128 protein-coding genes, 1 tRNA gene, 1 pseudogene and 1 riboswitch are annotated in these 175,965 nt (G+C 60.1%); of the genes and pseudogenes, 61 read left to right on the top strand and 69 right to left on the bottom strand.

Annotated features, from left to right (window positions below):
- The first annotated feature begins 117 nt into the window (after positions 1 to 117).
- The 23 genes from HMPREF2682_RS01845 to HMPREF2682_RS01730 all read left to right on the top strand — a co-directional run bounded on the left by HMPREF2682_RS01845 (position 118) and on the right by HMPREF2682_RS01730 (position 31,513).
- Positions 118 to 891: a 16S rRNA (uracil(1498)-N(3))-methyltransferase gene (locus HMPREF2682_RS01845; protein WP_070830850.1), complete on the top strand. Its 774-nt coding sequence runs from the start codon at positions 118 to 120 to the stop codon at positions 889 to 891.
- Between the two features lie 112 nt (positions 892 to 1,003).
- Positions 1,004 to 2,143: a PhoH family protein gene (locus HMPREF2682_RS01840; protein WP_070830847.1), complete on the top strand. Its 1,140-nt coding sequence runs from the start codon at positions 1,004 to 1,006 to the stop codon at positions 2,141 to 2,143.
- A gap of 3 nt (positions 2,144 to 2,146) precedes the next feature.
- A complete protein-coding gene (gene ybeY / locus HMPREF2682_RS01835; protein ID WP_005505992.1) occupies positions 2,147 to 2,668 on the top strand; it encodes an rRNA maturation RNase YbeY in 522 nt (173 codons plus the stop codon).
- Between the two features lie 9 nt (positions 2,669 to 2,677).
- Positions 2,678 to 4,144, top strand: coding sequence for a hemolysin family protein (locus tag HMPREF2682_RS01830; RefSeq protein ID WP_070830844.1), 1,467 nt, complete (start codon positions 2,678 to 2,680; stop codon positions 4,142 to 4,144).
- Between the two features lie 117 nt (positions 4,145 to 4,261).
- Positions 4,262 to 5,419, top strand: coding sequence for a GTPase Era (locus tag HMPREF2682_RS01825; protein WP_210400848.1), 1,158 nt, complete (start codon positions 4,262 to 4,264; stop codon positions 5,417 to 5,419).
- A 136-nt stretch (positions 5,420 to 5,555) separates the two neighbouring features.
- The gene (locus tag HMPREF2682_RS01820) at positions 5,556 to 6,941 is read left to right on the top strand and encodes an LCP family protein (protein ID WP_246827234.1); all 1,386 of its coding nucleotides are present in this window, start codon (positions 5,556 to 5,558) and stop codon (positions 6,939 to 6,941) included.
- 404 nt (positions 6,942 to 7,345) lie between these two features.
- Positions 7,346 to 9,094: a 2-isopropylmalate synthase gene (gene leuA / locus HMPREF2682_RS01815; RefSeq protein ID WP_070830838.1), complete on the top strand. Its 1,749-nt coding sequence runs from the start codon at positions 7,346 to 7,348 to the stop codon at positions 9,092 to 9,094.
- A gap of 172 nt (positions 9,095 to 9,266) precedes the next feature.
- Positions 9,267 to 10,169, top strand: coding sequence for a hypothetical protein (locus HMPREF2682_RS01810; RefSeq protein ID WP_070830835.1), 903 nt, complete (start codon positions 9,267 to 9,269; stop codon positions 10,167 to 10,169).
- Positions 10,170 to 10,412: 243 nt separating this feature from the next.
- Positions 10,413 to 11,261 (top strand): undecaprenyl-diphosphate phosphatase, encoded by an 849-nt coding sequence (locus HMPREF2682_RS01805; protein ID WP_070830832.1) that lies wholly within the window; start codon positions 10,413 to 10,415, stop codon positions 11,259 to 11,261.
- A gap of 158 nt (positions 11,262 to 11,419) precedes the next feature.
- A complete protein-coding gene (gene mshC / locus HMPREF2682_RS01800) occupies positions 11,420 to 12,736 on the top strand; it encodes a cysteine--1-D-myo-inosityl 2-amino-2-deoxy-alpha-D-glucopyranoside ligase (RefSeq protein ID WP_070830829.1) in 1,317 nt (438 codons plus the stop codon).
- A gap of 351 nt (positions 12,737 to 13,087) precedes the next feature.
- A complete protein-coding gene (locus HMPREF2682_RS01795; RefSeq protein ID WP_070830826.1) occupies positions 13,088 to 14,164 on the top strand; it encodes a tRNA (adenine-N1)-methyltransferase in 1,077 nt (358 codons plus the stop codon).
- A 131-nt stretch (positions 14,165 to 14,295) separates the two neighbouring features.
- Positions 14,296 to 16,122: a proteasome ATPase gene (gene arc / locus HMPREF2682_RS01790; RefSeq protein ID WP_070830823.1), complete on the top strand. Its 1,827-nt coding sequence runs from the start codon at positions 14,296 to 14,298 to the stop codon at positions 16,120 to 16,122.
- Between the two features lie 140 nt (positions 16,123 to 16,262).
- Positions 16,263 to 18,074 carry a depupylase/deamidase Dop gene (gene dop, locus HMPREF2682_RS01785; protein WP_070830821.1) on the top strand — a complete coding sequence of 604 codons (1,812 nt, stop codon included), beginning with the start codon at positions 16,263 to 16,265 and terminating at the stop codon, positions 18,072 to 18,074.
- Positions 18,075 to 18,315: 241 nt separating this feature from the next.
- Positions 18,316 to 18,510, top strand: coding sequence for a ubiquitin-like protein Pup (locus tag HMPREF2682_RS01780; protein ID WP_070830818.1), 195 nt, complete (start codon positions 18,316 to 18,318; stop codon positions 18,508 to 18,510).
- 27 nt (positions 18,511 to 18,537) lie between these two features.
- A complete protein-coding gene (pafA, locus tag HMPREF2682_RS01775; RefSeq protein WP_070830816.1) occupies positions 18,538 to 20,010 on the top strand; it encodes a Pup--protein ligase in 1,473 nt (490 codons plus the stop codon).
- Between the two features lie 231 nt (positions 20,011 to 20,241).
- Positions 20,242 to 21,291: an FKBP-type peptidyl-prolyl cis-trans isomerase gene (locus tag HMPREF2682_RS01770; protein ID WP_070830814.1), complete on the top strand. Its 1,050-nt coding sequence runs from the start codon at positions 20,242 to 20,244 to the stop codon at positions 21,289 to 21,291.
- 114 nt (positions 21,292 to 21,405) lie between these two features.
- Positions 21,406 to 21,801, top strand: a complete 396-nt coding sequence (locus HMPREF2682_RS01765; protein ID WP_005508667.1) for an FKBP-type peptidyl-prolyl cis-trans isomerase — start codon at positions 21,406 to 21,408, stop codon at positions 21,799 to 21,801.
- 155 nt (positions 21,802 to 21,956) lie between these two features.
- Positions 21,957 to 24,227: a WYL domain-containing transcriptional regulator gene (locus HMPREF2682_RS01760; RefSeq protein WP_070830811.1), complete on the top strand. Its 2,271-nt coding sequence runs from the start codon at positions 21,957 to 21,959 to the stop codon at positions 24,225 to 24,227.
- Between the two features lie 438 nt (positions 24,228 to 24,665).
- A complete protein-coding gene (gene tatA / locus HMPREF2682_RS01750; protein WP_005506024.1) occupies positions 24,666 to 24,911 on the top strand; it encodes a Sec-independent protein translocase subunit TatA in 246 nt (81 codons plus the stop codon).
- A gap of 132 nt (positions 24,912 to 25,043) precedes the next feature.
- Positions 25,044 to 25,925, top strand: a complete 882-nt coding sequence (gene tatC / locus HMPREF2682_RS01745; RefSeq protein ID WP_005506026.1) for a twin-arginine translocase subunit TatC — start codon at positions 25,044 to 25,046, stop codon at positions 25,923 to 25,925.
- A 281-nt stretch (positions 25,926 to 26,206) separates the two neighbouring features.
- A complete protein-coding gene (locus HMPREF2682_RS01740; protein WP_070830809.1) occupies positions 26,207 to 29,257 on the top strand; it encodes a DEAD/DEAH box helicase in 3,051 nt (1,016 codons plus the stop codon).
- 208 nt (positions 29,258 to 29,465) lie between these two features.
- Positions 29,466 to 30,644 carry an amidohydrolase gene (locus tag HMPREF2682_RS01735; RefSeq protein WP_070830807.1) on the top strand — a complete coding sequence of 393 codons (1,179 nt, stop codon included), beginning with the start codon at positions 29,466 to 29,468 and terminating at the stop codon, positions 30,642 to 30,644.
- A 134-nt stretch (positions 30,645 to 30,778) separates the two neighbouring features.
- Entirely contained in the window at positions 30,779 to 31,513 is a 735-nt protein-coding gene (locus tag HMPREF2682_RS01730) for a polyprenol monophosphomannose synthase (RefSeq protein ID WP_005506032.1), read from the top strand.
- Positions 31,514 to 31,713: 200 nt separating this feature from the next.
- On the opposite strand, the gene HMPREF2682_RS01725 is transcribed toward HMPREF2682_RS01730, so the two are convergent.
- The 6 genes from HMPREF2682_RS01725 to HMPREF2682_RS01700 all read right to left on the bottom strand — a co-directional run bounded on the left by HMPREF2682_RS01725 (position 31,714) and on the right by HMPREF2682_RS01700 (position 37,524).
- Positions 31,714 to 32,052, bottom strand: a complete 339-nt coding sequence (locus HMPREF2682_RS01725) for an RNA polymerase-binding protein RbpA (RefSeq protein WP_005506034.1) — start codon at positions 32,050 to 32,052, stop codon at positions 31,714 to 31,716.
- 189 nt (positions 32,053 to 32,241) lie between these two features.
- Complete coding sequence (locus tag HMPREF2682_RS01720; RefSeq protein WP_005506035.1) at positions 32,242 to 33,237, bottom strand: SPFH domain-containing protein; 996 nt, start codon at positions 33,235 to 33,237, stop codon at positions 32,242 to 32,244.
- Between the two features lie 81 nt (positions 33,238 to 33,318).
- A complete protein-coding gene (locus HMPREF2682_RS01715; RefSeq protein ID WP_070830805.1) occupies positions 33,319 to 33,768 on the bottom strand; it encodes an NfeD family protein in 450 nt (149 codons plus the stop codon).
- A 530-nt stretch (positions 33,769 to 34,298) separates the two neighbouring features.
- Positions 34,299 to 35,372, bottom strand: a complete 1,074-nt coding sequence (gene trpD, locus HMPREF2682_RS01710; protein WP_070830803.1) for an anthranilate phosphoribosyltransferase — start codon at positions 35,370 to 35,372, stop codon at positions 34,299 to 34,301.
- A 111-nt stretch (positions 35,373 to 35,483) separates the two neighbouring features.
- Entirely contained in the window at positions 35,484 to 35,837 is a 354-nt protein-coding gene (locus HMPREF2682_RS01705; RefSeq protein WP_005506039.1) for a HesB/IscA family protein, read from the bottom strand.
- A gap of 292 nt (positions 35,838 to 36,129) precedes the next feature.
- Positions 36,130 to 37,524 carry a M20/M25/M40 family metallo-hydrolase gene (locus HMPREF2682_RS01700; RefSeq protein ID WP_070830801.1) on the bottom strand — a complete coding sequence of 465 codons (1,395 nt, stop codon included), beginning with the start codon at positions 37,522 to 37,524 and terminating at the stop codon, positions 36,130 to 36,132.
- A gap of 115 nt (positions 37,525 to 37,639) precedes the next feature.
- On the opposite strand from HMPREF2682_RS01700, the gene HMPREF2682_RS01695 reads away from it, so the two are divergent.
- Positions 37,640 to 38,269 carry a DUF3043 domain-containing protein gene (locus HMPREF2682_RS01695; protein WP_070830799.1) on the top strand — a complete coding sequence of 210 codons (630 nt, stop codon included), beginning with the start codon at positions 37,640 to 37,642 and terminating at the stop codon, positions 38,267 to 38,269.
- Positions 38,270 to 38,500: 231 nt separating this feature from the next.
- Here HMPREF2682_RS01695 and HMPREF2682_RS01690 read toward each other — a convergent pair whose 3' ends face one another.
- The 8 genes from HMPREF2682_RS01690 to HMPREF2682_RS01655 form a co-directional block, all read right to left on the bottom strand.
- Entirely contained in the window at positions 38,501 to 39,157 is a 657-nt protein-coding gene (locus HMPREF2682_RS01690; protein ID WP_070830797.1) for a DUF6318 family protein, read from the bottom strand.
- A 205-nt stretch (positions 39,158 to 39,362) separates the two neighbouring features.
- A complete protein-coding gene (locus HMPREF2682_RS01685; protein WP_070830795.1) occupies positions 39,363 to 40,091 on the bottom strand; it encodes a DUF6318 family protein in 729 nt (242 codons plus the stop codon).
- A gap of 468 nt (positions 40,092 to 40,559) precedes the next feature.
- On the bottom strand, positions 40,560 to 41,648 hold the full coding sequence (locus HMPREF2682_RS01680) for a quinone-dependent dihydroorotate dehydrogenase (protein ID WP_070830793.1): 1,089 nt from the start codon (positions 41,646 to 41,648) through the stop codon (positions 40,560 to 40,562).
- A gap of 43 nt (positions 41,649 to 41,691) precedes the next feature.
- Positions 41,692 to 42,483 carry an isoprenyl transferase gene (locus tag HMPREF2682_RS01675; RefSeq protein ID WP_070691585.1) on the bottom strand — a complete coding sequence of 264 codons (792 nt, stop codon included), beginning with the start codon at positions 42,481 to 42,483 and terminating at the stop codon, positions 41,692 to 41,694.
- Positions 42,484 to 42,689: 206 nt separating this feature from the next.
- Positions 42,690 to 43,553, bottom strand: a complete 864-nt coding sequence (gene recO, locus HMPREF2682_RS01670; protein WP_070830790.1) for a DNA repair protein RecO — start codon at positions 43,551 to 43,553, stop codon at positions 42,690 to 42,692.
- Between the two features lie 192 nt (positions 43,554 to 43,745).
- Positions 43,746 to 44,021, bottom strand: coding sequence for a hypothetical protein (locus tag HMPREF2682_RS01665; protein WP_070830788.1), 276 nt, complete (start codon positions 44,019 to 44,021; stop codon positions 43,746 to 43,748).
- 269 nt (positions 44,022 to 44,290) lie between these two features.
- Positions 44,291 to 45,250, bottom strand: a complete 960-nt coding sequence (locus HMPREF2682_RS01660) for an L-lactate dehydrogenase (protein ID WP_049354636.1) — start codon at positions 45,248 to 45,250, stop codon at positions 44,291 to 44,293.
- A 277-nt stretch (positions 45,251 to 45,527) separates the two neighbouring features.
- Positions 45,528 to 47,090 carry an amidohydrolase gene (locus HMPREF2682_RS01655; RefSeq protein ID WP_070830786.1) on the bottom strand — a complete coding sequence of 521 codons (1,563 nt, stop codon included), beginning with the start codon at positions 47,088 to 47,090 and terminating at the stop codon, positions 45,528 to 45,530.
- A gap of 338 nt (positions 47,091 to 47,428) precedes the next feature.
- Between HMPREF2682_RS01655 and HMPREF2682_RS01650 the strand changes: the two genes are divergently transcribed.
- Positions 47,429 to 48,514 (top strand): 2,3-butanediol dehydrogenase, encoded by a 1,086-nt coding sequence (locus tag HMPREF2682_RS01650; RefSeq protein WP_070629687.1) that lies wholly within the window; start codon positions 47,429 to 47,431, stop codon positions 48,512 to 48,514.
- Positions 48,515 to 48,627: 113 nt separating this feature from the next.
- On the opposite strand, the gene HMPREF2682_RS01645 is transcribed toward HMPREF2682_RS01650, so the two are convergent.
- The 3 genes from HMPREF2682_RS01645 to HMPREF2682_RS01635 form a co-directional block, all read right to left on the bottom strand.
- Positions 48,628 to 49,350: a hypothetical protein gene (locus HMPREF2682_RS01645; protein ID WP_141762606.1), complete on the bottom strand. Its 723-nt coding sequence runs from the start codon at positions 49,348 to 49,350 to the stop codon at positions 48,628 to 48,630.
- Between the two features lie 71 nt (positions 49,351 to 49,421).
- A complete protein-coding gene (locus HMPREF2682_RS09230; protein ID WP_168167716.1) occupies positions 49,422 to 50,216 on the bottom strand; it encodes a DUF4145 domain-containing protein in 795 nt (264 codons plus the stop codon).
- A 265-nt stretch (positions 50,217 to 50,481) separates the two neighbouring features.
- Positions 50,482 to 50,567: transfer RNA gene (locus HMPREF2682_RS01635), tRNA-Leu, on the bottom strand.
- A 222-nt stretch (positions 50,568 to 50,789) separates the two neighbouring features.
- Between HMPREF2682_RS01635 and pepN the strand changes: the two genes are divergently transcribed.
- Together pepN and HMPREF2682_RS01625 are read left to right on the top strand one after the other, a co-directional pair.
- Positions 50,790 to 53,462, top strand: coding sequence for an aminopeptidase N (gene pepN / locus HMPREF2682_RS01630; protein ID WP_070830781.1), 2,673 nt, complete (start codon positions 50,790 to 50,792; stop codon positions 53,460 to 53,462).
- Between the two features lie 389 nt (positions 53,463 to 53,851).
- Positions 53,852 to 55,108: an HIRAN domain-containing protein gene (locus tag HMPREF2682_RS01625; protein ID WP_070830779.1), complete on the top strand. Its 1,257-nt coding sequence runs from the start codon at positions 53,852 to 53,854 to the stop codon at positions 55,106 to 55,108.
- 224 nt (positions 55,109 to 55,332) lie between these two features.
- Here the strand turns inward: HMPREF2682_RS01625 and HMPREF2682_RS01620 are convergent, their stop codons facing one another.
- The 6 genes from HMPREF2682_RS01620 to HMPREF2682_RS01595 all read right to left on the bottom strand — a co-directional run bounded on the left by HMPREF2682_RS01620 (position 55,333) and on the right by HMPREF2682_RS01595 (position 60,743).
- Positions 55,333 to 56,520: an LCP family protein gene (locus HMPREF2682_RS01620; RefSeq protein WP_049347609.1), complete on the bottom strand. Its 1,188-nt coding sequence runs from the start codon at positions 56,518 to 56,520 to the stop codon at positions 55,333 to 55,335.
- A gap of 327 nt (positions 56,521 to 56,847) precedes the next feature.
- Positions 56,848 to 57,102 (bottom strand): type B 50S ribosomal protein L31, encoded by a 255-nt coding sequence (locus HMPREF2682_RS01615; RefSeq protein WP_005506069.1) that lies wholly within the window; start codon positions 57,100 to 57,102, stop codon positions 56,848 to 56,850.
- A gap of 253 nt (positions 57,103 to 57,355) precedes the next feature.
- A complete protein-coding gene (locus HMPREF2682_RS01610) occupies positions 57,356 to 58,234 on the bottom strand; it encodes a TrmH family RNA methyltransferase (RefSeq protein ID WP_070830777.1) in 879 nt (292 codons plus the stop codon).
- A complete protein-coding gene (locus HMPREF2682_RS01605) occupies positions 58,231 to 59,019 on the bottom strand; it encodes an ABC transporter ATP-binding protein (RefSeq protein WP_049327170.1) in 789 nt (262 codons plus the stop codon). The genes HMPREF2682_RS01610 and HMPREF2682_RS01605 overlap by 4 nt, the downstream gene beginning before the upstream one ends.
- A gap of 191 nt (positions 59,020 to 59,210) precedes the next feature.
- Positions 59,211 to 59,954 carry an SDR family oxidoreductase gene (locus HMPREF2682_RS01600; protein ID WP_070830776.1) on the bottom strand — a complete coding sequence of 248 codons (744 nt, stop codon included), beginning with the start codon at positions 59,952 to 59,954 and terminating at the stop codon, positions 59,211 to 59,213.
- Between the two features lie 72 nt (positions 59,955 to 60,026).
- Entirely contained in the window at positions 60,027 to 60,743 is a 717-nt protein-coding gene (locus tag HMPREF2682_RS01595) for a beta-ketoacyl-ACP reductase (protein ID WP_005509097.1), read from the bottom strand.
- A 286-nt stretch (positions 60,744 to 61,029) separates the two neighbouring features.
- Between HMPREF2682_RS01595 and HMPREF2682_RS01590 the strand changes: the two genes are divergently transcribed.
- Positions 61,030 to 61,257 carry a hypothetical protein gene (locus HMPREF2682_RS01590; RefSeq protein WP_049341258.1) on the top strand — a complete coding sequence of 76 codons (228 nt, stop codon included), beginning with the start codon at positions 61,030 to 61,032 and terminating at the stop codon, positions 61,255 to 61,257.
- 186 nt (positions 61,258 to 61,443) lie between these two features.
- A complete protein-coding gene (locus tag HMPREF2682_RS01585; protein WP_070819629.1) occupies positions 61,444 to 62,172 on the top strand; it encodes a metal-dependent hydrolase in 729 nt (242 codons plus the stop codon).
- A gap of 774 nt (positions 62,173 to 62,946) precedes the next feature.
- On the opposite strand, the gene abc-f is transcribed toward HMPREF2682_RS01585, so the two are convergent.
- Positions 62,947 to 64,545 (bottom strand): ribosomal protection-like ABC-F family protein, encoded by a 1,599-nt coding sequence (gene abc-f, locus HMPREF2682_RS01580; protein ID WP_012903566.1) that lies wholly within the window; start codon positions 64,543 to 64,545, stop codon positions 62,947 to 62,949.
- A gap of 291 nt (positions 64,546 to 64,836) precedes the next feature.
- Here abc-f and HMPREF2682_RS01575 point away from each other — a divergent pair, with 291 nt between their 5' ends.
- The 3 genes from HMPREF2682_RS01575 to HMPREF2682_RS01565 are packed head-to-tail and all read left to right on the top strand — an operon-like array spanning position 64,837 to position 67,083.
- On the top strand, positions 64,837 to 65,478 hold the full coding sequence (locus HMPREF2682_RS01575; protein WP_070830774.1) for a biotin transporter BioY: 642 nt from the start codon (positions 64,837 to 64,839) through the stop codon (positions 65,476 to 65,478).
- Positions 65,479 to 65,510: 32 nt separating this feature from the next.
- Complete coding sequence (locus HMPREF2682_RS01570) at positions 65,511 to 66,419, top strand: energy-coupling factor ABC transporter ATP-binding protein (RefSeq protein WP_049341264.1); 909 nt, start codon at positions 65,511 to 65,513, stop codon at positions 66,417 to 66,419.
- Positions 66,409 to 67,083: an energy-coupling factor transporter transmembrane component T family protein gene (locus HMPREF2682_RS01565; protein ID WP_049341266.1), complete on the top strand. Its 675-nt coding sequence runs from the start codon at positions 66,409 to 66,411 to the stop codon at positions 67,081 to 67,083. The genes HMPREF2682_RS01570 and HMPREF2682_RS01565 overlap by 11 nt, the downstream gene beginning before the upstream one ends.
- An 80-nt stretch (positions 67,084 to 67,163) precedes the next feature.
- Here HMPREF2682_RS01565 and HMPREF2682_RS01560 read toward each other — a convergent pair whose 3' ends face one another.
- Positions 67,164 to 68,018: a DUF4253 domain-containing protein gene (locus tag HMPREF2682_RS01560; RefSeq protein ID WP_070830772.1), complete on the bottom strand. Its 855-nt coding sequence runs from the start codon at positions 68,016 to 68,018 to the stop codon at positions 67,164 to 67,166.
- Between the two features lie 540 nt (positions 68,019 to 68,558).
- On the opposite strand from HMPREF2682_RS01560, the gene HMPREF2682_RS01555 reads away from it, so the two are divergent.
- A complete protein-coding gene (locus HMPREF2682_RS01555) occupies positions 68,559 to 69,059 on the top strand; it encodes an HD domain-containing protein (RefSeq protein ID WP_070830770.1) in 501 nt (166 codons plus the stop codon).
- Positions 69,060 to 69,140: 81 nt separating this feature from the next.
- On the opposite strand, the gene HMPREF2682_RS01550 is transcribed toward HMPREF2682_RS01555, so the two are convergent.
- The 6 genes from HMPREF2682_RS01550 to HMPREF2682_RS01525 form a co-directional block, all read right to left on the bottom strand.
- Positions 69,141 to 69,719, bottom strand: coding sequence for an Ltp family lipoprotein (locus HMPREF2682_RS01550; RefSeq protein WP_049354621.1), 579 nt, complete (start codon positions 69,717 to 69,719; stop codon positions 69,141 to 69,143).
- A gap of 238 nt (positions 69,720 to 69,957) precedes the next feature.
- Entirely contained in the window at positions 69,958 to 70,287 is a 330-nt protein-coding gene (locus tag HMPREF2682_RS01545) for a metal-sulfur cluster assembly factor (RefSeq protein ID WP_005506103.1), read from the bottom strand.
- 39 nt (positions 70,288 to 70,326) lie between these two features.
- The gene (gene sufC, locus HMPREF2682_RS01540) at positions 70,327 to 71,085 is read right to left on the bottom strand and encodes a Fe-S cluster assembly ATPase SufC (protein WP_005509109.1); all 759 of its coding nucleotides are present in this window, start codon (positions 71,083 to 71,085) and stop codon (positions 70,327 to 70,329) included.
- Positions 71,086 to 71,104: 19 nt separating this feature from the next.
- A complete protein-coding gene (sufD, locus tag HMPREF2682_RS01535; protein WP_070830768.1) occupies positions 71,105 to 72,379 on the bottom strand; it encodes a Fe-S cluster assembly protein SufD in 1,275 nt (424 codons plus the stop codon).
- Positions 72,379 to 73,836 carry a Fe-S cluster assembly protein SufB gene (gene sufB / locus HMPREF2682_RS01530; protein ID WP_070830766.1) on the bottom strand — a complete coding sequence of 486 codons (1,458 nt, stop codon included), beginning with the start codon at positions 73,834 to 73,836 and terminating at the stop codon, positions 72,379 to 72,381. Before sufB ends, sufD begins: the two co-directional genes overlap by 1 nt.
- Positions 73,837 to 74,023: 187 nt before the next feature.
- A complete protein-coding gene (locus HMPREF2682_RS01525) occupies positions 74,024 to 74,890 on the bottom strand; it encodes a helix-turn-helix transcriptional regulator (protein ID WP_070830764.1) in 867 nt (288 codons plus the stop codon).
- A 176-nt stretch (positions 74,891 to 75,066) separates the two neighbouring features.
- Between HMPREF2682_RS01525 and HMPREF2682_RS01520 the strand changes: the two genes are divergently transcribed.
- The 7 genes from HMPREF2682_RS01520 (at position 75,067) to HMPREF2682_RS01490 (ending at position 85,165) form a co-directional block, all read left to right on the top strand.
- A complete protein-coding gene (locus HMPREF2682_RS01520) occupies positions 75,067 to 76,200 on the top strand; it encodes an ABC transporter ATP-binding protein (RefSeq protein WP_070830762.1) in 1,134 nt (377 codons plus the stop codon).
- Positions 76,197 to 77,147, top strand: a complete 951-nt coding sequence (locus HMPREF2682_RS01515) for an ABC transporter permease (RefSeq protein WP_070830760.1) — start codon at positions 76,197 to 76,199, stop codon at positions 77,145 to 77,147. Before HMPREF2682_RS01520 ends, HMPREF2682_RS01515 begins: the two co-directional genes overlap by 4 nt.
- Before the next feature lie 701 nt (positions 77,148 to 77,848).
- Positions 77,849 to 79,951: a transketolase gene (tkt, locus tag HMPREF2682_RS01510; protein ID WP_070830758.1), complete on the top strand. Its 2,103-nt coding sequence runs from the start codon at positions 77,849 to 77,851 to the stop codon at positions 79,949 to 79,951.
- 185 nt (positions 79,952 to 80,136) lie between these two features.
- Positions 80,137 to 81,237 carry a transaldolase gene (gene tal, locus HMPREF2682_RS01505; RefSeq protein WP_070830757.1) on the top strand — a complete coding sequence of 367 codons (1,101 nt, stop codon included), beginning with the start codon at positions 80,137 to 80,139 and terminating at the stop codon, positions 81,235 to 81,237.
- Positions 81,238 to 81,547: 310 nt separating this feature from the next.
- Entirely contained in the window at positions 81,548 to 83,095 is a 1,548-nt protein-coding gene (zwf, locus tag HMPREF2682_RS01500) for a glucose-6-phosphate dehydrogenase (RefSeq protein WP_070830755.1), read from the top strand.
- Positions 83,092 to 84,078, top strand: coding sequence for a glucose-6-phosphate dehydrogenase assembly protein OpcA (locus HMPREF2682_RS01495; protein ID WP_005506118.1), 987 nt, complete (start codon positions 83,092 to 83,094; stop codon positions 84,076 to 84,078). The genes zwf and HMPREF2682_RS01495 overlap by 4 nt, the downstream gene beginning before the upstream one ends.
- On the top strand, positions 84,071 to 85,165 hold the full coding sequence (locus HMPREF2682_RS01490; RefSeq protein WP_070830753.1) for a 6-phosphogluconolactonase: 1,095 nt from the start codon (positions 84,071 to 84,073) through the stop codon (positions 85,163 to 85,165). The genes HMPREF2682_RS01495 and HMPREF2682_RS01490 overlap by 8 nt, the downstream gene beginning before the upstream one ends.
- A 106-nt stretch (positions 85,166 to 85,271) precedes the next feature.
- Here the strand turns inward: HMPREF2682_RS01490 and HMPREF2682_RS01485 are convergent, their stop codons facing one another.
- From HMPREF2682_RS01485 to leuS, 17 genes are all read right to left on the bottom strand, one after another.
- The gene (locus HMPREF2682_RS01485) at positions 85,272 to 87,890 is read right to left on the bottom strand and encodes a TerD family protein (RefSeq protein WP_070830751.1); all 2,619 of its coding nucleotides are present in this window, start codon (positions 87,888 to 87,890) and stop codon (positions 85,272 to 85,274) included.
- Positions 87,891 to 88,316: 426 nt separating this feature from the next.
- Complete coding sequence (locus HMPREF2682_RS01480) at positions 88,317 to 91,211, bottom strand: endonuclease (RefSeq protein ID WP_070830749.1); 2,895 nt, start codon at positions 91,209 to 91,211, stop codon at positions 88,317 to 88,319.
- Between the two features lie 78 nt (positions 91,212 to 91,289).
- Positions 91,290 to 94,061 (bottom strand): DUF6493 family protein, encoded by a 2,772-nt coding sequence (locus tag HMPREF2682_RS01475; RefSeq protein ID WP_070830747.1) that lies wholly within the window; start codon positions 94,059 to 94,061, stop codon positions 91,290 to 91,292.
- 82 nt (positions 94,062 to 94,143) lie between these two features.
- Positions 94,144 to 95,553, bottom strand: coding sequence for an SWIM zinc finger family protein (locus HMPREF2682_RS01470; protein ID WP_070830745.1), 1,410 nt, complete (start codon positions 95,551 to 95,553; stop codon positions 94,144 to 94,146).
- A 187-nt stretch (positions 95,554 to 95,740) separates the two neighbouring features.
- Positions 95,741 to 95,998, bottom strand: coding sequence for a preprotein translocase subunit SecG (gene secG / locus HMPREF2682_RS01465; protein ID WP_005506130.1), 258 nt, complete (start codon positions 95,996 to 95,998; stop codon positions 95,741 to 95,743).
- Positions 95,999 to 96,106: 108 nt separating this feature from the next.
- Positions 96,107 to 96,571: a hypothetical protein gene (locus tag HMPREF2682_RS01460; protein WP_044143857.1), complete on the bottom strand. Its 465-nt coding sequence runs from the start codon at positions 96,569 to 96,571 to the stop codon at positions 96,107 to 96,109.
- A 224-nt stretch (positions 96,572 to 96,795) separates the two neighbouring features.
- The gene (gene tpiA / locus HMPREF2682_RS01455; RefSeq protein ID WP_070830743.1) at positions 96,796 to 97,572 is read right to left on the bottom strand and encodes a triose-phosphate isomerase; all 777 of its coding nucleotides are present in this window, start codon (positions 97,570 to 97,572) and stop codon (positions 96,796 to 96,798) included.
- A 244-nt stretch (positions 97,573 to 97,816) separates the two neighbouring features.
- On the bottom strand, positions 97,817 to 98,410 hold the full coding sequence (locus tag HMPREF2682_RS01450) for a histidyl-tRNA synthetase (RefSeq protein ID WP_070830741.1): 594 nt from the start codon (positions 98,408 to 98,410) through the stop codon (positions 97,817 to 97,819).
- A gap of 69 nt (positions 98,411 to 98,479) precedes the next feature.
- Positions 98,480 to 99,358, bottom strand: coding sequence for a DUF6318 family protein (locus HMPREF2682_RS01445; RefSeq protein ID WP_070830739.1), 879 nt, complete (start codon positions 99,356 to 99,358; stop codon positions 98,480 to 98,482).
- Positions 99,359 to 99,360: 2 nt separating this feature from the next.
- Positions 99,361 to 99,954 carry a DUF6318 family protein gene (locus HMPREF2682_RS01440; protein ID WP_070830737.1) on the bottom strand — a complete coding sequence of 198 codons (594 nt, stop codon included), beginning with the start codon at positions 99,952 to 99,954 and terminating at the stop codon, positions 99,361 to 99,363.
- 95 nt (positions 99,955 to 100,049) lie between these two features.
- Positions 100,050 to 106,898, bottom strand: coding sequence for a DUF6531 domain-containing protein (locus HMPREF2682_RS01435; protein ID WP_083321744.1), 6,849 nt, complete (start codon positions 106,896 to 106,898; stop codon positions 100,050 to 100,052).
- A 253-nt stretch (positions 106,899 to 107,151) separates the two neighbouring features.
- A complete protein-coding gene (locus tag HMPREF2682_RS01420) occupies positions 107,152 to 107,940 on the bottom strand; it encodes a DUF6318 family protein (RefSeq protein ID WP_246827233.1) in 789 nt (262 codons plus the stop codon).
- Positions 107,941 to 108,019: 79 nt separating this feature from the next.
- On the bottom strand, positions 108,020 to 108,610 hold the full coding sequence (locus tag HMPREF2682_RS01415; protein WP_070830727.1) for a DUF6318 family protein: 591 nt from the start codon (positions 108,608 to 108,610) through the stop codon (positions 108,020 to 108,022).
- Positions 108,611 to 109,054: 444 nt separating this feature from the next.
- Positions 109,055 to 110,278 carry a phosphoglycerate kinase gene (pgk, locus tag HMPREF2682_RS01410; RefSeq protein ID WP_070830725.1) on the bottom strand — a complete coding sequence of 408 codons (1,224 nt, stop codon included), beginning with the start codon at positions 110,276 to 110,278 and terminating at the stop codon, positions 109,055 to 109,057.
- Positions 110,279 to 110,623: 345 nt separating this feature from the next.
- A complete protein-coding gene (gene gap, locus HMPREF2682_RS01405; protein WP_005506148.1) occupies positions 110,624 to 111,628 on the bottom strand; it encodes a type I glyceraldehyde-3-phosphate dehydrogenase in 1,005 nt (334 codons plus the stop codon).
- Positions 111,629 to 112,188: 560 nt separating this feature from the next.
- The gene (locus HMPREF2682_RS01400; protein WP_070830723.1) at positions 112,189 to 113,247 is read right to left on the bottom strand and encodes a DegV family protein; all 1,059 of its coding nucleotides are present in this window, start codon (positions 113,245 to 113,247) and stop codon (positions 112,189 to 112,191) included.
- 194 nt (positions 113,248 to 113,441) lie between these two features.
- A complete protein-coding gene (leuS, locus tag HMPREF2682_RS01395; protein WP_210400855.1) occupies positions 113,442 to 115,883 on the bottom strand; it encodes a leucine--tRNA ligase in 2,442 nt (813 codons plus the stop codon).
- 276 nt (positions 115,884 to 116,159) lie between these two features.
- Here leuS and HMPREF2682_RS01390 point away from each other — a divergent pair, with 276 nt between their 5' ends.
- Both HMPREF2682_RS01390 and HMPREF2682_RS01385 read left to right on the top strand, forming a co-directional pair.
- Positions 116,160 to 117,215, top strand: a complete 1,056-nt coding sequence (locus HMPREF2682_RS01390) for an alpha/beta fold hydrolase (protein WP_070830719.1) — start codon at positions 116,160 to 116,162, stop codon at positions 117,213 to 117,215.
- Positions 117,216 to 117,224: 9 nt separating this feature from the next.
- Positions 117,225 to 118,352 (top strand): glycosyltransferase family 4 protein, encoded by a 1,128-nt coding sequence (locus tag HMPREF2682_RS01385; RefSeq protein WP_070830717.1) that lies wholly within the window; start codon positions 117,225 to 117,227, stop codon positions 118,350 to 118,352.
- Between the two features lie 278 nt (positions 118,353 to 118,630).
- Here HMPREF2682_RS01385 and HMPREF2682_RS01380 read toward each other — a convergent pair whose 3' ends face one another.
- The 7 genes from HMPREF2682_RS01380 to HMPREF2682_RS01350 form a co-directional block, all read right to left on the bottom strand.
- Positions 118,631 to 118,873, bottom strand: coding sequence for a hypothetical protein (locus HMPREF2682_RS01380; RefSeq protein ID WP_005506175.1), 243 nt, complete (start codon positions 118,871 to 118,873; stop codon positions 118,631 to 118,633).
- 363 nt (positions 118,874 to 119,236) lie between these two features.
- Positions 119,237 to 119,488, bottom strand: coding sequence for a hypothetical protein (locus tag HMPREF2682_RS01375; protein ID WP_049327135.1), 252 nt, complete (start codon positions 119,486 to 119,488; stop codon positions 119,237 to 119,239).
- A 230-nt stretch (positions 119,489 to 119,718) separates the two neighbouring features.
- Complete coding sequence (locus tag HMPREF2682_RS01370) at positions 119,719 to 122,295, bottom strand: aconitase (protein WP_246827232.1); 2,577 nt, start codon at positions 122,293 to 122,295, stop codon at positions 119,719 to 119,721.
- A gap of 111 nt (positions 122,296 to 122,406) precedes the next feature.
- Entirely contained in the window at positions 122,407 to 124,824 is a 2,418-nt protein-coding gene (locus HMPREF2682_RS01365; protein WP_070830715.1) for a primosomal protein N' family DNA-binding protein, read from the bottom strand.
- 33 nt (positions 124,825 to 124,857) lie between these two features.
- Positions 124,858 to 126,063 (bottom strand): methionine adenosyltransferase, encoded by a 1,206-nt coding sequence (gene metK, locus HMPREF2682_RS01360; RefSeq protein ID WP_005506182.1) that lies wholly within the window; start codon positions 126,061 to 126,063, stop codon positions 124,858 to 124,860.
- A 153-nt stretch (positions 126,064 to 126,216) separates the two neighbouring features.
- Positions 126,217 to 128,157: an excinuclease ABC subunit UvrC gene (uvrC, locus tag HMPREF2682_RS01355; protein ID WP_070830713.1), complete on the bottom strand. Its 1,941-nt coding sequence runs from the start codon at positions 128,155 to 128,157 to the stop codon at positions 126,217 to 126,219.
- Between the two features lie 163 nt (positions 128,158 to 128,320).
- Positions 128,321 to 129,001: a lysophospholipid acyltransferase family protein gene (locus HMPREF2682_RS01350; protein ID WP_070830711.1), complete on the bottom strand. Its 681-nt coding sequence runs from the start codon at positions 128,999 to 129,001 to the stop codon at positions 128,321 to 128,323.
- A 631-nt stretch (positions 129,002 to 129,632) separates the two neighbouring features.
- Between HMPREF2682_RS01350 and HMPREF2682_RS01345 the strand changes: the two genes are divergently transcribed.
- From HMPREF2682_RS01345 to HMPREF2682_RS01330, 4 genes are all read left to right on the top strand, one after another.
- Entirely contained in the window at positions 129,633 to 132,050 is a 2,418-nt protein-coding gene (locus HMPREF2682_RS01345; RefSeq protein ID WP_070616315.1) for a nitric-oxide reductase large subunit, read from the top strand.
- Positions 132,051 to 132,052: 2 nt separating this feature from the next.
- Positions 132,053 to 132,895 (top strand): transposase, encoded by an 843-nt coding sequence (locus HMPREF2682_RS01340; protein ID WP_005509140.1) that lies wholly within the window; start codon positions 132,053 to 132,055, stop codon positions 132,893 to 132,895.
- Positions 132,896 to 133,186: 291 nt separating this feature from the next.
- Positions 133,187 to 133,960 carry a slipin family protein gene (locus HMPREF2682_RS01335; protein WP_005509141.1) on the top strand — a complete coding sequence of 258 codons (774 nt, stop codon included), beginning with the start codon at positions 133,187 to 133,189 and terminating at the stop codon, positions 133,958 to 133,960.
- A gap of 201 nt (positions 133,961 to 134,161) precedes the next feature.
- Positions 134,162 to 134,935: a YoaK family protein gene (locus HMPREF2682_RS01330; protein ID WP_070830709.1), complete on the top strand. Its 774-nt coding sequence runs from the start codon at positions 134,162 to 134,164 to the stop codon at positions 134,933 to 134,935.
- 469 nt (positions 134,936 to 135,404) lie between these two features.
- Here the strand turns inward: HMPREF2682_RS01330 and HMPREF2682_RS01325 are convergent, their stop codons facing one another.
- The 3 genes from HMPREF2682_RS01325 to HMPREF2682_RS01315 form a co-directional block, all read right to left on the bottom strand.
- Positions 135,405 to 137,147, bottom strand: a complete 1,743-nt coding sequence (locus HMPREF2682_RS01325; RefSeq protein WP_083321743.1) for a bifunctional hydroxymethylpyrimidine kinase/phosphomethylpyrimidine kinase — start codon at positions 137,145 to 137,147, stop codon at positions 135,405 to 135,407.
- Positions 137,136 to 137,321: riboswitch (TPP riboswitch) on the bottom strand. It overlaps the preceding gene by 12 nt.
- A 266-nt stretch (positions 137,322 to 137,587) precedes the next feature.
- Complete coding sequence (locus HMPREF2682_RS01320; protein ID WP_070830707.1) at positions 137,588 to 139,336, bottom strand: ABC transporter ATP-binding protein; 1,749 nt, start codon at positions 139,334 to 139,336, stop codon at positions 137,588 to 137,590.
- Between the two features lies 1 nt (position 139,337).
- Positions 139,338 to 141,233, bottom strand: a complete 1,896-nt coding sequence (locus HMPREF2682_RS01315; protein ID WP_070830705.1) for an ABC transporter transmembrane domain-containing protein — start codon at positions 141,231 to 141,233, stop codon at positions 139,338 to 139,340.
- 395 nt (positions 141,234 to 141,628) lie between these two features.
- Between HMPREF2682_RS01315 and HMPREF2682_RS01310 the strand changes: the two genes are divergently transcribed.
- On the top strand, positions 141,629 to 144,229 hold the full coding sequence (locus tag HMPREF2682_RS01310) for a DEAD/DEAH box helicase (protein WP_070830703.1): 2,601 nt from the start codon (positions 141,629 to 141,631) through the stop codon (positions 144,227 to 144,229).
- 93 nt (positions 144,230 to 144,322) lie between these two features.
- Entirely contained in the window at positions 144,323 to 145,774 is a 1,452-nt protein-coding gene (locus HMPREF2682_RS01305) for an alpha/beta fold hydrolase (protein WP_070830701.1), read from the top strand.
- 115 nt (positions 145,775 to 145,889) lie between these two features.
- Here the strand turns inward: HMPREF2682_RS01305 and HMPREF2682_RS01300 are convergent, their stop codons facing one another.
- Positions 145,890 to 147,095 carry a TerC family protein gene (locus HMPREF2682_RS01300; RefSeq protein WP_070830699.1) on the bottom strand — a complete coding sequence of 402 codons (1,206 nt, stop codon included), beginning with the start codon at positions 147,093 to 147,095 and terminating at the stop codon, positions 145,890 to 145,892.
- A gap of 308 nt (positions 147,096 to 147,403) precedes the next feature.
- Positions 147,404 to 148,006: an NAD(P)-dependent oxidoreductase gene (locus HMPREF2682_RS01295; RefSeq protein WP_070830697.1), complete on the bottom strand. Its 603-nt coding sequence runs from the start codon at positions 148,004 to 148,006 to the stop codon at positions 147,404 to 147,406.
- Between the two features lie 199 nt (positions 148,007 to 148,205).
- On the opposite strand from HMPREF2682_RS01295, the gene HMPREF2682_RS01290 reads away from it, so the two are divergent.
- Positions 148,206 to 148,649 (top strand): winged helix-turn-helix transcriptional regulator, encoded by a 444-nt coding sequence (locus tag HMPREF2682_RS01290; protein WP_070830695.1) that lies wholly within the window; start codon positions 148,206 to 148,208, stop codon positions 148,647 to 148,649.
- A 101-nt stretch (positions 148,650 to 148,750) separates the two neighbouring features.
- On the opposite strand, the gene HMPREF2682_RS01285 is transcribed toward HMPREF2682_RS01290, so the two are convergent.
- Complete coding sequence (locus HMPREF2682_RS01285; protein WP_246827230.1) at positions 148,751 to 149,530, bottom strand: ornithinee aminotransferase; 780 nt, start codon at positions 149,528 to 149,530, stop codon at positions 148,751 to 148,753.
- Between the two features lie 166 nt (positions 149,531 to 149,696).
- Positions 149,697 to 151,865 carry an excinuclease ABC subunit UvrB gene (gene uvrB / locus HMPREF2682_RS01280; RefSeq protein WP_070830693.1) on the bottom strand — a complete coding sequence of 723 codons (2,169 nt, stop codon included), beginning with the start codon at positions 151,863 to 151,865 and terminating at the stop codon, positions 149,697 to 149,699.
- Between the two features lie 441 nt (positions 151,866 to 152,306).
- Between uvrB and HMPREF2682_RS01275 the strand changes: the two genes are divergently transcribed.
- The 3 genes from HMPREF2682_RS01275 to HMPREF2682_RS01265 all read left to right on the top strand — a co-directional run bounded on the left by HMPREF2682_RS01275 (position 152,307) and on the right by HMPREF2682_RS01265 (position 155,684).
- Complete coding sequence (locus HMPREF2682_RS01275; protein ID WP_083321742.1) at positions 152,307 to 153,449, top strand: FecCD family ABC transporter permease; 1,143 nt, start codon at positions 152,307 to 152,309, stop codon at positions 153,447 to 153,449.
- Entirely contained in the window at positions 153,449 to 154,378 is a 930-nt protein-coding gene (locus tag HMPREF2682_RS01270) for an ABC transporter ATP-binding protein (protein WP_083321741.1), read from the top strand. Before HMPREF2682_RS01275 ends, HMPREF2682_RS01270 begins: the two co-directional genes overlap by 1 nt.
- A gap of 160 nt (positions 154,379 to 154,538) precedes the next feature.
- Entirely contained in the window at positions 154,539 to 155,684 is a 1,146-nt protein-coding gene (locus tag HMPREF2682_RS01265; protein WP_246827229.1) for an ABC transporter substrate-binding protein, read from the top strand.
- A gap of 151 nt (positions 155,685 to 155,835) precedes the next feature.
- Here the strand turns inward: HMPREF2682_RS01265 and HMPREF2682_RS01260 are convergent, their stop codons facing one another.
- Positions 155,836 to 157,161: a 2-oxoglutarate dehydrogenase gene (locus HMPREF2682_RS01260; RefSeq protein WP_070830691.1), complete on the bottom strand. Its 1,326-nt coding sequence runs from the start codon at positions 157,159 to 157,161 to the stop codon at positions 155,836 to 155,838.
- A 511-nt stretch (positions 157,162 to 157,672) separates the two neighbouring features.
- On the bottom strand, positions 157,673 to 158,359 hold the full coding sequence (locus HMPREF2682_RS01255) for an IMPACT family protein (RefSeq protein WP_070830689.1): 687 nt from the start codon (positions 158,357 to 158,359) through the stop codon (positions 157,673 to 157,675).
- A gap of 58 nt (positions 158,360 to 158,417) precedes the next feature.
- Between HMPREF2682_RS01255 and coaE the strand changes: the two genes are divergently transcribed.
- Positions 158,418 to 159,053, top strand: coding sequence for a dephospho-CoA kinase (coaE, locus tag HMPREF2682_RS01250; RefSeq protein ID WP_070830687.1), 636 nt, complete (start codon positions 158,418 to 158,420; stop codon positions 159,051 to 159,053).
- Positions 159,054 to 159,275: 222 nt separating this feature from the next.
- On the opposite strand, the gene rpsA is transcribed toward coaE, so the two are convergent.
- Together rpsA and polA are read right to left on the bottom strand one after the other, a co-directional pair.
- Positions 159,276 to 160,730, bottom strand: coding sequence for a 30S ribosomal protein S1 (gene rpsA / locus HMPREF2682_RS01245; RefSeq protein ID WP_005506223.1), 1,455 nt, complete (start codon positions 160,728 to 160,730; stop codon positions 159,276 to 159,278).
- Between the two features lie 708 nt (positions 160,731 to 161,438).
- Positions 161,439 to 164,450, bottom strand: coding sequence for a DNA polymerase I (polA, locus tag HMPREF2682_RS01240; protein WP_070830685.1), 3,012 nt, complete (start codon positions 164,448 to 164,450; stop codon positions 161,439 to 161,441).
- A 443-nt stretch (positions 164,451 to 164,893) separates the two neighbouring features.
- On the opposite strand from polA, the gene HMPREF2682_RS01235 reads away from it, so the two are divergent.
- From HMPREF2682_RS01235 to HMPREF2682_RS01225, 3 genes are all read left to right on the top strand, one after another.
- On the top strand, positions 164,894 to 166,171 hold the full coding sequence (locus HMPREF2682_RS01235) for a dicarboxylate/amino acid:cation symporter (RefSeq protein WP_070676237.1): 1,278 nt from the start codon (positions 164,894 to 164,896) through the stop codon (positions 166,169 to 166,171).
- A 122-nt stretch (positions 166,172 to 166,293) separates the two neighbouring features.
- Positions 166,294 to 166,800 carry a PaaI family thioesterase gene (locus HMPREF2682_RS01230; RefSeq protein WP_070830683.1) on the top strand — a complete coding sequence of 169 codons (507 nt, stop codon included), beginning with the start codon at positions 166,294 to 166,296 and terminating at the stop codon, positions 166,798 to 166,800.
- 54 nt (positions 166,801 to 166,854) lie between these two features.
- Positions 166,855 to 167,103, top strand: a complete 249-nt coding sequence (locus HMPREF2682_RS01225; protein ID WP_049341350.1) for a hypothetical protein — start codon at positions 166,855 to 166,857, stop codon at positions 167,101 to 167,103.
- Between the two features lie 272 nt (positions 167,104 to 167,375).
- Here the strand turns inward: HMPREF2682_RS01225 and HMPREF2682_RS01220 are convergent, their stop codons facing one another.
- The gene (locus tag HMPREF2682_RS01220) at positions 167,376 to 167,987 is read right to left on the bottom strand and encodes an ANTAR domain-containing response regulator (protein WP_049327112.1); all 612 of its coding nucleotides are present in this window, start codon (positions 167,985 to 167,987) and stop codon (positions 167,376 to 167,378) included.
- Between the two features lie 440 nt (positions 167,988 to 168,427).
- Here HMPREF2682_RS01220 and HMPREF2682_RS01210 point away from each other — a divergent pair, with 440 nt between their 5' ends.
- Positions 168,428 to 169,330 (top strand): PIN-like domain-containing protein, encoded by a 903-nt coding sequence (locus tag HMPREF2682_RS01210; RefSeq protein WP_070830679.1) that lies wholly within the window; start codon positions 168,428 to 168,430, stop codon positions 169,328 to 169,330.
- Between the two features lie 133 nt (positions 169,331 to 169,463).
- Here the strand turns inward: HMPREF2682_RS01210 and HMPREF2682_RS01205 are convergent, their stop codons facing one another.
- Positions 169,464 to 170,507, bottom strand: a complete 1,044-nt coding sequence (locus HMPREF2682_RS01205; protein WP_070830677.1) for a glycosyltransferase — start codon at positions 170,505 to 170,507, stop codon at positions 169,464 to 169,466.
- 338 nt (positions 170,508 to 170,845) lie between these two features.
- Here HMPREF2682_RS01205 and HMPREF2682_RS01200 point away from each other — a divergent pair, with 338 nt between their 5' ends.
- The 3 genes and pseudogenes from HMPREF2682_RS01200 to HMPREF2682_RS09550 all read left to right on the top strand — a co-directional run bounded on the left by HMPREF2682_RS01200 (position 170,846) and on the right by HMPREF2682_RS09550 (position 172,787).
- Positions 170,846 to 171,640: a hypothetical protein gene (locus HMPREF2682_RS01200; RefSeq protein WP_141762605.1), complete on the top strand. Its 795-nt coding sequence runs from the start codon at positions 170,846 to 170,848 to the stop codon at positions 171,638 to 171,640.
- A 46-nt stretch (positions 171,641 to 171,686) separates the two neighbouring features.
- Positions 171,687 to 171,887: pseudogene (locus HMPREF2682_RS09615) on the top strand (helix-turn-helix domain-containing protein); the annotation flags it as partial.
- A 186-nt stretch (positions 171,888 to 172,073) separates the two neighbouring features.
- The gene (locus HMPREF2682_RS09550; RefSeq protein WP_246824641.1) at positions 172,074 to 172,787 is read left to right on the top strand and encodes an ImmA/IrrE family metallo-endopeptidase; all 714 of its coding nucleotides are present in this window, start codon (positions 172,074 to 172,076) and stop codon (positions 172,785 to 172,787) included.
- Positions 172,788 to 172,927: 140 nt separating this feature from the next.
- On the opposite strand, the gene ftsY is transcribed toward HMPREF2682_RS09550, so the two are convergent.
- Complete coding sequence (ftsY, locus tag HMPREF2682_RS01190; protein WP_070634357.1) at positions 172,928 to 174,037, bottom strand: signal recognition particle-docking protein FtsY; 1,110 nt, start codon at positions 174,035 to 174,037, stop codon at positions 172,928 to 172,930.
- A gap of 180 nt (positions 174,038 to 174,217) precedes the next feature.
- Between ftsY and HMPREF2682_RS01185 the strand changes: the two genes are divergently transcribed.
- Positions 174,218 to 175,630 carry an MFS transporter gene (locus HMPREF2682_RS01185; protein WP_070830671.1) on the top strand — a complete coding sequence of 471 codons (1,413 nt, stop codon included), beginning with the start codon at positions 174,218 to 174,220 and terminating at the stop codon, positions 175,628 to 175,630.
- Positions 175,631 to 175,965 lie beyond the last annotated feature (335 nt).

The raw sequence follows: 175,965 nt of genomic DNA, 5'->3' as shown, positions 1-175,965 counted from the left end.
CTCAACCCGCACCCGCCGCATTCCTGTCAGCACTGCGCTGCACGCACTAAGCTACGCACCTATTTCACACTCCACCCACACTACCCACGCTTTCAAACCGCACCCTCAAGGAGAACCATGAGCGCCCCCATCTTCTACATCAGCACGGAAGAATACGACGCACTCACCCCCGGCGCATCCTTCGAGCTGGACGGCCCCGAGGGCAAGCACGCCCTCGTCAAGCGCCTTGAGCTCGGCGAACGCATCGACCTGGGTGACGGCACCGGCCGCCGCGCACTCGGTACGGTCGCCTCCATCAATGCGGACGGCGTGAGCGTGCAGGTGCAGGAGCTGCGCGAGGAACGCAGCGTGCCCTCCATCTACCTGGTGCAGGCGCTCGCGAAGGACGGCCGCGACCTGCTCGCCATCGAAACCGCGACCGAGCTGGGCGTGTACGGTGTGCTGCCATGGAGTGCGGACCGCTCCATCGTGCGCTGGAAGGGGGAGCGCGCCTCCAAGGCACACACCAAGTGGCAGAACACTGTCACCGCCGCGGCGAAGCAGTCGCGCCGCGCGCTCATTCCCGAAGTGTACGACCTGTACAGCACCGCCGACCTGGTGGAACTCATCGAAGAAGTTGCAGGCTCCGAGCAGTCTGCCGCCGTGTTCATCCTGCATGAGCAGGCGACCGAACGCCTCAGCGCCCTGGCACGCAAGCTTGTCGAGGCAGAGAACCTGCCCGAAGAAATCTACCTGCTCGTCGGCCCCGAAGGCGGCATCAGCAACCGCGAAGTGCAGCTCTTCACCGACGCCGGCGCGCAGCTGGCACTACTCGGTGACGAGGTGCTGCGTTCCTCCACCGCTGGCTCTGCCGCCATGTGCACCCTGAACGTGGTGCTGGGCCGCTGGTAGAGCGCCCGCTACTGGATTCCCTCCGGTAGAACCTAGCTGACAGGAATCCACCGGTGCGTGGTGCATCACGCGCATCTATACTTGTAAATACATCACTAGCCAAGGAGCCCATATGACTACCTCCCGACCTCTCTCGACCGCGCGCACCGTATCCTTCAAGAGCGCCGCAGAAATGATCGCCGTGCTCGGCCCGCAGGACGCACACCTGGCAATTATCGAGGACTACTTCGAGCAGATTAGCCTGCGCCCCAAGGACCTGGACGTGCTCATCACCGGCCCCTCCGAGGCCGTCAACACCGCTGCAAAGCTGCTGAACGAGCTGCGCGTGCTCTCCAGCCACGACACGCAGATTACCGTGCAGGTCATTCACCGCCTCATGGGCATGCTCGGCGACGAACTGAGCAACCCGGCGCACTCGCTGTCCGCCAGCATCCTCTCCACCCGCGGCACCACGATTCGCCCCAAGACCATTAACCAGAAGAAGTACGTGGACGCTATCGACGCGAACACCGTCATCTTCGGTATCGGCCCGGCGGGTACCGGTAAGACCTACCTCGCCATGGCGAAGGCTGTGCAGGCGCTGCAGAGCCACGAAGTGAACCGCATTATCCTCACCCGCCCCGCCGTGGAGGCTGGCGAGCGTCTGGGCTTCCTGCCCGGCACCCTCAACGAGAAGATTGACCCGTACCTGCGCCCGCTCTACGATGCACTGCACGACATGCTCGAGCCCGAAACCATCCCCAAGCTCATGGAGGCGGGCACCATCGAGGTCGCACCGCTGGCGTACATGCGTGGCCGCACCCTCAACGACGCATTCATCATCCTTGACGAGGCGCAGAACACCACCGCCGAGCAGATGAAAATGTTCCTGACCCGCTTGGGCTTCGGCTCGAAGATGGTCATTACCGGTGACATCACCCAGATTGACCTGCCCGGTGGCGCGGCATCCGGTCTGAAGCAGGTGCGCAATATTCTGCAGGGCGTGGAGGATATTCACTTCAGCATCCTGGAATCCTCCGACGTGGTTCGCCACACCCTGGTGTCGAACATTGTGTCCGCCTACGATCAGTGGGGCGAAGACCAGAAGGCAATGGAACGCAAGCGCAACCGCAAGGTCAAGCGCGCCACAATCGAGGCCGCAGCCGAGAAGCTGCTGGACCGCGCCGGCATCAACGGCGGCTCCGAAAAGAACGCCGAGCAGAACCCTGCGCAGAACCCCGACAGCGCACAGACCACCCCGGAAGGACGCTAAACGGTGGCAGAGATCGAATTCGACTGTGAAGAACCCGCAACCGGTGCCGACCCGGCAACCGACGCCTTCATCCGCGAATCTTTCGAAGCGGTAGACACCGAGGTGCTCACCCGCCTCGTCGAGCACGCCTTCAAACGCATGCACCTTGCCGATGACACCTACCTGTCCATCGCGATTGTGAACGAAGACGAGATGGAACGCGTGCACATCGAGTGGATGGACTTGCCCGGCGCCACTGACGTGATGAGCTTCCCCATGGACGAGCTGGAACCGGGAACCCCCGAAAACCCCTCCAGCGGCATGCTCGGCGACATCATCCTCTGCCCGCCCGTTGCCGCACGTCAGGGCGCAGACGCGGGCCACAGCACCCTCGATGAGCTGTGCCTACTCACCACCCACGGCATTCTGCACTGCCTCGGCTACGATCACGGCACCGCCGAAGAGGAAGCCGAAATGTTCGGCATTCAGCGTTCCATCCTCGAAGAGTTCCTGGGCCGACCCGCACCGGTCGAAACCCGACACTAGGGGAGCGGCGTGGATATTCTACTTACAGCCCTCCTCGCCGTTCTTGCGCTCTGTCTGACCGTGGTCGCGGCAATCGCCGAAACCGCGTTCACCTACCTGCCACACAACGAGGCGGAAGAAGCCGTGGAGGCACACCCGGACACCCTCGGCGCACGCGTCCTGCAGCGCACCCTCGACGGCGACTCCGAGGCGTACACGCACCCGCTGCGCCTGACCCGCCTCATTGCGGCAGCTACCGCAGTGCTCGCCACCATGACCTGCCTGCTGAACCTGGTCGAGGTACACGCGCTCGCCGCCGTTCTGACCCTCGTAATCGTTGCGCTGGTGGGTTACCCGATTCTGCACGTGCTGGCACGCGCTCTGGGTCGTAACCGCCCGGTCGCGTCGATTCGTGTGCTGGCTCGCCCGGTGCACTACCTGTCGGTTCTGTTGAGCCCGGCGACCGGTCTGCTCGATAAGTTCAGCGTGCGCCTGGCGCCGGAACGTTCAGCTGAGGCTCCCGTCGGCGTGTTCGATGAGGAGGAGCTGCGCGAGTTCCTGGACCGCGCCTCCGACGCTGAGACCATTGAGGACGACGAGGCGCAGATGGTGCAGTCCGTCTTTGAGATGGACGATACCCGCATCCGTTCGCTCATGGTTCCGCGTACCGACATGCTCACCGCCAGCCGCGACACCCCGCTGCGTGAGGCGCTGAGCCTGTTCCTGCGTTCGGGTTATTCGCGCATGCCGGTGATTGGTGATTCGAGCGATGAGATTCTGGGCGTGCTCTACCTGAAGGATGCGATGCGCGCCTTTATCCTGCACGGTGAGGCCCCCGCGGGTACCGCCCTGCCGACCGTGGTTGAGCTGATGCGTCCGGCTCGTTTTGAGCCTGAGTCGAAGCGCGCCATGGACTTGCTGCGTGAGATGCAGCGCGAGTCCACGCACGTGGCGATCGTGGTTGATGAGTACGGCGGAACCGCCGGTCTGATTACCCTTGAGGACCTGATCGAGGAGCTGGTTGGCGACATTTCTGACGAGTACGACCACGAGCGCCCCGAGTACACGCTGAATGATGACGGCACGTTCCGTCTGTCGGCTCGTCTGGGTATTGATGAGCTGGGTGAGATTTTCGGTCGTGAACTCGACGATGAAGATGTTGATACGGTGGGTGGTCTGCTCGCTAAGCATCTGGGCATGGTGCCGATTGTTGGTTCTGAGATTGAGATTGACGGCATTCATATTCGTGCGATTGGTTCGTCGGGCCGCCGCCACCAGGTGGATATGTTGCAGGCGTGGTATGAGCCGCCTCGTGATGAGCAGGAGAACGCTGAGGGTTCCGCTGCGTCTTCCTCGGAGGCTCATTCTGCGGAGGTTGCCGATATTCTCACCGTGGACACCGAGCCGCCCGCCGTGGCTGAGCCGCATGCGCACCCGGACCTTCCGGGAGATACCGCAGAGGCTGAACCTACCACCGATAAGCACGACAACCGCTAAATATCGAACATAGACGCCGCACAAATACTTTGAGCCAGCTGCCCCGCCCCGAAGGCGCACGGTAGATGAGTCTGGCACCCCACATACCCCGCACGGGGTTTGATAAGGAGAAACACAATGGACCAGGAGTACACTCCGCTCGATTTGAGCACTCTGGACTTGAGCACCCCACTGCCGACCTACCCGAAGGACTTCCGTTCGGGTTTCGCGTCGCTGGTGGGCCGCCCGAACGCGGGTAAGTCCACTCTGACGAACGCTATGGTCGGTCAGAAGGTGGCTATCACCTCGAACCGTCCGCAGACGACCCGCCACACGATCCGCGGTATTGTGCACAAGGACGAGTACCAGCTGATTCTGGTGGACACCCCGGGTATTCACCGCCCCCGCACTCTGCTGGGTGAGCGTCTGAACGACCTGGTGGCAAGCACCCTTTCGCAGGTGGATGTGCTGGGCTTCTGCATTCCGGCGAATGAGAAGATTGGCCCGGGTGACCGCTACATTGCGTCGCAGCTGGTGGCGTCGAGCAATAAGCCGGTGGTTGCCATTGTGACGAAGGCTGATACCGTGAGCTCTGAGGAGTTGCGTGAGCAGCTGCTGGCTGTTGAGGCACTCGGCGAGGAGGTCATGAGCGCTGAGCGTGCGGCTCGTGCTAAGCGTGCCGCGCATCGTGCGAAGCAGAAGGGTAAGGGCCCCAAGGGTAAGGGCGGCAAGAATGATGCTGTGCCTTTCGCGAAGGGTTCGGGTCCTGCGGCTAAGCGCCGTGCCGGTGAGGTTTCTGAGCCGATGCCGGTTGATGGTAAGGGCGGCTGGGCTGCGATTATCCCGGTGTCTGCTGTGAAGCATTTCCAGGTGGATGCGGTTGCTGACCTGCTGGCGCAGTACACTCCGCTGTCGCCGCCGCTGTACCCGGAGGGTGAGCTGACCGATGAGCCGGAGGCAACCCTCATTGCGGAGCTGGTGCGTGAGGCTGCCCTGGAGGGTGCGCGCGAGGAGCTGCCCCACTCGATTGCTGTGACGGTTGAGGAGATGGAGTTCCGTGAGGGCCGCCCGGCGGATAACCCGCTGCTGGATGTGCACGTGAACCTGTTTGTGGAGCGTGAGTCGCAGAAGTACATCATTATCGGTAAGGGCGGCTCGAATCTGCGCAAGATTGGTACAAAGGCTCGTGAGCAGATTGAGGCGATGCTGGGTACCCGCATTTACCTGAATATTCATGTGAAGGTTGCGAAGGAATGGCAGTCTGACGCTCGTGCGTTGAACCGCCTGGGATTCTAGTAGTTTTCCTACTCATTCGGCGCTCATAGGGAAGAGTGTTACTCTGAGAAAGCACTTGCTCACCGGCAGAAAGAGAAAAGGTATGCCCCAGGCACCTCGTTTACGAAGCACCGGTCGTCATATGCGCACGACGGTGATGACTTCAAATCGCAATAAGTGGATTGCTCTGCTTACTGCTTGCATGCTCGTCATTGTTGTTGGCTTTGGTGGCGTGGTGGCTCTGCGTATGCGCAATAATCTGCATACTCAGGAGCTGAACATCAGCAATTACAAGGACGGCCTGGAGAACGGCGCCTTGGACATTCTCGTGATTGGTTCCGATACCCGTAAGGGCAATAACGGCGCGTACGGTAATGAGGATGACCGCAATTCTGAGGCTCGCGCGGACGTGATGATGCTTCTGCAGATCAGCAAGGACCGCAAGAACGTGAGCGTGCTGTCGTTCCCGCGTGACTTGATGGTTGATGTGCCGCAGTGTACTGACCCTGAGAGCGGCACCGTGTACCCGGCTGAGGAGAACGTTCAGATTAACGAGTCTCTGTCTCGTGGTGGTGCCGGTTGTACTGTGGCGACCATTAGCAAGCTGACCGGCGTGAATATTGACCACTTTATGCTGGTGGACTTTAACGCTGTGAAGGAGCTGTCGAAGGTTGTTGGTGGCGTTCAGGTCTGTGTGGACGCTCCGATTGATGACGAGTACAGCGGTCTGAAGCTTCCTGCGGGTACTTCCACTGTTGAGGGTGAGCAGGCTCTTGCGTTTTTGCGTAGCCGCCACGGCTTCTCGGATGGTTCCGATATTGGTCGTATTCAGGCTCAGCAGGGCTTCTTGTCTTCGCTGCTACGTAAGGTGAAGAGCGAGGGTACTCTGTCGAATCCGGGCCGTCTGATTAATATTGCTGAGGCGATTACTCAGAACGTGACGGTGGATAAGAACCTGGGCAATATCAGCACTCTGGTGGGTGTTGGTGCGGCTCTCGGCGGCGTGGACCTGTCGAATGTTGTGTTTGCGACGGTGCCGACTGAGCCGTGGAGCCAGGATGAGAACCGCCTGCAGGTTTCTGCGGATGCTGCGAATGTGTTCCAGCGTCTGCGTGATGATAAGTCGCTGAAGGAGGAGAAGGCTCCGGAGGCGCCGGCTACTGCTGCCGCTCCGGTTCAGCTCGATCGTACGGTTCCGGTGAACGTGTACAACGCGACCGGTCTGGATGGCCGCTCGGCTACGATCGCTTCGGTGATTGAGGGCCTGGGCTACACGAATGTTACTCCGGGTACCTCCGCTAGCCCGACGAACTTCACCACGGTGTTCTACTCGACCGGTTACGAGGCGGAAGCGAAGGAAATCGCCGCGAAGCTGAACGTAACCCGCGTGGTGGCTACTGAAGAGGTTCTGGGCGTGTCGGTGACGATTGGTACTGACTTCCCGTCCGGTGAGGCGATGGAGAAGCAGGAGGCTGCGATTGCGGGTAACGCGACCGGTCAGACTGCTGATCAGCACAAGTGCCAGACTGCTTTCGCCTACTAGGTTGTAGCTAGTAGAACATAGCGCAGATACGTGAATATTGAGTGAAGGGGCGTAGCGCCAGAAATGGTGGCTGCGCCCCTTTGTCGTTGATTCTTTCCAGATGATGGACGGCTTCCCGGGTGCCCTGCCACCGCCTCCGACCCCTGTGATAGCGTGGAGGCATGACTATTGACGGTGAGAGCAAGCGCGGGGTTACCCGCCAGGCAGTGAACCTGCTGCTTATTCGCCGGAACGGGGCACGCTAGAATCTGCCGCAACCGTTCCGGCTTTTTGACGCGGCATCTCACCTTCGCATCCTTTCTGATGCACCGCCTTGACCACGGCTGCCGGGGACCGATACCCGGCACGGTACGAGCCCCACATTTGGGGTAGAGCGAGACGGACCAACCAACAGGAAATTCATCATGAAAAACCACCAGAAGCCCAGCCCCATGCCGGTACACAAGTACCGCCCTTTCCGCGAGCAGATTGTTGTTGACCTGCCGGACCGCACTTGGCCGGATAAGGTCATTGAGAAGGCTCCGCGCTGGTGCGCAGTGGATCTGCGTGACGGCAACCAGGCGCTGATTGACCCCATGGACACCGACCGTAAGCTTGCGATGTTCAAGCTGCTGGTGAAGATGGGTTACAAGGAAATTGAGGTTGGTTTCCCTTCGGCGTCGCAGACTGACTTTGATTTTGTGCGCACTCTCGTTGAGGACGGCCACATTCCTTCGGATGTGACCATTCAGGTTCTGGTGCAGGCGCGTGAGCACCTGATTGCCCGCACTTTTGAGGCGATTGAGGGCGCACCGCAGGCGATTGTGCACTTCTACAACTCGACCTCCGTTCTGCAGCGCCGCGTGGTGTTCAACCAGGATCAGGAGGGCGTGCTGGATATCGCCCTGCAGGGTGCGCGCCTGTGCCGCAAGTACGAAGAGCAGATGATCTCTGACACTAAGGTCATCTACGAGTACTCGCCTGAGTCCTTCACCGGTACTGAGCTGGAGTACGCGGCTCGCGTGGTGAACGCTGTGGCTGAGGAGCTGGAGGTCGGTCAGAACGGCCGCGAGCTGATTGTGAACCTGCCCGCTACCGTTGAGATGGCTACCCCGAACGTGTACGCCGACTCTGTCGAGTGGATGCACCGCAACCTGAACCACCGCGAGCACATTGTGCTGTCGCTGCACCCGCACAATGACCGCGGTACCGGCGTGGCTGCTGCTGAGCTGGGTTACTTGGCGGGCGCGGACCGTATTGAGGGTTGCCTCTTCGGTAATGGCGAGCGCACCGGTAACGTTGACCTGGTCACTTTGGGTCTGAACATGTACACCCAGGGTATTGATCCGCAGATTGATTTCTCTGATATTGACGGTATCCGTAAGACTGTTGAGTACTGCAACCAGTTGAAGGTGCACGAGCGTTCGCCGTATGGTGGCGACCTGGTGTTCACTGCGTTCTCTGGTTCTCACCAGGACGCTATTAAGAAGGGCTTTGAGGCTCTGGAGCGTACCGCTGCTGAGGCGGGTAAGACCGTGGATGAGGTGTACTGGGAGGTTCCGTACCTGCCGATTGATCCTCGCGATCTGGGTCGTACCTACGAGGCGATTATTCGTGTGAACTCGCAGTCCGGTAAGGGCGGCATGGCGTACCTGCTGAAGCAGGATCACGGCCTGGATTTGCCGCGTCGTGCGCAGGTTGAGTTCTCGAAGATTGTTCAGGCTCGTACTGACGCTGAGGGTGGCGAGATGACCAGCCAGAAGCTGTGGAACATCTTCGCGGATGAGTACCTGCCCGCTACGGATCCTGAGAAGCGTTGGGGTAAGTATCGTATTGAGTCGATTAATATTGATTCGGCTGATACTGGTGCGACTACTCTGCGTGTTGGTCTGAACATTGATGATCACACGTACACTCGTACTGCTTCGGGTACCGGTCCGGTGGATGCTCTGCAGAACATCCTTTCGGGCGAGGGCGTGGATATTCGCGTGATGGATTATTCGGAGCACACGATGTCGTCTTCGTCGACTGCTAACGCGGCTTGCTACGTTGAGGCTGCTGTTGGTTCTCGCGTGCTGTGGGGTATTGGCGTGGACAGCTCGACGACTCGTGCGGCGTTGAAGGCGATGATTTCGGCTGTGAACCGTGCGCTGCGTGATGAGCGCCAGGCGTAGGCGATGACCGTTTATGCTTTGTGCGGGGTCTGCGGGTGACCGTTAACCGCGCATGAAGCGGGGGCGGGACGCATACTGGGAGTATGTATCCCGCCCCTTAGGCGTTTAATGTGCGCAGGCATTGTGTGCGTTGGTGGGCTGTGGGGCGAATAATCTGCGGAGAGGAACTCTCATGAAAAGCTACGCGATGGTGTTTAGCCCCGTTGATGCGGCGGGCACCGATTCTTCTGTTCGTGCCTGGAATTATGAGCTGCGCGGTGGTGATGATACTGCTCTGCCTGCAGGTTCCACCGAGGTGTGGGAGGCTGGCTGGGTGGGTTCGACTGGTCCCGGTATTGAGCAGGATCAGTGGCCGCGCAGTACGTTTACTGGTTTGCCAATGCAGCATATTTTTACGGTGAGGTTGCCGGGGGAGTACCTGCCGGATGCGCAGAAGTATCCGGGCGTTGTGGCGTTCTCTTTCTTCGCTGGTGATGGCCAGTTCGCTGAGGATGAGGCGACTGAGGGTGTTGCTAATGCTGCTAGTGATGACCCGTTTGAGGTGCAGTATGCGCAGGCGCGGGTGCATCCGTATCAGTTGTTGTTGCGCGATATTTTGGATGCCGAGTTTGCGGTGCTGTACCTGAATGAGGAGGAGTTCTCGTCCCGTACACAGCCACCTGAGGATGTGCGCCGACCCGGTGAGCATCGTGGTGAGGAGGAGAGCTTCAGCGCCTGGGCGTTGGCGGATCGTCAGCAGCCGCTGGCTCGTAAGCCTGCTCTGGTGGGGTGGGTTCCGACGGATGACCCGAATGCCGGTAAGGTCCCCAGTGATGTGTTTGAGAATGTGGACCCGCAGACTGGTTATCTGAGTCCTTTCGATTGGGATGCTGAGGATTCGGCGTGGTTTGAGTGGGCGAAGCCGCTAATTGCGGTGGGCACTCACCTGGGTGGCACTCATTTTTATGCGCAGGCTCTGCCGGAGGGTCTGACGGCTCGTTATATTGAGTTCGACGAGTTTGATGTGCTGAATTTTGGGTGCGGTAGCGCTGTTTTTGATTTTGAGACGGGTGTTTTCGACTGGTCGTGCGGCTAGTATGCTTGCACCGGTGACGCACCTTTGATGCGCCGGAGAGCGCGCATTTGAGGTGTTTGCGCGGCCTCCTTGAGCCATGGGTGAACCGTGGATGAGCTATGGATAAGCCCCGGTTGCACCGCGGTGTACCTCCTGAAACGGCACCCTGAGCGTTTCAGAGTGTGGACGGGGCGGTTTGCGGAAGTTTCACATCACCTTCGGCGAACCACCCCGGGCGGGTGCGCCTCCTGTATCCTTGAATGCGTGGAATGGATTCAAGCAATTATTTTGGGCTTTGTTCAGGGCCTGACCGAATTTCTGCCGATTTCGTCATCGGCGCATCTGAACATTGTTGGCCAGATCCTGCCGGAGAAGGCTGACCCGGGCGCCGCGTTTACCGCAATCACCCAGCTGGGTACTGAGACCGCGGTCTTGATTTTTTTCTGGCGCGATATTGTGCGCATTGTGAAGGCGTGGTTTGGCGCTCTTACCGGTCGTGTACCGCGCAATGACCCGGATGCCCGCATGGGTTGGCTGATTATTATTGGCTCCCTGCCCATCGGCGTTCTGGGCCTGCTGCTGGAAGACTACATTGACACCCAGTTCCGTAGCCTGTGGGTTGTGGCGACTATGCTGATTGTCTTTGCGGTGTTCCTGGGTCTTGCGGACCGTTTTGGTCGTGAGCAGCGTGAGCTGAAGGACCTGACGTTCCGTCACGGCCTGCTGTACGGTTGCGCACAGGCGCTGGCACTGATCCCGGGTGTTTCCCGTTCGGGCGGTACGATTACTGCGGGTCTGTTCATGGGTTACACCCGTGAGGCTGCGGCACGTTACTCGTTCCTGCTGGCCATGCCCGCCGTGTTCATGTCTGGCCTGTACAAGACCTTCAAGGTGGTCACCGGCGAGGAGGCGACCGGCTACTACGGTATCCCGTCGACTATCGTGGCTACTCTGGTTGCGTTCGTGGTGGGTTACCTGATGATTGGCTGGTTCTTGAAGTACGTGTCTTCGAAGTCCTACGGCGTTTTCATTTGGTACCGCATTGCGCTCGGTATCCTGATTTTCGTTGGTCTGGGCACTGGCGTTCTGAACGCTACTTCTTCGGCGTTCTAAGGCTTTAGCCCTCAGCGTGATATGACATACCCGTCCGTGAGTTTCTCACGGGCGGGTATTCTTGTTTAAGTAGATTTTTTGGCACCCGCATGCCCGTAGGTTGGGCGGCGGGTGTGGCGCGTCCACCGGGTGTGGGCGTTTTTACGGAAAGGAAACCCATGCGAGCTTGGGATGCCCCGGCCTCTGTGACTTTGCCTGGTAAGGCTGCGCTGCCGCGTATTTTTGATACTGCGGCTGGTGAGATTGTTCAGGTTCAGGAGGATAAGGCGGCGAGCCTGTACGTTTGCGGTATCACCCCGTACGACGCGACGCATATGGGTCACGCCTCCACCTATGTTGCTTTTGACCTGCTGCACCGCGCCTGGCTGGATGCGGGCGTGCCGGTCACCTATGTGCAGAACGTGACCGATGTGGACGACCCGCTGCTGGAGCGTGCGACCGCCACGAACGTTGATTGGCGTGAGCTGGCTGAGGATCAGACGGAGCTGTTCCGCACCGACATGAAGGCGCTGAACGTGATTCCGCCGGCGCACTATGTGGGTGTGTTGGAGTCCATTGAGTGGCTGTTCCCGCTGATTGAGGATTTGCTGCGCCGCGGCCTGGCGTACCGCGTGCCCGGTTTCACCGACGAGCAGGGCGTTGAGCAGCCTGACGGTGACGTGTACCTGGACTTGAAGGCTGTGCGTGAGCTGCCCGCGAACGCTGAGGGCTACTCGTGGGCGCCGGGCGAGGTATCGCACCTGAGCCGTGATGAGATGCTGGAGATTTTCGCTGAGCGCGGCGGCGACCCGAACCGTGCCGGTAAGCGTGACGCACTGGACCCGCTGCTGTGGCGTGTTGAGCGTGAGGGTGAGCCGAGCTGGGATGCCGGCGAGCTGGGCGCGGGCCGCCCCGGCTGGCACATCGAGTGCACCATGATTGCCCGCCGTTTTGTGGATGGTTCGCTGACCGTTCAGGCTGGCGGTAACGACCTGACCTTCCCGCACCACGACCTGGGTGCTGGCCATTCGTGGGCTGTGTCTGCGCGCCCGCACGCTAAGCATTACGCGCACACCGGCATGGTCGGTTTGGACGGCCACAAGATGAGCAAGTCCCGCGGCAACCTGGTGCTGGTTTCGCGTCTGCGCGCGGCCGGCGAGGATGCGAACGCGGTGCGCCTGGCGATTATGGGTCAGCATTACCGTTCGGATTGGTTCTGGACTGATGAGCTGCTGGAGCACGCGAAGGCTCGCCTGGATACTTACCGTCACGCGGTGTCGATGGCTGAGGGCCGTGAGGGTTCTGAAGGTGTCACCGATGAGGCGGCGGTTGAGCTACTGGCCGCTGTGCGTGAGGCACTCGGTGAGGACCTGAACGCGCCGGCTGCTTTGGCGGCTGTGGATGCGTGGGCTGTGAAGGCTCTGACGGACACCACCGTCGGTGGTGGCGCGCTGGTGCGTGACATCCTGGCGGCACGCCTGGGCGTGGTCCTCTAAGATGGCTGCGCCTGTCATGGAGGAACTGTACGCTTTTCGCCCGTATGACCGTGAGACGGTCGATGCGCTCGCCGCAGAGATGTTAGCTGAGGTGCGCGCGTACGAGGCGCAGAAGGAAGCGTAGGGCTTCTGAAAGCAACAAGGGGTGGGTGACTCTGGAATAGTCCAGGGTCACCCACCCCTTTTGTGTATAACCGGTTGTAGAACCCAATAACTGGTTATCACGCCCGCGAGGTAATACTCCACAGCCGATTTGCAGACTCCGCTAAAATAGAAAAAGACTTTTTCCGTCCATAGTTCGCCGCGACGGCGAACAGCACAGACTGACCCAAACCCGAGGAGAATCACCCCGTGAGCAGCGGCACCCCCACCCCCACCGGCGCAATCAACCGCCGCGGCCCCTTCCGCCCCGGCGAGCGCGTCCAAATCACTGACGAACGCGGCCGCATCACCACCATCACCCTCGCCGAAGGCGGCGAGTACCACTCCCACAAGGGCTTCCTCAAGCATGACGACCTCATCGGCGCACCCGAAGGCACCGTCATCGCCAACACTCACGGCATCCTCTACCAGGCGCTGCGCCCCCTCTACAAGGACTTCGTGCTCTCCATGCCGCGCGGCGCAGCCGTCGTCTACCCCAAGGACGCCGCCCAGATCATCGTCAAGGCAGACATCTTCCCCGGCGCACGCGTCGTCGAGGCCGGCGTCGGCTCCGGTGCACTGTCTATCGCGCTGCTGCGTGCAGTCGGCGACTACGGTTGCGTGCACTCCTTCGAACGTCGTGAAGAGTTCGCAGATGTCGCCCGCGGCAACATTGAAACCATGTTCGGTGGACCCCACCCGGCGTGGAAGCTGAGCATCGGCGACCTGCAGGACACCCTTCCGCAGGTTGAAGAGCCCGGCAGCGTCGACCGCGTCGTACTCGACATGCTCGCACCCTGGGAATGCCTGGACGCTGTAGCGGAGGCGCTCGCACCCGGCGGCGTGCTCATCTGCTACGTTGCGACCGTGACCCAGATGTCCCGCCTGGTTGAGGGCATGCGCCTGGACGGCCGCTTCACCGAACCCGAATGTGACGAAACCATTGTGCGTGGCTGGCACGTGGAGGGCCTGGCGGTCCGCCCCGACCACCGCATGGTTGCACACACCGCGTTCCTGGTCGTGGCTCGTCGCCTCGCTGACGGTGCGGTACGCCTGGCGCCGAAGCGCCGCGCGTCCAAGACTGACTTCTCTGAAGAGGATATGAACGCGTGGATTCCCATGAACGTGGGTGAGCGTGAGGTGACCGATAAGAAGATTCGCCGCGCAGCCCGCGATGCGAAGAACCTTGCCGCTCACGCCGCACGTGCGAACGAGATTGCGCTTGAACAGAACGGCACTGTGCAGAACGACAGTGCAGCAGCTGAGGCGACTGAATCCGCCGAATAATTTGAACCACTGACCTGCGGGGGCACGGGCGTTGCCTGGAGCCCCCGCAGTGCACTCACCAGGCTACTCACTGTGCCCAACCACCCGCACCGAGTAGCCGCCGATTAGGACGAACAGCTAAAGGAGCTACCGTGTCCACCCACGAATCTGCAGATCAGGCAGGAACCCCCCAGTACGGCACCGCCCACAGTGCAGCCAGCGCGGCACCGCACTACTCGGCTGCTTTCGGGTCGACCTCCCTGCCCGGCAGTCAGCCCGTCAGCGCGCAGGAGTATGACGCCGTGCTGCGTCGACTCTCCGCGGCGGAGGCAACCCGCGACAATATGAGCCGACAGATTCGTGGTGCGGGGGAGAAGAACCGCAAGCTCGTTGAAGCAATCACCAGCATGCGCTACCAGGTGGAGCGTCTGCGCGCGTCCCTGTCGCAGAATGTTATGCCGCCGCTGAATTCGGCGATTGTGCTGGCGGTGCATGAGGGCCAGACCATGACCTACGAGCAGGTTGCCGACGATAAGACTCCCGCCGAGATTGATGCGTACCTGGATGTTCAGGTGAGCGGCCGCATGATGCGTATTCCCGTGTCCCCGCTCATTGACCTGTCTACCCTCACCCCCGGCATGACCGTACTGCTCAACGACAAGACCGAGGCGGTCGTTGCCCTGGACACCGAACCCTTCGGTGACGTGGTGACCGTGCGCGAGGTGCTGGATGAGCAGCGCGTGCTGGTTGATACGTCCTCGGGTGCTCAGCAGGTGGCGCGCGTGGCTGGTTCCCTCGACATTGAGCAGCTGCGCACCGGTGACGCGGTCACCCTTGACACGCGCACCCGCATGCTGACCTCGCAGGTTCCCGCCTCCCGCTCGCAGGAGCTGGTTCTGGAAGAGATCCCGGACGTCACCTACGAGCAGATTGGTGGCCTGGGCGCGCAGATCGAGCAGATTCGCGACGCGGTGGAGCTGCCGTACCTGCACCCCGAGATTTTTGAGCGCTACCACCTGGCACCGCCCAAGGGCATTCTGCTGTACGGTCCTCCCGGTAACGGTAAGACCATGATTGCTAAGGCTGTGGCGAACTCCCTGGCGGCTCGTGCGGCTGCGCTGAACCCGGGTTCGAATACCCGCGGCTACTTCCTGAACATTAAGGGCCCGGAGCTGCTCGATAAGTTCGTCGGTGAGACGGAGCGCCAGATTCGCGATATTTTTGTGGCCGCCCGTGAGAAGGCGGAGGCGGGCCACCCGGTCGTCGTGTTCTTTGACGAGATGGAGTCGCTGTTCCGTATGCGCGGTTCGGGTCGTTCCTCCGATATTGAGACGACCATCGTGCCGCAGCTGCTTGCCGAAATTGACGGCGTGGAGTCCCTGCAGAACGTCATCGTGATTGGTGCAACCAACCGTGAAGACCTGATTGACGCCGCCGTGATGCGCCCTGGCCGCCTGGACCTGAAGATTCGCATCAACCGCCCGGACGCCGCCGGTGCCGCCGAAATTTTCGGCCTGTACCTGACCGAGGACCTGCCGCTGGACGCTGCGGAGGTGGCAGCCGCCGGATCCGTCCGCGCCGCCCTGACCTCGATGATTGCGGCGGCGGCAGGTCAGCTGTACGCGCGCACCCCCTCCACCGCGTACGCTGTGGCGACCGTGGATTCTTCCATGGTCGTTGGTTCTGGTGCGAGCGCGAACCTGTCCACGCACACGCTGTACCGCGGCGACTTCGCCTCGGGTGCGGTGATTCGCAATATTGTGGACCGCGCGAAGAAGGCGGCGATTAAGGAGCAGCTGCAGGCGCTGACCGCCGGTGCGGACGCAACGGGTGTGGGTATTGGTACCCGCCACCTGCTGGAGGCGGTACGCGCCGAGTTTGAGGATCAGGTGGATTTGCCGCCGCTGCCCGATATTGAGGATGCACTCACCGTTGCCGGTGTGCGTGGCCGCCTGGTGTCGGTGGAGCCGCCGCGCTAAACCGTGCGCCCGCACGAGCCGGGCGGCGCGCGCCCACTAAGCTGTGCGCTCAGCCCACACCGCGCGTTTACCCCGCTATACAACCAGCATTACCGCAGGTCCAGAGCCTTTAGATGGTATAGATTTTTTCAGGAGAACCCATGAACTCCACCCCCAGCTACGGCGTGCACCGCATTATGGGTGCCGAAACCGAGTACGGCGTCATCGCGCCTTCCGCGCCGGGCACCAACCCGACCGTGCTGTCGGCACTGGTGGTCAACACCTACGCCAAGCTTGCGTTCCGCCGCGGCGCCGCCTTCCGCGAGCAGCTGCAACGCCGAGCCCTGGCGGAGGAGCTGACCGCCGAGGAGGCACGCCAGGCAGAGAACTACTCGACCACCACCCCCGAGGGTCAGTGGTTGGGTGAATCCGAGTCGCCGCTGCGTGACGCGTTCGGCCAGGTTCAGGACGCATCCACCGCCCACTCGAGCCAGATGACGCACACCCGCACCGAGCTGACCAGCGAAGATATCGCCCTGGAGATTATGCGTGAGGCTGGCGTGCAGGCACCGGGTGAGCCCGCCGAGCCGCGTAGCGCCCTGGATGCGCTCGCCGGCGTGCACGGCCGCGGTGGTTTCCCGGAGCGTCTGGACTGGGACCGCGTGACCATGAACGCGATTCTGCCTAACGGTGCGCGCCTGTATGTGGATCACGCGCATCCGGAGTATTCCTCGCCGGAGGTTCTGACCCCCGCCGATGCGGTGCTCTATGATGCTGCCGGTGACGCGCTGGCGTATGAGTCGCTGGTGGAGCTGGGTAACCACGGGCAGGATTTGCCGCAGGTGAAGCTGTACAAGAACAACACCGACTCGAAGGGTCAGTCGTACGGCGCCCACGAAAACTACTTGATTAGCCGTGATGTTCCGTTTGAGCAGGTTGCGGATGCGCTCCTGCCGTTCTTCGCCACGCGCGCGATTTTCACGGGTGCGGGACGTGTGGGTATTGGTACGCACGGTGAGGTTCCGGGCTTCCAGATTAGTTCGCGTGCTGATTTCTTTGAGCGCACGATTGGTCTGGAGACCACGATTCGCCGCCCGATTGTGAATACGCGCGATGAGCCGCATGCGGATGAGTCGAAGTACCGCCGTCTGCACGTGATTCCGGCGGATGCGAACCTCTCGCACTACTCGAACCTGTTGAAGTTTGGTACGGCGGCGCTGGTGATGAACCTGATTGAGTCGCACAGCGAGCAGGCTCCGGTGCTGCCGGGCGTGCGCCTGTCCGACCCGGTGGCGGCGATGCACGCGGTCAGCCACGATTTGTCGCTGTCGGTTCAGCTGCCGCTGGCGCCGTCTTCGGCGACCCTGCCGAACCCGGTGTCCACGAGCGGTTCGGCGAGCGCCCTGCAGATTCAGCGCGCCTACTATGAGGCTTCCCGTGCGCACGAGGAGTCGAACCCGGCGGGTGTGGATGCTGCGACCACGCAGATTCTTGACCTGTGGGGTGAGGTTCTGGACGCCCTGGAAACTAACCCGCTCTCGCTGGCGGATCGCCTGGATTGGGTGGTGAAGTATGCGCTGGTGCGCGGTTATGTCGCTCAGGGCGTAGATTATGCGAATCCGAAGTTGAAGGCTTTGGATTTGCAGTACGCTGATATTGACCCGTCGAAGAGCCTGTATCACCGTCTGGTGGCGCGCGGCCGTATGCGTACGCTGTTCTCTGCGGAGCAGGTGGAGCGTGCGACGACTGAGCCGCCGCGTGAGACACGCGCGTTTTTGCGTGGCACTCTAATGGCGCGTTGGCCGGAGGAGATTCTGGGTATTAACTGGGATACGGTCTCGTGCCGTGGCAGGTATTCGAAGGATCTGACTCGTTTTACGATGATGGAGCCGACCCGGTACGGTGCCGCTGAGGTGGAGCCGTTGCTGGATGAGGTGAACCATTCGGATGCGCTGCTGAACCGCCTGCGCTAGTAGCGCCTCACAGCCGCAAACCCACATAAACTCATATTCTTCCTTGGGGCGGATACCCCCATTCGGAAGAGTGAAAACCACATAACCCACAGGTAGGGTGCAGTATCCAGTATCCGGTATTCGGGTCGCGACAATCGGCACACCGCCTCCAGCAACGCATCTAAGCACCCCGCCTGACCCCATCACTTGACGTTCAGACCGCCCCTAACCGGTCTGAGCAAAACCCTTGAAGGAGAGAACCATGAGCCGCGAACGCATCAGCGCACAGCAGACCGAAACCACCGCAGCCGAGCAGGAGCAGGAACTGAGCCTCGCCGCCTCCCACGTGGTTTCTGACGTGAGCGAGGTCGACGACCTGCTCGACGAAATCGACGGCCTGCTGGCTGAGAATGCTGAAGACTTCGTCACCGGCTTCGTCCAGAAGGGCGGCGAGTAACCGACGCACCTGCGCCGGGTCAGCATCATGGAACACCGTATTTTCGGCATTGAAAGCGAATTCGGGCTCAGCTACGTCCCGCACGGGCTCGGTCGGCTGAGCATCGAAGAATCCGCCGCCGCCCTTTTCAAGCCCGTCCTGGATCAGTGGCGTTCAACGAACGTCTTCCTGCCCAACGGCGGCAGGCTCTACCTTGACGTGGGTTCGCACCCCGAGTACGCCTCCGCCGAGTGCGGCAGCATTGATGAGCTGCTCGCGCAAGAACGCGCCGGTGAGCTGCTGTTCGCTGACCTGGCGCGTACCGCCCGCAAGCGTCTGCTCGCCGGTTCTGAGGGTCGCCCCCTCGACGGTGAACTGTACCTGTTCAAGAACAATGTGGATTCGGCGGGCAACTCGTACGGTAGCCACGAGAACTACCTGATCAGCCGCAAACTGCAGTTCAACGACCTGATTGCCCAGCTCGTGCCGTTCCTGGTGACCCGCCAGATTCTGGTGGGCGCCGGTAAGACCCACCCGAAGGGCGGCCCGGTGCCCGGTTCGACCGACCCGGCGTCTAGCACGGGTGTGCCCTCGTACTCGTTCTCGCAGCGTGCCGACCATATTTGGGAGGCGGCATCCACCTCGACCTCGCGCGCTCGCCCGCTCATTAACACCCGCGACGAGCCGCACGCGGACGCTTCGAAGTTCCGCCGCATGCACGTCATTAATGGCGATTCGAGCATGGCGGAGCCGACGACCCTGCTGAAGATTGCCAGTACCGACCTGGTGCTGCGCATGCTGGAGGACCGCTTCCCGGTGACGAGCCTGGATATTGTGTCCGTTCCGGCGGCTCTGCGCGCTATCAGCCACGACCTGACCGGCACCGCGACCTTCGAAACCACGGATGGTAAGCACTACACGGCGTTGAGCGTTCAGCGTCACTACCTGGATGCGGCACGCCAGTACGTGCAGCAGTACGGCGCGCACCACCATCACGTGGAATACGCCCTGGACCTGTGGCAACGCACCCTGGACGCTATCGAGTCCGGCGACTACAGCAGCATCGATACTGAGATTGACTGGGCGATTAAGAAGAAGCTCCTGGACGCGTACATTGCCCGCGCCCGCGCGGCTGGTCAGCCCGCCGATTATGCGAGCGCCCGCATCCGTCAGCTGGATTTGGCGTACCACGACATCGACCCGGAGCGTAGCGTCTTCCACGCGCTGGTTCGTCGCGGTGCGGTCAAGCGCATCCTGCCTGAGGGCGCTGCGGAGGCGGCGAAGACTCAGCCGCCGAACACTCGCGCTCTGCAGCGTTCGCGTTTCATTAATGCGGCGGTTGCGGCAGGGGAGCAGTTCACCGTGGATTGGGTGCACTTGAAGCTCAACGCCTACCCGCAGCACACGCTGGTGTGTAAGGACCCGTTTGCTACCGGTAGCGAGGAGCTTGAGGAGGTGCTGACCCTGTTGGCGTCTAAGGCGCGTCAGCATCAGGAGGCGGCATTCCCGCCGCCCTGCTAAACAGCACCGCTAGACGGCACCCCTAAACAGCACCGCTAGAAACGCTCTGATGAGGGGAAACCCGCCAGCGGTCGGGGTTCTCGGGCCTTCGGGAACACCCCGGCCGCTACACAGCCTGAACACAGCTACGTGCCGTAGCATAAAACAGCTAAACCTATACCTGTAAACTGTTCTGTGGCACACGGGCACCCACACGCCCCACTCTCACAGAAAACCCCAGAGGATAACACTATGACCAAACGCTCTAAGCTCACTATTTTTGGCGCCAGCGCGGCAGCTCTTGCGCTCGCACTGTCTGCATGTGGCGCACAGTCCAACAACGGCGACCTGTCCAAGGTGCAGTACACCTTGAAGCACGCGACCGCTGAGCCGGAGGCGTCTTTCGCGACTCCCTTTGCCGCTTCTAGCCCCTCCGCGTACGTGATTGAGGAAGGTAACGGCGAGTCCATCAACGATGGTGACTACGTGCTCGTTGAGGCTGCCGTGTTCAACGGCACCGACGGCAAGCTTAACGGTTCCACTTACTCCAGCGAGCCGATTCTGCTGCCGATTAACGATCAGCTGAAGCAGGCTGCACCGCAGGTGTACGAAACCTTGAAGAAGATTAAGGTTGGCGGTTCTTTCTCGTACACCACCAACGTTCTGCAGCAGCGTAGCACCGCGGGCGTGACCACTACGACCGCTTCGCCCGGCGCCGCAACCAACGTTGAGGTGTACACCGTGAAGACGAAGCTGCCCAAGTACGCAACCGGTAAGGCTGTTGAGGCTGACCCGTCGCTGCCGTCCTTCACCCTGGATGAGTCCACCGGCAAGGCTGAAATTAAGCTGCCCGATAACAAGCCGGAGGTCACCGAGCTGACCGCTAAGACCCTCATCGAGGGCGAGGGCGCCGAGGTCAAGGAAACCGACACCGTGTACGTGCGCTACATTGGCGTGCAGTACTCCGACGGTAAGGTCGTTGACGGCAACTACAACGCCGCCACCCCGATGGGTATCTCCCTGCAGGGCGTTATCAAGGGCTGGACTCAGGGTCTGAAGGGCAAGAAGGTCGGCTCCCGCGTTGAGCTGGTCATCCCGGCGGACCTGGCGTACGGTAACGACACCGGCGGCTCCAAGCCTTCGGGTCCCCTCGTGTTCGTGGTTGATATTCTGGGCGCGGAGGAGAACCCGCAGACTCTGCAGCGTGCTCAGGCTGCTTCTAGCGCGGCTGCTGCGGAGGCGAGCGCCTCGGCATCCGCTTCTGCGACCCCGGCGGCTACTGCTTCGGCTACTGCACAGTAGTCCGGCACCCACGTTTTTATATAGTGTTTTATACAGCGCTCGCCGCTTATCCTGTATGGGCGGCGGGCGCACCCACTATTTCGATTCATTTCGAACCAATCAAAGGAGACACCCATGTCTTTCGGTCAGCGTAATCTCGACCGCGAAAAGCCCGAAATCGATTTCCCCGAGGGCGACGCCCCCACCGAGCTGGTCATCACCGACCTGATCGAAGGCGCAGGCGCTGAGGTTGTTCCCGGCTCCCGCGTGCTCACCCACTACGTTGGTGTTGCATTCTCCACCGGTGAAGAGTTCGACGCTTCTTGGAACCGCGGCGAGCCGCTGCCGTTCCAGGTGGGCGTTGGCCAGGTTATCCGCGGCTGGGATGAGGGCCTGCTCGGCATGAAGGTCGGCGGCCGTCGTCGCCTGGAGATTCCCGCCGACATGGCGTACGGTGACCGCGGTGCTGGCTCGGTCATTAAGCCCGGCGAGTCCCTGATTTTCGTGGTGGACCTGCTGGACGTCCGCTAAGGATTAGCCAGGTTTCCGCGCATCTCGCGCTTCTCACGTAAGACGCGCAGAGACGCGTAGCCCGGTGCCTTTCCTCGTGATGGGGAGGGGCGCCGGGCTTTTGCGTGCCTGGGCTATAAGCGAGTGCCGCGGAACACACACGGTATGATGGAATCATGTCCACCGCAGCTCAGCTTTTCATGACCCTGAACCGCCTCGCCACCGTCGCCGAGGCACCCGACGCCGCAACCCGAACCCAGGGCATCAGCCGCAACGAGCTACTGACCCTGCTCGGTATTAGCACTCGCGCTAACGGCTCCCTCAGCGAGGCCCAGGAACGCGCCTTTGAACGAGCCAAGCAGACCCTGCGTGATGCCGGCGCGCGCATCACCCACGTGACCACGGACCTGGGGGAGCGCTACCGCCTCGAAACCAGCAACGCCGCGCAGCTGCCCGCCTGGAACCCCACCGCCGAGGAGTTCCGCCTCATCAACACCATCCTGCGCGGCTGGGAAGGCACCGAACTGCAGGATGACGCCTACCGCATCCTGCGTAAGATTGCGCTGACCAGCGAGAACCTCACCGATGAGGCGCTCGCCGCCGCGAAGATCCTGGAGCCGAAGACCGGCAAGCGTCAGCGCGCGAAGAACCTGTACACCTACCGCGAGCCCCTTCAGCGCATTTACTTTAGCGATAACCCGCACCTGAATGAGCTGTTTACCGCCTATGCGGAGCGTAAGACGGTCACGTTCACCTATCAGACGGCTGCCGGTGCGACCCGCACGCAGGAGAAGGTCAGTGTTGCCGGTATTGGGTACCGTTACGGCACCTGGTATTTTGTCGGCTACTACACTGAGAGCTCGGAGCGTAAGGAGTACACGTTCCGTGCCAGCCGTATTCAGAAGCTCACGATGCTCTCACGTATCGATTCGACCCCCATCAACGCGACGTTCAACGCCAAGAACTGGCTTGAAGACATTAAGGGCTACGAAGAGAGCCTGATTGTTGCCGAGGTCAACGCCGATTCGACGTTGTCGGAGCCCTTCACCGTGCCCTCGTACGGCACGATTGATAGCGCTGTGGCGGCGACCAGCTACAGCTGCGTGATCGAGCCGCCCGAGGAATCGGAGGCTGCATCTACCCGCCAGCGTGACAGCTACGCCGCCCAGCAGCAACTGCTGCGTACCCTCACCGACCTGCACAGTGGCGCAGTTGAAGACCCCGGCACCTGGGCGGATATCAACCAGCGCAACCGTAACAACTCCCTCGACGACCTTGTGGACCTGCTCCTGGGTCTGCACCGTGCCGACCGCTGGGCGAGCGCCCACGATGAGGCGCCCATGCCGTTGAACCAGCTCAACGCCCTCTACAGCGTGGATACCAAGAAAAACCGCGACCTCGGCAAGACCATCATCCCCGAGATTTTCGCGCGGGTAGACACCGTTCCCTTCGAGTCTGACCCCAAGGACCCGGACGCACTCAAGCCCACCTACATTAACCTGCTGCCGGACTTTGGCGGCGCCACCCCGCACACGCTGCTGAACTACGCGCGCCTCACGGACACCGAGCTCGCCATCCTCGTCTTTACCCTTTCTGCCGCAGATATTCTGCACCCGGCGGATGCACGTCTGGGCAGTATCCGTGCGGCGCTCGCCACCGCGTACCCGAACGCGCCTATCTATACGCAGCATCTGTGCTTCGCCCCGGAGGAGCCTTTGCTGCAGGAGGCGACTGCCGCCCTGAGTAGCGGCAACGCCGTGACCATTGGGTACGGTACCTCTGAGCGTGCCGCTGATCGCCTGGTGGACCCGTATGCGCTGGTGTTGCACCGCGACCACATGTATCTGCATGCGTGGTGCCGTACCGCTGAGGAACGCTACTATGCTGCGCGCGGTGAAGAAGCGCCCGAGTATGTACCTGAAGCCTTTGCTCACGCAGCCACCGGCGAGGCGGGAAACAACGAGACTGCCGACAGCGCGGCGACGGATAGTGAGGCGGGGGAGAAGACCCCCACTTTCTGGCGTAACTTCCGCCTCACCCGCATCAACCACATTCAGGAGGCGGGCGCGGGTCGTACCCACCCGGTCACCGGTGACACCGTGCCGAACTGGCACGCTCAGCAGCACAGCACTCAGACCAACCCGTTCGCTGAGTTGCGGATTCACCCGACCGAGCACATTCCCAGCGGTGAGCCGCTCGATACTCTCACTGCAACGTACATGCGTCGAAGCACCCACCACGTGAAGAAGGCTTCACGCACCCAGTACGTGCGCATCCACTACTACAACAACGCCCACGGCGCTGGCGATAAGAACATTCTCGATACCGTCATCGCGCACCGAGGTGCCCTTGAACTGGTCGGTCCCGCGCACCTGCGCGCGGCGCTGCTTGACCAGTTGCAAACCCTCAACGCGAGTAGCCGCAGGGGTGCGCCCGCAGAAAAATAGAACTTCACCCACAAGCAAAAACGCCCTAAAAACCCGTCCAAGGGGCCAAAACATTAACCTAAAACTTGTATAATGGTGCTCATGTCTTGGTGGTTCTGGATTTTGCTATGGGGCGCGCTCATCATCTGCTCGCTCCTCTATTTGGCATGGTTCACCTACAAAGCACTCACTCGCGGTTTCACACTCCTTGACGAAACCGTAACCTGGGTCGAGTCAATCGAGGGACAATTCGACGCCGCGCAAGCGAACGCAAGCCGAAAACTCCCGCGAGACACCACCCTCGGGGTATTCACACCCATCACCGAGGCATACAATAACTACGAACAAGGTAAGCAGACACGCAGGTCTGAGCGGATCAAGCGACGGGTCTCCCGACGAGATCGACTCGGCCAACCTCAAAACATCGGAGACCTGCTCTAACTAGAAAGGCACACCACCATGGGCCAGATTTTCAGCCACCCCGCGACCATCATCGTCGTTATCCTCCTCATCGTCCTCCTCTTCGGCGCACCCAAGCTGCCCGGTATGGCACGTAGCCTCGGCCAGTCCATGCGCATCTTCAAGACCGAAGTTGAGGGTCTGAAGAACGACTCCAAGAAGGACCCCCGCGAGAAGGACGGCGAAGAGGTCGTCACCGCTGAGGTCGTAGACAACGGCAAGGACGGCAAGACCGAAACCAAGTAACGGTCCCGCCCCAACGCACCAAACCCGTGCCAGCCCACCGGCCGGCACGGGTTTTGCGGCACCACCCCATAAACACCCCACCAGACCCCCTCAGCCGAATCACACACGGCACCGACACCCAGAGGACACCACGTGGCAACACCTGACCAGGACGTGCGCAACCGCAAAATCAATCCTGAAGCACGCATGGAACTCAAGGAACACCTGCGCGAATTCCGCGACCGCCTCATCAAGGCGGCTATCGCAACCGTCATCGCAGCCATCATCGGTACGGTCTTCCTCTACCAGCCTTTCATCGAAATGATCTCCGCGCCCCTGCAGCAGATCAACGCAGAAACCGGCCGCAACGCAAACCTGAACTACGGTAGCGTCGCTTCTCCCTTCGACCAGCTGCTGAAGGTCGGTATGTACATCGGCTTGGTGATTGCGTCCCCCGTCTGGCTGTACCAGGCGCTGCGATTCCTGCTGCCGGCACTGCACACCAAGGAGAAGAAGTATCTCTTCGGCTTCCTCACCGCATCTATTTTCGCGTTTGCCTGCGGTGTCGCCATTTCTTACTTCACCCTCCCCGGCGTGGTTTACGCGCTGCTGAAGTTCACCCCCGTCAACGAAAGTAACTACATTGACGCGGGCGTGTACATCTCCTTCATTCTGAAGTTCGTCGTCACCTTCTCTTGTGCCTTCATCATCCCGGTGATTCTGGTTGGCATTAACATGCTGGGCCTGATTCGCGGCACGACCATCCTGAAGGCTTGGCGTTGGGTGGTTGTTCTGGTCGCAGTGATTGCGGCGCTGACCGCACCCGGTAGCGACATCATGATGATGTTCGTGCTCATGGCGCCGCTGCTGATTTTCTTCTTCGCAGCAATCGGCATCTGCATGATCAACGACAAGCGCCGCGACCGTAAGCTCGCCAAGCTGGCGCAGGGTTCGGACGAAGCAAGCCTGAACACCGCAACCAGCGCCGAGGATTTGGCGAAGATGGGTTACTTCGAGGAAGAGAAGACTTCCTAATTCAATAGCTCGCTTTGAGCAACATCGCCGGAAGGGGCGGGGTACAGAAAGGTTCTGTGCCCCGCCCCTTTCGCATGCCCAGACATACCCAAATTCGAGTGCCCAGATTCGCATGCCGGGAAAAGCTTCTAACGTCGGCTCACACGGCACCTCCATAGCGAGCTCCAGAGGGAGCGTTATACCGCGCCGGATGCGCTCGCTATTCGCCCATACCGGATTAGTGCCCATCCGGGATGCTTTCGGAAGGTGGGCGGTGGGCGAGCGGTTACACTGGACATACTATGAGCAAGCACCACGCACAGCACACATCCGACGCACACACTTCTAACTCTTCTAACGAGCAGACCGGCACCGACTACGCTGCCGCCTACGCCGCATCCCGAGAGCGCGCCGCATACGCGAAGACCGCCCTCGGGGCTTTTGAGGCGTCCCTTGATTTTCCGCTGGATGATTTTCAGCGTCAGGCGTGTGCCGCCGTGGAGGCGGACCGCTCCGTCCTCGTTGCCGCGCCTACCGGTGCCGGTAAGACCATCGTGGGTGAGTTCGGTATCTACCTGGCGTTGCGCCACGGCATGAAGGCGTTCTACACGACCCCCATTAAGGCGCTGAGCAACCAGAAGTACCACGACTTTGTGCGCGCGTACGGTGAGGATTACGTGGGTCTGCTCACCGGCGATACGAGCATTAACACGGAAGCACCCGTGGTCGTGATGACCACCGAGGTGCTGCGCAACATGCTCTACGCCAACTCGACCACGCTGACCGGCCTGGGCTATGTGGTTATGGATGAGGTGCATTACCTGGCGGACCGTTTCCGTGGCGCGGTGTGGGAAGAGGCGATTATTCACCTTCCCGAGCACGTGAACGTCATTTCCCTGTCGGCTACGGTGTCGAACGTTGAGGAGTTCGGCGCGTGGCTGGATACGGTGCGCGGCGGCACGGACATTATCGTTTCTGAGCACCGCCCGGTGCCCCTGTGGCAGCACATGATGGTCGGTCACCGCGTGGTGGACCTGTTCGTACCCGAGGACAACTCCGCAAACGGCAAGAAGCAGGAGCCGGAGGAGAAGCTCTCCCGCAAGCAGGCGAAGAAGGCACAGAAGGCCAAGCAGCGCGGCGCAACCGTAGAGGCGGGCGCCAACCCTCTGCTTGCCGGTCTGCGCCTGAACCCGCAGCTGAAGGCGCTACGCCCCGGCTTCCGTTCCGCACCGGGCCGTGGACGCTACGGCGGCAAGCGTGAACGTTTCCGTCACCGCCGTGAAGGCTGGCTCAATGAGACGTTCAGCAGCGGCGAGCGCGGCCGCTCGGACCGTCGTGACCGTTTCAGCAATGATCGTTTCAGTAACGACCGGGACTTTGATGCGCGCGGTGAGCAGAAGCCTCTGCGTCCGCAGCGCATTACCCGCCCGGAGATGGTGCGCGCCCTCGACAAGCAGGGCCTTCTTCCCGCTATCTGCTTTATCTTCTCCCGTGCCGGTTGCGACGGCGCGGTCAGCCACTGCGTATCCGCCGATATTACGCTGACCACCCCCGAACAGCAGCAGACCATCCGCGCCTACATTGCGGAAGCGACCGCTCACCTGGACACCCGCGACCTGAACACCCTCGGCTACTACGAATGGCGTGACGGCCTGATTCGCGGTATCGCCGCGCACCACGCCGGCCTACTACCCCTATTCAAGGAGGTTGTGGAAACCCTCTTCGCGCAGGGCCTGATTAAGCTGGTCTTCGCCACCGAAACCCTCGCACTGGGCATCAACATGCCCGCACGCACCGTGATTCTGGAGAAGCTCACCAAGTACAACGGCGAATCCCACGTGGACATCACCCCCGGCGAGTACACCCAGCTGACCGGACGCGCCGGCCGCCGCGGCATCGACATCGAAGGCCACGCGGTCGTCATGTGGCGCCCCGGCCTGTCCCCGGAGCACGTGGCGACCCTCGCCTCCACCCGCACCTACCCGCTGAACTCCTCGTTCCGCCCCACCTACAACATGGCGGCGAACCTCATCGCCTCCTACGGTGCTGAGCGCACCCGCAAAATCCTGGAGTCCTCCTTCGCACAGTTCCAGGCAGATAAGTCGGTCGTGGGCGTCGCCTCCCGCGTACGCAAGAACGAAAGCGCCCTCGAAGGCTACCGCGAAGCCATGGCATGCCACCTGGGCGACTTCACCGAATACGTACAGCTCAGCCGCCAAATCGCCGAGCTGGAGAAGAAGGCGTCGAAGAGCAACGAACGTCACGCCCGCGCGCAGGCACACCACAGCATCCAGCAGCTACTACCCGGCGACATCATCTACATTCCGCACGGCCGCTCCCGCGGCTACGCAGTCGTAGTCACCCGCTCCGATTCGCACGCCGACCCGCGCATCGGCATCGTCACCGAGGACGCGCACCAGCGCACCGCCTCAACCCGCGACTTCGAGGGCGCCGTCGAACCGGTCTCACGCATCAAAATCCCCAAGCGCCTGAGCCTCAAAACCCCCAAGGAACGCCGCGACACCGCAAGCCGCATGCGTCAGGCGCTCTACGACGGCCGCGCCCCGCGTGCGCTCGCACAGCAGAACATTCCGGCTCGTCAGAACAGCATTGACGCGCAGCTGGAGGCTCTACAGGCACAGCTACGCAACCACCCGTGCCACGGTTGCTCCGACCGCGCGAACCACATGCGCTGGGCCGAACGCTGGCAGAAGCTCAACTCTGAGACGGAAGGTTTGCGCCGTCAGATTGCGCGCCGCACCAACACGATTGCACAGGTCTTCAACCGCATTTCGCGCCTTCTGGAGAGCTACGGCTACGTGGAACGCACCGAGGACGGCGAACTGTCGCTGACCACCGGCGGCCAGGCTCTGCGCCGCATCTACGGCGAGCGCGATCTGCTGACCGCCCTGTGCCTGGATGCGCACTTCCTCGACGGCCTGGAGCCCGCCGCCATCGCTGCAACCGTTGCCGCGCTAACCTACCAGGGCAAGCGCGACGCGGTGGAGTACCTGGCGCACTACCCGCACCCGTCCCTGCGCGCACCCATTGCGACGATTACGCAGCGCCTCGCCGACCTGAACGCCGCCGAGGAGCAGCACAAGGTCAACCTGACCCCGGCGTGCGACTTCGGCCTGGTCGAACCCATGTACGCCTGGGCAAACGGCGCCCACCTCGCCAAGGCAATCGAGGACACCGGCCTTGCCGCCGGCGACTTCGTACGCTGGGCAAAGCAGGTACTGGACGCCCTGGACCAGATCGCGCACATCCGCTCACTGGACCCGGCGATTCGTGCCCGCTGTGAAGAGGCGATTGAGGCGGTACGCCGCGGCGTGGTCGCGCTGGACGTCTAAACCACGCCTACCGCTACATCGCGCCCGACCGGTTCGGGCCACCACCCCCGCACCTAAGTTGTTCCACGTCATCTAAGGACGAACGAACTACCGCAGGCAGCGGGGATGCTTCTATACTCGAAAGAGACGCTCAGCTGAGCTACGCGAGCACAATTGAAGTGCCCGCCCCGTGTGCGCCTCGGCGCGCCTCAAAGGTGAAAGGATTCTAATGTCTACCCGAATTTTTGTGGATGGTAGCGTATACAGCCCCGTCGACCCGTACGCAACCGCAATGCTGGTCGAGGACGGCTTCGTCCGCTGGGTTGGTTCCGACTCCGGGGCGCGTTCCATCGCTGACGATTCCGCCACCATCACCGAACTTGACGGAGCTCTGCTGACCCCCGCCTTTGCGCGCGCCCTCGCACCGGTCGCAGGCAAGGAAGCACCCGAAATCCTCGACTACCTGCAGGCATACCGCGCAGCCGGCTACCACACGCACACCCTGCTCGCCGGCATGGAAGACGTACCCGACCTCGTCTCCGCACTCAGCTACTACAGCGCCGAACACGGCACCCCCGACATCCGCCTCATCCTCAACGCCACCGGCATTGAAACCGACGAACTCATCAGCGCCATCAAGGCACTACGCCCCCTCACCGAAGGCGACCGCGCCGTCAAGGGCCTGCAGCTGGTCGGCATCTCCGTCGCACCCACCGAAGCCCCCGCAGCAGCACAGGTAGCCGAAGACGCCGCACTCCTGCTCTCCATCGACGCATCCACCGAATTCACCACCGCAGCCGACGCAGCGCTCGCCGTACGCGAAACCCGCCCCTGGCTCTCCATCCGCCTCGACGCAGCAATCAGCACCCCGCAAGACCCCATCACCGACGAATACCTCACCCAGCTGGCAGAAGCACGCATCAACCTCGGCCTCAGCGTCTGCGAACCCGAAGAAGACGAAACCGCCAACGACACCGTCCAAGCACTCCTCGCACACGCCGGGGGAGAGGTACGTGAGTCGGTAGCTTCCGTAGCCCGCCGCGCAAACGCAGCAGGCACCTCCATCGCGCTGGGTTCTGATGCTCAGCTGTACGCACCCGGCGCCTGGTCCCTCATCCGCGAACTCGTCAACGACGAACACGGCATCTCCGCACGTAGCGCCTTCGCCGCCCTCACCCGCGGCGTATACCGCCTCACCCACGAAGACAACCCCTTCACCGGCCAGCTCACCCCCGATACCCCCGCATACGTCGCACAATGGCGCGTCGAAGCCCTCATGGTCCAGGCACCCGACTCCCGCGTCGCGTCGTGGAGCACCGACCCCCGCGCTCGCATTCCGTTGCTTCCGGTGCTGGATGAGGATTCGCCTCTGCCCATCCTGGAATCTATTTACACTGAAAGTAACTAATTTTTTAGCTTATCAGCACCTTTTTAGGCAGTTTAGGGGCAGTGGAAGCCCCCGCTGGTTCAGCTGCCCACATGTTTACCCGGTATACTGGATATCTACACTGCCTGTTTTATATGCACCTGTGAGGGAGTAATATGCGCGTTCTAACTGTCATCCCGACGTATAACGAGAAGGAGAACCTGCCCGTCGTGGTAGAGCGTCTTCGCAAGGCAGCTCCCGAGGTGGACATTCTCGTGGTGGATGATAACAGCCCCGACGGCACCGGCCAGATTGCTGATGAGCTGTCGGCTAAGGATTCCCAGATTCACGTTCTGCACCGCACCGTTAAGGACGGCCTGGGTGGCGCATACCTCGCCGGCTTCGATTGGGGCCTTGAGGCAGGCTACGACATTCTGATTGAAATGGACGCTGACTGCTCGCACCAGCCTGAGCAGCTTCCTTCCCTGGTTCGTGCAGTGGAGGCGGGCGCTGACCTGGCTATTGGTTCGCGTTACGTGCCCGGCGGCAAGACCAAGAACTGGCCGGCTCACCGCCAGATTCTCTCTCGCGGCGCTAACCTGTACACCCGCCTGATTCTGGGCACCTCCATCAAGGACATTACCGCTGGTTTCCGTGCGTACCGTCGTGACGCTCTGCAGCGCCTGAACCTTGACGGTATTGACTCGAAGGGCTACGTGTTCCAGGTGGATTTGGCTTGGCGTTCTGAGCAGGCTGGTCTGAATATTGTTGAGGTTCCGATTACTTTCGTTGAGCGTGAGATTGGCGCTTCGAAGATGGACGGCAACATTATCTTCGATTCCATGTCTAAGGTGACTCGCTGGGGTCTGACCAACCGTGTTCAGAAGCTCAAGAAGGCTCTGGGCAAGTAAAACATCCCTCGTTCTGAGACTTATACGAAAGGCCGGGGCGGATACGTTATGTATCCGCCCCGGCCTTTTTCTGTTTTCTCTGGCACTCTTTCCTGGCTCACGTATCGACGAAGCCACCACCAAAAGAAGAAAGCCCGCTCAGAGCGCAAATGGCTCTTAGCGGGCTTCTACAGCCTTTCTACGGCGTGTCTACGGTGCTTTTAGAGCGCGTAGTGCTTGCGGTAGTATTCCAGGCGGTCTTCCAGGGTCTTTTCCAGCTCTTCGATGCTGCGGCGTTCCATGAGCATGTCCCAGTGGGTACGTGCGGGCTTTTCCTCTTCGGCGTCTGCGGTGGAGTCGCCGTTGACGAGGTATGCTTCCTTGCCGGACTTTGCGGTCCAGACCGAGGGGATTTCTGCTTCTGCCGCGAAGGTCACGAAAACGCGGTCACCGTCGGCGGTACGGTATTCGACGCGCTGGCGGGGCGCGGGCTGTACGTTCGATTCGGTTTCCATCGACTGGGAACCCAGGCGCATACCGCGCAGGCTACGATCGCTCATTTTTCCTCCAGTGTCGTCGGGTGCGCTCTTTGGCGCTTTAGGCATAACGTTGGGCGGGGGAGAGCTATTCCCTCGAACGTTTACAAAACATCCATTATATCGGTAATAGTCTCCACCCGCCCAGCGTGGTGGTGTTTATTCGGCGTGATTTTTGGTGATTCACGCCTTTTTATGCGTTAGTTTTCGCGTTTAGCCGTTGATGCCGTAGCTTCCGGGTGCCTGCGGTGCGCTCTTGGGAGCCTCTGCCGCGGGCTTCTTCGGTGCATCTGCAAGGTCGGATGCGGGCAGGGTGCCGAATGCGTTGCCCAGGCCACGCAGTGCATCGCCGAGTTCGGTCGGGATGAACCAGAGCTTGTTGGCGTCGCCTTCGGCGAGCTTGGGCAGGGTCTGCAGGTACTGGTAGGTGAGCAGCTGCTGGCTGGGGTTGGATTCGTGGATTGCGGCGAAGACCTTCTGCACGGCTTCGGCTTCACCGTTTGCGCGCAGGATTGCGGACTGTGCGTCACCTTCCGCACGAAGGATCTGTGCCTGCTTTTCGCCCTCTGCACGCAGGATGGCTGCGCGGGATTCACCTTCTGCGGTCAGAATGTCGGACTGCTTCTGGCCTTCTGCGGTGAGGATTGCGGCGCGGCGGTCACGCTCTGCACGCATCTGCTTCTCCATGGAGTCCTGGATGGACACCGGGGGCTGGATTTCCTTGATGTCCACGCGGGAGACGCGCAGGCCCCAGCGGCCGGTGGTGGAGTCGAGTACTCCTCGCAGTTCCGCGTTGATCTGGTCGCGGGAGGTGAGGGTCTGCTCCAGGTTCAGGCCACCGACGACGTTACGCAGGGTTGCGCTGGTCAGCTCGTCCACGGCGCGAATGTAGTTGGTGATTTCGTAAGTTGCCGAGCGGGGGTCGGTGACCTGGAAGTACACGACGGTGTCGATGCCGACCACGAGGTTATCTTCGGTAATCACGGACTGCGAGGGGAAGGAAACGACCTGTTCGCGCAGGTCGATGAGGGGCAGCACGCGGTCAACTACGGGGATGACGATGTGCAGGCCGGGGTTGAGAACGGCGTGGAACTTGCCCAGTCGTTCGACGATGCCGGCTCGTCCCTGCGGGATGACGCGCACGGTCTTGGCGAGCATCGTCAGCACGAAGAGGATGAGTAGGACCGTCAGAATAAGGCTGATAGGCATTGTTTCTCCTTATCGGTGAATTATATGGTGTGTTTTTTGGGGTATCTGAACCTGCTTTTGGAGCCGGTATTCAGATGGGTCTTAGGCGTGGGGGAGAGGCTCTACGATTGCGGTAGCGCCCTCAATGGCTCGTACCCTCGCGTGTGATCCTGCAGGGAGCGTTCCGGAGGCGGTGCGTGCCGTCCAGATTTCGCCAGCTAGTACCACCAAACCGGTCTCACTAGTCACATCTTGAGTGACGCGCACCTCAGCACCAATGAGTGCTTCAGCATTAGTAATAGCACCGGTGGCTGATTTATTGAGCTTCCTAAGCAGCGGCGGGCGCAGGCCAAGAACCAGAATCAGGCAGATCACCACGAAAATAACGGTTCGAATCAGCATGTTATCCACGAAGGGCGATATTGCTGCGGTAATGCCTGCGCTAATCGCCAGCATGAGAAAGAACAGGTCAAGGCTGAGCATTTCTATGACGGCGAAAACGAGGGCGAGTGCAACCCAGAGTGTCCAGGGTGTCTCAAAGAGCCAATCCACGAGTTTCTCCTTTGGTGTACATCAACCGGCGTGGTTGACGTTGAATCTGCACACGAGGCGACAGCACCTTCGTGATGCGGGGTATATCCATTATTTCAGGTGGATTGAGTGCTGGCGATAGTTCTGGTGACCGGGTGAGGTTAATACATGAACTGTTAAGACTTTATTTAGATACGGGGAATCTTGGGTTCACTCTAGACCTCCCTAAAAAGCCGATAATATACATTATGTAAAGTAGAGCTATTTTTCACTACCCCACCGGATGCTCACCGGTGCTTTCTACGCTCTGGCTGGCGCTCCGACCAATGCGGGTCGAACCTGCGCTCCTCGTGGTGCGACTACACTGCGCTCTTACACCGTTCTTACTCGGTGCGCCTCAGCTTCCGCGACCCGCAGCTACGCGCTCAATTGCTCCGGACCTTTGAGCTCCTCAATGCGTTCCATTAAACGACAAACACCCGAGACCCCAGCTCCACACCTTTCGGTGTGCTCTGTTCGTCTCGGGTGCCTGCTATCGATTTCCTAGAGCTTTACGCTTCTGCGTGCTTGGAGCTGAACTCTACCCAGGCGTTAAGCACGCGCTCCGCTGCGCCGGATGCAATAGATTCGCGCGCATCAGCCAAAGCCTGAGTGAAACGGGTCTCAAAGCTCTCCCCATTGACCGGGCGGTACGCGACCAGGCCAGCGGCAGCATTGATGAGCACGGCGTCGTGAATGGCGCGTAGCGGGCTCTTCGGGGCCTCGCCCTCCCCCGCCAAAATTGCACGGAAAACGCCCGCGTTGTACTCAGCGTCGCCGCCACGCAGCTGCTCCAGCGGTGCGTTCTGCAGACCGTACTCGGTCGGGTCAAAACGGTACTCGGTCAGTTCGCCGTCCACAGCCTCCCACAGGCGGCTCGTGGTGGCGATGGTCAGCTCGTCCAGGCCGTCATCACCGCGGAAAATCAGGGCGTGGTCGCCGCGCTCCGCGAAGACGTGAGCCATCTTCTCAGCCATGACCGGGTTAGCAACGCCGATAGCCGAGGACTTCACGCGAGCCGGGTTCGTCATGGGGCCCAGGTAGTTGAACGCGGTCGGAATACCGAGCAGACGGCGAGTCGGGCCCACGTGGCGCATTGCCGGGTGGAAGGTCATCGCAAACAGGAACGTGATGCCGGTCTCGCGAGCGCATTCGGCGACTGCGGGAATGGGCATGTCGAGGCGGATTCCGAGGGCTTCGAGGACATCTGCGGAGCCGGATTTGGAGGTGGAGGCACGGTTGCCGTGCTTGACGACGGTGGCGCCGGTGCCTGCGATGACGAGGGCTGCCATGGTGGAGATGTTGACGGTGTTTTGCTGGTCACCGCCGGTGCCGACGATGTCTACGGCGTGGGGGTCGATGTCGACGGTTTCGGCTTTGGCGATCATGCCGGCTGCGAGTGCGCCGAGTTCTTCGGGGGTTTCGCCTTTGGAGTGGAGGGCGGTGAGGAAGGATGCGAGGATCGGCTGTTCGGTTTGGCCGGTCATGATGTGGTCCATTGCCCAGGCGACTTCGGTGTCGGTGAGGTTTTGGTGTTTGACGAGCTGGTTGAGGATGTATTTCCAGGTGATTTCGTGCGTAGTCATGTGTTAAGTGTAAAACCCCCGCCGCGTATCTGCATGGTTGGGTGCAGTATGCGAGACGGGGGTTTGTTAGGTGTGTTGCACTGTGGTGCTTAGCGTTGGGGTGTCTTCGGTTTAGTGGAAGGAGTCACCGCATGCGCAGGAGCCTGCTGCGTTGGGGTTGTCGATGGAGAAGCCCTGCTTTTCGATGGTGTCTTCGAAGTCGATGGTGGAGCCGTCGAGGTAGGGTGCGCTCATCTTGTCGACGATGACTTCTACGCCGTCGAAGTTGCGGACTGCGTCGCCGTCGAGGACGCGCTCGTCGAAGTAGAGCTGGTAGATGAGGCCGGAGCAGCCGCCGGGCTGGACGGCGATGCGCAGGCGCAGGTCGGTGCGGCCTTCCTGTTCGAGGAGGGTGCGGACCTTGGTCTGTGCTACTTCGGTGAGGTTGACGCCGTGGGTCGGCAGTTCGGTGGTGGTTTCACTCATTGGTGTTGTCCTTTTGTTTGGTTGGTTGCCCGTGTGCGCCGCGTGTGGGTGCGTGTGGGCGTTTTAGCCTTCACGATACGCGCCCGAGTGTTTGATGTACAACCTAGGGTGTGCATAGTTCGCCGGGGGCGTGAGTGTTGGCGTGGAGGCTTGACATGTAATTCTGCTTCTAGGATACCGAAAAAGTGGGGGTTGGGGTTTGTGACCCTTCTCCCCCACTTTTCTGGTATTTCTGGCGAGCGCGTTCTGCGCCGCTATCTCTGGCTAGTACAGCTAGCTACAGAGAATGCGTTTAGCGAGCGCCGAGTGCGCTGAGCAGTAGCGCCTCCGCAAGGATTGCGTTCTTGAAGTCCGGGATGTAGAGGGACTCGTTGGCGCTGTGTGCGCGGGTGTCGGGGTCTTCTACGCCGGTGACGAGGATCTGTGCCTGGGGGAAGAGGTCCTTCAGGTCGGAGATGAACGGGATGGAGCCGCCCATGCCGGTCTGTACGGGTTCGACGTCCCAGGCGGCGCGCATTGCGTCGAGGGCGGTTTGTGCGCCGTCTGCGTCGACTTCGGTGGCGAAGGGCATGCCGGAGTCTACGGCGGTGTAGGTTGCTTGTGCGCCGTGGGGTGCGTGTGCCTTGATGTGTTCGGCGAGTGCGCGGTGTGCGTTTTCGGGGTTGTCGCCGGGTGCGAGGCGGGTGCTGATGCGTGCGCGGGATACGACGGCGAGGGTGTTGGAGGAGGTTGCGATGGAGGGGATGTCCATGCCGATGACGGAGATTGCCGGCTGGGTCCACAGGCGGGATGCAACGGATCCGGTGCCTGCCAGGGGTACGGTGTCGAGGATGCCGGAGTCGTTGCGGAAGTCTGCTTCGGCGTATTCGAGTTCGGGTTCGGGGGCGCGGTGCAGGCCTTCGACGGCTACGGCGCCGGTGGCGTCGTGCAGGGTGGCGAGTAGCTGCGCCATGAGGGTGTGGGCGTCGAGCATGGGACCACCGAACATGCCGGAGTGGATGGCGTGGCTGCCGACGCGTACTTCGATGTCGCCGGATGCGACGCCGCGCAGGCTGGTGGTCAGGGCGGGTACGCCGGCGCGCCAGTTGGCGGAGTCTGCCACGACGATGTAGTCGGCGGACAGTTCCTCACGGTAGGTGTTGAGGAAGGACACGAAGGAGGGCGAGCCTGCCTCCTCTTCACCCTCGATGAAGAGCTTCACGCCGAGTTTGAAGTCCTCGCCGAGAGTCTCGTTGAGGGCTGCAAGTGCGGCGAGGTGCACGAGGATGCCTGCCTTGTCGTCTGCTGCGCCGCGGCCGTAGAGGCGGTCACCCTTGCGGGTTGCGACGAAGGGGTCGGTGTCCCACAGGTCGAGGTCGCCGGCGGGCTGCACGTCGTGGTGGGCGTAGAGCAGGATAGTCGGGTAGCCTTCTGCGGCGGGTCGCTGGGCGATGACGGCGGGCATGCCCTGCTTTTCGGTGCCGTCTGCGGTGGTGTAGGTGGCGCGTTCGATGCGTACGTTGTCGAAGCCTGCCTTGGTTGCGAGCGCGGCGACTGCCTCGGCGCTGCGGTCTATCTGGGTGAGGTCGTGCGATTCCCAGGCGATGGAGGGAATGGCGACGAGCTCGGTGAGGGTCTGCAGGGTTGCTTCGAAGTTTTTGGTGACGGCGTCGCGGAGGGCGCTGTGGTGGGTGAATTCAGTAGTCATGTTTCTACCTTACCCCCATCCTTACCCCTGCTGGCGGGCGGTTGGGGTTGTTTCAGTTGCTGGTGTGCGCTTGTGGGGGCGGGTTTGGTGTGTGCCGTTCGGGTATGATGGGAGGGTGTTTGGTCGTAAGAAAGAGAAGGCTGAAGCGGAAGCTGTTCAGCCGCAGGTTGTAGAGGAGCCTCAGGCTCCGGTTAATCCGAAGTTCACCCCGAAGAAGGGCCGTCCTACTCCTTCGCGTAAGGAGCAGCAGGCGGCTCGTCGTCAGCCTCTGGTTGTTAATGACCGTAAGGAGGCGAAGGCTCGTGAACGTGAGGCGATGGCGAAGGCTCGCGAGCGTCAGAATGATGCGTTGATGGGTGGCGATCAGCGTTACCTGCCCGCCGTGGATCGTGGTGCGCAGCGCCGTTATATCCGTGACTACATTGATGCGCGCCGCAATATTGGTGACGTCATGTTGTTTGTCATGCTGGCGTTCTTTATTTTTACCCTGTTTATCCCCGGTTTCTTTGGTTCTGCTGAGGCTGCGGATGGTTTCCAGCGTATTACTACGTACGTCCTTTGGGGTCTGCTGCTGCTGTGGATTGGTGATTCCTGGATTCTGTGGCGTGGCCTGAAGAAGAAGGTAATTGCGAAGTTCGGCGAGATGGAGCCTCGTTCCGGTATGTATACGTATAACCGTGTGATGGTTCCGCGTCGTATGCGCCGCCCGGTTCCGATGGTGAAGTACGGCGAGTACCCGCACTAAGTCGTTTGTGCCCTGTAGTGTGGCTCCCTGGTGGCTCTGTGGCTCTGGGGGTTGCGCTTGTTGGGTGTGGGGAGAGGTCCTGAGTATTCTCGGGCCTCTCCCCTATTTTTTATGCCCGCTAATCCTCCATACGCGAGAAGCCACATGTGTTTCGAGAAGCCACTTCTTTGGTGGCTTTTCGAAACACATGTGGCTTCTGGACATATATGTCGCGGCTGGATACCGGTACGACTAGGCTTCGATTCGAGAGTAGAGAATCTGCCATTTACCGTCGCGGTGTTCGAGGGCGAACGTGTAGATTTCTTCTTCCTTGTCGCTGCTCCAGGTTTCTTGGCGGCCGTCGGGTTCCACCTCGGTGTGTTTGTCCCATTCGTGGAGGGTTTCCAGGTAGTAGGTTTGATGGTCGTCAGTCCTGGGTATGCCGGCGGGTTTGAAGTATTCGATGCCGTCGATGACCCAACCGCCGCGCTGGTAGAGCGCTTCTACTTCCTTGTAGATTTTGAGTTCTCCGTCGTTTGAGGTGGAGAGGAATTCGCGGGTTTTGCTGTAGTCGCCGGTTTGGACGCCGTAGTTAACCCATTGGTTCCAGGCGTCCATGGTTTTGAGGAGGCCGTCGGCGGTCTTTGCGCGGTAGCCGTCTTCGGGGGCGTTGGGTTTGGGGACGTTCTGGGCGGGGCCTTTGGTGTCTGCTTTGCGGTATTCGCCGCTACCGGCGTTGTTGCCGGTGCTACTGCTTGAGCTGCTGTTGGTGGCGGCCCTGCCGGATGCGGTGGATCCGTCTCCTGCAGTTGTGATGTCGTGCGGCACGCAGGCGGCGAGTAGGGTGCTGAGGCTGATGAGTGTGCCGCCGGTCAGTATTGAGCGGCGGTTCAGCATGTTGGGGTTCATGGTTGGTTCTCCACATCGTTGTAGTGCATGGTCTCCCGCTTATCTCCATTATGCGCGAGCGCGCACTGGGAACCTGTCATTGCTCCTACCCTCTGGGAGTGTGGCGGTCTATCTTGTGGAGAGATTACGAGGGTTTCACTTTGGTCGTTGCTTCGAAATGCGCGGCGATTCAACACATCAGAACCTTTCAAAAATTTCTTCACGATTACTTATCCACACTTTCGTAGCCCATAATTTCCCATTTCTGACCATCATGCTTCAGCTCAAATTTGAAAGTATCGTCAGTTTTGTCATCATTGGTCCAGCTAACCCAGCTCCCATCAGGCTCAACAAAAATCTCACGATCCCATTCGCGGTAGGCTTTCCAGAAGTAGGTTTCTCCGTCTTCTGACCAGGGGTTTCCATCGGCTAGAAAATGGTCGATTCCTCCAATGATCCATCCGCCGCTTTGATAAAGCTTTTCTGCATCTTCATACTCTTCTAATTCGCGTTTGAAATTTGGCGAAATAAACTTGCGAGCCATCGAGTAATCGCCAGTTTGAGTACCGTAATTACCCCACTGGACCCATGCGTCAAATGTTTTGCGGAGGCCTTCTAGGGACTTTTCGTTGTAGCCATCCTCCGGAACGGTGGGTTTGGGTACGTTCTGGGCGGGACCATATTTGTCAGCCTTGCGGTACTCCCCGTCGGGCGCCTTGGAACCGCCCGAGTAGCCTCGGACAGTAGACGGGGTAGCGATTGCTGAAGGCGACTCAGATGCCGCCCCAGACGCCGAAGCCGTTTCGCTCGGCGCGGCGGAGGCGGTGGCTGCCGCCTCGTTATTAGCCTGCTGGCCACACGCCGCAAGCAGGGCACCAAGACCCACAAGTGCGCCGCTACCCAGCAGGGTACGGCGATGAATTTGGGTGCGGTAAAGGAAGGTACGAGGCTCCATGAGGGTGCGCTCCTATCGTCGGTGATGGTGTGTATGCACTTGTTAGGCTGGTAAAAAATGGTCGTTACTTGACCGTCGGAAGAACCCAGCCGCGTAGCGTACCCAGCAGGCGCAACAATGCACCACGGGACGCTACATATAAAACCCTACCGCATATTTACAGTCGTTTGCTTTGCAATGAGTGTAATAGCAACGAATCGCCACCATTCGAACAAATCAATGCTTTATACGTCAAATAACTATGCGTGCCCAGAAGCCACATGTGTTTCGAAAAGCTACTTCTTTAGTGGCTTTTCGAAACACATGTGGCTTTTCGGCGGAATAGAGGGGCGGAATAGAGAGAGGGCACACAAAAAGGGGGCACCGCCTCCACCCCAACGGATAGAGAACGGTGCCCCCTTTCAGCACGCAGAGTCAACACGCCAAGTCAGCGCGCCGGGAAGTATAACGCTCCCGCCTGCAATCCTTTTAGCGGCGAGCGCGGCGCAGCTTCACCAGGCCACGGTTAATGTGTGCCGCCCAGAGCGGACCCTCATACAGGAACGCGGTGTAGCCCTGCACCAGGTCAGCGCCAGCGTCCAGGCGCTCCTGCACATCCTCAGCGGTGGTCACGCCGCCAACGGAGATGATGGCGAGGTCGTCGCCGATTTCGCGCTTGAGCAGGCGCAGCACCTCCAGGGAGCGGGGCTTCAGCGGCGCACCGGAGAGGCCGCCGGCACCAATTTCCTTGACCTTGGTCATGTCGCTGGTCAGGCCCAGACCCTCGCGGGCGATGGTGGTGTTGGTGGCGATAATGCCGTCCAGCTTCAGCTCCTTAGCGAGGGCTGCCACCTCGATAACGTCCTCATCGACCAGGTCCGGTGCAATCTTCACGGTCAGGGGTACGTGGCGGTTGGGGCATACGCGGTCTGCCTCTTCACGCACTGCGGCAAGCAACGGGCGCAGCGACTCGATAGCCTGCAGGGTGCGCAGACCCGGAGTGTTCGGGGAAGAAACGTTGACGACCAGGTAGTCTGCCTGCGGTGCCAGGGTGCGGGTAGAAATCAGGTAGTCCTCGATAGCGTTCTCAAGCTCGACGACCTTGGTCTTACCAATGTTCACGCCGATGACCGGGCGTACAGCACCGCGGTATTCGGTTTCGAGGTCTGCGCGGGCGGCAGCAACACGCGGGCCAGCCGCAGCGGCACCGTCGTTGTTGAAGCCCATACGGTTGATAACCGCCTTATCTTCGACGAGGCGGAAGAGGCGCGGCTGCGGGTTACCGGGCTGCGCCTGACCGGTAATAGTACCAATCTCGACGTGGCCGAAGCCGATACCAGCCAACGCGGCAATACCCTTACCGCCCTTGTCAAAGCCAGCAGCCAGACCGAACGGCGAAGGGAAAGTAATACCCATGACGGTGGTTGCCAGTTCCGGTGCGGGCTGGAAGTACTTGCGCAGCGCGCGGGTGATGCCGACGTTGCGCAGGGTCTGAACGCCCCAGAAGCCGACGTGGTGTGCCTTCTCGGGGTCCATGCCCTTGAAGAAGATGTTGAAGAAGGTCGGGTAGATGCGCATTTGTTCTCCCTAAGGTTGGAGGGTGTGGGTGGTTTATGGGGCGTTACTTATCGTTCGCCACAGCGTCGACAGCGCCACCGTAGCGGCGGTCGCGGCGCGCGTACTCTTCGACAGCCTCCCAGAGGGTGCGGCGGTCAACGTCGGGCCAGAGCACGTTCATGAAAATCATCTCGGCGTAGGCGCTCTGCCAGAGCAGGAAGTTCGAGATGCGCTGCTCACCGGATGAACGCAGGAACAGGTCAACGTCCGGCAGGTCGGGCTCGTCCAGGTACTTCTGGATGGTCTTTTCGGTAATGTTGCCGGGCTTGAGCTTGCCCGCCACTGCGTCCGCTGCGATAGCTGCCGCCGCGTCAGCGATTTCTGCGCGGCCGCCATAGTTCACGCACATAGTGAGGGTGCAGACGGTGTTATTGATGGTTTCGCGCTCGCAGTGTTCAAGCTCTTCAATAACGTTCTTCCACAGCTTGGGGCGGCGGCCAGCCCAGCGGATGCGCACACCCCAGGTCTTGAGGGTTTCCAGCTGACGCTGCAGCACCTCGGTGGAGAAACGCATAATAAACGCGACCTCGCTGGGTGAGCGCTTCCAGTTTTCGGTGGAGAACGCGTAGGCGGTCACGTACGGGATGCCCATTTCGATGGCGCCCGCAACGACGTCCAGCAGTGCCGCCTCGCCGGCGCGGTGGCCCTCGGTGCGGGGCAGGCCGCGTTCGTTTGCCCAGCGTCCGTTACCGTCCATCACGACGGCGACGTGCTGCGGAATAAACTTCTTCGGAATCGGCGGAGGGGTTGCCCCGGTGGGGTGCGCGGGCGGAGGTACGGGCTGGGTGCGTGCCATGTGTGCCTTTCTTCCCTGGCGGGGTTCTCCCCCGGGGTCGTTTGCCTAGATATGCGCCAGAAATAAACGCTGGCGTGCTGTTAGCTATTTTACCGTGACATAGCGCGCATGGGCGGGTGCTTCGGGGGTTATTTTGCGTCCTGGTTGGCGCATGTTTGAAGCACCGGCGTGCATCTGCACTATGCCGGTCTTTACAGCGCAGGGTCTTAGGGCACAGGAACCTCTGCCTCGAGGGCGCTCGCCGTTTTCAGGGGATGTTCGAGCAGGTTCTGGGTGGTTTTCAGGTAGAGTCCCAGAATTTTGGAGGCGACCGACACCGGCGCTGCGTCAATAGTCGCCCAGGCGCGTGGATCCGCCGATGCGGTGGCGAGCGCATAGCCGAGCTCTTCGGCACGCATGCCGGTCAGGGGCGTGTCGACGGCGGGTGCGCATTGGGGGCAGAGCACGGTGTGGTGCCCGTAGGTGTGGGCGGTGTGGAAGGCGATATACCTGCCGGTTCCACCTGCAGTGTTGGGGGCGTTGTCTGCACCAGCATTACCTGCGCCGTCCGCGTCCTGGCTATCGGGGTTCACGAGCGGGTTACCGCATCGGGTGCAATTCTCACCGATGAGCGGCCAACCGGCGGCGTTCATGCTACGCGCCAGGTAGCGGGTCAGAATCCTCTGCGGCACGTGCTGCCCGTGCGCGAGCGCGGCAAGCGCCCCGTGGGTGAGGGTGTAAATATCGGCGGTGCTGTCGGTATCTTTGGTGAGTGCTTCCGCCAGTTCAGCGATGGTCGAAGCGCACGTGTACGCATCGTAGTTCGCCATAATCGGTGCGGTGTAGGCGTGCAGGGTCGCCGCCTGGGTGATAGTGTGCAGGTTCGTTCTGCCGCGGCTGAAGGACAGGTCGGTGTGCATAAACGGTTCGAGTCGCCCACCGAATTTGGAGGTTGGTTTGCGTACAGCCTTGGCGACGGCGTGGGTGATTCCGCCGTCGCGGGTGAGCATGATGATGATGCGGTCGGTCTCGCCGAGTTTTTGGGTGCGGAGGATGAGGGCGGCATCGCGCCAGGTGCGGGGTTCGCTCACGGGTATCTCCGTTCTCGGTACATGCTCGGGGGGGTGCGTGGTGGATGCTCAGCAGGTTCTCTGCGGATGCCCGGTAGGCGCTGAAGGCAAGAGCTGCGCGGGTGTTGCGGGTACGGTTCGACCCCTGCCGTATTACCCCGCGTAGGGGGTACCGGTCAGGGGTCGGTCCGTAACGTATGGGTGAGGTGCTATTTAGTCCTCGTACTCAATATCGTCGTCGATGTCGTCTTCATCGTCGAGGATTTCTTCAAGGTCATCCTCGTCTTCATCACCGTAGACGCTCAAAGGAGTGACCTCGTTGTACGCCTCGAAGAGGGCATCTTCGTAGGCTTCAAAGGCGTTAGCGATTTCTACGTATGCCTCATCGACGGCAGGGTCGTGCTCGCCGCTTCGGTTAACAACGGCGGTCAGGTGCGCCTCCAGCGCGTCAAGGAGGCGGGTGAGTTCAGTGCGAGGATCAATGCTCATGCCATTTATTCTACTACCTACGCGCCTATGGTGTGCGCCGGGCGGTCATACGGCGGTTTAAACGCAGAACTATGAACGGGCGGGTGTATAAAGTGCCGCATAAAAGCAACACCCAGACACAGCGAACCCGCCGTCCCCAGTTTTCCTACCCCTCAAGGAGTGGGTGCCGGGTGCGGCGGGTTCTTCTGTCGGTTAGCTCAGCTTGACGCTGCGCCTACTGAATGGTTGCTTCTTACGGGTTATAAGCCCGTGAGAATTAGAAGCCGGGATTAGAAACCGAGGGAAGCTGCGGATGCGCGGATTGCCTCAGCAGATGCCTTCAGCTGTGCCAGCTCAGCCTCGTTCATGGGAACCTCGAGCACGCGCTGGATGCCCTCGCGGTTCACGATGGTGGGCAGGGACAGTGCAACGTCCTTGAAGCCGTACAGCTCACCTGCAATGGTGGTGGAGACGGGCAGCACTGCGTTCTGGCCGCCGAGGAATGCCTCAGCGATACGTGCACCGGAGATACCGATTGCGTAGTTGGTGGAACCCTTGCCCTCGATGACCTTGTATGCTGCGCGCATAGCTTCGGTTGCCAGTTCTGCACGGACCTCGTCGGTGAACAGCTGCTTGCCGTCCTGCTCCCACTCGGTCAGGGGAACCATACCGATGTTTGCTGCGGACCAGACGGGGAACTCGGAGTCGCCGTGCTCGCCAACAACGTTTGCGTGAACGCTCTTGATGGAGACGCCAGCCTTGTTAGCAATCAGCCAACGCAGGCGGGAGGAGTCCAGAACGGTACCGGAGGACAGCACGCGGTTTGCGGGCAGGCCGGTGATCTTCTGAGCCACAACGGTGAGAACGTCACAGGGGTTGGTGACGAGCATGATGATTGCGTTGGGTGCTACGGAGAGGACGTTCGGCAGCAGCTTCTCGAGGATTGCGACGTTTGCGCCTGCCAGTTCGAGGCGGGGCTGACCCGGCTTCTGGCGAGCACCTGCGGTGATGATGACCATGTCGCAGTCGCGCAGCAGTTCGATGTCGTCGCCACCGGTGACGGTTGCTTCGTGTGCGAACATTGCGCCGTGTGCGATGTCCAGTGCTTCAGCGTGTGCGCGCTTGCCGTCGATGTCGTACAGGACGATTTCGTCTGCGGAGCCGCGGACCATAGCTGCGTATGCGGTTGCGCTACCGACGCCGCCTGCACCGATGACGCCGAGCTTGGTGGGGTTGTTGACACCGTTCATTGCTGTATGCCCTCTTTTCGTGAGAGTTATCCGTGTGGTGCGAGAGGATTCTCGCGTGGTTTATAAGGAAGCGGGTGTGTGCCTCGGGGATGAATTTCCTAGGTGTGGATGCTCTCCCCCGGTGGGCTCGCTTCGTTACTTTCTATTATGCCGCAGATTCTGCGTTTTGTGTTGGGTTATTTTGCTTTTTTCGATGGGTGCTGGTGACTTTATGGGCTATAGGGGGTGTTTTTCGCTCATAAAACCAAATAATGACGTTCTGACCTTTTGAGCAAGGTCACATGTCGCTAAAGTAGCCCTCCACATCTACCGCGCCTCCGGAAGCCTCAAAATCGGCTCGAACCGCCTCCGCCAATTCGTCATCAACCAGGTAATCCAACACCACAGAAGCCAACCCGAATGCCGCATCCAGGGCAGCATCAACCGCCGCCGGAGTGTCCGCACAGTGCGCGAACTCCACCGTGTGCATACCGGTACCCTCCGGCGCGATCTGAATGAGCGGGTGAATACCGGGCACACGCAGGCTTACATTACCGAAATCGGTCGAAGCCGCCAGCGTGTCACTGACCGTGCCGGGCGGGTACGGGTGGCGCCCCACCGAATGCTGAGCCGAAACCCAACGCTTCAGCAGCGGGCGGTTCGTGCGCACCGGCATGGTCATCGGCGAAGAATCCCACGTTACCTCCGCACTCACGCCAGCCATGAGCGCCGCACCCTGCAGCACCTCCTCAACCCGTCGCGAGAGCGCACGCAGAGTCGGCGCGTGCTTAGAACGGATATTAATGTGCAGGCTCGCGGAGGCAGGAATCAGATTCGGGGCGTCCCCGCCGTGGTCGATAATCGCGTGAATACGATCAGAACCGGGAATCTGCTGACGCAACAAACCCAGGCCCTGATACGCCAGATTCGCCGCATCCAGGGCGTTACGACCCATAAACGGGTGCGAGGAAGCATGCGCGCTCACGCCCGTATAGGTCACGCGGCATTCGCGGCGACCCAACCACGCCTGATCCGCCACATCCATAAAGTAGGGGTGCACCATAATGGCGGCATCCACCTGCTCGAACGCGCCGGCGCGCGCCATCAGCTCCTTACCGGCATCGGACTCTTCGGCGGGCGTGCCGTAGTAGAGGACCCTGCCACTGAACGCCTCGGGGCTGGTAGCGAGCGCATCCGCCAGAGCAAGGAAAGCGCCCAGACCGGATACCGCAATGACGTTGTGGCCGCAGCCGTGACCGATGCCCGGCAGCGCGTCGTATTCGGAGAGAATCGCGATGGTGCGGTGCTTGGCGGGGTCGTAGTCGGCGCTGGTGAGCTCCACCTTAAAGGCGGTATCCAGCCCGAAGGCGGGGTACTCGACGCTAAGGTTCGGGTAGGCTTCGCGGACGGCATCAACGAGCGTGCGGGAAGCGAAATACTCTTCGTAGGCAGTCTCGGGATGCGCGTGAATAGCCTTAAGAATTGCGGTCAAAGAATCCGCGCGCGTGGCGATGGATTCGGCGAGATCGCGGCGAATATGTGCCAGTCCGCTGTCATCATCAAGGCGGTGCCCGTGACTCTTTCCGTGCTCGTGGTGTTCCCCATGACCGTGGCGCTCGCCGCGGCTACGTTCCTGCTCGGGATGCGCTTGCCCGCGCTTGCGGCGGTGCTCAGCGGCACGCTTACGCTGCTCCGTTTCGAGGGCAAGAATCTCGGAATACTCGCTACCGCGCACGCAATCAGCATCAGGCGCCTCGTATCGGCGGGTTGTTGCGGCGGGTCGGTTCGGTGCCGTTCGAGCGGAATCGTCGGAAGTGGGCTGGGTGTGGGCGTCGGTGCCCTGTGCGTTCGCGTCAGTCATACTTCTACGCTACCCTCTGCACTCGCCGGGCGCTAGAGGGTTGGGTGTGATGGAGTCGAAAACACCAAAAAGAAATATCTGTCACATAAAAGAAATTTTGTATATATCCTAGGAATCTTTGATTCATTGGAGTAGCGTTAAGCACATGGGAGCGACAATCCAGCCGCACCCATCACCATCCGGCGCTAGCGATGCGAATGCCGGCAGGACAGTTCACAACCGGTCCAAACCATGTAGTTTGGGCCTCTGTCAATACTGTGACAGACCCATGGATGCGAACCGTACCGGCAAGCACACACCGCAGTGAGCGCCACAACCACGCTAAGGAGCTCCATCCCATGAAGGCAGCACGCTTCTACGACCGTAACGACATCCGCATTGAAGACATCCCCGCACCCGAAGCCGCTGCGGGCGAGGTTCTGGTCAAGGTCGCCTGGTGCGGCATTTGCGGTACCGACCTGCACGAATACCTCGACGGCCCCATCTTCTGCCCCCAGCACGGTCACCCCCACCCCATTTCTGGTGAGGACTCCCCCGTCACCCTCGGTCACGAATTCTCCGGTGTTGTTGAGGCACTGGGCGAAGGCGTAGACGACCTGCAGGTTGGCGACCACGTTGTCGTCGAGCCCTACATCATTCGTGATGACGTCTACACCGGCCCCGACTCCAAGGACTACCACCTGTCTAAGGACATGAACTTCATCGGTCTGGCAGGTCGCGGTGGCGGTCTGTCCGAGAAGGTCGCTGTCAAGCGCCGCTGGGTTCACAAGATCCCCAACAACATTCCCCTGGACGAGGCTGCACTGATTGAGCCCCTGAGCGTTGGCTACCACGCTGTTGAGCGTGCAGGCGAGTTCGAAGAGGGCGCATTCGCACTGGTGACCGGTGCTGGCCCCATCGGTCTGCTGACCTCCGCAGTTCTGAAGGCTAAGGGCGCTAAGGTCATCATCTCCGAGCTGTCCCCGCTGCGCCGCCAGAAGGCTCTGGACTCCGGCGTTGCTGACTACGCTTTCTCCCCCGCAGAGACCGACGTTCTGGCTGAGATCCACAAGCTGACTGACGGCCGTGGCGCTGACATCGCGTTCGAGTGCACCTCCGTTCAGCCCGCACTGGACCTGATTCTGGATGCCCTCAAGCCCACCGGTAAGGTCGTCATCGTCTCCATTTGGGGCAAGCCCGCATCCCTGGATGTTCAGAAGATTGTGCTCAAGGAGCTCGATATCCGCGGCACCATCGCATACGTGAACTCCCACCCCGAGACCATCAAGCTGGTTGAGTCCGGCAAGATTGACCTCAAGCCCTTCATCACCGGCAAGATCGCTGTGGAAGACCTGATTGACAAGGGCTTCGACACCCTGATCCACCACAACGAGACCGCTGTGAAGATTCTGGTCACCACCGACCCGGAGCGTCTGGCTGAGTAATTCAGTTTCAGCTGATGTAGCTGTTCTTCTAGCTTCCCTAGCGTAGCTAGTGTGGGGTGAGGTTCCCTTCAAGGAGCCTCACCCCACTACTTTTTTGCTGTTTCTCTATTGTCTTAAGATCTTCTTTTCTGTTCACCAAACTGACGGATATTAATGCTCATCGGGTCACCAGCCCAACTCGTAAGTTCTGGGCATAATTCAGGATAAATATTATGGATAACTGATTCCAATGTTGCTGCCAACGCAATCCAATCACCAACAAGACATGCATAAGAGGACGCTTGACTTGGTTTATCAATATTACCTAGCAAGGCCTCATCGTCGTCAGCATGCGCCACTTCAGAATATAAGTACCTAGTACCGATGACTGCGTTTGTTACTCCAAGAGGTAATATATCTTCGCCGGTCTCAATATTCGCCGCCATAATGTGGAACCTTTCAAATGGAACATTTTGAAAAAACCATTGAAGCTGGTCTATATTTTCACGAAGTTTTTTATCTTCAGTACCCCTTCGGAGCGATTCCAACACACGTTCCCAATAGATATTCTCCTGCTTCAGAGTAAAAGGCCTAAACTTTATCATGGCGGCGTCCATTGCATCAAAATCAGGCAAATTTAAATCTTCAGTAAGGATTATATCGAATTTTTTAGAACCTTCATCTGGCACTATAGAAAAAGTGAGCCTCATACCCATTTTAATACAACGTGGATCCTGAGCAAGAGTAGACGAAAGTACACTTCGGCAACGTTTAGCGGCCAGCTCAATCCGCCTCTTATCTCCATCTGCACCTCTAGAAATAGGGGTGGGCCTGAAATTGTTTACATTACTACTCATGTTTACCTCTTCCAGCTCTTTAAATTACTGAAATTATTTACCAGCAATAAGTTTAGGATATATTCTCTGTCTCATTTGTTATCCATACCATCTTGATTGTATCTTTCTATAATATCTTCAAGTTGCCCAAGAACTGAGTCAGGCAGAATCTCATATACCTCACCAATCAATCTCCGATTTACAATAAACTGATTAACCAGTGTATTCAAAGAGTTTGCAAGAGCTTGAGGTAGACCCTGAATATTTTCACCAAGGAAAAAGGTAACAGATTCAGCCTCTTCTTCCTTTGAGTGGAGTACCTTATTACCAATAGTTCTAATGATAGTAAGTGCTTTAAAAACATCTTGACTAACAGAACGGCTTAGGAATTTAATTCTCCCATCCAGATTTGCGTTATTAGGGAGGTCATCTTTAGTTAGTTCATAAACCAACTTCTCTGCCGCGGCACGCATTAGTGCAGCAGATGCTCTTTTAGATATTGGAAATACAGCCGATGCTTCCCGATAGAGCTCTGCAACCTTTTCAGGCATTTCTTTGCTCGGCTCAGGAAACCCTGGATCTGCAGGCACTGGATAGACAAGCACGGTACCTTTCCAGAAACTCGATTTTTTACAGCTGTAGCAGATTGAGACATGCCAATTCATGTCTTCTGCCTGAACTGCAGATTCCCCAGCCTGAGTTTCCGCATTTCCATCTGAAGGAGCAGGATATTCTATTGTCAACAGTTCGTATGGAGGAAATTGATTGTATCCAGAGAACATTTCCTCTTCATACAGATAAAGGTCTCGAAATTTGTGCCCTGTATGCGCTTTGCAATGTGGGCACATGAAAGAATCTTTCTTGTACGCCGGGAGATGGTCTTTCATTATTATTTCCTCACGCTCATACTGTACGGAATATAGATGCGAGACCAAACCTTTTAAGGGTCGCATTAGATACTTCTATCCTGTATCCACCGCTCACAATATGATTGGCTCACCGACATCCTAGTAGAGCACCATACCACTACTTCAAGAAGAAGCAACTAACATGCCTATGCAATCAATAAATTAGCAACTGAGGGCATAAATTCCGCTTTCATGGATTCCGGCATACAAAAATCCCCGGTTCCGAAGAACCGGGGATTATCTGTGCGCGAGGGGGGACTTGAACCCCCACCCTCTAATACGAGGACTAGCACCTCAAGCTAGCGCGTCTGCCTATTCCGCCACCCGCGCAGGTGACTTTCGAACGTTTTCCTTTCGGCGCCGTTCGAAGCAACACGTAATACTATACGGGCTTTCTGAGCACTCCGCAAATCGAAAGAGTATGTTCTGTGTCACACATTCGAGGTTGGTTGGTTCCCCACACCCCGGGTGATCTTCTCGCACCTTGAGTAATATGACCGGCACGCCCACTCAACTGCCATATTTCCGGTCATACCGACTAGAATAAAGAGCATGAATAATGAGAACCTCTCCCGCGAAGAAGCCGCAGAACGTTCGGCTCTCATCAGTGTCGACACCTACGACGTGCATGTCGACCTGACTAACGCCAAGGACCCCGAATTCGAGTCCTACCCCACCGTCACCACCGTCCGATTCTCCTGCAACACCCCCGGCGCAGAAACCTTCATCGACTACATCCACCACAGCGTCGACTCCGTTAAGCTCAACGGTACCGAACTGACCCTGGCTGATGTCGTCGACGGCGCACGCATCACCCTGACCAACCTGCAGGCAGAAAACGTACTCACCATCCACGGTCGCTCCTACTACTCCCGCTCCGGCGAAGGTATGCACCGCTACTTCGACCCCTCCGACGGTCGCGTCTACCTGTACACCCAGTACGAGCCCTCCGACTGCCGCCGAGTTTTCCCGAACTTCGAGCAGCCCGACCTGAAGGCAGTCTTCAACTTCCGCATCACCGCGCCCAAGGACTGGGTCGTCAGCTCCAACGGCGTACTCGAAAGCCAGGTCGTAGACCCCACCGACGACTCCATCACCAAGCGAGTCTTCTCCCCCACCGCAAAGATCTCCACCTACATCACCGCAATCGTTGCCGGCGAATACTTCACCGCAACCACCACCTACAAGCCCAAGAGCAAGGTCAACAGCGGCGACATCCCCCTGGTCGCATACTGCCGCCAGTCCCTCAAGCCGCACTTCGACTACGACCACATCTTCAAGGTCACCAAAAACGGCCTGGACTTCTTCCAGGACCTCTTCGACTACCCCTACCCGTACCCCAAGTACGAGCAGGCATTCGTGCCCGAATACAACATCGGCGCAATGGAGAACCCCGGCCTGGTCACCTTCACCGAAGACTACATCTTCGTTTCCGGCGCAACCGAGGACGACCTCGAAGGCCGCACCAACACCATCTGTCACGAAATGGCACACATGTGGTTCGGCGACCTCGTCACCATGAAGTGGTGGGACGACCTGTGGCTCAAGGAATCCTTCGCAGACTTCATGGGCACCCTCGGCGCCAAGGAAGCCAACAACTTCAACGACGCATGGGTCACCTTCGCGAACAACCGCAAGGCATGGGCATACATGCAGGACCAGCTGCCCACCACCCACCCCATCGTCGCTGACATCCCCCACCTGGAAGCAGCATCGCAGAACTTCGACGGCATCACCTACGCAAAGGGCGCATCCGTGCTCAAGCAGCTGGTTGCCTACGTCGGCTTCGACACCTTCATCGAAGCAGCACGCGTGTACTTCAAGCGCTTCGAGTGGGGCAACACCTCCCTGAACGACTTCCTGCAGGTACTCAACGAGGTGTCCGGCCGCGACATGCAGGCATGGGCTAACGCATGGCTGCAGACCTCCGGCGTGTCCGCACTGGGCACCAAGCGCGTCTACGGCGAAGACGGTCAGCTCACCGACCTGATCCTCACCCAGGAACTGCCCGCACAGCAGCCCGCAGGTCTGGGCCGCCCCCACGTGGCAAAGCTGGAAACCTTCGCGCTGACCGACGGCAAGCTCGTCTCCACCGGCCTGCTCTCTCTCGAGTACCCGGCAGAGCCCGTCTCCGAGCACCGCGTAGAGCTCACCGACGACCAGAAGAAGCTCGTGGGCGAAGCAGACCTGCTCATGCTCAACGCAGAAGACCACACCTACGCCAAGGTCGCCCTGACCGACGAAGACGGCCTGCAGGCAGCTATCGAAGGTGTCTCCACCCTCGAGTCCGCACTCTCCCGCGGCCTCATCTGGGGCTCCCTCTGGGAGAACGTGCGCGATGCACGCCTGCCCGTCACCACCTACGTCGACGCAGTGGTCCGCAACGTCTCCAAGGAGCCGAGCGCATCCCTGCTGGGCACCATGGTCAACAACGCACAGGTCGCTATCGCAACCTTCTCCGCACCCACCGGCCGCGAGCGCCTCTACGACGCTCTCTACGACGCATTCGCAGCCGCACTGGCACAGGCTAAGCCCGGCTCCGATGAGCAGCTGATTCTGCTGCGCGGCCTGATTTCGGTCTCCACCAACGCGACCAAGGGTGAAGAGCTCTGCCGCGATATTGCCCGCGGTGCGTTCGAAGACACCACCGGCGATATTGCTGACGCAACCGGCATTCCTTACGACCAGAACCTGGGTTGGAGTGCACTGGGTGCGCTCGCAAGCCGTAACCTGGTGACTGTTGAGGATCTGGACCGTGCGGCTAAGTACAGCCCCTCCTCGATTTCTTCGAATGGTTACGCGTACGCGATTGCTGCTCTGCCCTCTGCTGAGCGTAAGGCTGCGGCGTACAAGACCATCATGGAAGACGAGTCGCTGTCGAACGACGCTCTGGCTTCGACCATTAACGGTTTTGCTCGCGGTCCGGTTGAGCTGTGTGAGTCCTACTACGACTCCTACTTCGAGGCTCTGCTGCCCCTTTGGGCGTCTCGTTCGATTGGTATGGCGACCCGCATTGTGCGTGGCCTGTACCCGAAGGCTCCGTACAACACCGGCTCCACCGAGGGTCTGGGAGTTGAGGGTAACCCCTCCGTGGCGCTGGCTCAGCGTTGGCTGGAGGCGAACCCCGAGGCTCCTTCGGCTCTGCGTCGTCTGGTTCTGGAGGCTCAGGATCACGGCCGCCGTTCGATTGTGGCTCAGAAGTTCAACGCTTCCCTGCAGGACTAAGTTGCATGGTTTGAGTAGCTGAGGCGGGGTATGGACCGGCACCTAGACTAGGTTCCGCTCTCCCCCGCTAGGTTCTCTAGCCTCTTTGAGAGACTGCCGTTCGGCACGCTCCCGGTAACGCACCGGGACCTGCCGGGCGGTGGTCTTTTTCTGGCTCATCTATAGAATTCACAGCGGCAGTGTGCCGTCTAAATATTTCCCTCATGCGGCGGTTCACACACTGACGTGGGCACTCATTATCGGGGCAGTTTCACCGGGGCACAAAACTATATGCACCCGGTGCTAAAAGACAGATAAATGTCACCCCTTTTTGTGAGCTGTCCACTCTGAAAGCATGAGAGAATAGACTAGGTATCCGCTCGCTTAGACATATTCAGAAGGAGTTTTCAGTGGTCGATTACGCACTCGGTGACCGCGGTAGCGTTAACATCGTCACCGATGATTACTACGAAGCAGAAACCCTCCAAATTTTCGAGGAACTGCACATCGACCGTGAACGTATCTGGTACGGTGAAGCGCGCCTCGTTCCCGAACCGGATAACCCCTACGAGCCCAATAGCATTGCCGTCTACATTGACGAATTCAAGGTAGGCCGCATGAGCGCGGCAGACTCCGCCGCGTACTGGGATTCCATTACCCGCGTGGTCGCCTCCGGCTACGAACCCATCGCGCACCTGCAGCTCTCCGCTGTTGCCGTACGCGCTGAAGGCGGCGGCATGCACGTGAAGAGCACCGGCGTGCTCTCCCTGTCCGCACCCGGGTCCCTCTTCCCCCTCAACGACGCACCGACCCGCGCGACCCTGCTGCCCCAGGGCCCCTCTATGAAGGTGCTGGACGAGAAGGAACACTCCGAATACCTGCACAGCATCCTGCCGCCCAGCGGTGAGGGTCGCGTCATTCTGACCCTGGAAGCGAACCAGCTGAAGACCTCCGACGGCCGCGTTGTTGACAGCGTGGAGGTGCGCCACGACCGCAAGCTCGTCGGTCGCCTGAGCACCCAGATGTCTGAGCAGCTCGCACCCGTGATTCGCTACGCGTTCGAGAACGACCGCCTCACCAGCGCATGGGGCACTATTCGCGGTAACACCCTTGAGCTGTCGCTGACCGTTCAGGCGGCACGCCCCGCAGATATTCCGCAGGAATGGTACGAGACTCTGCCCAACAACGTTCCGGCTCTACTGCCCGTTGGTGAAGACTACGATGTGCCCCCGGCATTCGTGCCCACCGAAGGTGAACGCCACTACCTGGAGTCTTCCGCACAGCAGGCTCCGAAGAAGCGTCGCGGTTTCATGAGCTCCCTGACCGGTGGTTCCTCCACCCCCGAGCCGACCCGCAGCGAACCCGCCGCAGAGAAGCCTGCCATCGAGTACAGCATTGAGGAAGAGGAATACTACGAGCCCTCCGAACGTGAGCGTCTTCTGAATCTGGTTAAGGGTGCAGGCCTCGCAGTTCTGGTCGCCGGCCTGATTTCGATGCTGTGGACCCCGATGCTCGGCATGCTCATCGCGATTCTGGGTGGCGCTGTCGCGGCTGTAGCGTTCTACTTTGGTCGCCAGCCCCACTACGACGACTACGAGGAATACGACGAGTACGAGGAAGAATACGAAGAGACTGACGAGGCTGAAGAAGCAGACTCGAAGGCATAAACTCCTTCCCAACAGGACGTAAAAATACGAAAGGGGCGACTACCCCACCATCACGGTGAGGTAGCCGCCCCTTTCGTGCGCCCAGCAGCTCTCATGAACGTTTCTCTACACGCTAACGAAAGCCCCTGCGGGTGCCCGCGTTCCAGGACTCTCCGGAATCGGTTAAAAACCAGCGGGGGTAAAAGCCTCATCAGCTTTCACCCCCCCCCGCAAGGAGTCAGACCTTAGTCCTGACCGTAAGTCGCCATGAACTGATCCATCGTGTCATTCTGCAGAGCATGTGCCAGCTGCGCATTTGCAGCCTGGTCTACAAAAATGATTGACTGACCATCGTAAGACCAGCCCGGACCCGCGTTCGGCAGGGTGGTCATACGCATCGTGGTGTCACCACTAGTCAGCACCGGAGCCGCAATCTGAGCAATCTGCGCTGCGTTTAGACCCTGGTCCACGCGCATATAGTCAGTCAGAGACTCGATAGAAGACTGGAAAGATGCCACGTTGCTCAACGCGCCCTTCGCCTTCATCGTGTTGTACAGACCGCGCAGGAACGCACGCTGGTTACGGACACGCTGGTAGTCGCCATCAGCGAAAGAGTAACGTTCACGAACAAAGCTCAGAGCGCCACTACCGTTGAGGTGCATCAGACCCGGAGTAAAAGTCCAGACATTACTGGTGAATGCGAAGGGAACCTGAACGTCCACGCCGCCAATAGCGTTCACGAGAGACTTGAAGCCTTCAAACTCAATCTCAGCCACGTGGTCGATCTTGACGCCCACCAAGTTCTCGATGGTAGCAACCTGCAGGGAAACACCGCCATAGTTCAGTGCTGCGTTCACCTTAGCCGTACCATATCCGGGAATATCAACCCAGGTATCTCGCATAATCGAGATGATGTACACGCCCTTGCCGTCAGCCGGGATGTGCATGAGCATAATGGTGTCTGCACGGGAACCGCTCACCAGAGCTGCATCAGCGCCGGTACGAGTATCGCTACCGAGCAGCAGGATATTCTTGCCGGGGCCCTTGATAACGCCGTAATTATAGCCGTTATCCAGGATACCGTCGCCGTCCTTATCGTGCTCGCTGGCGTTCGCTGCAAGAGCCGCGGCAGCATCGGAGCCGTTAGCGTTAGTGCCGTTCTTGCCAGTATCCGAGTTAGTCACGGTCGGAGCCTTCAGCTCCGTCACGTTGAGCTTCTTAGCCTCGCCAAGCTGCTCCTTAATTTTGCTGAGGTCTTCATCCACCTTAGTGATGGAGTCGAACTTCTCGGTCTTGCTATCCCAGGTGTGGCCAGCACGCCAGATAAAGAAACCAATACCGAGGGTAATAACCAGCAGAAGAATCAGCAGGATCAGCAGAATACGCTTGACCCATTTCTTCTTCTGCGACGGTTCAGAGTGAGCGTCGCTCATTAAGTTGTCCTTTGTTTGAGGTGGTGATACGCGAGGTGCGCGGCGCATCCAGCGAAGTCTCTAGAGTGCAGAGAGCCGGAAAATAACCCGCCGATGTGGGGCGGTGCTGGAGGGCACAGAAAATGCACAGCTCGCAAAATACTTTCCCATTGTAACGCCGTCAGCGGGTCTACGCACCAGTGAACGAAAGGTTTTACATTACAACTTTCCTCACGTTCGCGCGAGCTATTCTGCGATGGTTCGCAGAACGCACAATGCCCCGCCTCCCTGAAAACCAAGGAGAACGGGGCATTGATTTCGCTAAAAAGCAAAACTGGGAAAGAAGATTTACTTCTTACCGAAGTTGCCGAAGCGTGCGTTGAAGCGCTCGACGCGACCTGCGGAGTCCATGATGCGCTGCTTACCGGTGTAGAACGGGTGCGACTCGGACGAGATTTCAACCTCGACGATCGGGTACTCGTTGCCGTCTTCCCACTTCTCGGTCTTGTCCGAGGTCATGGTGGAACGGGTCAGGAAGACCTTGCCGGATGCGAGGTCGCGGAACAGAACCAGGTTGTAGTCCGGGTGGATTTCTGCCTTCATTGATTACCTTCTTCTGCTACTGGATTTTGCCAGTAGCCCTTATATAGATGGAGTAGGTTTTTCGATGTGCAGCTATCGAGAAAATCTCAGAGCGCATCACCATTGTGCACGCATAGGGCGCGCACAACCCATTAAGGGTACCACCTTCACGGATTAAATCCCAGTACGTTCCCTCACAGGCACCAACCTAGCTGCCGCAAGAGCACCCGAAGAAGGCGCTCACGGGGGTTAAGAATCAAGCTAGGAACTCAGGTTATGAACGCGGGCGGGTCTCCCAGAACGCCACGGCACTCGCCGCCGCAACATTCAAAGAATCCACGCCGTGCGACATCGGAATCATCACCGTATCGTCACACGCAGCCAGGGTGCGGGGCGACAGTCCGTGCCCCTCCGTGCCCAGAATCAGCGCAAGCTTCTCATCCCGGCGGGCAGACAGCTCCTCCAGGGTCAGCGAGTCCTCTTCCAGTGCGAGCGCTGCGCTCTTAAAGCCCAGCTCGTGCAGGGTCTGCAGGTCTGCAGGCCACGACTCTAGGCGAGCCCACGGCACCTGAAAAACGGTACCCATCGACACGCGAATCGAGCGGCGATACAGCGGATCAGCGCACCGCGGAGTCACCAGTACAGCATCCACGTTCAGCGCGGCAGCCGAACGGAAAATAGCTCCCACATTCGTGTGGTCCACAATATCTTCCAGGATTGCCACGCGAGAGGCACCCTGCAGCAACTGCTCCAGAAGCTGCGGCGCAGGACGAGCCATCGCCGCCAACGCACCACGATGCAGATGAAAACCGGTCACCTGCTCCAGCTGTTCCTCACTACCCACATACGCGGGAGTGTCAGGATGGGCGCGCAAAACATCCGCCAAATCATCAGCCCACTTCTCACTCATCAGGAAAGAAACGGGCTGATGACCGGCAGCGAGCGCACGACGAATCACTTTGGAAGACTCCGCAATGTAAATACCCCACTGCGATTCCATGGCGCTACGGAGCTTCACATCGGTCAGCTGCGTGTAGTAGCGCAAAGCCTGCTCGGGTGCCTGCGCCAGAGCAGTGACCGACTCGATGGCGTAGACACGCTCGGCACGCTCAGCGATCTGTTCGGCGCTCAGCTGCTTTGGGGCACGGCTCATGCGCGCTTGAACGCGGAGTAACGACCCGCGGAGGTGACGGTCAGAGCCAGGTCCATGTCGTAGGTTGCTGCGAGGTTCGCCTCGGTAATGGTGGACAGGATCGGGCCGGCGGCGACCACGCCACCGTCACGGACCAGCAGGGCGTGGGTGAAGCCCGCCGGGATTTCCTCGAGGTGGTGGGTGATGAGCACGGTAGCCGGTGCGTAGGGGTCGGCGGCAAGTGCGGTCAGACGCTCGACCAGGTCCTCACGGCCGGAGATGTCCATGCCTGCGCCGGGCTCGTCCAGCAGCAGCAGTTCGGGGTCGGTCATGAGGGCGCGGGCAATCAGTGCACGCTTACGCTCGCCGTCGGAGAGGGAGCCGAAGGTGCGGTCAGCGAGGGTGTCGACACCCCATTCAGCCAGCAGCTCGGTGGCGCGCTCGTCGTCCATGACGTCGTATTCTTCCTTCCAGCGGCCGGACACAGCGTACGCTGCGGTCACGACAACGTCGGAAACCTTCTCGTTGGCGGGAATCTGGTTTGCCGAAGCACCGGAGGACAGACCAATGCGCGGGCGCAGGTCGAACACGTCAACAGCGCCGAGGGTCTCGTCAAGGATTTCAACCTCGCCGCTGGTCGGGTGCAGGCGGGCTGCCGCAACCGACAGCAGAGTGGACTTACCGGCGCCGTTGGGGCCCAGAACAACCCAGCGTTCACCTTCGTTCACAGTCCAGGAAACGTCGTTGAGAATCTTGCGGCCGCCGCGAATCACGGAGACATTCTGAAGGTTGAGTACGGTGCTCATGGTTCTTCTTCCAGTGAGTTAGATGGATGGGATGCGCCCCCCTACCTCGCAACCTAGCCTGGTTGCCGGTGCAGTGAGCGCATAGTGCGCGGGTACCCCACATTGGGTTCCTCGCGCAAAGAATAAGGGGCTACAGGTGCCGCCACGGAAGGCGTGAGCGCATCCGTAACGGCACCTAAAGCAACAGAGTATTAGTCGATGAAGCCGCGTGCGCCACCGACCAGCTCAACGTGGCCGGTCTCAACGTCTGCGGTGACCATCTTCGCGATTTCCTGCGCGAACTCGTTGACGGTGTAAAGCTTGCCGGCGGTCTCGCGGCGCTGCTCAATAGCGCCGGGGTGCAGGCGGTTCAGCAGGGTTGCGGTGACGGTGCCTTCAATCATGTCAGCGGACACCACGACCAGGGAGATGCCCTTCTCGGAAAGTGCGGGGATCTCGGCGATCAGCGCGTCTTCGCCTGCGCGCTTGGACTCTGCGACGGGCTTGTACTCGTCCATGGTCTCAACCTCGCGGATGAAGTGTGCCTGGTGGCTGGTCACGAACACGATGCGTGCGCCTTCGGGCATCTTCTCTGCAGCCAGGCGTGCCAGGTTCAGCTGTGCGTCACGGTTCAGGCGCATTGCGTAGTCTTCGCCCATGCCGGTTTCCATACCGCCCGAAGCGTTCAGGACCAGGTAGTCCAGGGAACCGAAGGTCTCCACGGCGGTGTTGACGAGGTTCTGCAGGTCCTCGCTGTTGGTCACGTCAGCCTGCACTGCGATTGCCTTGCCGCCAGCCTCTTCAATAGCCTTGACAATCTTGTTTGCGCGCGGTGCCTTGGAGCGGTAGTTCACCACAATGTTCGCGCCCTCAGCGGCGAGAATCTGTGCGGTGTCTGCGCCAACGCCGCGGGAGGAGCCGGTGATGATAATGGTTTTGCCGGTCAGCTGTGCCATAGTGTTATGTCCTTAGGTTTAGAAAGGGTGCGCCCACGTTCGGGCGCTTCATGCAGTCCGTACGGGGTGGGGTTAGTGACCCATGCCCAGGCCACCATCAACGGGGATGACAGCGCCAGAAATGTAGCTAGCCTCATCGGATGCGAGCCAGCGAATCACGCGAGCGACCTCTTCTGCCTCCGCGAAACGACCAGCCGGGATGGACGCCAGGTAGTTCTTCTTGGTCTCTTCGGGCAGAACCTCGGTCATTGCGGTGTTAATGAAGCCCGGTGCCACCACGTTAGCGGTGATGTTACGGCCGCCCAGCTCACGGGTGATGGAGCGTGCCATACCGACCAGTGCAGCCTTAGATGCGGAGTAGTTGACCTGGCCGGGGGAACCGTACAGACCCACCACGGAGGAAACCAGGATGATGCGGCCGCGCTTGAGCTTCAGCATGCCCTTGATGGCGCGCTGAACCACGCGGAAAGAACCGGTGAGGTTGGTGTCTACCACGTCGGTGAAGTCGGATTCCTTCATGCGCATCAGCAGCATGTCGCGGGTGATACCTGCGTTGGCGACCAGCACCTCCACGGGGCCAAATTCTGCTTCAATTTCCTTGAATGCTTCGTTAATGCTGTCGGCATCGCGTACATCTGCCTTGACGGCGAAAAATTCTTCGGGGGCTTCACCGCTACGGTAGGTGATGCAGACGTTGTGTCCTGCTGCCTGGAATTCCTTGGCAATTTCGTAGCCGATGCCTCGGTTGCCGCCGGTGACCAGCACGGTCTTGGGAGTGTTCTCGCTCATGAGCTTCCTTGATGAGTCGACCCCTCACGATCAGAGCCGATGCAGCGGCTACGCGGTTGGGGTGTGGACGGATGGACAGACAAACCCTATTTTACCGCGTTTTAGCGCAAAGGTGCCGCAGGCTACACTCCACTCTTGAACACTGAACACCTGCTCCTCTTCTTTTACATGCCTCATCGGGCGCGTACACTAGCTGAAGCGGAACAGCCCGCACCCCTTTTCTGCCCGGTCGCGCGGGCACGGAATAACACCGCACGTCGAGGCGCAATAGTAAGGATAAGAAGACATGGATCTGCTCGGTTCACTTTCTCAGGATGCACAGCCCGAGTACGCCAAGTGCTCCCGCAAGGGCTGCCAGCAGGCGGCAGAATTTCAGTTGCTCTGGAACAACCCGAAGGTGCACGCCCCCGAGCGCCGCAAGATCTGGTTGGCGTGCTCCGAGCACGTGGGCTGGCTGGAGAATTACCTGCGCGAGCGTGAGTTCTGGAAGCAGACTCTGCCCTTTAAGGGGTAGTGCCACTTGAGAGGTGATGCCGCTTGAGGTGGCTCCACTTGAGTAATAACCCAGCCTATCGAAAGTAATTTCGATATATGCTATATTTGTTCTAATTAGTTCGAGTGAACATCCCGGCACCCAGGCAACCACACTCGCAGGGCAATCACACTCGCTGAGCAATCGCATTCAAGGAGGCACCTCCCCATGATGGGCTATTCGCACACCGTCAGCGCCGCAGCTGGCTGGCTAGTGCTCGTCGAGACGGGAGTGGTGCAGGTTCCCGATACCCCCACCCTCATCGTGACCACCCTGGCGTGCGCCGGTGCGGGCATGCTACCGGATATTGACCACCACAACGGCAGTATCGCCAACTCCATCCCGCCCATTTCACGCTGGGTAGCACGCATTGTTGGGGCAGTCAGCGGCGGACACCGCAAGGGAACGCACTCCATTTTGGGTCTGGTAGCTTTCTGGGCAATTGCCTATTTCAGCGCCAACCTGAGCTACAACGGAATCCCCTGGGCTTCACTACTTCTTGCCGCGTTCTCGGGCGGTCTGGCATTGCGCGTGCTCGGCGCACCGGGTGGATGGATCGGTGCCGTCGCCCTCGGGTACGCCGCCTACACGACTGATTCGCTGGCACTGCTCCCCTGGGCTATTTCGGTCGGCGCCACCATTCACCTGATTGGCGATCTACTGACAACCCGCGGACTGCTGCCCCTCTACCCCATTGTTATCAAACCCCTGGTGGCGTCCCCCCTATGGAAAAAGAGCGGCTACATGGCACTGCCTATTCTGGGCGATGCTGGCAGCGTACGCGAGAAGGCACTCGTTCTAACACTGACCGGGTACATCGCCTGGTACGCGGCAGCCATGATGGGCTTTACCGAATACCCTCTGCAAATGTTCGGACTGGGTATTCACGCCGCATAACGTGCCGCATAACTAAATTCTCACCGAGGACAGCAAAGCGCCCCGTCACTTCCCTACGGAAGCGGCGGGGCGCTTTTCTAATCCTTATCCCGACCTATCGGGGTGAGAGATTAAGCGTCCTGGATGGGCCAGAAGACGTCAACCTCAACGTTCTCTTCACCGGAGGTGGGGTACTTCTCGAACTCAGTGTTGTGCATTGGCAGTTCTCCTTCGTGAGCGGGCGGGAATCTCTTCTCCCCCGCGTTAGCTCACCATCGGTAGTGAGCCCTAATGTTTCGCATTTGCGTCCTCGCAATGGCGGGAACAGTTATAAGTCTACGCCCCACGCATGTTGTGTTTCTACCATTTTTCCCACAATGTATGTAGAGACACATGAAAAATTCGAAAAGCCCACACAGACCCCCTGAAATATCGCCTGAGAGCTTTTCTTTCCCTCAGAAAAACCCACAAGGCAACATTATTTCCCGTCAAATACGCCGCAAGTTTCGTGTGTCAGAACCCACAGTTCCCATGCACAAGAACGCAATAACAGCACACACGCTCAGAAAACAATACAACCCCACGGGTCAGGTCACATTTTTCCGCACTATTCACGAAAAAAATACCGACAACATCTCCGCAACACATTTTCAGAACATAAAAAATACGCCCTGGACAATACGCCGCAAACAATACGCCCCGGACAATAAATCAACGCGCAATACACGCAAAGAGACCCCGACACCACACGGCACCGGAGCCTCCCCCACGCTTTGATGTTCAGCGAATATTGCTTTAAGCCAGCGAAATCAGGTCCTGGTATTCCTTCGACCATAGGTCCTCCACCGCATCCGGCAGAAGCAGCACACGCTCAGGATCCAGCGCCTCCACGGCACCCTCATCGTGAGAAACCATCACGATAGCGCCCTGGTACGCCTTCAACGCGTTCAGAATCTCCTCACGCGAGGCGGGGTCCAGGTTGTTGGTCGGCTCATCCAACAGCAGCACGTTTGCACTCGACGCCACCAGAGTCGCCAGGGACAGACGGGTCTTCTCACCACCGGAAAGCACACCGGCAGGCTTATCCACGTCATCACCGGAGAACAGGAACGAACCCAGAATCGTGCGCACACGGGTGTCATCCAGATCCGGCGCGGCAGACTTCATGTTCTCAAAGACAGTGCGGTCACCATCAAGAATTTCGTGTTCCTGCGCAAAATAGCCCAGCTTCGCGCCGTGACCGTACACGACCTCACCCGTATCAGGCTCGGTGGAACCAGCCAGCATGCGTAGCAGAGTGGTCTTACCGGCACCGTTCAGACCCAGCACCACCACGCGCGAACCGCGGTCAATCGCCAAGTCAACGTCCGTGAAAATTTCCAGGGAGCCATAAGACTTCGACAGGCCCTGAGCAGACAGCGGAGTCTTACCGCACGGCGCCGGATCCGGGAAGCGAATCGCTGCAACCTTATCGCTCTGACGCTCATCCTCCAGGCCGCGCAGAAGCTTTTCAGCACGCTTAATCATCTGCTGAGCGGCAACAGCCTTCGTCGCCTTCGCGCGCATCTTATTCGCCTGCTCCATCAGAGCATTCGCCTTCTTCTGCGCATTCGCACGCTCACGCTTGCGGCGATGCTCGTCCTGCTCACGCTGAGTCAGGTAGTTCTTCCAGCCCATGTTGTACTGGTCAATCACGCAGCGGTTCGCGTCCAGGTAGAAGACGCGGTTGACGACCAGCTCCATCAGGTCAACATCGTGGCTAATGACCATCAGGCCGCCCGAGAAGTTCTTCAAGAAGTCACGCAGCCACAGAATCGAGTCGGCATCCAGGTGGTTGGTCGGCTCATCCAGAAGCATGGTGTCCGCATTGGAGAAGAGAATACGCGCCAGCTCCACACGGCGACGCTGACCACCCGACAGAGTAGACAGCGGCTGGGCGAGCACACGCTCCGGCAGGTCCAGGTTGGAGGTGATGACCGCCGCCTCCGACTCAGCCGCGTAGCCGCCACCGGCAATGAACTCAGCCTCAAGACGGTCGTAGCGGCGCATACCCTTAGCGCGCACCGCCGGGTCTTCACTCGCCATATCGTCCTGCGCCTGACGCATCTTACGCGCCACACCGTCCAGGCCACGCGCCGAAAGGATGCGGTCACGCGCCAGCTGGCTCATGTCATCCACCTTCGGGTCCTGCGGAAGGTAGCCGATAGTGCCGCTGCGGGTCACCGTACCGTCAGCGGGCAGGGTCAGACCGGCAAGCACCTTAGTCATAGTGGTCTTACCGGCACCGTTGCGGCCCACCAGACCGATCTTGTCGCCCTTATCGATGCGGAAGGTGACCTCTTCCATGAGCAGGCGCGCGCCTGCACGCAATTCGAGGTTCTGTACAGCAATCATGGGTGCCTTTCCGGATGGCGGTCTGGTGTGTGGGTTGATAGTGCTCGGTAGGCGGGATTTGCCGGGTTAGAGGCGGCGAGCGCGCAGAGCACCTCATCAATTTTAGTGCAGGTGTGCCGAGTGCGCATGTGGGGCACCTTTTGTTTTTGTGGTATGCGGTGTACTATACATACCGAACACCATTCATAGAACATTGTTCAAAACTGGGTTGTGACAAACAGTCAACCACCGCCACCCTCAACTCTGTAGAAAAATCTGCAGAGCAATACGCATCAAAGGAGTACCACCCCAATGACCGATTCCGTGCGCGAATCAGCCCAGGAACCCCAGGCACCCCAGGCACCGCGCCGTAACGTAGCGGCAAAGACCTCCCTCGCCACCGACCTCTCCCTCATCGCAGTGTTCGCGGGCTTCATCGCCGCGCTCGCCATCATGCCCGCCGTCAGCTTGGGCGGCGTTGCGGTTCCCTTCACCTTCCAGACCCTCGGCATTTACATCACCGCACAGGTGCTCGGCGGCAAGCGTGCCACCGCCTCCGTGGCGCTGTACCTGCTGGTTGGTTTCGCTGGCCTGCCCATCTTCGCTAAGGGCGGCGCCGGTTTGGGTACGCTCGCCTCCCCGAGTGCTGGCTACCTGCTCGGCTTCCTGCCCTTCGCCGCTATTGCCGGTACCCTCGCATACCTGCTCACCCGCAACACCCGTTCGATTGGTGCGACCTTCCTTATGGCTCTGGTCGCGAACTTCTGCGGTTTTGTGGTTCTGACCGCCTGCGGTATCGCCGGTATGATGGTGAACGCCCACATGACTTTTAACGCCGCATTCAGCGCGGCAATGGTATTCGTTCCCTGGGATCTGGTGAAGTCCACGATCGCGGTTCTGGTTGGTTTGTCGGTACGCCGCGCCTTCCCGTCCCTGGCTTCTGCCCAGCGTTAAAAGCACACGATGTGCCACACGAGAGGATAGCTATGTTTTTTCGCCGCTCCACGCGCCAGCCTGCACCGCAACAGGTGCAAGGCGAGCAGGCAGTGAGCGCCTCTACCAGCATGCCCGCCCTTGAGCTTGAATCGGTGAGTGTTTTCACCGAGCTGCCCGAAGGCGGGCATCGCCGTATCCTCAAGGATGTGAGCCTGCAGTTCACGGCGAAGCGCACCGCGGTGCTGGGTCTGAACGGTAGTGGCAAGTCTACCCTACTGGGGCTTTTCAATGGGCTCACCCACCCGGATGAAGGTATTGTGCGCGTGAACGGTGTCGACACTCTGGAGGCACCGAGCCGCGGCTCGCAGGGCACTCGCGGTAATTCCCAGGGCGCTCGCGGTCATTCGCAGGGCGCTTTTGAGGGTGTGGGCATGCTTTTCGCCCAGCCGGAGGCGCAGCTGATTATGCCCACCGTTGCCGAAGATATTGACCTGAGTCTGCGCCGTGCCGCCGCCGTTGAAGGTAGTGCCCTCAGCGGTGGGCAGCGCCGCGAACGGATTCGTGAACTGCTCCGCGAGCGCGGCCTCGAACGCCTGGAGGACCAGAGCGTTTTCACCCTCTCAGGAGGCGAAAAGCAGCTGGTTGCTCTCACCAGCGTGCTGGCGGCGCGCCCGCAGATTCTTCTGCTCGATGAGCCGACCACCCTGCTGGATTTGCGCAATCGCGCGCGGCTACTCAAGCATTTGGAGTCGCTGGATCAGATGCTGGTGCTCAGCACGCACGACCTGGATTTGGCGGCGTCCTGCGATGAAGCCGTGATTATTCATGACGGCCGTTTGCTCGCTCAGGGGGATGCGGGGCAGCTGGTGCAGCAGTACCGCACGTGGTGTGCCGAGGGGTTTCCCAACGAGGGTGCGACCGAAGGTCTGGATTCGGCAGGAGGCGCGCATGGGCGCTAACACGCCGCGCGTGAATCCTCGCCCCGCCTCCCAGGGCTCGGATTTCAACCCCGGTACTCTGCTGGTGGGTTTCTACCAGCCGTTGAACACGCCGGTGCATCGGGCGCCGCTATGGTTCAAGGGCACGCTCTTCTTTGGGCTGTTTCTGCTGTTGGCGGTGACCGGCTGGCAGGTGGCGCTGGTGGCTTTGGTTGCCTCCACGTTCTGCGCGTTGTGGGCTGGTGTGCCCGCCTCCCAGCTGTGGCTGGTGGTTCGTACGCTGTCTCTGCTGCTACTGATTATGGTCGGCTATTACGTGTTTACGGGCCAGTACGCCTCCGGCGCGGATGCTATCGCGACTATGCTGACGGCTTTTTATGCGTCCCGCGCTCTGCTGGTGAGCACTCCCCTGCCGGTTCTGATTGATGGCTTTGTGAGGCTGTGTTCGCCGTTGCGTTTCGTGGGTCTTTCCCCAGAGCGTCTGGGTCTGCTGATTGCGTTGATGGTCCGGTCGATTCCGGCGCTCATGGACCGTTGGGGTGCGTTGCGCAGGGCGGCAGTGGCGCGTAACCTGCCCAAGCGCATGTATTGGCGGTTGCTGATTCCGTGGGTGGTGCAGGCGGTTGATTACGCGACGGCGACCGCTCGTGCTTTGCGGGCGCGACACGTGGACGAGCTGAAATAGCGCAGATACGCGAGAGGGGCGGAGTGAACCGTGTAGGTTCATCCCGCCCCTTCGTTTTAACTCGCCTAGCTTAGGCTGGTTTAGGGCGTTTCAATGAGGAGCACCGCCGGGAGCTGCTCCCACCACAGGTACCAGTCGTGCTGACCGTAGAGCGCCTCCACGAGCTTGTCGAAGCCGCGGTAGACGCGCACCGGCATTGCCGAGGAAACCATCGTGTGCTCCACCGCCAGGATCTCTGCGTCGCGGCGGGTCGTGACCGGTACCGGCGTGTAGAACTCGATAAAGTCTGAGGCGATAACAGCCGGGTAGGCGTCATCGCGTTCAAGCCAGTAGCGGGCGATGGACAGCATCGCCTCGGGGCTGGGGCTGGAATCCCACCCGCCGAAGGGCAGGTAGGCGAATACCCCGGAGGCATCCCGCAGCGGCAGGTCCATAATCAGCAGTTCCGCGGCACGGTCAATGTCGGTGGCTTTGACCTTCTCGTTGATGATTCCGGCGGTCAACTCGAAGGGGTACTCCGCTTTCAGAGGCTGACCGATGTCATCTTCTCCGAGTTCGCCGTTCTCCATGAGACGGCGGTAGGTCTGCAGGTAGGCGCTCTCGTTCAGGTGCCGGAACGCCTCGTGCGCGGCGACTTCTACACCGACTTGATCCAGGTAACGATGCTGGTCGGTGATGAGCTCGTGTGCGTACCGCTTGACGGTGTCGGCGGTGATGTCCTGTACTGGGGTTGAGGTACGTAGGGAGACGTTATTCTCAATGGTCCCGAGCAGGGTCGGGTCGAGGGCAACCACGATGGGGGTTGTTCCCCGGTTCTTGCCCTCGTAAAGGTGTTCGAGGTATCGCCGGTTAAGTTCGGCTCGTGGGGCGCCGTGGCGGATTCGCTCGTGTGGGTAGGGGTACAAAGCGACGAAGCGCTCGTAGAGCTCTGCCATGGTGTTCTCCGATGTTTGGTTGCCCCCAGTTTAGCGCGTATTTTCGCGGAAAAATACGGGTTTCTGGAGGTTTTGGGAGGGCACGCAGGGCGGGTGATTTTTTCGTTTGATGAGTGTGTATCGGTGTGTGCTAAACACGCTTAAACTGCCTTTGTGTTGGGCGGTTTGTGTGCCTGTTTTCGCCAGAAAAAGTTAGAAATTTTTCGCCACCATATGAGATTTTGGGCGGGTTACACTGGGCGGCACGAAAGGGTTCGGCGGACACTTTCGCGGTGGTGCGGGGCGCCTCCTGCGGGTCGGTATCCGCTGCAGAACTCTGGTAGAACAGGCACCAAGTTTATGATTTGCAGACATAAAGCACCCTATTTTCTTCTTCGGCGCGTCATATTTGACGTATTAAGGGTGTTTCGGGCGAGTTCCGCCACCGCAGCCCCACAGCTGGCGTAGAGTGTTGGTACCAGCTACCACCCGTGCCGCGTTGGTGCGGAAAACGTCGCTGAGACCATCAACTCGCAGGAGTTCAAACCAACGGAGGTTCTCATGTCGAATAACTACTACAAAGAGATGGTTCGCCTGGCAGACAGCATCGCTGATAAGGCGCATGAGGGGCAGACTGACCGTAACGGCTGGCCCTACATCTCCCACCCTCGCCGTGTGGCTCTTGGGGTACGTAAGCTTGCGTGTGAGTTGGCTGCCGCGACTCACCCTGATATTTCTTTGGAGGAGCTGAAGGCTGAAGCGCAGATCGTGGCGCTGCTGCATGACACGGTGGAGGATACCGGCGTTTCTCTCGCTTATCTGGCTCGTCACTTCTCGGCGCGTATTGTGGATGCGATTGATGCCTTGACCCGCCGCCCGGGTGAGTCGCGTGAGTCGTATCTGAGCCGGGTGCGTGTGAATGATTTGGCTCGTCTGGTGAAGCTTGCCGATATTGCGGATAATACTGACCCGCAGCGTTTGGCACTTCTGGAGGAACCGACTCGTACCTGCCTCATGATCAAGTATGAGCACTCGCTGAAGCTGCTGCACCTGAACGACTAGGTTCAGCGCTAACCGAAAATAGAAGCCGCCCGGTATGGATTGTGTTCCATGCCGGGCGGCTTCTATGAATCATCTATTGAATTAGCTCAGGTGAGTGACTGCGTAGTCAGCCTCTTCCTCGGTGAAACCTTCAACGGAAGAAGTCAGCTGAGAACGGATTGCTTCAGGAGACATGTTCATCGTCTTCTGGTAGCTCTTTGCGCTTTCCAGGGCATTTGCGTTCCAGTCAGCCTTCATATTGTCTACTGCGTACTGAGCAGCTTCAGGAGTGAACTTTTCGAATTCACTGGTGAGCTGGTCGTAGATACGCTGCTTGGACATGTGCATGGTGCGAGAATAAGACTCCGCCTTCTTCAAAGCAGACTTATATTCAGTGGGAACGCTGTTATCATTCTGCTTTGCGTTGGATTCCGCCCCAGCCACGGGAGAGGATTCAGTACCAGTTTTCTGAGAAGCCTCAGTAGTAGCAGAAGAAGAATCAGCAGCTACCGAAGATGAAGAACTGCTCGCACTCGTCGACTTGCTGGAGCCGCCGCCCATCATCGAAGCGCAACCGCCAAGAAGAACAAGAATAACGAGAGTGATAAACCACCAACGGAGGTAGAAAGGCTTCTTCTTAACGTAGACAGAACCGTCAGCGGCAATAATCTTTTGTGCCATGATTTCCTTTCGGCTTCCCCCAAGCAACCGTTGCATGGAGAAAACCAATATGAAGTGAGTGGATAATTCACAAGGAAATATACTTGACCCCCCCCCATTGTCAAAGCAGCAAAAATTGGCTTCGCCCAAAACAAACATCAACTGCCCATATGCCCAGTACCTCACAAAAAATACCCGCCCGGTGCCGAAGGCATACACCTTCCGCACCGGGCGGGTACCTTATCTGCGAGTCAGGAGCTTAGATGTTGAAGCCCAGCGCGCGCATCATATCGCGGCCGTCCTCAGTAATACGCTCCGGGCCCCACGGCGGCATCCAAACCCAGTTCACACGCCAAGAATCAACCAGGTTATCCAGGTTGCTCTGAACCTGCTCCTCAATAACCTCCTGCAGCGGGCACGCCGCAGTGGTCAGAGTCAGGTCCAGAATGAGGGTTCCATCCTCATCCCAGCGCAGACCGTAGAGCAGACCGAGGTCAACAATATTGACGCCGAGCTCCGGGTCAATGACCTCCTTGAGGGCTTCCTCAATCTCTTCCTGAGGAACACGACCCTGCACAGTCTCAGTCATAGTCCTATCTTTCTGTCAGAATCCGGTAGGAGAAGAAGCTTACTTCTTGCCCACGTAAGAAACGTAGCCCTCTTCTTCCAGGCGGTCAGCCAGCTCGGGGCCGCCCTGGTCAACCATCTTGCCGTCCACGAACACGTGCACGAACTGCGGCTTGATGTAGCGCAGGATGCGGGTGTAGTGGGTAATCAGCATGACGCCCATGTCGTTAGCCTCGTGCGCACGGTTCACGCCCTCAGACACGATCTTCAGTGCGTCAACGTCCAGACCGGAGTCGGTCTCATCCAGGATGCCGAACTTGGGCTTGAGCAGCTCCAGCTGAAGGATCTCGTGGCGCTTCTTCTCACCGCCGGAGAAGCCCTCGTTCACGTTACGTGCGATGAAGTCGGGGTCAATCTCCAGGTTCTTCATGGCTTCCTTAACGTCCTTGGTCCAGGTACGCAGGGAGGGAGCCTTGCCGTCCACAGCGGTCTTTGCGGAGCGCAGGAAGTTGGACATGGTCACACCGGGGATCTCAACCGGGTACTGCATAGCCAGGAACAGGCCTGCGCGTGCACGCTCGTCCACGCTCATCTCGGTGATGTCCTCACCGTCGAGCAGGATCTGACCGGAGTCAACCTGGTACTTGGGGTGGCCAGCAATGGTGGAAGCCAGAGTGGACTTACCGGAACCGTTCGGGCCCATGATTGCGTGAATCTCGCCCGAGTTGATGGTCAGGTTAACGCCCTTCAGGATAGGCTTGGTGGTTTCGTCGTCGAGGATAACCGAGACGTGAAGGTCCTTGATTTCAAGAGTAGACATTGATTTCTCCTGGTAAAGCTTAGTTGTTGCTGAGGGCGAGCTCTGCCTCAAGGGCCTCGGTGAGCTGCTCTTCAAGTTCGGGAACACGAATCTGCTGAATGATCTCGTTCAGGAAGCCGCGCACGACCAGACGGCGTGCCTCAGCCTCCGGAATACCGCGAGCCTGCAGGTACCACAGGTGCTGCTCATCGAGCTGGCCGGTGGTGGATGCGTGGCCGGCGCCCTCAATCAGGCCGGTCTCAATCTCCAGGTTCGGCACGGAGTCGGCGCGGGGGCCAACTTCCAGCAGCAGGTTACGGTTCAGCTCGTAGGTGTCGGTGCCTTCTGCATCCTTACCAATCAGAACGTCACCAACCCATACGGAGTGCGCACCCTTACCCTGCAGCGCGCCCTTGTAGGTCACGCGGGACTTGCAGTTGGGTACGGAGTGGTCCACGAACAGGCGGGACTCAATGTGCTGGCCAGCGTCTACGAAGTACAGGCCGTACATTTCAGTCTCAGCGCCGGGAGCGGTGAACTTGGTGGAGGGGGTCACGCGCACCAGGTCGCCACCGAGGGACACCACAACGTGCTTGAAGCGTGCATTGCGGCCCAGCTTAGCGTAGTGTGCGGAGGCGTGGATTGCGTCGTCAGCCCACTGCTGGACGGACACGACGTTCAGCTCAGCCTCGTCGTTCACCACGAACTCAACGTTCTGTGCCAGGATGGTGGAGCCGGTGTGGCGCAGAACCACGACAGCCTTCGAGAAGGGCTTAGCCTCAATCACGATGTGCTGTGCGGCAGCCTCGTTGCCGGTGCCGGTGATGTCGATTTCCACGTGCTCAGCCAGTTCAGCTTCGGCGGGGATGGTCACCACGGTTGCTTCGGTGAAGCTGGACCATGCGTTCGCTGCCACGCGGTCCTCGGGGATACCTGCGGAGCCGATACGTGCATCCTCGCGGGAGACGGTCTCAACCTGAACCTGCTCGGGTGCGGTCACCTTCGGTGCCGGTGCGGTGCCGGTCAGCTTCTCCAGGTGCAGGCCGCCCAGACGCTTCAGCGGGGTGAAGCGCCAGTCCTCTTCACGACCGGTCAGGGGCGCGAAGTCCTCCACATTGAAGGAGGTCTTACGCTCTGCACGGGATGCTTCGAGTACCTTCTGGACGTTGTTCGGGTTGGAGCCCTGGTGGTGTGCCTCGGTGGCACGGTACAGGGTGTCATCGTGGGCGAACTCGGTGGCGAGCTTCTCGCCCTCCTGGTCCATGCCGGGGATGATCGGGGAGTGGTAACCCAGGGTTTCTTCGTTGGTCGGCATTAGCCCACAGATCCTTCCATCTGAAGTTCGATCAGGCGGTTCAGTTCGAGTGCGTACTCCATCGGCAGCTCACGGGCGATAGGCTCAACGAAGCCGCGGACAATCATCGCCATTGCTTCTTCTTCGCTCAGGCCGCGCTGCATCAGGTAGAACAGCTGGTCCTCGGAGACGCGGGAAACGGTCGCCTCGTGACCCATGGTCACATCGTCCTCGCGGACATCCACGTAGGGGTAGGTGTCGGAGCGGGAGATGGTGTCCACCAGCAGTGCGTCACAGACCACGGAGGACTTGGAGTGCTTAGCGCCCTCACGCACCTGAACCAGGCCGCGGTATGCGCTACGGCCGCCGTTACGTGCCACGGACTTGGACACAATGGTCGAGGAGGTGTTCGGCGCAATGTGAACCATCTTCGAACCGGTGTCCTGGTGCTGACCCTCACCCGCGAATGCGATGGACAGGGTCTCACCCTTAGCGTGCTCGCCGACCATGTAAACAGCCGGGTACTTCTGGGTGACCTTCGAACCGATGTTGCCGTCCACCCATTCCATGGTGGCGCCCTCGTGCGCAACCGCACGCTTGGTCACCAGGTTGTAGACGTTGTTCGACCAGTTCTGGATGGTGGTGTAGCGAACGCGTGCGTTCTTCTTCAGCACAATCTCAACCACTGCGGAGTGCAGGGAGTCGGACTTGTAGATGGGGGCGGTGCAGCCCTCAATGTAGTGAACGTAGGAGCCCTCGTCAGCGATGATCAGGGTGCGCTCGAACTGGCCCATGTTCTCGGTGTTAATACGGAAGTACGCCTGCAGCGGGATCTCCACGTGAACTCCCGGGGGAACGTACACGAAGGAGCCACCGGACCACACGGCGGTGTTCAGTGCGGAGAACTTGTTGTCACCAATCGGGATGATGGAGCCGAAGTATTCCTTGAACAGTTCGGGGTATTCGCGCAGACCGGTGTCGGTGTCGACGAAGATCACGCCTTGCTTCTCCAGGTCCTCACGGATCTGGTGGTACACGACCTCGGACTCGTACTGTGCAGCCACACCCGCAACGAGCGAGTTACGCTCAGCCTCGGGAATGCCCAGACGCTCGTAAGTGGTGCGGATGTCCTCGGGCAGTTCATCCCAAGAAGCCGCCTGACCCTCGGTCGAACGCACGAAGTACTTGATGTTGTCGAAGTCGATTTCGGAAAGATCCGCGCCCCAGGTGGGCATGGGCTTACGCTCGAAGAACTTCAGCGCCTTCAGACGCATGTCCAGCATCCACTGGGGTTCGTTCTTCTTCGCAGAGATGTCGCGCACGACGTCCTCGTCCAGGCCGCGCTTTGCTACCTGGCCTGCTGCGTCGGAGTCTGCCCAACCGTACTCGTAGTTACCAATGCCCTCGAGTTCGGGGTTCATCTCCAGGATCTCTGAAATGACGGTGTCGTTGGCGTTCTGCCCAACTTTCTCAGTCATTACGGCCTTTCTTCGATGGTTATTACATTTCTCTCCGTCACCTGCCGGTTGCAGGCGCGGTAGTTTAGGGGCTGATGCCGCGCTCAACCACGACGCGTAGCGGTGCGTGGTGTGGGCGGGTTTCAGCGTGCGGGTCGCGCCCCTTACGGGTTCGTCAGGGGCGTGCCGCCGGGTACTGCTGTGAGTGTTACGCGGAAGGTTTCTCTGCGGATTCCTCGGCGTTCTTCTCGCTCTCGGCGGTGACGCGGTTCAGGGGCACGTGCGTGGTACACACGTGAGCGCCCGAAGCCATGGTCGAGAGCCTACGCACATCAACGCCGAGCAGGTCGGAAATAATCCCGGTTTCCTGTTCGCAGAACACCTGGAAGTCGCCGGCGAGGTCGCGTACCGGGCAGTGGCCCTGGCACAGCTGAATGCTCGCGAGAAAGTGTTCGGGAACAGTTCGTCCTGCAGGAGGCGCGGTGACCTGAGCTGTCGCCACGAAACCGTCCTTGCTCATGGCTTCTGCGAGCGCCTGCGCTCGGGCTGCCACGTCGTCTCCGGCGGCTTCTACGACGGGTCGGTAGCGGGCTTCCATTTCTGCGGCGCGGGCGGAGGCGAAAGCTTCGAGGGCTTCCTGGCCGACCGTGTCGCGGAGCATTTGCAGGGCGTCGCGGGCGATGATGAGGTAGTCGTTGCCGAGGCGTTCGTGGCCCTGGGGGGCGATTACGTAGCGGCGGGCGGGCCGTCCGGCTCCGGCGCCGTGCTTCTTGATGGGCGCGACCTCGATCATGTTGTTGGATTCGAGGGCGTCGAGGTGGCGGCGTACCGCTGCGGGGGTGAGGCTGAGGAGCTCACCGAGGGTTGCTGCGGATACGGGGCCGTTGTTGAGAACTTCGCGGAGAACGCGGTCCCTGGTGCGTTCTTCTGCCTCGGCTTTGCGCTTGGATGTGCGTGCCGCGGAGGACTTGGTACTGGAAGCACCAGTAGAGCCCGAGGCGGCGGTTCGGGTGCCGTTTCGGGTCTGCGCCTCGTTCGTTGAGGCGCGCTGAGAGGTCTTGTTCACGGAATACACAAATAAAGTATGTCCTAATTACTTTTTCTTTGGCTAGTTAGGTACCCCTACTTGATAACTTTTCAACCTGAAGGTGAACATTTGAGTCGTAACGGGTGTGCCTTAAACGTGAGTTAGGGCATAAGATGAAAGGTGCACACACGCTCATTCATCGAAAAACTCGAAAGTGACTGTCTATGGAGACCACCACCGCGGGCCAGCAGGACCACCCGGGGCGTGCATCCGCCGCACCAAAGGCGCGCACTGAGCACCACACGGAGCCCAGCGCCTCCCCCACCGCACGACGACGCATCATCGCGGAAGAACCAGCGCTCAGCATTAAAGACCTCATCAAAGAGTTCAAACCCTCACGCGCCTTCCGCACCAAATACCCCGAACGGCTCACCGCCAGCGGGCTCTACCGCGCCGTCAACAAGGTCAACCTGCGCGTCTTCCCCGGTGAGGTGGTCGTCCTCCTCGGAGCTAACGGTGCCGGTAAAACCACGACCCTCGCCTGCGCCCAGGGCCTACTCAAACCCACCCGCGGTACCGTGCGCCTACTCGGAGAAAACCCGCTGCAGGCAGACCCGGAGCTGCGCGCCAAGGTCGGCATTATGCTCCAGGACGGCGGCCTGCCCAACGCCATGCACCCCATTCCGCTACTCGAGCACATCTCGACCATGTACACCGACCCGTACCCGGTCGAAGAGCTTGCAGAACGCCTCGGCATTGATGCCTTCAACGGCACCACGATTCGCCGCCTCTCGGGTGGTCAGAAACAGCGCGTCTCCCTCGCCGCCGCCCTCATCGGTCGCCCGGACGTGCTCTTCCTCGACGAGCCCTCCGCGGGCCTGGACCCGCAATCCCGCAACGTCGTCTTCGACATCATTCGTGAACAGCGTGAACTTGGCACCGCAATCGTGCTCACCACGCACCTGATTGATGACGCGCAGAAGCTCGCCGATTACGTCTACATCATTGAAAACGGCGCCACGGTTCAGGAAGGTACCGTCTCCGAGCTCATCGCCAGCGACGGCACGAACCGCCTGCAGTACACACTGGATGCACCCACCCCCACCCGTGAGCAACTGCTGCCCGCACATCTGCGTGCCGGTGTGGAGCTCATCGAGAAGGTGCCCTACACCCCGGCTCGTGACGGCGCACCCTCCGTGCCCGGCGCGTATGAGCTGGTCGGCGCACTACGCCCCGAGCACCTGGCGGCGTTCACCTCAGCGCTCGCCGAACGTTACCTCATGCCGATTTCTCTCACCATGGAACCGAAGACTCTTGAGGATGTCTTCCTCGACATTTCAGGACGTGATATCCGATGAGCAACACCGCACGCACTAACAACAACCGGGCGGCCAACAACCGGGCGGCAGAAAACCAAGTAAAAGAAAAGCCTGCAGAAGAGAGCCGAGCGGAAGGGAACCGAATGGAAGAACGCGCCGCGAACACCCGTTCCGCCGTAGACACCCGCCCCAAGGTCTCTTCTATTGACGAAGATGAGGAGTACATTCCCCCGCGCGCGAACTACCCGCTCGTGCGCGTAATCGAGCAGGGCCGCTACGAGACGATGGCGATGCTCCGCAACGGCGAGCAGCTGATGCTCAACATTATTTTTCCCGTCATGGCACTCATTGCGTTGCGGTTTACCGGCCTGATTGATGAGTACGCGAACTCGGTGGGGGTCTCCCGCATGGACGCGGCGGTCCCCGGCGTTCTGGCGCTCTGCGTGATTTCTACGGCGCTGTCCGGTCAGGGCATTGCCACAGGTTTTGATCGCCGCTACGGCGTGCTGCGATTCCTGGCGACCACTCCCCTGGGCCGTAACGGTCTGATCATGGGCAAGTGCATTGCGGTGCTGGTGGTCGTGGCGATTCAGTTCACGCTGGTGGCAGCGCTCGGGTACGGTCTGGGCTGGCGCCCGGACGCTATCGCCGTCTCGCGCTCCATCATCACGATGCTCATGGGCGCCGGCGCGTTTACGGCGCTGGGTCTGCTCATTGCCGGCACGGTGCGCGCGGAGGCGACCCTCGCCATCGTAAATATCGCCTGGGTAATTCTTGCCGGTGCCGGCGGCGTGGTGTTCCCGCTCAAGTCCTTCCCCGACTGGTACGCCGGAATCGTGGCGTGGTCGCCCTCAGCGGCTCTGGGTGACGCGTTGCGTGGCAACTTCATTCAGCATCAGTGGCTCGCCGACCCGCACTGGGTCCTCATTGTGTGGACCGTGGTCATTGGGTTTATTGCCTCGCGCAAGTTCAAGTGGTCCGACTAGAGGCAACGCAAATACAGACAACGCAAGCACAGACAGAGCAAGAGCAGACAGTACTTCTTCTCATCGCAAATTAAAAGGCGGGCGCCGGATATGTTCCGATACATATCCGGCGCCCATTCATATAACACAAACCTTTAGCCTCAACCACACACAAAGTGCACGGTCAGAGACTAAAAGAAAGCACCTCCTCCAGAACCTTTTATCTCACCACCACAGTAAGATAATCAATGGTTCTTACGCGGAGGAGGGGCTTCAATCACCGAGATGCAGACCGACCCAACCACTGTTTCGGTCTGCAACCTTCCTGCTCAACCTTAACATGAGCTTCACCACTTTCACAAAAATTGTTACGTTACTGAACAATATTCAGCGCATAGCTCAGAAACACAGCTCAAACATGCACCGTGAAATCCACAGCGCCCGCGTTGTAGCGTCGCTTTTTCTCCATCTCAGCCCCGTATCACCCTGTGAATGTCTGCATTCACACACCGGATACTTCCGCCCAGTGAACTATCCTGTTAAAACGAAAGGGTCGAAACAACTCTCCGGACGCCCCGCACACAGCACCCCGTGTGCCCCGCACCTACCCGGTCACCTACCGGCGCGGGAATAAGCGCCCCCGAAGGCACGTTACACCCGACGGACAGCGCGCTAGCACAAGCCTGCTGGCGCATCCACTCACGTTGTGAAAGGACACCCACGTGGCAGAGAACTTCCAGTGGACAGAAACCGACCAGCGCGCCGTAGATACCGCACGTATCCTCGCCGCAGACGCCGTAGAAAAGGTCGGATCCGGCCACCCCGGCACCGCAATGAGCCTGGCGCCGGTCGCCTACCTGCTCTTCCAGAAGGTCATGAACCAGGATCCCTCCGACGACCGCTGGGAAGGCCGTGACCGCTTCATCCTCTCCCCCGGCCACACCTCCCTCACCCTGTACACTCAGCTGTTCCTCGGTGGCTACGGCCTGGAAATGAAGGACCTGGAAGCCCTGCGCACCTGGGGTGCCCTCACCCCCGGCCACCCCGAATACAAGCACACCAAGGGCGTAGAAATCACCACCGGCCCGCTCGGCCAGGGCCTGGCATCCGCCGTTGGTTTCGCCTACGCACAGCGCCGTATGCGCGGCATGTTCGACCCCGAAGCAGCACCGGGCACCTCCCCCTTCGACCACCACGTCTACGTCATCGCCTCCGAAGGTGACGTGCAGGAAGGCGTCACCGCCGAGGCGTGCGCGCTCGCAGGTCACCAGGAGCTCGGCAACCTGATCGTCGTCTGGGACCGCAACCACATCTCCATTGAGGAAGACACCGACGTTGCCTTCACCGAGGACGTAGCAAAGCGCTACGAGTCCTACGGCTGGGATGTTCAGCGCGTGGACTGGACCCGCACCGGCGACTACGTTGAGGACGTCGCAGAACTGTACGCCGCTATTGAGCGTGCGAAGGCTGTCACCGACAAGCCCTCCTTCATTGAGCTGCGCACCATCATCGGCTACCCCGCCCCCACCAAGCAGAACACCGGCGCAGTGCACGGCTCCAAGCTCGGCGCTGAAGAGGTCGCCGCAACCAAGGAACTGCTCGGCTTCGATCCCGCCAAGAGCTTCTTCATCGAGGAGAACGTCCTGGCACACACCCGCCAGCTTGTTGAGCGCGGCGCCGCTGCACACAAGGCATGGGACGAGAAGTTCGAGGCATGGGCCAAGGCTAACCCCGAGCGCGCCGAACTGTACAAGCGCCTCGTCGCAGGCGAACTGCCCGCAGACTACAAGGCTGCTTTCCCCGTGTTCGAGGCTGGCACCTCCGTGGCAACCCGCGCGGCATCCGGCACCGTCATCAACGCTATTGCTGACACCTTCCCCGAACTGTGGGGCGGCTCCGCTGACCTCGCCGGTTCGAACCTGACCACCATCAAGGGTGCAGAGTCCTTCAACCCGGCATCGCACAGCACCGAAGACTGGACCGCGAACCCCTACGGTCGCGTGCTGCACTTCGGTATTCGCGAGCAGGCTGCCGCAGCAATCGTCAACGGCATCGTGCTCTCCTCCCCGACCCGCGCGTTCTCGGGCACCTTCTTCGTGTTCTCCGACTACCAGCGCCCGGCTGTTCGCCTCTCCGCGCTGATGGGTGTTCCCGCGCTGTACGTGTGGACCCACGACTCCATCGGTGTGGGCGAGGACGGCCCCACCCACCAGCCGATCGAGCATCTCTCCTCTCTGCGCGCTATCCCCGGCTTCGACGTGGTTCGCCCCGCGGACGCTAACGAAACCGCCGTCGCATGGCGCACCATCCTGGAGAAGTCCGACCGCCCCGCAGGTATCGTGCTCTCCCGTCAGAACCTGCCTGTCTGGGCTCGTGAAGACGTGCACGCAGACGCTGAGGGTGAGAAGTTCGCTTCCGCTGAGGGCACCGCACGCGGCGGCTACATCATGGCTGACACCGAGGGCACCCCGGACGTCATCCTGATCGCTACCGGTTCCGAGGTTGAGCTCGCTGTTCAGGCTCGCGCAACCCTCGCTGAGCAGGGCATCGCCGCCCGCGTGGTTTCCATGCCTTCGCGTGAGTGGTTCGCTGAGCAGGACGCAGAGTACCGCGAGTCGGTTCTGCCCTCCTCGGTTGCAGCCCGCGTCTCCGTCGAGGCTGGCCTGGCGATGAGCTGGTACGACCTGCTCGGCACCGCCGGCCGCGCCGTATCCATCGAGCACTTCGGTGCATCCGCCGATGCGAAGACCCTGTACCGCGAATTCGGTATCACCTCGGAGGCTGTCGTGGCTGCCGCTAAGGATTCCATCGAGGCCGCTAAGTAGGCAATAACAACGCCGCGGTAACTGCCGCGCACACTGCGCTCCCCCTGTACGGGTGGGGTGCGGACGCAACGGGTAGGCTCCGGCTGACCGCTCAGCCGGAGCCTCCCGCCGCCCAGAAGATTTCGCCGATATCTCAATTTTCAATTTCGATATTTCAATCTCGACAAAGAATCGAAGGTTTTCACATGTCTGAGTCCACTCAGAAGCTTTCCGACGCCGGTGTCTCCATCTGGCTTGACGACCTCTCCCGTGAGCGTCTGACCAGCGGCAACCTCGCCGAACTCATCAAGACCCACAACGTCGTCGGTGTGACCACCAACCCCACCATCTTCGCTGGTGCGCTCTCCAAGGGCGCCGCATACGCCGAGCAGATGCGTGAACTTGCCGCCGCCGGCGCAAGCGTTGAAGAGGCAGTCTTCGCCGCAACCTGCGACGACGTACGCAACGCCTGCGACGTGTTCGCACCCGTCTACAAGTCCACCAACGGTTTTGACGGCCGCGTCTCCATCGAGGTTGATCCCCGCCTGGCACGCGACGCCGAAGGCACCGCCAAGATGGCACGTGAACTCTACGAGCGCGTGGGCCGCGAAAACGTCATGATCAAGATCCCCGCAACCCAGGAAGGCCTGCGCCCCATCGCAGAAACCCTGGCCGCCGGCATCAGCGTGAACGTGACCCTGATCTTCTCCCTGACCCGCTACCGCGAGGTCATCAACGCCTACATGCTCGGCCTGGAGCAGGCACTGGAGAACGGCAAGGACCTGTCCACCATCCACTCGGTCGCCTCCTTCTTCGTTTCCCGCGTAGACACCGAAATCGATGCACGCCTCGAAGCTGCCGGCGGCGACGCTGTGCAGCTCAAGGGCAAGGCAGGCCTGGCAAATGCACGCCTCGCCTACGAGGTATTCGAGGAAATGTTCTCCTCCGAGCGTTGGGCACGCCTGCAGGCACACGGCGCGAACGTACAGCGCCCGCTGTGGGCATCCACCGGCGTGAAGGACCCCGCACTGCCCGACACCCTCTACGTGACCGGCCTGGTTGCACCCAACACCGTGAACACCATGCCCGAGGCAACCCTGAACGCTGTTGCCGACCACGGAGAGGTCACCGGCAACACCATCGTGCCGAACTACTCCGAATCCAACGAGGTTCTGGACGCTATCTCCGCTCACGTCTCCTACCCGGAGGTCGTGGAGAAGCTCGAGGTTGAGGGCCTGTCCAAGTTCGACGTCTCCTGGGAAGAGCTGCTGCAGACCGTCCGTGAGGCACTCGAACAGGCCAAGTAGCTGCTAGTAGCCGCCGAACTATAGCGCGGCACTAACCGCTGTCGGTGTGCACCGCCCGATGCGCACCGCGGCACCGCGCCCTAATGGCACCGCACCCTAATCCGCCGGGATTTTCGTCAGGGTTCCCGCCCGAGCTTCACCGCTCAGGCCACCCCGGAGAATCTCGGCGGGTTAGGTGCCCCTCATATCATTCCGTCAAAAACCGGTACAATACAGGGACACACCTTCCAGAATGCGGCATCGCCTCCGCGCGAATAAGGTACGAACCGCGCGCCGCACGAACCAACCAAGGCAATCAAAGGAATATATTGTGACTAACGGTCATGAAGCGAACCCCCTCAGGGACACTCGCGACCGCCGCATTACCCGCATTGCGGGGCCGTCCGCGCTCGTCTTCTTTGGCGTAACCGGTGACCTGGCCCGCAAGAAGCTGCTTCCGGCAGTGTATGACCTCATGAACCGCGGTTTGCTCCCCCCGAGCTTCGGCCTCGTCGGCTTCGGCCGCCGCCCCTGGAGCGATGACGACTTCCGCGCCTACGTGCGTGAATCTGTTGAGGCAAACGCCCGCACCCCCTTCCGCGAGGACGTGTGGAACCAGTTCCAGCAGGGCATGCGATTTGTTGAAGGTGCCTTCAACGACGACGCAGCCTTCGAAAAGCTCAAGAGCACCCTTGCAGAGCTCGACGAGCGCGGCGCTCACGGCAACCACGCCTTCTACCTGTCGATTCCCCCGAAGGCATTCGAGCAGGTCCTCACCAAGCTCGCCGAACACGACCTCGCATCGCGCGATAACGACACCGTCAACCCCGTCGACGGTTGGCGCCGCGTGGTCATTGAGAAGCCCTTCGGCCACAACCTTGAAAGCGCACGCGAACTGAACTCCATCGTGGAGGCAGTCTTCCCGCCCGACGCCGTGTTCCGCATCGACCACTACCTGGGCAAGGAAACCGTTCAGAACATCCTGGCGATGCGTTTCTCCAACCAGATGTTCGAGCCCCTCTGGAACTCCCACTACGTGGATCACGTCCAGATCACCATGGCTGAAGACATCGGCATCGGCTCCCGCGCAGGCTACTATGACGGCGTGGGTGCGGCCCGCGACGTCATCCAGAACCACCTGTTGCAGCTGCTCGCCCTCACCGCCATGGAAGAGCCCCTCAGCCTCGACGCTAAGCACCTGCGCGCCGAGAAGGCGAAGGTCCTCGAAGCAGTCCGTATCGACGACCTGCCGAACTCCTTCGCGCTCGGCCAGTACGCCGCAGGCTACCAGGGCGGCGAGCACGTCAACGGCTTCTTCGACGAGAACGACATCCCCGCAGACTCCCGCACCGAAACCTTCGCAGCGCTGAAGGTGTCCATCGCAAACCGCCGCTGGGAAGGCACCCCCTTCTACCTGCGCGCCGGCAAGCGCCTGGGCCGCCGCGTCACCGAAATCGCCGTGGTCTTCAAGAAATCCTCCGACCGTCTCTTCGGCGAACGTGAAAACCCGCAGGTCGGCCAGAACGCCATCGTCATCCGCGTGCAGCCCGACGAAGGCATGACCATCCGATTCTCCGCGAAGGTGCCCGGCACCCAGATGGAAATCCGTGACGTCAACATGGACTTCGGCTACGGTCACTCCTTCACCGAAGAGTCCCCCGAAGCCTACGAGCGTCTCATCCTGGACGTTCTGCTCGGCGAGCCGCCGCTGTTCCCTCGCCACGAAGAAGTTGAGCTCTCCTGGAAAATCCTCGACCCCTTCGAAGAGTACTGGGAAGAAAACCGCATTAAGCCTGAACCCTACGAGTCCGGTTCGTGGGGTCCGCGTTCAGCACACGAGATGCTTGAGCGTGACAACCGCGCTTGGAGGCGCCCGTGATCTCGCACCTGCATAACACCACCGTTTCCGCTATCAACAAGGAACTGAGCCACCTGACTGCCGCCAACGGTAGCCTCAGCAGCGGACGAGTTCTCACCCTTGTTGTTCTCGCGGAAAAGGGCCACTCCCGTGAAGCAATGCGCGCCGCGATTCGTGCCTCCCACGAACACCCGAGCCGCATTATTGTGCACATCTCTCACGACCCGCTCGACCCCGACCAGCTGGATGCAGAAATCCACCTCGGCGGCGACACCGGTGCATCCGAGATGATTGTTCTGCGCGGCTGGGGTAGCGCATCCCGCCCAACCGAAGCACTGATCTCCGGTCTGTTGCTGCCGGACTCCCCGATTGTGGTCTGGTGGCCGCACTCGGTACCCGAGAACCCGGCACAGCACTCCATCGGTCGTATCGCGCAGCGTCGCATTACCGACTCTGCACGCGCCGACGACCCGAAGGAAGCGCTGCGCAAGCTCACCGACGTATTCCGTGCAGGCGACACCGACCTGGCGTGGACCCGCCTCACCCTGTGGCGCACCCAGCTGGCAGCGCTCATGGAGCAGATGCCTTCCTCCCCCGTACGCCGCGTGGTCGTGTGGGGTTCGAGCAAGTCCCCGTCCGTGGTGCTACTCGGTACGTGGCTCGGCTGGAAGCTTGAAGCGCCCGTACACCTCGCCACCATTGGCGCGGCAAACCGCGGCCTGTACCGCGTCAGCATTGAGCGTGAAGACGGTTCGGTGACGATGTTCCGCCCCGGTATTTCCGTGGCGACCATCTCCACCCCGTACGCGCCCGATCAGCAGATTGCGCTGCCGGTGCGTACCCTCGCCGAGTGCATCTCTGAGGAGCTGCGCCGCCTCGACCCGGACGACACCTACGGTGACGTGCTGAAGCAGGCGCTGTGCACCGTCACCCTCGTCGATGACACCTGCCAGCCTGAAGACATGCTGGACCTCGAAGAATACCCGGAGGTTTTCGATGCCTAAGATTCAGAACATGGGCGCATCCACCCCCACCCTGGTGGCGCACCCGACCCGCGACGCTCTCGCAGAGGACGCGGTGACCCGCATCCTCGACATCATTGAGCACGTGCTCTCTGAGCGCACGATTGCCCACATTTCGCTGACCGGCGGCACGATGGGTATCGCCGCTTTGAAGGCGTGGGCTGAGAACGAGCGCGTGAAGGATATCGACTGGTCCCGCGTGCATTTCTGGTTCTCTGATGAGCGTTTCGTGCCCGAGCGTAGCCCCGAACGTAATGACGGTCAGGCTATTGAGGTGCTGCTCGCTCCCCTGCTGTCGCACGGCCTGGTCGTGGGCAATGTGCACCGCATGGGTCCGTCCGATATTTTCACCGGTCTTGAGGCTGCGGCTGAGCACTACGCCTTTGAGATGCGCGACTACGCCGGTTCTGCACCGGCTGTGAGCGTGCAGATGCCCGAGGGCGCAACCGAACTGCCACTGGCTGGCGGTCACGGTGGCGGCGCAGGTCACGAGCACGGCGGCTCCGGCGGCTGTGGTTGTGGTGGCGGCGGTTGCGGCTCTTCCGCACCCGAGCAGTCCATCGAAGAGACCACTCTCGAAGACTTTGACGCTGAGGCTGCTGAGCCCGCAGGTGGTTGCGGATGCGGCGGCGGAGGCTGCGGTGGTGGCGGTGGCGGCCAGTGGCCCGCACCGGTCTTTGATATCACCCTGCTGGGCATGGGCCCGGACGGTCATATTGCTTCCCTGTTCCCGGGCCGTAAGCAGGTTCTGCTGGGTACCGGTCTGCCGGAGGACCCGGTTGAGGGCGGTAAGGCTGTGACCGTGATGGTTTCTGATTCACCGAAGCCGCCGGCTGAGCGCGTGTCGGTGACCCTGCCGATTATCAATAATTCGCGTCACGTGTTCTTCCTCATCACCGGTGAGGATAAGCAGGATGCGACCAGCCGCCTTCTGGCTGGCGCGAAGCTGGACGCTGAGGACCTGAACGCGCAGCTGCTGTTGGAAACCCCGGCGGTGGGTGCGCGTGGTAAGAAGCAGACCCTGATTTTTGCAACTGAGGAGTCGCTGGCTCCTGAGAACCGCCCGTAAGGTTCTGGTTCTGAACTGCATCAACAAAAGAGTGGAGCCCCGGATAGTTGCTATCCGGGGCTCCACCCTTTGCTATGCCCGTTTACTTCTCAGAGGCGGCAGGATTCTACGGTTCTTGCTCATCAGAAGATTCGTCTGCCTCGAAGCCCACGTACAGCGCCGCCAGCGAAGGGACCGTCGCCTCCAGCACCTCCTGCGCCTCCTCTGCGGTCGGGGCGAGCTTCGCGCCGGTCAGCTGCAGGTACTCGCGCACCGTCATGGGCTGCGCCCAGTCAAAGTGCTCACGCACGGCGGTGATGTTCGCGCCAGACTGCAACACGTTAATACCGTGGGCAAGACCGATATCCGTCACCTTCACGATAGCGTCAGTCTCATCAGGAATGTCGTACGGGTCGCGGTTCTGCAGGTCCACGATGAACGGCAGCACGCCGCGGCTCTCAGCGCGCAAGGTGAACTTGGTGTGCACCTGGCTCACCTCGTGCACCTCGCCCACACCCACGGCGGGAACCACCATGAAGCCCGCCTGCAAGTCGTTCACCGCGGCCAGGGTGTGTGCCTCCCCGAAACCGGAGTACAGCTGCACCACCGGCACGAGGTAGCACACCTCCGCCTTGAGCGCCTTGCGAGCCTCAATATCGATGTACTCCCAGGCACCGCCGGTACCGTCCGTAATGTCGCCGGAGTGGTGCGCGTAAATTGCGCCCTGGCTGTTTTTCACGGTCTGCGACCAGTAGCTGATCTTGTCCATGTAGTTGCCTTCGGCGTCGAACATCATCAGCGACAGGTCAATGTCCACGCCCTCATCCCAGAAGCAGAAGAGGCGAATCACGCCGGTGGGCGGCAGGTGCACCGTGGAGGTGTTGTAGCGGCCCATACCGTCCAGGGAGGGGCGGGCGCTGCGGGTGTTCAGCGGCATGATCGTATCACCCACCTGCTCGGGCAGGTAGATGCTGGTCTCGGCAAGACGGCCGGACAGGCCAATCTCGACCAGGCGCTCCAGCAGGTCCAGCACCGCCGGACTGTACTCGCGCGCCGGAATCATGGTGGCGATACCGGTCTTGGATAGGTTCATGCGCTGCGGGGCGGCAGGCTGAGTCTTCTGAGCGGACGCCGCGCGGCGCTCCTCGCGCTGGCTCGCGGCAGGTTCGGAACCGACCGGAATAGAAGGCAGCGGGTTCTCCGGACCGGAATTAGCGCCAAAGAACGAACCCAGCGGGTTCGGGATGCCCGCGTTCTGCATAATGTTCTGAACCCTGGCGACGCCCTCCGGGTTGCGGCGCGCATAATCAGCGAGCTCCCGGTCCTCCTGCACCGCAACCGGGTTGGCGGGGCGCTCCTTCGGCGGGTTCGCGAGCGCGTTACGCTGCAGGGTCACCAGGTTACGAATCTGCACCAGGATGGGTGCGGACACGCGCGGCGCCACGGCGGCGAACGCGTCAAAGATGACCTGCTGGCCGGGGCTTGGGGCGGTGTCGATGCCGTAGCGCGGCGCCTCAAAAGCATCCAGGGCACGCACCAGCTGGCGTGCGAACACGCCGGGGCGGGTGGAGAGCAGACGAGCCACGTTCTGCGCATCCCGGGTGGCGTAGGCGCGGTCCACCAGCGACTCGAAGCTGTACACCTCACCGCGGTACAGGTCGTCAGCCCAGCGGCTCAGCGCGGTCAGCGACGGGTAGTCTCCGGGGTGAATCGCCTTGACGAGGCGCTTGTACATTTCAGCAGCGGGCGCGCTGTCGTAGCGGGCACCGACCGGGTCAGCATCAATGATGCGGTTGAGCAGGTGCGCGATGCGGGTGCGTTCGCTGCGGCGCAGCTTCAGGCGCGGGGCGCGGCTCAGGCTCAGGTCGCCCACCGTGCCGTTGAAACGCAGACGCGAGTAGGCGGCGGCGAGGGCGAGCGCCTCCTTCATGGTGCGCAGGTGCTCAGCGTCTTCGGGGTGCAGGCAGGCGGCGACGAACACGCGGTTTTCGCGGCTGGTGTTCTCCGGTCGGGCAGCCGGCAGCACGTCATGCTGGGCGAGGAAACGGCGCAGCGCCACGAGGTCGCGCTGGTCGGTCTGGTTGTACGCCTGCTGCTGACCGAGCAGCTGCTGGTAGAGTGCGCCCGCCATAATCAGGGCGTTCTGCACGCCGCTGACCATCTGCAGGGGGCGGCGGTTGCGTTCCATACCGATGAGGTTGGTGCGGCTCATCGGCTGCTGCCACTCGTAGGGCACGTAGTTCTCGGGCAGGCCGCCAACGATGCGCTCGGTGCCGTCCGGGTTGTAGTACGGGTTGGAGAGGTAGTGCATGATCTGCTCGGTGTAGCGCTGCTCCTCGGTGAGCGTCAGGGCGCGCAGATCAAAGTCGCGGCGGAACACGCGGCCGGGACGGTACCCGTATTCGTAGGACCAGATGGTTGCGAACAGGGCAAATTCGTTGGCGCTGGCGTTCAGCGCCTGGGCGAGAGATTCCTCGCTGAGGGTCAGGCCGCAATTGCTCAGGGCGGACACTCGCCCCAGGTCGGTGTCGAATACGCCGGCCTGGTGCCGCTCATTAATGCTCGAGTAGTTCGAGCGGTAGTAGGGGCCGTACTGGTCGGTGAAGACGTACACGCCGTAGCGGCGCATCAGGATGAGGCGCACGAGGGGGCTGAGGCCCTCGGGCGCTTCGCCGTGAAGGTATGCGGATTCGTTGAGGTAGGGTGATTCCTGCAGGTAGGGGGATGCGTCGTAGGGAGTGGTCACGGGTCGTCCTTTCCGTTGGTCTCACCCGACTGTCATCGTCGGTGGTGTGTTTATGTTCTTATCGTAGCGGCGTGGGCGCGGGTTGTCGTTGCGTTTGGTCATCGGTGACCTGCGGGGGTGCGTATTCGCGGGGCAACAGGCAGTTACGTCATTCCGTGCGGGGCTCGCCAGTCATCTGCGCCCCGTCATCGTGGTGGGAACGGCGGTTAAAAGAAAAATGGCGGGAAGCGAAGAATCCGACAAATATAAGAAAAAGATATTTCAGAAAGTAGGACTCTTCATGATCCGCCATTACCTATAGAGTACTCCCGCCCCGCGACGGTGGTCAAGCCGTTTCGTCACCGAAGCATGCTCGGGGGTTTTCCACCCGCCGGTGAGGCTCTAGCTAAGGGGCAAGTAGCCTCACCGGCAGGTAGATTTTTCGGGCTAGGACTCCCCGAGCAGGGCGAGCGCGGCCTCGCGGGCGGCAAGCGCCTCCTCAGTCACGCGCGGGGTCACCGCGGCCAGGGCGCGCAGTGCTTTCGCCAGCACGGTAGAGCCCTTCATCTTCGGCTCCAGGACCGCGGGAATCTCAACCGGCGTGCCGTACAGTTCGGCAAGCTCCACCGCCAGGCGCACATAGTCGCCGCCCTTCGTCAGCTCACCGACCATCGGCAACAGCAGGCGCAGAACCTGCAGCACACGCCAACCCGCCAGCGGACTAATAGCCGACACCTCACGCAGGGTCGCCACCAGGCGGTTCGCAAGGACTATCCCGTCCTCCAGAGCCCACTTCAGGGTCTCCGCGAAGGTGGATGCATCCAGCAGGCCCACCTCAAAGAGTGCCGCAATGGCTTCTGCCGCCGCCAGACGGTACTCAGGATTCTTCGCGCTCGCCACATAGCCGAGCAGGGTGCAGGTCGGGGCGCCCACCTGCACGGTGGACTCCCTCAGCGCGCGCATCAGCACGGGGACGGGGGTGACGGTCTTCTCCTCAACGCACTGCGAAGCGGCGAACAGGAAGTATGCCGAGAGCAGGTCCGGGTTGTTCTGAAGCAGCCAGGAGGACCACTCGGTGAGCACGATAATATAGTCGCCCCGCCACCCATCGACGCTATCGAGATTCAGCAAATATACGAAGGGAATGAACGCGGTGTTAAGAGCTTCGTAGGCGATAGCCTCCTCGGGGCTCATGCCAGCGGTTGCGCGGCTCAGCGCCTCGCGCGCCTCATCCACGGTATCCGCAATGTCGCCCTTGACCTGCCACATGGGCTGGTACTTCACGAATTCCTCAACGTTAAAGTTTTCGAAGCCGGCCTCGCGAAGACGACCCGACCTGCTGGCCTCCTGGTAGTCCCAGACTCGATCATTGTCGAGACCACGGTTGAGGCCGCTCCAGGGCATATCCAGGCCAGAAACAGTGCGATAAGTCCAGTCACTGTAGGTAAGCTGACGGGCGGGTAGTGGTGCGCTCAGCAGACGCACCGTGCGTCCGTCCGTGCGGTACTCTCCCCCGGCGGCGACGGCACGCATCTGCTCGCGGAAGATCTCATAGAGGTCACGGTAACCCTTCAACGGCTTGTAGTCAGCATTCCAGAGATGGTGTTTATTCTGAATAGTCAGACGTATCATCTCTTCCTTGCTCAGGAGCGCGTTACTCGGGCGAGCTCGTGCAACCATCTCACTACGGTCGGAATACTGCAGGAGCGGCGTCAGCTCGGGTAGCTCCCAGGACTTGCATCCCATGGCCTCGGCGTTAGTATCCAACACGGCGCAGAGGGCAGGCATACACGTAACGTTGTTGTAGTAATATTCGCTGGCAATCTTGAGCAGGGTACGAAGTTGCTGCTGATCCGCCGGTGCCAGCTTGTCGGTCGCCGCAAAGTGGTAAAGACGAACCAGGTTCTCTCCCCTCGCAACGGGGAGTTCGGCCCCCACGATTTGACCGAGATGGGCGTTCGATTCCTCGATCAGCAGAGTGCAGAACTCTTCCACGTCCGTAATCGGGGTGAACGGCTCATGATGCGGGGTGCCGGGCAACAGCACCGGCGGTACCTCTACGGAGGCGCCCGCCGCCTCCGCCTCTTCAGGCTGGGGTAGGCGGTCTTCGGGCAGGCAAGCTTCCGCAGCGCCGCGCAACTCCAGGGGTAGCACCTCGTAGGCTTCAAGAACACGGTCAGCAACATAGTTGGCGAGCGCCACCTGCTCGGCGGTTTGCGCCTTCTTGCGCTTGGCTTTGCTCACACCGGCGTACTGGGTGGCAATGAGCTTGAGCAGGCGCAGGGCGCCGCGCTGAATCTTCTTTTCGGTGCGGTAGAGGTTCGCGCCGAGTGCGTCGATGAGCTGTTCCAGGTCGACCTGTTCAAGGGGCTGCAGGTCGGGCGTCTTCTGTAGGGCGGCGGGTGTGCAGGCTTTGAGCACGTTCTGCAGCATGGTCTGGGCGAATCCGACGGAGGCGCTGGGTTCCGCGGTGAGGACAGCCATGAGCTGCCCGAAGCGTGCCCGGTTTTCTGCGTCGGTGGGCTGCAGGTCGGTGTAGACGGAGTGGAACGCAGCCGAGTTGAAGGCGCTGAAATCGCTGGTCAGACCGCGTAGCAGGGCGTCCATAATCTCGTCGCGGATATCGAAGTATTCGCCCATGAGGCGGCAGAGTTCCGCGCTTTCGCCCATGTAGTTGCCGTAGCCCTTGAAGAGCACCCCTTCGGTGCGGAAGACCGCCCAAAATTCCTGGTCGAGCAGGGTCATGTCGCGGGTGAAGAAGGTCTTGAGCTGGGCGTGATTACTGGCGCTGCCCTTCTTCACGCAGGGCAGGGCTTCGTGCAGGAAAAGGACCAGGTATTCGGGGGCATCGCAGCTCAGGTTACGGGCACGAAGCAGCGTGTAGCAGGTTTCCCAGATCTTCTTCGAGCGCGCCCAAGAGTTCGGCAGGCCCTCAATGAAACGCAGAATCCACTCGTCGGGGCGTTCGGTGGCGCCGAGCAGGAACGCGTCAATCAGCTGCTGATCCGGGCGCCCCTCCCAGAGCAGGGTGCGCATGGCGCGACCGGCGGAACGGTGGTATTCCCAGGGGTCACCGTCGGGGGTGCGTACGAGCGCCCCGGCAACGTAGGCGGCGAGCGGGGTGCGGTTAATGTGGTCGCTACCGATGACGCTCCTGGGGGTGAGGGTTCGGGCGAGGGAGGCGCGTTCCTCCTCGGTCGCACCGGTAATGACGGCGTGGTATTCCTGCACGTCAGTTGATTCTGCCGCTATGAGGGCTTTGAGGGCGGCGCGGCGCTCTTCGAGGGTGCGCTCCCCTGCGTTGCGCTCGTTAGGGTTATGCGGCTGGGCGGTATCAGTCATCGGTACCTGCTTTCAGAGTTGATGGTGAATGGTCGTGAAGATTTAAACGGAAGTGTCGAGCGGGGGCCGGTTGAGCGGTTAGCCCTGCACCTGGTTGAGGATATTCCGGGCGTACCGCGCCTTCTGCGAAGAACCGGTCAGCGTACCCAACCAAGCACGCAGCGGCTCATCCACAAGCTCCGCACGGGTAGCAGGGTCGAGAGTCGCCAACGCCTGGCTGAAGGCGCCCAGCAGCTTACCGAGCGAGTTCGCCCCGGTATCCAGGTGCGGTATGAGGCGTGCGAAGAAGCGCACCGCCGCCCGCGCATCCAGCTGGGCAAAGTCGGTCAGGGCAAGCGCCCAACGGTTCAGCATCGCCAGCGGCACAAAGTTCACGAAGCCTGCCGTGGCGTCCTCAAGGCTGAGCTGGTCGTCCAGCACGCGGTGCATGATTTCCACGGCGAGGGAACGAATCTCAACGCGCTGCTCCGAGAAGCCCGCGGCAAACACGAACGCGCAGGCGGGACCCCACACGCCGGGGTGCGCCGCCAACGCCAAATACAGGCTCCGGTCGAAGGCGCTGTGATCCAAGATGTACCAGTTGCTGCTAGCGCAGTAGAAAGCCAGCGGTTCTGCCCGCGAGGGGTAGAGCAGGGCGTACTGTCCTTCTTCGTCGTGGTGGGCGGTGGCGAGACCGCGGAAAGCGTTCAGCTCGGGGGTGGAAGCGCCGTGCGCCACCCCGTTCAGCTGAAGGCCCCAGCTTTTCTCCCGCTGGGCTACCGTGATGGATTCCAGGTAGGGGTTAACGCGCCCGGTGGCGAGGGTGCCATCGAGGGCGGAGCGGAGCACACGAATCTGGGTAGGAGCAGAGCGCGGAGCGTCCTCCTGAGCGTTCTTCACGTATTGCTCTTCGAGGCTTTCAAGCAGGGTCAGCGCCTCAGCACGGCGGCGCTGTGCGTCCTGCCGCTGCTCGTCGGTAGCGTATGGAGGCAGCACCTCCGGCACGCGCACACGCAGTAGCGCCGCCGTGAAATCATGGCGCAGGATAGTGGCTCCATCAGCCAGGTTCTTGGCGTACCGACGCACCAGGGTATCCGGATGCACCCACCCGCCGAACAGTTCAGGGGTGGCGAGCGGGGTGTAGCTCTGCCTGCTCTGCAGCACGCCGAGGGCGTCCTTGAATCCGGTGCTGAAGAACGCGGCGTGGCGGGAGTACATGGTGTGCAGGTTCGGTACCGTACCGGGGTCTTCCTTCGGGGTCATCTCCGATGCCTTCGGGCGCTCACGCAGCTTCCCGGCGGCGGCAAGAACCGTCAAGTGCGCGCGCATGTCGAACCATTCCAAACCCCAGTGGTTCAGCTTTTTCAGGCAGATAGGAACCAGCTGTTCGAGCAGTTTGGGGCTCTGCGCGGTGCCGTCGGCGCTGAGCAGGTAGGCGGTGAGTAGTTCCAGTTCCAGCTCGCATCCGGCGTGCGTTTCGGGCTGGTCTGCTTCGCTGAGAGTGTCGGGGGTGGCGCAGGGCGCGACCTGGTGGTGCAGGAGCGCACGGGCGCGTTCTTGCACGTCGGATGCGGTAACGGGGCGCACGGGGGTGTCCCAGTACCGGTGGATTGCGGTGCGGGAGGCGGCGAGCGCCTCCGCGGCGGCGGCCTCAATATCAGCGGCTTCAGTGAGGGCGGTGCTTTCGGTACCGCTCCCCTGGCTATTCTCCGGGCTGTACCCATCTTCAAGCAGCGGCGAGCCCTTTTCCTGAATCTGCGCCACAACCAGCGGATCCAGTTGGGAACGGTAGTCGCGGTAGAGTTCGCGGGCACGCTCGGCGAACACGATAGTCTCGGCGCTCGCGTTGTCTGCAGCGCCCGCCTGCACCCATTCTTCGAGGTGGTTGAGGGCGGCGGCTTGAACCTGCGCGTGGGTGTGGCTGAGCGCCATGACTACCGCGTCTTCGCAGGCGGCAACGTCAAGGGTGCCCGCCCGGTACAGCGCCTGGAGCATGGTCAGGACTTTGAGTGCGTTTGCTTTGGTACCGGCGCATACGGCGGGTGCCGCGTAGGCGAAGGCGGTAGCATCCAGCGCCTGCGGGTTTTTGCTCCAGAGGCGGTGAATATGCTGCACGCCGAGGGTCACGCTCGGGCCGATGGGCGAGGAGAACAGCGTCAGAAATTCGCTCTGACGTGCCGCAATTTCTTCGGCGGTGAGTTTGAGCCCGGTGACCAGTCGCGAGAACCAGCCGACCCGGTACGCCGGGAAGTCACTCATGAGGGAGCTCAGGAGCGCATCAATCAGGCGGTCACGGCTAATCAGCCCGGTTTCGCTGGCTTCGATGAGGGCGCAGGACCAGCCGGGGTTGTTGACCTTCTGCCCGGGCTTGTAAGAGTCACGCTGGGTGAGGGATACGTCCCGGTTACCTTCGACGGCGAGCATGCCCCAGATGAGTTCTTCGCGGAGCTGTTCGTCCTCGCGCAGCAACGGGAGGATCAGCTCACGGTCGCAGTTGATGAGGGCAGTGTAGTATTCCTCGTTGTGTTCGAGGCACGCCCCACCGTAGAGCTCAGCTAGGCGCATGGCAACGCCTCCGGTGAACCAGCCGAACTCTGCGTAGGCTTTGACGCGGTCCTGGGTGACGGTTCCGGGCGTGTTTTTACCGAGCTGGGAGCCGTATGGGGTGGTGACAATGTCGAAGTACTGCCAGCGGCGGTAAATCTGTTCGAAGGTACCGCCGACCGCCAAGATGTTGGCGAGATTGCGGTTGAAGTGCATGATGTCGCTCCAGGTTTTCTGCTGCCTGGTGAGCGGGTAAATGACTTCGCCGGGGAGCGGCTCGGTGATAACACCTTCGGGGAAGGTATGCGTTTCGGGGCGTTTGCTCATGGTGGTCTTTCGGAAGGAAGCTGAGGGGAGCTTTTGGGGCGTCGTCTTTTAGTACGGTGCGTGGTGTGTCGGGGCGTTTACCCTAGCCGGCGGCGTGTTCGCGGTAGAGAATGCTGACCGCCAGCGCGTGCTTGCAGGGGCCTCGCGTACCGCGGTACTTCAACCACCAGGGGCAGGAGCAGAGGTACCCCTCCACGGCGTACGGGTCGGCGGGCAGCACCACGGTGTACGTGTTCGCGCCGCTGCGCACACTGTACTCGCCGGTGCCGTGTTCCCCCTCACCGACCCGCTCAATAGCGCCGGAGTCGGCAAGCTTTTTCGCGCCGACCAGGCGCGGGTGCATGGCGGTCAGCGCCTCCGGATGCACAGGCAGCGGGCGGTGGAAATACTCGCCAGCGTGCGCGTCAAAACCAACCTGACCGGAGGAAGCCAGCAGGGCGAGGGCGTCGCGGGTTGCCGCCTCGTCCAGGCCTGCGCGGGCAGACATGACGGGCACATCAATGCGCGGCTCGAAGGAAAGCAGCACGCTAAGCATGTCAGCGTTCTGGGCGGTGTTCGGGTTAGACAGTGCCTGCAGCACGGATCCCTCACCGGAGAATCCGCGTGACTTTTCGGGGCTCAGACCAATGCTCAGGCGCGCGCCGGGCAGGTGCGCCACCCACACGCTGGGCACGGGCGCGTTACCGGCGGTCACGGGCTCACTGTACGCGTCCAGGCGCTGAATGTGGCGGATGAGCGGCTCAAGCACGCGCAGACGCTCGGGGCCCGCCACGCATACAGATCCGGCGGTGGCACGGGTGGCAAGCCGCAGGGAACGCACCGCGCGGGTCGCCCACAGGACCGCCTTGGTGCTGGAGTTACGCGGCAGGGAGTGGATGAAGGTGCGGGCGGCGGCAGCGTCCAGGCTGTGCACGGGGCTCATGCGGGATGAGAGCATCTGCGTTTCTGCAAAGCCCTTGAGCCAACGGATGGGCAGCGGAACTTTTTCTTCCATGACGGAGCCGTCAAGGGTGGTGGTGAGCAGCCCGTCGTCACCGACATTCAGGTGAATGGGCTCCCCTGCCCTGAGGGAGGCGAGCGCGGCGCGCAGGGGCGGGTTGACGTCTACGTTGGTGACGCCTACGGCACTGTGGCTGGCGTCGAGTGCGCTGGAGTCAACGTCGAGGCGCGCGTACACTCCGCAGCAGGCGCTGAACGATTCGAAGCGTAGGCCTTCGGCGGTGCTGGTGACGACGGGGTCTGCGGCACGTAGGGCTCCGGCGAGGGAGCTGGGCGGCACGTAGAAGCGGGTGCGGGCGACCCGGGCGACGACCAGTAGCGCGGTGGCGTAGACGTCTGCTCGTTCGAGGAACCCGGAGAAGAAGTACGGGTGGGAGGCGGCACCTTCGGGGGTGCTGCCGCCGCTGGTGGCGAGGCTGAGCGCGCGGGAGTCGGTGCCGTCGATGAGGGCTGACGGGGCGGTGTACGTGTAGTCGAGGGTGTAGGCGCTCATGGCTTCTTTGCCTTTCGTATGTGGTGTATACGTCCTATCATGCCGTAAAGATTCGCGCCCCGCTACCGCTTTCGTCATTGCCGTTTGGTGCATAAAAAATCCCCGGCATTCTCGGTTGAGAAGTGCCGGGGAGAAGCTCTATTGGCTCACCCTCAATGGGGTGGGCGTGGGCTCTGGCGAGAGGCGACTAGACGACGATCTGGCCGTTGAAGCGCATTGCCAGGCCGTACAGGACCACTGCGATAACCCAGATGACGATCACGGTCACGGTCAGGCGGATCAGGTTCTTGGACGCCATACCGGAGGAGTTCAGGGAGTTGGTCATACCGCCGCCGAACATGTCGGAGAGGCCGCCGCCCTGACCGCGGTTGAGCAGCACAAGCATCACTGCGATCACGCTGGTGATGGCGATGATGACCATGAGTACGTTCATGATGACGTCCATGGGGACCTTCCTTCGTTGTCTTCTGGTGGGGTGTCCGGTCTGCGGGGCGCAGACAGACGGGTTTAACTATACGCTACCGCCGCCATTCGGTCACGTTGAAGCGGCTTTTTACGCGGCGCGGTTGCTGCGGCGCTGGTATTCGCTGGGGGTCAGCTGCAGTGCGGCGGGGCGGTCGGTGAGCACACGCTGGGCGGTGAGTTCGTCACCTTCGGTGTCGTAGGCGCGCACGTACCCGCCGTCGATGAGGTAGTAGGTGAACTGCTGTGCGGCAGCCCAGTAGGCGCCTCCTTCAGCGTAGAAGCCCTGGTCTACCCAGTCGCGCAGGGTGAGGGTCACGGGGATTTCCGGTGAGGAGGTGCGGCTGTAGAGCTGGTCGAGGAATGCTTCTCGGCGGCTCTCGAAGTACTGGTATTCGGGCGAGGGTTCCTGGTATTCTGCGCCGCCCGCGTAGCCGATGTTGCCGCCGTCGTTGCCGGGTAGGCGCGGGGCACTCACTTTGCGGTTGCGCAGGTAGCTGTAGAGGATCATGCCGACGAGGGCTGCGATGACCAGGGAGAATCCAAAGCTGAACATGCCGTTAAGTGTACGGGGCAAACCGCAGGGTCGGCGTGTTCTGGGTGGGTTTTGCGGTTAGGGGCGAACGCGGACGGCTCTTACGCACGCCCCTTACACCCACCTCCTATGCCCTGCTCTTATCCCCCGCCCCTCCCCACCAGCGGTTAAATGGTTCAGCGCCCGGTCGGGTGGGTACCCGCCGGGCGCTGTAACGCTACGAGACGCTATGCTGCGTCGGGGTTTTATGCGTCGAAGCGTGCGATTGCTGCGAACTCTTCAGCCTGCAGGGATGCGCCGCCGACGAGCACGCCGTCCACGTCTTCCTTACCCATGATGGAGGGTGCGGAGGAGGACTTGACGGAGCCGCCGTAGAGAACGCGAACCTTCTCTGCAACGTCTGCGGAGTAGAGCTTAGCGATTTCTGCGCGGATTGCTGCAGACATTTCCTGTGCGTCGTCTGCGGTTGCGACCTTGCCGGTGCCGATTGCCCAGACGGGCTCGTATGCGATGACGAGGGTTTCTGCCTGCTCTGCGGTCAGACCTGCGATGGAGCCGTGCAGCTGCTCGAGGGTGTACTCGACGTGGGTGCCTGCTTCGCGGATTTCGAGGGGCTCACCGACGCAGAGGACGGTGGTCAGGCCGTGCTTGTATGCTGCCTGGACCTTTGCTGCGCACAGCTCGTCGCTTTCGTGGTGGTAGGTGCGGCGCTCGGAGTGGCCGACGAGCACGAAGGTCGCGCCGAGCTTGGAGAGGAATGCGCCGGAGATTTCGCCGGTGTATGCGCCGGAGTCGTGGACGGAGAGGTCCTGGCCGCCGTAGAGGATGTCCAGCTTGTCGCCTTCGACGAGGGTCTGCACGGAGCGGATGTCGGTGAAGGGCGGGAAGACGGCTACTTCAGTTGCGGAGAAGTTGAAGTTTGCGTCGTCGAGGGTCCATGCGAGCTTCTGGACGAGGGTGACTGCCTCTGCGTGGTTGAGGTTCATCTTCCAGTTGCCTGCGATGAGGGGCTTACGCGACATAGTTCGCTCCTTAGCTTTCCCGTACGGTATGCCGTGCGGGGTTGTTGTTCGGAATTTTCCTTTTCTATTTTAGAGGGTTGGCGGCATATTTTCACCGGTTCGGCGCGGTTTTATGCTTCACGTTGACTATTCTCACCCCGCGTTCGCTGATTGCGCGGAACCCCGGATACGAAGTACCGGCAGGGCGGAGCTTAGGGGGCTCTACCCTGCCGGTATTCTGCCGGTGGTGTTTGTCTGCGGTGCGTTAGTAGCGGCTACCCATGAGAGATGCAGTCAGACAAAAAAAGATAATGGTGATGATGATTGTATCGAGTGCCATCGCTCGTGCGCATTTGCCGAGAGACTGTGCCCAGGGTAGCTTGCGAGTGGCGATTGCTTCGGTAATCCAGGCGACGAGTGCACAGTAGGCGAACGCAACGCACGCCCAGATGACGATGCTCATGATAATCAGCCGGGTTGCATTAGGACCTGTCGTATACGTCAGGTACAGCCACATTAGAGGTATCCCGCCGATAGATACTCCTAGCGGAACCGCACCCGGGATACAGACGAGTGCATACAGACCCATACGCTTGGGCTCTGCGGGTGCGTTCTGGGTTGCTACTGCTTCGCTGGGAGCCGCGGATTCGGCACCATCTACGGCGGGGTCATGTTCGGGGCTCTGGAGGGCGGTTGCGGTAGGTGCTGCAGTAGCTTCTACCGTGGTGCTTTCTGCGGCATTGTTCTGCACGGTATTTTCCTGTACAGCATTGCTCTGCGCAGTATTCTCCGGCAAGGGGCCACCCTGCACGGCGCTGTTCTGTGCAGGTGCTCCGGGGTTCTGGGGCGTCTGTTCCATATGTCTCCTTGGGTGGTTGGTGTGGTGTGGTTATTGGTGATGTCGTGCGGCTACCGGGAAGATAGGTTCTTACACCTCTAGCCCTTCGAGGGAGAATCCCGGAGGGTATAGCGGCGTGGCGTCCTTATCGTCTTCCACGAGCACCCAGCGGCCGCGCAGGTGCTCCGCGCAGAGGAACGCGTACTCTTCCTCACCGGTCTTCAAGAACTTATCGATGGGTAGCTTCTCCCCCGTTTCGGATACGTAGAAGACAGCCTCATCACGAATACGTCGCCTTGCTTGGTACCTCAATACCTGGCGCCCATTCTTGCTGCGGTCATTGATGCCGGCGGTGGTAACCTGCACTCGGTACACGTCCTGGTTAGCGATAAGCCAACCGCGGTTTTCCCGATACAGCCGAAGAATCTCGGGTGAAATGATCTCTTCGGGGTTGATCACTTCGGAGAGCGGTTTGGTATCTCCGGTGTAGTAGAAATAGTTCAGGGCTGCGTAAAAGTACGCCTGAAAAATATAGAAACCACCGCGGTTATATTCATTCATTCCCGGCTGCAGAACGGGGTAGGGCACGTTCTGGGCTGCATGCTCTTCGGTTGCAGGCATGTACCTGCCGTTGCGCTCGTAGGCGGTGTAGACAAGCAGACCGGATGAATCACCTTGCTCAGCAAGATTCTGATATTTCTCAGTCGGCTCGAGGGAAGCCAGTACCTTGTCTCGTTTGAAAAGGCGTACTTCTTGCTTTTCCTCGTTGGTGGCGAGGATACCGGTCTGTCGACCGACGATGAGAGCGCCGAGGGTGCCCACGCCTGCTACAGCGAGGGCACGACGAGAAAAACGGGGCTTTCGTGGCTCCTGCTGATGAGCGAGTAGCTGACCAGAAGATACCGGCTGGGCTTCCGGGGAGGAATTCTGCTGGGCGCTCTTCTCCGGTTCCTTGCGTTGGGGATCCATTGTTAGGCCTCCTTTTCGGGAATGAAGTGGATGTCCCATCCGGGGTCGAGGAAACGGGAGCGCAGGGTGCCGTGGATTGCTCCGTCGCGGAGGAGCCCGCGCGTGTCGAATTCGGTGATGGGCTGTAGCTGCCCGGTGTCTTTTCGGAAGACTTTTGCTTCCGGAAGGATATCGAATTTGACGTTCCAGTCGAAGATTTTTTGTTCTTCGTTATGGATGCGCGGCTGCGCCTCAAGGATATGCATGGTCAAGATCTGCTGGTCTGGGGTAATAACCCAGCCTTTTCCGTCGTCAAAGATATCTTGGATGGCGGGGAAGAACATTTCTTGGGCGGTCATTGCATATTCGAGGCGACGCGAATCGGATGCCAAGAGCATATAGTTTTGGCATGCGAAGTAATACTCGCAATGATATTTCAAATATTGCGATGTCATGTCTCGACTGAATGCATTTGTGTAATCCGGTGGCGGCGCAGAATATGCAGGGTGCCGTTGGTCTGCCGGGGTGTAAATCCCGATCAAATCAGTCTCCCGCAATTTATATTCACGCCGATAATCCTTATCGTCGTAAAACGGCTTAGTTATCTTCTCAACCATATTTACGCCTCCTTAAAATAAACCAAACAAATCCATAATCCTAAAACTAAAATAGTTCAATAATAAAATTATTAAACGAGAAATACTTAAAATGATTACCTGTTATATTCTCGCAATGCTCGACCAGCAGGCGTACTCTTGGACGTATTTCTTCCTGTGTACATTCCGGTTCCCTCATCCTTTCCTTCAGCTTCTTGCTGTGAGCTATACATCTGGGGGTCAATATCCACACCTTCATCATCACCGTAGCCGCTACCAACGTACCGTTGGGTAGCATCGACATAAATATTCATACCATGAGAGTCCATACCCGCATCAGCTTTGTCACTTTCTACAATATGTACGCGGTTTGCGGGGTCACCACCTCGAAATGGCGTCATGCTGGGGACAGGATCCGCATAGTTCACCACTGCAACATAATTAAAGTGGTTTTTCAAGTCTTCTTGTTGACGTTCAAGATTTGCTGTCGGCGCACCATAGGTAACAACATTAGATACCTTATATTTATTATTAAATTCCTTATTATTAGCAAGTGAATACGCCACAGCACCACCTTGAGAATGACCAACCATGACAACACGATTTACACCATCTAATTTGGCGTCAGACATCGCTTTCTCCACCATTCGGTGGTAGGGTGACAAATCATCAATTGACTTATTAGAGGAATTTCCAGCCAATCCAAGATTATTTCCAGCAGATCCAAGCTCACCTTGTTTATTTTCAAAATCTGTTCCCGGAATATAAACATATGCAACTTTCTCTCCCGTAATTTCATTTTTATAAACATCAATCTGAATCGAGGAATAACCAGCATTACCTTCAGACTTTTCCATATCCTTAACATACTGATTTTCATTAACTGAATTCATGCGTTGCGCCACTTGATGAATATTCTGCGGAGGAACAGACGGAATATCCCCGCTATGCCCATGCTGTCGCTGAACATTCAAATCCTCAATCTTCGGCTTCAGAGTATCCCTACCCTTCTCGGGATCAAAGGCTGCATAATATGCATAAGTGATTTTCGTTAAAATAAACAACGGGATATAAAAAAGTGCTACGTCAGCAGCAGTAAGACCTAAAGCAGTATAAAAATTATTATTTTCTGTTTCCTGAACCTGGTAATCTCTAAATTCCCTCACCGACATCGGGCGCAAACCCCACGGGTCAGCCAGAGAAATAGGATTCCAGCCCACAAACGAATTCACGTCCGCACCGTGTACAATACCCGGCACCGAGCTCAAAGCGTCAGTGGACACGAAACGGCGCACGCTAGCATCAGCCACACGGAAACCCATGAAATCAAGACCAGCAACATTGATAGAAGAAGCTGCCGGACCAACGCTAACCATGCTAAGACCAGGAACGGTAGGAACAGTAACTACGTCGCTTTCCCACGGGTTAGAGGACATAGACCAGCCCAAGCCATAGCCTAGTTCCTCCGCAGAAGACATATTCTCCAGCGCAGAACCAGCACTCATTCCGCCTACACCCAATACCATAGGCGCTGATGAGACAGCATCCCACACCAAAGGCATAGACGCGCCGGGGACATCAACCGTGGCGCTTGCATTCACAGAGGCAAGCTCACCAGTCATGTCATGGTGCAGTGACCATTCTTCATCACCCTGGCGGATAGCGTTCACCTGCCCCATGGCATCCCAGCCAAGGGCACGCTCACGGCGCTGCCCAGTCAGCTCGTCCGTTGTCACCTCACGAACGCGCTCGCCGGCAACGTTATAGAAATACTCAGTTCGAGAACGCTCTTGAACGGTTCCATCAGCGCCATACTGCACCTCAGAAACAGCACTGACTAGACCAATTGAATTGTGGCTGAAGGCGCGTTCCAGCAGCAGGGCGTTATCTCCCTGCTCACAATTGCGCTTATACAATGCCTCAGCGACCATCATGCCGTTTTCGTAGGTCCAGGTTCGTTCCTGAATACCATCAGATACAGAGATAAGAGCACCAGAAGCATCATAACGATACTTCATAGTGCGCACCGCAGACTTATTTTCTGCATCGTCAAGCGTGCAGACAGCAACACGAGAAGAAGCGTCACGTTCCACATGAGCAGCAAACGTACTGACAGGTGCAGTCCCAGTTCCCAACTCACGGGTACCGGTACGCTCTACCTTGTAGCCCACGGGAACATTCTGAACAGGATCAAGTTCCCACACGGCGTGAGTGTCATCTGTACGCGCCGAAGTCAGGGCACCACACGGAGCATGGGTAAATTCCATCTCCCTGGTACGAGCAAAGACGTCCTTGGACTGGGCGTGGCGCACTCGACCCGCACCGTCACGCATCCAGCGGACTGAACCGTACGGGTTGCTACTCGTTACCAGAACACCATCTGCATCGTAGGTATAGTTCAGCGTGTACTCACCACGCTGCTTAAACGCTTGCAAGGCATGCAGAGTACGCTGGTTCGCGTCTGGGGCGCGAAGAACACCCGTGGTGTGATCAGCAATAGACACCGTACTTGAGATGCGCTTCATGCTCATATCACCATGGGGTACGCGAGTACGGCTCAGCAACCTGCCAGATGCAGAGTACTCATAGATGTGCTCTGCCTTTGCATCATTGACCGAAACCTTCAACGTGCCCTGCAGCGAACCACGTCCACTCATCAAGGAATATTCAAAAGTTCCCTGAACTTCACCATCAACCATGACTGAGCGGAGTACACCACCACGAGCGTAATCGTACTCAAACGAACGGATACGTTCGCCGTCATTCATCGTCAGAAGACGGCCTGCAGCATCGTAGGAGAAAGTACGTACGAGAGAGTCTGCCGCACTTTCAACCGTAAAACTTGTAGCCGAGCGTTCTTCACGCAGAAGGCGTCCTGCCGCGTCCCATTCATAGCTCGTTACGATACCCGCAGGCGTAATCCAGTGCAGAGGACGTGCGAGGGCATCATACTCACAGCGGGAGGTGCCGCCCAAAGCGTCTTCAACGTTAACAAGGCGACCTGCCGCATCGTATGAGAAAGAACGAGTACCTTCAACGCTATCTTCAATACGCGCAATAAGTCCCCGTGAAGTATAGCTGTAGCAGGTAACCTTCTCCCCCGTATCTTCTTTAATGCGTCGGCCAGCAGCATCGTAGGTGTACTGCACAAGACGCGACGGGGTTGCTGAAGCATCTGCAGAATCCCGAATGGTCTTCGCCAACAGGCGACCTGCAGCATCATAGGTAAAGATAGTTTCCAGGTAACCTTCGTCAGTGTCGAGCTCACTCGTCTTCTTGAGAACCTTCTGACTGATACAACGACCTGCAGCATCATATTCAAAGATGGTCTCTCGACCAGCTGCGCTAACGCTACGATTCATGCGCCCCTGAGAATCATACTCGAAGCTAACTACCGCTCCATTTGCAGAGATAATCTGAGCAACCTGGCTCTGAGCGTTATACCCAGCCTGTGCAAAACTATCAGAGGAAGAGCTGAGAAGGATAGAGGCATCCGGAATATTCAACTTAGGAACGGGCACCCCAAAGAGAGCCGCCATATCTTGACGGTTCTCATACATCGTAATAACAGACGGAAGATGAGTAGCAGGAAGGGTACTGTCGACTCGCGATACGTTATTGAGGGAACCCAAAACAGTGGGAACACGAAGTTCCGGCTGCACCAAGCTCCACGACGCCCAAGGACCCGCAGGACGCTCAGAAAGCTGCTTACCTGCTGAAGCAAAAGCAAGCCCCGCAAGAGAAGAATCAGAGTGCAAGGAGCCAGCGGGACCCAGACCCGGCACCATAGTCATCAGAGAATTTGACGCAGAAACAACTCGTCCCAGGGCATCAGTTACAACGGCATAGTTACCGGGTGCGCCCTCAACTCGCATCGAGTACTCACCGTGAGAGCGCGAGTGGGTAATACTCAAAGCTACACCAGTAGCGTCCACAATGCGGCTCAGGTCGCCAGTTAGAGAATACTCATACTCGGTACGAGCCCCACAGGGGTCAACAATAGCGACGAGCTGCGAGAGTTCGTCGTATTCATAATGGGTCTGAGCTCCTGCGGCATCAGTCATGGAGATAACGTTGCCCCAAGTGTCGCGTTCGACACTGGTTCGATTACCCATAGGGTCAATCACAGTGCTTAGGTGACCAGCCGAGTATTCAAAAGTAGTGATGTTACCTTCAGGGTCGGTCAGCGCTGTCAAGTGCTGCTCGGAGGTCGGCGTAGCATTCTGAGCTGCCTCTTCATAGGACAAACCCCAACGAGCACCCATCGCGTCGACCACCGTGCTGAGGCGCCCGCTCGCATCCCACTCAAAATACTGGGTATCGCCGAGGGGATTAGTTACTGAGCAAAGGTTGCCGGCAGCATCATACGAATACTGCGCTTGAGCACCACTAGAATCCGTGGAGCTCAGAAGCTGTCCACGGTCATTGTACGTAAAGTGCTGTTTGAATCCTGATGCGTCAGTGACGGCGGTGCAGTGACCGGCGTTGTCCCATTCAAGATAAGTTGTATTGTCTCCGTTACGGGTAATAGTCAGAGGGTTAGGGTCCAGTGGGTTCTGGGAGTAGGTATAGCGTGTTTCGGTGAGAGTGCCTGCACGCCGATCCTTATTCATAATTCGGTGGGCAAGCATACGGTCATACTCATCCCACGTATAGCGGTGGACTGCACCTTCTGGAGTATTTTCCGAGACAAGGCGAGCACGTTCATCGTAGCTACGATGAGTCACAGATCCGTCACGCTCGCAAATATAGGTACGGTAACCGTAGGAGTTGTATCGCATGGACTGGCGGCTTCCGTCACCAGCCACGAGGGAAACAAGCTGACCGTGTTCATTTGAGCGCCAAATATTAGCGTGCTCACCGGTTCCGGAATCTTCAATCACGGTCATTAGACCGTGCTCATAGCGGTAGCTAATATTTCGACCATGCTCGGTCTTCTGGGCTACGATGCGACCGTCAGCGTCATAGCTATTCTCAACCTCGCAATACCCCGTTTCGTTCCAGACACGGTGAATGAGGTTATCCTCCGTCTGTTCATAATGGCGGGTACCATCAGGTCGCTGAACTTCACAAAGTACACCAGCAGAATTGTAGATATAGAGCACATCGTTCAGCTGGCTTTCAGCCTGCCCTGATGATTGTTCTTCAGAGGAGCCTCCACCGAAGTTGACGAGAGATGCTCCAGATACAAAATCCTGTGCATCATAGCTGACAATAATGCCCTGCGCGCTAAGAGGCTGAATTAAAGCGCTCGGTCGCTGCGCTACGAACTCCTCATCAGCATTAGCCTTTGGACCACGGCTGTACAGAGCAACTACAGCTGAGCTGGGGTGCCCCTCCATGAAAGCAACCAATTCGCCCGAAGGAGCATAGAAATAACGGCTACCAAAATGGTTAGTAACAGACCAGTAGTAGCTGGGTGCAGACGATTCCGTTACTTTAATAGTTGCTGGCAGTAGATGATGGGCGGACTTGACCGCTTTATTCACAGCAGAGTACAGGGCGCACCAAAGTGCCTCTTGTCCTTCGGTATTTTCTTCGAAGGGCGCAGAGGCTGATTCCACATTATGTGTAGGTGCCGCGTCTAGAACCGACTCGGTTACCTTCTCCAGCCAGTAGGGGGCGTTGGGGGTCCGTGCATACCCGCTAGCTGAGTTAGCATCACGTTCAAAGACGAGTTCACGACCGTCAGCAGTGTGCCATGAGATGCTGTCGGAGTTTTGTTCAAGTCGGCTGTCCAACATGCTTGACCAGCCCTTACCAAAAGCACCACGAGGGGTATTCGGGAGGGCGGCGAGAACACTGTTGTAGGTACGCTCAAGACGTAGCACCGAGTTCACGCGAGAGCGAAGATCAACTTCACTTTCAATGAAGTTACCGGTTGCAACGTTAACCGGGTCATTTGCATAGCCAGATGAGATATTTACACCAGTAATGCTCGCGCCAGGAACCTGCAGTAGGTGATGCATGGGAATATCATCATGCATCAGCTCATTCAGAAGGTTCATGTCGAGGCTAATTTGAGCCTTTGCCCCAGGTCCTGAAAGTTCTTCGTGATGTTCAATAGCCGGTTTTTCCAGGTAACCACGACTTGCGACATCAAACATCGTTTGAGCAAGCTTACCCAACCAATGGACATCTGCATCGACATCCTCAATCCAGGTGTGCAACGCAGCAATCAATGAGTCGGCGTTAAAAGTTCCCCATGAAGTATTTGAACGAAACTGAGCATAGGTGGATGCAACGCGAAGCTGCGCCTGACCAAGTTCAGCATTCATAGAAAGATTAACCTGACGATGCTGATATGCATTATGCGGAATGATGGAAACCGTGGAACCAGCAGAGGCAATTGCAGCACGGGTATTCACACGCTGAGTACCCCGAGCGGAGGAGTTTTCCTCCGCAAAACGACCAAGAGTGCTCTGAGAGGCTCCCGAAGATACAGCGCTTCCCTGACCACCGGTAAGGGAATCTGCTACAGGGCGGGGTGTGTAGACCTCAAAATGCGGAGGGTGGGAAGGCATAGGACGAGGGGGAACCTCAAGATTGAGGTCATCGACACTATACCCGCCTTGATGAAGGTCATACTCAAACCTCTTACGATCACGAGCTCTTTGCTTACGTTCGTTGAGCTTCTCCCATTCAGTAATCTCTCGGCGGATGCGTTCTTCCTCGCGGGCAGCACGAATGTAAGTCTCCATATTACGAGCTGCATTGCTGAAGCATTCTTTAAACTCTCGCAACAGCGCAAATGACGAAGCAAGCTTTGCTCTATACACTCGTGCATAGCCACCGGTGAACCCCTCCAAAGCGAGCTGAGCGGCACCGCAAGTACCATCGGCGCCATAGCGGGCAGGGAGCTGATGCTCAATTACCTGAGTTAGATGCGTCAAATGCGTTTTGAGAGCCTCAGCACTCTCAAAGTCAAAAGGAACAGCTTCAGTATTAGCGTGGACGTAACCCATATATTTACTTCCGGAAGTTGATGTGACGGTAAACGAGCTTCCTCGCTCACACTCGTTGCATGTGTGTTCCCTCTCGGTGACAGTGAGAATCACACACCCTTCAAGGTAACACACGCACACTCTGCACACGAACTCAGCAAGACAGATTCCACCCCACCTAGCCGCTCACGAAGCATCCATCTCAAAAGCCCAGCGAGAAACCCCCACCAGTACAGTACCGAAAGTACTGCCCGGCGGGGGTCCTAGAAAAGCACTACAGCTGCCCGAATCCTTGCGGGTAGATTGGCTCGTAGGTGTTGCGGATGCTGTAGCCGTCGCGGTCAGCCACAATCACCCACTGCCCGCGCAGATGCTCCACAGCCAGCGAGAAACGCCCCAGGTACCTCAAATATTTGTGAATATCCTGCTTCTCGCCCGTCTCCTTAACATAAAACGCGAGGTTCGTAGCCTTATTCGTGTACAGGGTGCTCACCAGGATATTTCGGCTCGTATTTTTAGGTTTCTCACCCGCAATAAGATCATCAACAACGTTGGCGCTCAGCACGTTCTTGTCAGCCGAAATAACCCATCCGCGCTTCTCCCTGTACAGGCGAAGAATTTCGGGGTGCAGCACCTTTTCCGGGTCCGTGACCTTAGAAAGAGGCTCCGTATCGCCCGTGTGGTAGAAGTAATTCATCGACGCGAAGTAGTACGCCAAGAACGCGTACAGGCCAGCGCGGTCGTAGTTATCCATTCCGGGCTGCTGAATAGGGTACGGCACGTTCTGCGCAGCCTGCGCCTCGGTAGCAGGGATGAAGCGGCCCTTACGCTCAAACGCCGTGTAGACGAGCGGCCCGGAGGAGGGCCCCATGCTGTTGAGCGCATCGTACTTCTCCGTGGGTTCCAGGCGCACAAATTCCTGGTCACGCTTCTTATCGGCCTGGGACTCCGAGCCCGTCCCGTTGAGCAGTTTAGCGCCCCAGCCAAACGCTACCGCGACGAGGGCGGCACCGGCGAACACGCCAGCTCGTATAAACTTGGCGCGAGTGATCACAGACCTCATATACGCACGTTGCTCGTTATATCCAGGTCGGTTATATCCGGGTCCGCCAAAGTTACTCGTCATGCTTCTCTCCCCTCCCCTAGCTCAGGCTATTTTCTGGAATGAATTGGACGGGCCTCCACTCATTCGTGAATTGCGTGCGTAGAGTCCCGTAGATTGCGCCGTCACGGATTAGGCCGCGCGTATCAAAATCGGTGATGGGGTACACCTGGTTCGTGTCTTTGCGGTACACCCGAACTTCGGGCAGGATATCGAACCGCACGTTCCATTCCACAATTTTTAGCGTCTCATCGATGAGGCGCGGCTGCCCCTCCAGCAGGTTCATGGTCAGAATCTGGGGGTTAGGGGTAATGACCCAGCCCTTACCTTCTTCATAGAGGTCCTGGATGGCGGGGAAGAACATTTCTTCGCTGATATTGTCAATCTTCAGAACTGCCGGTTCCGAGGCGAGAATCATGTAGTTTTGGCAGGCGTAGTAGTAGCCCAGGTAGGGGCGCAGGTTCCTCGCCGCATAGTGCCTCGGCCTGTACCTCACGCCCGGGGCGGGCGCCGAGTAGGCGGGGTGATCCCGGTTTGCGGGCGTGTAGGGCCCAATCACGCCATCGGCAACGTACGGGTATGTTCCGGTGTAGTCTTTTTCGTCAAAGAGCGCTTGAGTGTCTATGGGCATTCTTTCCCTCCCTGGATTCCATGTTCATGAGCTACTGAGTACACGAGCTGCTGAGTTTGCGAGCTGCCGAGGTGGTTCTGGGCTACTCGCGGGTAGCTGGGCTCCACGGCTGGGCGTCTTCGCCCGCCTGTATTTGCTTGTTTGTAGAGGTGCGTGCGCTCCCCCGCGGCAACCGTATGGATGTTGCCCCGTAGGCGGCGGGAACCTCTACATTTCCAGTCTAGTAAAGCCACTCCTCAGCCTCCCCGATACAGGCGGCGAATCCAGGGAATCCACAGCATATAGCCAGGAAACAGCCCCACCCCTGCCCGCGCAGGATTATTCGGGCATGAGCGGGCATGCAGAAACCCCCGCCGGAACGGTACCGAAATACCGCCCCGACAGGGGTTTCATGCGCTAAAACTCTGCGCTACTGTACGTAGAGTCAGATGAGCCGCGCCCAGATTAGGCGCCCAGTGCCTCCAGGCCGGGCAGGGTCTTACCCTCAATGTACTCGAGGGAAGCGCCACCACCGGTGGAGATGTGGCCGAACTGCTCATCCTTGAAGCCCAGGTTACGGACTGCAGATGCGGAGTCGCCACCACCAATGATGGAGAACGCGTCAGAGTCGACGATAGCCTGTGCCACCGCGCGGGTACCCTCAGCGAAGGGAGCAATCTCGAACACGCCAACGGGGCCGTTCCAGAAGATGGTCTTTGCGCCCTTGATCTTCTCAGCGAAAATCTCAGCAGTCTTGGGACCAATGTCCAGGCCCTCAGCCTCTGCGCCCAGCTTGCCGCCGGTCAGGTCCTCAATCGGGCGAATCTCGGTGTTAGCGTCAGCGGAGAATGCGTCAGCCCAGACAACATCCACTGCGGTGATGATCTCGGTGCCCTTCTCGGGAGCTTCCTTCAGGTAACGCAGAACGTTGTCGACCTGGTCCTTCTCCAGCAGCGACTGGCCAACCTCGTAGCCCTGTGCGTATGCGAAGGTGTAGCCCATGCCGCCACCAATGAGGATGGTGTCAGCCTTACCGATCAGGTTGTCAATCACGGCGAGCTTATCGGAAACCTTAGCGCCGCCCATGACCACAACGAAGGGACGCTCGGGGTCGTTCAGGGTCTTAGCCAGAACGTCAACTTCCTTCTTCACCAGGTCACCCAGGTATGCGGGCAGACGCTTAGCAACGTCGTAGACGGAAGCGTGCTTGCGGTGAACTGCACCGAATGCGTCGTTCACGTATGCGCCGTTCTCGCCGGTCAGTGCGACCAGCTCGTCAGCGAATTCGCCGCGCTCAGCGTCGTCCTTGGAGGTCTCGCGTGCATCGTAGCGGACGTTCTCAACGACCAGAACTTCGCCGTCAGCCAGAGCTGCTGCCTTAGCCTTTGCGTCCTCGCCTACCAGGTCGGTTGCAACCTTCACGGGCACGGATGCCAGCTCAGCCAGGCGTGCAGCTGCCGGTGCGATGGAGTACTGGGGGTCGACCTTGCCCTTGGGGCGGCCCAGGTGTGCGGTCACGATAACGCGTGCGCCAGCCTTGGCAAGCTTCTCAATGACGGGCAGGGATGCGCGGACGCGGCCGTCGTCGGTGACAACGCCGTCCTTCAGGGGTACGTTCAGGTCGGAACGGACGAGAACGTGGCGGCCTGCGACGCCTTCTTCGAGCAGTTCGGACAGTGCCTTAGCCATAGGAATTCCTCCTGGATAGGTGGGTTTATATACCGTTTCCATCATACCGAATAATAGGGTGTTTGACAGCCTAGTAAATAGCTTTTATATGGTGTTTTTCCGCAGAATATCGCGGATATTCGCACTCCATAAAACCTATTTTCTTACGGTATTTTTGACTCAAAAAGAGCGACGGAAAACAGTATGTTTATACATTTTTAAGAGGTTTATTCAAGACCCTTACAAAAGAGTCTTGGTACAGCAAACCCCGACTCCCCCGCTTAATGCGGTGGTGCCGGGGTTCACTATGCGTTAGTTACGCGGGGTGACGCTTACATTCAGTGAGCGTCGTAAGCCTATTGGGGCTTAGAGGGATGCCACAACCTTGTTGGTGAACATCACGAGGCGTGCAACGTAGCCGTACTCGTTGTCGTACCAAGCGATAACCTTCACCTGGTCGCCGATGACCTTGGTCAGCGGTGCGTCGAAGACGGTGGAGATGGGCTCACCCTCGATGTCCTTGGACACAATGGGATCCTCGTTGTACTTGATGATGCCCTTCATGGGGCCCTCAGCTGCTGCCTTGACTGCTGCGTTGACTTCCTCAACGGTGACCTCGCGCTCAGCGGTGAAGGTCAGGTCGGTGATGGAGCCGGTGATGGTGGGAACGCGGACTGCGAAGCCGTCCAGCTTACCCTTCAGCTCGGGCAGAACCAGGCCAACAGCTGCTGCTGCACCGGTGGAGGTGGGGACCATGTTCACAGCTGCTGCGCGTGCACGGCGCAGGTCGCGGTGGGGAGCATCCTGCAGACGCTGGTCAGCGGTGTATGCGTGGATGGTGGTCATCAGACCCTGCTTGATGCCGAATGCATCGTTCAGAACCTTAGCCATCGGAGCGAGGCAGTTGGTGGTGCAGGATGCGTTGGAGACGATGTGGTGGTTAGCTGCATCGTACTGGTCGTCGTTCACGCCCATGACGAAGGTGCCGTCGATGTTCTTACCGGGAGCGGAGAGGATAACCTTCTTAGCGCCAGCCTCGATGTGTGCCTTTGCCTTGCTGCCTTCGGTGAAGAAACCGGTGGACTCGAGGACTACGTCAACGCCCAGGTCCTTCCAGGGGAGGTTCTGGGGGTCGCGCTCAGCGAGGATCTTGATTTCCTTGCCGTCAACAACCAGTGCGCCTTCCTTGACCTCAACCTCTGCGTTGAAGCGACCCATGATGGAGTCGTACTTGAGCAGGTGTGCCAGGGTCTCAACATCGGTGAGGTCGTTGATTGCGACGATCTCGAAGCCGACGCCCTCGGTCTGAGCTGCGCGGAAGAAGGTGCGGCCGATGCGGCCGAAGCCGTTGATTGCTACGCGTACAGTCACTGGAGTATCTCCTTGTCAGTGCGTTGGTGGCGGTGTACAAATCCGATGCCTTGCAGGCTCTGGTTTAGTCGGATTCGTCCGTGCTCTATGTTGCCCGGTGCGTTCCGCCGTTGTTGGTAACAATCCTACCTTAGTTTGTGTGTGTTTTGGTGTGTTCCATCAAGAAATTTTTGTGAGTTATGCCATAAAAACCGGCAAAAACCCGTTGTTTTCTGTTGGTTTGCGTTGTGTTCACCCTTAGAAAATGTTGCGATACGGTCATGGCAACATAAACACACATGAAACGCACATTTGTCGAAAACCGCGCCATATCAAGGCAAAATGTGAGGGTAAAAAATACCCTTTCACTTGCGAATGGCTTTCAAAGAGGCCCCTCGAACTCACGGGCAGTGCAAATTCTCACGCGAAAACAGACGACCCCAACGTAAGACACACCACAGCCCAAAAACGGGTTAAAAACACCCCCGGTGCGCAGTTTTCGTGTCGCATTCCGTGTCGCCCGCGGCGCGGTACTGGGAGATGCAACACGAGCGCCCCGAATGAGCGGTTAGTACACGATCCTAATAAACAACCAGCGCCACAGCGCCCAACCCTGAATGAGCCGACAGCACCGGCGGCAACGCACTCACCAAAAACTCCGGCGCCGAAGAAACGGCGGCTTCATGAACTAGGGAGCTCTCCCCCAGCATCTGCTGAACCTGCTCGTACAGCTGCACCGCCTGCGCCGCATTGCCCACATGATGTACCGCAACCACCTCACCGCGCGGGGTCGCAGTAAGAGAAGAATTAGCGGGGTCGGCGGCGGTAGAGCTTGCGGAGGCAGAGTTGAGCGCCGCCGCATGCCGATGCTCACGGCAGGTCTGCACCGTCACCTCCACCAGGCGTTCCAGGGCGCGCGCCGCCGTGCGGGGACGCTCCACATACGCCAGCTTGCCCTCGGTGATCGTGCCAATCGGCTTAATCTGGAACATCTGCCCCACCATCGCCAACGCCGGAGAAACACGACCGCCGCGGCGCAGCGCATCCAGGGTCGGGATGTAGAAGTAGAGCGTAGACTGCTCGCAGACGGACTGAATGTAGTCCACCAGCTGCACCGCAGTCGGATAGTCAGAGCTCGGGCAGTCAGGGCTCGGAACAAAATCAGAGGATGCAGAGTTCAGCACCTCCAGGGCACGCACCACCGCGTGACCGTAGGCGCCCGCGACCGTGCGGCTATCCACCACGCTCACACCCTCGGAACCCAGGCGGCTCAGGCGGGCACCGGTGCGCGCCGCCTCCACCGTGCCCGAAAGCTCACCGGACAGGTGCACAGACACCACGTGCGTAAAACCGCGCGACGCCAACTCGTCATACACATCAGCGAACACACCCGGCGCGGGCCCGGAAGTGCTCACGGTCTGACCCATCACGTGCGCGAGCATAATCGCCTCGTCCACCTCGGCGGCGGTCAAATCCTGCAGCTGACGGTCCGGCGCGCCCGGCGTGCGAATAGTCACCGGCATTGGAACCAGCGCAAAATTACCGCGAGCGCTCAGACGCTGAACCAGCTCCGGGTCGAGGGCTGCGGCGCTATCGGTAACCACGGCAATGCGGTTCTCTGCTTTGTTCTCTCGCTCCATATTCCGACCCTTCTTCCGGTTCGTCAGTGCATGATTCGACGACAAACCCTCTCCTAGCGTTCCCTGAACATTATGGCACTCATCACTACTGCAGTACAGCAAAGCCCCGCCGCGCCTCCGGCACGTTCCATGAAACGAACCGAAGCCACAGCGGGGCTTGTACTTTATCTAAGAAACTTCTTTATCTAAGAAGCTTAGATCACGATGTTCACGAGCTTAGGCGCACGCACGATCACCTTGCGGATCTCGGCGTCACCAATCGAACGCTGAACAGCGGCATCCGCCAGAGCCAGCTCCTGAAGCTCCTGCTCGGAGATGTCCTTCGCAACCTCCAGGCGAGCCTTGACCTTGCCCTTAATCTGCACGATAGCGGTGACGGTGTCATCCACCAGCAGAGCCGGGTCAACCTCGGGGAAGCCCGCGGTCAGAACCGGGGTGTCGTGACCGAGAGCGTGCCACATATCCTCAGCGGTGTACGGTGCGTACAGAGACAGCAGAATCGCGATGGTCTCAGCAGCCTTACGGACAGCCGGGTCAGCCGCGCCAGCACCGGAGTCAATAGCCTTACGGGTAGCGTTCACAAGCTCCATGGTCTTAGCAACAACCACGTTGAACTTGCCGTTATCCAGCAGGCCCTGAACCTCGTGCACGGTGCGTGCAATCAGCTTCTGCAGCTCCAGGTCACCGGCGGTTGCATCCACGCCGGGTTCGCTGGTGACGTCCTGAGCCACACGCCATGCGCGAGCCAGGAACTTCTGCGAACCAGCCGGGGAAACATCCGCCCAGTCCACGTCATCCTCGGGCGGGGACGCGAAAATCATGGTGGTGCGGATAGCGTCCACACCGAACTTGTCGAGCTGCTCGCCCAGGTTCACGCCGTTACCCAGCGACTTGGACATTGCCTTGCCGCCGTTGAGCACCTGACCCTGGTTCATGAGCGCCTTGAACGGCTCATCGTGCTTGATCAGACCCAGGTCGCGAACAACCTTGGTGAAGAAGCGCGCGTACAGCAGGTGCAGAATTGCGTGCTCCACGCCGCCCACGTACATGTCGACGGCACCCCACTCGCTCATAGCCTGCGGGTCGAAAGGAGCCTTGTCGTAGTTCGGGGAAACGTAACGCAGGAAGTACCAGGAGGAATCCACGAAGGTGTCCATGGTGTCCGAGTCGCGACGAGCCTGCTTGCCACACTTCGGGCAAGGCACGATAGCCCAGTCATCGGCGGCAGCCAGGGGCGACTGGCCCTTAGGAGCCAGCTGCTCACCGCGCAGGTTATCGGGCAACAGCACCGGCAGCTGATCCTCGGGGACCAGAACCTCGCCACAATCCTCACAGTGAATCACGGGGATGGGGGTACCCCAGAAACGCTGGCGGGACAGCAGCCAGTCACGCAGACGGTAAATGACCTTACCCTCACCGGTGCCGGCAGCCTCAACCAGCTCAATAGCCTTAGCAATTGCCTCAGCCTTCGGCAGGCCGGTCAGCTCACCGGAGTTGATGAGCACGCCGTCACCAGCTGCGGCAACACCGCTGGTAGCCGGGTCCTCAGCACCCTCAACGTCCAGGACCTTCACGATGGGCAGGTCGAACTTCAGGGCGAACTCGAGGTCGCGCTGGTCGTGCGCGGGCACAGCCATAATCGCGCCGGTACCGTAATCGGCGAGCACGTAGTCAGAAGCCCAGACAGGCAGCTTTGCGCCGGTCAGCGGGTTAATCGCGTAGCGGCCGGTGAACACGCCGGTCTTCTCGCGGTCGGAGGACTGGCGGTCAATATCGCTCAGTGCCTTAATGTCTTCGCGGTACTGCTCCAGGGCAGCCTTGTGCTCGGGTGCCACGATCTGCTCGGCGAACGCCGCATCCGCAGCAACCACGATGAAGGTTGCGCCGTACAGGGTGTCCGGGCGGGTGGTGAACACGGTGAAGGACTCAGCGGACTGATCCTCGGTCGCCTCAATCTCGAAGCGCACCTCAGCGCCCTCAGAGCGACCAATCCAGTTGCGCTGCATGAGCAGCACACGGTCGGGCCACTTGCCCTCCAGCTGCTCCATATCATCCAACAGCTGCTGTGCGTAGTCGGTGATCTTGAAGTACCACTGGTTCAGGGACTTCTTAGTCACGGTAGTACCGCAACGCTCACACGCACCGTTCACAACCTGCTCGTTCGCGAGCACGGTCTGGTCCTTGGGGCACCAGTTGACCATGGAGTCCTTACGGTACGCCAGGCCCTTCTTGTAGAACTGCTCGAACAGCCACTGAGTCCACTTGTAGTACTCGGGATCCGAGGTGTGCAGGCGGCGGCTCCAGTCAGCGGCAATAGCGTAACGCTTGAAGGACTCAGCCTGAGTGTCAATGTTCTTGTACGTCCACTCCTTGGGGTGAGTGTCGTTCTTAATGGCTGCGTTCTCAGCGGGCAGACCGAAGGAGTCCCAGCCAATCGGGTGCAGAACATCGTAGCCGCACTGCTTGAAGTAGCGGGCGTTCATGTCACCAATAGCGAATGCCTCCGCGTGACCCATGTGAAGGTCACCGGAGGGGTACGGGAACATATCCAGCACATACTTGCGGCCCTTGGGGGCGTCACCGGTGGGCTGGAAAACCTTCGTTTCGTCCCAGTAGGGGCGCCACTTGGCTTCCATAGCGCGGAAGTCGTACGCATTTTCGTTGCGTTCGGTCTCTACCTGAGCAGACACAGCGATTCCTTAAATAAAGACAGGTTGATAAAAACTTAACCCTCCAAGTGTAACGCGAAACCCGCACCGCGCCAGAGTTGAGGCCGCCCCGACTACCAAATGGACGGCACCACCCGTCCGGTTGTCGATGCGGGAAGCGGGTTTCAGAGCCCTTTCAGGCTTCTCCCCTAGAATTAAGAACGGGACTTTGCCGTCCCAGTACCCAACCCGCGAAAGGTACCCATGACCTCCACCGTTACCCCGGACTCCCCCAACACCTCAATTCTTGAGGGTGTACCCGGCCCGCTCATTCCCGGCCCCCGCCACGACGCCCTCATCGGTGACGGCGCGCAGGCGGTCATGACCCGCTACTGGCAGTACGGCAAAGGCATGAACGACGGTGTCTTTCCCGAGGACTCCTACCCCGTGCTACTCGTGCACGGCTTCCGCGGCGACCACCACGGCCTCGAAATCATCGCGAACTACCTGCTGAAGCTCATCCCGAACGTCAGCATCATCAGCCCCGACTTGCCCGGTTTCGGCCGCTCCGCAGACCTGCCCGAAAACACCCAGGATGAAACCACTCAGGGCGAAGACAACATCAACGCGTACGTGGCGTGGCTGCGTGACTTTGTGGAACACATCAACCCCGCCCGCGAGAATGCACAGAGCCTGCCGCTGCACGTGGTCGGCCACTCCTTCGGCTCCATCGTCACCAGCGCCTTCGCCGCCGCACACCCGAACTCGCTCGCGCTGCTCTCGCTTATCAACCCCATCAGCGAACCCGCCCTTGAAGGTAGCCAGCGCATCGCCTCGCGCCTCGCTTCCCTCTACTACCGTGCCGGCGCGGCACTGCCCGAAAAAATCGGCTACCCGCTGCTGCGTTCGCAGCTGATTACCCGCGCCTCCAGCGAAGTCATGATGCGCACCAAAGACAAAGCGATGCGCCGCTTCATCAACGGCCAGCACGCCGCCTACTTCGGCTCCTTCGGCTCCCGCCGCGGAGTGCTCAGCGCCTACGAAGCGTCCATTACGCACACCGCCGCCGAATACGCCGCCGCCATCCGGGTGCCGGTGCAGATGCTCGTCGCCGAAGACGACGACCTGGGCACCCCCGAAACGGCTCGCGCCATGTACGCGACGCTCACCTCCCGCAACTTGCCCGCTTCTACGACCGGCGCCCGCGAGCGCCTGGACATGATCCCCGAAGTCGGGCACCTCATCCACTACGAAACCCCTCGCCGCGCCGCGGAACTCATCGCCGATTTCGCCGCCGGCCACTCAGGGAACGAGAAGTAAGGAACCAACATGAAACTCATGGTTGACGCCCGATACACCCGTATCGGCTTCCACGACGGCATCAGCCGCTACACCGCCTCCCTACTGGACGCGCTCAAAACCCTCATCGACACCGGCGACGAGGCCGCCGCCGACCTCGACCTCACCATGATCATTAGCGATGAGCGTCAGCTGGACATGCTACCCGACCTGCCGCACGTGAAAATCTGCTCGCCCACCGGCCCACTCGAACCGACCGCCTCACTGCAGCTGAATAAGTATGCGCCGGATGTGGTGTTCTCCCCCATGCAGACCATCGGCTCCACCGGACGCAAGTTCAAGCTGATCCTCACCCTGCACGACCTGATCTACTACTCGCACCCGACCCCGCCCGGGTTCCTGCCCGCACCGGTGCGTGTGGGCTGGAGGCTCTTCCACAAAACCTACACTCCGCAGCGTTTTCTGCTCAATCACGGCGACGCGGTCGTGACGGTTTCTGAGTCAACCGCCTCGCTGATTCGTGAGCACGAGCTGACCACCAAGCCGCTGTTCGTGGTGCCCAACGCCCCGCAGCCCGGCAGCGTCGTCTCCCGCCAGACCGCGCTGGAACGCGCCACCACCCGCGAAGAGCAGCCCGTCAAGCACCTGGTGTACATGGGTTCGTTCATGCCGTACAAGAACGTAGAAACCCTGCTGCTGGCGATGCGCTCCCTGCCGGATTACCGCCTGCACCTGCTGTCGAAGATGCCGCCGCAGCGCCTGGTGCAGCTCACCGACGAACGCCTCATCGGTGAGAACGTGGAGGTGCACAACGGCGTGAGCGACGAGGAGTACCAGCAGCTGCTCCGCCAGGCGCACGCCCTGGTGACTGCCTCCCGCGAGGAGGGTTACGGCCTGCCCGTGGTTGAGTCGCAGGCTGCCGGTTGCCCCGCGGTGATTAGTGACATCCCGATTTTCCGTGAGATCGCGCCGCACGCCGTGTTCGCGCCGGTTGACGGTGCCCCGGAGGCGCACGCCGCCGATTGGGTGAAGGCTATCCGATCCCTGGAGGACACCGCCGTTCGCGAGCGCGTGATCATTGACGGCCTGTCGGATGTGCGCCGCTACTCCTGGCGCGACTCGGCGCTCAAGCTGTTGGAGGTCGTGCGCGGTCTTTAGGGCTTGCGTAGCGCTATACAGCGCGGCGCTAAATTATGGCGCTAGATACAGAAATGCCGCCGCACTCCCCCGGTTCTCAGGAGGGTGCGGCGGCATTCTCGTATTCAATTCATGGTCGCCTGGGCGGCGTATGCGACTTGCGGTAAGGGTTTACAGTGGCGGTTCGCTACGCACTTCCTCCGCGCCTACGCAGGGAACCCGCCCCTCGCAGAGCTCGGGCACCCTGAGGGCGCATCCGGAAGGCGCAGCCTCACCGCATCACACCGGAGCAGGAAACCTTACACGTACGCGCCGCGTGCCGACTCCTTCGCAGCCAGCTCATCCGCGTGACCATACGCGTAGAAAATCTTTGCGTCATCCAGCTCAGCAAAACGAGCCAGGTAACGGCACACCGCGCCACGCTGAGCCTTCGTCATCGAGGACAGCAGAACAGGATCCGGGTGAGTAATACCGTTGTCGCGGCTCGGTGCCGAATTGCCGAACTCGGGCTCGTAATCAGAGGTGATATTGGTGAAACTCATCGGTGAGTACCTTTCCTTAGGGCGTTTCTTGGTGGAGCGCCGCAACAATGCAGACGCTACCGGAGGCAACACCGCGAAAAGAACCTACGGAGATCATCGGAAGTCTCTTCGCAGTAGTGGTTGTGATACCTCTAAACTACCCAAGAGCTAATCAATGTTCAAGAACCATCAGGGAACGCCCCCATAGTGGACACGTCCCCGGTTGTCAGGAAGAAATCAGGGGCATCATAGCGGCATGGGACCGCCGAGTCTCCAACCGAACTGAAACCTGCCCGAAAGCCAGCGTGAAAGCCAGCCCGAAAAGCAGAAATGCTGCCGCACCCACAAAGAGTGCAGCAGCATTTCCAAAGCTAATTATGCAGGCTACGCCATAGTTGCGTAGAGACCGCGTTCAGCATCCTTACGAGCCAGCTCGTAAGCGTGACCGTACGCGTAGAAAATCTTTGCGTCATCCAGCTCAGCGAAGCGCGCCAAGTAGCGGTAAACAGCTCCTCGTTCTGCGCTGGTCATGTCGGAAAGCAACACGGGGTCCGGGTGCATGACGCCGTAATTGTGTACAGAAGCAGACCCGCCGCATGCAGGTTCGTATGCGGGGGCGATCATAGTCTGAGTCACCAGTATTCATCTTTCGTTGGTGCGCACGGTTGTGAGGCGTACGCGAAGTTGAGTGATAGATACTGCCAACACCACCTCGACAAGCACCGAAATAGTATCCGCAGTGCTGAATATATTACCGCGGATACGGAGACTACGCCAATTAGAATCAGCCAAACCCCAGCAAATCTTAGGTGCACACGAATGCATAAAAATTCTGGGATACCCTTCCACGGCACCGCCTAAGCGCCCTAAACTACAGCGCTCTGCCCTGCTTTACTCTCCTGCTTTTTCTCCCCTGCGGGGTTATGTTCCTCTGTATCCTCAGCGTCTTCATCCTCACCGTCCAGACCCAGAAGAGCCGTCACCATCGGCAAAGGATTGAACTCGCTCAGCTGACCCGTACGGTCCACCTTGCGCATCATGAACGCACGCTGCAAACGCCTCTGAGTCCAGGGCGAAAGCACCATCATCAGCAGCGCCTCCACCACAAAAATGCCGACCAGAATCCACAGCAGCAGATCCGAAGAACCCGCCTGCTCGCGCAGCTGCTGAGCATCCGCCACCAGACGGTCAAAACCCTCCGAATGCAGGCGCGACGCATCAAGCCCAGTCAACGCGGACAGACTCACCGGCGACGCCACATTCAGCAGCACCGACAGCATCAGCAGAAGCACCGCATACAGCCCGTAATGCATGGTGCGCATCCACTTCTTCACACGCGCAAAACCGCGGTTCAGTTCCGCACCGATATCGGTGAAAGCCTCCGCCTTCTGCGCCTGCTCACCCGCCGGCATCATATGCGGCACCAAGCGGTGCGCAAGCATCAACGGCACCGGCGAACACGCATCAAAATACTGCATGTGACTATTCACCGACGGGCCCGGTAGAGTCACAAAGCTGACGTCTACATCGGCGGGCTGAGTAATATTCGACCTGCCAATACTGTCACCACGAGCGGAAATCTCACACCGGTCAGCCACATCAAGATCCTGCAGCATCGGCGCGTAGGCGCGCACATACAGGTGGCAGGCGCTACGCACCGACATCATGAGCACCAGAATCAGCGCGCCCCAAAACGCCACGGAGGCGGCGGTCAGCTCAGGGACCACGCCCTCAACACGCAACTGAGCCAGCAGTAGCATGAACACCGCGTACAGCATGAAAACGCCGTGCACGAAGAGCAGCGGAATCAGCCACTTCACGTAGGCGCGCGTGCCGTACGGGTTCACCAGGCGCACATCCGCCGGGGTGTTTGCGGAGGTAGTTGCGGAGGCGCTTTCCCGTGCACTCTTGCGGCCAATACGCGCCCTGCCCTTGAAGGCACCCGGCACGCTCGCAACCAGCGGCACCACGCTCAACGCCAGGGGCATCAGCATCGTATAGTGCAGCAGCGAACGGTACGGACCAAACAGCAGGGACGCCTCCACCAGCCAGGAGAACGCCGCGACCGCGCTCACCCACAGCAGCATGGCGCGGTTACGGTAGCCGCCCGCAGCATCCAGGTGCCCCGGAATGTCGTTGCGGTCACTAGCGATAATGCTAATCGGGACCACGCCACTACCCAGACCGTAGAAGAAACGAATCGGCTTCTTACCCGCCGCCGCACGACGACGCAGCAACTCATAGCTCAAATACCCACCCTGCGAATGGGCAATAATGCCCACCGCATCGCTACGGGAACTCAAATCGTCCAGCTGACGATCCAGACGCGCATAAATACGCTCCAAATCGCGCGACTCCGGGCTGGTCGCCGTCTGAATCAGCTGCGTCGGAATAGCCTTCACCAGTGCCCACAGCTCACGGGCACGACGAGCCAAAACCCAGCCCACAATACCCAGGCCGAGCGCCGCCGCCAGACCCGTAAATGCACCCTGCGGAGTACCCAGAGACGCCACAAAAGCATCACGGAAAGTCATGAGCGCCATAGCCGCCAGCACCAGCCACAGCGCCACGTTCACGAATCGAGCAGTAGAACGCAGCAGGTGCCCGGCACGCTCACGCCAGGTCGCGCCGGGGCGCTCATAGTAGAAGCAGAACATCAAAAACAGCGGCAAAACCGACGCCAACCAGGGCAAATGCTCCTTCAATGGGCGGTAATGTCTGGGCCGCCAGAAGCCCTCCTGAAAAAGGAGGCTGCGGCGAGTGACCGTGCGAACCGGGCGCGGCTTCGGCTGAGGCAGGCGCGGAAGCTCAAGGTTCGGCAGCTCGATATTCGGGAGTTCTATCTTGGGAAGCTCAATCTTAGGGAGCTCCACTTTAGGCAGGTCCACCTTGGGTAACTCCACTTTGGGCAACTCAACCTTCGGAAGTTCAACTTTCGGCAGACTGATTCTTGTAGATTCTTTGGGCTCGGAGGCTTCGGCGGGTTCTTCCTGCACGGAGTTCTCTTCAACCTGCGGGCTTTCGTCAACCGGGTCGGCAGGGTACTCCGTGCGCTTAATCGTCAACGAATACGTCAACTCGCTGTGGTGGCTCAGCGGGTTCACCTCAGCGGCAGACGGGAGGGTATCGCCGTCAGGAATCACCTCAACACGAACCCGTCCAGAAACCTCCGCGGCGGGGTTCCCTTCCGAGAGCGCGGCAGAATCCGTGTTCAGCGCCAGCAGAGTCTGCACACTATGCGCCACCGGCTTGCCAAAATACGCGAGCGTCTCGCCGTGATTCTGGTAGCCGATACCGTGAACCAGCAGCAGCACCGCCGCATCATGGTGCTGGCCCTTGCGGTGCAGGGCACTCTTCGGATGCGCAGAAGCATACTCAGCCAGCCGCCGCTGCTCACCGTCAGGCAGCGCACTACCCTTCAGCAGATGAGGCACCTTCGACACGCCTCTCACCTCCTCGCCTCTGCACACAACGCGCCCACAAACCCGCGTGCTCAACGCCCAACCCGGGGCAAAAACCGCCCCTCACTAGAACACTACAGCACGACTAGAAAATCACAGCACGTCCAAGCCGTCACAGCGAATCTGAACCGGACGCTCCCCCACGTTCTTCTTCAACGCCGCAATCGTTGCACGCGTAGCACGCAACTCACGGGTCACCTGCTGCGCAATGCCATACGAGAAAAACATCAGGGTACGCCAATCGCCCTGAACCGGCGCCTCCTCAGAATCCTCCTCAAGAGACTCCGACCAGGCAAAATACCCCTGATCCAGAGGAACCGGACCCACAATACGCAACTGCTCACGCACCCGCTCCAGCAACGCAGAAGAACCCAAGAACTCCTCCATGAAGGCGCGAACATCCGCCTCCGCACCGGTCACCGCAGCCGTACGAACCGCCGGAGGCAGACCCGTCTGCGCGCGCTCCTCCAGCTCCTGACGAGCAAACCACGCCGGATCCCAACGCACCAGCGCCTGCTCCACCGGCGACGGCGAAGCAGTCGTCACCACCGTACCCTCAAGAGCCGCCGGACGAACCAACGCCGCAGCATTCAACCAGCGACGCAACGCCGCCTCCGGGGCACGCAACGAATCAAAACGAAGCATCTTATCGGCATCCAGAAGAAGCGCCGCCGCATAACCGCCAAAAGCCACCGGCTCAGCACCCGGAGTCGCCACCACCAACGCAGGCTCAGGACCAACCGACGCCCGCACATGGTCACCCGCCGAAGAAATCACCGGAACATTCGGGAACGCACGACCCAGCTCCTCAGCAGTACGAGTCGCACCCGCCGCCGAATAACGCCAATGCGTAAAACCACACTCAGAACAACGCCACTGCTGCGCCAAATGACCGCACCACGAACACGACGGAACCGATGAACCCGAAGCCACCGACAAAGGCCCACTACACTCGCCACAACGCGCCGGCATGCGGCAACGTTCACACGAAAACGACGGAATATAACCGCTACGCGCCACCTGCACCAACACAGGACCACGCGCCAACGCACGACGAGCATGCTCAAACGCCAGGTGCGGAATACGCGCCATCGCCGCCAACGGGTCACGCGCCAACTCAAACTCTGAACCCGTCGAAAAAATACGCGGCGAATAATCACGCACCAGCGCACGCGGCGCACGCACATGAGACGCCCAGCGGGTACGCACCAGACGCGCCGCCTCACTACTCATGCTGAACCCGGCAAACAGCGCCGCAGTATTCTCAGCCGAAGCACGCAAAAGCAACACATCACGCGCATGACAATACGGGGCGCGCTGCTCCAACAGCGAAGAATCGCCGTCATCCCAGCACACCACCAGACCCAGGTTAGCCACCGGCGCATACGCGGCAGCACGGGTACCAATCACCACCGGAACCCGACCCAAACGCGCCTTCACAAAACCGTGATAGCGAGTATGCGGAGTCGAATCAGAACTCAAACGCACAAACGCGTCAGCGGGCAGACGCTCGGCGAGCGCCGCCTCCAGAAGATCCAGGTTCTTAGCGGTCGGAACCACCGCAATAGCACCGCGACCACTCGCGGCAGCCGTAGCGAGCGCGGTCGCCAAAACATCCGCCCACGTGTGCTCCAGGTGGCCGGGAAGAACCGTCATCACGGCGCGGGTCGCGGCGCCGGCGGCAACATCCTCAATGAACTCCGCACCGTTCTCGTAGTCGGAGAAGACGGAGGTGGCATCCGGCGCATCCGGGTTCAGTGCGGGCGGGTCCAGCACGAAGGGTGCGGGGGCGCCGGGGGTGGCAAGCCACGCGTACGGGTCGGCAGCGCTGGAGGCGGCGGAGGCGGCAGCCGGCTCAGTTTCCGCGGGCTCAGGGGCGTTTTCCTGCGGCTTCTCCCCTGCGCTCACCGGGGCGATCTCGGGGGTGTTTTCGGAAATACTTACCGGAGCAGAATCACCCAAATAATCCGACTCATAACCCGGCAGAAGAGGCGCGTACTTCTTATCCAGCGCGGCGATACGCGGCGGCACCGCCAGGCGCAGCACGTTCGCCACCGTGGAGGCGTAACGGTCGGCAAGCGCCTCGGCAAGCGCAAAAATTTCGGGCGCAACAGAGGGCACACGCGACAGCACCGACTTGAGCGGCAGCAGCGAGGTGCGCGTCCAATCGGTGGTGGCGGAGCGCTCCTCAATGTAACCGGTCAGCTCGTGGCCGTTGAACAGCACACGCACGCGGGCGCCGGGCACCGCATCCTCACTCAGCTCGGCGGGCACACGGTAATCGAACGTGCGGTCCACCTGCGGCAGGGTGCTGTCCACGCGCACACGCGCCACAGGGTTCGGCACGCCGCTCGCCTCCAACTCGGCGGCAACGTTCACCGGCTCCGGGACAGCCGGAATCAGGGCATCACGAAGAGCAGGAAATCCCTGCAACAGGTCAAGCTGTTGCAGGGATTCCTGCTGAGCACCCAACGGTGCCGAAAAGTTCGATTCAGAACTGCTCTGAGTCACCCGAATCAGCGTGCTCCTCTACCCTGACAGATATTAGGAGGAGGACACTGCCGAACGCAGTGCATCCACGCGGTTCAGGCGCTCCCAGGTGAATTCCGGCTCGGTACGACCGAAGTGGCCGTGAGCTGCGGTCTTCTTGTAAATCGGGCGGCGCAGATCCAGTTCGTTAATGATTGCCAGCGGGCGCAGGTCGAAGACCTCACGCACAGCCTTCTCAATCTTGATCGGGTCGACCTTCTCGGTGCCGAAGGTTTCAACGTACAGACCGACCGGCGCTGCCTGGCCGATAGCGTACGCAACCTGAACCTCGGCGCGGTCAGCAAGACCGGCACCCACAATGTTCTTCGCAACCCAACGCATTGCGTACGCTGCGGAACGGTCCACCTTCGACGGGTCCTTACCGGAGAACGCGCCACCACCGTGACGAGCCGAACCGCCGTAGGTGTCCACAATAATCTTGCGGCCGGTCAGGCCCGCGTCACCCACGGGGCCACCCTGAACGAAGCGGCCAGCGGGGTTCACAATGAACTTAGCGTTGGAGGAATCCAGCTCGACGCTGCCCAGAACCGGTGCGATAACGTGCTTCTCAATGTCTGCACGCAGGTCAGCCAGGTCGTAGCTTGCGGTGTGCTGGCTCGAAACAACGACGGTGTCCACAGAGACAGGCACGTTGTTCGAATCGTACCCGAGGGTCACCTGAGTCTTGCCGTCGGGGCGTAGCTCGGTCAGCAGGCCGTCCTTACGGACCTTGGTCAGACGCTCAGAGAGGCGGTGCGCCAGCCAAATCGGAGCGGGCATCAGCACGTTCGTCTCGTTCGAAGCGTAACCGAACATGATGCCCTGGTCGCCCGCACCCTGGCGGTCGTACTCGTCAGCAGCAATACCCTGACGAACCTCGAGGGACTCGTACACGCCAGCGTTAATGTCCGGGGACTGCTCACCAATGGAGACAGACACACCGCAGAACTCGCCGTCGAAGCCGCGGGTAGAGGAATCGTAGCCGATACCCAGAATGGTCTCGCGCACGATGGAGGGGATTTCGACGTAGCTGGAGGTGGTCACCTCACCAGCAACATGCACCTGACCGGTGGTCACCATGGTCTCCACAGCAACGTTCGCTGCGGGATCCTGGGCGATGATGCCGTCAAGGATGGCGTCAGAAATCTGGTCACAAATCTTATCGGGGTGGCCTTCAGTCACCGACTCGCTGGTGAATAGGCGCAGATGGTTATTACTCACGGTTTCCACTCTACTGGTTGAGGGCGCGCGAAGATAGCGCGCTCGTAATGATGACGGTTTCCTTCAATTATGACACGTTTGTTAAGCGCCATTACGAGGCGGGGTGCTACGTTCACACCCCGGGCGGGCCTTCACCCAGCGCCAGCCAGAGGATTAGGTCAGCGCCGCCAGAATCTTCTGAGCCAACGCCGGGCCAATACCCGGCACCGCCGTCAGCTCCTCAGCGCTCGCCTGCTTAATCTGAGCCACCGACCCGAAATGCTTGATCAGCGCGGAACGCTTCACCTCGCCCAGACCGGGCACCTCATCCAGGGCGGAGGCGACCATCGCCTTACCACGCTTGGAACGGTGGAAGGTGATAGCGAAACGGTGCGCCTCATCGCGGATGCGCTGCACCAGGTACAGCGCCTGCGAGGTGCGCGGCAGCACGACCGGGTAGTCGTCGTCCGGCAGCCACAGCTCCTCCAGGCGCTTAGCGATGCCGGCAACGTACACGTCCGTAATGCCCAGGTCGCTCAGCGCGGCGGAGGCGGCAGCCACCTGAGGCGGGCCACCGTCCACGAGCACCAGGTTCGGCGGGTAGGCGAACTTCGCAGGCTCGGGCGTGGAGGCGTCAATCTCGCCGGAGTGCACGGGGGTTGCTTCACGTTCCGCCTGCTGCGCCAGGTGCCTCTTGAAGCGGCGCGTAATGACGTCGTACATGCTGGCGGTATCGTCACGCGCGGCGTCACCGGTAATGCTGTAGGTGCGGTAGGCGTTCTTCGCGGGCATGCCGTCTTCAAAGACGACCATGGACGCGACCACGTTCGTGCCCTGCACATGCGAAATGTCGTAGCACTCGATGCGCAGCAGCGGGTCCGGCAGTTCCAGCGCCTCCTGCAGCTCCACGAGGGAGGCGCTGCGGGTGGTCAAATCGCCCGCACGGCGACTCTTGTGCAGGGTCAGCGACTGGCGCGCGTTCTCGGCGACCGTCTTCATGAGTTCTGCTTTGTCGCCGCGCTGCGGGACGCTAATCTCCACGGGACCGCCGCGCACCTCCGCCAGCCAGGACGCCAGCTGCTCCTTATTCTCGGGCTCCACCGGCACGAGCACGGAACGCGGAATATCGTAGCTGTTCAGGCTCTTCTCGGCGTCCTTCTGGGAGGCGAGGCTCGCCGCAATATCGCTGTACACCTGCGCGATCAGCTGCTCAATAAGCTGCGCGTCGGTGCTGTCGTTGACCTTCTCCACAATCCAGCCGCGCTGGCCGCGAATCCTGCCGCCGCGCACGAAGAACACCTGAACGGACGCCTCCAGGTCGTCCTCCGCGTAGGCGAACAAGTCGGCGTCCACGGTCGCACCAAGCACCACCGCGTTACGCTCAAACGCCTTAGTCAGCGCGGCAATATCGTCACGAAGAATCGCGGCACGCTCAAAGTCCATCTGGGCGGCGGCTTCCTTCATTTCCGCGGTCAGCTGGGCGATATGCTTCTCAGCGCCACCCGCCATGAACCGGGTCAGACCGCGCGCCAACTCGCGGTGCTCCTCGGGGCTAATCTTGCCCACGCACGGCGCCGCACACTTATCGATATAGCCGAGCAGGCACGGGCGGCCGCTATTCTTCGCGCGATTAAACACGCCGTTCGTGCAGGTACGCACCGGGAACACGCGCAGCAGCGCATCCAGGGTTTCACGAATCGCCCACGCCTGCGAATAGGGCCCAAAATAGCGCACGCCCTTACGGCGCTCACCGCGAGTCACCATCGCGCGCGGGTACACGTCATTGACCGTAATCGCCAGGTACGGGTACGACTTATCGTCGCGGAACGCAATGTTGAAGCGCGGCGAAAACTCCTTAATCCAGGTGTACTCGAGCTGCAGCGACTCCATCTCGCTCGCCACCACGGTCCACTCCACACTCGCCGCCGTATGCACCATCGCATAGGTCTTCGGGCTCAGCGTCTGCGGCGACGCAAAATAGCTGTTGAGGCGGTTGCGCAGGTTCTTCGCCTTACCCACATAGATGACGCGGCCGTCGGCATCGCGAAAACGGTAAACGCCCGGGTCGGTGGGGATTTCGCCGGGGGCGGGGCGGTAGCTGGAAGGCTCTGCCATGGGTACTTTCTCCTCGCTCTGCTGGGGCTCTCTACTGGGCTGCCGGGGGGGCATCTCAGGCGCTCACAGACGACAAACCGCGCATCCTACACGGAACACCCCAATGCGGGGTCCCATGCGTGGATGCGCGGTTTAAGTCTACGCGGTATAGGCGGCGTGTGCCCTAGCCTGCGTCACGTGCGGCTGAGGGCGAAACGTTGTATTCGTGCTTTCGCGCCTGACCGGACAGCTGAGCAATCTCGTCCATAATCGCGTCGGTGGTGACGCGGCGCTGCTTGCCGGTCATCTTCTCGCCGGTCTTCTCAAAGTAGAGCGGCTTGCCCACACGAATCGTGAAGCGGCGCGGGTAAATCATGTTCGAACCGGGCTTCTGCAGGCGGTCGGTGCCAATCAGGCCGACCGGAACGACGGGCGCGCCGGTCATGTGCGCCAGCCACGCCACACCAATCTTGCCGCGGTACAGGTAGCCATCGCGGGAGCGGGTGCCCTCGGGGTAAATGCCGAAGACCTTACCCTCCTGCAGCTTCTCCAAGGCGATGTCGAGTGCCTTGAGCGACTCGGAGCGGTCGGAGCGGTTCACGGGAATGATGTCCACGGCTTCGAAGAATGCCTTCATCATCTTGCCGCACGTGCCGGGGGTGTTCACGTACTCCGCTTTGGCGAGGAACGCCACGCGGCGCGGCATCATGGCGGAAATAATGATGGAGTCCAGGAAAGACAGGTGGTTGGAGGCGACAATTACCGGGCCGGTGGCGGGAAAGTTTTCGAGTCCGGTCACGCGGGCGCGGAAGACGGTGCGCAGGATTCCGGTGATTGCTTTCTGGGTGGATTTGTAGAGAAGCACGTGAACTCTCCTGAGGTGCCGATAGATTGCGGGCTGTGGCGGCGACCCGCCGTGGATGCGGGGTGAGTGACCCCTTCTGAATATACGCCGCCAAAGAGCACAAAATCTGTACTGCAATAATCTGTACCGCAAAAATTTGTACTGTGTTTAGTAGCGTCGGGTTTTATTATTCCACACCCCGGTACAGAAGGGTGCGGCGTGTCGCGCTCCCCTTCCACATGCTGGGATGCGCCTCCCGCCAACGAATTCAGCGAAAGCCCCGGTAGGAGCCCGAGTAGAGGCCCGAGTAGAAGTCCCGATTGAGGGGGCCTGCGCGACTTTCGCCCCACCGCCTCCTTCCCCGTTGCAGGCGGGTAAGTAGCCACGGAAGCTAAGGGTTCAACCTCAACGTAATATTTCAGGTTTTCCGCCTTGTGATTGCAGATTTCCCCGTCAAATAGCCGTGTCACATTATGACGCTACGTCAGCAAAGTTTTATAAATACGCATTTAATATGCAAAAATGAAACAAGGGTGGGCTGTCGCACCTCCCTCAAGGACGATTCACCCTGAACATAGTGAGCCGCCCCTCCAGCGGATGTGCGTCGGAACCACTCCACCTAAAAATTCCACGCACACTGGAGACATACACTATGGCTACAAAACCCGTCTCGCGTGCGGAGGCAGCAAAGATTGCCCGCCGCTCAGACACGGTCGGTGCCTATGCCGGAAAAGGCTGGGTACAGGCTGTTGCGTTTGTGATGCTCCTGGGCTTCACCATCATGGCAGTCCTTGCAATGCGCACCTACGCACTCTCCATGCCGCTACCCGACAAAATTGTCGGCAATGACGGCAAAACCATCGCAACCCAAGAACAGATCCTGCACGGTCAGGAACTCTTCCAGGGACGCGGTCTGCAGCAGTACGGCTCCGTCCTGGGCCACGGTGCCTACCTCGGCCCCGACTACACTGCAGAATACCTGCGCCTGACCACCGATGCTGCCGTCAAGGAGTACCGTGAGCAGGGCAAGCAGGACCCCCGCGAGCTCGTGAAGAACGAGTGGCGCAAGGAGAACAAGTACGACGAGCAGACTAAGACCATCACCTGGTCCGCTGGTGAGACCAAGGGCTACCAGCTCATGCTCAAGCACTACCGCGAAACCCTGATGAAGGGTGACACCTCGCAGGGCCTGTTCCCCGACGCCATTAAGAACGACGAAGAACTGCACGACCTCGTCGCATTCTTCGGCTGGACCGCATGGGCATCGGCGGCTGACCGCCCCGACCAGCCCTACTCCTACACCAACAACTGGCCCTCCGAACCCAACGTGGACAACAAGCCCACCGCGGATCTGATGGTCTGGTCGGCACTCTCCCTGATTGCCCTCATTGGTGGTACCGGTCTGATGTTCGCCATCTACGGCCGCTGGTCCCGCGCAATCGGCTGGCACGCGGAAGAGGCACCCGTCCTCGACTTCCGCCAGCCCGACGAAGTTCGCCTGACCCCCTCGCAGAAGGCAGCCTGCCTGCTCTTCGCAACGATCCTGGTGCTGTTCCTGCTGCAGGCTCTGGTGGGTGCGCTCACCGAGCACTACCGTGAAGAACTCACCGGATTCTTCGGTATCGACATGGGCCAGTTGCTGCCCTACACGGTATCCCGAACCTGGCACCTTCAGCTCTCCCTCTTCTGGACCGCAGGCGCGTTCCTGGCGGGCGGTATCTTCATCGCCCCGCTGATTACCCGCCGCGAACCCAAGAAGCAGGGCCTGCTCACCTACGTTCTCATCGGCGCCGTGGTCTTCGTGGTCCTCGGCTCGCTGCTGAACGAATGGTTCTCTCAGAAGGGCCTCATCCCCAAGGAACTCACCGGCTTCTTCTCGCAGCAGTGGGAGTTCCTGGACCTGCCGCGATTCTTCCAGATCCTGCTCACCGCGGGTATGTTCATCTGGATCGTCATCGTCTGGCGTACCCTCTCCTCCCGTCTGAAGGGCTCGAAGAAGACCTCCCTGCCGTGGCTGTTCCTCTTCTCCGGCCTCGCCATCCCCATGTTCTACGCAGTTGGCCTGCTCGCAGGTCAGCGTACCCACGTGACCGTCGCCGAGTTCTGGCGATTCTGGGTGGTTCACCTCTGGGTGGAGGACTTCCTCGAACTGTTCACCACCGTGATGGTGGCGTACATCTTCGTGCTGCTCGGCGTGGTCCGCGAGCGCATCGCAATCGCCATCATCATGATGGACGCCGTGCTCTACTCCGTCGGTGGTGTGATCGGTACTCTGCACCACACCTACTTCGTCGGTACCCCCTCCGAGCAGATGGCATTCGGTGCGTTCTTCTCCGCAGCTGAGGTTATCCCGCTGACCTTCCTGACCGTTGAGGCATGGGGCTTCATGCAGCTGGGTGCTCGCCAGTACTCCAACCGCACCAAGCCTTTCCCGCACCGTTGGGCTGTTATGTTCCTGATTGCTGTGGGCTTCTGGAACTTCCTCGGCGCAGGTGTGTTCGGCTTCCTGATTAACCTGCCGATCGTGTCCTACTTCGAGATTGGTACGGCACTGACCGCAAACCACGCACACGCATCCATGATGGGTGTGTACGGTATGCTCGCGATCGCGTTCGCGGTGTTTGGTCTGCGCTACCTGATCCCTGAGGACAAGTGGCCTGAGAAGGGTCTGAAGTTCTCCTTCTGGACCCTGAACATTGGTCTGCTGTGGATGTCCTTCATCTCGCTGCTGCCGCTGGGTATTGCTCAGCTGTACAAGTCCGTGGGTGAAGGCTACTACGAGGCTCGTTCCTTCGCGTTCATCCACGACGGCGCTTCCGCCGTGATGGGTTGGATGCGCATGCCCGGTGACGTCATCTTCCTGGTCGGCATTATCCCGCTGATTAAGCTGGCTCTGCTGGGTATCAAGGAGATCTTCTCCAAGAACGCTAAGGAAACCGTCCTGGAGCTGCCCGAACCGCCGCTGTACGAGGTGGTTGAGGACGCTCGCATCGCAGAGTTCGCCGGCGCTAAGGCTGCCGAGGAGCTGCCCGAGCAGACCAGCCCCTACCGTAGCGATCGTCGAGGCTAACCATGCCTGAGCAGATTGCTGGAGTTTCTTTCCTCGTGTGGCTGGCCTGCGTGTACGCGCTCGGCCTGGTCGCCGTGGGTTGGGGCTTCGATATTCTCGCCAAGCGCACCAGCCAGCGCATGGTGGCAGCGCGAACCTTCGGGTTCACCTACCACCAAGAGAGCGACGCGTGGCTCTGCCCCGAAGACCAGTGGCTGTGGGCGACCGCATTCGACTCGGATAACCGAGTGATGCGTTACCGCGCCAAGCCCAGCGTGTGCAACACCTGCCCGATTAAGGACAGCTGCACCGTCTCGGCGAACGGCCGCGAGCTCACCCGCGAAGTGGACGAATGGCCCTACTCCGAGTCGGGTCGTTTCCACCGCGGGCTGGCGGTTGCTGTCTCGCTGCTGGGTGTGGTCATCCTGATTGGTGCCGCCATCGTCTGGCACTCCCCGCTGGAGCTTCTGGTGGAGGGTGCCGCCGCGGTGGTCTGCCTGTCGCTGACCTACCCGCTGGCTGTGAAGCTCATGCGTTCCCCCGCGAACTTCGAGAACGATCCGAAGCATATTCACGCATCCACCGCTGACGAATCGGTGAACGTGAAGATGGACCGTTTCGCGGCAAAGTGGGGTGGCGTGTCGAATGAGCGTAAGCGCCGTACCGAGCAGACCCGCAAGCAGATGATTGCGGATGCAACCCTGCCGGTTCGTACCTCTGCCCTCGACCCGGACCGCCCCGCATGGAGCGGTACCGGCACCTCGGTTAAGCGACTGCACAAGACCACGAACGAGGTCCTGCAGGAGCAGAACCTGGCTGAGGTTGAGGCTGCTGAAAAGCTGGCAGAGCAGATGGCGAAGAAGTAGCGCTGCACAAGTTTTTCCGTTCCGGCGGCTGACCGGTCGATTGGTCCCGTCTGTTAGCTTCGGCGGCCACCCTGCATGGAATTCTCTTTTATTCCTCTTTTGAGTTTTCCTTGCGGGGTGCCGCTAAAGCACCGACCGCCGCGAGGTGCGCCGGGACGGAAAATTCCCCTCCCTAAACTCCCCCCCCCACACACAGCCCGGTAACCGGGCACCCCCTACTACCTGCACCGTACGAGGCGCGGGCAGGTGGGCACACATACCGTCCTCCCCCAATATTTGTGAAGGAAAACCATGGATCCCGTCACTTTGGCAACTATCCTCATCCCAGTTGCCGTCATTGTTCTTTTTATTCTGATTCGTATGTTCCGCGTCATCCCCGAATACGAGCGTGGCGTCTCTTTCCGCTTCGGTCACCTGCGTTCGGAGCTGAAGCCCGGCCTGAACGTCGTCTTCCCCCTCGTTGACTCCCTGCAGCGCGTTGATATGCGTGTTATCACCCTGACCATTCCCCCGCAGGAAGTCATCACCAAGGACAACGTTCCCGCCCGCGTGAACGCCGTGGTCCTCTTCCGCGTGACCAACGCCAAGAATGCCGTGCTTGAGGTTGAGAACTACCCGATTGCCACCAGCCAGATTGCACAGACCACCCTGCGTTCCCTGCTCGGTCGTGTTGACCTGGACACCCTGCTCGCACACCGCGAGGACCTGAACGAGGACCTGCGTTCCATCATCGGTTCGCGCACCGAGCCGTGGGGTATTCAGGTGGAGCTCGTCGAAATTAAGGACGTTGAGATTCCCGAGGCTATGCAGCGTGCCATGGCTCGCGAGGCTGAGGCTGAGCGTGAGCGCCGCGCAAAGATCATTTCGGCACGCGGTGAGCTGGAGGCCTCGAGCGAGCTGAAGGAAGCATCCGACATTCTGAGCCAGTCCCCCGCCTCCCTGCAGCTGCGTTACCTGCAGACCCTGCTGGAGCTGGGCGCCGACCAGAACTCGACCGTGGTCTTCCCGCTGCCCATGGACGTCATCGGCCCCCTCGTGGGTGCGCTCAAGGGCGAGAGCAAGTAGGCTACTCCTCCTAAGCTAAAAACCGAATAGTACGTAGGCCCCGAGCAGATAGCTGCTCGGGGCCTACGCTTTAACGGCGGCCGGCCCGCGGGGCTCCTCCCCTGTTCTCTATACCGCCGCCCCCCCATGCCGTAGCATGGAACTGGAAGGCCCCGCCGGCTGGGTCTTCAGAACCTACTACCGACAGATGAGGGCGGTCGCATGCTTCACCACCTCCGCGAGACTCTTGGACGTATTCCCGCGCCTCGCCGCTACGGGCGCATCATGGCGCTACTCCTCGCTTCCCTGGGCGGCGCGGTAGACGTCTTCTCGCACATGCGCTACGAGGCCCTCGTCGCCACACAGACCGGTAACTTTATTCTGCTCATCGCCGATCTGCACCGTGACGCACCGCATGTGGTGCACCTGCGCTGGCTCTCCGTTATTCTTTTCAGCTTCGGGTATCTGGCAGGGCATTTCATTCATGATCTACTCGGTCAACGTGCCCGGATGAGACACTGGCGCATCGGCACACTCCTGCCGTTCCTTCTGGTCTGCTTCGCGGTACCCTTCATGGATAGAACTCTGAGCAATAGCTTTCAGGTGGGCGCGCTGGCGTTCACCGTCGGTCTGATGATTCACGCCCTCGCGGATACACGCATTGGCGAAAACCCCTTTTCGCTCTTCATGACCAGCGGCAACTGGCGCAAAATGCTCAGTGCCTGGTACACCGCCGGTTCGCTGTACCTCACGCGGAAAACCCCCGACGGAGACACAAAAAATGAGGCGAAGGCACAGCGCCGTACGGCTCTGCTCAAAGCCATTGATTACTCTCTCGTAGTCGCCTCTTTCATAGCTGGCGTGATTCTCATGGCGCTTGTCACCCGATGGTTTGGCGTATTTTCCATCTGGTTGGCGGCGCTGATCGCGGGCGCTGCGTTCTGCTTCGGCTACCAGGCGGAAAAGAAAGAGGTTCGTGAGAACCAGGGCGCATAAGATTCACCCAATCTGCGGCTATAGACGAGGGCAGAGCAGAAAACAGAACAGCAAAATATCCCGTGCAGATGAGAGTATCTGCACGGGATATTTCTATGCGGGATTTACACGCCACACGCTTTCAAACGAAGCCCCGAAAACTGGGAAGGAAGGCGTTTGGCCCGCCGCGGGGGTTGGATGAGGTGGTTGCGACGGGCCAAACTGGTCGGTTACACGCCGTAGAGGTGCGGGCGCGGCAGGTACATCAGCCAGTTGGGTGAGGGCCGGAATCCTGCCGCAAACGGTTTTCACCGACGCCTTAAGCATAACCGGCACAACACCCGAACCGGCGGCAGTTTGAGTGAAGCATCAATCACCCATCTCGCGCCATGCCGGGGCGGTATTCGGCCCAAAAATCGGCGCCTAAACCACCGGTGAACCGAACCCCGCGCGAGCCCTAACCTCAACTCCTCAACGGAGCGCAAGTTAGCTAGCGCAGTGCCCGGTGAGCCTGGTCGAAGAACTCACGCTCATACACGCACGCCGACAGGTACGCCCGCGCTGCGCGGACACGCTGAGCCGGTGAAGCCGCCTCAAACGCACGCTCCACCTCCTCGAGGCTACGCGCCACATCCGCGGCAAACTCCTCGCCACCGTACAGGCTCAACCACTCCGCGTACGGGTGGTCCGCGTGGTTCTGCGAGGAGAGCACGGCGCCCACCTCTTCGTACAGCCAGTAGCAGGGCAAGATAGCGGCTGCGCCGACCACGTAATCATCACCGGCGGCGGAGGCGCGCAGGAAATTCGTGTACCCCATCGTAACGGGCGAAGGCCCACCCAGGCGTGCGCGGTTCGCCAACCAGCCCTCGTGCAGCTGCGATTCGGCGGCAATCGCCTCGTGCGCGCCAGCCGCCCAGTGCACCTGCGCCTCAGCGGTGTCGGCACGCGCCGAAAGGGTCGCGAGCGCACGCGAATAGTCGCGCAGGTAGAGGGCGTCCTGGTCCAGGTAGAAGGAGAACAGGTCCTCGTCGAGGGTGCCGTCGCCGAGGGCACGCACGAAGGGCAAGTCCAGAATCTGGCGCCAGGTTTCGCCTCCCGCAGCCCAGAGCGCGGCGGTCCAGGGGCCGGCGGGCTTTACGACGGCTTCACCGGCGGATACGGGGCTGACCGGCAGCAGTCGCTCCGGGCTGGTGCCATCAAGAGCGTTGCCCTCAGAGTCGGTAGTGGCGAGCAGGTGATGCCACGGGTAGGCGGAGGCTGCAGCCTCCAGACGGCGGGCACGGGCGGCGTGATCCACCGGGCCGTGACCCTCACCGGAACCGACCTGCAAACCGGCACCTGCGGCAATGGACTCGTGGAGCCAGCGGGTGCTCCACTGCAGGGCACGGTGGGTATCGTCGCTGGTCAGAGTGTTCTTCTGGTCTGCGGCAGGCTCTGCGGCCTCCGCGTGCTGCAGTAGCTCCACGCCCAGGCGGGTTGCCAGCGAGGAGGACAGGGAGCATCCGGTGCCGTGCGTATTGCGGCTGTCCAGACGCGGGGTGCGCACGTGCGCGCAGGTGCCGTCCGGGAAGACCGCGGTGTTACCGGCGTCCTGACCGCACAGGTGGCCGCCCTTCACAATGACGGTGGTTCCGGTCGCCGCCGCGAGGTTCGCCGCCTGCTCGTGCGCCTCATCAAAGGTCTGAGCGGGTTCCTTCTCGCAGAGCACAGCGAGCTCCGGAATGTTCGGGGTAATCACATCCACGAGCGGCACGAGGTCGCGTAGCGCCTGCTCCGCTTCCGCCTGTAGCAGACGGTCACCGCTGGATGCAATCATGACCGGGTCGAGTACGACCACGGGCACGGGGTGTTCGCTCAGCCAGGTGCGGACGGTGCGGATCGTGTCCGCGTCGCCGAGCATACCGATTTTCACGGCGTCCACCGTGACGTCATCAAAAACGGCGGCAAGCTGCGCGGTCAAAAACTCCAGGGGCGGGGTGAACACTTCACGGACCCCGCAGGTGTTCTGGGCGACCAGTGAGGTGGTCACGCACATGCCGTAACCGCCGGATGCCGTAATGGATTTAAGATCCGCCTGAATACCCGCACCGCCGGAGGGGTCGGTTCCCGCAATCGAGAGGACCCTCGGCACGCGAGCTGTCTGGGGTGCCCGGGGGTTTCCGGGAGCGCTCGCGCCGGGTACAGGGTTGGTGGTGGGTGCGCACGCGGGCGCGGTAGGCTGCTCTGCCATCATCGATAATCCCTTCGCTAGTTCGAACTAGAGCAGGTTCAATGGGTGATTCTCTCAGCCTTGAGTGTTGTGTTCTTACGCCGTTTCGTGCGTCCGCTGTGCCGTAGCCCTTCGTTGGGCGGTCAGTTGGGCGGGTTAGCGGGTCGCAGTCGTCTCAAGGCACCCCATATCGCTCTGCCAGGTTATCACAATGATTCTTAGTAACTGAAAGTTTTGCGGGTGACCAGTGAATCTCTCCGAAATTTTCGTTTGTCGGCGCCCTTCACAACGGTGCTCTTCACAACGCGTCCCATCCACACATCATCCCAGCACCAATCACTCCCCCAAGCCACCGCCCCAAAGCACCCGTTAAACGAGTAGTGCCCGGCACCGCTTCACACGGTACCGGGCACTATCAGCCGGGCATATCGCCGGACATATCAACCGGGCTTAGGCTAGAGGGTTTAGGTCAGGGCGAAAATCTCTGCCGGTGAACCCTCCGCAATGATCCTACCCTCGTGTAGCAGGACCGCACGGTCAGCCAGCGAGGCGATACGCGCATCGTGCGAAATGATCAGCACCGCACGGTTCGCCAGCACGGCGCTCAGGGACTCGGTTGCGTCCGCGAGCTCCAGCTGGGTGGTGGACTCGTCCAGAATCACGGCGTGCGGGTCAGCAAGCACAATACGTGCCAGCGCCAGCTGCTGAATCTGGTCGCGGGTCAGCGGCGAATCCGCGCCGCTCACGACAGTATCCATGCCCTGCGGCAGGTCGCGCCACCAGCGGGCACCGATAGCGTCCAGTGCCTCGCCCATCTGCTCGACGGTTGCATCCGGCACGACCACCGTAAAGTTATCGGCGAGGGTGCCGAAGAAGACATGCGCTTCCTGGGTGCAGACCAGCAGGCGCGGGCGGCCGTCGGCGGCGGCATCGGTCGGGAAGTCGCCGTGACCAACCGGGCGACCCATCACGGTGATGGTGCCCTCCAGGGCGGTCAGCGAACCGCCAATCAGACGAGCCAGGGTGGTCTTACCCGAACCGGAACGACCCACCAGGGCAAGTGCCTCACCGCGGCGAATCTTCAGGTTGATACCTTCCAGAACGAGGGCGTCCGGCGAGTAGCCGTAGGAGACGTCGGTGCAGTCAATGGCGTACTCCGGGTTCTTCACGGCTTCATCAGATACGGCGGCGAACGCTTCGGCACGGTGCTGTGCACGCGCCTCACGCTGCTTCTTCGCCAGGGAGACCACACCGAACACACGACCCATGTTCACCAGCATGATGCGCAGGCTGCTGACGTGGTGGTTCAGCATGTCGGCGAGGATTCGCAGGCTGAAAACCATGACCGAGGCGGTCGCCACGGCGCCCCAGCTTGCCCAGCCGAGAGCCACGCAGGCGGCGCCCCAGAGCATACACAGAATCGTGGGGATCCAGGCGTTGATAGCATCCACGGTGAAGTACAGCTGGCGGATGCGCACCATGCCCAGCTGCGCAGCGAACTGGCGCTTGTTCTCACCGGCGAAGGCGTCTTCGCGGGCGGTATGAACGCCCAGCTCACGGATCGTGGAGGTGCCGCGAATGTTCTCGGTCAGCACGCTGTTGAGGTCGCTCACGCGCTCCTGGGTGGTCTGGTTGCGTGCCGCCATGAGCGGCAGCATCTTCGACATGATGAGGGCAAGACCGGCAATCATGGGTAGCATAATCAGGCCCATAGCCGGGCTCACAACCGCTAGCGAGATGGTGGAGATCAGGAAGTACAGCAGCACGTAAATCGCGCCGAGCAGGTCCTCACTGACGGACTTGGCTGCCGAGGACAGGTCGTCGGTCACGCGGGTGAGCAGGTCGCCGCTGCCGGCTTCTTCCACGGTGCGTGCGTCCAGGTCGAGGGTGCCGTCGAGGGTGTCCTGGTTGGCGTCACGGGTGACGAGCGCACCCAGTCGCGCCGCGCTGTACGAGGAGACCATGAGGGTTATTGCCTGCACGATGAACGCCGCCAGGATAATCAGAATCGGCTGCCACGGGTAGCTGGAGAACTTGCCCGCCACCACGTCGTCCACGGTGGCACCAATCTGCAGGGGCACCACCGCACCCATGAGGGTACTGACCATGTAGATGACGAAGGTGTAGAGGGCTCGCCCCTTATGCGCCGCGAGGTAGTTCCACATGCGGCGTGCCACGTAGGCGGGGGTTTCGATGGGGAGCTGCTTTGCCATGCTAGTTCACCTCCTGATTCTGAGTGGTTTCAGACTGAGTGGTTTCCGGGTAGCCGTCGCGTTCCATGCGGCGGGTCGTCTCCGCGGTTGTGGAGACAACGTAGACCTGCTCCAAATCCTGTAGCAGGCCGGGGTAGCCGACGGGCAGGCGGTCGCTACCGATCTGGGTTTCCATCGCATCGTAGATGTAGCGCTGGCTGGGTTCGTCCACGGAGTTCAGCGGCTCGGTCAGGATGAGCACCTGCGCGTCCTGTGCGAGTGCGCGGGCGAGCGCCAGACGCTGACGCTGACCACCGGAGAGGTTCGCGCCTTCGCTGGTGATGCGGGCGGCGAAGTAGTCTTCGGGGTTGCGTCCGCCCAGTCGGTAGGCGATTTCGCGGGAGTCGGTAATCTTCAGCAGTTCCTCATCCTTCGCCTGTGCCAGCTCCTCGTCGGGGTTCGGCACGGTGCCCAAGCGCAGGTGCTCCTGCAGGGTTCCCGCGAAAATCATGGGGTTGGGTTCGCTCAGCAGCACGCGGCGACCGGTTGCGTCCTTGAGGTCCTCTCCCCCGCGTCGCAGGGTGCGGGCAAGCGCCTCGGCGTAGTCTTGCGCGGTGAGGTTGTAGTCGCGCGGGTTGACGTACACGATGCGCGGGTTGCTTGCACCGGCGGGGGCGACGGGTACGGGCACCTCGAGGGTGCTCGCCTCGACTGCCTGTTCGGCGTGTGCCAGCTGCGCCATTTCCTCGTCGGTGCGCGGGCTCTTCAGCACGCCCTGGCGTACGCCCGCGTGACCTTCGAGGCGGGCGACCTTGGCGAGCGCAATCTTGGCGTATCGCCATGCGGTGAGGAAGTTCTGGGTAATCCAGATGGGGCCGCCCATCATCGCGATAATGGAGGCGACGGTCACCAGGGACGCGGCAGGCGTGTCGGATACCCAGCGGCCGTTTTCGACGTGGCCGGTGAGAGCGAAGCCGATGCCGAGCAGGGTCACGGCACCGCCGAGCAGCGCGCGGATGAGGTACATCCAGCGGTGCGTCTTTTCGTAGCGCATGTAGCTGTCGAAAACTTCGTCGGTGCCGCGATGGTAGCGTTCACGCATCTGCTCTTCGGCACCGAGGCCGGCAATGGTGCGCAGGCCGGTGGCGATATCGGAGGCGCGTGAGGAGGCTTCACCGTCCTTTTCGCGGTATTCGCCAATCTTCGATTCGAGGAAGGACGAGTACCAGGCAATCACGCCGACCACGATGAGCGTACCGATGAGGGTGACGACCGCGGTGACGGGGTTGATGAGCCAGAGCTGCACGGCACCGAGGGTCGCGATGATCATGGCGTTGACGAATAGCGGCAGTGAGAAGTAGACGTCCGTAATGCGGCGTACGTCTTTGTTCATGACGGTGACCGCTTCGCCGGAGTCTACGCCAGCGCGGGTGCGCCCCATGAGCCGGTTGATGTAGATGCGCCAGTCGCGGCCAAGTTCCGCGCTGAGGGTCATGGAGGTGCCCCAGCCGAAGAACTCGTTGATCACGATGAAGGTGATGGCTGCGACGACTACCCAGAACATGGGCCAGGCGTCGGGGGCTTTGCCGGCGATGTGCTGGTTGATGAATTGACCCACCATGACGGGGATAAGAATCGCACCGGTACCCGCGGTGGTTTCACCCAGGACGGGGATTGCCCAGCGGTGCCAGGGGTATTTGTATCCGGGTGCGGTGACGCGCAGGGCGAGGCGCTTTTTGAGGGCTTCCTCTTCTGCCTTGCGCTGTTCGCTACCGGTTACTTCCTGTGCAGCTTTTTTCTGCGCAGTTTTCTTCTGAGCGGCTTTTTCCTGCGTGGTTTTGTTATGCATGGATTCTTCATGCGTAGCTTCTTCACGCGCGGCGTTTTCTTGTGCCTTGTCAGCGTTGTATTCAGTCATTCAACGTCTCTCCTTTCTCTTACCCTATTCCTTTATCAATGTGGCACGCAACACTAAGAGTGTATTAGGTGGAGCGTGTCGTTATTTTATGCAACGTATTTTGGGGCGTGTATCGACCGCACAGTATGAGCCGGCATCAATTGGCGGACTTGAACCTAGGCGGTAATTTATACGGCATGGAGCCCTACGGTGTGGGGCTCTGCAGCGTGGAGCCTGTACCTTCGACCTTCTGAGCGCAGGATTATGCATCGCTGCACCTAAAGCGCTTTGTTCTACCCTACCTGAACTTTAGGTTTTCCTGCGTTAGAGCACGCAACTTCGCGCCCATGCCGAGTTGTTCCCTCGTAACGATAACGCCCCCGCGCCCGCGTTATTCCCGATAGACTGGAATCCTCATGAGTATTTTGAATTTTCTTTCTCCCGGGCTGGGCGAGAACCCCGGCGACTACAATCGACGCGATTTTAAGAGCAACCCCCTCACCGCCGAAGAAATCTATGAATCCTTCACCGAGTGGATTTCGACCCGCGGCATGACCCTGTACCCCGCCCAGGACGAGGCCGTTCTGAGCATTGCCGCCGGACATAACGTGGTGCTGGCAACCCCGACCGGTTCGGGTAAGTCCACTGTGGCTGTTGCCGCGCATTTTACGGGCCTGGCGACCGGTCAGCGCTCCTACTACACCGCCCCCATTAAGGCGCTGGTATCTGAGAAGTTCTTCGACCTGATCAATATTTTTGGTGCCGAGAACGTGGGCATGATTACCGGCGACTCCGCCATTAATACGGAGGCGCCCATTATCTGTTGCACTGCGGAAATTCTCGCCAATATTGCCCTGCGCGAGGGTAAGGATGCGGACCTGTGCCAGGTCATCATGGACGAGTTCCACTTCTACTCCGACCCGCAGCGCGGCTGGGCGTGGCAGCTTCCCCTGTTGGAGCTTCCGCAGGCGCAGTTCCTGCTGATGAGCGCGACCCTGGGCGATACAACTCGCTTCCAGGAGGAGATGACGGCGCTGACCGGTCGTGAGAGTGACCTGGTGGCGCATTCTGAGCGTCCCATTCCGCTGCATTTCTACTACTCCACCACCCCGGTTCAGGAGACGGTGCAGGAGCTCGTGCAGACCAAGCAGACTCCGGTCTACATTGTGCACTTCTCGCAGAAGGCGGCGCTGGAGCAGGCGAACGCGCTGCTGTCGGTGGCTATTGCTTCGAAGGAAGATAAGGAACGCATCTCCGAGCTGATTGCTAAGTTCCGTTTCGGTCCGGGCTTCGGTAAGGCATTGAATAAGCTGGTGCGTGCCGGCATCGGTATTCACCACGCGGGCATGCTGCCCAAGTACCGCCGCCTGGTCGAGCAGCTGGCTCAGGAGGGTCTGCTCAAGGTGATTTGCGGTACCGACACCCTGGGTGTGGGTATTAACGTGCCCATCCGTACCGTGCTGATTACGGCGCTGTCGAAGTTTGACGGTGCCCGTAGCCGCCGTCTGCGTGCCCGCGAGTTCCACCAGATCGCTGGACGCGCAGGCCGCGCCGGTTTTGATACCGCTGGCACCGTGGTGGTTCAGGCACCCGAGCACGATATTGAGAACGCGCGCCTGCTGGCGAAGGCACAGGCGAAGTTCGGTGACGACACCAAGCGCATTAACCAGTCGCTGTCCTCCAAGCGTAAGAAGGCGCCGGAAGGCTTCGTTGGCTGGTCTGAGAAGACCTTCGACCAGCTGGTAGAAGCCGCCCCGGAGCCGCTGACCTCCTCCTTCGACATCACCCATTCGATGTTGCTGAACCTGATGCACCGCCCGGAGAACCCGGTCATTGCCGCGTACCGCATCATTCAGGAGAACCACGAGAGCCCCGCGCGCCGCCGCGAGCTGCTGCACAAGGCAATCGGCATCTACAAGGAGCTACTGACCGGCGGTGTGATTGAGCGAACCAACACCCCGGACGAGCACGGCTCCTACCTGCGCCTGACCGAGGATCTACAGGATAACTTTGCCCTGAACCAGCCGCTGTCCGCTTTTGCGGTCGCCGCACTGGAACTGCTCGACCCCGAATCCCCCAGCTACGCACTGGACGCGCTCTCCCTCATTGAGGCGACCCTGGATTCGCCGAACCAGGTGCTGTACGCACAGGAACGCAAGGCGAAGAACGAACTGTCGGCACAGCTGAAGGCGGACGGTGTGGACTACACCGAACGCATGAACGAGCTCGACAAGGTCACCTACCCGCAGCCCCTGGCGGAGCTCATCGATCAGGCGTACACGACCTACAAGCAGTCCGCGCCGTGGGTGGCTCGTTTTGAGCCGCGCCCCAAGTCGATCGTGCGTGACATGTACGAACGCGCGATGGGCTTCAACGACTTCGTGCAGTACTACTCGCTCGAACGTGCCGAGGGCGTGCTCCTGCGCTACCTCTCTGACGCGTACAAGGCGCTGCGCCACACCATCCCCGATTCTGCCGTGACCGACGAGCTCGACGACATTATCGAGTGGCTCGGCGAGCTGGTGCGCCAGACCGACTCCTCCCTGGTGGACGAGTGGGAGAAGCTGGCTGCCGGCGAAGACACCGCGACCATTGCAGCCGAGCACGCCTCCATCGAGGAGGAAGAGCCTCCCGCCGTGACGAAGAACCTGCGCGCCTTCCGCGTGATGGTGCGCAACGCCCTCTTCCGCCGTGTGGAGCTCTTCGCTGACGAGCGCGACCGCGCCCTGGGCGCCCTCGACGAGTGGTGCGGCTGGGATGCCGACCGCTGGGCGGACGCCATGGACGACTACTTCGACGCCTACGACGACATCTACACGGACGCCGACGCGCGCTCGCCTCGCCTGGTCAGCATGGATGAGGACACCGCCGCGCATCCTGGCGTGTGGAAGGTTCAGCAGAGCTTCGCCGACCCCGAAGACAACTTCGACTTCGGTATTCGTGCCGAGGTTGATTTGGCGGCATCCGATGAGGCGGGTTACCCGGTGCTGAAGATTCTGAGCGTGGGCGAGTTCTAAGGCTCCGCCAGAGGCTCTGATTGAGACTCCGCCCGAGGCTCTGCCACGATGTTGCCCATAGTGGGCTAGAATACAGAGTATCTATCTATTTGAATGAAAGAAGGTTCACCGTTGACCGTTTCTTCGCTTCCCAAGGTTGAGTACCGCAAGGGTTCGGTCGTCAAGCACGACGGCTACGAGATTACCGACCACTGGTTCCAGGTTCCCCTGACCCACGGTCTGATTTTCTCCAAGGGCAAGGATGCCGCTCTCTCCTCCCGTTTCGCAGACCAGACCATCACCGTGTTCGCCCGCGAGGTTGTGAGCACCAACGAAACTCTGACCGTTTCGGCTGATAAGCGTCCTTACATTGTGTACCTGCAGGGCGGCCCCGGTTTCGGTTCGCCGAAGACCGGCTCCATTGGCGGCTGGATTGCTGAGCTGGCGAAGACTCACCGCGTGGTTCTTCTGGATCAGCGCGGTACCGGCATGTCTTCCCCGCTGTCTGCCCGCAACATCACCGCTGTGGGTGACGCGCAGGTTCAGGCTGAGTACACTGAGCTGTTCCGTGCGGACTCCATCATCGCTGACGCGGAGGCTGTCCGCGAGGTGCTGCTGGCTGACCGTGCCGACAAGCGCTGGTCCACCATTGGTCAGTCCTTCGGTGGCTTCCTGACCCTGTCCTACCTGTCGTTCGCACCGCAGTCGCTGCGTGACTGCCGCATCACCGCGGGCCTGGCGCCGATTCGTACCTCCGTGGACAACGTCTACCAGCACACCTTCGACCGCATGAAGGAACGTAACGAGGAGTACTACAGCTGGTTCCCCGAGGACGCTGAGCTCGCTACCCGCATCGCTGAGCACCTGCGCACCCACAAGGAGTACCTGCCCACCGGTGAGCGTCTGACCGATCACCGCTTCCAGATGGCTGGTCACTTCCTGGGTGGCCGCTGGCGCGAGCGCGGTCTGCACTACTTCCTGGAGACCGCTTTCGCTGAGGGTAACGACCACCTGTCCGATCAGTTCCTGACCGCTATGGGTGCCGAGGTGACCTTCCAGGCGAACCCGCTGTACGCCCTGATGCACGAGACCATTTACGCTGACGGCCCCGCCGACGGCGTTCTGCCCGGCATCCCCGGCTACGAGCTGTCCCCCTCCCCCGCGCCGACCAACTGGTCTGCTGCTCGCGTGGCGGCCTCCCGCCCCGAGTTCGCACCGGATGCGGATCGCCTGCTCTTCACCGGCGAGCACATCTTCCCCTGGTACTACGAGGAGGATCCCTCGCTGCGTCCGCTGGCTGAGGTTGCAAACCTGCTGGCTGAGAAGAAGGACTGGGGTCGCCTGTACGACCACGCACAGCTGCACAAGAACGAGGTTCCCGTGGTGGCTGCGGCGTACAACCCGGACGTGTACGTGGACTTTGAGCACTCCATGGAGACCGCTCGCTGGGTCGGTAACACCCACGTGTGGACTTCGAAGACCCACCACCACGACGGTTTCGGTTCTGACTCGCTGACCATTCTGGGTCACCTGAAGAACATGCTGGCTGAGGTTCACAACCAGTAATTCTTCTGAAATATCTCTGATATAGCTAAAGCCCCTCACTCCGGTTGATCCGGTGTGAGGGGCTTTAGTGTTAGCGTTTAGCCTGGTGAGGCTGCACGCTCAGTAGCTCAAACTACTACTTCGAGGAGGAAGCGTGCGCATCCTGTGCGGTGCGGGCACGCATCACGAGGGCGTGGTATTCGTCTTCCTTCTCGATCAGCTCGTCACGCAGCTTGGCGGGAATGGCGTTGAGCTTCTCGGTTTCCTTCTGCCAGCGGGCGGTGATGTCCGCACGCTCGGCAGCGGGTGCATCCTCGGGCAGTGCCAGGTACTTCTCGGAGAGCGCCTGCACGCGCTGAATGGTCTGCAGCGCGCGGCCCTTGGGGCTGAGCAGCGAGGCGAGCACGGTAATAATCAGGACACTCACGATGACCAGCAGAGACATTTCGGTGGTAATCTCCACAACGTGTACGGACTCGCCGTGGTTAATGAACGGCAGGTTGTTCTCGTGCATCGCGTGCAGGATGAGCTTCACACCAATGAACGCGAGGATGGTCGCCAGGCCGTAGGACAGGTAGACGAGGCGGTCCAGCAGACCGTCAATCAGGAAGTACAGCTGGCGTAGACCCATGAGGGAGAACGCGGTCGCGGTGAACACGATGTAGACGGACTGGGTGAGGCCGAAGATCGCGGGAATCGAGTCGAGCGCAAAGAGCAGGTCGGAGCCCGCGATTGCGACCATGACGAGCATCATGGGGGTCATGACGCGCTTGCCGTTTTCGAGGGTGAAGAGCTTGTCGCCGTCGAAGTGGTCGCTGGTCTTCAGGTACTTCTTGGCGAGGCGAACCATGATGTTGTCGGCTTCGTCGTCACCGTCGCCTTCGGTGAGTTCGTCCTTGAGCAGGTTACCTGCGGTCATGAGCAGGACCAGGCCGAAGATGTAGAACACCCAGGCGAAGGAGTTGATGATCGCTGCGCCGGCGAAGATGAAGGTGCCGCGCGCCAGGATTGCGAAGACGATACCGAAGAGCAGGACCTTCTGCTGATTCTCACGGGCAACACGGAAGGTGCCCATAATGATCATGAAGACGAAGAGGTTATCGACCGAGAGTGCTTCTTCGGTGATGTAGCCTGCGTAGAATTCGGTGGCGGCGGTCGGGCCGTTCGTCACGAAAATGTACAGACCAAACAGCAACGCGATGCCGATGTAAATACTCGACCAAATGGCCGCTTCCTTAACGGTGGGTTCGTGCGCCTTACGGACGTGGAACACGAAGTCGAAGGCCAACAGACCCGCGATGATGAGAATAGTAACCAACCATTGCAACCCGGTAACTTCCATGGGGAGCCTTTCTTGTGGTGTGCGTACAGGACCACAAGTCTCTCCCGCCGACCTGAATGGAGGTCGGCTCGATTCACCGGTTAGACGCCTTCGGCTAACGTGCTGACGATGAGTCGATTGGTGGGATACTCCCTTGCTCGGTGAACGATTATACAGCAGGTTGAGGTTTTCGCACAGGAGCCCCTCCCGGAGGGTTCTCAAGAGCAGCAGGCGCGCAAACGCCGCATCCGGCGGGGTTAATCCGTCGGATGCGGCGTTCCGGGTAATGAAGATGCACTGGCTAGTTGGCACAGACTAGTTGGCACTGATTAGTTAGCGACAGTGAAGCGGCGGCCCGCGTGCTTGGGCTCTTCCGCCTCGTCAATCAGGGCGACGGCGAAGTCCTCGGCGCTAATGGAAGCACCTGCGGGGGTGTCCAGTGCGGTGTTGTACGTGCGGGTGCGCTCGCCCGGTGCGATTTCGAACGCCGGGGAGAGCATGGTCCAGTTCAGGCCCTCGGATGCGCGGTACTCGTCGAGAATCTGGGAGAATGCCTGCGCCTCGGGCTTGTACTCTTCCGGGAAACCTTCACCGTCAACGAAACGGTTGCCGTTGCCGTCCTCGAGGGAGCCGGCGCCACCGACGACCAGCAGACGACCGGTAGGTGCCGCCGCGATCAGTGCGCGGTGCGCGTCGATGACCGGCTGCGCGGAGGTGCCGCGGCCTGCCGAGACGGCGACGATGGTGACGTCGTGGTTGTTGACGACATCGACCAGTGCCGCGGTGTCTGCCAGGTCGATGCTGTGGGCGGTAGCGCCTTCGGGTGCCTTGCCGGAGCGGGTGTAGGCGTCGACCCGATGGCCGCGGGAGATTGCTTCTGCTGCGGTGCGTGCGCCGACCATGCCGGTTGCGCCGATGATTGCGATGTTCATGAGGGGTTCCTTTCGGAGTGGTTTCTGCTGTTTTTCTTGCGGTGTTCCGCTTGATGGTTTTATAGTATCTATTAGAAACTGGGTACCTCAAGGTAACTATTAGGGTCTTCGAAAAAATATTTAAAAATATTTTTCGCCCCCCTCACCACCCCCATAAAACAGCAAAACAGCCCCTCAACGGACAGAGAAGACAGCAGCTATGACCACCACGCTCACCTCCCCCGCACGCGAAACCGCAGAAACCACCCGCACCCCGCAGGACGACCTACCCGCCAATATTCTCGCCAGCGTCTGTCCCTCCCGCACCGTCATGCGCCACCTCACCGACCGGTGGACCCCGTTCATTGTTGCGGCACTCTCCGAGCAGCCCATCGCCCGCTTCGGTGAGCTCAAGGCAATGATTCAGGGCGTCTCCCCCAAGGTCCTCACCCAGACCCTGCGCTCCATGGAACGCGACGGCCTGGTGGAGCGCCGGGTCACCGCATCCATCCCGCCGCGCGTGGACTACGAACTGACCGCACTCGGTACGACCCTCATTGAGCCGATGACCGCCCTGCGCCACTGGGCACAGGACAATATGCACGCGGTACTCGAAGCCCGCGAGCGCTACGACGCCGCCGAACTAGAGAACAGCGAGCTATAGCGCAGCGTGCCGCTCCTAGCCCACATAAAAGTAGCCCTCCCGGTGAGTACTTATGAGTACATACCGGGAGGGCTACTTCTTTATTCAGTTAAGACAGCTGTTTAGGAAACCATGTTGAAGGTCGGCGGGGTAAACGCAATCGCGTTCACCTGCTTGCTCGTATCCAGCTTGCCGTTCTCACGAATCGTCGGCACGGTAATGACCACCTCGAACTGGTACATGCCTTCCATGAGCTTATCGCCGCGCAGGGCAAAACGCGCAGAGATGCCGGTCGCCCGGTCATTCACACTCGACGCAAACGGAATAACCTGACCCTGAACGGTCTGAGTCTTACCGTTACGGGTCATGACGGTTGCCACGCCGGTCGGGTCAGTCGTGAAAACCTGACGGTCAATGATTTTACCCTCGGGCGAGAAGAGGTAAATGTCCATGGACGGGTGCAGGTGCGTGGTGCCGGTCGTCGCCTCCAGCGCAGAGACGTTGTAGGTCATCACGAACTCGCCACAGTTCAGGTTCAGATCGCCCTCGGTGCCGTGAGTCGCCTCGTACACGGACATGAGGCGAATCGTCGCGGGGTTCGGGGAGGTCGCATTCTCCATGGACCACCACGCCTGACCGGTCTCCGGTGCAGTTACCGGCTTGTTCTTGGTGCGCGACTGCAGGGCGCCGCTGGCGGGGTTGGTAATCATCCAGCCGCCGACCTGGGTGAAGTCCGGGCCCTTGACAGCCTTGCAGTCATCAGCCGAAGCAGCGAATGCGGGCACCGCAGTGGATGCGGCAATAGCAGGCACAGCCCAAAGCGCGCCGCGGGTAAGGTTGCGGCGGGTAACGGAACGAGCTCCCGTAGTGTGTGCGTCTGAAGAGTTATTTGAAATAGTCACAGATTTTTCTTTATTACTCGGAAGCATCGAGGTGTTATTTGACATGTAAAACACCTTGATAGTCTACAGCATCTATCTGCACCCGGTGGAACTTCACGAGCAATGAGTTACCTCATGGCGAAAAACCCAAGTCGAACCCCTAAACGCCGGGCTTAGAACACCGGGTTTAGGCGTGACCCGCCTCCTTCATCAGGCGCAGCTCCTTCTTCAAATCAGCAAGCTCATCACGCAGACGCGCCGCCAACTCAAACTGCAGGTTCTCCGCCGCCACACGCATCTGCTCGTTCATCTGCTCAATCAAATCCAGCAGATCCTCGGCGGGTGCCGCAGCCAGGCCGTCAGCACGAACACGCGCCTCCGCACGGGCGAGAAGCTCCTCCGACTCCGGGGTGCTCGTGGCAATCTTCGACGAGGTCGCAGAACCGGTCTTCGCACCCGCGCTCACCGTGCGGGCGCCCTTCTTACCGCTCTTACGCAACTGCAGAAGCTCGCGGGTATCCTCTTCCTCGCGGGCGAGAACATCCGTAATATCGGCAATCTTCTTACGCAGCGGCTGCGGGTCAATGCCGTGCGCACGGTTGTACGCCTGCTGAATCTCGCGGCGGCGGTTCGTCTCATCAATCGCCACGCGCATAGAATCCGTAATCTTATCGGCGTACATGTGCACCTGACCGGACACGTTACGCGCCGCACGACCAATCGTCTGAATCAGCGAAGTGGTCGAACGCAGGAAGCCTTCCTTATCGGCATCCAGAATCGCAACCAGGGACACCTCGGGCAGATCCAGGCCCTCACGCAGCAGGTTAATACCAACCAGCACATCAAAGGTGCCCAGGCGCAGCTCACGCAAAAGCTCCACACGGCGCAGGGTATCAACGTCAGAGTGCAGGTACTGCACCTTCACACCGTGCTGCAACAGGTACTCGGTCAGATCCTCCGCCATGCGCTTGGTGAGGGTCGTGACCAGCACACGCTCATCACGCTCAACGCGCACGCGAATCTCCTCAAGCAAATCATCAATCTGACCCTTGGTCGGCTTGACCACAATCTCCGGGTCAATCAGGCCGGTCGGGCGAATAATCTGCTCCACATAACCATCAGCCTGCGATAGCTCATACTTACCGGGGGTCGCTGAAAGGTAAATCGTCTGACCGATACGCTCCAGGAACTCCTCCCACTTCAGCGGGCGGTTATCCATCGCCGACGGCAGACGGAAACCGTGCTCCACGAGGGTGCGCTTACGGGACATATCGCCCTCGTACATGGCACCGATCTGCGGGACCGTCACGTGCGACTCATCAATAATCAGCAGGAAATCATCCGGGAAATAATCCAGCAGACAGTTCGGGGCGCTACCGGGGGCACGACCATCAATATGGCGCGAGTAGTTCTCGATGCCATTGCAGAAGCCCATCTGCTCCATCATTTCCAGGTCGTAAGTGGTGCGCATACGCAGGCGCTGCGCCTCCAGCAGCTTGCCCTGGGATTCAAGGGTCTGCAGGCGCTCGCGCAGCTCATCCTCGATGGAGGTAATAGCCTTCGCCATGCGCTCGGCGCCGGCGACGTAGTGGCTTGCGGGGAAGACGTACATTTCTTCTTCCTCGCGAATCACCTCGCCGGTCAGCGGGTGCAGGGTGTAAATCGCCTCAATCTCATCACCGAAGAACTCGATGCGAATCGCGTTCTCCTCGTACATGGGGATGATCTCGACGGTATCGCCGCGCACACGGAACGTGCCGCGGTGAAAGTCCATGTCGTTACGCGCGTACTGCATCGCCACAAACTGGCGCAGCAACTCGTCGCGGTCAATCTCCTCACCGCGACGCAGAGTCACCATCTGCTCAATGTACTCTTCGGGCGTGCCCAGACCGTAAATGCAGGACACGGTCGCAACCACCACCACGTCACGGCGAGTCAGCAGGGAGTTCGTCGCCGAGTGGCGCAGACGCTCCACCTCCTCGTTGATGGAGGAGTCCTTCTCAATGAAGGTATCGGTCTGCGGCACGTACGCCTCAGGCTGGTAGTAGTCGTAGTACGAGACGAAGTACTCCACCGCGTTATTCGGCAGCAGCTCACGCAGCTCATTCGCCAGCTGCGCCGCCAGAGTCTTGTTCTGCACGAGCACCAGAGTCGGACGCTGCACCGCCTCAATCAGCCAGGCTGCGGTCGCGGACTTACCGGTACCGGTAGCGCCCATCAGCACAATGTCCTTCTCACCGTTCTGCACACGCTCGGTGAGCTCGGCGATAGCCTTCGGCTGGTCACCGGCAGGCTGGAAGGGGCTGACTACCTCAAAGGGGGCAACAACACGGTTAATCTGGGGTGCGTAACTCATGTATCCATCCTAGGGGAAAGCCGCCCAATGCGCCCCAGGATTGGTCACCCTTTTCTACTGGCGCAATATAATCACGCGCAATAGTCCAGACACGACAGGTAACAAGCCATCACCATGAAAGTGCCCAAGTTCATAAAAGAGGGGGCGCAAAAGATAAGGGGCTTTCGACTGGCTCATATTCTCTACCGGGCAGGAGGCGAGCGGGAGCATTTTCCCGCACGATGACGGTGCTCTTAGGAACAGCGCTCTTAGGGGTGGCCGCCCTCCCCCACAGCCACCGCCATTCACGGGCGCCGCACCGCAGAAGATAAGCGGCAACACATAAAGACTTATGACGGGCGCTCCGCACTCACCCCCTTTGCCTCCTTGATGTGGCTCACATATGTTTAGAGCGCATACACGCAGACAGAACGGGACCACAAGAGCGCACGGAAGGACTCCATGAGCACGACCACGGAGACAGCTTCACAGGCAACCCCGAAAGAATCCACAGAAGCAAACCCGGAGGCGAACCCCACCGGCGCACCGGCCGCCACTTTAGTTGCCAAGACTGAGCATCGCCGCAGCCTCTTCGCATCCTCGTACCCGCTGATTCTGCTCATCGCCCTCACCATTCTGTTAGGCGTCACCTACCTCTCACTCATCACCGGCAGGTACCCGCTCGAATTGGACGAGCTCTTCCGCATTCTCGGTAAGAACTGGTTCGGCATGGACCTGAAAGTCTACAAGCCCGCAGAAAACATGTTGCTGACCGTGCGTATTCCGCGTCTGCTCGCCGCCGGGCTCATCGGTGCCGCCCTCGCCATTGCGGGCGCCACCTTCCAGGCGGTCTTCCGAAACCCGTTGGTCTCCCCGTACCTGCTGGGTGTTTCGCAGGGTGCGTCGGTGGGTGCCGCCTCCGCCATTCTACTGGGTGTGGGCACGAGCATCGCCATTCAGGGTTCTGCCCTGGCCGGTGGTCTTGCCGCCGTGCTACTGACCGTGAGCATTCCGCGTCTGCTCAAGAATCAGTCCACGCTCATGCTGGTGCTCTCCGGCGTGATTGTGGGTGGCTTTGGCACCGCCGCGCTGGGTGCGTTGAAGTTCATTGCGAACCCTGAAACTCAGCTGGCACAGATCGTGTTCTGGCAGATGGGTTCCCTGCAGGACGTACGCGCGGAAGCACTCACGCAGTTTGCGCTGGTGGCGGTGCCCTGCATTCTGTTGCTCTTGGCGATGCGTTGGCGCATCAATATCCTCTCGCTCGGTGACGATGAGGCGCGCACCCTCGGCATTAACCTGACCCGCACCCGCGGTATCACCATTCTGCTGGCAACCCTGGTCACCGCGACCAGCGTGTGTATTGGCGGCCCGATTTCTTGGGTTGGCCTGGTCATTCCGCACCTGTGCCGCCTGCTGGTCGGTAGTGACACGACCAAGCTCATGCCGCTGTCCATTCTGATGGGTGCTTCGTTCATGATGTTCGTCGATACCCTGGCACGTAGCCTCACCAGTGCGGAGGTGCCTTTGAGCGTACTGACCGGCTTCATTGGCACACCCCTGTACGTGGCGCTACTGCTGTTTGGAAAGGTTCGGGTGAAGTAATGTCGTCTTCCATTCCCGATGCTCAGCACCGCACGGATGCGAGCGCCGAGGTTCTGCTACACCTGGACGGTGCGGGCTTCCGTTACGGCCACCGGGGCGAGCGCATCAAGCACACCCGCGCGGGCCGCCGTTCGGACCGCTGGATTTTCCGCAACGTGAACCTGACGGTGCGGCGCGGTGAGGTCCTCGCCATTCTGGGTCGCAACGGCGTGGGTAAATCCACCCTGCTGAACTCCCTGATTGGTTTGCATTCGCTCACCGAGGGCACCGTCCATCTGGGTGGCGAGCCGCTGGATTCGCTGACCGCGACCGAGCGTGCCCGCCGCATCGCGTACCTTCCGCAGATGGAGGGTAGCGGCATCTCCTACACCGTGACCGAGTACCTACTGATGGGTCGCGCACCCTACATCGGGTTGTTCTCTTCGCCCTCACGCCGTGACCGTGAGCAGGTGCAAACCGTGATGGAGGAACTCGACCTGCTGGACCTGGCGCACTCCCCGCTGGATCAGCTCTCGGGCGGTCAGCGTCAACAGGTGGGTATTGCCCGAACCCTGGTTCAGGATGCCCCGCTTATCGTGCTGGACGAACCGACCAGCGCCCTGGACGTGGCGAATCAGGCGAAGGTGTTGCGCAAGATTCGGCAGCTGCGCGATGCCGGGTACGGGGTTATTTTTACGACCCACAATCCGGATCACGCGCTCCTGTTGGATGCGACCGTCGCCCTGCTTGGCGTACACGATATGCCCGATACCATGCCAAACGCAACGCCGCAGGTATCTGCACATGCGCCGGCTCAGCTTTTGACGGGCCGCGCCTCCGAGGTGCTCACGAGCAAGGTTCTCTCGCGCACCTTCAACACCGACCTGACGGTGACCTACTCCCCCGAGCTGGGTCGCTCCAGCGTGCACATGACGAGCCTCGATATCTGAGGCTCCGCAGCGTTTAGATTTCCGGCGGTGGTTTGGGTGGCACACAAGAGATACGGTAGAGGTGCCCTTTGTCTTGTGGGAGGCGTGTCCCTAGCACGCCTGCCCCACCCAGGCCGCCGCCGGGTTATTCACCCACCCTATCGACACAGAAAGACACATCATGAAGATTACGAAGTTCCACACCGGCATTGCCCTGACCACTTCCCTGCTGCTGGCTGCGCTGACCGGTTGCGGTGCCGCGAACACCGCCTCCTCCTCGGGTTCGGCTTCGAGCTCGACCTCAGTCTCGGCTTCGAGCAATTCCACGAAGAAGCACACCAGCTTCTTCGTGAAGGATAACGGTGACGGCACCAAGGTCATTAAGGACATTGACGGCAAGGAGGTCACCGTCCCCACCAACCCGGAGCGCATCGCTGACCTGTGGCACGCAAACAACCAGGTGGTTCTGCTGCTCGGCGGCGCTGAGAAGCTGGTGTCCACCACAACTAACGTGAAGTCTCTGGCATGGTTCAAGCAGGTGTACCCCGGCATTGAGAAGGTTGACGCGCCCGTGAAGGGCACCGACGTGAACATGGAGCAGCTGCTCGCCAACAAGCCGGAGGTGCTGCTCGCCTCCTCGAAGGAGCAAATTGCGAAGGCAGCTGAGGCGGGTATCCCGGCGGTGCACGTTGAGTTCCAGAACTTCGCGGACCTGAAGCGCACCGTTGAGCTGACCGCCGAGGTGATCGGCACCGACGAGGCGATTGAGCGTGCTGAGAAGTACCTGGCGTACCTGGAGAAGAACGAGAACCTCATCAAGGAGCGTCTGCAGGGCGTCACCGAGTCCCCGAAGGTTCTGCACATTGCGGGCGGTTCTGACCTGACGAAGGTGGACGGCTCAAACTCCCTGATTGGCGAGTGGATGAAGCTTTCGGGCGCGAAGAACTCCCTGGACGGCGTGGAGAACTTGAAGAACATTTCTCTGGAGCAGATTATTGCCTCGCAGCCGGAGTACATCATCATTGGCGGCGCTGATGCGCAGAAGGGCGTTGACGCGATTAAGGCTGATGCCGCGTGGGCTGACGTTCCGGCGGTGAAGAACGGCAAGATTATTAAGAACCCGGTCGGCACCTTCAACTGGGACCGCTACTCGGCTGAGGAGGCTCTGCAGATTCTGTGGGCGGCGAAGCTGTTCCACCCCGAGAAGTTCTCCGACGTTGACCTGGTGAAGGAGACCCGCGAGTTCTACTCGACCTTCTACGGCTACCAGCTGACCGAGAATGAGGCGCAGCGCATCATCAATGGTCAGGGTCCCGCAACTAACTAACGTGATGGCAGCTCACCTGGCGACTGGTTAGTTCGTTAAACACGTACCGCCCGGAACCGTGCTCACAGCACGATTCCGGGCGGTATTTTATTGGTTTGTAGCCGTGGGGTGCCGCTGTGTTAGTTGACGGCAGCGCTAGTTGACTGCAGTGTTAGCGCACCTCCACGGTCGCTCCGGCGAGGCTCATCAGCGCCCGGTTCGTCAGCGGAAGGTACCCGTTCAGGGCGCTCAAAATCAGCTGCATCGTGCGTTCTTCATCCTCCACGCTCAGCCCGCGGGGAATGCCCACGCCGGGCACGCAGATGCGCTGCTTGTACAGGTCAATCACCGCGCACACGGTGCGGTTCGGCACACCCAGCACGGGCAGCATGCCGCGGTGGTTGACGGTGCGCAGGCCCTTACCTACCACGGCGGCGGTGCGGATATCCGGGCGGAGACTCCTCGCAAAACGGGAGGCGCCCGCCGCCTCGGCGATGAAAGCCGCCGGGTCGGGGAGGCTGTTCGGCGCCTGGTTCTTCTCCAACGACAGGAGCGGCTCCCCCACGGCGGCGGTAACCGCCACGTAGCGCCCCTGCCGGTCCATCGCGTTGAGGAAGTCCAGTTCCGCGTACTCCTCCACGCGGTAGTTCTCGACCAGACCGGCTTCGCCCGACCCAGTTTCTTCCACGGTTCGGGTGATGACTTCCTCATCGTAGAAGCTTGCCACGCACACCTGCGGGGCGCCGCGCTCAATGCGGGCGCGGCACCGATAGTCATCGTCGAGCAGCCAGAGGGACAGCTCGTAGCCGTCGGGCACGTCGCGCACACCGGTCGCGAGGAGCACCTCACTGCCGTCCAGGTGGAAGGGTTCCCAGCCTGCCGGTTCGAACGCGTTGAGGGCGCCGTCCAGGGCGGGGTTGCAGGAGCCGAGGCTCGGCGCCTGCTCAGCCGGGGTGAACGCCTCGGTGGAGGGCATGGCGATGGTGAGCCCGCGCATCCTGCCGGCGAGACAGAGTTCAATCGCCATGAGCAGGTGGCCCGCACCTTCACGGCTGAGCGCGGGGCTCTGCACCAGGTGCGCCACGCCGGAGTTGTCCAGGCTGAGGTGTTCGCCGACTCCGCGGGCGGCGTTGGAGTAGCGGTTGTGCAGACGCACCAGCTCGTCAATGGGCAGGGCGCGGCCCACGGCGCCGAACGCCTGGGCGATAGCCTGAACGTGTTCGGGGAAGACGCGGCAGAGCCTTCCGAGCTGACGCGCAAATTCTGCAGGACGCTGCGTGAGCACGCCCAGCAGGGTGCCGAGGTTCTGCTGGCGGTAAGCGTTGAGCAGCTGGGCGACGGTGGCGGGTTCAAGCTGTTCGGCTACACCCCTCTTGGGGAGGCGCGCTCCCCCGCGGCTGAGGGTTGCGGTACCGCCGCGGCTGCCCGCGGAGAACTCCGGTGAGTTCTTGCCTGCTTGTTCGCTTGTTTGTTCTCGGTAGGTTCCCGACTGCGTCACGTTTTCACGACCTTGCGCTCTTCAGAGCGTTCGTTAGCTGATTCTTCGTAAGGTGACGGGCGGGGCTCAGCGCCTACCGGCAGGTGGTTCATGCACACACACCACCGCCTGCCGGATCGTATAGTACCGGCATACAGCTGTGCCTCGTTCCTTGAGTAACTAGGCTATAGCTTCAAGACATCAGCATCAGGACCTCAGCGCTGAGATAGTACCCAGTTCTCCGCGCTGAGATGTCAGCGTTGAGCCCTGCCCGTCGGTGCGGGCGTACGCGCTCCCTCGTGGAGGCGCCGGGCTGGGTTACCGCTGGTGATGAACCCGTTGCCGATGCCGTGGAGGGGCGTGTGCGTTCCGCAACATTGTTTAGGCTATCAGCTTTAGCAGGCAATTACTAGGGTCAGAGTAACTATTAACTAAGGTTGGACTACCTTTTAGGTTTTGAGACCTTTATGAGAATGATTTAGCCCGGCAATTCGCCCGGCAATCCAGATGGCAGTAAGGGGGACTAGTAAACCTATACCGGCAGATCCACCCACTGCGTGTCACCCCAGGTCACGCTCGCCGCGCCGGAGCTCAGGCTCACCACCAGCTCCTCGGCACGCGCCAACTCCTCCGGGCGGTCAAACACACCCAGGGAAATCGTGGCGCCCTCCGCACCGTACTCGGTACCCAAAACGTTCAGACCGGCGGCACGGATCTCGTTCTCCAGGCGGCCAGCGTCCGCATGCGAACTGGGCACCTGACCCACGCGCAGACGCTCACGCGAGTCGAACTGCGCCGAATCCAGGGTCTGCACCACCGAATCAGTGTAGGCGCGCACCAGACCGCCCGCGCCGAGCTTAATGCCACCGAAATAGCGCACGACCACGGCAACCACATCCGACAGGTCAGTAGTGCCATCCTCGCGGGTCTGACGCGCCAGCAGCGCCTGCATCATCGGCACACCCGCGGTACCGGCAGGCTCACCGTCATCAGAGGAACGCTGAATATCGCGGTCGGCACCAATAATGAACGCCGAGCACACGTGGCGGGCATCGTGATAGGTCTTACGCACCGACTCAATGTAGGCGCGTGCCTCCTCGACGGTGCTCACGCGCTTGATGTGGCCAATAAATTCGCTACGCTTAATTTCGAGGAGGCTCTCATAGGGCTCATCGCCGCGCGGCACAAGGTAGCGGTTGGCGCGAGTTTCTTCCTGCATGTGTCCTCCTCTAATCAGTACCTATCTATTGTGGCACAGCCCGTCAGGAGCACCGTCCATGTCCCAATCTTCTTCCCCCGCGCCTACTGCCCTGCGCCGTTACGCCCTCACCGGGGGTATCGGCAGCGGCAAGAGCACCATCGCCTCCCTTTTCGTTGAGCAGGGCGCGTTCCTGGTGGATGCGGACGCTATCTCCCGCTCCCTCATGGAGCCCGGCGAGGCGGTGCTCGCCCGCACGGTCGCGGAGTTCGGTGAGCATCTGCTCGATGAGGACGGCACCCTCAACCGCCCCGCCCTGGCGCATATTGTGTTCAATGATGAGCAGGCGCGTCTGCGCCTGAACGCGATTGTGCACCCGGCTATTCGTGAGCGTGCCGCACAGCTGGTGGAGCGGGCACAGTCCGAGCCGGGGTTCAGCGGCATCATTCTGGAGGACATTCCGCTGCTCGTGGAGAGCGGCGACCCATCCGCCTTTGAGGGCGTGGTCGTGGTGCGCACTCCCCTGGCGACTCGCCTGCAACGCCTCGTATCTTTGCGCGGCATGAGTGAGGAGGATGCGCGCGCCCGCATCGCCGCGCAGGCTACCGACGAGCAGCGTGAGGCGGTCGCCACCTGGATTATCGATAACGGCGGCTCGCTGGAGGAGACCACCGAGCAGGTGCGCGCCGTCTGGCAGCAGATGACCGCCGCCTAAAATCCTCCCCAGCAACACGGGGCACAGCAATACAGAGCACAGCAACACCGGACACGTACCCCGGCTCCCAACGCGCCCAACCCCGACTCGCCCAAACCCCAATAACGCAAAGAACCCCCTCACCTCCCAAACGGGAGATGAGGGGGTTCCCTGCTCTAGGCACCCCACGCGGGGGTTACCTATCGGCTATTACGCCTGATGAGTGCTCATCTGAGCGGCAGATTAGTTGCCGGTCAGCTTCTTGCGGAGCTCAGCCAGTGCCTCATCCGATGCGAGGGTACCTGCGGAAGCGGGCTCCTCGGAGGAGTAAGAGGTCGGTGCGGGCTCAGCTGCTGCGGGAGCTGCTGCTGCAGCCTCTGCGTCAGCCTCGAGAGCCTTAGCAACCTGAACCTTGTGAGCCTCGAAGCGAGCCTGTGCCTCTGCGTACTGTGCTTCCCAAGCCTCGCGCTGTGCGTCGAAGCCTTCCAGCCACTCGTTAGCCTCGGGGTCGAAGCCCTCGGGGTACTTGTAGTTGCCAGCCTCGTCGTACTCTGCAGCCATACCGTACAGAGCGGGGTCAAACTCGGTAGCGTTGGGGTCAACGCCCTCGTTTGCCTGCTTGAGGGACAGGGAGATGCGGCGGCGGTCCATGTCGATGTCGATGATCTTAACGAAGACCTCTTCACCAACGGAGACGACCTGCTCAGCCAGGTCAACGTGGCGGGTTGCCAGCTCGGAGATGTGGACGAGGCCCTCGATGCCGTCCTCAACGCGCACGAATGCACCGAAGGGAACGAGCTTGGTGACCTTGCCGGGAACAATCTGACCCAGAGCGTGGGTGCGAGCAAATGCCTGCCACGGATCTTCCTGGGTTGCCTTGAGGGACAGGGACACGCGCTCGCGGTCCAGGTCCACCTCGAGAACCTCGACGGTAACGGGCTGGCCAACCTCGACAACCTCGGACGGGTGGTCGATGTGCTTCCAGGACAGCTCGGAAACGTGAACCAGACCGTCCACGCCACCCAGGTCCACGAATGCACCGAAGTTGACGATGGAGGAGACAACGCCCTCGCGGACCTGACCCTTCTCCAGCTCGTTGAGGAAGGAGGAGCGAACAGCGGACTGAGTCTCTTCCAGGTATGCACGGCGGGACAGAACAACGTTGTTGCGGTTCTTGTCCAGCTCGATGATCTTAGCTTCGATCTGCTGACCGATGTAAGGTGCGAGGTCGCGGACGCGGCGCATCTCAACGAGGGATGCGGGCAGGAAGCCACGCAGACCAATGTCGAGGATGAGGCCACCCTTGACAACCTCGATAACGGTACCGGTAACGACGCCGTCGTTTTCCTTGACCTTCTCGATGTCGCCCCATGCACGCTCGTACTGTGCGCGCTTCTTGGAGAGGATCAGGCGACCTTCCTTGTCCTCCTTGGTGAGGACGAGTGCCTCAACCTCGGAGCCGAGCTCGACAACCTCAGAGGGGTCGATGTCGTGCTTGATGGACAGCTCGCGGGAGGGGATGACGCCTTCGGTCTTGTAACCGATGTCGAGCAGAACCTCATCGTGGTCGATCTTAACGACCTGGCCGGAGACGAGATCGCCGTCGTTGAAGACCTTGATAGTCTTCTCGACTGCCTCGAGGAATGCCTGCTCGTCGCCGATGTCGTTGATTGCGACCTGAGGGATGTTGGTGCTCATGTAGTGAGGGCTCCAATTGGATTTCTAATAGGTCGACGCTGCCGGTTCGCCGTTCAACACCCCCGGGTGGAGGCGCCGACCGGCTCACTTTTTCACCCCGGCGCGCACGGCATAGGGCCGTTAACGCCTTTGAACGAGGTGAGGAAACGTCGAGCTGACGGATACTTACAATGTGTACCGCCCACCGGAAGCAGATGCTTCAAGCAGGGTGCACGAGCGGTCTGTACCCGTTTTCTCCCCGTTTTCTTAAGGAGAAAAAGAGCATAGAAAACCCGTACGTTGGTACACGCGATTAATAGTGTACGGGAATCCCGGGCGTGTCGTCAATGGTTACGCGCCCGGGATTCCCGTACTTATTTGCGGTTTTGGAGTTGTGGTTCGCGGAGGGGTTTGCGGAGGGTCGATGCTCGTCCTCGTTCCTCTCAACATGGGAGGGGCGGGGCACCGCATATTTCCTCCGCGCCTACGCAAGGGGCACCCGTCACCCGGACGCTCCGCCCTCTCCTTGCTCCGCTGCGGAGAGCGTCCGGGCTGACACCCTGAGGGCGCATCCGGAAAACGCGGCCGCACCCGCACAGTATCCCAGCGCGGAAAGGCGGTATCGTCCGAAAGTGACATCAGGGTGCCCGAAGCGAAGCGAGGGCGGGTCCCCTGTAGGAACGAGGACGAATACCGCTTTCCGCGCGGAAGCCAATAAAGGCAGCGAGCCTAGTGGCCCGCCTCCTGCCAGGATTTGCCCCAGCCGACCTGCACATCCAGAGGAACACGCAGGGAGGCGGCACCGCTCATCTCCTCGACCAGCACGCGTTCGGCGGCTTCACGCTCACCGGTGGCGACTTCGAGGATGATTTCGTCGTGCACCTGCAGCAGCATGCGGGTCTTCAGGCCCTCTTCGCGCAGGCGACGGTGAATGTTGATCATGGCGATCTTGATGATGTCCGCGGCGGTGCCCTGAATCGGGGCGTTGAGGGCGGCGCGCTCGGCGGCTTCTCGGCGTACACGGTTGGGCGAGTCCAGGTCGGGCAGCACGCGGCGGCGGCCGAAAATGGTTTCGGTGTAGCCGTCCTGGTGTGCCTGTTTGAGTACGCCGCGCAGGAATCGTCCCACGCGTCCGAAGCGCTTGAAGTAGTTGGTGCGCAGTTCGCCTGCTTCGTCGGAGCTGATGTTCAGCTGCTTGGCGAGGCCGAATCGGGACAGGCCGTATGCCAGGCCGTAGGACATCGCCTTGACCTTGGAGCGCTGCTCGGGGGTGACTTCTTCGGGGGCGACGCCGAAGACTTCGGAACCGACGTAACGGTGCAGGTCCTCCCCCGCTTCGTAGGCTGCGATGAGCTTCTCGTCGGCGGCGAGGTGCACCATGATGCGCATTTCGATCTGCGAGTAGTCGGCGGTGAGCAGACCCTCGTACTCCACACCGTCAACGGGTGCGGGCGCGACAATGAAGGCGCCACGGATGCGGCGGCCTTCTTCGGTGCGGATCGGGATGTTCTGCAGGTTCGGCGCGGTCGATGAGAGGCGGCCGGTGGAGGCGGCACCCTGCTGGAAGGTGGTGTGCACGCGTCCGTCGTCGGCGGCTGCTTTCTGCAGGCCTTCGACGGTCTGTACGAGTTTGATGTTGTCGCGGTAGGCGGCGAGCGCACCGAGGAATGCGGCACCGTCGGACTCCGGGGAGATTTTGGTGAGCAGTTCGGTGACGGATTCGGCGTCGGTGGAGTAGCCGGACTTGATTTTGCGGGTGTGCGGCAGGGCGAGCTTGTCGAAGAGCACGGTCTGCAGCTGTTTGACGGAGGCGAGGTTGAGGGGTTCTTCGCCGTCGTCGGTTTGGACGGTGTCGCCGATGATGATGCGTGCGGCGTCCTGCGCCTGGGCGGCACGTGCGGAGAAGGTGTCGTGCAGTTCGGCAAGGAGCGCGTCGGAGACGGCGATGCCTGCCTGCTCCATGTCTGCGAGGACGTAGAGTAGCGGCAGTTCGATTTCTTCGTAGACCTTCAGCTGGCCGTGTTCTTCCATTTCGAAGTGCAACAGGCGCGCGAGTTCGTGGATGATGCGGCTGATTTGCGTGAAGTAGCGCAGGTTGTCGACGGGTTCGGCTTCGCCGGGCAGGCTGAAGAGGGAGGGTTCTGCCTCGTCTTCTTCGGGTTGGAAGACGAGCTGCGCGTAGGGGTCCTTGGGGATCCAAAGGTAACGTTCGGCAAGGTCTTCCATGCGTTCGGAAAAGAGCTTGCGGGTTGCGGTGGGGATGAAGCCGCACATGTAGGAGGACAGTGCGGGGTCTTCGACGGCGCCGGCGAGTTCGTAGCCGTAGGCGCGCAGGAGTTTGCGCTGAACTTTCAGGTCCATGACGATTTTGCGGGCGGCTTCGTCGGAGAGCCATGCGGCGAGGGCGGCGTCGAGTTCCGGGTCGATGCTGCGGGTATCGATCCAGAGGCTGGCGCTCTTGCTGGTGAGGAGCACACCGAGCAGTTCGGGGTTTTCTTCGGCGGCGCGGATCTTGGTTTTGGTGACCTTGACTGCGGGTGCGTCGCCGATGGCGGGGCGCGCTACGGGCAGGTTGGTGACCGGGTAGAGGGTCACGGCGCCTTCGAGTCGTTCGGGTACGGCGATGGGCGCGCCCTGTTCGTCGGTGCCGTAGTTTTCTTCGGCTGCGGCGGCGCAGAAGGCGCGGAATGCTGCTGCGTCTGCGTTTTTGGTGGGTGCGCTGGTAGCGATGGGTGCGTAGACGGGGCCGGTGGGCGCCTTCTTGGTGGCGCCCTCCTCCCCTGCTTCTGCGGCGGAGCTGGTAGCGCCTGCGGATCCGGCGGCGCGCACGATGGGGCCGAGGGTGTCGGCGGCGCGCTTGCGGATGGTGCGGAACTCTACCTCGTCAAAGAAGGTGTTGAGTGCATCCAGGTCGGGGGTGAATGCGGTGTCTTCGAGGGTGACGTCCAGGTCGAGGTCGTTGACGAGCTGGTTGAGGCGGCGGTTACGCACCACGTTATCCACGTTCTCGCGCAACGCCTCACCCTTCTTGCCACCGATCTTGTCGCGGTTGTCGAGCACGCCCTGCAGGGAACCGTATTCGCCGAGCCACTTGGCGGCGAAGCCGGGGCCCACGCCGGGCACGCCGGGCAGGTTGTCCGCCTGCTCGCCGGTGAGGGCGGCAAGGTCGGGGTACATGTGCGGGGGCACCTTGGTCTTCTTTTCGATGGCGGCGGGGTCCATACGCTGAATACCCTTGGAGGGGCCGGTAGTAACCGGGTAGAGCAGGGTGACCTCGTCGGTGACGAGCTGGAAGATGTCGCGGTCGCCGGAGAGGATGAGGACCTTGTAGCCGGCTTCGGTGCCGCGGCGGGTCAGGGTCGCGACGATGTCGTCGGCTTCGTAGTTTTCGTAGGTGAGCGCGGGAATGTTCAGCGCGCCGAGCATCTTTTTGATGAGGTCGATTTGGCCGTTGAAGGCTTCGGGGATGGCGTTGCGGCCGCCCTTATATTCGCCGTATTCGGCGGTGCGGAAGGTGCCGCCGGGTAGGTCGAAGGCTACGGCGATGTGGCTGGGCTGGTTGTCTTTGATGATGCTCAGCAGCGTGGAGAGGAAGGCGTGCACGGCTTCGGTGTGCTGGCCGTCGCTGCGCACAAAGATGTGCTGCCCGGTCTTCTCCGCCATGGTGTAGATGCCGAAGAAGGAGCGTAGGGCGAGGGAGTGTCCGTCAATGAGCAGGAGGGTTTTGTTCTCTGTAGTCACTCCTCTAGTGTATCGAGTCTGAGTTTTCTCGGTGGTTGGCTTCGTGACGGCGGGGTTCGGGTGGCTGGTTTCGACGGGTGCGGGTCAGCCCTACAAGGAGGCGCCCGCGCTGTGTTGGGTGCCGGTACTGTGTTGAGTGCCGGCGCTGTGCCATATAGCGGAATAACGGGGTGTGTGGAAAGAGTTTTACCTCATATATAGGTGCCGGTGGGGTGCGTTTGGTGAGTTTTCACCCAAAAAATTGTGCCCCAAGCCACTATGTGAGGTGGATAATAATACAGTTTCCGGATAATATATAACCTTATTATCGCCTCCAGCGTAGGAAACCCCCACACCCCGTGCATTCATAGGCAGAGCTCTACCCAGAATTCACCGGCAGGATTCACCGGACTGTGAGGGCACCTCCCGCGCTCAACACACAACGAACCCTCATTTAGGAACCCATGAAGGTACTCAAAAAACTCCCCCTCCTCGCGTGGATTATCATCGCGATTGCATCGGGTGTGCTCATCGGCATGCTGACCCCCGGAATGATTAGTGGCATCAATGACGCCACCGGCGCGGCCATTCCCACCGACCTCATTGTGCAGCTCTTCGTCTCCTTCTCTACCGTGTTCAGCGCCTTCCTGAGCTTCGCGATTCCGCTGATTATTATCGGCTTCATCGTGCCCGGTATCGGTTCCCTCGCGCAGGGCGCGGGCAAGATGCTCGGCATCACCGTGGGCCTGGCGTACATCTCTAGCATCCTTGCTGGTTTCCTGGCACTGACCTGCGCTCTGCTGCTCTACCCCATCATTCTGCAGGGCCAGCAGCTCGCATCCTTCGACAACCCCGAGAACGCTCTCTCCAAGGGTTACATCTCCTTCGAGCTGACCCCGATTATGGGCGTGCTGAGTGCACTGATTCTCTCCTTCATCCTGGGCCTGGGCATTACCGCCCTGAAGACCCGTGCGATGCTGAACCTCTTCGAGGACTTCCAGGTCATCGTTGAGAAGATGCTCGGCTACGTGATTATTCCCCTGCTGCCCGTGCACATCGTGGGTGTGTTTGCGAATATGACCCTCGCCGGTCAGGTGGCAAAGATTCTCTCGGTCTTCGGTCTGGTGTTCGTCATGGTGATCATTCTGCACTGGGTCACCCTGGCTCTGCAGTACTCGGTGGCTGGTGCGGTATCTCGCCGCAACCCCGTCCAGATGCTCAAGACCATGCTCCCGGCATACTTCACCGCAATCGGTACCCAGTCTTCGGCCGCTACCATTCCGGTGACCGTGCGTTCGGCAAAGAAGGCTGGCATCTCCCCCCGCGTGGTGGACTTCGCAATTCCGCTGTGCGCGACCATCCACCTCTCCGGCTCCATGATTACCATTACCTCCTGCTCGGTGGCAGTGCTGTTCATGACCGGTCAGCACCCCGACTTCGGTAGCCTGATTCCCATGATTCTGGTGCTCGGCGTGATGATGGTTGCTGCTCCCGGCGTTCCCGGCGGTGGCGTGATGACCGCGATTGGTCTGCTGCAGTCCATGCTCGGCTTCGACGCCTCCATGATTGCCCTGATGATTGCTCTGTACCTGGCTCAGGACTCCTTCGGTACCGCAACCAACGTGACCGGTGACGCGACCATTGCAGCCCTGACCGAGCGTATTTCTAAGGCAATCGGAGCGAACCCCGATAAGGAAATCCGCGACGAGGACATCGAAAAGGCAGAAGCTATTTCCGCCTAATCCTCTCCGCCTCCGCAGCGTTTTTCAGCCCCGTCTCCCCCCTGCGGGAGGCGGGGCTGACCCGTACCCGGAGCCTCCCCCGCAGGTCAAAGCACCAAAAACCGAGGAGTACACTGGAAGTCATGACTGAAAACAACACACAGCACGCACCCGTCCGCGCGGCAGCACCCACCACCCTCACCGCAGAAGAAATCAAGGCACAGCTGACCGAGAGCGGAATCCCCGAGCACCTGCACTCTTACTTCCCCCGCGGCCTGGGTGAGCTCATCCCCGCCATGGGCATTAAGTTCCAGGAACTCACCGCAGAACGCACCGTCGCGACCATGCCCGTCGCCGGTAACACCCAGCCCATCGGCCTGCTGCACGGCGGCGCCAACGTGGTTCTCGCCGAGACCCTCGGATCGCTCTCCGCAGGCGTGCACGGCGGCGAAAACCTCGTAGCAGTCGGCGTGGACATCAACGCAACCCACGTGCGCCCGGCAGTCTCCGGTGTGGTTACCGCAACCTGCACCGCTGTCAAGCTCGGACGCACCCTGTGCATCCACTCCATCGACATTGTGGATGAGCGCGGCCGCACCACCTGCACCGCACGCATCACTAACATGCTGATCTCCCGCCCCACCGCCTAACGACTACCGCCTAAGCTAAGGTAGAGGGAACGACCCCCCAACGAAAGGACAACCATGGCCCGCGAGCGCACCCCCTATTTCAAGCGTTACCCGAAGATTGTGCGCGCCAAGCGCATTGTCCTGCCCATCGCAATCGGTGTGATGCTGGTGTGCCTGGTGACCGCGATTAATAATCCCGGCAGCTTCTGGTGGCTGGGCGTGATGCTCGGTACCGGCGGCATGCTCTGGGCTGGTTCTCCGACGGACCGCCCCATTAGCGGCCCGAACAATGATGACGACGATTTGAACCGCTACCTGCGTTAGGCGCTGCCTGCCTTAGGGTTCCAACCAGCGCTAGGTTCCCGCCCGCATTAGGTTCCCGGTTCGCCGCGCGCACCCGCAAACGGTCAGAAACGAACGGTTAAACACGAACGCCCCGTCCCTCAGCTTCATTGTGAGGGGTGGGGCGTTTGTGTGTCATGAATAAAGGTGCTGGTTCATCAATGCACCAGCCGTGTGTGCTCAGCGGCGATTCCTAGTCTTCGCCGTAGCGTGCATTCGTACCCGTACTGTCACGTACTTTGCACGTCTTGTGCTTAGGAGAGCTGCTTGATGATGGTGTCAGAAACTTCACGCATGGACAGGCGGCGGTCCATGGAGGTCTTCTGAATCCAGCGGAATGCTTCTGGCTCGGTCAGGTTCATCTTGGTGATGAGCAGCGACTTTGCGCGGTCAACGAGCTTGCGGGTCTCGAACTGGTCGCGGATGGTGCCGACTTCCTTCTCGAGTGCGCGAATCTGCTCGTAGCGGCTAATTGCCACCTCAATGGCGGGAACCAAATCGTTCGGGGAGAACGGCTTGACGACGTACGCCATAGCGCCTGCCTCAACGGCACGGTCAACGAGTTCCTTCTGGCTGAATGCAGTCAGCAGAACGACGGGAGCAATCTGCTCCTTCGCGATTTCTTCGGCTGCGGTGATGCCGTCCATAATCGGCATCTTCACATCCATGAGGACGAGGTCGGGGCGGTGCTTCTGTGCTAGCTCGACAGCGGTCTTGCCGTTATCGGTTTCTGCAACAACATCGAAACCCTGGTCCTTCAGAATTTCAACGATGTCGAGGCGAATCAATGCCTCATCTTCTGCCACGACGACGGTGCGAGCGGGACCCTGCTCCTCTGCCTGATCCTGAGTGGTCAGCTCTGACATTACTCTTCTCCTTTATCAAATTTCAGTCACTTTAAAGTCTACAGGAGGAAATAAATGTTCATCTACTTTCTCGCCTTGTCCCCCGCGTGTTATATGCGCCCTATGTGCAGGTGGGAGGGGTTTTCTGACGTTATTTTGGGCGCCACCACACAAATTTTGCACCTTAATGCATATTTTTGTTCTATACTGCTCATAACCACAAAGAAAAACCCTCACAACATAGACATACGCGGCGAAATTCACACCTAAAACATAGACCCGAAAATGACTCTGACATGCACTAACGCATCATCGGGTTAGATACAAACGTAATAAACAAAATATTTATACCGAAACTCCATCACCTGCCAAAGAAGGCCGATACACTGGAATGGATTATTCTCCTCGACTTCTCCGGCACTCGCATTTGACCGACCATACTCGATACCCGGAGGGGATTCATGTCAATCACCCGTCAAGCACGCACCCTGTACTCAGACTTCGTCGAGTACAAGGAACTCGACCGCGAACCGCTAACTTCCATTCACCCCGGAATTCTCATCGCCTTCGACTCCACCGCGCTTGCAAGCCTCTACAACTACCCAACCCACATTAGCAACGAAATCCTCCGCGCCTACTCACAGCTACGCGGACACGCCTTCCTCCCCCACCAGGCACTCAAAGAATTCTGGGCAGCACTCGACGGCGCATCCCCCGTGCCCGCCGCCGCAGAACGCGTCCGCTCAGCGCTCGCATCCTTCAAAGAAACCCTGCCCGAAGAACGCAACTCCCCCTGGAGTGCGCTGCGTTCCGTCACGCACCAGCTGGACCACTCCATCGCACAGATTATGCGGATCCTCGAACCCACCACCGACACCGGATCCATCAACATGGCACGCCGCGAAGATGACACAATCCTGCCGCGACTGAACCGCATCTTCACCGGACACGTAGGCGCAGCACCCAGCCCCGAACGCCACGAACAGCAGTGCCGTGAAGCGCTCGAGCAGGGACACCCGCTGCTCGCTAATGCCAGCTTTGACGCCGACTTCGCGCTCTGGAACCAGTGCGTTACCGAAGCCACCACCCGCGTGAAGGGCACCGACTGCGTCTTCGTCACCGGTGGTGTGCGCGACACCTGGCTACGCAACGGTCAGCAGGTACGCGCCGCATCGGGCGGCGAACCCGTACACCAGCTCGCGAACCGTCAGCTGTTGCGTGAATACGCTAAGGCAACCGGAGGCGGCGTATTCCGCATCTACACCGTCGAGGAGATCCTGCGCCTCACCTCCAATCAGTACGGCGTGACCGTCAGCGACGCGACCTACAGCGCGATTCGCGCGGAACAGCCCGTAGCTGTGTAAATTCGCCGTGCACAGTCACCGTTGAGAATAATCCCACCACACTAACCACCATAAACAGCGAGAAGCCACATGTGTTTCGAGAAGCCACTAAAAACGTGGCTTTTCGAAACACATGTGGCTTTTCAGCGTCTGGCTAGTTCTCGCGGTTGGCGCGGTAGAGCTCCGCGGCGCGCTCCTCCGAGGATTCGTCATCACCCAGGAGCAGGTAGCACAGGTACAGGGTGAAGGCGGCGCGGCGGTCGTCGGCGAGCGCGCTGGTTCCCTCACCGGACTGGGTACCGAAAGCGATAGCGTTGTGTGCCTGGGGCAGGGCGGCAATCAGGTGCGCGGCGGTTTCGTAGCCGTCCTGGTTGCCGGGCAGGGTGAAGTGGTGCGGCTCCGGGTTCTCGTCAGCATCAGCGGCTGCTCGGGCGGCGGAAAAGTTAGCCTTGAGGACGTCTTCAACGCGGCGAATCTGCTCGGCGTCAGGCAGGGTACGGTCATCTGCGGCAAACGCAACGTGGATGCTATTCAGGGTCTCGTAGGGGTGCTCGCCCGCGTAGTATCCGGCGGCGAGCGCATAGCCGGTCAGCAGGCGTGCCTCGTCTGCGGTGAAGGTGCCGCGCGCCTCACGCAGGGCGGGCAGCAGAAGCTCGGTCAGGAGCGGGTGCAGGGACTCGGGGGCGTTCGCGATAGCCTCCTGCAGGGACTCTTCCGCCTGCGCGGTGGGCTCGGCGTTGAGCAGGGTCAGGAAAGCCTCATCGGTGCCATCCCAGTAGCGGGCAATCAGCAAGAGGGTCGCGATGAGCGCGAGAAGTTCGCGGTAGTCGCCGGAACGGTCAGCGGCGAAAGTGTTAGCAACAACGCGAGCGAGCATACGGGCGGCGATGTTCTCGAGGACAAACTCGTCGTAGGGGTTATCGCCGGGCCAGTTAGCGGAATCGGGCAGGTAGGTTTCGTCCAGGTACCGCAGAACGGGCTCGAGGGGTGCGGGCGCATCCGTAGCGAGGTCGGGGCAACACTGCGCAACCCAGCTGCTCACGGTAGCCTCGTCGGCAATGCCGGTAGCCTCAGCGAGCTGGGCGCGCGAAAGGCTGTACGGCGCAACGAGCGTGGCGAGGTCGTCGCAGGCGCTGTTGGAGCGGTAGGTGGGCTGGTAGTTAGCGTTGGGGAGGGTTCCGGGGAGGGTGGTTGCCATGGTGGCTCCTTCGCTGAGGTTCGGGGTGAATTGGGTCGTATGGTGTGCGATGCGGGGTGCCGTCTGAGGGGTCGGGGCGCCTTCTTTCTACGCATCTTCTAATTTCAGAATATCCCAGAGCCCCGCATTGTGTGCTGCCTGCCGTCATTATGGGCTTCAGAGCCTTCATGCTTCATTCCTATATGACGCTTCTCAACTCACTTAAGTTTTCATTCTGATACAATAATCATGTATCAGTTAATTCTGAAGCAAAAATTTACAGAAAGGTTAAAACTTTGAACCCGTATGATTTCATGGACCGAGAGCTTGTTTTGGAAAAGCTCAAAGAATGGGGGGTCATGAGCGATTTATCCATCCTGACTCAGGTGATTAGCAAGCACGTCGACAAACTGGAATATGACGACGACGATAGCAACTCCACCAGGGGAAACAAACATTACGATCTCGTTACTCAAGACATGTGTCGGGTAACTCTTACAGGGGATTTTATGGCTTTCCAAGGAAGCAACCTTGCTGCTAACCTTGACCAACTGGCTCCCAAGTCCCTGCAAGAATCACGTGACCTCTTCTTAGGCGTGAATAATCAGCCCAATCTGTACAGCTACCGCACCTATAACGGAGTAAAATGCTGGCAAGTTAAGGATTTGTGCACGGTGATTCCTCAAAGCGCCTTCCGCTTCGGTGGTATTGATAAGATTCGTTGGGAAGGTACTCACAAACCTATAGCTGTCGCCAAAACACGCCACTACGTTCAGCCAGCCCTCATAAATTTGAGGGATTTGAACAGCGAAAACGACAAGGATATTCAAACAAATCACGATAACCAACCGCTTCTCGATACCCAAGCCTCGGAAGGTTCTGAAGGAGGTTTTCCACTTTGCCTTCCCATCCTTGTGATGGCTTACGAGATCTCCCCTGAAGGCAAATTCAACAAGTTTGTCCTCGGTCTACCGGCTCCGGTTGAACGTCGAAGCCAGAACCCATGGGTGTGGACTATTGATTTGCTCGCTTATGCGGCATCGTCTGATTCCCCTTCTGTTGCCACTTCCGCACAGGAAGTCCAGCCTACGCCCTCTTCTAAGACCCCGGCAGTTCCTGACGCTCATGTTAAGCTGAAGAAGGCAGCCGAGTAGGAGCTGTTATGACTCATACACCACACTCTTTGTCCGCGAAAGCATTATGTCTGTACAAGATTCTTCCCCCATACTCTCCTTTGACCCAAGGAGGCTCACGTTAGCTCGAGAACTTCAAGGTGTCCGCAAGAGCGATTTGGCTAGGAGTCTTGGAGTTAGTGCTGTCACTATCACTCATTGGGAGTCGGGTAACCGAAACCCAACTAAAGATAATGTCTACGCACTAGCTCTGACTCTTGGCGTTGCTCCATCTTTTCTTGAAAGTCAGTTCTCAGAAGCCCCATTAATTTCTGGCGCACCTCACTTTAGGTCCTTACGCTCGACAACTCAGCTTAGCCGCAACCAGGCTCAAGCGTATACGCAGGTTGTCCAGGATGTTATACATACAATGAATGAGTACGTCGATTTCCCGGACCTGGTACTTCCCAGCATCTTGACTGATTCTGACCTTCCCGGTTCTGAGATTCCTCGTCTAGCAGCTGAGCAGGTTCGTAAAGATTGGGGTTTAGGAAATAAGCCTGTCCAACATGTTGTCCGCGCCATGGAGAACCATGGTATCGTCGTTGTCTTTGCACCATTCCACAGTGCAGCAATTGATGCATACTCCACTTTTGGTAGCGAGGCTCCAGTAGTAGTTCTGAACCCGACAAAGGGTGATTACTACCGTCAACGCTTTGATGCCGCCCATGAACTAGGCCACCTAGTAATGCATGCTGATGCTGATCCTGGTCATAAGGTTCTTGAGGCTCAGGCTCATGCATTTGCCGCAGAATTTTTGGCACCAAGTGCATGCATTCAGGATGAATTGCCTACAGTCATGAACGGTCAAGGCTGGATGAAGCTGAAGGAGCTTAAGGAATATTGGGGCATCAGTATGCAGGCTCTTTTGTATAGGGCTAAAGAACTGGGCCGCCTTTCAGACGATGCCTACCGAAACGCAATGGTTACCGTTTCTCGTAACGGATGGCGTTCCAAGGAACCAGGTCTTATTTCTTCTCTCGAAGAACCGTCCCTAATTCCTCATGCGATTAGTCTCATCGAGGAGTCAGGCGTTCCGTCTGAGATATTGAGAGAGAAATCGCGCGTACCTCAACATTATTTTGAAGTCATCACAGCGCGACGTCCTGTTCTACCAGTAAATGCATAGGAATCAAGCCTCGAGGGAGTGTAATTCTTGCACTCTCTCGAGGCTTCTCTGGGCATCCCCAAAATGTATCAGGCCAGTTCAACGGAAAAGCCACATGTGTTCCAAACACATGTGGCTTCTCGGCGGAATATGGGGGGATGTTAGTCCAGCAGTGCGTCCACGAATGCTTCCGGGTCGAACGGCGCCAGGTCGTCCGGGCCTTCACCCAGGCCAATGAGCTTGACGGGAACGCCGAGCTCCTCCTGAATAGCAACCACGATACCGCCCTTCGCGGTGCCGTCCAGCTTGGTCAGCACGATACCGGTCACGTCCACAATATCGCCGAAGACCTTCGCCTGAACCATGCCGTTCTGGCCGGTGGTCGCGTCGATCACGAGCAGAACCTCGGTGACCGGCGCTTCCTTCTCAATCACGCGCTTAATCTTGCCGAGCTGGTCCATCAGACCGGACTTGTTCTGCAGGCGGCCCGCGGTGTCCACGAGCACGGTGTCAACGCCCTGCTCCTTGCCAGCCTTCACAGCGTCAAACGCGACGGATGCGGGGTCGGCACCTTCCTTCTCGGAACGCACGGTCTTCACGCCCACGCGGTCACCCCAGGTGGTCAGCTGCTCCGAGGCGGCGGCACGGAAGGTATCCGCAGCACCCAGGATCAGGGACTGACCGTCAGCAACCATCACGCGGGCAATCTTACCGACGGTCGTGGTCTTACCCACGCCATTCACGCCAACAACCAGCACAACACCGGGGTTGCCGTCGCTACCGGCAGTCTTCAGTTCGCGGTCCATGTCGGGGCGAACAATCTTCACGAGCTCCTCACGGAGCATCTTCTTCACCGCGGCGGGGTTGCTCGTACCCTCAACGCGCACGCGCTGCTGCAACGCCTCCACCAGACGGGTGGTCGGCTCAGAACCCAGATCGGCAAGCAGCAGGGTCTCCTCAACCTCATCCCAGACATCCTGGTCAATGCGGTCGCGAGAAAGCAGAGCCAGCAGACCCTTGCCGAGCATGTTGTTCGAACGAGCCAGGCGGGCACGCAGACGCACCAGGCGACCCGCGGACGGGTCGGGCATATCAAGTTCAATAGCGCGAGGTGCCGAGCTTTCGGGTTCTTCCGCCGAACCGCCGGAGGCCTTAGCCGCCTCCTGACGCAAAGACTGCAGGTTCGCGGTCTTCTTGGGTCGGCGCAGAACCGCGAAAAGCACACCGGCAATAACCAGTACACCCAGCACGATCGCGCAAATCATCATCATCGTTTCATTCACACTACTAGCTTACCGGTTTGGGCGGTTTGACTGGTCGAGGTTACGCGCATGCCCGGCTGTCGGCGGAGTAGACTGGACACTGTTAAGTTTTTTAGCCGAACACATGGTTGACAGTTGCGGGTGGGGCCCGCGGCTGCCGCACGGCACCGCACGATTTCGAGGATGAACATGAGGAACCCTGCCAAAACACCGCCTGTTTTTGACCCGCACACGATTGACCCGAACCGCGTGCCGACCGGCTTGAAGGTTCTGATTGCTGCGTCGTTCATGATTGCGGTGGGTTTTGGTTTGGTGGCGCCGGTGCTGCCGAACTATGCGCAGAACTTTAATGCCACGGTCACCATGGCGACGATGGTGGTTTCTGCGTTGGCGATTACGCGCCTGATTTTTGCGCCGTCGGCGGGTCAGATGATTACCCGGTGGGGTGAGCGTCCGGTGTACACGATTGGCATGCTGATTGTGTCGGTGACGTCGTTTATGATTGCGTTTGCCTGGGATTATTGGGTTCTGCTGGGTTCGCGTGCGGTGGCGGGTATCGGCTCGGTCATGTTCACGGTCTCTGCGATGGGTCTGCTGGTACGCCTGTCCCCGGCGCATATGCGCGGCCGTATTTCGGGTTATTATGCGACGGCGTTCCTGCTGGGTAACCTGCTGGGCCCGGTGATTGCGAGCGCCCTGGCGCCCTTTGGTATGCGTGCACCGTTCATCGTGTATGGTTTTTCGCTGCTGGCGGCGGGCCTGATTGTGTGGTTTTTGATGCCGTCGCAGGCGGCGCTGGAGGCTGAGCGTGACGCGATTATGGAGGCGGCGGCACTGGCTGAGGGTAAGGGCACCGGGGTGTTGCCGTCGGCGGCGGACTCCCCCACCCAGGCTGGCGCATCCGGTAAGGGCGCTAAGCCTGCTGCATCCGGCGGCGCTGCTGGTAAGAGCGACCTGCCTGCGATGACGGTTCGTGACGCGTTGAAGTTCTCGAATTACCGTTCTGCGTTGGTTTCGAATTGGGCGATTGGCTGGTCGGTGTTTGGTGTGCAGTCGTCGATTATTCCGTTGGCGGCGGCGTATTTGGCGACTGGTGGCGATATGTCGAATTCGGTGGCGGCTACCTTGTTGGCGTCTTTGGCGATGGCGACGAATTCGTTCGGTAATGCGTTGACGCAGACGTTCTCGGGTCGTTTTTCGGATCGTTTTGGTCGCCGTGTGATGGCGTTTTCGGGTCTGCTGTTGGCGGGTTCTGCGGTGACGTTTATGGGTTTCGCGCCGGTGGCGTGGGTGTTTGTGTCGTTGACGGCGTGCCTGGGTATTGGTGCGGCGTTTATGGGCCCGTCGATTCAGGCTGCGGTGTCTGATGTGATTGGTACTCGCCGCAGTGGCGGCCAGGTGTTGGCGGTGTATCAGATGTGTAGCGATTTCGGTATGATTCTGGGCCCGCTGGTGGCTGGCATGATTGCGGATGCGTGGGGCTTTGTTCCGGCGTTCATTATCAGTGGTTTGTTGTTGGTGGCGGCGGCGTTTACGTGGGCGCCGTTCCGTAAGGCGCGCTGGCCGAAGGATATTGCGGACGCGGACTATACGGGCCGCTAAGCACTCTATAACATGTGAAAAGCCGGTGCCCGGTTCCTGTTGCGTGACAGGAACCGGGCACCGGCTTTATGTGTACGAGAGGCGAGCTGGCAGAGCAAGCCAACAGCGGACCAAAACAATTTGGAACCCAAGAATCGGGTGAACTGACAGCATCACCCAACCCCAGACCAAGCCACCTATAATCCCTACTCCAAAGGATTGGCGTGCTACCTCTGAAGCCCAACCTCAGACCATCCTCATATACCCCAGACTGAGGCGAGCTAGCCCGAGAAAGAAACCCCGTACCAAGCATCTATCTCAACCAACCCGAGGGATAGGCGACCTAGAGGGCGTAC

Source organism: Rothia sp. HMSC061D12 (genome assembly GCF_001836735.1).
Classification (GTDB): Bacteria; Actinomycetota; Actinomycetes; order Actinomycetales; family Micrococcaceae; genus Rothia.
This window is presented reverse-complemented; position numbering and strand designations above follow the sequence as displayed.

Excerpts from the sequence above, each read along its gene's own strand:
- HMPREF2682_RS01845 (WP_070830850.1), top strand. The coding sequence starts at position 118 with ATGAGCGCCCCCATCTTCTACATCAGCACGGAAGAATACGACGCACTC.
- HMPREF2682_RS01840 (WP_070830847.1), top strand. The coding sequence starts at position 1,004 with ATGACTACCTCCCGACCTCTCTCGACCGCGCGCACCGTATCCTTCAAG.
- HMPREF2682_RS01825 (WP_210400848.1), top strand. The coding sequence starts at position 4,262 with ATGGACCAGGAGTACACTCCGCTCGATTTGAGCACTCTGGACTTGAGC.
- HMPREF2682_RS01820 (WP_246827234.1), top strand. The coding sequence starts at position 5,556 with ATGACTTCAAATCGCAATAAGTGGATTGCTCTGCTTACTGCTTGCATG.
- leuA (WP_070830838.1), top strand. The coding sequence starts at position 7,346 with ATGAAAAACCACCAGAAGCCCAGCCCCATGCCGGTACACAAGTACCGC.
- HMPREF2682_RS01810 (WP_070830835.1), top strand. The coding sequence starts at position 9,267 with ATGAAAAGCTACGCGATGGTGTTTAGCCCCGTTGATGCGGCGGGCACC.
- mshC (WP_070830829.1), top strand. The coding sequence starts at position 11,420 with ATGCGAGCTTGGGATGCCCCGGCCTCTGTGACTTTGCCTGGTAAGGCT.
- dop (WP_070830821.1), top strand. The coding sequence starts at position 16,263 with ATGAACTCCACCCCCAGCTACGGCGTGCACCGCATTATGGGTGCCGAA.
- HMPREF2682_RS01780 (WP_070830818.1), top strand. The coding sequence starts at position 18,316 with ATGAGCCGCGAACGCATCAGCGCACAGCAGACCGAAACCACCGCAGCC.
- pafA (WP_070830816.1), top strand. The coding sequence starts at position 18,538 with ATGGAACACCGTATTTTCGGCATTGAAAGCGAATTCGGGCTCAGCTAC.
- HMPREF2682_RS01770 (WP_070830814.1), top strand. The coding sequence starts at position 20,242 with ATGACCAAACGCTCTAAGCTCACTATTTTTGGCGCCAGCGCGGCAGCT.
- HMPREF2682_RS01765 (WP_005508667.1), top strand. The coding sequence starts at position 21,406 with ATGTCTTTCGGTCAGCGTAATCTCGACCGCGAAAAGCCCGAAATCGAT.
- HMPREF2682_RS01760 (WP_070830811.1), top strand. The coding sequence starts at position 21,957 with ATGTCCACCGCAGCTCAGCTTTTCATGACCCTGAACCGCCTCGCCACC.
- tatA (WP_005506024.1), top strand. The coding sequence starts at position 24,666 with ATGGGCCAGATTTTCAGCCACCCCGCGACCATCATCGTCGTTATCCTC.
- HMPREF2682_RS01740 (WP_070830809.1), top strand. The coding sequence starts at position 26,207 with ATGAGCAAGCACCACGCACAGCACACATCCGACGCACACACTTCTAAC.
- HMPREF2682_RS01735 (WP_070830807.1), top strand. The coding sequence starts at position 29,466 with ATGTCTACCCGAATTTTTGTGGATGGTAGCGTATACAGCCCCGTCGAC.
- HMPREF2682_RS01730 (WP_005506032.1), top strand. The coding sequence starts at position 30,779 with ATGCGCGTTCTAACTGTCATCCCGACGTATAACGAGAAGGAGAACCTG.
- HMPREF2682_RS01725 (WP_005506034.1), bottom strand. The coding sequence starts at position 32,052 with ATGAGCGATCGTAGCCTGCGCGGTATGCGCCTGGGTTCCCAGTCGATG.
- HMPREF2682_RS01720 (WP_005506035.1), bottom strand. The coding sequence starts at position 33,237 with ATGCCTATCAGCCTTATTCTGACGGTCCTACTCATCCTCTTCGTGCTG.
- trpD (WP_070830803.1), bottom strand. The coding sequence starts at position 35,372 with ATGACTACGCACGAAATCACCTGGAAATACATCCTCAACCAGCTCGTC.
- HMPREF2682_RS01705 (WP_005506039.1), bottom strand. The coding sequence starts at position 35,837 with ATGAGTGAAACCACCACCGAACTGCCGACCCACGGCGTCAACCTCACC.
- HMPREF2682_RS01700 (WP_070830801.1), bottom strand. The coding sequence starts at position 37,524 with ATGACTACTGAATTCACCCACCACAGCGCCCTCCGCGACGCCGTCACC.
- HMPREF2682_RS01690 (WP_070830797.1), bottom strand. The coding sequence starts at position 39,157 with ATGAACCCCAACATGCTGAACCGCCGCTCAATACTGACCGGCGGCACA.
- HMPREF2682_RS01685 (WP_070830795.1), bottom strand. The coding sequence starts at position 40,091 with ATGGAGCCTCGTACCTTCCTTTACCGCACCCAAATTCATCGCCGTACC.
- HMPREF2682_RS01680 (WP_070830793.1), bottom strand. The coding sequence starts at position 41,648 with ATGCGCATCTACCCGACCTTCTTCAACATCTTCTTCAAGGGCATGGAC.
- HMPREF2682_RS01675 (WP_070691585.1), bottom strand. The coding sequence starts at position 42,483 with ATGGCACGCACCCAGCCCGTACCTCCGCCCGCGCACCCCACCGGGGCA.
- HMPREF2682_RS01665 (WP_070830788.1), bottom strand. The coding sequence starts at position 44,021 with ATGAGCATTGATCCTCGCACTGAACTCACCCGCCTCCTTGACGCGCTG.
- HMPREF2682_RS01660 (WP_049354636.1), bottom strand. The coding sequence starts at position 45,250 with ATGAACGGTGTCAACAACCCCACCAAGCTCGGCGTCATCGGTGCAGGC.
- HMPREF2682_RS01655 (WP_070830786.1), bottom strand. The coding sequence starts at position 47,090 with ATGACTGACGCGAACGCACAGGGCACCGACGCCCACACCCAGCCCACT.
- HMPREF2682_RS01650 (WP_070629687.1), top strand. The coding sequence starts at position 47,429 with ATGAAGGCAGCACGCTTCTACGACCGTAACGACATCCGCATTGAAGAC.
- HMPREF2682_RS01645 (WP_141762606.1), bottom strand. The coding sequence starts at position 49,350 with ATGAGTAGTAATGTAAACAATTTCAGGCCCACCCCTATTTCTAGAGGT.
- HMPREF2682_RS09230 (WP_168167716.1), bottom strand. The coding sequence starts at position 50,216 with ATGAAAGACCATCTCCCGGCGTACAAGAAAGATTCTTTCATGTGCCCA.
- pepN (WP_070830781.1), top strand. The coding sequence starts at position 50,790 with ATGAATAATGAGAACCTCTCCCGCGAAGAAGCCGCAGAACGTTCGGCT.
- HMPREF2682_RS01620 (WP_049347609.1), bottom strand. The coding sequence starts at position 56,520 with ATGAGCGACGCTCACTCTGAACCGTCGCAGAAGAAGAAATGGGTCAAG.
- HMPREF2682_RS01615 (WP_005506069.1), bottom strand. The coding sequence starts at position 57,102 with ATGAAGGCAGAAATCCACCCGGACTACAACCTGGTTCTGTTCCGCGAC.
- HMPREF2682_RS01610 (WP_070830777.1), bottom strand. The coding sequence starts at position 58,234 with ATGAGCCGTGCCCCAAAGCAGCTGAGCGCCGAACAGATCGCTGAGCGT.
- HMPREF2682_RS01605 (WP_049327170.1), bottom strand. The coding sequence starts at position 59,019 with ATGAGCACCGTACTCAACCTTCAGAATGTCTCCGTGATTCGCGGCGGC.
- HMPREF2682_RS01600 (WP_070830776.1), bottom strand. The coding sequence starts at position 59,954 with ATGGCACAGCTGACCGGCAAAACCATTATCATCACCGGCTCCTCCCGC.
- HMPREF2682_RS01595 (WP_005509097.1), bottom strand. The coding sequence starts at position 60,743 with ATGAGCGAGAACACTCCCAAGACCGTGCTGGTCACCGGCGGCAACCGA.
- HMPREF2682_RS01590 (WP_049341258.1), top strand. The coding sequence starts at position 61,030 with ATGGATCTGCTCGGTTCACTTTCTCAGGATGCACAGCCCGAGTACGCC.
- HMPREF2682_RS01585 (WP_070819629.1), top strand. The coding sequence starts at position 61,444 with ATGATGGGCTATTCGCACACCGTCAGCGCCGCAGCTGGCTGGCTAGTG.
- abc-f (WP_012903566.1), bottom strand. The coding sequence starts at position 64,545 with ATGATTGCTGTACAGAACCTCGAATTGCGTGCAGGCGCGCGCCTGCTC.
- HMPREF2682_RS01575 (WP_070830774.1), top strand. The coding sequence starts at position 64,837 with ATGACCGATTCCGTGCGCGAATCAGCCCAGGAACCCCAGGCACCCCAG.
- HMPREF2682_RS01570 (WP_049341264.1), top strand. The coding sequence starts at position 65,511 with ATGTTTTTTCGCCGCTCCACGCGCCAGCCTGCACCGCAACAGGTGCAA.
- HMPREF2682_RS01565 (WP_049341266.1), top strand. The coding sequence starts at position 66,409 with ATGGGCGCTAACACGCCGCGCGTGAATCCTCGCCCCGCCTCCCAGGGC.
- HMPREF2682_RS01560 (WP_070830772.1), bottom strand. The coding sequence starts at position 68,018 with ATGGCAGAGCTCTACGAGCGCTTCGTCGCTTTGTACCCCTACCCACAC.
- HMPREF2682_RS01555 (WP_070830770.1), top strand. The coding sequence starts at position 68,559 with ATGTCGAATAACTACTACAAAGAGATGGTTCGCCTGGCAGACAGCATC.
- HMPREF2682_RS01550 (WP_049354621.1), bottom strand. The coding sequence starts at position 69,719 with ATGGCACAAAAGATTATTGCCGCTGACGGTTCTGTCTACGTTAAGAAG.
- HMPREF2682_RS01545 (WP_005506103.1), bottom strand. The coding sequence starts at position 70,287 with ATGACTGAGACTGTGCAGGGTCGTGTTCCTCAGGAAGAGATTGAGGAA.
- sufC (WP_005509109.1), bottom strand. The coding sequence starts at position 71,085 with ATGTCTACTCTTGAAATCAAGGACCTTCACGTCTCGGTTATCCTCGAC.
- sufD (WP_070830768.1), bottom strand. The coding sequence starts at position 72,379 with ATGCCGACCAACGAAGAAACCCTGGGTTACCACTCCCCGATCATCCCC.
- sufB (WP_070830766.1), bottom strand. The coding sequence starts at position 73,836 with ATGACTGAGAAAGTTGGGCAGAACGCCAACGACACCGTCATTTCAGAG.
- HMPREF2682_RS01520 (WP_070830762.1), top strand. The coding sequence starts at position 75,067 with ATGGAGACCACCACCGCGGGCCAGCAGGACCACCCGGGGCGTGCATCC.
- HMPREF2682_RS01515 (WP_070830760.1), top strand. The coding sequence starts at position 76,197 with ATGAGCAACACCGCACGCACTAACAACAACCGGGCGGCCAACAACCGG.
- tal (WP_070830757.1), top strand. The coding sequence starts at position 80,137 with ATGTCTGAGTCCACTCAGAAGCTTTCCGACGCCGGTGTCTCCATCTGG.
- HMPREF2682_RS01490 (WP_070830753.1), top strand. The coding sequence starts at position 84,071 with ATGCCTAAGATTCAGAACATGGGCGCATCCACCCCCACCCTGGTGGCG.
- HMPREF2682_RS01480 (WP_070830749.1), bottom strand. The coding sequence starts at position 91,211 with ATGACTGATACCGCCCAGCCGCATAACCCTAACGAGCGCAACGCAGGG.
- HMPREF2682_RS01475 (WP_070830747.1), bottom strand. The coding sequence starts at position 94,061 with ATGAGCAAACGCCCCGAAACGCATACCTTCCCCGAAGGTGTTATCACC.
- HMPREF2682_RS01470 (WP_070830745.1), bottom strand. The coding sequence starts at position 95,553 with ATGAGCGCCTACACCCTCGACTACACGTACACCGCCCCGTCAGCCCTC.
- secG (WP_005506130.1), bottom strand. The coding sequence starts at position 95,998 with ATGGACGTCATCATGAACGTACTCATGGTCATCATCGCCATCACCAGC.
- HMPREF2682_RS01460 (WP_044143857.1), bottom strand. The coding sequence starts at position 96,571 with ATGTTCAGCTTTGGATTCTCCCTGGTCATCGCAGCCCTCGTCGGCATG.
- tpiA (WP_070830743.1), bottom strand. The coding sequence starts at position 97,572 with ATGTCGCGTAAGCCCCTCATCGCAGGCAACTGGAAGATGAACCTCAAC.
- HMPREF2682_RS01450 (WP_070830741.1), bottom strand. The coding sequence starts at position 98,410 with ATGGAACAGACGCCCCAGAACCCCGGAGCACCTGCACAGAACAGCGCC.
- HMPREF2682_RS01445 (WP_070830739.1), bottom strand. The coding sequence starts at position 99,358 with ATGGATCCCCAACGCAAGGAACCGGAGAAGAGCGCCCAGCAGAATTCC.
- HMPREF2682_RS01440 (WP_070830737.1), bottom strand. The coding sequence starts at position 99,954 with ATGGTTGAGAAGATAACTAAGCCGTTTTACGACGATAAGGATTATCGG.
- HMPREF2682_RS01435 (WP_083321744.1), bottom strand. The coding sequence starts at position 106,898 with ATGGGTTACGTCCACGCTAATACTGAAGCTGTTCCTTTTGACTTTGAG.
- HMPREF2682_RS01420 (WP_246827233.1), bottom strand. The coding sequence starts at position 107,940 with ATGAGGTCTGTGATCACTCGCGCCAAGTTTATACGAGCTGGCGTGTTC.
- HMPREF2682_RS01415 (WP_070830727.1), bottom strand. The coding sequence starts at position 108,610 with ATGCCCATAGACACTCAAGCGCTCTTTGACGAAAAAGACTACACCGGA.
- pgk (WP_070830725.1), bottom strand. The coding sequence starts at position 110,278 with ATGGCTAAGGCACTGTCCGAACTGCTCGAAGAAGGCGTCGCAGGCCGC.
- HMPREF2682_RS01400 (WP_070830723.1), bottom strand. The coding sequence starts at position 113,247 with ATGGAGCGAGAGAACAAAGCAGAGAACCGCATTGCCGTGGTTACCGAT.
- leuS (WP_210400855.1), bottom strand. The coding sequence starts at position 115,883 with ATGGAAGCCAAGTGGCGCCCCTACTGGGACGAAACGAAGGTTTTCCAG.
- HMPREF2682_RS01390 (WP_070830719.1), top strand. The coding sequence starts at position 116,160 with ATGACCTCCACCGTTACCCCGGACTCCCCCAACACCTCAATTCTTGAG.
- HMPREF2682_RS01385 (WP_070830717.1), top strand. The coding sequence starts at position 117,225 with ATGAAACTCATGGTTGACGCCCGATACACCCGTATCGGCTTCCACGAC.
- HMPREF2682_RS01380 (WP_005506175.1), bottom strand. The coding sequence starts at position 118,873 with ATGAGTTTCACCAATATCACCTCTGATTACGAGCCCGAGTTCGGCAAT.
- uvrC (WP_070830713.1), bottom strand. The coding sequence starts at position 128,157 with ATGGCAGAGCCTTCCAGCTACCGCCCCGCCCCCGGCGAAATCCCCACC.
- HMPREF2682_RS01345 (WP_070616315.1), top strand. The coding sequence starts at position 129,633 with ATGGCTACAAAACCCGTCTCGCGTGCGGAGGCAGCAAAGATTGCCCGC.
- HMPREF2682_RS01340 (WP_005509140.1), top strand. The coding sequence starts at position 132,053 with ATGCCTGAGCAGATTGCTGGAGTTTCTTTCCTCGTGTGGCTGGCCTGC.
- HMPREF2682_RS01335 (WP_005509141.1), top strand. The coding sequence starts at position 133,187 with ATGGATCCCGTCACTTTGGCAACTATCCTCATCCCAGTTGCCGTCATT.
- HMPREF2682_RS01330 (WP_070830709.1), top strand. The coding sequence starts at position 134,162 with ATGCTTCACCACCTCCGCGAGACTCTTGGACGTATTCCCGCGCCTCGC.
- HMPREF2682_RS01325 (WP_083321743.1), bottom strand. The coding sequence starts at position 137,147 with ATGATGGCAGAGCAGCCTACCGCGCCCGCGTGCGCACCCACCACCAAC.
- HMPREF2682_RS01320 (WP_070830707.1), bottom strand. The coding sequence starts at position 139,336 with ATGGCAAAGCAGCTCCCCATCGAAACCCCCGCCTACGTGGCACGCCGC.
- HMPREF2682_RS01315 (WP_070830705.1), bottom strand. The coding sequence starts at position 141,233 with ATGACTGAATACAACGCTGACAAGGCACAAGAAAACGCCGCGCGTGAA.
- HMPREF2682_RS01310 (WP_070830703.1), top strand. The coding sequence starts at position 141,629 with ATGAGTATTTTGAATTTTCTTTCTCCCGGGCTGGGCGAGAACCCCGGC.
- HMPREF2682_RS01305 (WP_070830701.1), top strand. The coding sequence starts at position 144,323 with ATGAAAGAAGGTTCACCGTTGACCGTTTCTTCGCTTCCCAAGGTTGAG.
- HMPREF2682_RS01300 (WP_070830699.1), bottom strand. The coding sequence starts at position 147,095 with ATGGAAGTTACCGGGTTGCAATGGTTGGTTACTATTCTCATCATCGCG.
- HMPREF2682_RS01295 (WP_070830697.1), bottom strand. The coding sequence starts at position 148,006 with ATGAACATCGCAATCATCGGCGCAACCGGCATGGTCGGCGCACGCACC.
- HMPREF2682_RS01290 (WP_070830695.1), top strand. The coding sequence starts at position 148,206 with ATGACCACCACGCTCACCTCCCCCGCACGCGAAACCGCAGAAACCACC.
- uvrB (WP_070830693.1), bottom strand. The coding sequence starts at position 151,865 with ATGAGTTACGCACCCCAGATTAACCGTGTTGTTGCCCCCTTTGAGGTA.
- HMPREF2682_RS01275 (WP_083321742.1), top strand. The coding sequence starts at position 152,307 with ATGAGCACGACCACGGAGACAGCTTCACAGGCAACCCCGAAAGAATCC.
- HMPREF2682_RS01270 (WP_083321741.1), top strand. The coding sequence starts at position 153,449 with ATGTCGTCTTCCATTCCCGATGCTCAGCACCGCACGGATGCGAGCGCC.
- HMPREF2682_RS01265 (WP_246827229.1), top strand. The coding sequence starts at position 154,539 with ATGAAGATTACGAAGTTCCACACCGGCATTGCCCTGACCACTTCCCTG.
- HMPREF2682_RS01255 (WP_070830689.1), bottom strand. The coding sequence starts at position 158,359 with ATGCAGGAAGAAACTCGCGCCAACCGCTACCTTGTGCCGCGCGGCGAT.
- coaE (WP_070830687.1), top strand. The coding sequence starts at position 158,418 with ATGTCCCAATCTTCTTCCCCCGCGCCTACTGCCCTGCGCCGTTACGCC.
- rpsA (WP_005506223.1), bottom strand. The coding sequence starts at position 160,730 with ATGAGCACCAACATCCCTCAGGTCGCAATCAACGACATCGGCGACGAG.
- HMPREF2682_RS01235 (WP_070676237.1), top strand. The coding sequence starts at position 164,894 with ATGAAGGTACTCAAAAAACTCCCCCTCCTCGCGTGGATTATCATCGCG.
- HMPREF2682_RS01230 (WP_070830683.1), top strand. The coding sequence starts at position 166,294 with ATGACTGAAAACAACACACAGCACGCACCCGTCCGCGCGGCAGCACCC.
- HMPREF2682_RS01225 (WP_049341350.1), top strand. The coding sequence starts at position 166,855 with ATGGCCCGCGAGCGCACCCCCTATTTCAAGCGTTACCCGAAGATTGTG.
- HMPREF2682_RS01220 (WP_049327112.1), bottom strand. The coding sequence starts at position 167,987 with ATGTCAGAGCTGACCACTCAGGATCAGGCAGAGGAGCAGGGTCCCGCT.
- HMPREF2682_RS01210 (WP_070830679.1), top strand. The coding sequence starts at position 168,428 with ATGTCAATCACCCGTCAAGCACGCACCCTGTACTCAGACTTCGTCGAG.
- HMPREF2682_RS01205 (WP_070830677.1), bottom strand. The coding sequence starts at position 170,507 with ATGGCAACCACCCTCCCCGGAACCCTCCCCAACGCTAACTACCAGCCC.
- HMPREF2682_RS01200 (WP_141762605.1), top strand. The coding sequence starts at position 170,846 with ATGAGCGATTTATCCATCCTGACTCAGGTGATTAGCAAGCACGTCGAC.
- ftsY (WP_070634357.1), bottom strand. The coding sequence starts at position 174,037 with ATGATGATGATTTGCGCGATCGTGCTGGGTGTACTGGTTATTGCCGGT.
- HMPREF2682_RS01185 (WP_070830671.1), top strand. The coding sequence starts at position 174,218 with ATGAGGAACCCTGCCAAAACACCGCCTGTTTTTGACCCGCACACGATT.